The sequence below is a fragment of the Roseibium sp. HPY-6 genome, assembly GCF_040530035.1.
Lineage (GTDB): Bacteria > Pseudomonadota > Alphaproteobacteria > Rhizobiales > Stappiaceae > Roseibium.
This window is the reverse complement of the sequence record NZ_JBEWCD010000002.1, coordinates 804,149-1,032,996: the sequence shown is the minus strand read 5'-3', so window position 1 is coordinate 1,032,996 and position 228,848 is coordinate 804,149. Positions and strand designations below refer to the sequence as shown.

The window sequence follows — 228,848 nt, the reverse complement described above, 5'->3', positions numbered from 1 at the left end:
GGTGTCGAATTCGAGACCGGCGGCGAAATCCGCGAAGCCCGGGCCGCGCGCGAAGTCGTTCTTGCCGCTTCGTCCATCAACTCACCCAAGATACTGATGCTTTCCGGCATCGGCCCTGCCGACCAGCTGTCTGAGTTGGGCATCGAAGTCGTTGCAGACCGGCCCGGAGTCGGTGCCAACCTGCAGGACCATCTGGAACTTTACATCCAGCAGGCATGTACGCAGCCGATCACGCTCTACAAGCACTGGAACCTCTTCTCCAAGGCAATGATCGGTGCCCAGTGGCTGTTCTTCAAGAATGGCCTTGGCGCGTCGAACCAGTTCGAGAGTTGCGCCTTTATCCGAACAAAGCCAGGCATCAAATATCCGGACGTGCAGTATCACTTCCTGCCCTTTGCCGTGCGTTATGACGGCCAGGCGGCGGCGGAAGGGCATGGGTTTCAGGCACATGTCGGCCCGATGCGGTCAAAGTCGCGCGGCCGCATTTCGCTGAAATCCGGTGACCCGAAGGACAAACCGTCGATCCTCTTCAACTACATGTCGCATGAAGAGGACTGGGAGGACTTCAGAACCTGTATCCGTCTGACGCGGGAAATATTCGGTCAGGAGGCATTCGCGCCCTATCGCGGCAAGGAAATCCAGCCGGGAGACAATGTGCAAAGCGATGAAGCGCTCAACGATTTCATCCGCGAGCATGTGGAAAGCGCCTATCATCCTTGCGGAACCTGCAAGATGGGTGCAGCGGACGATGCGACGGCTGTTGTCGACCCGCAATGCCGTGTGATCGGCGTCGATGGGTTGCGTGTTGCAGACAGCTCCATTTTCCCGCAAATCACCAATGGCAACCTCAATGCCCCTTCGATCATGGTCGGTGAGAAGGCCTCCGATCATATCCTGGGCAAAGACCCGCTTCCGGCCTCGAACCAGCAGCCCTGGATCCATCCGGACTGGGAAAACAGCCAACGCTAACGCCAGGCCGGATCAGCGGCCCAAGATCAATTTCAGGAGCACCTCATGCGCGCCCAACCGAAAGCCTCGCACTATGTCGGCGGTTCCTATCTGGAAAGCCAGTCCGGAACGCCGTTTGATTCCCTTTATCCGGCGACGGGTGAGGTCATTGCCCGAATCCAGTCGGCGGACGATGCGGTCATTGAGGCTGCTGTTTCAGCGGCGAAAGAAGGCCAGAAGGTTTGGGCGGCGACATCCCCTGCCGAACGTGGCCGGGTTCTGCGCCGTGCCGCTGAGCTGCTGCGTGCGCAGAACCACGACCTTTCGGTGCTGGAAACACTCGACACAGGCAAACCCCTGCAGGAAACGCTCATCGCCGACGCCGCTTCAGGCGCAGACTGCCTTGAATACTATGGCGGCTTGGCCGCGACGCTTACCGGCGAACATATCGATCTTGGCGGATCCTTTGCCTATACGAAACGCGAGCCGCTCGGGGTCTGCTTCGGGATCGGTGCCTGGAACTATCCGATCCAGATTGCCTGCTGGAAATCGGCACCGGCGCTGGTCTGCGGCAACGCCATGATCTTCAAGCCTTCCGAGGTCACACCGCTCAGCGCATTGAAACTGGCCGAGGCACTCACCGAAGCCGGATTGCCGGATGGCGTTTTCAACGTGATCCAGGGTTTTGGCGACGTTGGCGCAAAGATGGTTGCGCATCCCGATATTGCAAAGGTCTCGTTGACAGGATCGGTCCCGACCGGTGCGAAGGTCGCCGCCCTTGCCGGTGAACACCTGAAGAAGACGACCTTGGAACTCGGCGGCAAGTCACCGCTTATCATCTTCGACGACGCCGACATCGAGAACGCAGTTTCAGCTGCCATCAACGCAAACTTCTATTCAAGCGGACAGATTTGTTCGAACGGAACGCGTGTTTTCGTTCACAAGGCGATCAAGGAAGAATTTCTAGCCCGCCTCGCCGAGCGCACAGGCAACGCACTCCTTGGGGATCCGCTGGATGAAGCGACGAATATCGGCCCGCTGGTTTCCAGACAGCAATTCGACAAGGTCATGCACTACATGCAGATCGGTCAACGGGAGGGCGCCCGGCTGGTATGCGGCGGCGGTGCTGCCAGTGTCGACAGTCTCCCTGATGGCTACTTTGTCCAGCCAACGGTTTTTGCCGATGTCAAGGACGACATGACCATTGCCAGGGAAGAGATTTTCGGGCCGGTGCTCAGCGTTCTCGACTTCGACGATGAAGATGACGTTGTGACACGGGCCAACGATACCGAATTCGGTCTTGCCGCAGGCGTCTTCACACGAGACATTCAACGCGCGCACCGCGTGATCGGCAGGCTTCAGGCCGGGACTTGCTGGATCAACACCTACAATCTGACTCCAATCGAAATGCCTTTTGGCGGCTACAAGAAATCCGGCATTGGCCGCGAAAACGGTCATGCCGCTATTGAGTATTACAGCCAGATCAAAAGCGTTTACGTTGAAATGGAGGGTGTTGAAGCTGCATTTTGACCAGTCTCAGCCGATTTCAGACAAACAGTCCCCGGTGAATTCGCCGGGGATTTTTGCTTTATTGCATCTCACGCAGATTGAAGTTTGAACGGCTGAGACCAGATTAGCAGTGAACCGGGATTACGAGGAAACCGAATGACCCGAAACGTGCTCGACCCCGCGCCGCGCAGCTATGCCCCGCATGTCTATCTTCTCAACCGTTCCCAGCGCGGTGCCTCCTGTGCACCTGAGCAACAAACGCTCGGCGATGTACATGACTGGCTGTTGCACCAGGCAACACGGATCGACAACGTGATGCTGATGTTCGAGGAATTCATGTGGCGCTGCACCGCCGCGGATCTCGGCATCGATCGCTGCACGCTGCATATCGGAACGCTTCATCCCAGGATGATCGGATTTTCCTGGTTCTGGAGCCGCCTCGATCAGATCTGCGATGAAATCGCAGCAGATGCGGGCGCAATTACGCAGACCGCCTTCACCCGTAATCCGCTCTACAAAGTCATTATCGAAGGACAGACGATCAAGGTTGACCTTGAAACGGAGGAGGGGCGCACCTCTGCGCCACTCATGAAGGAGCTGGCTGAGCAGGGATTTACCGCCTATGCGGCCATGCCTCTCAGCGCTTCGGGCGAAACGTTCAATGCGATGACTTTCGCAACGACGCGCCCGGGTGGGTTTGAGACCAAGGACAAGGATCAGATCAAACGGCTGATCGACCTTCTAGCGCTCCATGTGGAACGGCACATTGTGACCCGCATTGCACGCAACGTCGCCGACACATATCTCGGCCCGATCGCAGGACGGCGTGTTCTTGACGGTGAAATCCGTCGCGGTGACGGCGAGGCCATCGAAGCGGTGGTCTTCATGTCGGACATGCGCGGCTTTACCCAGCTTGCGGACCGGCTAAGCGGGCCTGAGGTCACTGCGATACTCAATGCTTATTTTGACCGGGTATCCGTCGCGATCCTCAACCATGGCGGTGATATTCTGAAATTCATGGGAGATGGCATTCTGGCTGTTTTCGACCAGAAGGTTCTAGGCGAGGGCGCAGCAGCTTCTGCGGCCGTGAACGCTGCCAGAGCAGCGCTTGCAGCTATCGAGGATCTTAATGAAAATGCGCCCGATGATCTCCCGCCAGCCGAGCTCTGGCATCCGCTCAAGATCGGCATAGGGCTACACAGGGGCGAAGTTTTCTTCGGCAATGTCGGTGGAGAAGAACGGCTCGATTTCACCGTAATCGGACGGGCGGTCAACGAAACCAGCCGTGTTGAGTCCTTATGCAAGCCTCTTGGCCGCGAACTGCTACTGACCGAACCCGTTCGGGATGCCCTCACGGGCGAGCTGCAGACCGGCCTCAACGAAATGGGCGAGCACGCGCTGCGCGGTGTCGGCAAACCGGTCGCGATCTTCGCGGCATGAATGTCTGACGTCCTGCCGGTCGATCTTTAAGGCTTGCCTGTCATCCCGGCACAAACCGGGATGACAGTAGCCGCAACAAGACGCTCACTTCGTCAGAATCAACTTGCCCTGCTTTGTGATCGACAGGCGATACGTGTCCTCGTTGTGCTGGATCTGGATCTGACGCAGCCCGCTGAACAATTCGCGCGAATCGAACTCGGATTTCGGCTTCACTGCATTCGCGGCCAAGGCGTGTCGAGAGCTGCCTGGCACGCTTATGGAAAGGCGGCGCTTCTGGCTGTTGGCGGTTGGTGTCATTGGCGCGATCGGTCCTTGGCCCGTGTTTGTCAGCTTCGCGAAAGGCTTCGCGAGAGCGTCCAGATGAGAACAATTAAAAGGTGAGTTTCTTACTCAACTTTATACTTGACACTCATACTCAAGTTTTCCTATCAAGGCAATGCCTGATCGAAACGGAACTGGAAATCGCGTCCTCCGGTTTTGCAAAGAACAGGGTCTGCGGGCAACCGAAGACAAAAAATGCCAGGCCAGCCAACCGCCCTCTCCTCTCCCTCAGCGGCTAGCCAGCCCGGCCTTTTCTTTTGGTTCAAATGTGAGCCGCTGTCTCGTTCAAATGAAAAAAGCGCCAACCTGCCGGTGGCGCTTTTTGCAACTTACCATCCTGGATGATTATGCGTTCGCGGCAATCGGCGTGCTTGCGACATCAATTTTCAACAGATCGCGCATGCCAAACCGGTCTTCGGAGAGATCGGCAATCGATTTCGCGTCGAGCACTTCCATGAAGGCTTCCAGAGCTTCATGCAACAATCCGTTGAAGCCACACGATACGATCAGCGGACAGTCTTTTCGCCCTGAATCGAAACACTCTGCAAGCAGGAAGCTTTCTTCCGCTGCCCGGACAACCTCACCCACCGTGATCTGCTCCGCAGGACGGCCCAGCATGACCCCTCCATTGCGGCCGCGAATGGTCTTGATCAGATTGGCATCGACCAGGACCTTCATGATCTTGAAGAGATGGGTTTCCGACATGTCAAAGCTGGCCGCGATATCTGCAACCTTGCTTGGTTTGTCGGGGTTCACGGCGCAATACATGAGAGCGCGCACGGCGTAATTGGTCTGTTGTGTCAAGCGCATGACGTAGATATGCGGCGCGAGGCCTCAAAGGTCAATGCAAAAAATTGAGTGTATGAGTGCACTTTACGTTTTTTAGACCGATTCAAGACTAACCGGGCAAATTGTCCTTGAGAAAAACATCAATGCCAATGCGCTCCTGACCGTCGTTGATCGGCGCGCCATCGCAAAGGGCCTTCAGAACCCTGATGGCGCTTCGGATTTCGTGACCGGGATCCTGTGCAATGACGGCGTCCATTACATTGTTTCTAAGCGCATCGCTCGTGTAAGGCGTCAGTTCATGCCCGACGAATACAATTTTTTCTGCCCGCGCGGAGGCCGACAATGCGGCGATTGTTCCGCGGTTCCCCGCACCAATATTGTAAAGACCTGCCAGGTCCGGAACGTCCTTGAGCAGCTTTGTCACCAGATCCGCATTCCTGGCATTGTCATCTCTGCCCTCACGCACCTTGAGCAGCTCCAGATGCGGAAATTCGGTTTCGATAACCTGCCTGCAGCCTTCATATCGCTCGGCGTGATCCCGCAAACCAAGCGACCCTGCGATCAGGCCGATCTGACCTTCTTTTTCTGGCAGGAAACGGCCAAGCAATCGACCGGCAGTGCGTCCGGCGGCTTGATTGTCGATCCCGACAAAGTGCTGACGCGCGGAAGACGGGTGATCCGAGACAAGTGTCACGACCGGGACGCCGCGGTCCTGAAGGCGGTCGATGCTAGCCCTGACTTCCGGAAAGGCCGGCGCCACGACCGCGACCCCATCGCAAACTGATCTGTCCAGCACCGCCAGGGTGCCGGCTACACGATGCCCATCAAAGGCATCGATCGGCTCCACATGAATGGTCATCCGGTCACCGCTCATCGTTTCGGCATGCGAGGCGGCTTCCTGGGAGAGGTCCTCCATGAAGGCGTTCGGACCGTTCGGGATCAAAAAGTGAAACCGGTAAAGCCGCTTCTTGGCGAGACCGGCTGCAAAGACATCGGGTTTGTAATTCAGATTGTCAGCGGCAAGCCTGACTTTTTCGATCGTTGCCTTGCGCACACCCGGACGGCCATTAAGCACCCGGTCAACCGTCGCCAGACTGACGCCAGCCGTTGCCGCCACATCATGGATTGTCACGCGCTTCATGCACACCTCTCGAATGAAGACAGTATACAAGCGAATGAGGAACGGTCATCAAAAAATGCTGCAGCGCATTAAAATGCACACCCAAGTGACTTTTTACACGAATTGACCCGCGGCGTGACCGGACGACCAGGCCCATTGGAAATTGAAGCCTCCGAGGTGGCCGGTCACGTCCACGGCCTCGCCTATGAAATAAAGACCGGGCACTCCGGCTGTTTCCATGGTTTTCGAAGAGAGTTCCTTGGTGTCGACGCCGCCGAGGGTCACTTCCGCCGTCCGGTAGCCTTCAGTCCCGACCGGGGTCAGTTGCCAACGGTTCAGCTGCTCGGCGGCCCGGCGCAATGCCTTGTCCGACTGATCAGCAAGCCGTCCCTTCAACCGGAACGCCTGGGCGAGAGCATCTGCGAGCCTGTTCGGCAAAAGCTGACCGAGCGCTGTTTTCAAATCCTGTTTCGGTGCATCCTGTCGTGCTGTGCGCAAGGTTTCAAAAACGTCCGCGCCGGGAACCAGATTTACCGAAATCGGTTTGCCCTCCTGCCAGTAGGAGGAAATTTGCAGGATTGAAGGTCCCGACAAGCCGCGATGGGTGAAGAGCAGGCCTTCCTGAAACGTCGTTTTCTGGAATGAGACCCTGGCGTCCACTGCAACACCTGACAGAGAGCTGCAGAGTTCCTTATTGGCATCCGAAAACGTCAGCGGCACCAGGGCAGCCCGTGGCGGGACGATCTTCAGACCGAATTGCTTGGCAAGGTCATAGGCAAAGCCTGTCGCGCCCATTTTCGGGATCGACGGTCCGCCCGTCGCAACCACAAGCGTCTGCGCTCTTAAGGGTCCCTTCGACGTTGACACCGAGAACCGGTCATCGGGCTTGGAGACCGCCTTGATCCCGGTTTCCAGCTGCAATGCGCCACCGGCCGCTTCAAGTTCGGTGAGCAGCATCCGGATGATGTCCTTGGCGCTCTCGTCACAAAAGAGCTGGCCGAGCGTTTTTTCGTGCCAGGGAATACGGTGTTTTTCCACCAGCTTCAGAAAATCCTGCTGGGTGTAGCGCTTCAGGGCTGAAACGCAGAAACGCGGGTTTTGCGATAGAAAGTTCTCCGGGGAACAATGCAGATTGGTGAAATTGCAGCGGCCGCCGCCCGAGATGCGGATCTTGTCCGCAGGCCGCTTGGCATGGTCGATGACCAGCACCTGGCGCCCGCGCTTTGCCGCCTCAATCGCACACATCAGACCGGCGGCACCACCACCGAGCACAAGAACATCCAAATCACGCATGGGCGCGCTTATACCGACTTTGGATCGTGTGAGTAAGGGCCATTTCTGCTCTTTATTGAGGCTCGGCAGGAACGAGTTATGTCGGCAGATCCGCTGAGTGTGAAACTGTTTTCCGGCCAGGCGCAGCGCGAGCCGGAACCCCGGGGCCACAAGCGTCGCAGGACGATTGAGCCCATGGGGGAGCACCGATCCCGGATCTCCGCTACGCTGGGTCCGGGATGACGAAGGAAAACAGATGTCGCCGAAAGTCCCTCGTTCTGAGAGACCTCATTGGTGGCTGGTCGCCCTTTGCTTAGCGAAGACGGATGCGAGATCCGTACCAGCATGTCTGCAGCCAACCTTTGTTGTCATCCCGGACGTAGCGAAGCGCAGGTCCGGGATCCAGTAACCACAACTCTATTCTCCGAACTTTCACACATTCGTTTACTGGATCCCGGTCTCGGTGCCACCGAACCGGGATGACAAGGAATACGGGCTTATGCCCCAAGTCGAACAAAAAACCGGCCGCCCTTTCGGGCCGCCGGTCTGATTGATTTCCTCCTGAAAGGAAGAAACTTACTTCATTTCGGTGATGACTTCGAAGCCGTTGGAGCCGACTTCAAAGAGAGCGTAAGTGCCCGGAACGTCGCCTTTTTCGTCGAAGTTGTGGTCGCCGGCTGCGCCTTTGTAGTCGATGGCGGTGCCGGCTGCGATCAGCTCTTTCGCCTTCTTCCACTCGCCCGGACGGATGGCTTCGCCTTCACCGTTGGAGACGTCGACGACAGCCGCCGCGACGTCGGCCTTGTTGCCGCCGGCCTTTTCAATGGCGAGCGCCAGCACGAAAGCCGCGTCGTAAGAGGTGTTGGCAAAGATCGCATCGGGATCTCCACCGACGCCCTTGAAAGCTTCGTTGAACATGTTCAGCGACTCGGACTGCTCACCAACCGGAGACGAAGACACAAACGTGGCCAGGTTTTCTGCACCCAGTTCGTTGATCACAGCATCGGACTTCATGCCGTCACCGCCGACGAACTTGTCGAAGAAGCCGTTTTCAAGTGCCTGGCGCAAAATGGTGAGACCGGTGCCGTCGCCATAGTCGAAGATGACCAGCGTATCAGCGCCACCCTTGGCGAGTTCCGCCAGGTTGGAGCGGTAAGAGGCCTTGCCTTCTTCATGCGCAGCAAATTGCGTGATTTCGCCGCCGAGTTCATCGGCATACTCGGCTTTGAACGCATTGGCGAGGCCAGTGCCGTAGTCATTGTTGAGGTAAGCAACCGCAACTTTGCCGTAGCCCATCTCTTTCATGGTACGTGCAAGCGCACGGCCCTGGTAATCGTCGGACGGAACGGTGCGGAACACAGTGCCCTTGTCTTCCAGACCGGAGATTTCGGGGGACGTACCTGACGGCGTGATCAGCGCGATGCCAGCCGGGATGGTGACGGAACCGGCAGCCGCGAGAACTGCGCCCGAACAATGCGGGCCGACGATGCCGACGACACCTTCGATGTTGACCGCCTTGGTTGCAGCGTCCGTGCCGCCTTGCGGATTGCAGGCACTGTCGCCGACGACGCCGACGAGGTTCTCGCCGTCACCGATACCGCCCTGCTCGTTGACCTGCTGAACCGCCAGCTGTGCGGCGTCGATCATGGCTGGTGCCATCGCAGCGATCGGGCCGGAAACGCCGCCGATCAGACCGATTTTCACGTCGGCCTGCGCGGGTGCGGACGCCAGAGCTGTTGCGGCCAGCATGCCTGCAGCAAGTGCAATAAACCTGGTTTTCATAAGAGTACCTCCTCAATTATCCGGTCTTTGCCGGGTCTTTAGGAATTTCGGTTCCCGCATCTGAAAACAAATGCGATCCCCAAGGGAGCGGGCCTAGTGCGGGTCCGCCCCGGATTTCGTTGCCCGCTGGTCTCCCCTCAATGGCTCGGGAAGCAGTCCTTCCGGCCGAAAGCGCAGAACCAGCTGCAGCATCAGGCCGATCAGGAACAAGCGGATGTATTTTGCCTGGACCGCATATTCATGCGGAAGGCGGTCAGTTGCAATCTCTGATACGGACCAAATGATCCAAACCACCGCAGCACCCAGGATCGCGCCCCGATTGTTCCCGGAGCCGCCAAGGATAAGCATGATCCAGATCAGGAATGTTGCGACCATTGGATCAATGGCCTCCGGCGTGATGGATCGGTTGAAATGGGCAAACAGGGCGCCGCCCAAACCCATCAGCGCCGCGCCGAAGATAAAGGCTTCCAGACGGCGGAACTCCACGTCCTTGCCCATGGCCTTTGCCGCGTCCTCATTGTCGCGGATTGCCCGCATCATTCGCCCCCAGGGCGCATTGAACTGGCGTTCAACGAGAACATAGGCGGTGATCAGAACGGCCAGAACGATGATCAGATAAGCGATTTGCGATTCCATATATGCCAGGTCCCCGGCCGGACGCGGAATGCTGGAAATGCCGCGCGCTCCGTTCGTCAGTACCGGCTCGGACTTGATGACCAGACGGATAATCTCGGCGATACCGATCGAGGCAATCGCCAGGTAGTCGGACCGGAACCGCAGACAGATCTTGCCAATCGGCCAGGCCACCAGAGCTGCCGCGAGCATCGCCGCGACCCACCCGAAAATGAAGTGAAGATCGAAGCCTCCTATCCGGCCATCTGCCGGCGGCGTGGAAATGATCGCGGACGTATAGGCACCGACCGCAAAGAAACCGGCGATACCCGCATTGAAGAGACCCGCAAAGCCCCACTGGATGTTCAGGCCCAGCGCCAGCAGAGCGTAGATGCAGATAAAGATCCCCATGAAGAGGGCATAGTTTACAAGACCCAGAAACTCCATCTTGCTCCCTCCTCTTAAAGAACCTTGCCCTTGAGCAGCCCGGTCGGGCGCACAAGCAGCATGAACAACAATATGGCAAAAGCCATGGCCGCCTTGTATTCGCTTGGGATAACCAGAACCGAGAGTTCTTCGGCGATACCGACGATCAGGCCGCCAAGCACCGCCCCCTCAACCCGGCCGACACCGCCAAGAATGGCGGCCGCGAACATGGGAAGCAGCATGTGCCAGCCCATCATGGATTTCAGTTCCGTATTGATGCCCAGGAAAAAGCCGGAAGCAGCGCATAGACCACCAGCGATTACCCAGGTCAGCATGACGACTTTCTTGTTGTCGATGCCGGAGAGCAGAGCAAGGTTCGGATTGTCCGACATAGCCCGCATCGCCTTACCCCACTTGGAACGGGTCAGGAACACATGCAGGACGCCGACCAGTGCGACCATTGCTAGGATCGTGTATATCTCCCGGTCGCGAATACGGATGCCGAAATAGTCTTCCGGGCGCACGATACCGCGGGAATAGGTCTGCGTATCGACGCCCCAAACGACCTGGACGACCGCCCTGATCATGAGCGCGATCCCGAGCGATGCCATGACGGTCACGATCTTGGGCCGCTCGCGGAGGTGCTCGTAAAAGACCTTGTCGATCCCGACCGCAACGGCTGCGGTTCCTAGGATGGCGATCGGAAGCGCAACATAAGGAGAGACCCCAAGGCTTGTGACGACAGCAAGAGCGATGAAGGCGCCGAGCGTTGCCATATCGCCATGTGCCAGATGGGCATAGCGCAGGATCGCGAAGATCAGCGTGATGCCAACAGCACCCAGAGCGTAGATCGACCCGAGCACAACGCCGGGCACAATGTAGAAATTGAGAAGTTCGAACAGGTCCATACCGATCACCCACCCAGAAACATTTCGGCGACTTCACGGTCGGCAAGAAGATCCGCACCGGTCCCTTCATGACGATTTTTGCCTGCGGCGAGGACATATCCGCGATCGGCAAAGGCAAGTGCCTGCTTGGCATGCTGCTCAACCAGAAGGATGGCGACGCCGGTGTCGCGCACATCGCGGCAGATCTGGAAAATCTGCTCCATGTATTTCGGTGAAAGGCCTGCGGTCGGTTCGTCCAGAAGAAGGAGTTTCGGGTCCAGCATCAGCGCCCGGCCCATGGCAACCATCTGACGCTGACCACCGGACAGACTGCCGGCCAGCGTCTTGCGGCGCGCTTTGAGATCCGGGAACAGTTCGTAGACCCGGTCATATGACGCCGACAGGTCTCCGGACTTCAGAAAGCCGCCCATCTCAAGGTTTTCATGTATCGACATTTCGCGAAATATGTTGTCGACCTGCGGCACATAACAAATCCCGCGCTGTACGATCCGGTTCGGCGCCCACCCGGTGATATCGTCACCGTCGAAGAGAATTTTACCGCCGCGTATTGTCAGCAGGCCGAAGACGGATTTCATGGCGGTGGATTTGCCAGCACCGTTCGGGCCGACAATCACGACGATTTCGTCCTGTGCGACGCTCAGCGAAACCGTTTGAAGAATGTCCGCCTCGCCATACCCTCCGGTCAGGCTTTCCATGGAAAGAAGCGCAGTCATGCAGCGTCTCCCGTGGTTTCGCCAAGGTAGGCTTCAAGCACCTGCGGATCGGAGCGCACCGTCTGGAAATCACCTTCGATCAGCACCCTGCCCTCTGCCATGCAGACGACCGGATCACACAGCTTCTCGATCATCTCCATGTCGTGTTCGATCAGAATGAAGGTATAGCCGCGTTCCTTGTTGAGGATATCGATCTTGGTTTCCAGTTTGCGCAGCAAGGTCCGGTTGACGCCCGCTGCCGGTTCATCAAGAAGAACCAGCTTTGCGTCGGTCATCATTGTGCGCCCCAGTTCCAGAAGTTTTTTCTGGCCTCCGGACAGATTGCCTGCGCGCTCGTGCGCGACGTGGCTCAGTTCCAGAAACTCAAGCGTTTCGTAAGCTTTGCGTTCAACGTCGTGTTCCGACGTCTTCACGCGGCCCCACGCCACCCAGTTGGCGAACAGGCTTTCCCCCGGCTGTGATGGGGGCACCATCATCAGGTTCTCAAGCGCTGTGAGCTTGTGGAATTCATGGGGGATTTGGAACGTGCGCACCAGTCCCTTGAGAAAAAGCTGATGACTGGCAAGGCCCGTCACGTCCTCGCCTTGGAAACGGATGGCACCACTTGTTGGATGAAGCGCTCCGGCGATCAGATTGAAGAGCGTTGTTTTCCCGGCGCCGTTAGGCCCTATCAGTCCTGTGATACTGTTTGCTTCGACGCGAAAGGTGCAGCCATTGACTGCTTTGAAACCGCCAAAATCCATAACGAGCTGATCAAGCTCTAGCATTCAAGCTCCTCGCCGCCCCCCAAAAGCGGTCTTTCTTCTTTCATCTTGGCTGCGCCTCGCCTTTCCGGCTCTTTTGACAAACGTTTGACGCCTGCCCGTCGCAACAAGATGACCTTCTAACTTCATTGGCTCAGCAATCAACCGATAATCACCCGCTTACACAGTAGAAAGGGCAAGATATTCCAGAATTTGCCCGTCCGCGAAACGTGTAATTCTGAAACCTGCCAAGTTTGCTGGGGGTGTCCTGTAAGCGTGCCGGACAAATGCCGGTTTTCGCCTGACCCATGATTTCGACAGCGTGCCCGGAAAATCCGCCGACGCCTAAAAACCGCTTTTCCTGCCAATTGTGGCACTATGCAGGTCATCTCGCATCGATTTATACGTAATTCTGCCAATAAACTTCAGACTTTTCCTCAACGAATTCAATTTGAAGGAATATTATTAGGTCCATTTCAGGGTTTCTCGATTACAGTCGATCTTCTGTTTTGTGCATCGCAATTAATACTGCGAGCACGCATGCGATAGAACTACAGGCAGGTGAGCCGACGGCCCGCAAAGCCTTTAAACGGAGTTTGGAGGAAAAACTGGCAAGCCAACCCGAACCGTCCCCGGATAGACATGACGTGACGCCCCTGTTTCCGGTCACCATTGCCGACGGCAAAGTTGATATGGACCTTGTCCTCCAGTTGTACGACAGACTCGATACGGCAGTATGGATCTTCGATTTTGACCACAAAAGATATTTGTGGGCTAACAAAAAGACGCTTGAAATTACCGAAGCGGAATCTCTTGAGGAATTGCAATCGCGCGACCTTGCGGCCGATATGTCACCGGCGGTCGAGCAACGTCTCAGGCAGTACCAGCAGGACTTCAAGAAAAGCGATACAAGCTTCTCCGAAATCTGGACACTCTATCCGAAGGGCAAACCAAAGGTATTGCAGATCGCCATGAGCGGCGTCCGGCTGAGGGATGGTCGGATGGGTCTGCTTTGTGAAGGTCGCGAACATCACGAACAGCAACCCGAAACACTGCGAAGCGCCGAAGCCCTTCTGCACACAACGGTGATGATTTCGCTGTTTTCAAGACAAGGCGAGCCGCTCTACAGGAATACCGCCTCGCGCGCGTCGTGTGTCTCGCTCGAGACACAGTTCCATGAGCAGTTTGTGCATCCGGAGGATGTTCAGAGCGTATTCGATGTGGTTGATCGCGAACGATCGCTCAAATTCGTCGCGCAAATGAAGACGAATGCCGGAGCGAAATGGCACGAACTGACCATTCGCGCATGCCACGATGCGGTTTCCGGACAAGATGCCTATCTCGTCAGCGAAATCGACGTTACCGAACTTCACGAGACCAAGGAACGTGCGCAGTACCTCGCGAGCCACGATACGCTCACAGGCCTTTCCAACAGAACCTACCTCCAGGAACGGCTCACACAGATTCTCGATGTCGCCAAGCGCAATGACCGGACCGCCACGCTTTACCTCCTGGATCTGGACGATTTCAAGCTGGTGAACGATTCCCTCGGTCACGCGGCCGGTGATGCCCTGCTTCAACTGGTTGCCGAAGAACTCAAGACCCTTGCGGGACCGGAAGACGTTGTCGCGCGGCTCGGTGGTGACGAGTTTCTCATCTGTCATCTTGAGAAACCCGGCGAAGAAGAGCCCGGCTGGTTTGGACGTGCGCTCCTCAATTCCTTTTCAAAGCCACGCATGATCGAGGGCAAACAGCGCCAGATCGGCTTGAGCCTCGGATATGCGCACTTTTCCGACGATGGCGAGACGGTCGACGAACTCATGCGGCATGCCGATCTTGCGCTTTACCAGGCCAAGTCGGATCCCAACAACAAGTGCATCCAGTTCCGGGACAGGATGCGCCGCCTTCGGGATGAGCACCGCGCCATCAAGAAAGATCTCGAGCGCGCATTGAAGGAAGACCAGTTCGTTCTCTATTACCAGCCGATCGCATGCACACGCACTGACCGGGTTGTGTCAGGTGAAGCGCTGCTGCGCTGGCAGCATCCCGAACGGGGTCTCATTGGACCGGACGAATTTATCCAGATCGCGGAAGATACCGGTCTGATCAATGACATCGGAAACTGGGTTGCCGAACAGGTCGCCAAGTTGCAACGGCGCATGCACAATCTGCAGAACAGCGTTCCGTTGACCCTTAACGTGTCACCGCGGCAGCTCTCCGACTCCTCGTTTCTCACCCTGATGCAGTCATTGCCGTTAGAAACGGGATGTACGCCCGGCAGGATCTCCTTGGAAATTACAGAGTCCGTCATTCTCGGTGACATCCCGAACGCTCGCGAGACTCTGGCGACCTTGAAAAACTGCGGGTACCAGATCGTCATTGACGATTTCGGCACCGGCTATTCGAATCTTGCGTATCTGCACAACTATCCGATCGACGGCATCAAGATCGACCGGATGTTCATGGAAGACGTTGAGTCCGGCGGCGAAATCGTCAAACTGATCCTGTCACTCGCGACAGCACTTGGCGCAGGCGTCGTTGCCGAGGGTGTTGAAACTGTCGAGCAACGCTCCTGGCTTTCAAAGAACGGGTGCAACCGCTACCAGGGGTATCTCTACTCAAAGCCCGTCCCGGAAGAACGCTTCCTGTCCATGCTGGAAACACAGAGCAAGATCGCTGCTATGTGACCTTTGCCCGCGTTTTGAATTCCGGGCTGTCCCAACTGCGCGTCTTCAGGATCTCCGACAGAATATCCACCGCATCAACCACATCCTGATGCGAAAGATAGAGTGGCGTAAAGCCGAAGCGCATCACATCCGGCGCCCGGAAATCACCTATCACACCGCGTGCGATCAGGGCCTGCATTGCCGCATAACCTTCTTGGAAGCGGAACGAGACCTGGCTGCCGCGCTGCTGCGGATCTCGCGGACTCGCGAGCGCCAACTCGGGACATTTCGCTTCAACCTGCGAAATGAAAAGCTCGCTCAATGAAATCGACTTGGTGCGGAGATCGGCCATATCAACGTCATCAAAAACATCCAGCGCTGAGTAGAGACTGGAGAGCGCCAGAATGGCTGGCGTTCCAACCGTCATGCGCATGATCCCGGTGACGGGTCTGTAGTCCAGATCAAATGCAAAGGGCGCTTCGTGCCCCATCCACCCGGTCAGGGGCGATGTGACGTGGTCAAGATGCTCCGGAGCCACATAGAGGAACGCTGGAGCCCCCGGGCCGCCGTTCAGATATTTGTAACCGCATCCGATTGCGAAATCCGCCTTGGCCCCAAGAAGATCGACTTCGATGGCCCCTGCCGAATGCGCCAGGTCCCAGACCGCGAGTGCACCGGCCTCATGGGCTCTGCGGGTCAGCTCTGTCATGTCATGGAGACGGCCGGTCCGGTAATCGACCTGTGTCAGCATCATGATCGCAACGTCGTCTCCAAGGGCCGCTTCAACGTCCTCCGGATCTACAATTTTCAGCTCGTGTCCCCTGGAGAGCAGTTCCTTCAGTCCTGATGCGACATAAAGGTCTGTCGGGAAATTTCCGTTGTCGGACAGGATCACCTTGCGGTCCGGGCGAAGGGAAAGTGCCGCTGAGAGAACTTTGAAGACGTTGACCGACGTGCTGTCACAGGCAACGACGGTTCCCTCCGGTGCTCCGACAAGCCTGCCGATGCGATCGCCTGTGCGAAGCGGCAGATCGATCCAGCTATGGGTATTCCAGGCTCGGATCAGACTGCTTCCCCACTCTTCCCGAACCACTTCCGACACCCTTTCCGGAACGTGTCTTGGCAAGACCCCCAGAGAGTTGCCATCAAGATATATGACGCCTTCCGGGATGAGAAAGGCGTCTTTCTTGTGCCTCAGATCATCATTCAAATCAGACATGTTTTGTGAGGTCATTGCAGGCCCGTTCCGGAGATGCATTTGAAGAAGGAGCCGCACGCTATCAAAGGCCCCTCGTTCAAACAACATAGTCTGTCTGTTCGATTTGGCACTGAAAGAAGCCTTGTGCGCAAGGTTGTCAAATCCGATGTCGCAATCAGCACAGAATTGCCCGCTTCAGCGCCGGATTGCCAAAACACTTCTGGTACCTTTTGCCTCACGGTTTTCCCGCTCAGAAACGCGGCAATTTTGGTGCAAAGTCCATGTTCATCAGCGTCTTCGACATCTTCAAGATCGGCATCGGTCCTTCGAGCTCCCACACCGTTGGTCCGATGGTGGCCGTCCACCGCTACCTTGAAAGGGTCCGTGGTCTCGCAGGCGCGCAGGCGCGCGCCGCGCGGCTTAGCGTTACCCTGCATGGCTCGCTTGCCTTTACCGGCAAGGGCCACGCGACCGACAAGGCCGTCTGCCTCGGACTTCTGGGGGCGAAACCCGACACGCTCGATCCCGACCAAATCGAACCAATGCTGGAGACATTGCAGCAGGCTCGAAAACTCTCCATTCCGGGATTGCCTGAGATCGGCTTTGATCCGGACAAGGACGTCATATTTGACTACGGCCCACCGCTTCCGCTGCATGCAAACGGGATGACATTCAATCTTCTCGACGCATCCGAAACCCTGATCGACACGTTCATTTACTTTTCGATCGGTGGAGGGTTCGTCGTCAGCGAAGACGAACTGCGAAAGACAACAAATGCACCAGCCAACGAACTGGCGGCGCAGCCTGTGCCCTTCCCGTTTTCCACCGCCCGGGAGATGCTTGAGATGGGCCGGGAAGCTGGCCTGTCAATCGCCGAGATGAAGCTGCAAAACGAGTGCTGCGACAGCGAACGCGACGATGTCGAAGCCCGCATCGATACGCTTTGGGCGGCCATGGATGCCTGCATCAACAGGGGGATCACCCAAGCCGGAATCCTTCCCGGTGGCCTGAAGGTCAAGCGCCGCGCCGCCGACATTTACCAGCAGCTTATTCGCGAAGGGCGCAGCAATCCGCCATTCGAACACAGCGTGGTCGACTGGCTCGGTGTTTATGCGATGGCCGTCAACGAGGAAAATGCTGCCGGTGGGCGTGTTGTGACCGCCCCGACGAACGGCGCTGCCGGCGTCATACCAGCCGTGACGCGGTATTATCTGGACCATTGCCCCGGAGCGGATCAGACAGGGGTTCGCGTCTTCCTCCTGACCGCCGCAGCGGTCGGTGGCATTATCAAGTCAAATGCCTCCATCTCAGGTGCCGAGGTCGGTTGCCAAGGCGAAGTCGGTTCTGCCTCGGCCATGGCTGCGGCCGGTTTGTGCGCCGCCCTTGGCGGCACCAACGAGCAGGTCGAAAATGCTGCAGAGATCGCCCTTGAGCATCACCTAGGAATGACCTGCGACCCGATCGCCGGTCTGGTGCAGGTGCCTTGCATCGAACGCAACGCACTTGGCGCAGTGAAGGCGGTCACGGCGACGTCTCTCGCTTTGCGAGGCGACGGCACTCATTTCGTGCCGCTGGATGGCTGTATCGAGACAATGCGCCAGACAGGCATGGATATGATGGAGCAATATAAGGAAACGTCCCAAGGCGGCCTGGCCGTCAACATCGTCGAATGCTAAATCATTGATAATTTTTACGATTTACTGAAATCAATTGCCGTTACGCTGAAAAGAGGTAATAGTCACCTGCGAAGCGGGCGCATCCGCTGGTTGCGCCATTCGCGGGAGGACGCGCATGGAAATTCTCAAGTGGCTGGCGACGCAGTCTTCGCTGGTGTTTCTGTTTGTCGCCGTTGCACTCGGATATTTCGCCGGAAAACTGAAAATCGGGAATTTCGTTCTCGGCGGCATCGCCGGAACTCTCATCATGGGCGTTATCCTCGGCCAGGTGGGCGTCACGATCGACAGTGCCGTGAAGGATATCTTTTTCGCACTTTTTATCTACGCGGTCGGTTATCAGGGCGGCCCTCAATTCTTCCGGGCGCTTTCGCTGAAGTCGCTCAATCAGCTGTTGTCGGCGGCCGTCATGTGCCTGCTCGGGCTGTTTACCGTCCTGGCTTTTGCCTGGGGCTTCGGTCTTGACCGGGGAACGGCTGCTGGTCTTGCCGCCGGCGGACTTACCCAGTCCGCGATCATCGGCACTGCAGGCGAGACAATTCAGAAACTGAGCATTTCGGCGGACCTGAAACAGGTCATGGAGACCAATATCGCGGTCGGATACGCGGTCTGTTACATTTTCGGGTCCATCGGGCCGATCATCATGGTCACCTGGTTTTTTCCCACCGTCATGCGCTGGGATATCCGCAAGGAGGCTCTGAAACTTGCGGAGAAAATGTCCGGTGGCGCGGCAGAATTGGAACCTGGCCAGTTCAATGCCGCCCGCCGTATCGACACGCGCTTTTTCCAGCTGAATGCAGGCAGCAACTGGTTGGGCAAATCAGCGCAGGATCTCGATAATTCCATTGATGATGCGGCGCTCGAAGCCGTCCTGCGCTCCGGCAGCGAAATTCATCTTGATGATGCGGCCTTCCAGGAGGGCGACGTGATTGCCCTCACCGGGCTTGTGTCGGCGCTCGACAGTCAGGCCGCCCAGCTTGGTGTCGAAACAGAGGCCCCGGACGGCTACAGGCTTGTCCTGGAGAACAGGCACATCGTCCTGACGAACCCGGATTATGCCGGCAACAGGCTGAAGGGCATTCACGACCACACGAAGTCGAATGCCCTGCGCGATGTGTTTGTGACGGGCGTGAACCGGATGGGACGCGAGCTGCCGCTCCTGCCCGATCTTGAGATCCACAAGGGCGACGAGCTGCAGCTGACGGGAAGCCCGAGGGATCTCAACAAGGTCCAGAAGTCGCTCGGCTATCCGATCAGTTCCGCCGCGGTGACCGACTTCATCTTCTTCGGTATGGGCATGACACTCGGTCTTCTGACCGGCCTGATCGAATTCAGGATCGGCGGCGTTCCGGTCTCCGTCGGCAGCGGTGGCGGCTGTCTGCTGTCAGGGCTCCTTTTTGGCTGGCTGCGCAGCACGCATCCGCGCTATGCGGCCCTGCCGACCGGCGCTGTCAACTTCCTGCGAGACTTCGGACTGGCCGTTTTTGTCGGTGTTGTCGGGATCAGCGCCGGACCGCAGGTGCTCAGCACCCTTCAGCAACAGGGCATGAGCATTTTCCTGTTCGGCATCGGGGTCACCCTGATACCGCAGTTCATCGGCTTCTTCTTTTCCTACTATGTGCTGCGGATCCAGAACCCGATCGAAGCGCTGGCCTGCGTTGCGGGTGGACGCAGTGCCAATCCGGCCTTCGCTGCTCTGCTTGGCAAGGCCCAGAACGCAACGCCTGTGGTCACGTTCACTGTAACCTATGCGGTTGCAAATGTTCTGCTGACCCTTTGGGGACCTCTCATTGTCGGCCTCGTTTCAACCAATCCCGCTCAATAGCGTCACGGGAGACTTCAGATGAGCAAGCAAGACTATTCCGAATTCCAGGATCTCAGCCCGTTTGAACTCAAGGACAAGCTTATCGAAATTGCATCGTCCGCCGCACAGCGCATCATGCTGAATGCCGGACGCGGCAATCCGAACTTTCTGGCGACGCATCCACGGCGCGGTTTTCTGCGGCTCGGCGATTTTTCGGTCGAAGAGGCCGAACGGTCCTATTCCTATCTCGACAGCGGCTTTGGCGGTCTTCCCGACAAGGAGGGGCTGTTGCTGCGCTTTGAGGACTTTCTTCATCGCCATGAAGACCGGGAGGGCACGACGTTTCTGCGTGCGGCCCTCTCCTTTGCCAAAGACCAGCTCGGAATTCACCGGCATGAGCTCCTTCATGAGATGGTCGAAGGGTTCCTTGGCTGCAACTACCCGGTTCCGCCGCGCATGCTGACGAATGCGGAGAAAATTGTCGGGGCCTATCTTGGCAAGGAAATGTTCGGCAACGAACCCCAGCACGGCCCCTTTTCCGTTTTCGCGACCGAAGGCGGGACGGCGGCAATGACCTATATCTTCCAGACCCTGAAGTTCAACGGACTGGTCAAGCCGGGAGACAAGGTCGCACTCGGCACACCTATCTTTTCACCCTATCTGGAGATCCCGCCCTTGCCGGAATACGACATGCCAATCGTCGATATCCGCATGGAAGAAGGGGCTGACTGGCAATTCAGCGACGCTGAGCTGGCGAAACTCGAAGATCCCGATATCAAGGTCTTCTGCATCGTCAATCCGAGCAATCCGCCATCGGTTAAACTTTCCCCAGATGACCTGGAGCGGGTCGCGGCGGTGATCAACGAAAAGCGGCCGGACCTCTTTGTCGTAACAGACGACGTCTATGGAACCTTCGCGGACGATTTCGTATCGCTGTTTGCAAAATGCCCGCGCAACACGTTGTGCGTCTACTCTTTCTCGAAATACTTCGGAGCAACAGGGTGGCGGCTTGGCGTAATCGCGCTCCATGAGGACAACGTTTTCGATGAAGCGCTCGCGGCACTTTCGGAAGACAAGAAAGCCAATCTGGACAGGCGTTATTCGTCGCTCACCACAACTCCTCGGGACATCAGGTTCATTGATCGTCTTGTTGCCGACAGCCGCGCCGTCGCGCTCAATCATACGGCCGGGGCTTCGACCCCGCAGCAGATCCAGATGATGCTGTTCGCCCTTGCCGGATTGCTGGATCGCGACGACCGCTACAAGGATGCTGCAAAGAGCCTCATTCGCAAACGCTTCAACACTCTGGAACTCAATATGGGCGTCAAGCCACATCGCGAACCGGAGGACGTCAATTACTACACCTTGATCAATCTTCAGCACCTGAGCGGACGCCTTTATGGCGATGCCTTTGCGAACTGGTTCGTCACGCAAAAGAAGGGCTACGATTTTCTGTTCCGCCTTGCGGAAGAAACAAGCGTCGTCCTGCTTCCTGGCAAAGGATTTGAAGTGGTTGATGCGTCCGCGCGTGTGTCCCTCGCCAACCTGACGGAAGCGGAATATGCGAAGATCGGCGCTTTCGCGCGCAAAGTGATATCCGAGTATCACGACGAGTACATGAAAAAGTAGAACTTTCCCGTCTTCGAAAAATTTTCGGACATTTAAACTCTATTACGCTGAACTGTGTATTACCGTTCGGCGTACTTTTCATGTGAAGACTACTTGGGTCGGCCACACCTTGAAATCGGCCCTTGAGCTTTGGAGGCACTCGTGAACATCGTCATTACGCCACTCGTTGCAAGTCTCCTGGCATTTTTGTATCTCGGCCTCAGCATGCGCGTAATTCGTGCGCGCAACACGGAGCGCATCAGCATTGGCGACAAGGGCAACGATCTGCTGCTCCGGCGCATGCGCGTGCACAGCAACTTTGCCGAATACACACCGCTCGCTCTTGTCCTTCTGCTGACGCTTGAACTTTTGGGCGGGGCGCACTGGCTGCTTTACGGCCTTGGCCTGTTTCTTGTCGTTGGACGCGCCGTGCATGCCTATGGGGTCAGCTGTGTACCCGAACCGATGAGCTTCCGGATCTCGGGCATGCTGCTCACGTTCACCGTGATCGGAGTTGCCGCTTTGGCGAACCTCGTTCTCGCCGTGAACGCGGCTTTTGTTACATAGGGGCTCGGTTCGGCGTTTTTGACTTCAATTCGTCCACACACAATTCAGGTGACCCTGGCGGACCTTCACATCCCTCTCCTTGATGAATTTCGCGCGAATATGATCTAACGGGCTCAATCGCCTTTCCTGTTATTGGCTTGCGGGCAAACGTTTGATCGGAAATACGCACTCTATCCGCCCATTTAAGGTCCTCTTGAAGATCACCCTGATTTCAGCGGGGATCGGTGCGGTTATCGGACTATTACGCGCCGACGCGAACAACTTTGCCTTTGAAGCAGTGCTCGGCGCTCTTGTCGGGACCGTCATCGGCTTTGGATGCTCGTTGAGCGAAATTCTCGTTTTTTCAAACGCGCAGCTGCGAACAGTCCGCCGACTTCCCCCGGTCAGTCTCGGAGCGCTTCGCGCCGTTGCCTTTGGCGGTGTTATCGTACTTGGTTTAAGCGTGCCGTCTTTGCTGACTGCCCAGACACTGCCGTGGCAACATCCGGACTTTACGGAGGTCTTTGCGATTTCCGCTGGTGTTGCCATCGTCATGTCCATCGGCGTCGAGATCATGCGGTTTCTTGGTGCCGAGGCAACACTGTCCCTTGTCTCCGGTCGTTACAACCGGCCTCGCCTGGAAGAACGGGTCGTGCTTTTCGCCGATCTGATCGGATCGACAGCCCTGGCGGAGCGTATCGGGGAACTCGAGTTTCATGTCTTTCTTCAAAGTGTCGCCCTTGATCTCGCCGCTCCAATTGAAGTGACGCGTGGAAACGTCCACAGGTATGTCGGCGACGCGGTAATTGTGACCTGGCCGATTGGCCGGGGGATCGAAGATGCTGCCTGTCTTGTCTGTGCCAAGGAAATGCACAAGGTCCTCAAACGGCATGCGGCAAATTACCGGGAGCGTTTCAACACAGAACCGTTGCTCAGGATCGCGTTGCATTGCGGCCCTGTTGCAGCCGGTGAAATTGGTGACTGGAAAAAGGAAATCGCCTTGCTCGGCGACACGATGAACACGGCCGCCAGACTGGAGACAGCCGCCAAGGTGCTGAGAGAAACCACAGTACTTTCAGACGTGCTCGTCAAGCGGCTGCCCGCCGGGACGTCTGACGATCTGCGGCACCTGCCGCCTTACTCGGCCCATGGCAAACGAGAAGAGCTGGTGCTGTGGGCGTTTGAAGGACAGCCTTGAAACCATCTCGAGTTATCCGCGTTTAGCACTCGCGCGGATAGGTCACGTTGATTTTTCTATACATAAAGTCTTTTCTTGGATAAAAAGTCCAAATGAAGCATTCATTCGACCTGACCTTCTATCAGCCGGTTTGCAAGGCGATCACGCTGTTGTTCCCCGACATGATCGAGGTCGTGCTGCATGACCTTAAAACGGGACGCATCGCCTGGATTGAAAACGGTTTTTCAGCACGTGCAGTGGGAGACGTTTCTCTCTTGGAAACAGAAAATTATGCATCCGAGTTAAGCACAGAAGGAACCATCGGCCCCTATCGGAAATCCAGCCTGGACGGCTCCAGTCTGAAATCCGTTTCGGCTATCATTCGCAACGATGCCGGGGACCCGATTGCCCTTATGTGCATCAATGTCAAAACTGGTGATCTGGAGTTTGCCGGAGCACTCTTGCGGAAAATGACAGACTTCGAAGCAGGGACTGAGGGGACCATTCTCAAGAATGACTGGCGCGAACTGACCAACAAGATCATTGAGGACACGCTCAAGGACCTGAACATTCCTTTCAACAAGCTTCGCAGGCCCGGCCGTGTGGAAATCATCAAGCGGCTTTTACGCGCCGACACCCTGTCCGCCAGAGGGGCCGGTGACTATGTAGCTGAGGCGCTCGGGATCTCGCGCGCAAGCTTCTATTCGCTGCTGCGAGAGGCCCGGGATCAGGAAAGGCACGGATTGCAATGAGCCAGACCCTAGCATCACCCAGGAAAATGCGGGACTTCAGTCTGGAGGTGTTTTTCTCCGAATGGGAGTTTACCGCCAAACATCATATGACGGCATCCGATCTTGAGAGCATGTCGCTCACGGAGTTGCTGGCGCTGGCGTCTGACGAGGACCGTTCCGCCTTCGAAGAGCTTTGGCTGGGCTATACCGAAACCTGGGGGGCACCGGCGCTGCGCGACGAAATCTCGTCGACCTTTGAGCTTATGCAAAGAGACAACATTCTTTGCCTTGCAGGCGCAGGCGAAGGTCTCTTCGCGGTTCCGAATGTCCTTCTTACAAAGGACGATCACGCCGTCGTCCCTACCCCCAACTACCAGGGCGCTGAAACAATCCCGCTTTCGATCTGCGAGGTGACGGGTGTTCCGATGAACTATTCATCGCCGGATGGGCCCGGTTCAAACTCAGGCAAAGGCGGGTGGCAGATCAATCTGGATCGGCTGCGGGACGCAATCAGACCGAACACTAAACTGATTTCCCTCAATTTCCCGCATAATCCGACGGGTTGTCTCATGCCGGGCGAAGACTTGACCGAACTCGTCGCCGTCGCAAGGAAACAGGGAATTTACATATTGAGCGACGAAGTCTATCGCGGCGTCGAACTTGACCCGAATGACCGGATGCCTCAAATCGCCGATGTTTATGAGCGCGGTATTTCCCTTAACGTGATGTCGAAAGCCTATGGCTTGCCGGGTCTTCGCATCGGGTGGATTGCGTCTCAGGACCGTGCCCTTCTTCAGAAAGTGGAGCGATTCAAGCATTACCTTTCCATCTGCAATTCAGGGCCTTCGGAAGTTCTGGCACTTATTGCGCTCAAGGCGCGTCATAAAATCCTGTCGCGCAATCACGCCATCATGCTCAAAAACGCAGAAGCGTTGGAACAAGTGTTCGACGACTTCCCGGCGCTTTTCGAATGGCAAAGGCCAATGGGCGGCTGTGTGGCGTTTCCCAGATACCTCGGCCCCGACGGGGTCGAACAGTTTTCGCGGAAGCTTCTGGAGGAAAGCGGCGTCATGATCCTGCCGTCTTCGATCTATGCCAGTGAACTCGGCTCAATTCCCCAAGATCACTTCCGGATCGGGTTCGGAAGAGATCAGGTCTTCAAGGATGGTCTGGAGGCGATGCGGCGCCATCTGGAAAAGCACTATGCCGACTTCATCGTGGAACGTGCCTGAAACCTGCGCATGCCCAGTAATGCAGACACCCTAATTTGTCGCAAAGGACCTCGTGTGCCGGAGAGCCTCACAACAATCGAAGAAGACGCCTGGAGCGTTCTTCAGGACGCAACAACGGGCCGCGACAGGCCTTACCGGTATCTGACGCTGGCTTCAGTTGCCCGGTGCGCCTTTCCCGAGGCACGCACAATCGTTTTGCGGTCCGTTGATCGCACGACCCGCACACTTGAGTTTCATACCGACACGCGCAGTCCCAAATGGCTGGAACTGAAGCAAAACGGCAATGCGACCGTTCTGGGATATTCCGATCAGACCCGTGTGCAATTGCGTCTGCGAGGCAGTGTACAGCTTGCGTTCCCGGGATCTGAGCAGACCGAACGCGCTTGGAACGCGCTGCAACCCCATACGCGCGCGACCTATGCCGGCGGACCACCCGGGGATGCTTTGCCTGATGAAACTGCTGAGCCTGCTGTCGAAGCCCAGCATCCGGAAAATGCGAGCGGGAAAGCGGCTTTCGGCGTACTCTTTTTCAAGGCCCTCTCGCTCGACTGGTGCCGTCTGGAGCGGCAAAACAACCTGCGTGCAAAATTCAGCTACGACGATGAAGGCAGGCTGGAAGCACTTGCCTGGATCGCACCTTAAGAAACCAAATTTTCAGCTCATGCGCCTCGCCGCTCGAGGCACGTTGCAAAAGCATCAGATTTGCTGAAGGCGCGTCTTGTGGGCATGTGCGATATGCTGCCGGGCTGCGGCCTCGGCTGCGTCGCTGTCGCCCCGGGCAATCGCTTCCACCACGGCAGCATGCTCCTCCACTGCCGTTTCCCGGCGCTCGGGCGTATCCAGCGTGGTGCCTGCCATGAGGATCAGCGACAGGCGCAAGTGCTCGATGAGATCAACGAGATAACGGTTGTGGGAGGCCAGACACAGCCGCCGATGAAACTCCCTGTTCGAGCGGACGAGGCTGTCCTTGTCGGCAATGCGCTGTCTGTCTGATTTGACCAGATCCTGAAGGATCTCGATTTCGGGCTGCGAGGCATGTTTTGCGGCAAGCCCGGCCGCCGTTCCTTCCAGGACCTCGCGCATGAAATAAACTTCGTTGATCTGACCGTGGTCCAGGGTCGGCACGACCATACCGCGGTTGGGCTCATGGACGGCAAGGCCCTGGGCCTCGAGCCGCTTGAGCCCTTCGCGTATCGGGGTTCTGGAAACACCAAACTCTTCGGCAAGATCGGCTTCACGCAGCCTGTCTCCGGGCTTCAGCACCCGTTCCTCGATAAGCCCAATCAGGCGCTTGTAAATTTCAGATCCGTTCATGCTCTCTGGTTAGCCGCAAGACACAGTGTAAGCAAGTAAGGCGTGGGGAAGGAGGTTCAAAACCTCCTTCCCCAAAACGTCAGACACCTGCTTTCAGATCACTGAATGCAAGACCGTCTGCGCCCTCGTCCGTTTCGAAAACGCGCGTTACGGACCAGCTGGATGTGTCGATTTCAGCGACCCTTGCACCATCCTGTGCCCCAGTGAACAGCGACTTGCCATCCGGCGAGAACAACAAGGATGCGGGCCCGTGTGCGCCGTGCGGTGCAAGATCTACTGTCGCCGCAATCTCAAAGGAAGACGGGTCATAAACGACAATCCGGTCTCCGTTCAGATCGGCTGCGGCTACCGTCGTTCCGGCTGGATCGAACCGCACACGGATCGGAAGGTACCCTGCTTCGATCGCATGCTGACGCTCCATTGTCGCAGTATCGAATACAATGATGGTTTCGGACTGGTTGTTGCCAACCCAAAGCGTTTTTCCGTCAGGGCTGACATCAACGGCCTCCGGACCAGTATCCGCGTTCACCGTGTGAAGAATGTCCATCGTTTCCACGTCGATCACCGAGACCTTGTCCGATCCGCGGCTGGTGACGTAGGCCGTTGAATCATCAGGCGACATTGCGAGCAGATGCGTTCCAATCAAGCCAGGCACAGCATGGCCGGTGACCTCTCCCGTGACGACATCGACCTTGATCACGTCACGCGTTTCCTCGGTTGTCACGATCACGCTGTCCGTGTCGCCGAGCCAGGCAATTCCGTGCGGCGCCATGTGAGGCGAAATGTCGATTGTCTTCAGGTACTCGGCTGTTGCGACATCGAACACGTTGAGTTCGCGGCCGATGTAACCGTCTTCCAGATAGGACACGACAACCACCTTGTCTCCGTCCGGCGAAACGGCCAGCTCGTGCGGTGACCCACCCGTGATCGGCCGTTGCACCTCCTGGCCTGTTTCCAGATCCACAAAGCTGACGGTGCCGGCATATTTGTTGCCGACCATCAGCGTAGCCGCACTTGCAGAGAGCGCGGTGCCTGCGAGAAGGCACGTTGCCATGGACGTACGGGACAAAAATTTCGAAAATGACATTTATAACCTCCGGTCTGTTTCAGTTTATCGACAGACACCCTTCGTCTTCTCAAAGCAAAGAAACGTCTTGGAGATTATTTGATTTCGATTTCAGTACTTTCAAATTAAGATTCAGTAATAAGCATATTCTCACTCATATCGAATAATTTTAACAAAAACAATTAAAGTATTATACTAACCTATTTTCAACCTTTTCATGATTTATACCTGCTGCAAAAACAGTTTTCATTTGAAGTTTGTCTTATTTTGACAAATCCTGCGCCAGCATGAGGGCATTGCCGTCCGGGTCGTAAAAGGTTGCCGTGCTGACCATGCCTTCGACGGTTTCGGTTTCGCCATCAAACTTCACGCCCTCACCTTCGAGCGCCGTGCGCGCGACCGCAATATCTGCCACCCCGAATACGGGAACGGTGTTTCCAGGTGAAGGCTCTGCCTGTTCGCCCAGCCCCAGCGTGACACCTTCCGTTTTGGTCTGCAGTTCGCTCCAGCCGGCCTCGTCCGCATGATAAAGAACTTCAAATCCAAGGTTCTTCTCGTACCACGCGGCACTGGCATGCCTGTCACGCACCGACAGGGCCAAAGTGATTGTGTTTTCCAACGAAACGACCGGCATGATGCTTTCCTTTGTATCAAAAATATATTAAATATACTTTATGGAATTAGACCTGCTTGTCAAGCTCACATCCAAAGCCTGGTCGCTGAAGATCCTTGCGCTTCTGAATGATGGCGTTCCCGGACGACAGGCGCCACTGATCGCGGCAACAGGGGCCAGCCGGACATCGTTCGCAAACAGCCTGGAGCATTTGATCCGGCTTGGAATGATCGAGAAGAACCCTGGACACGGACACCCTTTACGGCCGGAATTCCGATTGACGCCACAAGGTGCCGTCGTCGCGGCGATGGCGGGAAGGATCTTGCGCAGCGTGCCGGGTGACGACGCTTTTTCTGTTCTAAAAAGGAGTTGGGCGGTCCCTATCCTGGCCGTCACGCAGAGACCGACGCGCTACTCGGTCATCAAATCGGAACTCGGCAGGATAACGGACCGTGCATTGTCCCAATCCCTAGGCGTTCTGGAGGACCGGGACTGGCTTAAGCGCGACTTCGACCTCTCCCAACGCTCTCCGTTTCCGACCTATCACGCCGTCAACGAAGGCCTGAAAGTCAATCAGGCCGTCAGTCTGCATGATCTGCCCGGCGTTAACCTTTAGGCTGTATGTGGCCTACGAAAGGCCTGCGTTTCAATGATCAGTATCGTGCAAAAATCAGTGAAGGCGGACGCCCTGGCGCTTCAACTCCTGCTGCAGGCGTTGAACATCCATCTGCTCAAGCTCCAGGCCGTGCTTGACTGCGAGTGCGGCTGCGACGCCCGCCCCCTGTCCCGTGACCGTGCAGCACATCATGTTGCGCGTGGCCGCGTGGCTGACTTTGTCCCCGCCCGTTGCCCGGCCCGCAACGAGCAGGTTCCGGACACCCTTTGGCAGCATCGTCCGGTAAGGCAGCTGGAAATAGCGGCCCGTCGTCGGCAGGATCAAAATGCCGTATCCGTCGATGAATTCCGGGAAGATACCGACACTGTCCTCGAACCGGCCTTGTTCGCGAACATCCAATCCGGTCATGTCATAGGCCGCCAGGATCTTGCGCGTGTCGCGGATGCCGATGGTCATGCCGAAATTTCTGAGCTTGGCACCACCACAGCCAGGGTGGAAGCGCTTCAAGGCTTCAACCGCCATCATTGCCTGACGCCGGCCCTCGATCTCATTCTTCGTCATTGAGGCCGGGTCCGTGCCGTCGCATTCAGGTAAATGCACCAGGTTCAGATAGGTGAGATCGCCACTGTCATAGACAGCACCCCAGGTTCCGGAGATGGTCGACAGCGCGCGCGGGATAATGCCCGCCTCCATCGCCTTTTCAAAGGGCTTGCGCAGGAAGGGCGAGAACATCTGATCTTCCTTGCCTGTGGTCTCCACCGACCACTCGCCGCTTTCCCAATCCTTGTAGGTCTGCGGATCGGCCTTGACCGCCTCGATGAATTTCGACTTGTCGACGCCGTTCATGGAAAACATGACGGATGCCGCCTGCATTTCCTCAACCGGCGTCTTTTTGGTGGCCGCGCCTGCGCGGTGCGCAACATCCGCGTCGCCTGTCGCGTCGATCACCTTCTTGGCCAGGATCGCCTCACGACCTGCCTTGCTCTCGGTAATTATGCCGCGAATTTCGTCCCCCTCCATGATGGGGGCAGCGAAGGCCCGGTGCAGCATCGGATGAATGCCGGCTTCTTCGATCAGCGTGTCGGCAACCAGCTTGAAACCTTCGGCATCGATCGCATCGCTGTCGGATTGCGGTTCAGGCGTCGTCGCCCCGGCATCGCGGGCGCGCGCTTCAAACTCGCGGCCAACGCCTTCCGTGTCGATGGTCTTTTCGTGCCGGTACCAGGCGAACCCTTCGACGCCAACCGCGGTGATGTTGCCGCCAAAACAGCCGAATCGTTCGACGAGCGTGACGTCGACACCTGCGCGGGCTGCGCCGAGTGCGGCGGACAGACCGCCTGGTCCGGATCCCACCACAAGCACATCGGTCTCGTGGATGACGTCAATTTCGCGCGCGGGCTCTAGGATTTTTTTCACGCTCACTCACATGGATCTCGGCCGCTCACTGAGCAGGCAAATAGACTTTCCCACCCGTCACTGGACGGGCAGCACCGGTTGTTTCGGGAAACGTTGTCGGCAATCCGGCCTTGAGCCGAGCGCCTAAAAACGCCATCGCCTGTGCTTCAAGCGCATCGCCGTCGATTTTGTAGTCGTCTGCCGAAACAACCTCGCCGGAAAGCCTGTCCGCCAGCACCTTCATCAGAACCGGATTACGGCGCCCTCCTCCGCAGACAAGCCAGACGCGGGGCACGGCGGGCAAAAGCGCCTCTGCTTTCGCAATTGCTTCCGCCGTGAAGTTCAACAGCGTTGCTGCGCCGTCCTCAAGGCTCATTCCCCTTACGAATTCGCCGGAGAAGCTATAGCGGTCGAGCGACTTCGGCCCTGGCTCTGACAAGAAAGGATGCGTTAGCGCTTCGGCCAGCTTTGCCTCGTCAACCCGCCCCCTTGCCGAAATTTCACCGCCTGCGTCATAGTCTCCCGCACCGTGCGAGCGGACCCAGTCATCCAGCAGCGCATTGCCAGGACCGATGTCGAAGGCCAGCAGATGATCGGCGTCGACAAAAGTCAGGTTGGAGACACCGCCGATATTCAAAAAACAAAGCGGCTCCCTGTCGGCACCAACCAGCGTCTTTGCGAGCGCCTGGTGGTAGACCGGCACAAGCGGTGCCCCCTCGCCCCCCGTTTCCATATCCGCGAGGCGGACATCGCCAATAACGGGAAGGGACAGCTCATCCGCCAGTGCCTGCGGGTTCCCGAGTTGCACGGTTTCACCGGCTTTCGGATCGTGCCATACGGTCTGGCCATGAAAGACGACGGCGTCCGGCGTCACGTTGTGCTCTCGCAAAAAAGCATGGATCGCGGCTACATGATCGGACGTGACAAGCCGCGCAATCTCCGGCCAGCTTTCCCGGTTTTCGCCCTTCTTACCCGCAGCTTCCAGCACCTTCGCTCGTGTGTCCACCCAGTAGTCAATCGTTTTGCTCGGCCCGAAGCTGCTGACCGTCATACCGTCCGTCTTGATCTCGGCAATATCGATCCCGTCGGCGGAGGTACCGCTGATGGTGCCGACAATCGACCAGGCGGTCATAGGGTGTCGGCCACTTTCTTCAGGCTGTCCTGCGCGATATCGAACACCTCGTTGACCTGCCTTTCGCTGATGATCAGCGGTGGGCAGAAGGCCATGGCGTCCAGCATGGCGCGGGAGATCAGGCCGTTTTCGTGGAAAATCACATTCGCGGCCGCACCGAGAGAGCCGGGCGTATCGGAATGCGCCGGATGGTGCAATTCCGCCGCGCCGATCAGACCGATACCGCGGGTTTCAACAACAAGCGGGTTTTCGGCAAGACCCGCCAAGCGGGACTGGAATGTGGGCGCGATGTCGCGCACATGTTCAACCAGTTGCCGTTCTTCGATGATCTTCAGGTTTTCCAGGGCCACAGCAGCGGCAACCGGATGTCCACTGCCCGTATAGCCGTGCCCGAGTACCCCGATCCGATGAGACTCGTCCGCGATCGGTTCATAGACGGTATCGTTGATCAAAAGCGCTGAAATCGGCTGATAGGAAGACGACAGGGCTTTCGACAGGGTCATCATGTCCGGCTGCAGATTGTAGGTCTGCGTCCCGAACATGTTGCCGGTCCGGCCAAACCCGCAAATCACCTCGTCGGCCACGAACAGGATGCCATATTTCTTGAGGATCGGCTGAACGGCCTCCCAGTATCCCTCAGGTGGCACCACGACACCTCCGGCCCCCATGACGGGTTCGGCGAAAAAGGCAGCAATCGTCTCCGGACCTTCGGCCAGGATCAGATCTTCCAGATCCTGTGCGCACCGCTTTGCAAAGTCCGCTTCGCTCTCGCCGTCCTTCTTCATGGTGCGGTAATGCGGGCTTGTCGTGTGCAGGATCTGCGGCAGGGGCAGATCGAAGGATTTGTGATTGTTGGGCAGGCCGGTCAGGCTTGCCGAGGCGACCGTGACGCCATGATAACCGCGCATGCGGGAAATGATTTTCTTGCGCTCCGGCTGGCCCAGCGCGTTGGAGCGGTACCAGATCAGTTTGATCGCCGTGTCGTTAGCTTCCGAACCGGAGTTGGTGAAATACACTTTCGACATCGGCACGGGCGCCATCTCGATCAGCTTTTCGGCCAGTTCGATCGATGGTCCGTGGGTTTTGTACGTGAAGGTGTGATAGTAGGGCAGCTTCTCCATCTGGCGCGCCGCCGCGTCCACCAGCCGTTTTTCACCAAAACCGACGGCCACACTCCAAAGGCCCGCCATACCTTCGATATAGCGCTTGCCGTTGATGTCCTCGACATAGATCCCGTCCCCCTTCTCAATGACGAGAGACCCGGTGTCCTCCTGGCGGCGGGCATCCGCATAGGAGTGAAGTTGAACAGCGATATCGCGGGCTTCGAGTGAATTCGGCAACTGCGCCATGAAACGCCTCTTTTAAAGTGAAGAGAATAGGCAAGCCAGCCTGGCGTCTTAGTCGCAAGGCGGCATTCAGATGCAAGCTAACCATTTCAACCGGCGTATACAATGGCGTTTGACAAGACGTGGAACGCTCAGATGCCGCGATCCGTTTAACGGTGGCCGGGCCGCCGAGCAATGAGGGCGACGTGATCGTTCAGCGTCTCGAAAGGTCCTTTCCCGAAAGGCGACAAGGCGTCTTTCAAGGCGGCCTCAAACGCGGCCAGACCCTTTGAGCCCAACACTTCGGGCGTGCAAGCGGAGCGCGACAGAAAGTGACCCAGCAGACTGTCATAGGTCCAGCTGTGCCTGGCCAAGACAGATATTCGCCGCAAGTCGCTGAAAGGTGATGCGAGCAACACCGTTTCATGCGGTTCCCAGGCATCGGTCATCCGATGGAGGCTGGTCGGATCCGGCCTGGCATGCGCCTTTCCAACCTCCTGAATCGCCCACCACCAGCGATTTTTCGGCGCTTTTATCGGTTTGTCGTCCAGAAAGGCTAGTGCCCCGTTTTGCGCAACCAGCGTATCCAGATCTCTCAGTGTTGCAGGGCGGTCCATCCAGTGAAAGGACCGGCCCATCGTCACCAGATCAATTGGTCCTTCCACAATAGAGAGATCCTCGGAAGATCCCTCGACATAGGTCACGTTGTCCGGCGCTTCCGCCTCTGCCGCTGCAAGCATCGACGCACTTGGATCGACACCGGTGACGCGAGCGACCCTTGACCCGAGCGCGTTGGCGATAAAGCCCGGCCCACAGCCCAGGTCCAGAACGTGCGCCACCTTGCCTGTCTGCGTTTCGGCCAACAGCCAGTCGATCAGGTCCGGAGCGTAGCGCGTTCGAAAAGCGGAATACATCTCAACCACGTTGTCAAAGCGGTCGGGTATTGAGAGATCACAGGACATGCTCGAGGTCGTATCAGTCAACTGCGAACCAGGTATGACACGCGGCAAGAAACGCAACCACTTGGTCAGACACCACAGGTGCCAGCTGTGCCTCTCGCAGTCCAAAAACAAAAAACCGCGCCGAAGCGCGGTCAAAAGGCTGCCGATACGCCGTGGCCGGGAACCACAGCACGCATGTCACAGTCGGTGGGGGGCACGGGACGTGACGAACGATCGGTAGCCTGTAGTTTGACGTTATTCCGCGATGACTTTTGTTGTTGTTCGACGGGACCATCGCGCGGAATTGCTTTTTTGTTTTCGTGTCCGTCCGTTCGATCTTTATTTAGGCATGCAATGAAGCTTCCGATTGTCCGCAACAGCCAATATGCTGTCATTTGGTGCCAATTTGTCCGGGGGAGGTCATCTTGAGCGAAGCCGAAGTCGATGCCGCATTGATCAAGGCCGCCATCAAGGCGATGGCGAGCCGTGGTGAAGATCACGCAAACGCTCTTAAGGCGTCGGGTCTCACACCAGAAGACCTGCAAGGGTTCGAAGGGCGCATACCACTCAAAAAGTCCGATGCCTTTTTTGAACAGGCAGCAAAGTATCTGAACGACGACCTGTTTGGTTTCGAGGTCGGCAAGGCGACGCCCACCGGCACATTCGGCGTAATCGCCTATCTTGGCCTGTCGGCAGCAACGCTGGAACAGGCCATCCTGAACCACGTCAAGTACGTCAATATCTTCGTCGACAGTTATCGTCTTTCGCTGACAAAAACCGGAACGACTGCGAAACTGTTCTATGAGGGGGTCGACCGGAGCTCTTATTTCAAACGGCAGGCCAACGAGGCGGGGATGGCAGCCATCCTGTCGAACTATCGGTATGGCACCGGAAGGATCCTGCGACCGGTGGAAGTCCATTTTCATCACCAGCGCACTGAGGCACCCGCGGAAATGAAGCTCTTTTTCGGGTGCCCGATTTTCTTCGGCAGCGACATGCACGGGATGGTGTTTCACGCGGCAGACCTGGAAACGCCGCTTGTCCACGCGGACCAGGATCTGCTCGCCCTCATGTCAAATGTCGCGGACAGGATGCTTGAAGAGCGGCGCGCGGCGCCGAAGTCCTTTTTGTCCAATGTCGAGTTTCACGTTATCGACGGTCTGTCAAAAGGCCAGAGCTCGGCAAGTGTCGTCGCAGGCAAACTGGGTATGACGGAGCGCACCTTCGCACGGCGGCTCGGCGACGAAGGGACCACGTTTTCGGAAGTCCTTGAGGATGTACGGCAGAACCTCTCCGAGGAGTACCTGAAAAAAAGCGACCTCTCCCTTCCTGAGATTGCCTATCTGCTCGGCTATTCGGATTCGCCGGCCTTCATTCGCGCCTATAAGCGCTGGTTCGGCGTCACACCAGGTGCGCGTGCCTCGGAAGTCCGCCGCTTGAATGCGGGCTAGGTACATCAATCGGTCGCAGGCACAGAATACCGGGGCAGTTCAAAGCATCGCAGACCTAACACGGCTTACTTGGGTCCGGAATTTTTCGGCAAGGTACAGGGCCGAGCCTTTTCGTCAATCGGTCCTGATCCGCGAAACAGGTGGCTGACAAGATTGAGCGGCAGGGATACGACCTCGCCGATGGCGCGGCCCGGACCTGCGTCCTTTACGGTCACGTCCGGTTTCCCCAGCGTGCCATGGATCTCGAAGGGGGATACGATCTCGACCAGCTGTTTGCGCTTGGCGCGGGGAGCGAAGGACAAGTCCAGCGCCCCGGACCTCAGATTGACACTGCCCGCACCGACGATCTGAACATTCTCGGTTTCAACGATCATTTGCCTGGACGTTGCAACACCGTTCTTGAAATGCAGCGGAAGCACCGCGCAGACGAGCTTGCTTGTATGCTCCTTGTTGCTGGTCACCAACCAGGTAAAGACATTCAGTCCGGTCAGGTCGATGAGCCGGTTCGGCAGCGTCCCACCCCAGAGCGAGGCCGTTACATTGCCGGAAAGCGATCTCAGAAAAGCTGTCTCTGAGACGGCACTGCCTCTGACGTCAAAGCTGGCGTAAACCGTACTGGAGATCGGCGCTGTCAGCCCAAATTCACTCATGAGGCTCTTGAGCGGAAACTTTTCCATGCGGCCATTTGCGGTGGCGGGCCGGTTTTCGGAGCCAAGACTGATGCCGAAGTCACCTTTCACGGTGCCGCCAATGAAGTCGAGCTTGAACCCGGCCAGCCGCACCTTGTCGTCATCGTATTTCAAGGCGCCCGTGAGATTGCCGGCGTGTTTGTTTCCGGAGACAATTTTCTTCACGTTCAAGGCGATATCGGCCCGCAAGGCAGCCTCGAACTCCTTTGTCAGTTCGATATCGTTGTCGTTTTCCAGACCAGTCGCACCGAGCTTTGCAAAATCCACGAGATCAGACAGATCCGTGAAATCCATCTCATCCGATGAGATTGTTCCGACCACCATCCAGCTCGACCCGTCATCGTCGCTCTCCAACTTGAGATCGGTTGTGATATCGGTCGCGCCAGCGCTCAACTTGCCTTTGAGCTTCGCACCCTCCGGCGCAAGACCGCTGGATCCTGAAAAACTGATGGCAGGAAACGCCTTCTCTGTTTTTACCCCAAGAGCGGCAAGAACTTTCGCAGGCTTGGGAATCGTAAGGTTGGTCGCAAAATCCAGCTCCTCGACCACGCGAAACTCAGGAATTGCGAGATCGAAATTCAAATCGAGCAGCTCAGTCTCCTCGACGTCTCCGCTCAACTCTTCAAGCCCGAACGAGCCCGACGCTTCGTTCAGCGAAACCTTGCCTTTCACATATCCGAGCTCCGGAGCATCTGTTGCAGGCCGGTTCAGCAAAATGGCGGTTGGAAACCGGTAGGAGCCTGTGAAGCTTGCGCCGGAAAACGCGAGGATATCCCCTACCTCGCCGGTCATTGTGAGATACGGCGCGTCGTCAGGTCCATCGAGAATAGTGACCTCTTTCAGCCCGACCTTGTCATCCGCGCTCTTGATGACTCTGCCGACCGTGATCGGCCCGATCTCATCGAACTCCAGAAGAACAGCGTTCGTTGTGATGCTTGTCTGGTCGACTGACAGGGCCCTGAGCGGGCCGCTTACATGTCCTTCGATTTCTTTTACGTTGACGGCAAACGATCCGGTCGGCTCCTGCTTGAGGGGTGCAAGCACCGTTTTAAAATTCACGTCTATCAGCGTCTGCCGGAAGAGGTCGGAGAGCGCACCCGTCACCGTGACCCGATCGTCATTTTCACCCTCGTAGTCGAGTTTAAGAGCCGTCACATCGAGACTGTCGACAGGCCCGGCAAAAGACCAGCTCGAGGTGGCAGTACCTTCGACCGCACTTTCCAGGCCAAGCGAGGCGAGCAGTTCCGTTATGGACTGCGAGTTTGCGCTCAGATCACCCTCGATACGTGCAATTGTTTGCGACGTATCGACGGTTCCGTTCAAACTTGTTTCCAGGCCAGGAAACGAGATTGTCAGATCGAACGGACCGGACTTTTCCCGCGTTGCGACCGTCGAAGAAGGCACCTCACCTGCTGCCGTCAACCGGGTTCCGTTCACGGAGGCATCGAATTCGATCCCGGTCGACTTTGCGCTGCTTCCGGTGGTCAGCCTCAGCGTGTTGATCGCAAAAGTTTCGTCCCAGCCGTCAGCTTCATCGACAAAGCGGAACACGACATCCGTCAACTCCATGTTGTCCAGGACCGGACTGTTGATAAGCGTAGACGGCAGCTCGAAAGCGGATGACTTCTGACTTTGTCCACCCGGGCGATACTCAATCTCTGCTCCGCTCATGTGAAAGTCCCGAATGCCGGATACCTGGCCGCGCAAAAGGCTGTAAGGCGCGTTGAACTCGACGGTCTCGAAGACGCGCGCCTTGTCTCCTCCCCCGCCCGAGGAGCGCTCGATATAGGAATCCTCAATCCTCACGCCCAATCTCAGGCCAGGGGTCAGGATTACCGGACCGCGCACTTCCACCGTCCGACCCAGGACACGGCTCAGGATCTGAGCGGCCTGCTCCTGGCGCACCGAAGCATAGAGATCCAGCGTCGCCAGCGAATAGGCAAACGCAAGCCCTGCGAAAACGAGCCCGATCAGACCGATCGCTAAACGGCGCAAAAGTCTTGCAGATCCGCGCGATGGTTTTTGCTCCGCATTGTCCACTGCTGCCAGCCTTTCATCCTCCTTCCGGATGGAGCGCCATTTCGTGTGCCTTCCCTTTCGGAAGTGTCGCAGTCCGACGCCAGTTCAAGTGACTGGATACCATCTTAGAACCCGCACGGTGATCACTGTTTTTGTTATTGCTCGCGCTCTGCGGCTATCGGTTCATTGTCAACAGATCTGAACACGCCCCATTTTGGTTTGGCAAAACAAAACCTATCCTCGCGAGTTGGTTGCATCGCCGCCACTCGCGCTGATCAACAAACCACCTTAAGGGCTTTTGCAAATCAAATTGCAGGACCAACGACCCGCAAATCAAGAATGCTCAAATCGACCGAGGGTAACTTCAGGTTGCTACAGACCGTTAACGCAATATTCACCCTGTGAAATTACTGTTTTAATTCAATTAAAACTGAAAAAATCGGTCTTTTTCTAAAGAACGGAAAGCTTTCGGTGACTTCAGCACAGTTGAGCTAGAATGAAGATTAGACTGTCAAACTTTTTGCCTGCAACGGCAATCGCATGTGCAGGCCTGGCAATCGGTGTGTTCCTGTTGCTTTCGATCTTGAATATCAAAGCGGAATACCGCCAGAGATCTGAAATATTGATGCAACAGATCGCGACGGCCAACGCAGAAAAAGCCGCAAACGTTCTGAAAGCCGCTCAAGACGAAATTGTTTACCAGGCGGGTACAACACAGTTTGAAAAGGCGACCATCGACTTCGCGTCAGGGTGGGACTCAAGCGACCCGGCTACGGTCAAGGACATTTTTCTCAAAGCCGATGGCGATCGCAGCGAGATCGTTATGGGCGATGGAATCGAAATCTTCGAATTCATGCACGAAGCGCATCATAGCCTCATCAAGGACTATCTCGAGCAGTCGGTCTATCAGGACATAGCGCTGCTGTCGCCGGAGGGTTTTGTCTACTACTCCGTGCACAAGGGTGATGCCTTCGGCTCTTCCGTCACCGCGGATTCGCCGCTTGAGGAAAGCCGCAACCTGGCACTCGCCTTGGCCGGGGCGATAGACACACAAGGGTATCTGACGCCTTTCGTTCACACCGAAAACGGTACGGCTGTTGCCATGCTGGCAGCGAAAATCGAGAGCGAGGGCTCGCATATAGGCTATTTCGTTGGAACACTCGATGCTGCGGCATTGTCTTCTCAGTTCGACACCCTTGATATGCTTGGCAAGACAGGGCGCATCGCGTTGTTGGATCAGGACATGCAGCCGATCGCAGCATCGACTTCAGATCCCGCAGACGCGCTCGTCTCAGGCACGAATGTTGCGGACACAAGCGGCATCCTGTCCGTTGCCTGGCTTGAGGGCAAAGATGTTTTCTATGTCGCGACACCCTTGCAGGGTTCAGAGGGCTCATTCTTTCTTGTCGCCCAGCAGGACACCGCTGAAATCTATGCACCCGTAAATGCCTTGTGTGCCCTCTTGTTGTGGATGGCCGCAGCGGTTCTTGGTGTCACCGGCGGTCTCGTCTATCTGGTCTTCGGCCGCGCCCTGCGTCCGCTGAAGGAAGTTTCGGGAACAATCTCGAACGTTTCAGCCGGCATTCTTGAAGGAAACAACGTCAAGGAGAGCAAGTTTTTCGAGATCCAACAGATCTCCCAGGCTCTGTCTGTCTTCATTGAGAACCTTGCGGAGAAAAAGCGCCTGGAGGAGGACCGCGAACTCAAGCAGGCGCACCAGGAAGAAAATCGTCTCAGGATTACCTCCGAGATCACGAGTTTCAAAACCTCAATCTCCTCCATCATTGAAGAATTGAAAACCGAAGCCAATGAAATGAAGTCGAGCGCCGACCGACTGGACCGCGTTGCCAGCGCTTCCAATCAGTATGTTGACACTGTCCGGACCGCTTCGAGCGATGCCACCCAGAATGTCTCCCTTGTGGCTCAGTCGACAAAGGAACTGGCCCTGACAATTTCCGAAATCACTAGCCAGACCCAAAAGACCAAGGCCACTGCGGAACAGGCATCGGAACTTGCCGTCAGCACCGGAAACGGCATCGATCAGTTCATTTCGACAACGGCAAACATCAGCGAAATCCTCGAGTTCATCAACGAGATTTCCGAACACACCAGTCTGCTTGCACTCAATGCAACCATCGAAGCGGCAAGAGCTGGCGAAGCTGGCAAAGGGTTCGGCGTTGTTGCCTCGGAGGTCAAACAACTGGCCGTCAAAACCGCAAGTGCAACCGGGCAGATTTCAGATCAGATCGCGAATGTCCAAGCCTCTTCAAAAGAGATGATGGGAGCAGTCAAGCAAGTCACGAGTGCGATTGACCAGGTCAACGAGTTGGCGACTTCGATCGCAGAAGCCGTGCAGTCACAAAGCGACTCCGCCAAGGAAATCTCGCACAATCTCGACGTCGCGACTGACGGCAGCCGCGTCGTCGACACGAATATCGAAACAATGTCGGCGCGCATTGAAGAAACCAACAAGGAAGCCGAGACAATTCTCTCGCTCTCCGAAGATGTCGACCGCCTGAATATCAAGCTGGACGAGGCCGTCGACCATTTCCTCAAGCAGGTTGCCTAGTCATCCGCGAAGACACCTGCCGCCTCATGAGGGACTTTATGCGATTGCTCAGACGGGTCTATTTTGCTGCAGCGATGTAATTCTCCAGTTCCGCCTTTATCGTCTCGATGGTCTGATCCGGCAGACGCTCGTCAGCCATGCCGTCAATATCTGCATCCAGGTTGAAACGCGCCGCAAACCGTGTCGCGGCGAGATCGGCAAGGCGCATACCGGTCTCGGCACCCGAGGGCGCATCGCCCTGCACCGGCCTGGTGTCTGTGAGCGTTACCGCCGCCAGGGCCTCGATAACGTGGGGACTGTCAATCTCGCGCAACGCCGACAACAGGAATTCAACTGTTGGAAGATCTCCTGATCCGGCAGCTGCGATCAGATTATCCCTTGCGCGAACTTCACCCAGTTTCGCAAGTGCGGTATCAGCCATCAGGCCTATAGAGACAGCTGATGACGACGTGAAGACTTCCGTGAGTTCATCGCCCTTTGCGTCCCGCAGTTTCTGAAGAACGGTAATCGTCTCCTCCGTTGCCGGATCATGGGCCAAAATTAGGATTGCCCCCCCTGCAGTCAGACCATTCTCGACAGCCTTGCGGATCTGATCACCGACACCTGGCTGCATCGCGTCCGGACCAAGGCGGTAGATTGCAGCAGAAGCGCGCGTTGCGACGTCGTCAACCGGGTCCGCCAGTGCAGCAGCGAGCACCGGAACAGCTGCCGGATCGTCAATCCGTCCGAGCATTGTTACAGCTTCGCGCCTGACGGTTTCGTCGTTGTCGGCAAGCAAACGTTCTAGTGCAGGTATGGCGGCTGCCGTCGGTGCCGGCAGCGCACCGAGTGGTCCGTAGTCACCGGTCTTTGCTGCCTCGAATGCCTGGAGAAGACTGGCCTCGTTGAAAGATCCGGTCACAGGTGACCTGCTTTGTTCCGCGCCAACACCGCCCGACACAACGGCCGTGGCGGTGGCGATTGCCACAGCAACGATTGCGAGTTTCCAGCGCATCACGGATTCATGACATTTGCATGCGCCCGTGGAATGAAAGCGCCGGCACCCTGACCACCCACCATAAGATCGCGCGCGTTCGCCGTATGGCCATGCACGCCGAGGTGATGGCCAATCTCGTGTGCCAAAACGTGCCAGAATGGCCAGGCAAGATCATCTTCAAGCAGGCAGTTGCCGCCGGCCGTACCGGCGTCGGCCCCATCCCCCAGTTTCTCATCCTGCTCGTAGCGCCAGACGAAAAAGACATTGAGATCCGATGCCGTGTCTCGATTGGCGACGACCTTGCGCCACTCGTCCGTCCCGGGCACGCCGGTCCATTTGACAATCTGTCCGAGATTGCCAGCAACGCTGTAGCTTGGATTGACAGAACGCTTGACTAGCTCGACGTTGATCTGATCCTGAAAAAGCTTGTTGGCGTGGTCAAATGTAGGTTGCAGACTGCCCGGCTTGCGTCTGGTCTGGTGACCGGAGGTATCGCTGACATAGTTGAAGGTCATCGTGACGGTCTTCTTCGACTTCACCGAAACGTCGAGCCTGATAACGGTCGCAGGGCCCTTCTTTGCCAAAATCTGAATGTTCGACTTGGTATGGCCCTTGATGATGAACTCGCGCCCACCGTGGACGAAACACTTCTTCACTTCGTGGACGGTTGCAACACCGGTATTGGCACTTACTACCGTAAGATCTGCACCGTCCATCAGGCGAATGCGCCGTTCACCGTTCAAAGGAACCATTTGCCAACGGGGAATGGTGGTCTCGTCAAACCCCTGAAGCTCCTGCGTCGCCTCGAACCGTGGCGCGTTCGGACCAGGAGGTGCCGGTGAAACCGGATTTGCGCCACCGGGCATTTTCTGGAAGATCTGATCGAGACGGTTCAAGGTATCCCGACCGACAATGCCGTCAACCGAGCAGCCGTCCTGCTCGGTTTGAAACTTGCGTGTCGCGGCATACGTCTCCTGACCGAATATGCCATCCATAACGCCGCCTGCACCGGTGGAATTCGGGAGATTGAAATTGAGATCGACGTAAGCTTTCTGCACAAGGGCGACTGCATCGCCCCGTTCACCCCACTTCATGTATGGAGAATTTTGTGCCGCGGACTGGAGCCGCACGTTGTCCTTAAAGCGATCAGATGTCAGAGCCATTCCGGCAGTCCTCTTCTACGTACGCCCTGAACTGAAACACCCCCAAGTCGGCCTGCCTAAGATGCTTCACGTAACGTCAGAATATCGCAAAGGAGGTCTTAGCGCGAGTCGAGATTGCGCAATCAACCAAGGATTCACCCACCAAGGAACGCCTTTGATCGGCTTTCCCCTGGGAGCGGTGCTTTCCTAGTGAAGCGTTGCCAAGAGCCTGCGCTTGCGGTCACGTTTGCCGCACCGCGCTCACCTGAACAGGATGTTTTCCGGCTTACAAACCAATAGCCTGCTTACGTTTTTTTGCGAGCGCCTCACGGCGGTCCCGGTTTTCGCCGACACGGAAAGACATTTCCACGAAATCCAGATGATCTCTCGCGGCGGCCTCCGCTTCAGCGGCGTCACCTGCGAGCACGGCTTCGGCGATCCGTTTGTGCTGTTCCATCAGCCGGTCGCCCGATCCGTCGATGGTGCGCAGGAAGCGGCGATTGTAAAAAACGCCGCGGCGCGTGAGATCGTATATGGAGCGCATCATGTGGATCAGCATGGCATTGTGACTGGCGTTAACGACAATGCTGTGGAATTTCACGTCAGCCTCTTCCGAGGCCTCCAGATCGCCTTCCACCTGCGCCCGCTGCAGTTCGGCAATCACTTCCTCGATCGCCGCCCGGTCGGAAGGCGTTGCCCGTTCGGACGCAAGCCGTGCCGCAAAAGCCTCCTGCTCCTTGCGATATTCCAGGTAATCATAAAAGGCGACGCCGTGGCGGGCATAGAGGCTGATGAGCGCGGGGCTCATGGCCTGGCCGGAAAGTTGGGCGACAAACGTCCCCTCGCCATGGCGGACGTGAAGCAGACCGAGATCTTCCAGACGTTTAAGCGCATCTCTGACCTTTGGGCGGGAGACGTCGAACCTTTCCGAAAGCTCGCGTTCTGAAGGCAGCCGAGCGCCCTCCTGCAGAATGCCTTGAACGATGAGGTTTTCAATCTGATTTGCGACCAGATCGACGACGGATTCTGCGGCAATTGGTTCGAACAAGCTATTTAGATCACCCATACGGCACCTCCAACGGGATTGGTAATCTTGCTTTACCTCACATGCAAGTAGTTTCCCCGACACACCTCCGTTTATGCACCTGATTTCAATTCTTTAAGCGCCAACAACCTGTCATTTAACCTCGACGCTAAGCATCAGTGGTAAATAAAATTGTTGACTAAATTAGAAGGTTAATTTTATTTACCTCTGGTTTTTGGTGATGGCAGACCGTGACGGACTGCCCAAAACCGCGTTTTTGGAGGAGATAAAATGACCAAGCTTCTGACCAGCCTTTTGCTCGCCGCCGGCCTTGCCGCGCAGCCTGCTCTTGCCGCCGACAAACTGCTTCTGAAAGTCCCTGTGGCGTTCTCAACGGAGCTGCCGAGCCTCGGCACACCGATCCCGCGCGTCGCCGAAGAAGTCAAAGTGATGTCCGGCGGCACCTTGCGCATGAAGGTGTATGAACCCGGCAAACTGGTTCCGGCGTTCGAAATCCTGGATGCCGTTTCGTCCGGCAAGATCAATGCCGGCTACACGACAGCAGGCTACTGGGCCGGCAAGATCCCGGCCGCCCCCTTGTTTTCGGCAATCCCGTTCGGCCCGGAGGCCGGCGAGTACATGGCCTGGCTCTACTACGGCAACGGCCTCGATCTTTACCAGCGCATGTATGACGAAGCTGGCTACAACGTGAAAGTCCTGCCGTGCGCTGTGATCGCACCTGAAACATCCGGCTGGTTTTCCAAGGAAATCAATTCCGCCGACGATCTGAAGGGCCTGAAGATGCGCTTCTTCGGCCTTGGCGGAAAAGTGATGGAAAAGCTCGGGGTCGCAACATCCCTGCTTCCGGGCGGCGAGATCTTCCCAGCCCTTGAAAAAGGCGCCATCGATGCGACCGAGTTCTCCATGCCGGCAATCGACCAGCGTCTCGGCTTCCATAAGGTCGCCAAGTACAACTACTTCCCCGGCTGGCACCAGCAGGCGACCGTCTTTGAGCTTCTGATCAACAAGGACGTCTGGGATGCCGCATCCGAGCAGCACCAGCACATCCTGGCCGAAGCCTGCAAAGCTTCCATGGCCGACAGCTTTGCCGAGGGAGAAGCCCTGCAATTCGACGCCCTGAAACGCAACGTGGAGGAAAACGGCGTCGAGATCCGCAAGTGGAGCCCGGAAATGCTGCAGCTCTTCCGTGATACCTGGGAAGAAGTCGCGGCAGAAGAAAGCGCTAACAACGCCTACTTCGCCGAGGTCTATGCCGACCTGACCGCGTTCCGCACGAACTACGACCTGTGGGAACAGAACGCGTTCCTGCCCCGCTTCTGACACAGCGTCCGCCGTGCCCGCCTGATCGGGCACGGCTTCCTACTGCTTTCAGCGCGCCAGCAAAGGTCTTTGCCAGGACCGCGCAAGGATGAGCCGTACCGGACTTGAGGAGGACCGGCACCATGAGCATGAACACGAATTACGAAGGCGATCTCGCCCAGCACTATGAGGCGATCACCGAACACAAGGATCCGGACCGCTTTGGACTTGCGGTTGCGATCGACACCTTCGTGAAAACCACCGGCCACGTGGTCATGCTGGCCAATCTCTTGCTGGTCGCCGCCATCGTTACCCAGGTTGTTCTGCGTTACGCGTTCAACGTGAACCTGCCCAAGCTCGATGAACTCCAGTGGCACATCTACGGACTCGTGACGATGATCGGGGTCTCCTATGCACTGACCACCGACAGCCATGTGCGTGTCGATCTCATGCATATGCAACTGTCGCGCAGGGCACAGAGGATCGTCGAAATCCTGGGCATCCTGTTCCTGTTGACCCCGTTTGTCTGGCTGATGGTCGACCAGGGGTTCGACTATTTTCAGGAAAGTTTTCGCGTCAACGAACGCTCCTCTTCCGCAACAGGCCTGCCCTTCCGTTGGGCCTTCAAAGCAATCATACCGATCAGTTTCATCCTTCTGGGAGTTGCCGCGGTCGCGCGCCTTTTGCACGATGTTCATGCCCTGATCGTTGCGGATCCTTCCGAACGGCAAGGTGCTGGCCTCACTCGTCTCCTGGTGCTCATCGGTGTCTTCGCGCTGATAACGGCCGGGCTGTCGACCCTTGTGGAGACAACAGAAGAAATGCTCGTCATTGCCATGTTCATGAGCTTTGTCGGGTTACTCTTCACCGGATTTCCGGTCGCCTGGACCCTGGCCGGAACAGGCATGATTTTCTGCGGCCTCGCCTATCAGTTCGACATGGGCAACATGGCCTGGACCGGTCTGGAAGACACGTTCACCGGTCTTGACTACCTGACCCTCGGCGCTGTCGTGAACCGGGTCTATGCGGTCATGTCGAATGCCGTTCTAGTGGCGCTGCCGATGTTTATCTTCATGGGGCTGATGCTCGATGAAAGCGGTGTCGCCGAGCGCCTCATGACCTCCATGACACGCCTCTTCGGCACTGTCCGCGGCGGTCTTGCCATAACGGTGACCCTGATCGGCATCATTCTTGCCGCCTCAACCGGCATTGTCGGTGCGTCCGTGGTGCTTTTGGGTGTTCTGTCTCTGCCGGCCATGATGCAGCACCGGTATTCCAAAACCCTTTCGACGGGTGTCGTTGCGGCCTCCGGGACGCTCGGCATCCTGATCCCGCCATCCATCATGCTTGTCATCATGGCGGACCAGATGGCGCTTTCGGTCGGCGATCTCTTCATGGCGGCCGCCATTCCCGGCATGCTACTGGGTGCAATCTACCTGCTCTATATTTTCGTGCTGGCCCTTTTGAACCCGAAAGCAGCGCCGGCGCCCGAAGGCGCCAGCGCACCGGACTGGGCAGCGTTCAAGGATATTCTGGTTGCCCTGGTTCCACCGCTTTTGCTGATCTTCGCCGTTTTGGGGTCGATTTTTGCGGGCATCTGCACACCAACGGAAGCCTCGGGCATCGGCGCGATCGGGGCCACTCTCCTGGCGCTTGCCTATCGCAAGCTGACCTTCCGCAAAACCTGGAACGTGCTCAAGGCAACCTTCAACACGACCGCCTACATCTTCGCGATCTTTCTCGGCGCCACAGTGTTTTCGTTTGTCCTCAGAGAACTCGGCGGCGACGAGCTGATCGAGAGCATGGTCTCTTCGACCGGGCTGGGGCCGAGCGGAACGGTGATCTTTATCCTGTGCATTGTCTTCCTGCTCGGGTTCGTACTCGACTGGATTGAAATCACGCTGATCGTGCTTCCGCTGATGAGGCCCATCGTGAACGGGCTTGGTCTCGATATCCCTGGCTTCGGTGCCATCGACGAGCCTGCGCTGGTCTGGTTCGTGATCCTGGTTGCGGTCACCCTTCAGACATCTTTCCTGACACCGCCGGTGGGCTTCTCGCTCTTCTACCTCAAAGGCGTGTGCCCGGACGGCATCAAGCTGACGGATATCTACAAGGGGATCGTGCCCTTCGTGCTGCTGCAACTCTTCGGTCTGGCGCTTGTCTTCCTCTGGCCCGCGCTCGCCACCTGGCTGCCCTCGGTCGCCTATTGATCAATCCGGCGGGCCGGTCTTCCGGCCCGCCATTCGCCCTGGCATGAGGTTCGAGATGAAAAACGATGTTCTGATTCAAAAGCTGAAAGAAATTGTCGGTCCTCGGCATTGCATGACACAAGACCGCAAGACTAAACGCTTTCGCAAAGGGTTCCGATCCGGCGAAGGAGGAGCGATTGCGGTTGTCGTGCCGGGAACACTCGTTGAAATGTGGCACGTTCTTGAGGCGGTTGTGGCTGCCGATTGCATCACGATCATGCAGGCGGCCAATACCGGTTTGACGGAGGGCTCGACCCCAAAGGACAGCTACGACCGCGACGTCGTGATTATCTCGACACTGCGTCTCGACAAGTTGCATGTCTTGGACGACGGCCGCCAGATCGTCAGCCAACCCGGTGGCACGCTCTTCAAGCTGGAAAGGCTCCTGAAACCGCTCGGGCGGCAGCCTCACTCGGTGATCGGCTCCTCCTGCATCGGCGCGTCTATCGTCGGCGGTGTCTGCAACAATTCAGGCGGGTCCCTGGTACGGCGCGGTCCGGCGTACACGGAACTTTCCCTGTTTGCACAGATCGATCAAGCAGGCGAACTACAACTGATCAATCACCTGGGCATTAACCTCGGCCAGTCCCCTGAAGAAATTCTCGGGAAGCTTGATCGGAACGAGATCGATCCTGCGTGCGTTGACTGGGACACCGGACGGGCCTCGGATGACAGTTATGGCGAACGCGTGCGCGACATCGATGCAGAGACACCGTCACGCTATAATGCCGACCCGCGCTGTCTCTATGAATCCTCAGGCTCGGCAGGAAAAGTGGTCGTTTTTGCGGTGCGACTCGATACCTTCCCGATCGAGAAGGGTGAGAAGGTCTACTACATCGGTACCAATGACACGCGCCAACTGACGGCTTTGCGTCGCCGGCTTCTGGCAGACCTGCCGGAACTACCGGTCAGCGCGGAGTATCTCCACCGTGAGTGCTTTGATGTGGCCCATCGCTATGGCAAGGACACAGTGCTGATGATCGACTGGTTCGGCACCGACCGGTTGCCATTCTTCTTTGCCATGAAGGGTGCCATCGACGCCCGTTTGAACAAGCTCCCTTTCCTGCCGAAAAACCTGACCGACAGGTTCATGCAGTTTCTGTCCCGTCTGGTACCTGAAGCTTTACCAGCAAGCATGCTCGACTACCGAGCACGCTATGAACATCACCTGATCCTGAAGGTTTCCGGCGCGACCGCCGCCCAGACCGAAACGATGCTTGAAGAAACAATTGGTAGCGACGGCTGGTTCCTGTGCGATGACAAGGTAGCGGGCAAGGCGATGCTGCATCGTTTTGCCGCCGCAGGTGCTGCCGTACGCTACGGCGCGGTTCACACCAATGAATGTGAGGACATTCTTGCGCTCGACATTGCGCTACGACGCAATGACCCGGACTGGTTCGAACAGCTGCCAGGGGACATTGAGGACCAACTTGCAACCAAGCTCTACTACGGCCATTTCCTGTGCCACGTTCTGCATCAGGATTATGTGGTAAAAAAGGGCCGCGATCCGAAAAAATTGAAAGCGCGGCTTCTGGAAATCCTGGATGAGCGCGGCGCTGAATATCCGTCCGAACACAATGTCGGGCACGTTTATACGGCCAAGCCGGCCCTTGCCAGCCACTATCAAACGCTTGATCCGACCAACAGTTTCAATCCCGGCATCGGCAAGATGTCGCGCGAAAAGCACTATGGAGAGGCGGATCACAGCTTACAGGGACAAGAGGCAGCTGAGTGATCGCAGGCGTTTCGCAGCTGTAAAACGCAATCTGCTTCGCAGACGATATGGATGCATGGTACCGCTGTGACGCGCCCATGCATCCCATCACGTTGCAGCCCTCAGAGTTTGGTCGACCAGTCCTCTGACGTGTTCAGTTCATTGAGCTGATGCCAAAGACGTTGCCCTCCGTGTCCCGGCAAAGGCTCACCCAGCCGAATTCACCGATAGAGAATTTGGGCCTCAGAACCTCACCTCCGGCAGCATCAACGCGGGCTTCTTCGACAGCGCAGTCTTCCGCCGAGAAATAGACAACCGTTCCACCCGCGCCCGGAGAAGCGTGCGCCGATTTTGACAAAGCGCCACCCGCGCCGTAAGCGCTCATGTCGGCGGGGAAACTCATCATCTGGGTTTCACCGGTCGGGTCGCCGATGGGTTCCAGTTTGCAGTTCAGCACGGTTTCGTAAAACCGGACGGCACGATCCAGCTCGTTCACATAGATATCGAACCATCCGACAGCGTTCATTTTCGACATAACCAACTTCCTTTCGTCGTTGCATATGCCGCTGACCTACCAAGCCGTCAGGAGCCTGTATTGTAGATATCAGACATCGAACTTCCGGGCGTATTTTTCAGGCGTGTAACCCGTTGCCTTGCGAAAGGAATGGATGAAGTGGGACTGGTCGGCATAGGCAAGTGACGGCTCGCCATCCAGTGATTGCTGCAACCGGAGAACTTTCAAAAAATCGTGCGGTGCAAACCCGGTTGTCTTTTTGAGAACGCGCTGCAACTGGCGCGGCGAAAGATTTGCGATCTCTGCCATGTCGGCAACCGTCCGGATCGCGTCAATGTTCTGGAAGATCTTCTCCGTGACGGGATTGGCAACAACGGTTTGATCCGAAACGAGACCGTCCACGAATTTCGACATCACGGCCTGCTTGGCTACAAAATCCAGGCCGCTCATCTCCTTGTTCAGCGAAACGAGCGGAAGCCCGCCACTATAGCCTCCGTTTACCAGCCCGTAGGCGACCGGCTCGCGGTCCCGTTGCCAGACGCCAGGCAGGAAGCGGATGTTGACGTAGTGAAACGACCGCTGAAGGTTGAGTTCTTCCGACGAGGCCCGGAGACGCGTGATCCCTGCGGCCTTGGGGTCAAGCTGGTCGAAGATCGCGTATGTGCATGCGTCAGGCAACGCGTGAAACCGGTAATCCGACGGTAAGGCAGATTGTGTTTTCAGTTCCAGAAAGCGGTGGACGATACCGCTCAGATGTGCAGGCGGAAGAGCCTCGACAAACTGCACGGCATCAACCGCCCTCTCCCTGCCATTTCCCTTGGGATCATACATCTGATACGCCTGCTCGCTTCTTGGCCCGTCTTCTTCGAGCCATTCTAACTGCACGGTGCACAAGGCAAAACCGGCAGGCATTTCATTTTTCACAGGGATGATGTGTCATCAGCGGTGAACGGGCCAATGCGCCAGCAGTCTGGCCGAGTATCAGTACCTGGCCAAACCGCTCACATGATCGGTCTGGTGCTGAAGATCCGTTCGGTCTCGTTGTTACCGACCGGGTGTCTGCGCCCCGAAGTCCTGCAAGCGCGCAATAATGATCCGCCAGCGCGAATGCTGCTCCGGGGCTGTTGACGGCAAGATCCGGACATGACTCCGCCGTGATTGCTATGCGCCCCTGACAGCGACACGACGTCCATTGTTCTCCGACTTCGCGGGGCAAAAGCAGAAAGTCGTCTACGCCTTCTGCGCACAAAGTACAGTTGCCCTAAGTTGAGCGCCTGCCTCCAGACCATTAGCCTTGCGCTTCACGGAACCTTCGGCGAAACGGCCAAAGCGCCAGGAGCCCCAGCGCCAGGAAACCGAAAGACGCCGGAACCGGTACTGGCGTAGGAGGCGTGCCAGTGAGGGTGATCTTGTTGTTCCCAAATTCAGCGAGCGTTCCGTAGTTGAGGTCAAGATCGGCTAGGATGCGGTCAGAAGCAATCCATGTGAAACTGAACGGATCAAGCGACGAGTAGCCCCGTGTTACGCGGATATAGTTGCGGGTAAATGGGCGGGGACCGTTTATGTAGAAAGCGTCTCCCGTTTCGGTCGGCGAATAGCTTTCCAGATCGAAGCGCACATTACTCAGCGGCGTGAAGCTCGTGAACAGACCTGTAACTGTGTAGCGATCAACCAAGGCGCCATTGATAACACCGAACGCTTGTCGGCCGGGGCGGCTCTCATTGAAACCCAGGCCAATTTGAGCAGGTGTTCCAAACCCGGTCAGATCGATCGATCCGGTCCCAAAAAAGTAAACGTCGCTGCCAATTTGCTTCGCTTCGATATCCAGAGTTGCGGCGTTGGCATTGATACTAGCTAAGAGCATTACCGCTGCGAGTAGTATTCGTTGCATCAAGTCTTTATCCTCGTAAATCGTTGTATTTAGTGCAATAAAAGCTCTGATAGGCAGGCTCAGGGGAAGTTGGACTTAACGCACCTCCCTGGTGTAACGTTGCGTCTCGGTCGCCGTTTGCACGTCAGATGCCATCAAAGAAGAGATCCCGATGGCCTGTGCCAATCGCTTCGCGCTCAATTCACTCCAAACTTTATTTTGCATCCATCACCAAAAGCCGGGGAAAAGATCAGGAGAGCCGCAAGAGCGCACTCGACGAACACAGATATCGGTAACATAGCGATCCGTTCGGGAAACAATATCGGCGCGCTATCTCAAAGGAATCGTCATGCTGTCTCAAAGACGAGGTTTCCGGCCAGCTTCGCCCGAAGACGTAACCCCGGATTACATGCAATTCGCCTTGGTCACGGGCACTAGAAGACTGAATGAGTTTTTACGAGCAAGGAGCCTCGATGTCGTCTCGACTGCCCTTCGTTCGATCGTTGCCATCGAGTTATTACTTTGGTTGAGGGTCACAGTCGTGGGTACTCGGCCCTTGTGACGGACGCCTTATTGTCGGGCTTGAAGGGTACCCGTGAAGTCTACGTGCTCATCTGTTCTCGTGATAAACCGGCTACCACGCATTTTTCACCGGCCTTAGCCAATTAGGCTGATAAACCAAGACAACAATTGGTGGTGCGCTCAGCAACTGGTGTTACCAAGCACACCGACACGACTCTCAAGCCTGCGCCGCCCATGCTGGAACAGGCCGTCCCATCACGGCCATGACCGTTGGCCAGCTCTCCGCATCTGCCATTCCGCGGCGGCAGCAAAAGGGATTGCAAAAGCCCACTACCATGCCGTCGATTTCCGCGAGCGAGGTTTCGACGACCGGTTTGCCTGAATACGGGCAGGCTTCATTGATGGCGTCGGAGACATCTCCCTCGTAGGGTTTTCCCCGCATTACCGGCTGGCGCGGCCAGTCCTTGCTGCTTCCCGATGGCAGGTCGAGATGCAGGTCATCGATCCTTCTCAGCTGAGCATCCGCGCATGCGTGCCATCTGCGAAAGGACGGATGGGCATAAATGGTCTCGACGTAGGCTTTCGTTGCTTCGGTAAGCTCGAACCCATACGCGACGAACCGCGTGACAATGGGAGCAAAGGCGGCGTCCGCGGCGCAGAATGCCTGACCGCACAGATAGGGACCGCCTGTAAGGCCCAGGGCCCATTCCAACAACGCGACAACCCTGCTGGCATCTTCCTGCTCGAATTTACTGGGAACGAAGCCCTGGTAACGCGCGTGCAGGTTCATCGGCAGCGACTGCAGAGAAGAGAAGCCGGTTCTTGCGCGCGCCGACAAGGAACGCGCCATCGCCCTGGCTTCGGGTGCCAAGGGCCATAGCCCCGCGTCCGGATGGCGCTCTGCAAGAATTTCGGCTGCAGCGGCACTTTCCCAAGTGAGCGCTCTGTCGCTCTGCACATCTTTCAGCAGGATCGGAAGGGACGTCGCGGGCGCGTGTCTGACGAGCGTTTCAGCAAATTCTTCGGAAAACATCGGCACGTATGACGGCTGGAAATCGATGCCGAATGCATCCACCTCCAGCCAGCCGCGCATCGATTGGTCCGAGTAAGCGTATTCGCCAAGCAGCAACTTGTAAGCCATGAAAAGATCCTCGCTCGTGCCTGTGAAATTCCTTCGTTGAGCGCCTAGACTAGCCAAATCCGGTTTGGCATAAATGACATCATGCCCAAGAAAACTGCCAAATTCCATAGCGTCGTTTTTTTCATATATCCGGGGGTCAAACTTCTGGATCTCGCTGGCCCTTTGCAGGTTTTCAATGATGCAACAGACCAGTTTTCTGGATCTGCTGCCTACCGCACCGCGCTGGTATCTGCCGACGGCGCAGAAGTGGTGACGGACACACCGGTCAGTGTCCGTTCTGAACCTGCTGCCCAATGGTGCAATCCGATTGACACGCTTGTCGTGGTTGGCGGTCGAGGCGCGCAAGCGGCTTCAAACAACGCGGTGGTGGTCGACACGCTCAAAAGGCTGGCGAGCCAATCACGACGCGTTGCCTCCATCTGCACCGGCGCTTTTCTGCTCGGCGCTGCCGGACTTCTTGAAGGCCGCAGGGCGGTCACCCACTGGCGCTATTGCAATGACCTGGCACGCGACCATCCTGAGGCTCAGGTCGATACCAATCCGATCTTCATTCGCGACGGACATGTCTGGACATCTGCCGGGGTAACGGCCGGAATAGATCTTGCCCTTGCGCTGGTCCACGAAGACCTCGGCAGAGACGCATCACTTGCGATTGCCCGCGACCTCGTCGTTTTTGCCGTGAGGTCCGGAGGCCAGGACCAGTTCAGCACCACGCTGCATAGTCAGGTATTGGATCAATCGAGCCGGTTTGATCAATTGCACGCCTGGCTGCAGGAAAATCTGCAGGACGACTTGAGCGTCGAAGCACTCTCGGACCGTGTCGGCATGAGCCCCAGAAATTTCGCCAGGCAATATCAGGCGTCAACAGGTTCGACACCGGCAAAGGCTGTCGAGGCAATGCGCGTTGAAGCCGCCCGCAGATATCTTGAAGAAACGGATCTGACCGTTGTGCGCGTTGCTGAAATCTGCGGCTTTCGAAGCGATGAACGGATGCGCAAATCCTTTATTCGGACACTCGGCGTGCCACCTCACGATTACCGGAGACAGTTCCAGGGAGATGTGAGCTCGACGCCGGACACCGAGGAAAGCTAGATCGGGCACCATTCGCGCAGGCAGCTCCCACTTGGATAGCTCCCGATTGAAAGACGTCGGATTCTGCACCGGATATGGCGCAAATCATGCGCAGACTGGCCGAAATCAAGGGCCTAATGTCATTTGAGCCAAGACCAACGCATGCGACATTGATTTCTCGAAGCATGGGAAGGAAGCAGCGGTGCGAAAGGTACGGTCAAACAGCACATTCGGCGACAGGGATCTTCTGCAAGACCCGGGAGAGGCCCTCAAGTTCAGGAAGGGTGTCGGAAGCACGCTTCTTTTGGCCTGCGGCGCGCTTGGAAAAGAGATCGTTTGGCTCATCGAAAAGAACGGCCTGAAGCATCTCGACGTGCAATGCCTGCCCGCCGGCTTGCATCATACGCCCGACAAAATCCCCGAAGCTGTACGGACGCAAATTCGCGCCAACAAGGACAGATACGACAAGATTTTTGTCTTGTATGGAGACTGCGGCACCGCCGGAGCGCTCGATCGGGTTCTGCTGGAAGAAGGCGGATGCGAGCGGATCGCAGGTCCGCACTGTTTCTCGTTTTACTGGGGAAACGAAGCCTTTTCCGCATATGGTGAGGATGAGATCACCACATTCTATCTGACCGACTTTTTCTGCCGGAGCTTCGAGAAGTTCATCTGGCAGGCCTTCGGTCTCGACCGGAACAAGAACATGGTCGATTTCGTCTTCGGAAACTACGAAAAGCTCGTCTACATGCCGCAAACCGACGATCCATCGCTGGAAAAGAAGGCGCGCGAGATAGCCAGCAGCCTCGGTCTTACCTATGAACGGCGTTTCGTGGGGTTCGGTGAACTGGAGACGGCAATCCGCAGCGCCTGATACGCCTTGCGATGCAAGGTGACTTGCATGTGTCGGCGCGTTTCATGCCGGATAAGAGATACGCGCAGAGCTCAGGGCGCTCGGAGTCCTCGGTCGATACTGTCTTGCTCTTAAGATCAGCCGGACGAACCGACCAGAACAAATTACCTGGATGCAGGGCGTTGCTGTCATTCACCCCTGGGTTTGTTCAATCTCCACGATCCATGACATCCAACAGCCAATCGATGCTGTTCAAGCATTGATCCAAGGTCAGACTAAGCTCATTTGGAGCGGCATCCGCAGCGAAAACAAAGCCGTGAATGTAGTCGATCAACAAGTTCAGCATAACGTTGCCGGGGTCACCGCCATTGATGGCCTGTGTTCTGTGTTTGACTTGAGATGTGAAGTCACGAAGCGACTGAGGCATGCAATTTGGCGTGCTTAGCAGAAACCGAACAAGATCGGCGTTTTTCAGAGCAAGTTCGATATAGCGAACCAGCAACAGCCTAAGCTCAGCCCTTGGTGTGCCAACAGAAACGCTTGCGTCAATACCTTCGAAAGTCTGGGCTGCAATATCGCGCAGCAATTGCTCCCGGCTACCAACGTGATATTTCACGGCCATCGCCGTTACGCCCAACTTGGCAGCGATCGAACGAAAGGTAAGCTCCTCCAACCCGTAAGTTTCCAAAATCGAGTGGGCACATTGCAGGACGGTCTTCTTATCGACACCGCCTGCAAACTTCTTTGGTCTTCCTCTGCGTTTCGGCTCAGACACGGATCAGACCACCTTATATCTCAACTCCACCAACCCCGATGGGAAGGTTTTTGTTTGCGTCAGCTCAAGATCAATATCTGCCGGCAGCTCGCCAAACAAGCGAATGCCTTCCCCAAGAAGAATGGGAACAATCGCCAATTTGAAGTCGTTGATCAGCCCCAGTTTGAGAAAAGATTGCACGATTGCGCCGCCGTCAACATAGATGCGTTGCCACCCTCGGCGCTCCATCTCTGCCATCAGTTCCTGTGGGGACAGATTCATGATGTCCACCTTCTCAGCCAATTCGGGTGGCACGTCCTCGTTCGCGATTGAATTGCTTAGAACCACAACAGGTTTTTCATATGGCCAAGCATCAAATCCAAGCACTGTACGATATGATCCGCTGCCCATAACGATGACATCAATGGTGCCGAGGAACTCGGCAAAGCCATGATCTTCATCGGCTGTCTTTTGTTTCATCAACCAATCCATCGAATGGTCTTTTCGCGCTACATATCCATCCAGCGAGATAGCCATCATGACGTGTCCGGTGGGCATATCAATCTCCAAATGAGTTATTTATACAATGTATAAATAACTCTCGAAAAGACCGCAACACACCTGTATTTTTATGCGAAAAAGGATGCGTCTTACCGCGGAAACCCGGTTGAAGCGAACCCAGTTCCGATCTTCGCGACAGATGCAATAACAGACCACTTGCGCACGGGTTTTGATGTTTCAGAAGGTTGCGACAAAATCGCTGATCCGGACACGTATTGCGATCAGGTCAAATGGCAGAGATGCAGAACGAAGTGGAGCTCTGACCCAAGTCGGTCAGACCTACTTCCGGCTTTTCCGGTAAAGATCATCGAGGAAGGGTGCCTTGCCTTCCAGGTACTCCGCGATGCCCGAGCTATTCTCTTTCTCAAGACGCAATTTCAGCTCTGCATAGGCCCTGCGATCAGCGGAATTTGTGCGCAAGTGATCGCGTATTCCCAGCATTCTTTGAATCTGCGTGTGACCTGAAAGGCAAAGATGTAGCTTATGGGTCCTGACCTTACCGACATCGCGCTTGAAAAAGTGATGGCCCTTCATCAAGTCTCCACCACGCCTGTACCCCAAACCGAGCAGATCAGTCTGCCACCGGTCAAACCGGCTAACATCGGAAACAACGACGAGAATGTCGATTTCGGGTTTGGCGGCCAAACCCTCGACCGCAGTGCTTCCAACATGATGTATTTCGACGCATGCATCACCGAATATCGATCGTAGACGGCCTGCCGCTTCCTCAAAGAGATGTGGCCACCTTTCATCATAGCTGGTGATTGAACTCGTCAGCGTCATGCGATCAGTTTACGGCTCTGCTGTTGCTTGTAAAAGCGGCCCTTTCTGGAGTAACGGCCTCGTTGAAATCGTACGGGCATAGAGTACCCCGATGTTTGGTGTCTCCACGCTTAGCGCCGTTGTCATCGCAGCGCTAAAGTGTTCACAGAAGGTACGCGGCAGATGTTTCGGAAGCCCCGCATTCTGGCGATGCAGATCAGACTCTGAAGCTTATGAGCGTGCGCAGAAGTTCAATCTGGCTTCGGACCCCGACTTTTTCAAAAATACGCCGCAGATGCGTGCGTGCCGTATTTCGCGAGAAGCCGAGTTCAGCGGATATCCCTGAAAGATCAAACCCGCGCGCGATACGGTCGAGGATCTCGGTCTGGGTTTGCGACAGGCCGAAAATCAGCTCAGCGATCCGGATCTGTTTTGACAGATCGGGATTCTCCCCGAAGAGAACATAAACACGGCAGTCGGCCACCCTAACCCAGCAGGTCAGCAGAGCGCCCTCGCCGTCTTCGCCAAGCACCACAGGAAACGTCACCGAGTTTTCCCCGGCCGAGGCGACCTGACTGAACTGGCCGAACCCCTTGAGTTTATGGGACCGGGAAACCGTTTCCCGAAGTCCCTTGTCCCAGGACGGACTGGTCGCGCGCAGCGTTCCGTGACTGATTGTCAGTCCTTCGAAGGTTCTGAGACATTCGGATGCGGCGGAGTTCAGCCAGACGACCCCGCAGTCCTGGTTGACCTCGACAGCAGGGGAGCTGATATCCCGCAGGGGTTCGGCCCAGCAGCCGTGGAAAAGGATGCGCCATCGTCGGCCTGACCGTTCGAAGAGCCGGAAATTGTGTGACAGGTTGGGTGCAATCAGAGGATTTTCTGTTTCTGTCGCAATCTCATCAAATGTCGCCCATGCCATATCGCCATGAACTTCAATTGTAATGTTCTCGCGCCGAATGTCGGCGTGAATGGGTCCGGGCGATGCGTCCATGGAGTCAAACACGTTACGCCGGAACTCCGCATACCCTCTGGCGATCTGCATCGTGCCGCATTCCATGATGCTCTGGAACCGTTCATCCTGGACCCAGTTTTTTTCCCAGGCGGTTCTGTCGCGGGCAAGGTACGTTGAGAGATCCGTCTCGATAACGGCCTGGATTTCTGCTCGTGCCGCCTGAAGTTCCGGGTCATGCGCCGTCATATTTCGCTACTACCGTTTCCCCTGACCGCTTGGTGCGTTGTCGAACAGCGTCCGTTGAACCGCTAAACAGCAGATACACCGTTTGAACGACAAATGCCGCGACCCGAACGTACCATTTTTTAAACCGGCCCGGTTTTGGAAAGGGACCCGTGTCATCTGCAAAGAACTGGTAATAGGCATCCTGCTCGCTCGTGCTCTGCCCACGGAAACTGCCGGTTTTTTGTTTGTTGCGAAGCATTTGATCCCAGTTGCTCATTGGCGGACCTCCCGTTGCGATCCGATCCAACTAGCACCTATCGTCCCATGTATATGTCACCCCGGAGGATGACATTGAGCAGGGTCGCCAAACTGAAAGTCTGTTACCGGTCGAGTGGCGGAAGCGGCTCGGCCCATGCGGTAATAGTGCGTTGGCGATGCTTTGCCCGGACCGCTATCCGGTCAACACTCGGCCTCAAGTCCTGCCTTCCGGTCGTGAGATCAAGAGACCGCATTGCGATCAGGGAAAATCGTCGCCTCTGCCCACAATGCGAAAAACTGCTGCAAAAATCGCATTGATCGCAGACCGCAGTTTTTCATTCTTGAGGCTTTTTCCAAACGCCACTGCATGCAATCCTCATCCAGGTGCAATGGATTTGGAAAATCCGTTAGCAACGGTGTTGAGACATAGGTGATCATGCAAGTGAACCATACTCTGCCAGAAGGGGCACATACGTGATTGAACACACGATCGACATTCCCCAAAACCTGGACGACCGCACTGTCACAGCTGCCGTACAAAGGATTTGCGCCCGCGAAGACCTCACCCTTGGCATGAAGACCTCGCTCAAGAAATACCCCGGCTGTACCCATTGGCACTTCAAGCGCCATGCCGAAAAGGGTATTTTGGAAGTCACCTGGTGGCCAGGAACAGGGGAAAAGCGGCCTTCTCAACTCTGGCTGTCATGCCACGGCAATCGAGGGGCCGCTTGGATAACCGAATTGATGCCGCGGCTCACAATGCTGATAGAGAACGCATTCAGGACCTGACCTGGAAATCGAATTACGCGCAACCGGTCTGCCCGGACCGCGGTAGTTGATCATTTGCGAGGTCGATTTTCGCAGGCTGCGTTTGAGTTTGAACTTTAAGCTCGTAGCCGCTTTTCGCTGCAGATGAGCTGTCCGAGCACGTTGCGCCCTCACTATGGTCCTTCGGAAAGTTGCGACGCGAACGCTTTATTTCTGGCCGTCAAAAACCAGTTTTGCAGCAAGACCGCCAAAGACGAGACCGAGAAAATATCTCGACCATTTTGCAAACGCCCACTTGTTCCTCGATAGAGATCGCGCACTTCCGGCCAACCAAATCACAACGGCATGAACGACGAGATCAATCGCGACAAAGATGATTGCCAGCAACAAGATCTGTATCCCAACGTAGCCTTTTTCTGGGGCCAGGAACTGGGGAAAGAGTGCGAGGTAAAATAGCGCAACCTTTGGATTGAGCAGGTTTGTAATGAGTCCCTGCCTGAAAATTACACGCAACGACAGTTGCTTGCGTGCAGCCGTTTTTGCAGATGCGCTCTCAGACGAAGTAAACGCTTGCCAAGCCAAATAAAGCAAATAAGCCGCGCCAAGATACCTTACAAGATCATACGCATACGGGACCGCCAAGAACAATTGGGAGAGCCCAAGCGCCAATATGACAGCATGAATTATTGATCCGGCAGATATACCGAACTGCGTCACCAACCCGGCCGTTTGGCCTTGCGCTGCACTGCGCGCCGCAACCAGTATCATGTCCGGTCCAGGCGTCACTGCCAATGCGAAACTGGCGATCCCAAAAAGCCAAATCGTTTGCCAATCAAGTATCATTCCGAAGTTCCACCCGTTTTGACATCTGTCCAGAGCACCGTGGTCGACATTCGGGGAAACGGCCGGGTTGGTCAAGATGGGTCCATGGGCCACGTGACCGGTTCGTCCGCTTAATCCGTCTCCTCGAAAGCAGCGCGTAAGCCGGTTACCCAAGACGCCAGCACAAGGAGACTACTACCTGAAATTCGATCTCGGTCGAAAAGGTCAAAATGGAACGCGGCCGCTGCGCAAACAGCTCTTCGCTCCCAAGCGTGCAAGCTTTCTATTGGCTGAGTTTGCCTGTAGCGCCTTAACCGCGAAACGTCTGCGCGCCCAAACGTGAATGTTGCAGGCACCGTGAATACAACTTGTTACACATTGGCCTTAGCTTGGCATAGGTCTGCGACGTTGTGTTTGTATAAGCAAACGAAATTGCTCCTCAAACCGCGAGTGGTTTCATGCTGAACAGAACTGCGAAATTCCTAACCATTTGCCTTCTGGCCCAACCGCTGCCGCCCGCCGCTTTAACCGTGACGGCCGCTGCCAGCGAAAACGCAGCCCTAAGAGACATAAGCAAAATTCAGGTTGATGAACGCCGTCTCACAGAGGCCGTCGCATCGCGAACACTGACGTGGCTGACAGGAAGCCCGGCGAACAACGACTACATTTCTGTTGGTCGTTTGGCCAATTTTTTCGGCTTCGTAGGCCTGAGGGTTACAAGTGGGCACAGCCTCAAGCGAAGCGAAGTTGCCCGCGAAACACTGTCAGTGCTGACCGAGCAGCAGCGCACACAGATGGTGTCGCTGGTGCATGCGCAGAAGGACACATTGAATAGAGCCCATGAAGCGCGCCAGGAGATGAACCGCGCGCTGGAAGGGCTGCTTGCGTTTGAACATGTCACAAGGGAACAATTTATTGAACTCGGGCGTGACTACGGAGCGCGCGAGGCGGAGCTCGGGCGCTTGCTTGCGCAGACATTTGGCGACATTGCCCAAACGCTCTCAACCGACCAACAGCGGGCGTTGACCGACATTCGTACAACACACCTGTCGGGAGAAAGACGGCAGGGCAACGGCGGTGGCGATCCGAAGTTGAGACAGTCAAAGGCCGACAAGAAGGAGCTTGTAAATCTCACGGCCAGGTTCCTGAGCTGGACGACCGGATCGCAGGAGTTCAATGACTTTGAAGTCGTCGGCAAACCAAGTCAGCATTTTGGTTTTGTGGCGCTGCGCATCGGTTCCAACCACGGCGTGAAGCGCGGCCTTGTCGCAAAGGAAGTCCTGGAGATCCTCACGCCGTCTCAAATTGACAGGCTGAGAGAAGCCGCCCTTCAAAATGCGAGGGAGTTTCCGATGTTTTTGGAGGTCAGAGCGCAGCTGATGCGCGTTCTGGAAACCTCATTATCAGGAGGCGTGATCGATCCAGCTCATACCGCGCATCTCGGGGCTGAAATTGGAGAGATCGAGGCAAGCATGACCTGGTCGCAGGCCGCGGCAATGCTGGATGTCAGAGACGGTCTTTCGGAAGCCCAGTCGGCGGACCTTTTGGCAATGCGGGCGAAATATACCGCCGAGACTGATTCCTCGGATCTGGACGATCCGATTGAGCGAGGTCGACAACTCTTTGCCCAATGTGCATTTTGTCATAATTCCGACAGTCGTCAGCCCATTGGGCCTCCACTTGATGACATTGTCGGCAAACCGATCGCAAGCGACCCGGCCTTCAAACGCTATTCGCCGGCATTGGTCAGATACGCCAGGGCGCAAAGCATGTGGACCGAAGCACAGCTGGATGCGTTTCTAAAGTCTCCTAAGGCTCTTGTTCCCGGAACGTTCATGAGTTTCGATGGCTATGAAGAAACGGACGACCGCTCTGCACTGATTGCCTATTTGAAAACGCGAAAGTGAGCACCTCTGAGAGTTTAACCGTAAGGCCAGGTACTCAAGGCAAAATTGATGTCTGACCTGAACACGGTGTGCGCAGGCCAATTGAGGGCAGGAAACGGAGCTTCAATGCATGATGCCCGATGAGTGCATCAGCCAATCAGGCCCGGAAACGCCGGAACGGGTTTCTAGCAAATCCGCGGCAATTGTTCGCCGACCAGCATGTCGACCAAGCGCTGACCACCGAAGGCGGTGCGCATGACAACCCGGCCCGGATGGCCCGACATTGCCTTGCCTATCGCGACAGCGTTGCAACCTTCCGGCGTTGCCCGCATTGCCGTGAGCGCCGCCTCGGCCTTTTCCTCTGGAACGAAAAGAACCAGTGTTCCTTCATTGGCAAGATAAAGGGGGTCCAGTCCCAGGATCTCGCATATGCCCTTGACCTCGTTGCGCAGCGGAACGGCAGTCTCGTCGATTTCGATACTGACACCGGCCGCCGCTGCCATTTCGTTCAGGGCGGAGGCAAGGCCGCCTCTTGTGGCGTCACGTGCGGCTCTTGTTTCCGGAACGGCCGCAAGAACGGTTTCGATCAAACCGTTCAGGCTCTGGCAGTCCGAGATGATATCGGTCGATAGAGCCATGTCGCCGCGCGCGGCCAGGATGGCAGCACCATGATCGCCCAGCACTCCGTTGACGATCGCAACGTCGCCCGGACGGATCTCCGACGCGGCCATGGACCGGTCCGGTGGAATGACACCCACCCCGGTTGTTGTTACAAAAACCTTGTCCGCCGCGCCTTTGCCAACAACCTTGGTGTCTCCTGTCACAATCCGAACACCAGCCTTGTTTGCCTCGGCCTGCATGGTCCGAACAATCCGGCGAAGCAGCTCGATCTCGCAACCTTCCTCGATGATGAATGCAGCCGACAGCCAAAGCGGTGTTGCGCCCCCGACAGCAAGATCGTTGACGGTCCCGCAGACCGCAATCTTGCCGATGTCACCGCCTGGGAATTCGACGGGCGAGACGACAAAGCTGTCGGTCGTCATCGCAAGCTGGCTTCCCGGCTCGCGCAGCGCCTCGGAAGTAAGGCGGGCCTGATCCTCGTCGCCCGCCGGCTTGAAGACATCCGTGAAAACCTCTTCAATCAGGTCACGCATCGCCTTGCCGCCACCGCCATGTGCAAGCGTCACGCGATCGCCGCGCAGACGGGTCGGTTTGATCGGAGCAGCCATGTTCATTCCGCAGCCTCCATGGCGCCGTATTGATAGTATGCTGCGCAAGCGCCTTCGGAGCTGACCATCAGCGCCCCAAGCGGCATTTCGGGCGTGCAGGTTGTGCCATAGTGCGGACACTGATGGGGCTTTACCCGTCCGGTCATCACCTGGCCGCAGGCACAGCCTTCAGGCTCCTGGACCGAGCGCTCTCCAGCGCCATAGCCAACCTTGAAGCGGATTTCGGCGTCAAAGGACTGGTAAGCGTCGCGGATCCGCAAGCCGCTTGCGTCGATCTCGCCAAGCCCGCGCCATTCAAACCGCGGGCGCGGCTCGTAGACATCCGCGATCGCCGCGAGCGATACAGAGTTGCCCTCTTCTGGAACAACGCGCGCATACTGGTTTTCCACTTCGGCGCGTCCGTCGCGAATCTGTTCCAACACCATCAGCACCGATTGCAGCAGATCGAGAGGTTCGAATCCGGCGACGACAATCGGCTTGCCGTAGTCGGCCGCTATGAAGTCATATGGATGCGTTCCGATCACCATGGACACATGACCTGGACCGACGAACCCGTCCAGCACCATAGATGGATCGTCGAGCAGCACCTTGATGGGTGGCGGAACCGTAATGTGATTGCAAAAGACAGTGAAGTTGGCCAGGTTTTCACGCGCTGCCTGCTGGATCGAAAGCGCTGTCGAAGGCGTGGTTGTTTCGAATCCGAGACCGAAGAAGACGACTTCGCGGTCCGGAGTGCGGCGCGCGATCTCCAACGCGTCGAGAGGTGAATAGACCATGCGGATATCGGCTCCGTCGGCTTTTGCCTGGAGCAGTGATTTCCTGGATCCGGGCACGCGCATCGCGTCCCCGAAAGTTGTGAAAATCACTTCCGGCCGTTCGGCGATCTCGACGCATTCGTCAATCCGGCTCATCGGAAGAACACATACCGGGCATCCGGGACCGTGTATGAACTCGAGCCCGGCCGGTGTCAGACGGTCCAGACCGTAGCGGAAGATTGCGTGCGTGTGCCCGCCGCAGATCTCCATGATGTAGACGGGCTTTTCAGCCGTCGCACCTATCTCATCGACCACCTTCTCAATCGCCGCGAGAATGGACTTTGCGGCAACCGGATCACGGAATTCCTCGACGTATCTCATCTGCTTGCCTCCAATGCGGCATCGCCCTGCGCCATTGCCTCCAGCGTTTCCTGTGCTTCGCCCAGGCTGCGGAGCGCTTCCAGCGTTTTGGCCGCCTCCTCCTCGTCGATGAGGCTCATCGCGAATCCCACGTGGATCAACGTCCAGCAGCCGACAAGACTTTCCGGCTCGCCTTCAAGCACACATGCAATGTTGACCTCGCGTCGGACGCCCGAAACGTCGGCCATGGCCAACAGGCGGGACGCATCGGTAATCTCCACGATCTGTCCGGGGATCCCCAGGCACATGGTTCAATCCTCCTCTTCCTCGGCAGGCGCGCTGCCAGGTTGGCGAATGCCGCACCGGTCCAGTTTCGAACGCAGTCCGACGCGCGACAGACCCAATTCGTTTGCAGCCCTGCTCTTGTTCCACTTCAGCCGCGTCAACGTCTCACGCAGAATGCGCATTTCAATGACTTCAATCCGGTCTTTCAGGGTGCCTTCGCCGGAAAGAATATCGTCCGCATGCTGGTCGACGCTCGGCGGCAGCGACGGATCCGCCTGCAGGATATGGCGCGAGATCAACTCGGGTCCCAAAACCGCATCCTGTGCTGTGATCAGCATCCTGAGAAGTTCATTCTCAAGTTCGGGAAGATTGCCGGGCCAGTCGTAGTTCGACAGGAACTCGATCGCCAGATCGGACAAACCATTGACAGGCTTACCGTGCTGGACCGCCAATTCGAACAGGATGTTCTGGCCGAGTGGGCCGATATCCTCAATCCGGGAGCGCAGGGGCGGCATGTTCAGTTCGACACGCGCCAGGGCGTAGTAGAGTTCGCGGTTGAATGTTCCCCGCCCAATTCTCTGAGAGATGTCGTCCGGCGCTCCAGTCAGGAGGCGGATGTTGGTGGTTAGTGTTTCGCTCCCGCCAAGCGGTTCGAATGTGCCTTCTTTTGCCGCGCGCAGCAGCGTGAGCTGCATCTGATCGCTCAAGGTCTCGATGCCGTTAAGGAACAACGTGCCGCGATCGGCTTTTTGAAAAAGACCGAGCTTGTTGGTCGGCACACCGGGCAACGTGCCGCGCTTTGCGCCGAGCAGCTTCACCTGCAACATCGCGTCCGACAGGCCGACGCAGTTCAGTTCGTAAAATGCCTGATCCGAGCGAAGGGACGTATAGTGGATCGCCCGGGCAATTTGAGCCTTGCCGGTTCCAGTTTCACCCGAAATCATCACGGGGACATCGAAGCTTGCAAATTTGCGGGCCTGCTCGATCACGGCGTTCATCGGCGAGTTGGGTGCGCGCAGCACCTTCTCGAAACCCAGACCCTCGCGCAGTTCTTTCCGACGCGTTTCCAGCTTGCTTTCCACTGTCCTAGCAAGAAAGCGCATTTCCAGCGACATGCGGTCATGATCGCGCGTCAGCTGAAATAGCTGCGAGGCGTTCTTGGCGACCATCAAAAGATGGTCGGGATGCCACGGCTTGGTCAGGAACTGGTAGACGCCGGCCTCGTTGATCGCCGCGATCATGTCATTCGTCTCAGTATAGCCGGTGATGACGATCCTGACCGTTTCCGGCCACTTCTTTCTGACATCGGACAGAAACTCAATGCCGGTTTTTCCAGGCATCCGGTGGTCGCACAGTATCACCTGCACGAAATTTTCCTCCATCAGCCGGAGTGCATCCTCGACATTGGTCGCCGTCAGACACTCGAAATCATCCTCCAGCGTCATGCGCATGGATGCCAGAGAGTGTTCCTCGTCATCGACCAGAAGAACTGTCGGGAGGCTCGTCATTCCGCGGCTCCCTGGAGTTGTTTTTGCGCAAGGTTCGTGCGCAGCCAGGTGATCCACTCAGACATTCCTTCACCTGTTCGTGCCGACAGATTCAGGATCTCGATGGTCGGATTCACGCGTCTCAGGTTGGCTGTGTAAAGGTCCAGATCAACGTCACAGTGAGGTGCGAGATCGATCTTGTTCAGGATCGCCAACCGCGCCGCAGTGAACATGTCGGGATATTTCAGCGGCTTGTCTTCACCCTCGGTCACTGAGAGGATTGCAACCTTGCAGTCCTCGCCAAGATCGAAACTGGCCGGACACACCAGATTGCCTACATTTTCAATGAACAAAAGGCTGCCGTGCGACAAGGTGAGGTGCTCGATTGCGTGACCGACCATGTGACCGTCCAGATGACAGCCTTTGCCCGTATTGACCTGGATGGCAGGGGCTCCGGTCGCGCGGATCCGATCGGCATCGTTCTGCGTCTGCTGATCGCCTTCAATGACGGCGAGCGGCTGGCCACCAAGTGCTTCGATTGTCTTGCACAACAACGTTGTCTTTCCGGAGCCGGGGGACGACACCAGGTTGACCGCAAAGACCTCCTGTGCGGCCAGCTTAGCCCGATTCAATTCCGCATAACGGTCATTCTTGGCCAGGATATCAGTCTCGATCTTGATCAGGCGCTCCTGCGAATAGCCAGGAACGGATACTCCCGCCGCACCATCGCCGAAATGAAGGCCATCATCATGGCTGTGAGAGTGTGTGTGGGAATGGTCGTGTGAGTGGTGCTTGTGTCCGTGCACCTTGACTTCGCCATCGCCGCATCCGCATACCGTGCACATCAGACCACCTCCAGATCCTTTATCCGCATTTCATCGCCTCCTTGCGGCATCAGCTTGCCGCCGCCACAAGATGGACAAGGATCGAATCGATGCTCAATCGTCACCTCCTCCATACAGTCATAACAAAGCGCGCGGCCTGGCAGGTCGATGACCACGAGCTCTGCGCCTTCCGCGACAGAATTCCGCATGACCACGTCGAAGGCAAAATGCAGAGCATCCTTCTCGACCCCGCCAAACCTGCCGAGCTCAAGCCGGACCCTCGTGACACGATTCACCGCGTGCTGTTTTGCCTGGTCTTCAATCACGTTTCTGATGCCTTCGCAGAGCGACATCTCATGCATCGCGCACCTCCACCAATGAGACCGGTATGCACGGGTCGAGAATATCGAGGACAAGCGGCGCCAGCTCAGCGTTCTTGTGTGGCAGGCTCGCAAGAGACTGATCGAGTACGCCGCCTGGTGTCATGAGATGATCCGTCGGCGTAATGCGTCGAAAGTTCGTGACCATCCCGTCTTCCACGTCGGCGCTGATTGCGTATGTGCCTCTGGCCGCCGGTACAATGGCGCGGCCAGGCCGAACAAGCACCGCTTCCTGAAGACGTCCGGTCAGGCAGTCCTCTGCATCGTAAAGTCGGGCCGTCGCGCGCCAAAGCGGTCCACGACCGTATTTACGCTCGACATGCCGCATGACCGGATGGTGTGCCTGGCGCGCGGCCACCGAGTTTTCAAGGGCCTCGGCACCAAAGACATTTTGCCGGGACACGGTTGACAGGATCGCGGTAGCGGCTTCTCCAGGCGCGAAGCAGACACCGATCTGGTCCAGCGTTTCACCGGCGGCATCACCGGCGTTCAAAAAGGCGTCGAATTCGGACGGCGTTGTTGGCGGACAACCATGCACTCCGAAAAGGCTGGCCCGGACCTGACGCGATCCGCTCATCAGGTCCTGGGGCAGCGGGCGCGGATTGCGTCCGAAAAACGCCGGGAAGCTTATGCAGAACTTGATCAGATGATCCCGAAGGATTTCGCGCCGCAATTCCTCCATCGGATTCCGGCCTGGCTGAAGGCCGAATGCCATGCGTGCAGCCATATCCTGGGTCACACGGCACAGGTTGAACAGGCGCGGCAGCAGCTCAGCGGCATCTTCGGCCGACTTGCCGACGACGAGGCCAGCAACGGGAAGCGGCGCGGAAGGCCTTGCTTTCATCATTGCCGAACCCGATGTACCGCGCGTGCGCATTCTTCAGCTCTCCATCGTCGCGCCGGTCGAGAGGCCACCGGTGATCACCGCGCGCCGGGTCGGCACGAGCTCCGTGTCTGGTTTCCCACCTACTTCGTCAATTTCCGCCTGTTCAAGGTCTGTTTCGCGTGCCGCACGGATATCGGCGGACCGATCGGTCTCGGCGACGTTTTCAGGATCGAACAGCGCCACCATGACCGCGCGTGCAACGTCCACCGCCTGCATTTGCGTTTTGAAATCCCACATCGGCGAAAACAGGGAGCACGCCATATAGCTGCCCGTCATTTCACGCGCGTTGTGAATGAACTCGTAGTCGCCGGAGGGAAAGCTGATCACGTCCTTTGTTCCAGGCTTGATTTCATCCCAGCTTTCGTTTTCGGCGGGCAACAGGACAAGGTTCATGAACCACGGGGTCATCAACACACCGATTGGACGTTCGTTCCAGATCTGAAAACCGATCGCCTCGACGGAGAGCAGCTTGTTGACCATTGGAAGGTCCCGCATTCCGGCGTGCCAGACCTCACGGAAGTCCGCGACCAGACGCGATGCGACCTCGTCAAGCCGGCTGGCTTCAAGGACCGACGCGGCGCCGGGATCTTCAAGGACCATGAACTGTTCTTTTGGCGCACTGCAATTCGGGCAAGACCAATCGTCCGGCAAATTCACAAACGCGGTTCCAGGCTCGATCTGGCGATAGTCGTCTCCCTCCGCGGGATCATAGGGCGTCCAGCAGATCTTGCATTCCATGATCGCAGCATGGCTGATCTTGTTGGTGGCGCCCAGGAAGCTTCCCTCGAACCCGGTCATGCAATTGCCTCCAGGACTTTCAGGATCCTCGAGCCGCTGTCGGACAAATCCTCGGGCGCGGCCAAGGCTACTTCCGGAACATCGGTGACTTCAAACGTGTCCAGGATGAGCGTGTCCATGGAGTTAAAGAATTGCACACGCCACACGTGCTTCAGTGCTGTCGCTGTGATCCGGCAGTTGCCATATCCCCGTGAGAGTATGGTAACGGCTCCCTCGCCAAGGGCAGCGTCCAGCCACGCAAGATCTTCCTCCGTGTGTGGCAGCAGGGTCAGATTGATAACTTCAAGCGCGTCATCCCGGTCGAAATTGGATGACTTGTGGCACAACTCTGCCAGCAACGCCGGTGCGTTGATAACACCTTGGGCCTTCGGTGTCGCGTCAAGCTGCGCGCGCCGTGTGGGGCGGAAAGGGTCTTTCGTGACGCATCCAGGTATCGGACCAACTTCGACCGTTCGCAGGCCAACGCCGTTCAAACTCCAGACCCCGGCAAAAACGCTTTCCTGTACCGCGATGGCCGGAACGCCTCTTACTTTTGCGGCAACTTCGCCTTCTCCAAGCGTCTCCGAGATCAGGCTGATGTTTTCGGCATCAAGCGTGGAAAGGTCGAACCGGGCCGAGACACCGGAAGCACAGGCTTGCGCGACTTCGCGCAACAATGCCAGCGCCGGCGCCAGATCGTCCAGCGGGCCTTCGACTTCAGGAATGCGCGGCGCGTAGGCGCGCATGTCCTGGGGCATTGCCATGTAATCCAGTTTTTCATCACCTGCTTCGAGCGGCTGGGACCCTGGACCGAACCCGATCGGTGGTGTCAAGAAATTGCTGGACATGATCATTTCCTCATTCGGCGGCAACAGGTTCGACGATGAACTGGCTGATCCTCTGGACGTATTCCTGCCAATCACGGACTTTCGGTATCCCGCCGATCATCCGGCCCTGGCGATAGAAGATCAGGCTGGGCGTTTTCAGAACACCGGCATCTTCACGCACCTTGTACTCAATGGGCTCATCTACGACCGCGCAGTCGAATTGCCCTTGAAATGCCATCTGCAGTTCCGGAAGGATTACCGCGACATCCGGCGTTTCGAGGTTGCGTGCAGGATCACCTGGAACAAACAGGACATGGACACCCGGTGCTTCGGTAAATGCACTGAATTCATCCATCGTTGTCAGCTTAGGCCAACCGAAATCCGTAATCAGGCGAGTTATGAGTGGGTGGTTCATCAACGGTCCTCCTCAAGCCGTTGTGCGTCCGGCATCAAGCGCGGCTTGCAGATGGCTGGGTAAACTGGGTTCGGTCTCTTCGAGATCGGCAAAGGCGTTGCCGGCTGAGCCGCCGTTCATAACAGCGCTCAATCCCTCCAGCGCTGCCGAGATCTTTGCCGCTTCGTCAGCGCTTATGATTTCTCTCGCAGCTCCCAGGAAAGTCAGAACCCAATCGCCAACTACCGCGTCAGGCGTCAGCGACAAGTCGACCAGTTCCTGGTGTGAGCCACGTGACACATGGCCTGCTATGCCGTGGATCGCAAAGAGCTGCATTGGAATGCCAAGACACATCGGTTCAGCTGCCGTTCGGAAAGAAGCGATCGTCACCAATGCGGCAGGCGGCGTCTTCAGACGGGCGCCCGGTTTCATAGGCACCGCGCAAAATGGACGGGTCTGCCAGCAGCCGTGTATCGCCTTTTCCGGGGACGGCTTGAACACCGAGTTCTGATAGCTGCAGCAAGGCAATCTCGAGCGCCGGACCGATCTGCTCCGCAACGGAAGCGCGCAAGCCGCCTCCATAGTCTTCAAGCTCTTCCGGCTGGCAACCGATCAGAATGAGCGTTTCAGGGCAGTAGCCCATCAACCGGGCGGTCGCGATCACGTCCTGAAATCCGGTCTGGTGCAGGGACATCTTCTTGGCGCCCATGAAACTGGGTACCTCATCGCCTTCCACGATCTTCAAGGTGCCGGGGGCAAGCCCGTAATCAATCGCATCAAAGACAAGAAGGATATCGGCAGTCTCAAGAAATGGAAGCAGGTAGAGCCCCTGCGTACCGCCATCCAGAAGCTTCACGTTTTGGTCGAAAGTCCAGTTGTCTGCCAGAGCTTCGACGCACCGTACGCCAAACCCCTCGTCGGCCCATAGGACATTCCCGATGCCAAGAACGAGCACCTGTGCCGTCATGAATTCCTCCCTCAAAAACTGGAAACTTGCTTTCCAATTTTTCTCAAACCAAGCGTAAGACTTCTGGTTTCGGGAGCAAATGACATTTCTCAAAATTCCAGATTTTCTCTAAATATCTGTATTTAATCATATTTTTTCAAAAGGGCGCTCCAACTCTCAAACCTGAGTGAAAACAAACCTTCCAATTCGATTTCCCGGTGAAAGCTTACCTTACAAACAAAAAAGCAGGCCCGATGACCTGCTTTTCTGAAGATGTCACTTGGTTCAGGTCAGTTCGGCCTGTCGTCCTTGAAGGTTCGGTGTCCCGAAATCATGGTCGACACGATCGATTGACGGCTCATGATGTCTTCACGAACGGCCACATAGATATGGATGATCATGAAGATCACGATCCACCACATGCCGAGATGGTGATAGGTATGCACCAGCATGCTGTTGCCGCCGAACAGAGTGAAAACCCAGCCGAACATAATGTCCGCCCAGCTGCCGTGGCCCAGACCCTCGCCATAAAGGGCGAACCCGGTGATGATCATGAAGCTCACACCAATGGTGATGAAACAGAACATCGTCAGTTGTGCCAGCGGGTTGTGGCCGACATATTTCTTGGGCTCTTTTTCCAGAAAGAGGTACCAGCGCACCTCGAACCAGACTTCGCGCCACCAGGTGCTGCTCAAAAGCGGCAGATAAAACAACTGGCGTGCGTGATGGTTTCCGAAAATTGCCCAGTAGATGCGGCCTAGAAAGCCGATCGCCAGAACCCAGCCCGCCGCGAAATGGACGAACCGGATATAGCCGAAAACGAACTGGTTTGTTGCCTCGGCAATTTCCATAGTCGGCGGCGGAGACCCGATGAGGTATCCGGTCAGGCACAAAACCATGATCGCCGCAGCGTTGATCCAATGCCACATTCGCACCGGAGCCTCATAGACATAGACGCTGGTTTGCCGGCTGGTGTGGGAACGGTCTTCAGAGTCGGCGTGCGTTCCGGCAAGCGGATCGGTCGACATGTCAGCCATGAGGCCCTCCTATGATTGGGTCCGCGAAGCAAGCAGTCGACGAAGCAGCGCGTATACGCCCACACCGAACAAAAGCCCGCCGAGCATCAGCATCAGAAGATGGTCGGCTGACGCAAACCAATGCGCGTCACCCATGGTTCTGGCCTCTTCGTGGCCGCCATGTGCCGTCGCCGCCGTGCTGGCAAGGGCAAAAACAATCAATGCAGCGAATCTCATTGCGCTTCTCCTCAGCGAACTTTCACGGTGGTGAGCTCCTCGCCATCCGGCGACATCACGTGCGTGGAACAGGCAAGGCAGGGATCGAAACTGTGCAGCGTGCGCAGGATTTCGACCGGTTCCTCCGGGCGTTCCATCTTGGTGTTCATGAGGCTTGCCTCGAATGCGCCTATGTTGCCCTGGCTGTCGCGGGGCGAGCCGTTCCAGGTGGTCGGAACGACGCACTGGTAGTTCTCGATCCGAGCATCCTTGATCTTTACCCAATGGCCGAGTGCACCGCGCGGCGCTTCGGTCATGCCGACGCCCTTGGCTTCCTTGGGCCATTTTGACGGATCCCACTTGGCAACGTTTGCTGTACTTTCATCGCCGTTCTTGATGTTGGTCATCAGCTTGTCGAAGAAATGCTTCTGCAGTCGTCCGCAGTATTCGCTTTCCAGCGCTCGCGCTGCCGTCCGCCCGAGGGTGGAGAACAAGGCATCGACCGGCAGATCCATGGTTCTGAGAAGTCCGTTAACCTGGTTGGAAATGTCTTCGTGCCCACTGGCGTAGCCCACGATGTAACGGGCAAGCGGCCCGACCTCCATGGCATTGCCGCGCCAGCGAGGCGCCTTGATCCAGGAATATTTTGCGCTTTCGTCGATCTGCTTGATATTGGTCCTGCTGCCCTTGAGGTTCGGACCGAGTTCGAACTTCGCCTCGGTTTCGCCTTCCCAGGGATGCAGACCTTTGCCAGCTTCACCATAGTCGTACCAGCTGTGATCGACGAACTCCTGGACCTGTTCCGGATCCCGGACATCCACATCATGAACTGTTGTAAGATCGCCATCGACAATTGCGCCGCGCGGCAGGTAGAGCTGCTCCGCAGAGAAGTCGTTGGCATGTTCGGGAATGTCGCCATAGGCCAGAACGGCCTTGGAACTGAGGCCGCCGCCATAAAGCCAGTTCTTGTAGAAACCGCCGATGGCAACGACGTCCGGCAGATAGACGTTCTTGTTGAACTCGATGCACTTGTCGATGATGGAGCTAACCAGGTTCAGCCGCTCCATGTTGATCGCTCCGACAGCACCTGTTGAATGCACATTGATCGGACAGGGAACACCGCCAACCAGCCAGTTAGGGTGCGGGTTCTTGCCGCCGAAGATCGTATGGACCTTGACGACTTCCTTCTGAAGATCCAGCGCTTCGAGATAGTGGGTGGTCGCCATCAGGTCAGCTTCAGGCGGCAGCAAATAGGCAGGATTGTCCCAATAGCCGTTCTTGAACAGCCCAAGCTGACCGCTTTCGACAAACTGTTTAAGCCGGTTCTGCACGTCCCGGAAATATCCGGGCGACGATAGTGGATGACTTGGCGAGACGGCTTGCTGCAGCTCGCTGGTCGCCTTGGGATCCGCACGCAGGGCGTTCACCGGATTGACCCAGTCCAGAGCATGCAGGTGATAAAAATGCACGATATGGTCATGGATCTGCAGGTTGAGCTGCATCATGTTGCGGATCGAATTGGCATTGTCGGGGATGGTAATGCCGAGTGCGTCCTCGACCGCGCGCACCGAAGTCAGGGCGTGCGTGCCCGTGCACACACCGCAGATCCTTTCGGTGAACGCCCAGGCATCGCGTGGATCGCGGCCCTTGAGAATGACCTCTAGGCCGCGCCACATGGTGCCAGTCGAGACGGCATTGCGAATATAGCCCTCGTCGTCGACATTCACTTCGCAACGCATGTGGCCTTCGATCCGGGTGACCGGGTCGACCACGATCCGCTGACCAGAGGTGTCGAGATTGAAGCCGTTTGGTGTCTGGACAACCATGGATCAGGCCTCCTCTTTGCTGGGTTGTGACTGGGTTTTCTTCTGGGCGGTCTTGAGGGCGGAAACTGCGGCGTGCGCGGCGACACCGGCGCCAACCACGCCAGCGGCGGCGAAACCGACCTGATCAGCGTTGGACTCCACACCAAACTGTGTCAGATCGGTCACGCGGTCGTAGAATGCTCCCTGATCCCAGAAACCGTCTTCAGAACAGCCGATGCAACCGTGCCCCGACTGGATCGGGAAGCTGACGCCGTCGTTCCAGCGGATTGTGGAACAGGCGTTGTAGGTTGTCGGCCCCTTACAACCCATCTTGTAGAGGCAGTAGCCTTTCCTGGCATATTCATCATCCCACTCCTCGACGAACTGACCGGCGTCGAAATGGGGCCGGCGGTAACACTTGTCGTGGATGCGCTGCCCGTAGAACATCGCCGGACGGCCTTGCCGGTCGAGTTCAGGCAAGCGGTCGAACGTGAGCATGTAGGTGATAACACCTGTCATGACCTCCGCGATCGGCGGACATCCGGGGACCTTGATGATTGGCTTGTCCAGGATGACCTTGTGCACGGGCGTCGCCTGCGTCGGGTTTGGCTTGGCGGCCTGAACGCACCCATAGGACGCACATGCCCCCCAGCTGATGATCGCCTTGGCGTCCTTGGCCGCGTAGCGCAGCTTTTCCACGAATGGCTTGCCGCCCGTGATACAGAACATTCCGTCTTCGTTCAGCGGCGGATTGCCCTCGACAGCAAGGATGTACTCGCCCTTGTATTTCTGGATGGTGTCTTCAAATGCAGCTTCAGCGGCGTGCCCTGCCGCCGCCATAAGGGTGTCGTCGTAATCGAGACTGATCATCGACAACACCACGTCCTTTGCCAGCGGGTGCGCGGACCGGATGAAGCTCTCGGAACAACAGGTGCATTCCAGGCCGTGCACCCAGATGACAGGCGTACGCTGTTTGGTCTCCATGGCGTGAGCAATCTTGGGCACGAACGCAGGTCCAAGCCCCAACGCCGAGGCCGTCAGCGCACAGTATTTCATGAAGCTGCGCCGGGTAATACCTTGCCGGCGCATCACATCGTAAAAGGTTTCAACGTCGGCCACGAATATCTCCTCCAGCAGCGACTTCGGAAGCCGTCCCTTCCTGACGGCATCTTTCATCGCAGGAGACTGATATGCCTTCCACGTCGTTTCAAAGGTTTCACCGACCCATAAGCAGAAAAAAATTATCTTCTTAATTTCAGATAGATATCTGAAATTCACCCGACATTTCGGAAAGTTGATTGGTTGATGAGTAACCGGTCGTTTCGCGGATTGGCAGCTTAATTACCGCCCTGAAACCGAACGTGCCGCAGCGATCAGCGCCTGGCCCATTGCGAGGCCGCCGTCGTTTGCTGGTACGCTGCGATGAAGCATGACCGGAACATCCCCGAGCGCCGACATGAAGGCACTCTGCAACGTGGCGTTCTGGAAGCACCCACCCGACAACGCGACCGCTTGGGCTTCACCCGCGGAGACCAGCGACACGGCAGGCGCGGCGAATGCCTTGGCGAGACCGGCATGAAACCGTGCAGCGATGGCGGCGGCAGATATGCCCTTTTCAAGGTCATCAACGATACACTCAAACAAGGGCCCGGTTGTGAGAAGATCGCCCTGTCGACCGAACGGATACGGCTTTTGAAGGTATTCCGGCGCCATTGTTGCCAGTGCCTCGAGGCGCATGGCGGCTTCGCCCTCGAAGCTCTGGGCATCCGGACAAAGCCCGAGCACGGCAGCGACGGCATCAAACAGTCTGCCTGCGCTGCTCGACGGCAAGGAATTCATTCGCGCCGCAGCAGCCTGGCGGATCAGGTCGACAGGCTGTTCAGCGAACAATCGATCTGAAGCGTCTGCAAGTCCCGCCATGTCGAGGCGCATCACAGCGTTGCGCCAGGGCTGGCGCTGTGCTGCATCGCCGCCAACGAGACATGCAGGCTCCAGCGAGAGAACGCGGCGGAACGTGCAATAGTCTCCAACCAGCAGTTCACCGCCCCAAATGGTTCCATCGGTGCCCAGCCCCAAACCATCCAGAATGATCCCGGCAACCGCACCGCTTTCAAGAGGCCAGGCGTTGTCGCTCATGCACGACGCAAGATGAGCGTGATGATGCTGAACAGCCACGAGGGGCCTTTGTCCTGCACGGCGCAGCGCATGTTGCGAGGATTGATATCCGTCATGCAGGTCGCAGGCAAACACATCAGGGTCATGGTCAAACAGCGCTGCGTAATCGGCATCGGCCTTGCAGAATTCATCGAATGTAAGAGCCTCGTCGAGATCACCCAGATGATGCGACAGCAGCGCCTGCCCGTTCTTGAGCAGGCAGATCGCCGACTTCAGATGTCCACCGAAGGCAGTCGTTTGGGGCACGTCCTCGAACCCTTCAGGAAGAGGCAGCGTTGTGGGCACCCGTCCGCGAGCGCGACGCAACGTCATGGGACCGTGAGGTGTCACCTGTTCGACACTGTCGTCGAGACGGCGCTCGATGTCGCGATTATGCATTAGAAAACCATCGACAATGGCGCGGAGTTTTTCGCGCGCCTCCTCATTGCCGATCACCTGCGGCTCGCCAGACACGTTTCCCGATGTCATTACCAACGGGCGCCCGACTGCCTCCATCAGAAGATGATGGAGTGGCGTGTAGGGCAGCATCCACCCCAATCGGACCTGGCCGGGCGCAAGGTTCCAGGGCAACAGGTTCGCCGTCGGCAGCAGCACGATCGGCGCAGCCGGATCGTAAAGCAGGTCGTTGGAAGCCGGGTCGGTCACCGCATATCGCGCGATTTCCTGATGCCGCCCCATAAGGGCAAGCGGTTTGGCCGGACGATGCTTTCTCTCCCTGAGCTTAGCGATGGCCATTTCGTTTGTCGCATCGCAGGCCAGATGAAAGCCCCCAAGCCCCTTAATCGCAAGAATATCCCCTTGCAACAGTCTTTCCGCTGCGCGGTCAATTGCATCCTTGTCACTGTGAACCCCGCCATGTTCAAGCCAAAGCTGCGGACCGCAACTGGCGCAAGCGATGGGTTGTGCATGAAATCTGCGATCTGCGGGATCGGCATACTCGCGGGCACAATCGCTGCACATCTCAAAAGAGGCCATCGATGTCATTTGCCGATCGTAGGGCATCCTCCTCAGGATCGTGAACCGTGGTCCGCAATGGGTGCAGTTCGTGAAGGCATAGCCGCGCCGTCGCGGGTCGCTTCCGAAGATGTCGGCGACGCATGACGCACACGTTGCCGCGTCCGGCGTCACCCGGGTGTCGGTGCCGTGTCCTTCACTTTTGACGATCCGGAATTCCTCCGGCGGCTCGCAAAAGTCAAATGGCTGATGCTCAATCCCATCGATACGGGCGAGTGGCGGCGTCTCGCTTTCCAGCGCGGCGAGAAAATCGGGAATTGCAACGCCAACCGCGTGAATGAGAACGCCTTCCGGGTCGTTCAGCACAGTGCCCTTGATGTTGAAGCGCTGCGCGAGCTGCCAGACGAAGGGTCGAAATCCGACGCCTTGGACCTGACCGCGAACCCGGATGCGCACGCCTTCCTGCATCGCGGTCAGTGCACCGTGCAAACCATGCAGGGATCAAAGCTGCGCACGATGTGCTGCACCGAGAGCGGGGTTTCCTCGTCGTCTCCGACGACCGCGCCCTCGAGAGCGGCCTCCACCGGTCCGGGCTGGCCCCTCCTGTCGCGCGGACTGAAGTTCCAGGTCGTCGGCGCAATAATCTGATAGCCCGCAATGCGACCGTTTTCGATCTGGATCCAGTGTCCCAGAGCACCCCGGGCAGCTTCAACCAAGCCTTCGCCCTGGCCGTGCTCCGGCAAGCTCGAACTTTCCATGAAAACCGCTTCGGGTGTGATTGCCGACGCCCATTGTTCCAACAGGAGCTGCGTTCGCGCGATCTCAAGCAACCGTCCGGCGACCCTTGCAAGCACGCTCGATCCGTTGGCTGCAAGGTCCAGAGCTGCCGGGTGGCCATCAACAACCTGCCTCGCGAAAGCGCCCGTTTCGACCGCATTACCCGCCAGTCGCGGCGCTTTACACCAGCTGTAAGCCGGATCTTTCATGTCTTCGTCCGGTATTGTCTGACCCTTAAATGGATGGTTTTCATCGCCAAGCATCCAAGCGTGGCTCAGGTCTTCCCGAATATCTTCCGTTGTGACAGGTGATAATTCGCCGTTCTCCCAGACACCGGGGCCGAATGTGCGGCCTTCCGGCAACGGATAAGCTCCGTAGGACAGATACCGGCCCGGACCGAAGCCCAATTTTTCCAGTTCCAGGTCGGCCGCGATCTCCATAAAGAGACCGGCATCGCCCGTCGACCACGTGCTGATCGCATCAGCACCAGCCAACTCGACAAAAGCCTCGATCGGTGCGCCAAAGAGCTCGGCCTCCAGATAGCGGCGGAATGCCGTCAAGGTGCTGAGGATACGAATACGGTCGCGCGCGCTCGGCGCACGGGTTACGCCACCGGGTTGAATGGCCAGGGTGTGCGGCCACTTGCCTCCCAGCAGGCCGACAATGTGCAAGAGCTGCGCACGCGCTTCAACCGCCTGTCTGACCGCCGAACCCTGCATGGCGGTAAACCGTTTGAGCGCTTGCGGATGCCAGGATCTTTCCGCGTAGGCGGGCCGGGCAAAATCGGCCGCGAAGAACAGGTTGAAGTGTGTCAGGTGATCGCAGAGGTTTTCAATGCCATGCAACAGGGCTGCCACAAGCGCTCCCTGCGGCGCCGGCTGAGACCCTGCTGCGTCTCCAAGCGCGGCGGCGGCAGCGGCGGACTGGCTAATGGAACAAATGCCGCATATGCGCGGCGTGATCGTCAACGCGTCGGATGGTACCTTGCCCAACATCATTGGCTCGAACCCGCGATAGAGCGGGGAGTTGGCGTAAGCAGCGACCACCTTGTTATCAACAACTTCCAGCCGGATCTCCAAATCGCCCTCGACCCTATTGAAGGGGCCAACCAGCAAATTCCGACCGCTCATGTCTTGCCTGCCTTTTGCTTCGGCGGGACCTTTATCCGGTCGGAAACTGCATTACGGGCAATCCTGTCTGGTGTGGCCGCCTTTGAAAGGGAGGCCAGCGCCATGAACCACGCCTTTGGCATATCGGAAGGCAGTCCGACCGGAATTCCGGCGAATTTCGGTGTTTCGGTGAAGGCGTGATTTGGTTCCTCAAACTCAGGCGCCGTGCAATTAATGCAAGGATATCCGGCCCGCGTACATGATCCCTCGCCGTTCCAGCCTCTGATATTGCAATCGCCGACGGCTTGTGTACCGACGCAGCCAAGATTTTCCATCATGCAGCCCATTTCACTAAGCCTGGTCGCGCTGGCCTTGTATTCGTAAAACTCGTTTTTCGGGCAGGCATGGTGAACCAGATGTTCGGCGTAGAATTTCGGCCGGGCAAGCGTGTCGAGATCAGCGGCACTCAAAGAGCCGGAGGCCAAAAGCATCAGCGTTTCGGTGACCCAGTCGGGATGGGTCGGGCATCCGGCCACGTTGATGACAGGCAACCCGCTGCGGGACCGAAAATCCGCCGGCAGCGCCCCCCCGTTATGATGCCCGTCATACTGCACACCGATCGCGGAGGCCGGATTGCCGCCGGCGGACGTGATGCCGCCATATGCGGCACAGGTTCCAACGGCGACAACGTGTTGCGCCTTTTGTGCCAGGTTTCGCACCCAATCCAGCATCGACCGGCCGGTACCGGACAGCATGTGAAAGCGGCCCGTTCCCCTGGGGCCCGTCACGATGGACCCTTCGACGCATAGAACGTCCAGCGGAACCTCGCTGCTTTCGACCTGTTCCAGAAGGCGGCGGACGGCTGCGCCTGTTTCTTCAGACAGCGCCGGGTGCCACAGGAATTCGATCCCCGCCCCTTCCAGCAAATCGAAGACATTTGGGGCTTCGGCGCACAAAAGGGACATGGTGCAGCCACCGCAACCGGCTGACTGAAGCCAAAGGACATTCATGAGTTCGGCTTTCTCTGCAATTTGAGGCAAAAACAGCTTCCACGGTCCCCGGAGCTGCACAGCGTAAGGTCACCGCCATGCTCTTGTGCAATCTTGTGCGAGATCGACAGGCCGAGACCTGTGCCTTCGCCGACCGGCTTTGTTGTAAAGAATGGATCGAAAACCGATGGCTGGATATCTTTGGGTATCCCGGGGCCGTTGTCGCAGACGGCAAGGACAGCCCAGTCGCCCTCAATCCGGTGTGTGAGCGTAATCTCGGGATCAACGGTCTCGGACAGAGCATCGATCGCATTCTGCACGAGGTTCATGACGATCTGTTGCACGTGTCCGGGATTGCCATATGCCACGGGAGCGTCGCCTTCTTCGAACACTATGCTTACGGGGGTCTTGGTGCCACGCGCAACCCAGTCAACTGCAAGGCGGGTCGTGGTTACCAGGTCGAAATCCACCAGATCGCCGCCGCCATCTGCCGACAAACGGCGCAGATCCTCCACGATGTCCCGCACCCGTTCAGCGCCGTCCTTGGCCCCCGTGATCGCGGTTCTGAGGTTCGCGACGGCCCGATCCAGTCTGAGTTCCTGGCGCAACGCGATCAGGTCTTCGCGCGGCGCACCCTCCGTCACCGCATTGAAATAGGTTTCCAGCTTGGTTGCTGACTTTTCCAGTGCGTGCGTATTTGCATAGACGAAGCTGATCGGATTGTTCAATTCGTGGGCAACGCCTGCAACAAGCCGGCCAAGGCCCGCCATTTTTTCATTGCGCACGAGTTGCGCCTGCGTTTCCTTAAGCGTTGCGTGACTTGACTCAAGTTCCGAGTAGGCGCGACGCAACTCCCCCAGTGGACGCCCGACAATGACCGCGCCGACGCTCTTGCCGCGCTCATTCAACCGCGGCGCGATGCTGAGTTCCAGCGGCGAAGCGCCGTCTGCCGTCACGATGTCGATCTCGACCATCGCGCGTTCATGCGTCGAGATCGCGCGCTCGATTGTTTCCCGGAAGATGTGAAGCGAATCCGGATGAACCAGATCATCGAAGGACTTGCCGGACCAGGTCTTTGAGGTTCCGTGTACCAACCGGTCGAACGATCCGCCCGTTTGCTCGATCATGTGCCCTCGGTCGATCACGACGAGCACATCGGAGACCGAACTCATGACCGAGCTCAAAAACCGGCGCAATTCTTCGAGCTGACTGTTTTTCTCTTCAAGTTGTTCCTGATAGGCCACAAGTTCGGAGTAGGTCTGGTCGACCGCTTCCAGAACTTTCGTCCAGGCGTTGTCGCTAAACTCAAATCCTGGGTCTGCATCTTCGGAACGGTGCATCATGTCTTTCCGGGACGATTTAATATCCTTGATCGAGTCTGGAGAGAGTATCGCTCAAAACGCAGTTCAAGCAAATGCCCCGCGCTGCGGCACAAAGACGGCCGCAACAGGTCACTTTCGCAAAACGTTGCCCGGTAGCGTTCAACCCGAGAACGCCACTGATCTGTTCTTTGGAGAACCAGGATCGATTTATCGTCTGTATCCTTCAAATGGGAACAGACGAACCTCAAAACGAGGAGTTATCAGGGGAACACATTACCCAGAAGCCACAATGACGTTCGCCATCATCGTTAGTCGGACCAATAAATCTAATCCGACGCCGCCTCTTTCAGAACCGTCTCTGTGATGGTGCTGTCATCTTCAAGAGAGCGGATGGACGCAATGCCTTTTTTCTCCAGGGTCGCATGATAGGCGCTGACAGCCTCCAGAGGCGTTAAATGACCGTCCGCAACAAGGCGCATGTGATGAACAATGTCGGTCTGGCTTTCCGCCAGGTTGATTTTGCGGCCAAAAAGCGCAACACGAGCCCCATATTTTTCAGCCTGATAGAGCAGTTCGAAAGTATCGCGGTGAGTTCCGGCGCCGCCACCGAGTACGCCGACCACCAGCTGTGGATCGTATGAGACAAGTTCTTCCAGTGCGGCGGGACCGTTGAACGGATATTTGAGGAATTGCGGACGCTTGTCCTTCAAAACGCCTGACAGGCAACGGGCCAGATTGTCATTCACAAACCGCCCGACGAACTCCGGGGCAATGCCGCATTCAATGTTCGGATTGAACACTTCCAGGAAATACTTGATGCCGTTTGCTGCAGCATCCTCCCGGAACTCGGCGAATGCCTCAAGCCCACGCGCGTCTTCGTCGATGTCGTTGACGAAGGTGATTGAATAAAGACCAAGGTCTGAAAGCCCTGCCGCGGCAATGTCTTTCAAAACCGCAGTTCGGAAAGGCCTTGAGGGACCGAGTTTTCCGTAGCCGTTCGGGCGCGCTCCCCAAATATCGCTGGTGTCGTTCGCGCGGAAAACGGGCTTTACGGCGCTGTTTTCATAAACGCCTGCTTCCGACAGCAATTCAAGATTTGAGGCTGATGTCAGCATTATATCCACTTCGTCCGCGCGCACGATTTCGGCAATGACCTCGAGAAATTCAGCACGTGTGCGAAAGCGGACGAATTCGCCTTGTTCATTCAAGATCGGGCCGGTTGCGGGGATCGGGTTGGACATGTCACCGTCCTTCGCATCGGCGATTATGAAATCACCTTTGGCGTATTGGCCGGCGCGGATTTTAGCGAGTTTGGTATCGAGGCGGTACATGAAGGCTCCTAACAAGGTCGCTATTCGAGAATGCCCCATTCGGGGGTGGTGATGGTGTCTGGCAGCGTCATAACGAAGCAACGCCCCCCTTGAGAGAGTTGCCAAAAGCAGGCGCATGACCGGAGGCGGATGAACCTCCGAGCACCAGCAACGTGCCTGCAAGAAATGTGTCGCCCAAACCAATGGTCGCCGCCGGTTTTTCCAGGTACGGCGCCGCGCAGCAGACGACAGACCAGCCGTCGCTTTCGGAAAAGACCGGCAAGGGTGGTATGCGAAACTCTGCGTGTTCCGGTATCTGCCGGGGCACCGCGAAATAGCCTGCTGCCGCCCTGGCGGACGCAAGTAGGCAGCCGGTCATGATCGCGTCCAACTCCCGTTTGGCAGTGTCGCGGGTGACAGTGAATGCCCAGGTATCGGCATGAACACAGATCCGCTCCAGCGCGTGTGTTTGAGCAAGCTTCAAGGCGGCATCTACAGGGGACGTGACTTCGCCGGTGAGCTCCTTCAACTCCGACAGGCTCATGGAAAGCGAGTTGGCTACCGGCAGGATCCGGTCGATCGTGGCATCCCGCATCTGCGCATTGGGAAAATCGGCCAGTTCCAAATGAAGCAGCGGCAGGCCCGCACGGTGCCAAGCTTCACCTGTCTCAGCTGCATAATCGAGTTCTTCATCCATCTGTTCGGGATGAACCTCGTTGAACCCACATAATATGCCGGCACCGGCCTGGGGTGCATGTTCAAGAGATACTCGAACAAATTCAGGATCATGCTGCAGGGGGCTGTGCTCAAAGCAGACAATGATACGGGACGAGCGCGGTATGTTTTCGCCGTCTAGCCGCTCACCCGCGGTAAACTCGAAAATATAATGCGGTGCCCTTCCATCCGTTTCAGGTGCGAGCGTCGAAACCGGCACCATCCCGCTCTTGGTTGCGACAAGAGAGTCCGGATGCAAAACAGCAAGCTGGCCTGCACTCCGATCTTCCAGGGCTGTCAGTGATTGTGCGCCAAGTTGCGCCAGCATATAGGAAGCTTGCGCGGCGGTGCCGCCGATCGCATTTTTTCCCGCAACGTGGCGATCGATCCAGGTTGCTCCGTCCGGCCAATCGAAGAAAAGTTCTCCGCCCACCCCGTTCACCGCGCGATGTTTGAGTTCCCTGAGCAATGACGCGCACTCGGCAGCTTCATGCAGGTGGGCTTTCAAGGGGCCAAAGACCTCATGCAGTGACAGATAGATATCAACGCAGGTGCTGAACCCTCCGACAACCAGTCGTGAGCGATCGATTATTCGAGGCAGACGCTCGATGAGTGCCGCATATTCTTCAGGCCATGAAATTGCTTGGGTCATGGGCTCAGGGCGCCCTTTCGGCTGCAATTCGATCGGGACAAATCTTGATTGGAAATGAGGTGATTAAAACGGGATCTGTGCGCGTAGCGGTCAAAGGAGCACGATCACCGGAATAATCACGCCGTACTGTACTTTTCTTCGGATTGGCGGGTCCATGAATCATAATAGTTGCTTTTTTTTGCAATTATTAGCGATTATGAGCGTTCTTTTTTATATCTAAACGTGAGAAACAGCGTGGTCAAGCTGGCGAGAGCGATAAAATGCTATATTGTGCCGCAAATACACTCGCTGTTTAATGGACCCGGAATGACTACAAGTGACAATAACGGCATATCGCCGCAAAACGAGCGGTCGGAGAGCGACTATTCACTTCCTGCGCGCAGGAGAAGCGAACTGCTTAAAGTCGCAAAAACACGCGGGTCGATCACCGTTACCGAGATCGCGCAGGAGTTTGCCGTCTCAACCGATACGATCCGCCGTGACCTTGACTACCTTTCTGATCGCAGCCTTCTCATGCGCACCCACGGAGGTGCGGTTCCGGTTGACGGTTTCATCGATCGCGATACGCCGGTCGCGATCCGGGTCAACGCTCGAACGGCGGAAAAAGCACGCATCGCGAAAGCCGCAAGCGCGCTGATAGTTGATGGAGAGACGCTGATCATCAACGGTGGCTCAACGACACGCGCCTTTGTCGGAGAACTGGGAGCCCTGCGTAACCTGACAATCGTTACCAATAATCTGGGCGTCCCGGCCGCGGTACCGCCCAATACAACACGCGGCATCTATTTGCTAGGCGGCCATGTCCGCCAGGAGTTGCAGGTTACGATAGGCGCAATAGGCTTCGCCAATTCAGGCCCGCTTTGTGCAGATACAGCAATAATAGGGGTCGGCGGCATCTCCGCATCAGGCGTTTCAACAACATTGCTTGAGGAATCCACTATGATCACGGCAATGATGGAATCCGCAAGACGGGTTGTGGTTCTTGCCGACGCCGCCAAGTTCGGCACCACTGTGCTGGCCCATATATCCACCCTCTCCCGCATCCACGTTCTGGTTACGAACGCCACACCACCACCGGATCTAATGGCGGCACTTAACGACTCGGAAGTCGAAGTCATCATCGCCGATTGAGACACAGGCAGATCCAGCGGCAATTCAGGCGCGGTTCTTGACGTCGGTTCCATGACGCCCCGACCTGGCTGATCGCACTCATGCAGTCAATTCCTTCAGCTTTTGATCGCCCCGGTGGTGCGCACCGGCGAACTGTCCGTGCGCACGTCGAATTGGCACGAAATACGAGAAATGGGCATTTGTTGCGGCTTCAGGGTTGTTGTTTTCAGCTCAAAGCAAGCCGTCGCACACCGCCATCTTGCTTGACGATGCAGGAATACGCTGATAAAAACGCAAAAGACAGCGTTTTCACGCTAATAATAAGCGTTTTCCTGCTTAGTGCGTTTAGATGCCGTCAGGACTTATGCGGAGGTAACAATCCAAAATACGGAGGAAACCGGCTTCGGCGACACAATGCCGGGCGCGTCTGCGTAGAGGACAAGGTTGAACTCGTCAGTTACGGGTAGACCGACCAATCCCCGCAGACAAATGTGGGAGGAAAGCATGAGATTTAGAACATCCACACGACTGAAGTCAGTGGTGACGGCGTGCGCACTTGGCGTCGCCAGCGCGTTTGGTACTGCGAGCGCACAGGCGGAGACGACGTTGGAATTCATCCAGTGGTGGGAGCCTGAGCTGCCAGCCGGCGCGCTCCGGGGCATCATGGATGATTTCGAAGCGAAAAATCCCGGCATCAAGGTCTCACTCGTCAGTGGTCCATATGCAAACACCCGCGACCAAATCGTTATTGGTGCCGCTTCAGGCACATTGAGTGATGTGGTGGGTCTTGACGGCGCCTGGGTCAGCGACCTTGCGAAACAAGGTGCGATTGCGTCAATGGACGAACTGATGTCCTCTTCAGGGTTCGACGCCAGTGAAGTCGCCGCGATCATCAAACTCGACGGCAACAGCTATATGTTCCCTGTCGCTTCTTTTGTCTATCCGGTGTTTGTGAACCTTGACCTGATGGAAAAGGCCGGCATTGAAAACATGCCGCGCAACCGGACGGAGTTTGTCGAAGCAGCGCGGAAACTAACGGATGCCGAAGCCAATCAGTATGGCTGGGTGCTGCCGCTTTCGCTGCAAGCTCCAAATGGCGTCCAGAACGATGTCATGTCATGGCTTTGGGCCTCGGGCGACAGCATGCTGAAAGACGGCAAACCCGACCTCACCAACGACAAAGTGGTAGGCACCCTTGAGTTTGTGAAGGCTCTATATGATGAGGGTCTTGTTTCTCCCGGCGCGTTTGCCAAGAAAGAACAGGACAAGGTCGAGGAGTTCGTCAACGGGCGTGTCGGAATGATGGTCGACTCTCTGGCCCACATCAACCTGATACGCGAGCGGAACCCCGACCTGAATTTCGGCATCACCGCCGTACCGGCCGCAGACGACTATGAAGGGTCCCGCGGCCTGCCATATGCCTCCTGGGGCATCGGCGTCAGCGAACACAGCGAGCACAAGGATGAAGCCTTCAAACTGGTGGCCTATCTGATGAGCCCCGAAGTGAACGCCAAGCTCGTCTCCATCGCCAATGCCTTCCCTGGCAACGTGAAGGCCGAGCCCGACTTCGTCGCCTCCGACGAGTTGTTCGGAAAAGCATTTGAGATCTTTCAGGACGGTTACCTGGCTAACGAGTTTGTCGGCTTGCCAGTTGCTGAAGAACTGATGCGTCAGTTCGGTGTCGAAATCCAGCAAATGCTCGAAGGCAACCAAACAGCCACCGAAGCTGCGGCCAAAGCACAAACCAAATGGGAAGCTGAATTCTAACCTCCCACGGCGGCCTGGAGTGTGTCTCGTCCCTGTTGGACTGTTTGCCGGCTGATGTTCGGCCCGGTCGGAAGCCATGATGGCTCCGCCAAGCTGGTACAAGGGGGGCGGGATACGCTCTAAAACTTGGCGACGCGTTTACGGGCACGTCGCCTTTTTCTTGTCGGAAACCAAACAAGCATCACTTCTCCGACAGAACCCGATAAAATGTCAGACACCAACCACGCGGTTTACTCCGAGGCTGAAGAGAAGGCGAAATGACGAATTTGGCCATGCGCCCTCCATCTGCAGCTGATAAAATTCCCGGGCCTCGCTTTATTTCGTACAAAAAGCAGAGAGCGATCCGGAATTATCTCTACGTTGCGCCGGCCATTGCGCTTTTTTTCCTGCTTATGATTTTTCCGATGGCGACAGTGTTTCGCTATTCGCTGCTGGAAGGAGCAATTCTCAGTCCCGATCCGACATTTGTCGGTTTGCAAAACTTCAAGACACTGTTCGCCGACCCGGTGTTTCTGCAATCGATCGGGCAGACACTCTATTTCACCGTGATGAGTGTGATTTTCCACCTGATTATCGGGCTGGCCTTCGCATTGATGCTCAACTCCCACCGCGTGAATCCAAGGGTAAGGAGCATTCTAAGGGTCCTTTACATTCTTCCCTGGCTCTTTACCGCCGTCATTATTGCAATCATCTGGCGGCTCATTCTGGATCCCAACGGGGTGGTCAATGCCATTCTGATCGACCTGGGTTTGCTCGATTTCAAGGTTGAGTGGTTTTCCTCACCCAAAACCGCCATCCACGCCCTCACATTCGTCAATATCTGGGCCGGTTACCCGCTCTATATGGTGACACTGCTGGCCGGATTGCAGGGTATTCCAAAAGAGCTCTACGAGGCGGCAGCCATAGACGGGGCGAGAGAGCCGCAACAGCTCTGGCACGTAACCCTGCCGCAACTGAAACCGATCATCGTCAGCATCGCCCTACTTGACTTCATCTGGACGATGCAGGTGTTCCCGCTGGTTTGGATGACCACTGGAGGGGGCCCCATCCACGCGACGGAGATGATGAGCGTTTACACATACAAGCTTGCGTTTTCGCGGTTTCAGTTTTCGCTGGCATCCGCAAGCGCGGTCATCATCTTCATTCTATCGATGGCGATGACCTATTTTTACATAAAACATCAGAACGCAACGAACTGAGGCGCCATGGCTATCCGCAGCAAAAAGAAATTTGATGCAACTGCTTGGCTGATATATTTCGGCTTGGGAGTAGGGCTGGTTTTCTCTTGTTTTCCGATCGTCTGGATGTTCTTCACCGCGCTGAAGTCTAACACCGAGATTTTCGCGCTTCCGCCAAGAATTCTGCCCGAAGTGTTCACGCTGGACGCCTATAGATCGATTTTCTCCGATCCCGTGAAGATCAGGTTTTTCATCAACAGCTATCTTATCTCCGGTGTCGTTACCCTTCTGACAGTGATCGTTGCAACCCTGGCAGCCTACAGCTTCAGCCGGTACGAATTCCGGCTGAAAAAACCTTTCAACTTGCTGGTGATCAGCACTCAAACCGTCCCGCCGATCACTCTGATCATCCCTTATTTCGGCATGGTGGTGACGTTCGGCATCTTCGATACATATGCGGCTCTGATCCTGACTTACATGGTCTTCACTCTGCCTTATGCCATTCTGCTGATGACCGGCTATCTGAACACCCTGCCAAAGGATCTTGATGAAGCTGTTCAGGTCGACGGCGGGACGAGTTGGACTGCCCTTTGGCGCGTGGTCGTTCCCCTCTCTATTCCCGGCATCGTCGCAACGTCGGTCTATACATTCCTACTGTGCTGGAACGAGTTCCTGTTTGCGCTGACGCTCACAAAATCGATGGACCTCAGAACCGTGCCGATCGGCATCAGCCTGCTGATGGGACAACATGCGTTTGAGTGGAACGAAATGATGGCCATGAGCGTGCTGGGATCCCTCCCCTTGCTGCTGCTCTACCTTCTTGCCCAGCGATACTTCCTGGCCGGAATGACCGCCGGTTCCGTCAAGAGCTAGGCTCAGCAGCGACGCCTTGAGCGGGTGGGCTTTCTGTTGCCAAAACGATGAGCGGTCCGGCACCGGGTGGTCCATTCTGTGCTTAGCTACCCGGAAGCTGTGCACCACTATGCGGCAAAGCGAATGTCGGCTTTGGGTGGTTTTTGCCTGCTCCGCTCCCTCTTGCACAATAGAGACAGCGCGAAAATCTCACGGGAGGCTCCTACAAGGTTTGACACTTTAGAGGTCTGCGATTTCCAATTTGGATTTGAAAGAGAAACACGACGACCCGTGTCGGGATCCTTTTCAATAAACCGATCCCAGTTCGACAACGCTTTCAACAATCCGTTCGCTTTCGGAAACACAGGCCTCGACCACCAGGTCGAGACGATCTTTCAGAGGGTTCTCATCATTGGCGAACAATCCCCATGCGTAGCTGATCTTGGCCGACAATGGACGGATCGACACGCCTTCGACCGGTACGCCAAGTGCAGTCACCGGATCACACAAGGCAACACCAAGCCCGGCGCGTGCAGCCATTGCTGCGCTCAGGGAGGAGTTGGTGGCGATTTCGGATGAAGGCTTGATGCCTTCCTCTCGCAGGGCACGATTGATGGCGTCTCGAATGCCGTAGCCGTTGCAGATGGTTGCCATCCTTTCATTCGCAAACACAGAGAGCGGAATCGGGTCATCACTATCGTAGCGGCTTCCCTTCCTGACCACGGCAACAACCAGAGACTCGAACCTTGCCAGGCACTTCAACCGGTCGTGCTCACCCGGGTAAGCCGAGAAACCGAGATCGGCGGTGCGCTGACGGAGCGCGTGCAGTACCCGTTCCGAAGTTGTGGTTTCGACGTGAACAAAGTCAGGCAGCACGTCAGCGACCCGTGACAAGACCGGCCCGACCAGTCCTGAAGACATTGTCGGAGTGGCGACGATGTCGATCGCGGCAAGCCTTTCATCCCTGATCGCGTGTGCCCGTTCCGTCAATTGAGACAGGTTTGCCATAACTCGCTGGGATTCTTCGAAAAACCTTATGCCCTTGGCTGTCGGCGAGATTTTGGGCCCATTCCGCTCGAACAGCGCAAAGCCCACGCGCGCTTCTAAATCTCTTACCATTCTTGTGACGGCCGGCTGGCTTACCGACAGTCTCTGAGCGGCAGCTGTCATGGATCCGTAGCGGACCACGGCAGCGAAAGCTTCCATTGAGCGAATGTCAGGCCGCCCATTATTCATTGTTGACATACTAGAGAACCTATCATTACGGTATGCTATCATTGACGCATCAGTATGCAAAATTAGCATAGCAAGCTACTATGCGATCGGTAAGAGGACCGGCGCAATGACACTTGGATTTGTGAATACGGTTTACTCGGATGCTTTCGGGCTTGGACACGATAAGGTCCGCAGGAGTATCTCTGCTCTAAAGACCTGCGCCATTCCGGATGCCACAGCGCAACCTGTCGAGCTTCTTCTTGCCTGCCGAGCAAACGACCCACTTCCGACCCACGGCGAGGTAAAAACCGGCCACTGATCTTTGGTTCCAATTGTTTCCCGGATGGCGTGTAAGATGACCAAAATATTGTCCTCTATAGACTCGCAAGGCCTGGCGGCGCTCGAAGCGCGGCTCAAGGATGACCTGGACCTTCTCTGCTATCCTTCCAAGGACTGGATACCCCAAAGAGAGGATGTGACTGACGTCGTCATCATCGGTGGCGGCATGTGCGGGATGGTCGCCTGGCTGGCCCTGAGGACAGGTGGAATTCACAACATGCGCGTGCTGGACAGGGCCACCAAGGGCTACGAAGGCCCGTGGCTCGGTTATGCCCGCATGGAAACGCTGCGATCGCCGAAGTTTCTGACCGGCCCTGCCTTCGGACACGGCTCCCTGACGTTCCAGGCATGGTTCCGTGCCCAGTTCGGAACGAAAGACTGGGACAAACTGGACAAGATTCCCCGCACGATGTGGATGGACTACCTTTGCTGGTATCGCAAAGTCCTCGAAATTCCGATCGAAAACGGTGTTTCCGTCGATCATGTCGAACCTGATGGCGACCTGTTGAAGCTCACTGTCTCAGGTGCGGAAACCGGAACCATTCGGGCCCGCAAACTGATCTTTGCAACGGGACGTGATGGAACGGGTGGCCCGAACATTCCCGAGTTCATGGAGGGTTTGCCTAAGCACCTTTGGGCGCATAGCGCGGACGAGATCGACTTTGCTGCGCTGAAGGACAAGCGCGTTGCCGTTATCGGTGTGGGTGCATCCGCAGTCGACAATTCGGCAGAGGCACTGGAGCACGGCGCATCGGAAGTGCGTCATCTGGTTCGGCGCAAGGAGATGCCGACAATAAACAAGATGATGGGCATCGGCAGCTTCGGGTTTACCGCCGGTTATGCTGCCTTGTCGGACGAATGGCGCTGGCGTTTCATGCAATACAGCTTTCAAACGCAGACCCCCTCCCCGCGCGGGTCCACCTTGCGCGTCAGCCGGCACCCGAACGCCTATTTTCATTTCGACAAGGCTACGACCCGGATTGATCAGTCGGGCAGCGGCGCCCTCATCCATTTCGCGGACGGCACGTCCTACCAGGCGGACTTCGTCATTCTCGGAACCGGGTTTGTCATCGACCCCATGGCACGGACGGAATTTGGCGAAACGGCGGGGGATATCCTTCTTTGGCGAGACGTCTACACACCTCCGGCGGGCGAAGAGTCTGCAGATCTGGGGCGCTTTCCCTATCTGAATTCCGATTTCACCTTCCGCGAAAAGAACCCGGGCACGGCTCCCTGGCTGAGGAACGTTTACTGTTTCAACTATGGCGCCTCAGCCAGCCTCGGCAAGGTGAGCGGCGACATTCCCGGTATCAGTGATGGTGCCGCCTGGCTGTCCCGTGCGGTTGCCGCTTCGCTTTACGGCGAAGACATCGAGGCCCATTGGCAAGGAATGCAGGATTACGACACACCGGAACTTCTTGGTGACGAATGGCAACCGACCGAGTTGCCGGTCGAGGCACGACCGAGGGAAAGCGAACCGGTATGAACATCTCTGCCCTGACGATCTTGACCCAGGCCGGTGTGGCACCGGACAGCGCTTTGTCCAGCGTGGTATCGATGCGCGACAACATCATCGGCATGACACAGGCCGCCGAAGAAGCCGTTTTGCGCCCGAAGGAAACAGGAGCTTTTCCTCACGGCCTTCGCGCCGCAATCGCCACACGAGTTGCACGTCTCGCCGGAGATGAACCTTTGGCAGCTTACTATTTGGCTGATGCCGGGCACTACGCGGAGCTTTCAGTGCCCGGCGAACCTGGCAGCCAGCATCAAGAACTGGCCGCAATATTGTCCTTTGTCGACAAGGTTGCGAACCAGACACGGGACGCCGCGGCGGAAGATATTTCGGGTTTGCGGATGGCGGGCGTTGCCGACGCCGACATCGTCCGGCTTTGTGAACTGGTCGCTTTCCTCGCATTTCAGATACGAGTGATTTCGGGATTGCGACTGATGAACGGGAAAAGCGCATGACCCGTGTCATTCACAAGTTCACGCGCAAGATTCCTGAATGGCGGCCGCGCCTGGTGCCGGTGAAACTTGAAGAAGCCACGGCAGAGCAGCTTGACGCGCTCAAGGTGACCCCTTCCAACACCAAGGTCTCGGATTACGTCCTGACCCTTGCCCATGATGTCGAAAGCCTGTCTGTTCGCTCACCGCTGTTCAATGCGATCATGTACGATCGCGGCGGCATGTCGCGCGAGGAGCGCGAACTCGGTGCTCTCGCAGCGTCCATGGTCAATCGCTGTATTTATTGCGCAGCCGTTCATGCGGACCGCCACGCGAAACTGGCGAAAGACGAATCCGTGACCGATGAGCTGTTCGCAAACGGGGAAAATGCAGATCTCAGTCCGCGAAACCGGGCGATATTCGATTTTGCGCGGAAAGCCGCTGAAGCACCCCCTTCCGCAGGACCGGAAGACATCGATAAACTCTCCAAGGTGGGTCTTTCGGACGAAGAGATTTTCGATCTGATCCTGTCATCTGCTCTGTTTGGATGGGCCAATCGCCTGATGCATGTCCTGGGTGACCCGGTGAGCCGAAGGGAGGCGATATGAGTAACCCGATGCGCATAGGCATAGCAGGGGCAGGCTCAATCGCATGCGGCACGGCAGCGCTTTTGCGCAGGAACAAGCACCTTCCGACACTCTGGTCGCCATCCGGAAAGAGCACGGCCGCGTTCGAATCCAGACCTCTCCAGGCTCACGGCGTCCTCGAAGAAGAGTTTGCACCTGCATTTGCGCATTCGGCACAGGAACTGGTTGAGACAAACGACGCGCTGATCATCGCCCTGCCGGCAACCGGGCACAAGAACGTCATGGATGCGCTGGCCCCCCATATTCGCGAGGGTCAGCATGTCATCATCTCATCTCACGCCTCCTTCGGCGCGGTCTACCTGATGCAGGCCTTGGCGGCACGCGGCGTAACCGCACCGATTACCGCGTGGGGCACGACCATTGTCTCCGGCCGCCGTCAGGAAGAGACCAAAGTGCGCGTCAACACCATTCGCAATCGGGTTGATCTGTGCACTGTGCCCGAGGCCGGAACGGAAGACGGACTGGCCTTGTGCCAGAGTTTGTTCGGTGACCGCTTCATGCCGCGCGATGGCCTTTTGGCCATCACACTGTCGAACCTCAATCCGCAAAACCACCTGGGCATCGCCCTATGCAACATTACTCGTATGGAGCACGGAGAGGACTGGAGCCAGGGCCTGAATGTCACGCCGAAGGTGGGGCGATTGCTGGAAAAGCTTGACCTTGAGCGACTGGAAATCGCTAGAGCGCTAGACCTGAAGGTGAAAACGATCTTCGAACATTTCCATCAGAGTTTCCACGTGCCAATCGGAACTATCTCCGAGATGAACCAGCAGATGCACACACACGGTTATGGCGGCCTTGGGCCTGCGACCGCAGACAGCCGATATGTGACCGAGGATGTTCCCTACGGGCTTCAGGTCACCGTTGTTCTTGGCAAGCTGGTGGACAGACCCGCGACGTTACATGAAGCCGGCATCAGCTTGTTTTCAGCAATGTATGACCGGGAATTCGCACTCGAGAATGAATTTCTTCATGCGTTGGAACTGGAAAGCTTCAGCCTTTGCGACTTGCAGCATGCGTCCCGTACCGGGGTGCTGCATAGACCATCCACGCCACAAACTTAACCAAAAAAGGATGGACCAAACTCAACCGACTAGGAGACGCTAAGATGACCAAACTTACCATTAACCGCCGTCGCTTCCTGGGAACCGCTGCCATTGGTGCAGCAACTCTGGCCAGCCCAGCCTACCTTCGCCGTGCGAGCGCATCGGGCGGTGAAGTGAACATCTGGACCTACAACGACTTTGTGCCCGAGGCCTTCAAAAAGCAGTTCGAGGCAGATACGGGGATCAAGGTGAATATTCGCCTGGTTGACGACCAGGGCAAGCAGTTCAACCTGCTCGCCGCCGAAGCACCCAATCCCACGGTGGACATCATGACCGTGGCAGGTCACCGTTTCCTTCAGTTCATCGACAGCGAGCTGCTTGCTCCGCTCGACACCGGACGGCTCAGTAACTGGGGGAACATCAATCCCACGTTCTCCGAGAGCGACTGGTCAACCATCAACGGACACAAATGGGGCGCGCCGATCCTCTCCGGCATGGAGGTTCTTGCTTACAACACCGAGCTCGTCACGCCCGAGGAAGCCAGAAGCTGGGACGTGCTGTTTTCGGAAAAGTACAAGGGACAGACCGCGTATATTATCCAGGACATGATGTCGATCGTTATGCTCAAGATGGGTTACGACGGCAATATGGTCGCCTATCTCGATGACCCGGAAAAAGCAGCCGCGATTGTCGAGGAAGCCAAGGCGTTTCTTATCGAGAAGAAGCCGCTCGTTAGAAAATACTATGACAGCGGTGCCGAAGTGCAGCAGATGTTCATCAACCAGGACATTGCCCTCGGCCACAGCTGGAACGGTCCGGCGGCGGCACTGATCAACGATGGGTTCCCGCTGGCCATGACCATTCCGCAGGAGGGTTCTTATGGCTTTGTCTACACCTACAACATCGCCAACAATGCACCCAATCCGGATAACGCCTACACGTTCCTGAATGCCATCCTTGCGTCTCCGGAAATCGGCGCGTCGATGACCAAGGCCTCAGGCTTCATCTCCACTTACAAGGATGCATCGAACTACCTGACGGACCTGGAAAAGAAATCGACTTCGTTCTCGGATGACGAGCTTGAAAATCTGCAGTTCTTCCGCGCTGAGGCGAACGAGATGAAGTACGGGCTTGTCGATCCGGCCGTTGAAGCCATCAAGGCGGCCTGACCCGCTGTCCTGACGAACGGAAAAGGCCTTGCCCGCTCTTCAGGCGGGCAAGGCAATCAAGTCAAATTGGGGGTAACTGGTATGAGCGATGGGGTCGCTCCCCGCACCGGCCGTGGTCCTGACACCACGGAAAAAAACCGTCTGACCTTCTGGGGTGCATTATCAAGCTGGACGCCTTACCGGTTGGTCGTCGGGCTTGCGACCGCATCACCGCGCCGCCAGTTCCTGATCCTTGCTGCCTTTCCACTGCTCTGGGTGCTGACCCAGCACCTTGGACCAATGCTGCAAATGCTCAGGGTGAGCTTTACCGATGCCTATCCGGTCGCGCCTGGTGTGGAGCAGCATTTTACCCTCGACAACTATGCCCGTTTCTTCGGCGACCACATTTTCTGGCAACCGTTTTTCCGCACGCTTATCTTTGCCAGCGTCTTCACTTTCTGCACTTTGATCCTGACCTATCCTGTCGCCTACTTTCTGGCGCGCCACGTCAGTCGCAAGAACCAGATGCTGATGCTTCTCTTGCTGCTGATCCCGTTCTGGGTCGGCGAAATCGTCCGCACCTACGCAATCATGATCCTTCTTGGAAACACCGGAGCGGTGAACCAGTTGCTCAAGTCGCTGAGCCTGATCGATCGGCCGATCCCGTTCATGTATACCAGTTTTTCAATGGGTGTCGGGATCGTCTACCTGACGGCGCTCTACATGCTGTTACCGCTTTATTCCGCATTGGAAAAACTCCCCAAAAGCTACAACGAGGCAGCCGCAGACCTCGGTGCTTCAGCCTGGACCCGCTTTCGGCGGATCACGCTTCCTCTCACGCTGGAGGGGATCTCGTCAGGGTGCACACTGGTTTTTCTGATATCGACCGGCTTTTATGCGACCCCCGTTCTGCTGGGTGGTCCTTCCACGACCGTTTTTGCCGAAACGATTGCAGGCTTCTTCCATGTCGCCGGTGACGAATGGCCGACCGGCGCAGCCTTCGCGACAATCATGTTTCTTGCCGCGATCATTCTGACCGGTGCCTTCCAGAAGCTGATGAATTCCCTGCGCAAAGGAGACACGAATTGAACCGGGGTAACCGCATCCTGCTCTCCTGCGTCTACTGGGCCTTTGTTCTTTACGTCTTCGTTCCGCTGGTCCTGATGGTTCTCATGGGTTTCAAGGACAGCAAGTTTATCGGCTTTCCGATCCGCTCGTGGACGCTCGACTGGTATACTGGTGTTTTCGACGACGCAGCCGTACCGTCGGCCTTTATCTATTCAGTGGTGATTGCAGTCCTTGCAACAGCCATCTCCGTATTCGTCGGAACATGGATTGCCGTCCTTCTGGAAGGCAGGAAGTTTTTGGGCCGGACCGCAATGTTCGGGCTGACGGTTTTGCCTGCGCTTGTCCCGGGGATCATTTCAGCCATCGCTTTCCGGATCTATGCCAGATGGCTTGGTATCGAACCGGGCATGGGTGCGATTGTATGGGCGCACGCCGTTCACAATGTGCCCTTTGTGGCTCTGGTGGTCATGGCCCGGTTGTCGACATTGCCGAAGAGCCAGATTGAAGCGGCACGTGATCTTGGTGCTGATCCGATCATTGCCTTTTTGCGGATCACACTGCCTTATCTTGTTCCAGCCATCCTTGGCGCGAGTATCTTCTGCCTGCTGCTCAGTTTCGACGATTTCGTTCGTTCCTTCTTCCTGGGAGGCTACGAACCGACCTTGCCCGTTCTGATTTTCGCCAAGCTCAGATCCGGCATGTCGCCTGAAATCAATGCCATTGCGACGGTCGCTCTGATCCTGACGGCTGCAATCGGCATTTGGGCTGAACGTTTCACCCGCCGGATGAACAAGGAGTCCCGAAATGGCTGAAACGAATCCCCTTGTTCGGATCGAGGGTGTCACCAAGAAATTCGGCGAAACGGTCGCTCTGGACAATCTCACGCTGGATATTGCCAGGGGTGAATTCGTGACTTTTCTGGGACCGTCCGGTTGCGGCAAGTCCACAACGCTCAGAATTCTTGGGGGCTTTGAGCGACCGACGTCGGGCCGCGTCATCCTGGATGACGTGGACGTCACACGCCAGCCGCCGGAAAAGCGTCATGTGAACATGGTGTTTCAAGACTATGCCCTGTTTCCTCACATGACCGTGCGCCAGAACATTTCTTTCGGCCTGGAACTGAAGGGCATGAACAAGGCCGACATTCGCAACCGTCAAGACGAAATCATGTCGTTTCTGGAGCTGGAAAACTATGGAGACCGGTATCCAGGTCAACTGTCGGGCGGACAGCGTCAACGGGTGGCGTTGGCCCGCGCGCTCGCCCCAGATCCGGCCCTTTTGTTGCTGGACGAGCCGCTTGCAGCGCTGGACGCGAAACTCCGCGGCCAGGTACAGCAGGAGCTCAAGGCGATCCAGCGCCGCACTCACAAGACATTCTTCTTCGTGACCCACGACCAGGAAGAAGCGCTTACAATGTCAGACCGGATCGTGGTTATGAACCATGGCCGCGTCGAACAGGACGGCACGCCCGAGGAACTCTATTTCCATCCCGCAACCAGGTTTGTTGCGGAATTCATCGGTGAAACGAACCTCTTGACTTGCAAGATGCGCGGCCAGGATGGCGATGTGATCGTGCTGGACTGGTTTGGCCAGACACTGAAAGGCCAGTCGCATGGACATGTTCCACAGGTCGGCGACACCATCACAGCGTCGGTCCGGCTGGAAAAACTCGCCTTCCATACAGAACGTCCGGAGCACTCCAATGCAGTAAGGGGAACGGTTGTCGGCAAGACTTTTCTGGGCAGCCGCATGTCTGTCGATCTGATGGTCGAAGACGCACAGGGCGCCAAACTTCGAGCCTTTGTAGACGCCGATGTCGGTCAATCGGTCGGTTCTGAACCGGTTTGGATTGGATGGGATAGCAATAGTTTGGCGGTGCTTCGCACCTGAAACTGAACCCGACACGAGAGCACCTTCTCTGAGACGCTCAACGGAAACCTTGGAATGCTGCGTCATAAGACCCAATGGCTCCAGGGACTTAGGGACGCGGTCGAGTAACCGGGAAAATGGTGCAGAGACTGCAATATCGAAAAGCTCCACAGAGCAATGGCTGTCAAATGCCACTCGTCCTGAAACGACCAAAACGCACAGCCACTCGGTGACCCAGACCTGGCGGGAAAACTCCGGCCTGCCCCAAATGCAAGCCTGAAGAAGACAGCAAGCCCTGCCTGGCAAGGCGCGGTTCAACACTGAGTGCGAGCACGCTTCCGCGAGGCAACTTCCCGATACTCAAATTTCCAGTCGTCTGCCTTCAAACCCGAACAGATGCGACTTTTCGAGGTCGACGGCGATATTGACAGCATCTCCGGTCTTGAGCGGAAAATGTCCGTGTTGACGCACGAGAACAGGGCCCACGCCAGGCACATTTGCGTGGATATTTGTGTCCGACCCCAAATGCTCGACAAGTTCAGTAACGCCTTTCATATGTGCGGCCTCTTCGGCGACGATATCCAGATGTTCCGGACGCACGCCAAGCTCATGCGCCTGCCAATGCGCCGAACTGGATCCGATCTGCAAATTGGTTCCGTCCTTAAGCTTCACACCGTTTTCCGCCCGGTCGACACCGAGAATATTCATTGTCGGCGAACCGATGAATTGAGCCACGAACTTGTTGGAAGGTCGCTCGTATAGTTCAAGAGGTGTTCCCACCTGCTGAATATCCCCGGCATTCAGAACAACGATCCGATCTGCCAGCGTCAGGGCTTCGACCTGATCATGTGTCACGTAGATCATGGTCGTGCTCAGCCGCTGGTGAAGACGCGCGATTTCAAGGCGCATTTCGACCCGCAGAGCGGCATCAAGGTTGGACAACGGCTCATCGAAGAGGAACGCGCTGGGATCCCGGACGATCGCCCGCCCCATAGCGACCCTCTGGCGCTGGCCGCCTGAAAGCGCTCTGGGAAGGCGTTCGGTCAGAGCAGTCAGGCCGAGTGTCTTTGCGGCATCGGCGACTTTCCGGCTGCGTTCTTCTTTTTGCGCCTTCCGGATTTCAAGCGAGAAGCCCATGTTCCGCGACACGTCCATATGCGGATAAAGCGCATAGGACTGGAACACCATCGCCATGTCCCGGTCGCGCGGCGGCACCTCGTTCATACGTCTGCCGTCGACCAGAAACTCTCCGCCGGAGATCGGTTCAAGCCCGGCAATCATCCGCAAGAGTGTCGACTTCCCGCAGCCGGACGGTCCGACCAGAACGATGAATTCTCCATCCTCGATTGTCAGGTTGATGTCCCTGAGAACTTCGACGGAACCATAGGATTTGGCGATATTATTCAGTTCAATGCGTGCCACATCGTCCTCCCCGGGGCTCAGCCCTTCACAGCTCCTGATGTCAGGCCCTGAACCAGGTAACGTTGGATAAAGATGAAGAAGAGACACGACGGCACAAGAGCGAGCACACCCGCAGCCATCATCTGCCCCCAATCCACGGAGAACTTCGACACGAAGGTCAACAGCCCCACGGGGAATGTCATTGCGTCGTTAGAGTTGATCAGCATCAGGGCGAACAGGAGTTCACTCCAGGCCGCGGTAAAGATGAAACCGAGTGTCGCGCCGAGCCCCGGAAGCGTCAGCGGCAAGACGATCTTGCGCAAGGCTTCGAACCGTGTGCAGCCATCGATCATTCCCGCATCCTCCAGGTCCTTCGGAATGCCGTCAAAGAAAGATTGCATCAGGAAGGTCGCGAACGGGATATTAAAGGCTGTGTAGACGATGATGAGGCTCGTCAGGGAATTGAGCAGCCCGAGCGCAGCGACAATCTTGTAGATAGGTGCGATGATCATTAGCAGCGGAAACATCTGTGTGATCAGCATAAGTGCGATGATCAGACGTTTCCCGCGAAAATCGAACCTGGAAAAAGCATAGCCTGCCGCCGCAGCTATCATCGTTGTAACCGCAGCGGTCACCAGCGAAACGATCAGGCTGTTGCGGAAATAGGCAAGGAAGTCCGTCTGCAACAGAACCGTCTGGAAATTCTCAAATGTGAACCTGCTGGGTACAAGCGCCGTTCCTTCGCTGAAAATAAGCTTGTCGGGCGTGACCGCAATCTTGGCGAGCCAATAGAGCGGAAAGAGCGCAAAGGCGACGTAAAAGGCCAGAGCAAGGTATTTTCCAGTTACCACCCATGGTGATGCCTGACGCAGAGCATTCATGGCGAACCTCAGATCTTGACGAGCTTGCGGCGGAGAACGAGCAGGACGGCTGCGTAGATCAGCAACAGCCCAAGCAATGCAACCGCAATGGCGGATGCGTAACCGAAATCGAGCTTTCTGAACGCGGTCGTGAAGATGTATGTGGACAGGATCTGCGTTGAATTCGCTGGTCCGCCACCCGTCATCACGAAGATCAAGTCCGCGAAGTTTGCGATCCAGATTGTGCGTAGCATCACGGTGATGGCAATCATCGGCGCGAGAAACGGCAGGGTAATCTTGGTGAACTTCTGCCAGGTGGACGCGCCGTCAATTTCAGCCGCTTCATAAAGTTCGCCGGGTATCGACTGCAGGGCTGCCAGAAGCGTGATGGCAAAGAACGGGATGCCGAACCAGACATTCGCTGTAATCGGACCCCACATGGCCAGATTGGGATCACCGAGAATGTTGAACGGCTCAGAAAGAATGCCGAGCGCTGCCAGCCAATGCGGCAAGGGCCCGATTGTCGGATTGAACAGCCACGCCCAGGTAAGAGCAGACAAAAATGTCGGCACGGCCCAGGGCAGGAACACCAGAGCCTGGACAAGCCGCTTGCCGTAGAAACGGGTGTTCAGCAATAGCGCCAACCCAAGACCCAGAAAAAACTGGAAGATGATGGAGCCAAGCGTCCACCAGAATGTGTTGGTCAGGGCTAGCCAGAACTTCCTGTCACTCCATAGCGCTTGGAAATTCTCAAACCCGACCCATCCGGTCTGGAACGGCCGAAGCAGATTGACCGCCTGAAAGGCATAGGAGATGCCGATGGCCAGCGGAACCAGCATCACAAGCGCGATCACGATAACTGCCGGCGACAGGTAGAGATAGGGCTCCACCATATAGCGGAAGTAATAGGAACCGCGCGCCCGGTGAGATCCGGGCGCGTTGTCAGCCTCAGCTGTCATTGAGCTTCTTTCCAACGGCCGTATTCCTCGGTCAGGAATTCAGCCCACTGGTCGGCGACTTCCTGTGCACTGAGCTGACCAAGCAGGGCTTCCTGGCTGGTTTCCAGTGCAATGGAATCTGCGAAATAGCCGAATTGTTCCAGATAGGTCGGCATGACGGTCGGAATATACTGCTCGCCATTGAGCGTTTCGAACCAGCCGGCGAACTGCTCCGTCTTGAAGTGCGGGTCCTGTTCCGCGCCTTCGTGGATCGGAATGACACCGACACGCTTCGCCCAGGTCTTGTTGGCTTCCGGATCGGAAAGATGCGCGATCAGTTTCCAGGAAAGGTCTTCGTCCTTCGTGGTGTCGAACATCGCCCATCCGGCAAAGCCGATGGTCGGGAACGCCTTGCCGCCCGGGCCGACAGGCATTGGAACGACCGCGAAGTCTTCCGCATCCATGCGTTTGGCCACTGCGATCAGCGCATCCGGATCCTGATCAAGGAACGCACAGGTACCGGAATAGAAGCCCGCCACGATCTCGTTAAAGCCCCAGCTCACCGCATCCTTCGGCGCGTAACCGTTCTGGTAGAGGTCGATCAGGAACTGGATGCCCTCGACCGAACCCGGTTGGTTGAGCGTGCTCTTGCCGTTCTCGTCGAAGAAGGTGTTATCGCCATTCATCGTCGCCGCCATCATGATCCAGCCGTTCAGACCGCCCGGACCGCCGCGCAGGCAATAGCCGTATTTGCCGTCGAGTTCGGAGACCGCCTTAGACGCCGCCATGAATTCTTCCATGGTCCTGGGCGGTCCTTCGACACCGGCTTCCTCAAGCAGCTTCTTGTTGTAAAAGAGGGCGCGCAGATAGAAGCCGTACGGGATCATCCGCACGGTCTTGCCGTCGGTCTGGCGGCCCATGTCGATGGTCTTCTGGGTCAGCGTGCTGCCGTGCTCCCAACCGGCAATCTTGTCGTTCAGATCGACCAACCTGTCCTTGTAGATGCCTGCCCAACGGTCCGGCATTTCAACAACGTCGGGAATGTCACCACCGGCAACCATGGTCGCGAATTTTTCGAATGCCTGCCCCCAGGGCAAAGAGACGATTTCCACTTCCGTACCGGGGTTCGCCGCTTCGAATTCATCAACCAGTCCCTGCAGGACTTCCGTACGTTCCGGGCTGGTGATCACTTCCACCAGCTTCAATGTTTCAGCATGAGCGGACGTTGCCGCCAGAACAGCTAACGCACTGAGTGCGCCGAACAGTCTTTTCATATCTCCACCTCTTTTATGTTCAGTTGTTTGGCACGCCTTATTTTCGTTTGGCGCTTAGATTGAGAGCCGCATCAAAGTCAGCCCAAAGGTCGATGGGATCTTCCAATCCGAGGCTCAACCGGACGATCCGGCCCGAAACGCCGAACCGCTGGAGGGAGTTCTCTTCGCCGGACTGGTTGAGTGCGATTTGCGTCGGCAGAAGGAGGCTCTCGAAACCACCCCAGCTCACCCCGAGCCGGAACAGCTTCAATCCATCTGCGAAGCCGGGAATGCTGACGCTCTCATCGAGTTCGACGGAGAGCAGCCCAGACCGCCCGGTCAACCCGGGAACCGAATTGGGCCCGGGAGACAGCACTTTCCTGACAAGCGGGTGCCTGGAAAGGTTGTCCACGAAGCGGTCTGCTGTCGCGTGATGCTGCCGCATGCGGGCACCGAGTGTCCGCAGGCCACGGGTCAGCAAGAACGCTTCGAACGGCGCAAGCTTGCCGCCGAGCAATGAAAGTGACAGATCGCGGATCCGGTGAATAAGATCCCCGGTGGAAACAACAACTCCAGCGACCGTATCGGAATGCCCCGACAGATACTTCGAGGCCGAGTGAAGAACGATATCGATCCCAAGTGTCAGCGGACGCTGAAAGACGGGTGTGGCCCAGGAATTGTCGATCACCGTGAGTGTGCCGTGACGCTTGGCATGGGCAGCCACTCTCGGCAAATCCATTGCCTGAAACACGACCGTGTTCGGGCTCTCAAGATAGGCGAGCTTCACCCCTGCAAGCAGATCCGGATTATCCTCGAACTCGGCGAGCGGATAATACGAAATCTCTATCCCGAAGGGTCTCAGCAAACGCTCGAAAAACCTGTAGGCATCCGGGTAGACATGCTCGACGCAGGCAATTCGGTCGCCCGGTCTTACAAATGCGAAAATGGTGGAAGAAATGGCCGCCATGCCGGAGGCAAAACCGACAGCCGCCTCACCTTCCTCAGCTTTGGCAACCAGGGTCTCAAACGCGGCAACTGTCGGGTTCTGAACACGGCTGTAAAGTGGATCGTCCGAACGCCCCGCCATCCGGTCTTCGAACGCCTTGTAATTGTCGAACGCGAACAAGGACGACTGAACGATCGGCGGAACCACGGCGCCACCTGCGCCTTCAGCGACAGAAGCGAGCAGGGTTTCGATCGAAAATTCGTCTGGGTGTCGCTCAGTCATTGCAATTCTCGGCGATCTGAAGCGTTTCGGCGCAGACCATGTCGATGATGCGCTCCGTGAACTCGACCGCTCTGTCCTCGTCCCCGGCAATAAGCGCATCTGCCAGCGGCCTGTGCAGCGGGATTGAATCCTGACCCAGATGCGGTTTTCCGAAGGGCGTTTCGTAGATGTCGTGAAAGCACTTCAAGATCTGATCGATGATCTGTTCAAAGAGCGGGTTTCCGGTGGCCGCATGGATCGCTTTGTGAAAGCGATGGTCGGCGGGGCGCCAGTCCTCACCTGCCTCGTAAACGGCAATGAGTTCAGCCGCACGTGCATTGATGACGCGGCGCTGGTCCGGCGTCGCAAGCCGCGTTGCCAGACGAACGGCCTCAATCTCGAGCGGCCGGCGGACCTGCTGCATCCGGATCAGGCTTTCAGCCTCATGCTTGATCGTTAGCGCGACCCGCAGGGTGTTCCGGGACATTTCGCCAATCAGCCTGGTACCCGCGCCCTTGTTTCGGCTTACAACACCCATGCTTTCCCACGTTTTCAGGGTCTCGCGGATGGTTGACCTGCCGAACCCGAGGCGCCGGACCAACTCCAGTTCCGGCGGCAACCGGTCCCCGACCTGAAGCCCCTCGTCCTCGATCAGCTTGATGAGTGCATGCGGCACATCTCGAGGCCCTTCAGCATCGCGTTCTTCAGGAGCGCGTTTCTTTGTGGAAGCTTTTTCCGCCATGGACTGGTGTCGACCTTTCCGCTGTCTGGTCAAAGCATATCACTTTGTCTGACAATGTAAACATTATGTCAGACAAAGTTTTTCATGAGACAAGTTCCAGCGCGCCTGAGTGGCGCGCCACCATGTTTAGAAAAAAGGAAGATCCTGAATGTTGATGACGACAAACACAGTTGAATCTGTAGACGGGGTACTGGTCACAAATAGCCCCCTCTTAGACGTAGTTCACACGAACCGCCGATGAGACCTGAGATCGGTTTCAGCCACCTGCTGCGCTGTATGAGGGCCGGGTTCGTGACCTAATCCGTCAGGGATTTCCGGACGTTTTTGCGTTTGTTGCGTGCGCCAAGGGTCCGTTCGAGTTTCTGCGCTACCAACCAGAAAACCAAAATCTGTTTCTTTCTCACCCAAAATTGTCCCTAAAAAGCGCTTCAAGTATATACTTGAGGCCAGCGGTTCGCGAAACAACAACGAGCAAAAGCACCTTTGACCCAGTCCCTGCACAAGAAAATTCTCGACGACGTCCACAGCAAGATCGTGAAAGGCGAATGGCCGGCGGGTCACCGAATACCGTTCGAGACCGATCTTGCAAAGCACTATGGCTGTTCGCGCATGACGGTGAACAAGGCCTTGACCCAGTTGTCGCGGGCCGGCTTGCTGGAGCGCAACAAAAAATGGGGAACCTTCGTAAAGGAACCGCAGACGCTGTCGGCAGCGCTGGAAATCTCCGACATCCGCAAGGAGGTCGAGGATGCCGGGAAAACCTACAGTTACACCCTCCTCAGTGACATCACCAGAGCCTCCACTGATCGGGAAGCACAACAGCTCGACCTCTCCAGAAGCGATCCGGTGCGAGACATCACCTGCTTGCATTTCGCGGACAGCGAGCCGTTTTGCCTGGAAGAGCGCATCATCAATGTCAGCATCGTTCCAGATTTGAGAGAGGTCAGCTTTGAGAGCGTCTCGCCCGGCCTCTGGATGCTGAAGAACATTCCCTGGAATATCGCCGAACACCAGATCTATGCGCTCGCCGCGTCGGGAACCATCGCGGAAACACTCCAGGTTCCCGAAGGCCATCCATGCCTCGTCGTCGAACGCAAAACCCGGCAAAACGAAGGGTTTGTAACAGTTGCCCGCCTGTTCTATCCCGGCGACAAGCACAGACTTGTCGCAAGCTTCACACCGACCGGCGCTGGTTAGGACCCTGGGTGCCGGATCCCGAGGCCCCGATGCCACGCCACCCGTCCAGCTCAGGCGCGTCTCCGGGGAAATGACCTTTCAGCAGCAATTACTCAGTTTGCGCCGGACTTGGCTGAGCTGGAAAGATCTATCAGCGTCTTGATGCCGCTCGCTTTACCCACGCTTATCCGTGCATATTCTGCAGGTGTGTCCTCCAGCGAGATCCTGTGTTCGATGAGTGGTCTGAAGCGATCTGAGTGCTGTTCAAGCAGCTGGACAGCGCGGAGCAATTGATCTTTGAATGCATGGCAACCGACGAGTGTAAGCTCCCGTTCAACTGCGCCAACGGGATCGAACGGAAAAGTCCCTTGTCCGATACCGACCAAACCCAACGTCGCTCCAGTCAGCGTCGCCTCAAGTTTTTGAATGACCTCCACGTTGCCAGTCGTGTCGATCACGTGGCGCACGGTATTCCCGGGCAGACTTTGGAACTGGTCGAAGGCAGCCAGATCAACCGCCTGCCCAGCGCTTGCCGCGGCAACCGTCTCAACGCGAAAACGGTCGCGGTCGCATATAAGAAGCGGCCGTTGGTGGAGAATATCGGATACCACCGCCACTAATGCGCCAATGGGCCCACAGCCGACCACAAGCAACGGATCATGCATTTCGATCCGGACCCGGTCGAGGGCGTGAAGTGCAACTGCCAGCGGTTCAGCAAGCGTCGCGATGTCCAGCTTCATCGACGGATCGCAGGCAAAGACCAGCCGCTCAGGCAGCGTTGTAAAGTCGGCAAAACCTCCGTCGATACTTTCGCCAACAAATCCCAACTGGCTGCAAAGATGATTGTTGCCTGTCTGGCAGTTGACGCAATTCGTACAGTAATGTCTGGAATCGGCGACGACCTTGTCGCCAACCGAAAGTCTGTCGATCCCCTCTCCCACAGCATCGACCGTCCCGGAAAACTCGTGACCGGCGACAGAAGGACGACGGGAAATCCATTGACCCGTCTTGTAGTTGTGGATGTCCGACCCGCAAATGCCTGCAAAGGCCACCTTGATCCGGACCTCGCCTTTGCCCGGCGCAGGTGCCGGGTCTACCTGCTCAAACCTTATGTCCAGCGGATCATGCAGTCGCACCGATCTCATGCAATTCACCCTTCCAGGTAAGGGTCGCGCATCTCGGACACGGCATTTTCGTGCGACGAAAACCCTTCATAGTGTGCAAGTACTCTCGAATGCTTTGCCATTTCAGCGTAGGCAGGACGGGTGACGTAGCCAACGGAACTGCACTTCACGAAATCATGCACCGACAACGGACCATAGGTCCGCGCGCCACTGCTTGTCGGCAGCACCGCGTTCGGTCCAAGTGCGAAGTTTCCAATGCAAACAGGCGTGTGCGGCCCCATCAGAATTTCCGCTGCTTCGGTGATGTGTCCCAGATGCTGAAAAGGTTCCGTCGAAAGCAATTCGAGATGTTCAGGGGCATAGTCGTTGATGAAACGGTAGCTCTCCTCAACGCTGGAAGTGAGCACAACGCCGCCGTTCTCACCCCATAGCACTGCTTGTGAAAACTCGACCCGCTGCCCGGTCATCTTCGACCAGTGTTCCGGCAAAGCCGCAAGCGCCTCTTCGGCAACACGTCTCGAATGGGTCACAAGATACGCTGAGCTGTCGGGGCCGTGCTCGGCTTCGATCAACAGATCAAGCGCCGCGAGACCTCCATGTACCGTGTCGTCTGCAAAGATGATCGCTTCTGAAGGGCCCGCCGGCAGGCCCGGATCAATGACGTTCGAAAGCAATTGCTTGGCAGCCACCACCCAGGGGCTGCCCGGTCCCACGATCTTGTGTGCCGGTTTGACTGTTTCAGTACCGAACGCTGCGGCCGCCACGGCCTGAGCTCCGCCGCACTTATAGACTGTCTCGACGCCAGCGATCCGGGCGGCCACGAGTGTCGCCGCATCGACACCGCCATCCGGCATTGGCGGTGTGAAGATCGCCAGTTCAGGAACCTCCGCTACCACGGCCGGAACCGACGTCATCATGGTGACCGAGGGAAAGGCACCCTTGCCGCGCGGAACATAGAGTGCAACGGAGCGGATCGGGGTGTACCTGTCCCCGGCAAATGCGCCCGGCTTGATCTCCTTGAACCACAATGGCGCTGGTTTTTGCTCCTCGTGAAAGCTGCGAATATTGGCAATGCCATGCCGGATCGCCTCGATAACCTGGGCATCAACAGCATCAAAGGCTGCACTGAATTCCGCTTCGCTCGCCTTCAGCGTCGCAGTGGTCAAGGGTTTTGCTCCGTCGAATTCCTGCCCGAAACGCACGAGGGCTGCGTCGCCTTCCGTTTTCACCGCCTCAATGATTGGCCGGGCTTTCTCCATGAAACCGGAGAGATCCGCTTCTGAGCGACGCAAGAGATCTCGATACGCTTCGGAACTCACATTGCTGAGTTCATGGAATGAAACTTGCGTCATAGACTCACACCTTTCGAGCGCCAACCGGCGCTACTTGGACTTCAGGAACACTTCCAGACCGACGATCCTGTCGAGAACGATGATTGCCATCGCGGCGACGGCGATAAAGACGACGGAGACGGCGGCAAGATCGGGCGTGATAATCGCCCGGATCGAGTTGTAGATCTGAACTGGCAAGGTCACGATCCGGGCATCGACCAGCAGCAGGCTCACCAGGAATTCGTTCAGCGAGAGAATAAACATCAGCAGGGCACCGGTAATCACGCCCGGCGTGACGGCCGGCAGCGTCACGTTGAAAAAAGTCTGAAGTGGACCCGCACCGCAGCTCTGTGCGGCAAGCTCCAGATCCGGATCCAGCGACGCGGCACTGGAGGACACGGCCCAGATCATGAATGGCAGGTTGATGACCGCTGTCGCGATGCCTATCGGCCAGAGATCGCCGAGCAGTCTCAACTCGCCGAACAGCAGCATCAGGCCAATGCCTGACCCGATGAGGGGCACTGTGAACGGCAGAAGCAGATAGATCTGCAGCGCGCCCGCCCATTTCACCTGGTACTTGGACAGGGCAATCCCGGCAAGCGTCCCGGCGGGTACCGATACGGCAACACAAATGCAAGCGACAATTACGGACCTGATGAACGCCTGCTGAAGATCACGTTCTCCCAGTATGGCCACGTACCATTTGAGCGAAAACCCGTCTGGTGGAAAGTCTATAATGTTGCCGGCCGTGAAAGACGCTCCCAGAACCACCAGCGTCGGGGCGGACAGGGCCACAATGCAAAGGATTGCGACGGTCCAGAAAACGGCTGTTTGCGTCGGCGAGCGATTCATTTCCGGTTCGCTCCCAAGGCCAGTGTCCCTGCGCCGAATACTGCGAAGACCAGGCCGACCGTGATTGACCCTACTGCGATGAGGATAAGCGTCAGCGAAGCGCCGAAGCCCTGATCGGAGGTCCTGAAAAACTGATCGTAGATTGCGTTGGCAACGAAGTCCTGCGATCCGCCGCCCAGAATAGCCGGCATGGCAAAATCCGTCAGTGAGAGGGTCATCACAACCACGCCCGCGCCGATCAGGCCGGGCTTTGCCATTGGCAGGACCACGTGGACAAGCGTCCTGACCCAGTCGGCGCCGAGCGACGTTGCCGCTGCTTCAATATCTTCAGGGATTGCCGTGAGAGCAGGTGCCAGCATCAGGACACCGAAGGGCAACATGTATTGCACAAGTCCAAACAGAACTGCGGGGTAATTGAAAAGCAGACGCAGGGGCTCGACGCCTACCAGAGCAAGCGCATCATTGACGATGCCCTGGTTTCCCAGGATGATCAGCCATCCATAAGCGCGCACAACCTGCCCGATGAAAAACGGAAGAAACAGCGCGACGAGAAGAAACTTTCTGAGCAACGCGCTTGATGTCCTTACCATCACATAGGCATAGGGAAAGGCGAGCAGCAGCGTGACCACGGTCACGATGACAGCCCCGGCCAGGCTGCGCCAGATGATTGTCGCCGTGAAACTCTCCGAAAAAGCACGCTGGTAGTTCTCTAGGGTCCAATAGTCGGAAAAGAGAAACGTGGTACGGTCCAGCACACGAAGCGACGAGTCTCCTATGTAAAGCAGACCGACCGCGAGCGTGCCCACAAGCAGCACAGCCGGTGTCAGCAAGAGGTAAGGCGTCAGCCGGCCGCCGCCGTTCGGCAACACAAAGGCAAAGCCCGCCTCCAGCAGGTCCATGAAACGCCAGCTGATCGGGTAAGAAGTCTTGTATCTGCGCATGAAGGACCTTAGGTGGGATGCCGGACAGGCCACGCCCGCCCGGCATATGCCAAGTTGCTTGCGGTCAACCCTGCATGATCTGCTTGAACTTCGAGAACCACTCGCTCTCGTTTTCCACCTGGATCTGACCCGAGATGCGGATCAGTCGTTCGAAGTCCTCCGGCTTGGTGGGGTAAGACGGGTCTCCGGCAAGACCTTCGGGCGGGGTCAGCCCGGGAACGACGCCGGGCAGGCCGAGTCCATCCAGCCAGACCTGCTGGTTTGCCTGTGTCAATGCGGAGTTTATGTACTCTCTCGCCCAGTAAAGATCTGATTCGGAATGGCCTTTCGGAATCCAGAGCCCATCTGTATCGAACTTTGCACCTTCTTCCGGAACCGTCCAGGCAATGTCGACGCCGCTTCTTTTCGCGCCGAGCGCATTGGTGGAAATAGTGCATGCGGCATCGATCTCGCCGCGCTGGAACCACGTGACGAAATCCGGGTCCTCGCCGAGCAGCGGGTTCTGCGCCTTGATCTTTTCAACGAACTCCCAGCAAGCATCCATGTTGCCAGGGATGTCCTCAAGCGTACCGCCACCAGCAAGCTGCGCCGGGAAATGGAAGCCGATACCGTCATTGTAAAAGGCGATCCGGCCCTTGAATTTCGGATCGAGAAGATCGTGATAGGACTTCGGAGGACCATCCGGGAAGGCTTCCGGACGATAGGCCAGCACATAGACGTAGCCGTAAGTGTTGACGATCGGATAGCCTTCCACGCCGACCGGTTTCGCAAGATCCGTGGTGCCCGAGAGGTTGGACAGGTCGGACAGATCTTCGCAAACACCTCTGAGAGCCGACTTGGTTGCGTTCGTCGTCGTGTCCCAGTTGATGTGAATGGGCGGCGTCCTGTTCTGCGCAACCGCAGCCCAGACTTTCGGCTGGATTTCGTTGTCCTCCGTCAGGTCGTGAACGATACGGATACCTGTTTTTTCCGTAAAGGGATCCGAAACGCCATTCTTGAGTGCCTCCACCCAGGGACCACCCCATGCACGAATGATGAGTTCGCTCGGTTTGTCCGGCTCAGCCGCCCGCAGCACGGAAGGCATCGAGACAGACGCGAGGCCAGTTGCACCGACAGCGGCAGATGCTTTGAGAAGAGATCTTCTGTTCAGTTTTCTTTCAAAGTTCATGTCGTTCCCCTTTTTCATGGATTGCCGGCACTTCGTCGCGCCTTATAGTTTGGCCGGGAAAATCTGGAGATCCCGGTTCTTCCACCCAATGTGCACAGGGGCGCCCGGTTCGAGAGCGCCCAGATCGTTCCGATCATGATGAATAATTTTCAGCGTTTCGCCGCCAAGGTCCGGAACCTCGACTTCGTACACGAGCCGTTCGCCTTCAAAAATCGCGTCCAGAACGGTGCCCCGGAAATCGGCATCCAGTCCATCCATCGACTGGTCGGCTGATGCAATGCGTATCTGTTCCGCGCGTATTGCCCCCTTGATCGGCATCCCGCCTTGCAGGACATCGGTGCCCCCGGGCACGCCCAACAACTCCACGTCGCCGAACCTGGCGGCCGCGTCGGCACTGGAGACACGCGTCAGGGTACCGGAAAGGCCGTTGGTGACGCCGATGAAGTTGGCAACGAACGGATTGCTTGGTGTCCTGTACATCTGCGTCGGCGCAGCATTTTGCTGGATTTCACCATCATTCATCACGATGATCTGGTCGGAAACCACAAGCGCTTCCCGCTGGTCGTGGGTCACATTGATCGTCGTGACACCGAGTTCCTTCTGTATTCTGCGAAATTCAAGCTGCATTTCTTCCCGAAGCTTGCGGTCAAGCGCGGCCAGCGGTTCGTCGAGAAGGAGTAGATCCGGTTCGAACACGAGAGCCCTTGCAATCGCCACGCGCTGCTGCTGTCCGCCCGAAAGTTCGTGTATCCGCCGGGATTCGAAACCGTCCAGCCGCACAAGTTTCAGATAGTCCGCCACCCGGTCCGGAATCGTGCGCGCATCAAAGCGGCGCATCTTCAGGGGAAATGCGACGTTTTCCGCGGCCGTCATGTGCGGAAACAAAGCAAGCTTCTGAAAAACCATGCCGATCGACCGCTTGTTTGCCGCCACGGCCCGGACTGAACGGCCGTTGATCAGGATTTCGCCGCTGGAGGGTGTCAGAAAGCCGGCGATCAAGCGCAGAAGTGTTGTCTTGCCGGACCCGGATGGGCCAAGGATCGTCAGAAACTTGCCGTTCTGAAGTTCGAAGCTTGCATCTTTAACAGCTTTAAACGCTCCGAACGTCATCTCGACGTTAATAGCCGAGACTGCCGCCGCTTGGTTCTCAGTCACTCTATGCTGCCTTTGTGCATCGCGAGACATGGCAGATCTGGCCTGCCGATACGCTATGTCTATACATGAAATCGAAATTGCGAATTCTTGTCAAGGCGCGTGGGTCCTTTCTGGAATGCATCCCGCAAGGCCCTCTCTCGGTAAGTCAGATTGCGGCAAGATAACCTCCGTCGATCCCCAGGCATTGACCTGTGATGTATCGAGAGGCATCGCTGGCCAAGAACACCACTGCACCCTTGAGGTCCTGAGCGTCGCCAAACGCCCCAAGTGGTATCTTTGCAAGCATCGCGGCCTTCCAGGCGTCATCCAGATAGAACACGTCTGTCAGCTCCGTTCGAAAGTAGCCCGGCGCAATTGCATTGACACGTACCCTGTGCGGCGCCCATTCCGCCGACAGGGCCCGGGTCATCCCGAGCAGACCCGACTTGGAGGACGTATAGGGCACTGCGGTTGGCACACCGACATACGAGGTGAGAGAACAGACATTGATGATAGCACCGCCACCGCTTTCAACCATGTGTCGCGCTGTCTCCTGGGCGCAGAAAAAAGCGCCTTTCAGGTTGATGGCGTTGATCCGGTCCCAGAGCTCCTCATCGACATCGAGGGACGGGCAGACCTCTTCGTAACCGGCATTGTTGATGAGAATGTCGAACCGTCCTGCGTCCCTCACAAATCCGGCCACTGCTGATTTCATCGCAGGAACATCCTGAACGTCCAGCTGCATTTTGTGCGCGGTTCCCCCCGCCGTCTCCACGAGCGATCGCGTCTCTTCAAGAGCCTCCAGGGATCTGGATGTGATCGCGACGGTAGCCCCGGCCTCCGCCAAACCCACTGCCATCGCCTGCCCAAGGCCCCGGCTTGCACCTGTTACCAGCGCACGTTTTCCCGTCAGATCGAAGTTTGCCGGTGCCATAGTCTTGCTTCCTCCAAGCTTATGCTATTATGTATATACATAGACGCTTTAAAATCAACTGTTCCCCGTCTGGCACGAGCCCGCGATGACCGATCTGGACAAGATAATCAGGCCAAGTCTCAAACAGCTTGAACCCTACAATTCGGGCTTGTCCGTCGCGGCGGTCCGGCGGCTTTGCGGGCTTGCGGAAGTAAACCGCCTGGCGTCGAACGAGAACCCTTTTGGACCTGCACCAGAGGTCCTTAAGTATATCCGCAATCAGCAGAATGATTTGCACATATATCCATCAAGCGAGGCATCCGACCTGCGAACAGAGCTCGCATCGTATCTCGATGCTGACGCGGACCGGCTCGTCTTTGGCAATGGTTCTGAGGAACTGCTATCGATCATTTTTCGCAGCGTGATCGAGCCGGGCGACAGGGTGATAACGCTTTACCCGTCCTTCCCGCTTCATGAAGACTACGCTGTTCTCATGGGTGCAGGCATCGAACGCGTGGCGCTCACCGAAGACCTGACCATCGACGTAGACAAATTGGCTGAGGCCGCCAGCAAACCCGCAAAGCTGCTGATCTTTTCACATCCCGTCAATCCAGCCGGGTGCTGGATGTCCCGCGACGAGCTACTGGCGGTGCTGGACGCCCGGCATCCGGATACGCTGCTTGTGCTGGACGAGGCCTATTTCGAATTTGCCCTGAGCGGGGACTACTGCGGTGGACTTGACCTTCTGGCACCCGGTAAGGGGCACTGGATCGTTCTCAGGACATTTTCCAAGGCCTGGGGGCTTGCCGGCCTCAGAATAGGCTATGGCGTATGCAGTTCCCCCGCCCTGGCAGCCGCCCTGGACCTGACCAGGACACCCTTCAACACAAACGCGCCCGCCCAGAACGCTGCCTTGCTCGCATTGGGCAACGAAGCCCACATGAAGACAAGCGCCGCCGCGATTGCCGCAGAACGCGACAAGGTCAAAGCGTCGTTGATGGAACGCGGGCTACGGGTCGCACCAACCCAAGCAAACTTCATATTCTTCGAAACAGAAATGCCCTCGGCTGAGGCGGCGGATGCCCTGATGCGCCTGGGCACATTGGTCAAACCCTGGAAGCAGGCGGGTTTCGACAGGTTCATCAGAGTGACTGTGGGACAACCAGAAGAAAACAGGCAATTCCTTGAACACCTGGACAGCATCAGGGCCCGGACTTGATCCGGAGGCTGCTTTCTTGGGGTTCGGGCCTTTTTCGGTCTGCGAGCAGGCAAAGGTGGCAGCGATCTTTCGCTGCCAATTTATCCCAAAAGTTTCCGTTGATGACTTCTCGTGCACCACAACAGTGTCTACGCATGGATCGCCCTGGGTTGCTTTCCAAGTTTCAAATCCATTCGCCTCATTGCCACGGGATGAGTTGGGGCCGATATAATCATGCGCTCTAACATCACCCTCAAATATAGCCACATTAGAAAAGCGTAACTGGAAGCATTGGCGGACCAGCAGGACCGTGGGGAAGAACTTCGCCGGCGAAACGGACTTGCTTTCCGGCGAGGTCTTACAAAATGGCATCCTGCGCAACAGCGTGACGGCTCGGCTAACAGCCGGTGGGTACAACGTCTTGAACCCACATATTGTTCCCGCCAATGATGGTGGAGCGGCTTTTGGCCGAGCGGTCATTGCCACGGCAAAGAATATCAAAACTGGCAACGCCCTCCGCAGTGCGGGAAAACAGCCCTGATTTCAGGCATGTTGATGTGGCTCAAGGACACGCCTCGCCGTCTTTGAGAGTTTCAATCATCAGTAAATTTTGTGCGCCGGTAAGCAACTTCCGATTGCGGATTTGCGCCTATCCCGCTCAAAATGGTTTGCCGCGGTTTCGCACCGCTTCGTGAATGAGGGATCGGATGCGCAATGGAATACGGTCGCAGAAAGTCCGGCGGAAGTTCAGCTACTGTCTGTGAGGTGCCCTATGTACCTGATGCCGAGATTGCCGGGATCTGCAAAACCTACGGCAACGACAAGCACCGCATGCTTGATATTCTGCGCGAAGTTCAGGACCGTTATCGCTGTATCGCGCCCTCGACAATGGAAAAGATTGCGGCATCGACCGGGTTGACGCGGATCGAGGTGGAAGGCGTTGCGAGTTTCTATTCGTTCCTGTCGCTGACACCACGCGGGCGCATCAGCATCCGGCTGTGCGACGATATTGTGGACCGTTACTCCGGGCTCGAAGAGGTCACCAAGGCTTTTGAAGATGTTCTTGGTATTGAGGTTGGCGAGACATCCTCCGATGGCGCATATTCACTGGAATACACGCCCTGCATCGGCATGTGCGACCAGGCTCCGGCGGCCATGGTCAATGATGTGGTGCTAACCAGGCTCACCAGCGAAAGTGCCCGCTCATTTGCGGAAGCTCTCAAGGCAGGTCAATCGCCGGAACATCTGGTGAGCGATCGATTCGAGGTCTTGACGCCGCATGATCGGGCGCTCCGTATGGTGGATAACAATATCCGCCACGCCGGTGAAGTTCTGCTTGGTCCGGTACCGGATGATGCCGGGCTGAACCATGCAGTTGGCATGACCCCTACCCAGATCATCACCGCAATTGAGGAGAGCGGCCTGCGGGGATGCGGCGGCGCCGGCTTTACCACAGGCAGGAAATGGCGCTTTGCCGCCAGCGAAAGGGCCGAGAAGCACTTCGTGATCTGCAATGCGGATGAAGGCGAACCGGGAACGTTCAAGGACCGGGTGCTGCTGACGGAACGTCCGCATCTTGTGATCGAAGGCATGTCCATCGCTGCTCGGGCAGTCGGCGCAAGAGAGGGCATTCTTTATCTGCGCGGTGAGTATGTCTATCTGCGAGACCTTCTGCAGCAGGTTCTTGAGGAGAGAAGACGCCGGGGTCTCCTTGGCGAGAACATCCTTGGCGTCAAGGGCTTCAATTTTGACGTCCGGCTGCAGCTTGGAGCCGGGGCCTATATCTGTGGTGAGGAAGGCGCGCTTATCAGTTCCTGTGAAGGTCTCCCCGGCGAGCCGAAAACGCGGCCGCCGTTCCCTGTCAATCGCGGCTACCTCGGTTATCCGACAGTTGTCAACAATGTCGAGACCTTTTGCCATGCGGCTCGGATCCTGGATCGGGGTGCGAAGTGGTTTCACGACATGGGGACAGAAGGCTCTCACGGAACCAAGCTCTTTTCGATCTGTGGTGACTGCCTGAACCCCGGCATTTACGAACTCCCCTACGGACACACGGTCTGGGAAATTCTGGAGCGGGTTGGCGGCGAGGATGCAGCCGCCGTACAGGTGGGCGGACCGAGCGGAACAATGATCGCGCGGGACAGTTTTCATCGCAAACTCACATTCGACGATTTGGCGACGGGCGGCGCGGTCATCGTATTCAACGGTGAGCGCAACATTCTCGAGATCGTCGAATATTACATGTCGTTCTTTGTGCACGAGAGCTGCGGCTATTGCACGCCTTGCCGTGTTGGCAATGTGTTCCTGCAAAAGGCAATTCAGAAGTTTCGCAAAGGATTGGCCAATCCCGAGGACGTTGAATACCTGAAAGATCTGTCCGGTACGATCATCGAGACCAGCCGTTGCGGTCTCGGCATGACCTCGCCCAATCCAGTGCTGACCACCTTGCAGAATTTCCCGTTGGTCTATTCGGCGGTAACCAAGCCGAGCAAGGACGGTATACGCGATACGTTCGACATTCAGTCAGCCATCGATGGTGCCCGCAAGATTGCCAAGCGCCGTTCCTACATCTTCGATAGGGATTTCACCCAATGAGCGGAACCAGGAGGGAAACCGGCTTCTCCTTCACCATCGATGGGGTGGAAGTCACGGCTTATGCGGGTCAGACGATCATGGAAGCCGCCGATGAGGCGGGAGTCTACATTCCGCGTCTTTGCGATCACCAGGGATTGCGCCACCAGGGAAGCTGCCGGGTATGCACCGTCAAGGCAGGCGGGCGCAGCGTTGCCGCCTGCACGCAGCCCGCGGCGCCGGGCCAGGCGGTCGAGAACGAGACCAAGCATTTGAACAAGATGCGGCGCGATCTTGTCGAGATGCTTTTTCATGAAGGCAATCACCTGTGTCCGATCTGCGAAGCCAGTGGCAATTGCGAATTGCAGGCAATGGCCTACCGGCTCGACATGACGGAGACAACACGTTTTCCCTATCTTGAGCCCTGCCGCCCGCTTGATGCTTCTCATCCCGATATCGCGCTCGACACCAACCGCTGCATCAGTTGCGGCCGCTGCATCCGGGCTTCCCAGGATGTCGATGGCAAGGGGGTCTTCGGATATGTCGGCCGCGGCATTCACCGACGAGTTGCCGTCAATGGTGAGAACCTCGCCGAGACGGATGCCGAAGTGACAGATCATGCCATTTCGCAGGAGGTATGCCCGGTCGGCTGCATCATCCGCAAACGCGTCGGCTTTGTCACGCCGATCGGGGAGCGGGAGTTTGACCAGGGGTTGATCGGTCAGGAAATCGAGGAGAAGCGCAAATGAGCGAGTTGCCGAAGGCCCGCATTGCCACGGCGTCCCTGGCAGGATGTTTCGGCTGTCACATGGCGATCCTGGATATCGATGAACGCCTGCTCGAACTGATGAAGCTTGTCGATGTCGACCGTTCGCCGCTGACGGACAAGAAGCGCTTCACCCAACGGTGTGACATCGGCATCATCGAGGGCGGGTGCTGCAACGAGGAAAACGTGCACGTGCTGCATGACTTTCGGCGCAATTGCGATGTTCTGATCGCCCTCGGACAATGCGCGATCATGGGTGGGTTGCCGGCCATGCGCAATGCGATCATGCATTCAGATGCGCCGCTGCGTGAATGCCTGGACGAGGCCTTTGTCACCGGTCGTTACATTCGCAACACAACCCACAATGTTCCGAATGATCCGGCACTGCCGCTTTTGCTTGACGAGGTCTATCCGTGCTCGCAAGTGGTCGAGATCGATTACCAGATTCCGGGCTGCGCGCCGGGCGGCGACATCATATTCGACACGCTTTCCAAATTGCTGACCGGCAAGTTTCGCGGTTTTGAGCGTGAGATGATCAGGTTCGACTAGGGAAAAGATCAAGATGGCTGATCCCAGAATGATTGAAATCTCGCCAGTGACCCGGGTTGAAGGGCACGGCAAGGTCACCATTCACCTTGACGCGGAGAACCGGGTCGAGGAAGCAAGATTGCACATCGTCGAATTCCGCGGTTTCGAGCGATTCATCCATGGTCGTTTGATGTGGGAAGTTCCGGTGATCGTTCAGCGCCTGTGCGGCATCTGTCCTGTCAGCCACCATCTGGCGGCAGCGAAGGCCATGGACATGATTGCAGGCGTGGACCAGCTAACGCCAACCGCGGAAAAGATGCGGCGGCTTATGCATTACGGCCAGGTGATGCAGAGCCATGTCCTGCATTTCTTTCACCTTGCCGCGCCCGATCTGCTCTTCGGCTTCGGCGCGCCGGCCGAAAAACGAAACATTTTCGAGGTGATCAAGGAAAAGCCCGAACTTGGCAAACGGGCGGTCCTGATGCGCAAGTATGGCCAGGAGATTATCGAGGCGACGGCCGGCAAGAAGATCCACGGCACGGGAGCCATCCCAGGCGGTATCAACAGGAACCTGCCGCTCGAGCGGCGGGACCACTTTTTAAGCTCGGTCGATGAGATGATCGAATGGGCGCAGGATGCCGTGAAGCTTGCCCGCGACTACACGTTGGAACATGAGGAACTGGTCGCCGAATTCGGCTCCTTCCCCTCCAACTATCTGTCGCTGGTGCGTGAAAGCGATGGTGCGCTCGATCTCTATCATGGCAATCTGAGGGCGCTGAGTTCCACAGGGGATCTGATCTTCGACCAGATGCCCTATGAAAAATATCATGAGCTGATCGTCGAGGATGTCCGCTCTTGGTCCTACATGAAGTTTCCCTTCCTTACCGAACTCGGACCGGATGCCGGCTGGTACCGGGTCGGGCCGTTGGCCCGGATGAACACGGCAAGTTTCATCGACACCCCGCTTGCGAATGACGCGCACCAGGACTTGAAAAAGGTGACAGGGGGAGCGCCCAACAATTCAACGCTTGCAAATCATTGGGCCCGCATGATCGAGGTGCTTCACTGCGTCGAAAAGGTAAAAGAGCTGCTCAGCGATCCGGATCTTCAAGGTACTGACCTGATTGTGACGGGGGAGCGCCGCGAAGAGGGGATTGGCGTGATCGAAGCACCGCGCGGAAATCTCATTCACCACTATAGGGTCGATGAGCATGACCAGGTGACCTATTGCAATCTGATCGTTTCCACGACCCATAACAATGAAGGCATGAACCGGGCCGTGAAAGACGTCGCGGTCAAGCATCTTTCCGGTCACGCGCAGATTACCGAAGGCATGCTCAACCATGTCGAAGTGGCGATCCGGGCCTACGATCCGTGCCTGTCCTGCGCTACCCATGCCCTTGGCCAGATGCCTCTGAAGGTAGAGTTGTTTGATGCATCGGGTGGTTTGATCGACCACAGGACACAGTCGATATGAATTTCGGGACGCACAACACGGTGTGCAGCGAATGGTCTTTGAGGTTCTGACGAGATGCTTTTGATCGGTTACGGAAATCCGGGGCGCGGAGATGACGGATTGGGTCCGGCATTCTCAGAACGCATGGCCGCATGCGCACTGCCCGGCCTGGAAGTTGATACCGATTATCAACTTGTGGCCGAGCATGCACTCGCCATGTCCGGTCATGATCTCGTCGTGTTTGTGGATGCGGAGATAGGTGGTGAAGAGGCGTTTTCCTTCAAGGAGATTACCTCTGCGTCGCCTGAGTATCTCGGAAGCCACAGCTTTGTCCCGGAAACTGTGCTGGCGCTTTGTAAAACGCTCTACGGCACATCACCACGGGCTTATTTGCTCGGAATTTCCGGTCATGCCTATGGTGAAGTGCATGAGGGACTTTCGGAGCAAGCCCTTAAGAACCTTTTGCAGGCCGAAGCCTTCTTTCGGAACTGGTTGAAGGAATTTAAAGCAGGGCGGGAAATTGCCGATGCATGAAATATCGCTGTGCGAAAGAACCTTTGAGACCCTGAAACAGCGGACTGCGAAAGCTTAAGGTGTTGAGAAATGGCGCACCGGGGAGGATTCGAACCCCCGACCCCCAGATTCGTAGTCTGGTGCTCTATCCAGCTGAGCTACCGGTGCTTATGGGCGCGAAGACCGGGTTATCCTGATGAGTGGCATAGTGGACAACCGTCTAGGCTCTGCGAGGCGATGTGTGCCCCGGACAGGGCGCTTACGTACTGCGGTCCGGCAGCGAATGCAAGCGCCTTTTTGAACTTTTTTTCAAGGAACTGTCACACAATTCCATAACTGCCGGAAAAGCCTGAGTTTAACGCGAATGCCCGGTTCACTGATGTATCACCGTGGCGTCATGCAGGGCGATCCGGAACCTTCAGCTTAAAGCAGGCACCCGGTTTGGTTTCATCGAGATGAATGGTCCCGCCATGCGCCTTCAAAAGCTCTGCGACAATGGCAAGACCGAGCCCGACACCGCCCTTCTTCGAGCCACTGTGGAATGCCTTGAAGAGCGCCTTCTTGATGTTGTTCGGGATCCCCGGACCGGTGTCGGAGATCATGACGTGAACGCAGTCGCCCTCCCTCACTGCGTCCATGGTGATCCGACGCACGAGCGTTTCGTCCTTTTCGGCCTCCAGCGCTTGCAGGGCGTTCCTTACAAGGTTGAGCAGAACCCTGAAGATCTGTTCGGGATCGGCATCAATCTCGATATGCTCCATAACCTTGTTTTCGAAGGCAACCGTCTCATGGTCGACGAGCCCGAGCACATCGGCCACATCGTCACCGACGCGCTGAAGGGCGAGAAGCCGGCGTTGCGGCGGCCGCTCCTGCGCCTTGCCATAGGACATGACCGCCTGGGTGTAGCCGACGGCCCGGTCAAGCGTTGCCAGGATCTTCGGCGCCAGTCGGCTTACGGTCGGGTCCGGAACATGTTCCAGGCGCTCGAGAAACAGTTGTGCCGACGCAAGCAGGTTGCGCAGGTCATGGTTGATCTTGGAGACCGCCAGCCCCAGATCGGCCAGTCTTTGCTTTTGGTGGAGCGCTCTTGAAAGGGCTTCTTCCATGGCCGCCAGGCGGATCTCTGCATCCCCGAGTTCGTCCTTGCGGCCGGACACCGCGATGATCCTGGACGTGTCTTCTGGATTTTCGGCAAAGCGTTCCATAGACCGGGTCAGTCGCCGAAGCGGGCGAATGAAAAGAGCGCGCAGCGTGATATAGACAAGGCTTGCGGTGATGATCGAAATCACGAGGGACAGCGCCAGGATACGCCCCGAAAAAGCAAGCATATCCTGTTGCAACAGGCTCACCGGCAGGACAACATCAACGCGCTCGGTATGGCCCATCTGACCGAGGCCGACCACGCGCATCGCGCCATCGCCGCGATAGGTCAGTATCTGGAAGCTGCCTATAATTGACGTCAACGGATTGACCTTGGCCATGTCGACAACGAAATCAACTTCGCCGGGCACATCATTCATGGCAATCAGGCTTCGCCGTGTGCCCTGATCAAGCGAAATGGCCAGGGCTCCGGTGGTGTTGAGGAGCTGTTCCTGGAGCCTCGGGGCAATGGTACTGGTTTCCGCAAGGACCGATGCGGCCACACCGGCGGTGGTCAGGCGGTCCATCAGCCAGGTGTTGCGGTAGTTGGCGATCGACGGAACATAAATGAACACTTCCGACAGCATCACAAAGACAACGGTCAGCAGCAGTAGCTTGCCGGACAGGCCGCCAAGACGGCGCCGGTCACTGCGGTCAAGCGGCTGGTCGCCCGGTCCCGGACGGCCATCCTTGTCCTGTGTCGGGACTGCTGCGCCTTCCGGCGCACCCTCATGCTTCATATCCGTTCGTCCAAAAAATCGCCGGTGTTCACGGCAATTGCAGCAATATCTTATCCAAACCTGCGCAAAATGCCGAGAATGCGGCGAAGCCAAACATTATTTGGTGCGTCCGCATAGTACGAAATTGCCGCACGCCGCACCAGTTCACCCAGGGTCGGGTATGGTGCTATGAAACCGGCAAGGTCTTTCATGGTCATTTTTTTCGACATTGCCAGCGAAAGAAGATTGAGGATCTCGCCGGCCTGGGCACCGACGATATCGGCTCCGAGCAACCGTCCCCGCGGACCGGCGATCAGTTTCAGGCGCCCCTCCGTCAGTCCTTCGGCCTGTGCCCGGTCGTTGCCGCGATAGGTCGCGCTCAACACCTTGACCTTGTTGCCATGACGGCTTCTGGCCTCGGCCTCCGTCAAGCCGATATGGGCGAGTTCCGGTGAGGTGAAGGTGACCCAGGGCACATAGGTATTGTCCATCTTGATCGGCATGCGGAACAGGATCGATCGGATGACAAGGCCGGCCTGATAGCCCGCGACATGGGTGAATTGCAGCCCGCCGGCGACATCGCCAATTGCGTAAATCTTGCGGTTGCTGGTTCGCAGTCCCTTGTCCACCTTAATGCCCTGGCGGTCATACTTGATCCCGGCGGCGTCAAGTCCGAGGTCCTCCACGTTAGGAGCTCTGCCGGTCGCAACAAGGACATGACTGGCATCGACCTTGACCGGCTTCCCGTCGCCGCCCCGCGCAGACAGCGTCATTCCCGTCTCCGACTTTTCGATCTTTTCGACGGCGGTCTCCTCAAGGATATCGATGCCTTCGTTCTTCAAGGCGTCCAGAACCACTGCGCCAAGCTCAGCGTCGTCTTTCGCGAGCGCCCTCGCCGCTTCGAAGACAGTGACTCTTGCGCCCAAACGGCGATGCGCCTGCGCCATCTCCAGGCCGATCGGGCCGGCACCGATAATCGCCAGATGGTCGGGACGCTCGCGCAGCTGAAACAGAGTTTCGTTGGTCAGGTAGGGCACCTGATCGAGGCCCGGGATCGGCGGAACGAAAGCGGTCGACCCCGTTGCGACCACAAACCGGCGTGCCTTGATGTCCGTGTCTCCGGCGCGAACGGTGTCTGGCCCGGTGAATTTGGCGGTCTCCCGCAAGACCGTCACGCCAAGGCCTTCGAAACGTTCCTGGGAGTCATGCGGCTCAATCGCCGCGATAACGCTGCGAACGTGATCGTTCGCGGCCGCAAAATCGATATCCTGGCCTTTTGAATGAATGCCGAACGCCTCGCCGCGCCGCGTAATTGCGGCAGTCTTGGCGGCCGCAAGCAGGGCCTTGGACGGCACGCAGCCGTAGTTCAGGCAATCTCCGCCCATCAGTCCCTTTTCGATCAGAACAACGTCGACACCGAACGCGGCAGCCGCAGCCGCGACCGAAAGCCCACCGGACCCGGCTCCGATCACACAAATGTCCGGGGTGAGCAGATTTGCCATGGAGGGCTCCAATTCAGGGAGTTGATCGCGATTCGAAAAGTCTAGACGAGGCCGTCAGCGCGCGCGGACTTTTTTCAGGACGACGGGAATGAGGCTGGCAATTCCGAGCGCAAAGAACGCGGCCAGCAATTGAGGCGTCACAAGGGCGGAGATCTCAATCTGGCATGTCCCGGCAGATGCGCAGCCGGGATCAGCGGCTTCCTGGGCTTCGATCACACTGTCGAGGCCCGACCCGATGAAGGCGAATGCAAACGTTCCGGGAATGATCCCGAAGAAGGTTGCCAGCGCATAAGGCGGCAAGCGCATCTGAAAAATGGCCGGTGCAATATTAACAAGCCAGAACGGAAAGACCGGTGTCAGACGCAGAAACAGCAGATAGCTGAATGCCTCATTTCGGAAACCTTCCGCAAGGCGGGATATGAACGGCCCGGCGCGCTTGGTGAGAACTTCGCCAAAGGAGGAACGGGCGACGAGGAACACGGCACAAGCGCCGAGGGTTGCGCCGACAACGGTCACGAAACCGCCTGTGATCCAGCCAAAGAGGAAGCCTCCGGCGATGGTCAGCAAAGACGCCCCGGGAAAGGAAAGTGCAACGCAAACGACATATGCCAACCCGAAAACCAGAATCGCGACGATGAGATTCTGGTCGACGAAGCCGATCAGGTCCTGCCGCTGCATGATCAGATTCGACAATGTCAGCTGCTTGTGCAGGCCGAGCGAAAAGGCTGCGACCATCAAGGCAACAAGAATACCCAGCGGAAGCCACTTCTTCCATTTGCCGGACGAGGAAGCCTCAACCTCCGTTTCGACGATCTGATCTGTTTCCTTCGACCCTGTCATAGTGTCGGCCTTAACCCCCAGCTTATTTATTCCAATCTGCTCTTTGAGCCCGGCGGTTCTTGGTGCCGCCAAAATCTTCTAAGTGCCAGATGTACCTTAAAGCTCTTAAAAAGAACCATGCTTCACTGATAAGTGACGGCATGGTGTCGCTCATTCACCTGTGCGTGATCAGAGACCGATCGGAGATTCTTGTCGTGCAACGTTGACTTGAAGCTATGCTGAGCTTATAAGCGCGCACGACTGGGACATGCATTCGGACCCAAGGCTGTGTAGAGCCGTGCGCTTTCAGCGCTTCGAGTGCTTCCTCCAAAGAATTTATAAATGAACAAGGGCCGCGCTTGAAGCCGCGCGGGGAAGAACAATGAAGCGTACGTATCAACCGAGCCGTCTTGTCCGCAAGCGCCGCCACGGATTCCGCGCACGTATGGCCACGAAAAACGGCCGTCAGGTGCTTGCTCGCCGTCGTGCAAAAGGCCGCAAGAGCCTCAGCGCCTGATAGGCAACCTGTCAGCACGCCGGCTAGCGGCGTCTGCCTACACCTTTCAGTGGCCATGGACACTTTGAAGAAGCGCTCCGAATTCCTCGCGGTTGCCAAAGGCGGCCGGTTGGGTCGGCGCGCTTTCCTTATTCAGGGCCTGCAGCGTGATAGCGACAGCGCACCGCGCGTCGGTTATACAGTCACCAAAAAAACCGGTAACTCGGTCATGCGCAGCCGTATCAAGCGGCGGCTCAGGGCAGCCGTTGCCGCGCTCGGTGCCGATGATATTCCGCAAAAGGCGGATTTTGTGCTTGTTGCACGCGATTCAGCGCTCACTCTTCCCTTTCAAAATCTCGTCGCAGACCTTAAGTCTGGCCTAAGCCAAGTGCTGGACGCAAAAACACCGCGTGGACGGGGAAAACCGCGCCGCAGTCATCATGCGTCTCAGCCTACACCGCGCAGGAAACAGGGGTAACTCCAGTTGATTTCTGAAAACCGAAACACGATTCTGGCGATCGTATTGTCCCTGATTGTTCTGCTAGCCTGGCAGTATTTCGTCGCGAGCCCGGAGCTGGAGCGTCAGCAGGCCGCGCTCCAGGCGCAGCAGGAAGCGGACGCAGCCCGTCAAACCGTAACGCCGGGCAGCGCCAATCCCGACGCACCGCAACCTTCCGCGACCTCGAGCGGCAACGCGGCGCTGCCGGCGCAATCAGTCGGGCAAAACGCCGTTTTCGGAAGCCGTGCACAAGCGGTTGCAGCGAGCCAGCGCGTCGTGATCGAAACACCGAAGCTGGAAGGATCGATCAACCTCACCGGCGGCCGTCTCGATGACTTGCGGCTGAAGGACTATCACGAGACAGTCGACAGAAGCAGCCCGACGATCGCACTGTTTTCGCCAAAAGGCAGTCCACAACCCTACTACACCGACTATGGCTGGGTCGCCGATCCGGGCGCTGACGTGGCCCTGCCCGGTCCGGACACGGTTTGGACCGCGGAAGGCGATGGGCAGCTGACGCCGACCACGCCGCTGACGCTGACCTGGGACAATGGAGGCGGAATTGTTTTTAAGCGCACGTATTCCGTTGACGAAAACTATATGTTCACGGTGTCGCAATCCGTCGACAACAGTTCCGCGACCGCTGTGACGCTTTATCCCTACGGCCTGATTGCACGGAAAGGCATTCCGGAGACGACAGGCATCTGGATCCTTCATGAAGGCCTGCTCGGCGTCTTTGGTGAAGAGGGCCTGCAGGAAATCGACTATTCCGATCTGGAAGAAGAAGGAACCAACCGGCCCGCAAGGGTCGATAACGGCTGGCTCGGCATCACCGACAAATACTGGGCGGCGACACTCATTCCGGTACCCGGACAGGAGTTCCAGCCCAGCTTCAGTTTCTCCAATGCGACTGGGAACTTCCAGGCGGATTTTCTCGGGAACGGCGTCTCCGTTCAGGCCGGCAGCACTGCCGAAACCAGCTCCTACCTCTTCGCTGGCGCCAAGGAAACGAAGCTGATCGATGCCTATGAGGAAGCACTCGGAATTGCGCGCTTTGAACTCCTGATCGACTGGGGCTGGTTCTACTTCCTGACCAAGCCAATGTTCTTCGCCATAGATTATTTCTTCCATCTGCTTGGCAATTTCGGCGTGGCCATTCTTGTGGTGACGGTGATCATCAAGCTGATCTTCTTCCCGCTCGCGAACAAGTCCTACGTTTCCATGAGCAAGATGAAGCTCGTGCAGCCGCAGATGACCGAGATCAGGGAAACCTACAAGGACGACAGGCAGAAGCAGCAACAGGCTCTGATGGAGCTTTACAAGAAGGAAAAGATCAACCCTCTAGCGGGCTGTCTGCCGATCCTGATCCAGATCCCGGTCTTTTTCGCACTCTACAAGGTGCTCTTCGTCACGATCGAGATGCGGCACGCGCCGTTTTTTGGCTGGATCCAGGATCTGTCCGCGCCCGATCCGACGTCGCTCTTCAATCTGTTCGGACTGATCCCCTGGGATCCGCCGCAGTTGCTCATGCTGGGCGTCTGGCCGCTGCTCATGGGTATCACCATGTTCGTTCAGATGAAGATGAACCCGGCACCGCCGGACCCGACACAGCAGATGATCTTCACCTGGATGCCGGTTGTCTTCACTTTCATGCTCGCGTCCTTCCCGGCCGGTCTTGTTATCTACTGGGCCTGGAACAACTTCCTGTCGATCGCACAGCAGTATGTGATCATGCGCCGCCAGGGGGCCAAGGTGGAGCTTTGGGACAATCTCGGGTCGATGTTCAAACGAAAAAAACCGGCGTCCGACGACAAGGGCTGACAAGTCCCGAAAGACCTGCTACACACCGAGGCCTCGCAGTTCGCGGGGCCTTTTTTTGAGCCAAGGAGTGCACAGACCAATGATCCGATGAAGCAAGACCTGTTTCGCAAGGCGAAGTCGCCGACCTGCAGGTCGATCGCGCAATAAGCGCACCTTTTTCTTCCCTTGTTTCTTGCTCTTTTGGAGGTCTCATGCACGGACCATCACCGTCTACGCCGCATCCATTTCACGGGGAACCGCACACGGTATTCCTGAAGAATTTCATTACACGCCCGAATATCGAGGTCGGCGACTACACCTATTACCACGACTTCGAAAACGCGCCGGACTTCGAAAATCGAAACGTGCGCTACCACTTCGAGGCCATTGGCGACCGTTTGAAGATCGGCAGATACTGCGCCCTGGCACATGGCACGACATTCATCATGAATGGCGCTAATCACGCCATGACCGGGTTTTCGACCTATCCCTTCCACATCTTCGATCCAGCGTGGCAGGAGCAGTTCGAACCGTCATCGATTTTCGATCATCTGCGCGGTGACACGGTCGTCGGACATGACGTTTGGTGCGGCACCAACAGCACCATCATGCCCGGTGTCACCATTTGCTCTGGCGCAATTATCGGGGCGCATACCGTCGTTGCTTCAGACGTGCCTCCCTATGCCGTGGTGGTCGGCAATCCGGGGCGCGTTGTGCGTCTGCGCTTCGACGAGGCGACCATTGAACGGTTGCTGCAGGTTGCCTGGTGGGACTGGCCGATCGACAAGATCTCCCGGCACCTCAGGGCGATCTGGGGCGCCGATATCGATGCACTGGAGAGGGCCGCCGTTGAAAACGACGTCCCTCTCGACGCACCCGCCAAGGCAAGCTAAAAGCGCGTCATGAGCGAAGACCTGAACCACACCCAAGAAGACCTGGAAGCGGGCCGGCTGATGTTTGCCCGCTCCTGGGACTTTCTGACCAGCGTTACCGACATGTCCAATCTCCCGGAAGCCGCCGGCACCGAGATTGCGTTTGCCGGGCGATCCAATGTCGGCAAATCAAGCCTGATCAACGCACTGACGGGACGAAAGGGACTTGCGCGCACCTCGTCAACGCCGGGACGAACGCAGATGCTGAATTTTTTCGTTGCCCCGGAAACGCCGCTGACAATCGTCGACATGCCCGGTTACGGCTACGCGCAAGCGCCAAAGGAACTGGTCGAAGCGTGGACAAAGCTGGTGTTTTCCTATTTGCGGGGGCGCCCGAACTTGCGGCGTGTCATCTTGCTCATCGACAGCCGCCACGGGATCAAGAAGAACGATCTGGAGACCATGGACCTGCTCGACAAGGCTGCGGTCGTTTACCAGGTCGTCCTGACAAAGTCCGACAAGATCAAGCCGACTCAGCTTGCGCGCCTTGTCAACGACACGCAGGCGATGCTCGCCAAGCGCGTCGCCGCACATCCGCTGATCATAGCGACCTCATCGGAAAAGAATTCCGGCATCGACACCCTGAGGGCTGAACTCTGCCTTCTCGCCAATCAGTAACCTTTGATCTGGTGCAATGAGCCGGGCAATTGTGAAGCTGACCCAAAACGGCTATAGCAGGAGCCCCTTATAGAAATAGTCCGAATTGCAGTTGAAGTCCGATCCCAATGACCAGTCCTGACATGTCCAGCCGCGCCCACATCATCGCGCATGCCCTGCCTTACATGCAGCGCTACGACGACAAGACAGTCGTGGTGAAGTATGGCGGCAACGCCATGGGCGACCCGGAGCTTGGCCAGGCCTTCGCACGTGACATCACGCTGCTGCGCCAGTCCGGCGTCAAACCGGTTGTCGTTCACGGGGGCGGGCCGCAAATCGGAAAAATGCTGCAACGGCTCAACATTGTAAGCGAATTCAAGGGGGGCCTGCGCGTCACCGACAAAGCGACCGTTGAAGTCGTGGAAATGGTTCTCGCCGGGGCGATCAACAAGGAAATCGTCCAGATGATCAATGCCGAGGGCGGCCGAGCGGTCGGCCTTTGCGGCAAAGACGGCAACCTCGTTACGGCACGCAAACTCAAGCGCACTGTCGTCGACCCGGACAGCAATATCGAAAGCGTGGTGGACCTCGGCTTTGTCGGCGAGCCCGCGAGCGTTGACCCGACAGTGCTCAAACTGGTTTTGAAGGAAGCTATCATCCCGGTTGTCGCGCCCGTCGCCCATGGCGAGGACGGCGAGACCTACAACATCAACGCGGATACGGCAGCCGGTGCGATTGCCGGATCGCTGAACGCCAAGCGCCTGTTGTTCCTGACAGACGTACCGGGTGTACTCGACAAGGAAGGCAATCTGATCAAGCAACTGACTGTTGCCAAGGCACGCGAGCTCATGGTGGACGGGACAATATCCGGGGGCATGATCCCGAAGGTGGAAACCTGCATCGAAGCCCTGGATCGAGGTGTGGAAGGTGTCGTTATTCTGAATGGCAAGGTCGCACATGCGGTGCTGCTGGAGCTTTTCACCGATGGCGGCGCCGGGACGTTGATCAGACCGTGACAGGTAAGCGCCAATTGCCCGTCGAGGGCCAGCATGCACATCGCCAGGATCTGAGAACTTTCATGGGAGTGGAAGCCTGGGTCTTTGACCTGGACAATACGCTCTATCCGCACGAAGCCGACCTGTTTTCCCAGATCGATGAACAGATTGCGCTTTATGTGCAAAAGACACTGGACCTGAACCGATCGGACGCGATGGCGCACCAAAAGGCGCTTTATCACGAATATGGCACAACACTGCGCGGATTGATGACAACGCAGAACATCGATCCGGATGACTATCTCGCCTTTGTGCATGACATCGACTATTCCGGGCTCGAACCCAACCCGGAGCTTGGAAAGGCGATTGAAGCGCTTCCGGGCAAGAAATTCATCTTTACCAATGGCGACCGCCCGCATGCGGAACGCACCGCGGCAGCCCTGGGCATTTCCGATCATTTCGAAGACATTTTCGATATCGTCTCCGCAGACCTGATTCCCAAACCAAACCGGGAGACTTACGACAAGTTCATCGACATCACGGGCATCTCCCCCGCGCGGGCAGCGATGTTCGAGGATCTGCCAAAAAACCTGAAAGTACCGCACCAACTGGGCATGCGCTCAACGCTGATCATACCCAAGGGTTCGCGGCAGGTTTTTCAGGAAAGCTGGGACCTGGAGGGTGATCCCTACCCCCATGTCGACTTCGTCACCGAGGAACTTACCGGATTTTTGAAGGCGGTAATGGGGGCGTTTCGCTAGGCAGCCCGGTCCAGCGTCGCATGCCAGCGGCGCTATCAAGTCCGGAGATTCTGCTCTAGATTGAGCAAAACTCAACAAGTGGAATCCAATTTGAATGGCGTCCCTTCGCGCACTCCACGCGTTCTCTCTTCTTGCCCGGCACGGCCGGGCATCGCTCGCAGCTGAAAAACTCGGCGTCTCGCCGTCGGCACTTTCCCATCTCATGCGCAAGTTGGAAAGCGAACTCGGCGCAACGCTGGTCAATCGCGATGGGCGCGGACTGACACTTACGGAGGAAGGCCAACGTCTGGCACTCAGTCTGGGTGACGCATTCGACAGGATCGAGGAAGCTGTCGACAGTTTCAAGCGGCGTGGGCGCACCGAGCTCAGGATCAGCACCGTTTCGACGTTTGCGACGCGTTGGCTCATTCCCCGGTTGCCTGAGTTTCAAGCGGAGCAGCCTGATGTGGAGCTGCTTTTGTCAACGTCTACGCGGATGGTTGATCTCGACCGGGAGAATTATGACTGCGCGATCCGGCTCGGTATCGGAAACTGGCCGGGCGTTGAATGTCACCTCCTTTGGCAGGAACATCTCGCTGTCGCCATGGCGCCGTCCCTTTTGAACGGCAAGGACCATTCCGCAGCAGCACTTCTGTCCGATTTACCTGTGTTGCACAGTTCTTCGCGCCGAGGCGACTGGACCGCATGGCTTGAAGCGGCTCGTCTCAACCATCCCGACATTTCCTCAGGTACGGTGCTTCAAAGCCGTGATCTTGCCATTCAGGCGGCTATTGCCGGGATGGGTGCCATCGTGATCGATCGCCGCTTTATCTCCCAGGAACTGGACGCTGGACATCTCATTTCACCTGACTGGCCGGTGTTGGAATTGGAAACCGGCTACTGGTTCGTCAGATCTCCGACACGCACATTGACCCGACCCGTCAGGGCATTCCGCACCTGGCTGCAGTCAACAGCGGAAGATGGTGCCTCACAACAGTGAGCCACGCCCGAGACATACAAAGCGTCAAACCGGCATTGCTGACAACGCGTTTCGCAACACGGCAATTCAGCCTTCGCCGAAACTCTGTTTGCGCGCGTTGACGGCATCGCAGACAATCGAAATCGCCTCAAAATTAACTAGAATTTAAAATTAATTTGATTCTTGTAAATTTTTACACTACGGCTGCGGTATCGCGACAGGAACTTATGCAATCTTATTGCGTTGCATTGAAGGAGTAGCCATGCGTGCTGCAATAGTGGGTTTTTTGTTTTGTGTTTCGGCGGCCGTTCTGCCATCAACCGGCGAAGCCATGGTTTACACATTCGATTTTGAAGAATTCGACAGCGGCGACGTCATCACCTCGGTTAGCCGCGGAAATTTGAGCGCAACGGTTTCCGCAGACGGTGGAATTGACAAGGCTGTAGCTTTCGATACGGACAACTTCACCGGTGAAGACGACGACCTTAGTGCGCCGATCAAGGATCTTTCCGGGTTGACGAAGGCATTTGGGATAATCCCGGTTATCCAGGAAAACAATGACATTGCCGATCCGGACGACAATGCACGCGGTGGTACGATCACGTTTGTTTTCGACAGGATGATCCGGTTCCTGGGCGCTGACTTCATCGACATCGAAGAACCCGGCGCGCGCATTCTGCTGGACGGTGTCGACCTCTTTGGTGAAGTCGGCGTGAGTGCCAACAACAGGTTCGCTCCAGTAGGTGCCGATCCTCAACAGCGGTATGGCAACACGCTCTCCATCGTTCTGGCTGGATCCGGCTCATTCGACAATCTGACTGTCGCCGCCGTTCCGTTGCCGGCTGCAGCATGGCTGCTGCTTGGTGGTATTGGCGGATTGGTGCTGACGAGCCGCCGTAAGAAAGCTGCCTGAACGAACCTAAGCTGCTACGCATTTTAACAAACCCGCAGTCTTCTGAAGACACGCGGGTTTTTCGTATGGGCACCTTCAATTTGAACGAGGAAATGCCTTGCTGACCGATGCACTCATCGGATCGGCTTCGTGTGAGCGATCTTCTGCAGACGGGAGCGAACCCGAATTCTTGAGACCCGTTGCGGAGGTTTCGTTCAAAAGCGTATCGCAGAGGTTCTTTGCGCTTCTTGTTGCGTTTTCCCCGTATAGAGGCCAAGCCTGCATTAGCCCTTCGACAATCAGCGCGACCTCACCCTGGTGCTCCTGTAGTCCAGACACCTCTGACGTTTTTTCGGCAACTTCGTTCTTGTGTTTTGCCAAAAGTGCCCGCAGCCGCTCATCCCGGGGGGCGCTCGCAACCGCTGCATGAAAGAGGCAGCCGTGCGACGCCTCCTTCGACATCCATTGCGCAATGCGATCCAGCACCAGGTGCAAAACGGTTGGCCCATCGCCCGGCAGGTCGTCGAACACAAATTGCATGTATCGTCTGTGCCGGTGTTCCAGGGCACTCAAGACCATTTCCTCGCGCGACGGCATGTACTTGTAGAGCGTCCTCAGACTGACGCCAGCCGCTTCACGCAGGCTGTCGATGTTGGGCTCAGAGAACCCGTTTTCCGCAAATGCCCGCTCAAGTCCGGCGGCAATTCTGGCTTTCGTGTCAGTCATGGTTGACGGGGTAGAATAAATCCTCTACTCGAGCAAGTAGAACAATCATTCTACCGGAGACAACACGTGCGCCTTCCTCAAAAAATGAACGGTGTCGTTCTGACCGGACATGGTGGCCCTGAGACGCTCGAATGGCGGGAAGACCTGGATGTCCCCTCGCTCGAAACCGGTGAGGTGCTCATTCGCGTCGGCGCTGCCGGCGTCAACAACACCGACGTCAACACGCGCATCGGCTGGTATTCGAAAGGCGACAACGACGCAGAAGATGCCGCCTGGACCGGGGAAGCCCTCAAGTTTCCGCTCATTCAGGGCGCCGATGTCTGCGGGTCCATTGTTGCCGTCGGCGCAGGAGTGGATCCGTCCAGGATTGGAGAACGTGTACTCGTGGAGCCTTGTCTCATTGAGGCAGAAGGCCGGATGCTGCATACGCCCTGGTATTTCGGATCCGAGTGCAATGGCGGCTTTGCAGAGTACACCCGCGTCGCTTCACGGCACGCCCACGCGATCGATTGCACCCTCACGGATGCGGAACTGGCTTCCTTTCCCTGTTCCTATTCGACCGCTGAAAACATGCTCGAGCGCACACGGGTCAAGGCAGGTGACACGGTGCTGGTCACTGGCGCGTCGGGCGGCGTCGGATCTGCTGCGATCCAGCTGGCGCGCGCGCGCGGTGCCGATGTGATTGCCGTGACGAGCCCCTCTAAAGCTGGGTCCTTAGTGGAGCTCGGCGCGTTCAAGACGCTGGATCGCGACGCGGATTATGTCGCCACTCTAGGAGCCAATTCGGTCGATGTGGTCATCGACCTGGTCGCAGGGGCCAAGTGGCCTTCACTGCTGGAAGTGCTGAGACCGGGCGGCCGATATGCCGTGTCGGGTGCGATTGGCGGCCCCATGGTGGAACTGGATGTGCGAACACTGTATTTGAAAGATCTCAGTTTTTTTGGCTGCACCGTGCTTGAGCGACAGGTTTTCGGCAACCTCGTGAAACGGATTGAAGCCAAGGAAATCAGACCGCTTGTCGCCGAAACGTTCCCGCTGCGCGACATTGCAGCCGCACAGGCAGCGTTCGGGGAAAAGGGTCATATCGGCAAGATTGTTTTGGAAGTCGCCTAAGTCTGCGCGTCGGTCAACCTGTCAGAATAATGCCGACGACCGCGCCGACAATAAGAAGGCAGCCCGAAATTTCGGAGCGCGTGATCACCTCCTTGAAGACCAGCCAGGATGCCAGAAAGGTAAAAACCAGCTCGATCTGAGCAAGCGCCCGGACATACGCCACGTTTTGCAAGGTCATTGCTGTGAACCAGCCTATCGATCCGGCAACACCCGAAGCCCCCACCCATAGGGCCGCGCGCCAGGCGCGAATGCTCGCGCGCAGTTCCGCGGGCTCTCTCAGTGTCATCCAGAGCGACATGACAAGGGTTTGAAACATCGTCGCGTAGACGAGCGCAGTGGCCGCCTGCATGGCCACGGTCGTTCCTTCCAGCGACAGGGAAGCGGTTCGGTAGGCAACAGCTGAAGCTCCGAAAAAGGCAGCCGAAGCCAGGCCGATGAGCGCCGGTCTGCCAAAAAGAGATGAGCGAATTGCCGGTAATGTCAGCGGAACCCGCGCCAGCGAGATGGTTATCACACCTGCGATCCCGACCATGATGCAAAGAGCTGCTGGCAAACTGACACGCTCTCCGAGGACCACAAGACCAAAGAGCGCCGCCTGAATGGGTTCGGTTTTGGAATAAGCCGTTCCAACCGCGAAATTGCGGAAGGAAAAGAGATAGATCAGCAAGAACGTCGCGATAATCTGTGCCAAACCGCCAAGCGCCCCGGCTACAATCAGCGTCACCGTCGGATCCGGGATGGGGTTCTTGAAAACAAAATGCAGGACGGCGGCATAGAGGAGCGCAAAGGGCATCCCGTAGCCGAAACGGACAAACGTCGCACCTGTGTTGCCCAGCCTGCCTTTCAGGTGCTTTTGCATTGCCGTTCGCACGTTTTGGCAGAACGCGGCGGCGATTGTAATCGGGATCCAGAGCTCCACGAAGATCGACTTCCTCTCAGTTGATTTCAAATCATCTTAGTCGATCAACCATCCCAAGAAACTAAAGAAAACGGGAGAAGAAAAGTTACTTTTTCTCAATAATTAACTTCTCCCGGCACTCGCACTGGTTGCCCGTTGACCGTCCACATTGGATCTCTTTCAAATTCCGAGTGCCCTGGCGATGAGACTGTACGGAACCGGGCAGGTTCGTCTCAGGCCAAACGCCTTCAACGCAATTTGGCCGTACTTGTAGACGCAACGATGTCGTTCAAAGAACACTTGCCTTGCCTGCGGCGCTTGACAGGTCTTGGTCCGGCGGCTTAGGTCCGCGCACAAATTGTCAACGCTTGGAGTCCTTGTCAGATGACACACGACCTTGCCGCCCTTTCCCAGACTATCGATGCGGCATTTGAAGACCGCGCCACCATTGACACATCAACGACCGGCGACATCCGGGATGCGGTGGAGACAACTCTTAATCTGCTTGACCGGGGCGAACTGCGCGTTGCTGAGAAGAAGGACGGCGACTGGGTTGTCAATCAATGGGCGAAGAAAGCCGTTCTGCTGTCTTTCCGGCTCAATGCCATGGAAGTCATCAAGGGTGGACCCGGCGAAGCTGTATGGTGGGACAAGGTGCCGTCAAAGTTCGACAGCTGGAGTGGCCTTGAGTTCGAACAGGCTGGCTTCCGCGCAGTTCCGAATTGCACAGTCCGTCGCTCCGCATTCATAGGCAAGGGCGTTGTCCTGATGCCGTCCTTTGTCAATCTCGGCGCCTATGTCGACGAGGGCACGATGGTCGATACGTGGGCAACCGTCGGGTCCTGTGCGCAAATCGGCAAGAATGTGCATCTTTCCGGCGGCGTTGGCATAGGCGGCGTTCTGGAGCCGCTTCAGGCCGGTCCTGTCATCATCGAGGACAACTGCTTTATCGGCGCCCGGTCCGAAGTTGTTGAAGGCTGCATCGTGCGCGAAGGCTCAGTGCTCGGCATGGGCGTTTACATCGGCAAGTCGACACGTATCGTGAACCGCATGACCGGCGAGATCAGCTACGGTGAAGTCCCCCCCTACTCCGTCGTCGTGGCCGGCTCGATGCCGACCTCCAGCCTCATGGGTAACGGGGAAGCAGCGCCGAACCTTTACTGCGCGGTGATTGTCAAAACGGTAGACGAGAAGACCCGTTCGAAAACCGCGATCAACGAATTGCTTCGCGACTGACCAGCAGTCCTGCATGTGTTTCGAACCCCCGTCTCTCAGGAGGCGGGGGTTTTGTCATGCTCTCCAGAGAATGCCGACGATTTCGGCAATGACCAGCGACAGCAGAATGTCGAGCACGACAATGCCAATCGCAAGACTTATGGATGCATGCAACGCGATCCGAGCCACAAGATAGCGATACCACAGCACAACCAGAACACAGGTCAGAGAGAGGAGCACCGCGATCCCGGGCGACACGACACCGAGCAAAAACAGCATGTAGGTGATCATGAAAGGGATCGACGCAAGCAAGCTCGTCCAGTTCCGAACGACGACAAAGGGCACATACCGATGTGAAATGCCGATTGGAGCAGCCAGCGCCGCCAGAATCAGCGGGAGCGCGATCCAGTCAATGCCGAGACCAAACGCCTGCGCCGTCCAGAATGCCTGGTTGGGAAATCCTTCCGGGTGGAACATATTCTCGGCGAAATAGAGCTGCCTTTCCGACAGTCCACTCAAAAGAAATGCCGGTATGAGTAAAAAGACGACCTGAAACGACCGCCAGAATCCGTGAATGGACTGGTCGAAGAATGCCATGCCTTCCGGTCGGTTGCGCAAAAGCAACCATGAACCATCCAAGGCCGCCCGGATTTCGTTCATGCTTATCAAGTTCAAGCCGCTCCCGAAGCCTTCGTAAGATACTCGCGGAGAAAACGTTTATAAATCGCCGTCAGCCGGTCAAGATCTTCAACGCTTACACATTCGTCGACCTTGTGCATGGTCTGCCCGACGAGACCGAACTCCACTACCGGGCAATAATTCTTGATGAACCTTGCATCGGACGTCCCGCCACCGGTCGAGAGCTCCGGACGTCGCCCGGTTTCGCTCTCGACGGCCTGGCTCAGAACTTCGATCAGTTTTTCGTCCCTGGTAAGAAAAGACTCGCTGGCATCGCGCTTGAAGGCCACGTCCAGCTGTAAGCTGCGAAGGTCCACTCCTTTGAGAGTTTCGAGGATTTTCGCCTCGAGCCTTTCCAAAGACCATTCATCGTTGAAGCGAATGTTGAAGCGCGCTTCTGCCCGCGCCGGGATGACGTTGAACGCCGGATTGCCGACGTCCATGCTCACGATTTCAAGATTGGAAGGTTGGAAACGGTCGTTGCCGTTATCAAGCGTCAATGCATCAAGAGCAGACAGCAAGCGAACCAGGCCGGGGATCGGATTGTCGGCAAGATGGGGATAGGCGGCATGCCCCTGTACACCTGCAACCGTAATTGTGCCGGACAGCGACCCCCTTCGCCCAACCTTGATCGCATCGCCGAGCTTTTCAGGATTGGTTGGTTCGCCGACGATACATCCGTCGAACTTATGGCCTTGTGCTTCGGCCCACTCCAGCAGTTTCACCGTCCCGTTTACGGCCGGTCCTTCCTCATCGCCCGTTATCAGGAAGGAGATCGTCCCACCAAAGTCCGGCCCGAAGTCTTCGACAAACTCGAGCGCCGCTGCCGCAAAAGCTGCGACGCCGCCTTTCATGTCAACGGCACCGCGCCCGAAGAGCACGCCGTTTGAGATGTCGCCGTCGAAGGGACCATGGCTCCAGTCGCTCTCGGCGCCGGCCGGTACCACATCGGTATGCCCGGCAAACACGAAGTGCGGCGCACCGGAGCCAATCGTTGCAAAAAGGTTTTCAACGTCCGGGGTGTCATCGTCTTCAAACGTTATCCGGGACACCGAAAAACCTGCGCCCGCAAGCAGGGTTTCGAGCGCCGCAAGAGCGCCTCCCTCCATCGGCGTTACAGACGGGCATCGAATAAGGTCCTGGGCAATGGAGACGGCGTTGGTAGGCATGACAGTCAGATTCTCACGACGAATGATGTTCGTATCAGAAGAGATTTCAGGATTTGCGCCAATAGCTGTTGGGAAGCGGACCATTTCGGTTCGATTGCGGCTGGCTGGGCATGAAACCCAAAACGAGAACCATCAGGATATTGATCCCTGGAAGAAAGATTAGCAATGCCCAGAAGCCGTTCTGGCCGATGTCCTGCAGACGTTTGATCACAATTGCCAGTTCGAACCATTGCAGAACAAAAAAGAGAAGCGGGAACAGAGGATTCGAACCTGCAAACGCGCTCGGCGTTACTTCTTCGGGGTTCGGGATGCCGGGAATCGAGAGCCACCAGATCCTGATCGCCATCCCGATAACCACCCAAACGAATGCAAAACAGAGCCAGTAGGGTTCCTTGCCGATACGGCCGATCGGGCTCATCAAGGCCCATACCGGCCCGGGTGAGATATTCGCGCTAGGTGGTGAGGTGTTCATTCAATGCCGCTCACGTAATTTCTGCTTCGACACGGAGGTAGACGTATAAGCTGCGCGGATCAAGCACCGTTGTCCTTTCAAACCTGTACAATCTGCACAAGGCGACCGCCGCGGCTGATGAAATGTCCACACATCGGTAATGACGCTGGGGAATATCGTTGGATTTTGAACCGCAAGCATGTCTAATTTGAGATTAAGAGAACCAACACCGTCGGGGGGCCCGAATTATGACCGGTGCTTGTCAAAAAATCATACTCACTTGTGCAATCAGCCTTTTTTTAGCCGCTACAATTGTCTTGCCAGCGCCAGGGCTGGCACAGGACGCCGGATCCGAGCTCCCGCCGCCGCTGCAGCCGGAGGCGATGGAAAAACTCGTGTCCGACCTCGATCCGGAGCAGGTCGAAGCACTCACCGACCTGATGAAACTGCTGCAACAAAGCGCCGCAGCAGGCGAACAGGCGGCTCCTGCCGCGGCCGATGGGCCCGGAGTTGTGGAACAACTGCAAACAGCCCTCGGCAATTTCACCGGGATGGTTGCCGGTCACTTCCAGGCATTGCCGGACCTCTTTTCAAGCATCATTTCCAGCATTGGCGCCCTGTTTGCAGGTACGATTGCCGGACCGGTCCATATTCTGATCGGGGCCATCGCCATCATTCTCGCCGCCGGGTTTGCCGCCGAGTTCCTGATCAACCGGCTCACGGCTGCAAGACGCGACACCATTCAGAACAAATCGCCTGAAAACCTTTTCGAGACAGTCAAGCTGGTCTCCACACGTGCAGGCCTCGACCTCGGCGGATTGATCGTTTTTGCCGTGATCGCGCTCTTGGTCGCCCGCATTGCGGTTTTCGATCCGGGGACGCGCTCCTATGCGCTTCAAGCCGTGTTCTGGATCGTGTTTCTGCCCCGGTTGATCGCAGCGCTTCTGCGCTTCGCGCTGGCGCCTAACCGGCGCGAGCTGCGCCTCGTCACGGCGGATGACGCGACCGCAAAGTCGCTCTACCACAATTTTACAATCCTTTTCGCAATCGTCGGCATCGCCTTCTTCATTCGCAATGTCATGGAGGGGGCAGGTACGGACGCGGGCGGAACGTTCCGGTTCTTTGTCGGCTTCGGCATCAATGCCTGGATCATCGCCGTGATCTGGAAGGCACGGCACGGCCTGACAAGCATTATTCTGGGCGATGAGGAAGACCCGACCTCAGGTCTGGAACGCATGGCCCGGTTCTGGCCGTATTTCTCCATGGCGTTCATTGCGTTCAACTGGCTGCTTGTTCAGGTCACCGCCAGCATGGGCGTCGATGCACTCACTGCAGGGCGTTCGCTTGCAGTCATCGCGCTCGTTGTCTTTGCGCCGTTCCTCGACACGATGGTGCGGGGCATCGTTTCGCATATCGTGCCACCGATGCAGGGTGAAGGTCCAGTGGCAGAAGCGGCCCATCTTCAAACCCGGCACAGTTACGTCCGTATCGCCCGTGTCGCTTTGCTTGCCTTCCTGATTCTGGTGGTTGGACGCATCTACGGGCTTAATCTGCTCGCTTTCGGCGGCGATGACGGATCAGCTGTCGCGCGCAACAGCGTCATCTTCCTCCTGATCCTTGCCGCCGGTTATCTCGCCTGGGAAATAACAAACCTCTGGGTCTCGCATCAGCTTGCAAAGGATTCGCCGCCTGCCGAGACACAGGATGACGACGCGGAAATGGGAGGCGCGGGCAAGTCGCGTATCGCAACAATCCTGCCCTTGATGCGGATCGTCCTGCAGGTCACGATCATCACGTTGACCGGTCTTCTTGCCCTCAGCCAGCTCGGGATCAACATCACGCCGCTTCTGGCTGGCGCCGGTGTCATCGGCCTTGCCGTCGGGTTTGGGGCACAGACCCTCGTTCAGGACGTCGTTTCCGGCGTCTTCTTCCTGATGGATGATGCGTTCCGCCTGGGCGAGTTCATCGATACCGGGGGCGCGCAGGGTACGATTGAGAAAATCTCGCTCCGTTCGCTGCAACTGCGCGGCACAAAGGGCGCAGTGCATATCGTGCCCTATGGCCAGATCCCGAAGCTGACCAACCTCTCCCGTGACTGGGTGATCATGAAGCTGAAGTTCACCGTTCCGTTCGACACGGATGTCGAGAAGGTCCGCAAGCTCTTCAAGAAGATCGGTCAGGAAATCATGGAGATGGAAGAGTTCAAGGACGATCTTCTGGCGCCCTTCAAGGGACAGGGTGTTGCGGATGTCGACGATGTCGGCATCGTCGTGCGCGGCAAGTTCACCACGAAGCCGGGAAAACAGTTCGGCGTTCGCAAGGAAATCTACAAGCGCGTTCAAAAGACGTTTGAAGAAAACGGCATCCAGTTCGCCCGCAAGGAAGTTCGCGTTCAGCTTCCCGAAGCAGCCAATCTGGACGACAAACAGAAAGAAACGCTCGCTTCAGCTGCAGCCGCTGCTTCAGCCGCGGACGAAAAGAAGCCTGCGGCGGAATAATACGGATCAACAACTGCGCGCCTGACAATTCGTGACGCCGCCCCGGTCTTGAGCCGGGGCCAATGGAAGAGTGATCCCGGCTCAAGGCCGGGACAGCAAGACGTGTTTCTCGATTTCAATACTGCCGTCAGCGTAAGCCTTTCTCCCGATTGAGCGAGAGCTATATCCATGGGTAAAATCACCTGTCTGTAGGAGGGCGGACAGGTTCAACCGGCTTTTGGGAGGAAGCTGCCACATGACAGAAAAGACAACGGACCCGAACGAAACCGGCGTTCCGAACCAGGCTGCGACCCAATCGGCTCAGGACACCTTGAAGCCGATGCCCCTGGTCAACAAGATCACGGCAAACGATGTGATAGATGCCCTCGCTGCCGGACTGGCGGATTTCCGAAAAGCGCCTGTCTATGGACTGGCGATTGGAGCCCTTTTTGCCATTGGCGGCCTGTTCGTCATCCTGAGCGCTGCCGCGCTCAACATGAGCTACCTTTCCTACCCTGCGGCCGCCGGTTTTGTTCTCATCGGTCCTTTCGCCGCCGTAGGGCTCTACGAGGTCAGCCGCCGGCTTGGAAGCGGCGAGGAACTTTCCTGGTCTGCCATCCTGGGAACCATGTGGGCGCAAAAAGGACGAGAACTTTCCTGGATGGCGTTTGTGGTGCTCTTCATCCAGATCATGTGGATGTATCAGGTCCGGTTGCTGCTGGCCCTGTTTCTCGGCTTCAAGTCGTTTGCATCATTTGACGAGTTTCTGACAGAGGTCATTACCACGCCCGAAGGCCTCATGTTCCTGGCCGTTGGTCATGTCGTCGGCGCGATCCTGTCGCTGATCCTGTTTTCCCTCACGGTCGTTTCCTTCCCACTGCTTCTGGAAGAAGACCGGGATTTCATCACCGCCATGATCACGAGCGTCCGCGCCGTCGTTGTCTCTCCTGTCCCGATGATCGGCTGGGCCCTCGTCGTGACTGCCCTTCTGATCGTTTCGATGGTACCGGCGTTCCTCGGCCTGATCGTCGTTCTTCCCGTGCTTGGGCACACAACGTGGCACCTTTACAAGAAATGCGTCACCATTCCCCAAGGATAAGGCCAGCCTTCGATGCCCTGTCTCGGTTAGTGCGGCCCACGGGGCCGCGTTAACTCCTAACTATCGTTCGCACTTGATAGACGTCCCCGGATGCACCACCTCTGGGACAAGAAGTATCGGACAGAACACACAGTTCTTCCTTGGACTAAAGGAAGAACAGAGTAGCTCAGCCCCGGTCATTGTGTTGAGACATACCTGCGTTTTTGCAGGTGCCTAAATCGGTTTTGCGTATTGTGTTTTCTGTTTCGACTCGCGAAATGCCACTTTTGTTTCGATGATACGTAACGATGACCACGAAGATTTGGATATAGTGAAAACGCCTTGAGCATTCGATAAAGACAAATTTAGCTTCAAGGTGACACGATTGGATTTTCACGCAACTTCATTCGGAAGAAGAGGCGGCACATGAGCGAAACTGCAGCAGTCAAAACACCCTGGTCGGGATTTGCCGGAATGGTATTCGGCGCGGTCGCACTGGTTCTGGCACTCTTCCTTCATAGCGCAGGGCCGCTGGATCCCCAGCCGACCATCGGGCAATCAATTGGTGAAATCGCGGCAGACATCCGCTCATCCGCCTTGAAGGGCCTTAAAGGCGAAGAGCTGCCGCCCCCCGAGGCGCAGCCCTGGAGCCTCGATCGCATTCTTGAAGCATCAGCCTATGTGCTTGCGGGCCTTGCGGTCGTTCTGGGCGTTGTTGGTTTCGTTTTGAAGGAAAACAGACGCCTTGCAGGTGCTGCTGTTTGTTTTGGCGGTCTGACGATCGGATTTCAGATGTTTGTCTGGACCGCGATGCTGATCGCCGGTGTCATCATCATCGGCTACATAATAGCCCACGTAGGCGACATCTTTGGCGGTTTTTTTAGCGGCTAGCAAAGTCGAAGCGCTGAGCCACCAGAGCGAAACCGTCTCGTAGCCGTCCGGTCCAGATCCAAGGCCGTATTCGCACTGTCTGATTGGTGACCTCGGTTCGAGACCGCAGCGGCGTGCCTTTGCTCCGATTTGGCAGCGTTCCGTCCGCGTTCCTGCAAACAAGGACAGGCCAACCGTATATCGCGCGCTTAAGTCTCGCCGTCGTCTTCACCATCCATCGCCACCTTGCGGGCCTGCCAGTCCCGCAGGAGTTCCACATCCGTTTCCGCCGGCCGGTAATCGACGCGCGTGAGATAAAGACCGTCCGCGGGCGCGACCGGGCCACAGGCCTTGCGGTCACGCGCCTTTAGCGCCTTTGTCACATCGCCCGGACCCCATTTACCTTCACCAACCAGCCTGAGCGTGCCCACCATGGAGCGGACCTGGTTGTGCAGGAAGGAACGTGAAGAACATTCTGCGATCACGAATTCGCCTTCGCGAAACACGCGGAATTCTTCCAACGTCTTTTCCGGACTTTTCGCCTGGCAGCGTGAGTGTCGGAACGTTGTGAAGTCGTGATGGCCCACAAATTCCTGGGCAGCGGAGTGCATTGCCTCCGCGTCCAGGTCGGTCTTCACATGCCAGGCAAGACCCAGCTGGTGGGTCAGCGGCGGAAGGCGGTTGTGAATGCGATAGCGATACGATCGCCGGATAGCCGAAAAACGGGCATCGAAGCCTTCATGCATCTCAGTGCAGTCAAGGATCACGACCGGGTCGGGCTGGCAGTGAAAATTCAGTGCCCCCATGACCGTCCTGGCGGGCCAGGTTTTCGAAAGATCGGCATGACAGACCTGACCCGTGGCGTGAACGCCCGTATCCGTGCGTCCCGCCCCGCCGATTGTCACGTCTTCACCGGAAAAAGCCCTTATGGCCCGTTCGATCACGGCTTGAACGGACGAGCCGTTCGCCTGTCTCTGCCAACCGCAGAATGGGCGGCCGTCATATTCCACCGTCAATTTGTAGCGCGGCATTCAGAAGGGCTCTGGTTACTCGAATTCTTGGAAAGGCGTTGCAAACGCCACCTCAATCGGCAGGTCGCGGGAACCGGCCTCGGTCAGGGCCAGTGCCATGAAGGCATCACCCGCGTATGGCGCCTGCACCTTTCGCGCAAGCACCGGGTCAAACCCGAAGCGCGGATAATAGGCCGGTGGTCCAAGCACAAGAACGAGATCTTCGCCAATGTCGCCCAGTTTTTGAAGAGACGACCTGATCAGCGCAGACCCGATGCCTTTGCGCTGGCGCTCGGGCCAGACCGAGACAGGCGCCAGGCAGGCAACCTGAAGAGCCTGTCCCGCGCCGATTGCTGCAGGTGTAACCCGGCTGTAGGCGACATGGCCGATGATGGCTCCAGCACCATCGACGGCAACCTGTTCCAGTACCAGCGCACCGCAATGGCGCAGTCTTTCAACAAGACGCGCTTCCATATCCGATGGAAAGGCGGCACGCAGCAGGTCGCGCACGGATGTTTCGTCCTGTGTTTCAACATCGCGAACAGTCAGATCTGTGCTTGCGGTGGTATCTGTCATGATCGTCTCCTGCTGGGCCACCCTAATCCAGAACAGTGCCGTCAGAAAGAGACACGCCGCGCAGGAAATCTGACCCGCTTATGGGCTTCTTACCCGCCCTTTGCACCTGATCGAGACGGATCGCGCCTGTTTTGCAGGCAACCACTGGCGCCAGGTTGGTCTCCAGCACCGTTCCCGGTACACCGCCGCCGTCGACGCGCGAACTGCGCAGAATTTTCACGCGCTCCGGTTTGCTCCCAAGGGGCATTTCACACCAGGCTCCGGGAAAGGGCGACAGGCCGCGGATGTGATTGTGCACATCTTCGGCCGGCTTTTCCCAATCGATGCGCGTTTCCTGTTTGGAGAGTTTGGCTGCGTAGGTGACGCCTTCACCTGCCTGCGGCTGTTCGCCAAGCGCTCCACGAGACAGGGCAGCAAGGGCTCGAACCATCAGGTCGCCGCCTAATCCGGACAATCGATCGTGCAGCTCTCCGGCCGTCATGTTCTCGTCGATTGCAACGGTTTCGGACATGCAGACCGGACCGGTATCGAGCCCCTCCTCCATCCGCATCACCTGAATTGCCGTTTGCGTGTCGCCCGCCATGATCGCCCTGTTGATCGGCGCGGCGCCGCGCCACCTGGGGAGCATGGATGCATGCAGGTTCAGGCACCCGTGTTCCGGAGCCTCCAGAATGGCGCCGGGCAGCAATAATCCATAGGCGACGACAACGGCAACATCCGCGTTCAACGCGGCAAAAACGGACTGCTCGTCTGCGTTTTTCAGGCTCTTGGGCGTATGAACCGGAATACCGAAGGATTCAGCCGCTTCGTGTACCGGAGACTTTTTCAAATCCATCCCTCGACCCGCAGGCCGCGGTGGCTGCGAATAGCAGGCGACAACATCGTGCCCCTGGCCGACAATTTCCATGAGGGTCGGCACCGAAAATTCCGGGGTGCCCATAAAGACGACGCGAAGAGACATGAGGCTCCTTCTGAACTTCGGAGTTTTTCCTGACGATTTGGCCTCTTATTGCGCCTAACGCCGCATCCGGCAAGGGCGCAATGACCACAAGTGGAAACGAGACCCAGATCCGAAGCTCGCCAATGCACCTGATGTTCCAGAACTAGCGCGTTTGCTGTGCTCCAATCCGGAAAGGTGCAGTTCTGAGATCGCCGCTCATCCTTCGAGACAGTGCGCGGCGCTTGCTCAAGATGAGGCTTCGCTCTCAGGTAAGGCTTGTTGCGGCTGAGCGCAGTGCAAGCGCGGAGCGGTGAGCCAAAGCAGCCGCCATTGTTCCGTATCCGTCGCGGCGTGCCGGGCTCCCCGGCCCCGGGTCTCACGTTGTTCGCCCGGGGTGACGAGTGGGGATTTGGAGCAACACGATTGTCATTCACGACGCCACGCAGGGGACATTCGGGACGACGTAGCAGCGGAAAATCTCGAGAAATATGAGGATGTATACTCTTCTTTTTGCCCTTGTCATCCCTGCGTAGGCAGAGATCCAGTAACCGCTTGTCTGACCGTCTTTGTCACTCGCTATCGACGCGGAATACTGGATCCCGGTCTTGCCGCTTTGTGCGGCAAACCGGGATGACAAGCACGTTAAGATTTGTCATTGCGCACCTCACCGCCAAGACCCGGCCTTCAACAAGGAACTCCTATCCAGAACAGGACCTGATAACCCGTCGCGAAGGGTGGGCCGTGCGGCGCGGCGCGAACGTGCTCCCATTCTTCGAGTCTATGCAACGCACTTCCTCAGGTAGGGGTTCAAGATTACGCCCCGAGCGAGCCAACCTAAGCCAGGCCGGGCCAGAGCACCTTGAGACTGTCCGTCATCATTTCCATGGCAATGGCGGCGAGGATCATGCCCATCAATCGGCTCATGACACTGTTGGCTGTCTCGCCGAGAAACCGCTGCAGAAAGGGAGCTGCAAAAAAAGTTGCGATCAAGACGGCGATGGAGGCGGCCACAGCGGCGACAAAGGCTATCTCCTGACTGAAGTCAGTCACCTGTCCGCGAAAAATGATCATGGTGGAAATGGATCCCGGACCAAGAAGAATAGGGACGGTCAGCGGGTAGATCGCAGGATTATCCTGCGCCTTCATGTTTTCCTTTTCCCTGTCCGTGCCGTGATGGACCGGCGTGCTTTGTCCCCGTATCAGGTCAAGCGCGATCAGAAGGATCAGGAAGCCACCGGCGAGGCGAAAGGCATCCAGTGAGATGCCGAATATCTTCAGGATGATATCACCTGTCAGGCCGATAACCACGGCCCCTGCCGTCAGACTAATCAGCAGTGTGAAGGCGACTTTGCGCTCAAATGCGGGACCGCGATCCGATGTGAGGGCCAGAAAGACAGGGAGATTTGCGATCGGGCTCATGATCGCGAACAGCGCGGCAAATGTTTTCAGGAAGAGTTCCTGATCCATAGGTGCCCTTCCCCTACCCCTTTAGGCCTTGCCTGCGAGCTTCGCCTGCTTGGCAAATTTCTTCATGACCCGGTCGCGCTTCAGCTTCGACAGGTAGTCAATGAACAATTTCCCGTTGAGGTGGTCAAGCTCGTGTTGAATGCAGGTTGCCAGCAAGCCGTCGGCCCTGATTTCCTTCTCGCCGCCTTCGCGGTCCAGAAACTGCACCGTCACTTCCGCCGGCCGCTCGACATCCTCGAAATATTCCGGGATCGACAGGCACCCTTCCTGATAGACCGACATGTCTTCGCTCGACCAGACGATTTTCGGATTGATGAACACCATCGGCTCCTTGGGCGCATCTTCCTTGGCCACATCAAGCACGAACATGCGTTTCAGGATGCCGATCTGGCTGGCGGCAAGCCCGATGCCGGGCGCGTCGTACATTGTCTCCAGCATATCGTCGGACAGGGCGCGGATGTCATCGTCAACGGTTTCGACCGGTGCACAGACTTCGCGGAGAACCGGGTCGGGAATCGTAATAATCGGGCGTTTTGTCATGCGCCTGACATATGCAATCGCGCCGCGCCGGTCAACGCGGAAATCAACCGGTTCGCCTGCGTTTTCACCGTCCGTGGCAAGCGTTCTGCATGGGCGTTGCTGCCGAATCGTTCTATGTTTGTTTCATGAACGAGATTCTGTTTGAGATTAGCGGGCGTCCTGTAACAGTTCTGGAAGCTGCGCTTGGGGGCGGGCTGTTCCTTCTGACGGTGATTGTCTGGCTGGTCCTGAAAACCCTGCGCCAGATTCGGGAGCGTGCGGACGCCGACAGCGCCGCAACCGAGCGGATACACGAACTTGAGAGCCATCTGTCGCAGCTCCTGAAATCGCAGGGGGAAATGACGGGGCGCATGCAGACGATGGCGGAAGTCTTCGGATCGCGCCAGTCGGACATGATGCGGGCCGTCAATGAACGGCTCGACGGGATGGGCCACAAGCTGGGTCTGTCGATGTCCGACACGACCAAAAAGACGCAGGACGGGCTCAGGCAATTGCACGAACGGCTCGCCGTGATCGACCGGGCACAGCGCACCATCACCGACCTCTCAGGCCAGGTGGGCCAGCTTCAGGCAATCCTGTCCAACAAGCAGACCCGCGGCGCGTTCGGTCAGGGACGGATGGAAGCCATTATCCAGGACCAGATGGCGCCGAGCACATATTCGTTCCAGGCAACGCTTTCCAACAACAGCCGTCCGGATTGTCTCATCCATATGCCGAACGGCGCGCCATCGCTGGCTATAGATGCGAAATTCCCGCTTGAAGCCTTCAACCTTCTGCGCAACGCGGAAACCGAGGAGCAGCTGAAATATGCGCAGGCACAGTTCCGCCGCGACTTTACCAAGCACATTCAGGACATCAGCGAGAAATATCTCCTGCCGGGCGAGACGCAGGACACCGCATTTTTGTTCGTGCCCTCCGAGAGCATCTTTGCGGAACTCAACGAGGGTTTTGAAGATCTGATCCAGAAAGCCCACAGGGCACGGGTGGTGATCGTGTCCCCGTCTCTTCTTATGCTGTCCATACAGGTTATTCAGTCCGTGCTGCGCGATGCGAAGATGCGCGAACAGGCGCACCTCATTCAGGCGGAGGTCGGTCACCTGATCACCGATGTCGGCCGCCTCAACGACCGCGTCGGCAAACTTCAGTCGCACTTCGCTCAGGCCAACAAGGATATCGACCAGATCCTGATCTCCACCGACAAGATCACCAAACGCAGCCGCAAGATCGAAGATCTCGAACTCGGCGAAATGGAAGCTGCCCGCGAAGAGGCTTTGCCCGAAGAACCCCGTCTCGCACTCACACCAAAATCATAGAAGCCCGCTTTCAGATCGAAGGTTTGCCTTTGGCGTCGGCATCCTGCAAAGCTACACGCTGCACGCTCTTCCCAAGGCAAGCATCAGGTCCCGATCATGTCCTCGTCATCCCGTTTCGATGTTTCAACGGCCGAACCGCCCAGCGACTTTTCCGAACCCTTCAAAGCCCTCTGGTGGCTCAAGAAAGGCGTGCTCACTCTTGGCCCGGAATGGGAAAAGGCACACGAGATCTGTCAGGGTGCCGAAGGCGAGCCCGCCCATGACTGGGTGCATGCGCTCTGCCATTTGATTGAGGGCGATCATGGCAATGCGGGTTACTGGTTCCGCATGGCCGGCAAACCTGTCCAACGTGACATCGAGGCGCTCTGGCAGGATATGGCGCAGTCCCTTTAGCGGGCGGCTAGGTCAGACGGCGGGCGCGGGTGACTTTGCCCCACTCGGTCGCGGCAATGCGCTCGATCGCGCGATCAAGCGGTTCATAGGCAACCGTCATCGTGAAGCCGTTGGCATGGAGCAGCGTGTTCTGCCCGGACACGATGGCGACATGGCCCTTCCAGAAAATCAGGTCACCGCGCCGAAAACCGGATAAATCGTCATACGGGATCTCATGACCTGCGTCCGTTTCCTGCATGTCGCTGTCGCGCGGTATGTCCAGTCCGCCGGCCTGCGCCGCAAGCTGGACCAGCGCCGAGCAATCAAGGCCGACACTGGTGCGTCCGCCCCAAAGATACGGCGTGCCGAGCATTTCTTCGGCGACCGAAACCCAATCGTCTTCGACAGCGTTCAGCGGAACCAGATGTTTGGCGACAACAGCCGAACCGTCGCTGAGGATGGCATAAGTCAGTCCCCGCGTTTCCGTTTCACCGACCACGGTCACGTTGCTTCCGATCGACAACATGCCAAGCGGCGGAAATTTCAGGTCCGGGACGGGATAGCGGTAAGTGCGCATGGCGCGCACGCGATGTGTCGCTGCCGTGACCTGGCCAAGGCTGTCCGAGGAAAACCAGCCGACATAGCCATCCGTGTCGAGTTGCCCCCACGCCCATCCTTCTGCCGTTTGCTCATAAACGGTGATCCATTCGCCGTGGAGCGCTTCAGTATCAATCGGGCAGTCCGGCCTTGGATGTGGCCGGATGGCGAGACTGTCAGCCGTGACTTGAAAGACCTCGCCATCAACAAAGCGCTCTGCTTCCGTTTGCCCCTCATAGTCTCGCGCGGCAAGGTCAGGCCGTACAGGATGCAGACGGCGGTCGAAAGCGTGGGTCATGTTCAAGGCTCATTTCCTGCAAAGAGGCGACAGTCAGCGCGGCAATTCCTTGGCCTTTTCTACCACGAGATCACCAAGTTGCTCCAGATAGAGAGCGCCTGAAACAGTGCGCGTGATGATGACATTGCGCTTGTCGGCCTCATCGCGCTTGCGGGACAGAAGCCTCATACCGCCGAGCGTGTCGAGCGCCCTGGTAATGGCTGGCTTCGTGACATTCAACTTGGCAGCAAGGCCACGCACTGTATGCGGCGGCGGTTCCAGGTAGACAGTCAGCAGGATTGTCAGCTGGCGCGCGGACAGGTCCTGCTCACTGTCGCGCACCAGCGCCAGATTGACTTCATGCAACAATTTCAGGGCCTGTGAGGCGCGTATGTCGACAGCCATGTCCGAGCCGGTTTTCCTTCCTGGCTGCTATCGAACCACAAAAACGTTTCGGAGCCGTTATTTTTTGGCCGCATATCGCTCCGCGATCAAATCGAACAGACCACGGATCCCTTGTGCCTCGCCGCCTGCAGGCTTGCCGGGCCGGTCTGAGGGCGTCCAGCCGTAAATGTCGAAATGAATCCAGCTTTCACTGTTTTCGACGAAGCGCGAGAGAAACAACGCTGCCGTAATCGAACCTGCGAAGCCTGTCCCGGATGTATTGATGTGATTGATGTCGGCAACCTTGCTGTCGAGATATTTCATGTAGGGCTGCCAGAGAGGGAGCCGCCACAAGGGGTCGGAGCACGCCTCGGCCATTACAGCCATGTCTTCTGCGAGTTCGTCGTCATGGGTGTAAAACGGCGGCAGGTCGGGCCCGAGCGCGACCCTGGCCGCACCGGTCAGCGTTGCCATATCAACCAGCAGGTCCGGACTTTCTTCATCGGCCAAAGTGAGCGCATCGCCCAGGATCAGACGTCCCTCGGCATCCGTGTTGCCAATCTCGACACTCAGCCCTTTGCGGCTCGAGAGGATATCGCCCGGCCTGAATGCGTTCGCGGAAACGGCGTTTTCAACACAGGGCACGATGACACGAAGGCGCACTGGCAGTTCCGACGCCATGATCATCGCGGCAAGCCCGAGAACGTTGCCGGCTCCGCCCATGTCCTTTTTCATCAGGGACATGGAGTTGCCCGGCTTCAGATTGAGCCCGCCGGTATCGAAGATCACGCCCTTGCCGACAAGTGTCACTTTCGGATCGTCCGCATTGCCCCATGTAAAGTCCGCGAGGCGCGGCGCTCGTGAACTCGCGCGTCCGACGGCGTGCACCATCGGGAAGTTTTCTTTCAGGAGTTCTTCGCCGACGATGATGCTTCCTGTCCCACCATGCCGGTTGAACAGATCCCCGACTGCGGCGGCCAGTTCTTCGGGGCCAAGGTCATTGGCTGGCGTGTTGATGAGATCGCGGGCAATCTGCACACCCTCAAGAATGATGTGGATCCTGTCGAGATCGACATCATCGCTCACACCCAGTCTTTGGACTTTCTTCGACGGGGTCACATAGCGCTCAAAGCGGTATGCCGACAGTGCAAAGCCGAGTGCGGCCTGTTCGGGATCGGGAAATCCGTCGCCAAGACAATAGTCGCCGGCCGGGAGGCTTTTGACGAGACTTCCGAGAACAAACGGGTGCGGCAGGCCGGTTTCGTCAACACCAAGCAACACAACCGCACCAGATCCGCCACCGTCCGGCACCAGGAGATGCGAAGACGGTTTTCCCTTGAAATCGTTGAGTGAGGACCAGTGGACGGCGTGCGCTCCCAATCCGGCAAGTTCGCCTTCCAGAGACGATTCGGTGACCGCGATGATCGGTGTCGGGGCAGACATTTCTGATTTGCGGACAAGGGATTCACGCACGTTTTGCACTCCGTTCAGCTGGTTGGGTCGGTCCAACAGGTAAGCCGCCTTGCCGCGAGACGCAACAACAGCTGCAAACCGTCACATCAACTTGCATTTCGCAACACTGCTTAACCATCCATTAGGGTTAATTATCTATTGCTCTAAGGGAACGACACAGCTGCGGACAACAAGGATGTTGAAAATGCAAGCGCCCAGAACCGGATCCGTAATTCGCCGCTCCAAACTGGTACCGGCACTCGTGGCCATGACCGCGCTTGCCCTTGTGACCGGCTGTGCCTCGAACAAATCCAATACCGGCACCTACTCTCCGGCATCCGGCACGCATTCGGCTTCGCCGGGGTCGAACCTGGCACGCGCCGAGGTTTCGAAGTGGGCCAAAACCTATGAGAAGGATCGCAGCAATCGGCGTGCAATCCTTGGGTATTCCAACGCCTTGAGCCAGAACGGACAGATCGAGCAATCGATGGCCGTCTTGAGATCCGGTGTGATCGCCCACCAGCAAGACCGCGAGATCGCGTCCGCCTACGGCAAGATCCTTGCGATGAACGGACGTTTCGACGAAGCGCTCAACGTTCTCAAACGTGCGCAACGGCCCGATATGCCGGACTGGAAGATCATGTCGGCCGAGGCGGCGATCTACGATCAGACGGGCAATCATGAAAAGGCGCGCAGGCTTTACAAACAGGCGCTGAAAATCGCGCCGGACGATCCGAGTCTTCTGAACAATCTCGGACTGTCCTATCTGCTTTCCAACAAACTGCCCGATGCTGAATACACATTGCGCCGTGCGGCCAGTTTGCCTGGAGCAGACAGCCGCGTGCGCCAGAACCTCGCGCTCGTCCTCGGCATCCAGGGCAAATTCGACGAAGCGGTTGAAGTCGCGACATCCGAGCTGGATCCTCGTCAGGCACAAGCCAACATCGCTTACCTGCGCACCATGATGCAGAAGCGCCAGAGCAGCTGACGGTTCGAAGCAACCCACTTTTGATTGCGACAGCTTTACCGGCGTTTGCGACCTTCTGCGCCGGTCTGCCCAACGGATGTTCGCAGCCATGCGAATCAGGGTCACGCGATCCCCGGTTGCACGTTTCGCCGCGAGGCCCTTTGCCCTGACCGGCGGAAATGCGCAGCAACACACTTCCTTTAAGTTGACCAAATCAGCATTTTTCCGGGCCCTGGGACGGTTGGCGCGTCAACCGGCGAGGTTCGACTTGTCCGGCAGATGCCATTGACCATTGACAATTCAAGGAGCACCGGTCGAACTCTTTCAGGCCAGCGTGAAAGGTCGGAGAATTAACGCATGTCTGAAACCGCAATTGCCCGTGCAGCGGCGCTCGCCTGCTTTTCCGATCCGAAAGACATTACGCCGCTCGATGGCGGTATCACCAACGTCAATCTTCTTGTCCGGGACGGAAACCACCGTTTTGTCGTTCGCCTCGGTGACGACATACCCGAACACGGCGTCATGCGGTGGAATGAGCTTGCACTCAGCCGCGCTGCCGAGGCAGCCGATATTTCGCCCACGGTTGTTTATCAGGAACCCGGTGTGCTTGTGCTGGATTTCATCGAAGCGAAAACCCTCGAAGAAGCAGATGTCCGGGATCCGGCCAACCTGATGAAAATCGTCGAGCTGGTCGCCAGGGCGCATCGGGATATCGGCAGGCATCTCACCGGACCGGTCCTCGCCTTCTGGCCGTTCCAGGTGAACCGGACCTACGCAATGCGCCTTAAAACCGACGGATCAGCGCATTCCAAATTGCTTCCTGGTCTGATGGCGACATTGGCCGACCTGGAAAAGGCTGTCGGACAGGTTGATATTGTTGTCGGCCACAATGATCTTCTTGCCGCCAATCTGCTTGATGATGGTGAAAGACTTTGGCTGATCGACTGGGAATATGGCGGTTTCAATTCGCCGCTCTTTGATCTCGCCGGTCTTGCTTCCAATAACGGCCTGAGCGAGACACAGGAGCGCGCGATGCTCGAGCAGTATTTTCAAGCTCCCTCCGAAACAAGGTGGCGCGCCTACAAGGCCATGAAGTGCGCCTCCCTGATGCGCGAAACCCTTTGGTCGATGACTTCGGAGATCCATGCCAGACTCGACTTCGACTACACTGCCTACACCCGCGAAAACATGGATCGGCTGAACGCGGCCCTTTCCGACTTCCGCGACTTGTGAGAGCCCTCATGACGCTGCCTTCCTCTTCGAAAATCATCATTGTCGGCGGCGGTATCGTCGGGTGTTCAACGGCCTACCATCTGGCGCAGATGGGTCACGAAGTTCTGCTCCTGGAAAAGGCGGCCCTGACATCCGGGTCGACCTGGCACGCTGCTGGTCTGGTCGGTCAGCTGCGTTCCAGTGCCAATATCACCCAGCTTCTGGGATATTCGATCTCGCTTTACGACCGGCTGGAAGCCGAAACCGGTCAGGCGACCGGTTGGAAGATGAATGGTGGCCTGCGTCTTGCCTGCAATGAAGAGCGCTGGACAGAAGTCAGGCGTCAGGCGACGACGGCACATAGTTTCGGTCTCGACATGCAGTTGCTGTCATCAAAGGAGGCCCAGGATCTGTGGCCGCTGATGGACATCGGCGACGTCGTCGGTGCTGCCTATCTGCCGACGGACGGTCAGGCGAGCCCGTCCGATATCACCCAGGCGCTTGCCAAGGGAGCGCGGGCGGGTGGCGCGAAGTTGCTCGAAAACACGCCGGTCCTTGAGATCCTCACTGACCGTGGAAAGATGACCGGCGTGCGAACTGCGCAAGGCGACATTTCCTGTGAGAAACTGGTTCTGTGCTGCGGGCAATGGACCAGAGAGCTTGCCGCAACCATCGGTGTCACCGTGCCGCTCGTGTCTGTCGAGCACCAGTACATGATCACGGAAGCCTTTGACGTCCCGTCCAGTCTGCCGACGCTGCGCGATCCTGACCGGCTGACCTACTACAAGGAGGAAGTCGGCGGCCTTATCATGGGCGGATATGAGCCGAACGGCATTCCCTGGGCAATCAACGGTGTCCCGGACCCGTTCGACTATCAGCTTCTGGCCAGCAATTTCGATCATTTCGAGCAATTGATGGAACTGTCTTTGCCGCGCGTTCCCGCATTGGAAAAAGTCGGCATCAAGCAACTTGTCAACGGACCGGAAAGCTTCACGCCTGACGGTAACTTCATTTTGGGCGAAGCGCCGGAAATGGCGAATGTCTTCGTTGGCGCAGGATTCAACGCGTTCGGCATTGCATCTGGCGGCGGCGCGGGAATGGCGCTGGCCGAATGGGTTGCCAAAGGTGAACCTCCCTATGACCTCTGGCCGGTCGATATCCGCCGGTTCGGACGGCCGCACACCGACACGGACTGGGTCAGAACCCGCACGCTCGAAGCCTATGGCAAGCACTACACAATGGCCTGGCCGTCAGAGGAACACGACAGCGGCAGGCCCTGCCGCCGATCGCCACTCTATGACCGTCTGAAAAATGCCGGAGCCGTATTTGGAGAAAAACTGGGCTGGGAACGGCCGAACTGGTTCGCCGAAGCCGGGGAAGAAGCGCGCGACATCTACACGTTCGAACGCCCGAACTGGCACGGCCCGGTCGGGCGGGAACACAAGGCGGCCCGTGAAGCCGCAGCTCTCTTTGACCAGACTTCGTTCGCAAAGTTCATTCTGAAAGGACCGGATGCCGAAGCTGCCTTGAGCTGGGTCGCGTCCAATCGCGTCGATAAGCCGGTCGGCTCGGTTATCTATACGCAAATGCTGAATGACCGCGGCGGCATCGAGTGCGACTTGACCTGTGTGCGCACATCACTCGATGAGTACTACATCGTCACCGGAACGGGCTTTGCAACGCATGACTTCGACTGGATCAGGCGGAACATCCCCGATGGTCTGGATGCTCAGCTTGTCGATATCACGTCCTCAAATTCTGTCCTGTCACTGTTCGGACCGAAGGCGCGCGACATTCTTTCTGCATGTACGCGGGCCGACCTTGGCAACGATGCATTTCCGTTTGCGCAGGCACAGCGGATCGGTATTGCCGGTTGTCCTGTTCGCGCGCTCCGCATCACGTATGTCGGCGAGCTCGGTTGGGAGCTACATCTGCCAACGGAATATGCCCAGACAGTTTATGACGCCTTGCACGAGGACGGGAAACAGTTCGGCCTGCGCAACGCCGGTTACCGCGCCATAGAGACCTTGCGCCTTGAAAAGGGATACCGCGCCTGGGGGGCGGATATCGGGCCCGACCATACGCCGGACGAGGCCGGACTTGGTTGGGCCGTCAAGATGAAATCCGATACCGACTTCAAGGGACGCAGCGCCATCGAGCAGCAGCGCCGGAATGGCTTGAAAAAGATGCTCGCAACCTTCACGACCGACCGCAACGTTATCCTCTATGGCCGGGAAACGATCTACCGTAACGGAGAAAGATGCGGCTGGTTGAGTTCAGGCGGCTACGGCCACACGCTCGGCAAGAGCATTGGGATGGGGTACGTCCGGCATCCGGAAAGCGTTACAAGAGAGTATGTGCTTTCTGCCGATTATGAACTTGAAGTCGGAACGGAACGCGTCAGGGCCGACGTCACACTTTCTCCGCTTTACGATCCCCAAATGGAACGGATCAAGACCTGAGAACGGCACCTGTCAGCCGATGGTCGCGCGCAGAGACTTTTCCGTCTCCGGTCGGGAAGTTTTCCGATCGACAGGCGATCTTGCCTCACTCACAGAGATCAAAGACCGGTTTCCGGCTTCACAAACCAGACTGCGCGCACCCTTTTTACAATTCGATCCAGCCCCGGCCAAGTAACTGAACGCGTTACAGGAAGTCTCCTGTGACGAGCAAATGCGAGAATGCGATAAGTTCGTTGGCGCCCTTTCCAAAGGCTTCAAAAGTTGTCAATTTCCGACCTTTGGAATGCAGCACTATGTCTCCTTTGGGAGAGACTTCGGCCCATGGTGTGGTGAATCCCGACATGTCTCCGAACTGCATGCCAAATCCGGCGCGTACCGGTCTGTTCAGGTGCCGGGCTATGTTGACCATTTGCTGCGTGCCCTTGCCGCGGGCAATTTCACTGGGTTCAACGATCCAGGCATCGGAGTCGCTTTTCGGTTTTACCGGGGTGGCAAACGCGCAGGCGAAGATCCAGACGATCCCACTCCCGGCCAGTCTTGGCTTTATGTCCCGGAAAAAGGAAAGATTGTCACCGAGGCGGAACTTCAGGTCACCAAATGAAACAATACCTATGCCACTTCCATGTGAATTGAGAACCAGGTCCTCAATCAGCAGATTTTCTTCCTCAAGCTCCGAACGCACAAGGGAGGCCGTCTCCCTGCCCCTGCCTTTTGGCACTTCGACATGGTGGCATTGACTGGCAGCATGCTGGCTGCCATTCATGTTCTTGGACGGCGCATCGTAACTGTGGATATACAGATGTCCCCGCTGCCTCGGTGCTACGGTCTTGGACGCTTCCGCCTGCGACGCCTGGCTCTCGATTGCGGCCGGCATCGGTTCTCCAAACAATGCCGACCAGGTTTGAGGGCCCACGATCCCATCTACCGTCAATCCGTTGTTTTTTTGAAACTCCATGACACGTGCGCGCGTGTTCTTCCCGAATTTTCCGTCGACAACAAGCGTGGCCTGAAGCGTAAAGCCAAGGACTGTGGCTACGCCCTCGTAATGCGCTGCGGTGATTGCATTCAGGCGTTCCTGCAGTTCGACAACATGTTGTCCGGAATGACCTCGTTTTATGTGTGTTGGCATCGAAAGCTCACTGAAAATTATTGACTTTTTAAAGTTGAAAAGCCGTTCGACAATTCGACGGCGGAGAGCTGGAATTCGCATTCGCTCGCTGTATCGGCTGATTTTAGAACCAAGGAAAAACGCACGACAGCTATGAAATTCCATAGCGTTTGCGACATCTGCTCACCAAAAGCTTGACTGTCCAGGTCTTCAGCAAGGTTTCCCGCCACGCATGAAGTAGGAATGTGTGCATCAAAATGATTGTTTGCTTTGCAGACATGTCTTGAGGTTCGGTACCTCCTTGAGGTCTAGATTGGCGCTCCAGCGATGACCGCCCGGGCGTATCAGTTCTGCAACATCTGATCCCGATTGGCAGCGAAACAGGTCGTATATCCTGTGCGAGCCAACGATTGCGTAGCTTCAAGAAGGCCGGCGCCGGTTGCCTGCTTTAAAACAAAACACCCCGCCGAGACGACATCTCGCGGCGGGGCGTTCTTTTTCCAGATTGTGCGCAGCGTTCTAGAAGCTGTCGAGCTCCATAACCTGCATGACGGCCGGGCTCATGATGATGAAGAACAGCACCGGCAGGAAGAAAATGATCATCGGAACCGTCAGTTTTGGCGGAAGCGATGCTGCCTTTTGCTCCGCGAACAGCATACGCTGCTCACGGGTATCGTCGGCCATTGTGCGGATCGCAGTGCCGACAGGCGTACCGTATCGCTCGGCCTGAACAAGCGCCATCATGACGTTTTTCACGCCGTCCACACCCGTACGTTTGGCGAGATTTTCATAGGCGGAGCGCCGTTCGCTCAGATAGGACAGCTCGGCGGTTGTCAGCGAAAGTTCCTCCGCCAGGTCGACAGACTGCACGCCGACTTCCTCGGCGACCTTCTGAAACGCTCCCTCGATGGACATGCCGGATTCAACACAGATCAGCATCAGGTCGAGTGCGTCCGGCCAGGCACGCTGAATATTGAGCTTGCGCTTGTCGATCTTGTTCTTAAGGAAGAGGTTCGGCACGAAAGCGCCAATACCGGCAACGACAAGGCAGATACAGACCTTGGTGAGCGTCGGCAGCAGATCCGGGATCACAACAAAGGAATAGAACAGCGACAGGACCAGCAGCACCAGCGGCAAGGCGATGCGCGCGGTCAGGTAATAGTAAAGGGGCGCGGTGCCGCGATAGCCGGCCATACGCAGCTTTTCGGTCGTGCTCTCGTCAGACAGCATCTCTTTCAGATTGAGCTGGTCGACCAGGCTCTTCATCTGCGCCTTGGGCTGGTTGCGCAGTGAAGCGCGCGCATCCTGCTGCTGGTTCGCCTGCATACGTGCGCGCTCTTTCGCTCGTAGCTTGTCGCGTTCAAGCGCAACCGACTTCATGCGGGTCTTGAGCGTGTCGCGCGACAGGATCGGTGCGACGAGAGAAAAAATCGTGCCGGTCACTGCGACCATGGCAAGCAGCCCGGCAAGAAACTGACTGGATGCAATCGTTTCGAGATCCATGCCGCCCCCTTAGAAGTCGAAGTTGATCATATGGCGCATGACCATGATGCCGATGAACATCCAGAACAGGCAGCCGCCGATGATGATGTTGCCGCCGGTCGTCGTGAACAGCAGGCTGATGTAATCAGGCGCGATAAGGTAGATGATGCCGCCGACGCCGAACGGCATCGCGCCAATAATCATCGCCGAGGATTTTGCTTCCGAACTCAGCGCCTTGATCTTGCCTTTCAGCGACTTGCGGCCACGAAGAACCTTGGAGAGGTTTCCAAGCGCTTCAGCGAGGCCACCACCGGCCTTTTGCTGAATGGCCACCACGATCGCGAAGAAGTTGGCTTCCGGGACGGGCACCCGTTCCGGCAATTTTGCGACGGCTTCCGACAGCGAAACACCCATCACCTGAGTTTCGGTAATCTTGCGGAACTCTGTCGCGACCGGCTCGCGGGATTCGCGGGCAACGACCTTGATACAATCAGCCAGCGGAAGGCCCGCCTTCACACCGCGCACGATGATATCGACGCCATTGGGCAGCTCATCCAGGAACATGTTGAACCGGCGCTTGCGCTTGTTGCCGACATACCAGCGCGGAAATCCGAGCGCACCGGCGAACCCGGCCGCCAGCGTAATCCAGATGTTGCCGCTTGCGAAAAATCCGACAATCAGAAAGATCAGGCACGAGATAATACTGAAAATGACGAAATGCTTCATTTCCCAGCCAAGTCCCGCCTGCTCCATCTTGATTTTCAGAGAAACTTTCTGCTGCCGATGGTGCTTGGCTTTCTGCCTGTCTTCGAAATCCTTGAGCTGGTCCTGGATCGACTTCTTGCGCCGGTCATTGTCACGGATCTGCTTGCGCTGTTTTTCGTTCTGCGGACGGGCGGCAACCGCCATCATCCGCTGATCGCGCCGCTTGGTGCCCGAAAGCGTCGGCTGGAACAGGCTGAAAATAATGCCACCAACGGCGAACATCACCAGGACCGCAACAGCAATCCCGGTCATTTGTGGCGTTAGAAAGTCTTCAAGTCCGGACATCGGCTTCTCATTCCCCTACATAATCGGGCAATTCGGCGGCATCGAGCGCTTGAGCCAGACGCGATTCTTCACCGAAGTAACGTGCACGCTCCCAGAACCTCGGCCGGCCGATCCCAGTCGACCTGTGACGGCCGATAATCCGGCCATTCGGATCTTCACCGACGATGTCGTAGAGGAAGACATCCTGAGTGGTGATAATGTCGCCTTCCATGCCCATCACCTCGGTCACGTGCGTTATGCGGCGTGAACCGTCGCGAAGACGGGCGGCCTGAACGACAACATCGATAGACGACACGATCATTTCGCGCAGCGTTCTTGAGGGCAGCGAGAAACCGCCCATGGTGATCATGGATTCAAGCCTGGAAAGGGCCTCGCGCGGTGAGTTGGCGTGAAGCGTTCCCATGGAACCGTCGTGGCCTGTGTTCATGGCCTGAAGCAAGTCGAATGCTTCCGGGCCACGCACCTCGCCCACGATAATGCGTTCAGGGCGCATACGCAGACAGTTCTTGACGAGGTCACGCATCGTGATCTCACCCTCGCCTTCCAGGTTGGGAGGGCGGGTTTCCAGCCGGACAACATGCGGCTGCTGCAGCTGCAGTTCCGCTGAGTCTTCGCAGGTGATGATACGCTCGGTGCTTTCGATATAGGCCGTCAGACAGTTGAGCAGCGTTGTCTTACCCGAACCCGTACCGCCGGAGATCAGCACGTTACAGCGCGAACGGCCGATGATCTGAAGGATCGTTGCGCCTTCCGGCGTGATCGAGCCGAATTTGGTCAGTTGGTCAAGCGTAAGCTTGTCTTTCTTAAACTTACGAATTGTGAGTGCCGGGCCATCGATCGAAAGCGGCGGCGCAATCACGTTCACACGAGAACCGTCTGGCAAACGCGCGTCACATATCGGGCTGGCATCATCGACCCGGCGGCCGACCTGGCTCACGATACGCTGACAGATGTTCATCAGCTGGGCATTGTCGCGGAAGTTTACCCCCGTTTGTTCGACCTTACCCGCCGTCTCGATGTAGACCGTGTGCGCGCCGTTGACCATGATGTCGGCGATGTCGTCGCGGGCCAGAAGCGGCTCCAGCGGTCCATAGCCCAGAACATCGTTACAAATGTCCTCAAGCAGGTCTTCCTGCTCGGCGATGGACATGATGACATTCTTGAGCGCAATGATGTCGTTGACGACATCGCGGATTTCGTCACGCGCGTCCTCGGCATCAAGACGTGCGAGCTGAGACAGGTCAATCGCTTCAACGAGCGCGTTGAAGATTTGAGCCTTGGTCTCGTAGTACTCGTTATTCTTCTTTCGAGGTGCGGGCGCCTTGGCCTTCGGTTCCGGCGCTGGTGCGGGCGCAGGGTCCGGCGCGGGTGCCGCAGCCTTTTCACTTTCCGCGGGAGCTGGAGGTGCTTCCTTTTCCACGGTCGGTGCCGGAGCTTCAGCCGGTGCAGGTGTTTCCTGCGCCCCTCCCGGAATGCCTCCCGGTTGGATATTCTGAGATCCAGGCGATGAGTTGCCGCGTCTTCCAAACATAGCGATCTTTCAGCTCCGCTTATGAACCAGTCAGCCGGACTTGCGTGTCAGTTTTGAGAACAAGCCGCCAAGGGGAGAGCGCACAACCTTTGCCGGCTGCACTTTGCCCGAGATTGCATTCGCAAGGTCGTCAAACACCCGTGCTACCGCATGCTTGCCGTCCATCTCACTGATCATTTGTCCGTTGTTCGCCGCGGTGCCGAAGAGCTGCGGCTCGAAGGGGATCGATGCCTGCACGGTCAGGCCAAGAGCACCTGCAAATTCCTCCGGCTTGATTTCCGGACGTTTCGGCACGTTGACCTTGTTCATGACCAGGTGCGGCGGCCGATCGTTCGGACGCAACTGTTTCAGCATGTCGACCGCGTTTTTCGCGTTGCGCAGGTTCGCAAGATCGGGCTCGGCGACAAGCACGATTTCGTCCACGTTCAACAGCGTGTTCTTCACCCAGGCGTTCCAGGTGTGCGGCACGTCCAGCACCACGTTCGGAACCGTCGCCCGCATGGTTTCGAACAGCAACTCGAAGGACTTCTCGCTGTGATCGTATGTCCGCTCAAGCGTTGCCGGCGCTGCCAGAAGGCTCAAGTGCTCGTTGCACTTGGACAGGATCCGGTCGAGATACGTTTCGTCGAGACGGTCCGGCGATGAAATCGCTTCGAAGACACCCTGCAGGGGGTCCTGATTGTAGTCCAGGCCCGCAGTTCCGAAAGGCAGGTCGAGATCGGTGATGACGACCTCGCTTTGAAAGTTCCTGCCGAGCGCCCAGGCGCTGTTGTGCGCGATCGTCGACGAACCGCAACCGCCCTTGATGCCGAAGAAGGCAATCGTGCGTCCGAGCGGCTCTGCTTCGGGGTCGCTGTAGAGTTCGGCAATCGCACCGATCAGCTGGTAGACGTTGACGGGTGCGATCAGATATTCGCTTACGCCTCGAGCGATGAGATCGCGGTAAAGCGATACATCGTTCATGTTTCCGATCACGATCACTTTGGTGCCCGCGTCACAGTATTCGGCAAGCTGATCGAGACTGTTGAGAAGCTCTTCGCGTTGTCCGTTTGATTCCACCATAACCAGGTTCGGTGTCGGCGCCTGCGCGAAGACATCGATCGCGGCGGGAATACCACCCATGTCGAGTTTCAGATGCGCCTTGGACATCCGGCGGTCTTCCATGGCCGTTTCGGCGACCCGCATCGTCGCATCCGTCAGGCAGAAACCGTGAACCGTGATGCGTGGAACGGAACCAACGTTCGCCGTTTCCCCGGTTCCTGCGTACTCGTGTTCAGCAGGTTCCGACATAGGATCGAGATAGCCCGGCGTATCCTTCAATTCTGCGTTCGTGCTCATTCTTCCACCTATTCTGAGACTTCTGCCCCAACACCTTCAGTGAACGTGCCAGCTGTGGTTTGGCCTTTGCGATAGTTCTCGATGACGACCGCGCGACGTGCCTGATCGGAGGGTCCCGAGGCCCGGGGTGTGATCAGGTCGGACGGATTGGCAACCATTGCGGCCAGATTTGACTGCGTTGCACAGCCGAAGTTCTCGTATTCGGTGTTTTCGCCGATACCGCCGCCAATGTTCCTCGGCCATGCGCCGCAAGGGCCAGCCGTTGCCTGCATAGCCGAATAGGAGAGCCTGATCGGCGCTTCGGCCTTGGGATCCTGTACGGCATATGTGCGGGTCGAAATCTTCGATCTGCTAAGGCCACCGCGTTGCAGGGCGTGCTTGATATCACCGGTAACCGCATGAACGGCTGCTTCATTTGCACCGCCTGAGGGCACCAGAATTTCGACCGCTCCATTGCCGTTCCGGCGGGAGTCCACCGCAAAGGCCGTGATCGTGCCTTCGATCGGACCGTGGAGATTGCGTGTGTTCTGGCCGATCGGCAGATCCAGCGTCTCCGGTTCCTCGGTGATGACAATCGGGTGTCTGTAGCGATAGTCATGCGAGGCGAGCAGTTCCGCGTTGCTCTGGGTCTTGTTCTGGCACCCGACCATAACCAGACATCCGGCAATCACGAGTGCGGATTTGGATACGGCAGATATCCGGACTGTTTTCTTCGTCTTCATCCGTCCGTCCTCACTTGTAGATAAAACCGACTTGGCCATGGTATTCACCCTCAACCATGTCGCCCGCAGGGTTGTAGATCTTGTTCAGCCGGTTCAGGAAAATGCTCTCCGCATCCGAAGGGGGAATGAGGTTCTTGTCCGGACGAACAAGCTTCTTCATTGCCTGGGGACGGACGACGTAAGGCGTCACGAACACTGCCAGTTCCGTCTGATCCCGCAGGAAGTCGCGGCTCTTGAACAAAGCTCCGAGGATCGGGATCTGCATCAGGCCGGGAATACCCTCCATGGATTGCTGATAGGATTCCTGCAGCAATCCGGCCATCACCAGCGTGCCGCCCGAGGGCAGTTCCACTGTTGATTCGGCCCGGCGGACTTTCAGCGCCGAGATCGTGATCCCGCCTGCGCTGACCGCGCCTTCGTTGCTGAGCTCGCTGACCTCGGTAAGCACCCTGAGGCTGATCCGTCCTTCAGACAGCACCACTGGTGTAAAGTCGAGACCGACACCGAACTTCTTGAACTCCACGCTGACCGTGTTGTCATCCTGAGCAATCGGGATCGGGAATTCGCCACCAGCCAGGAAGCTGGCGTTTTCGCCCGAAATTGCCGTCAGCGTCGGTTCTGCAAGCGTCCGGATGACACCTTCGCGCTGCAACGCCTGAACCTGAGCTGTGATTGACGCGGCGCCGCTTGCAAACGAGATCTCTCCAATCGCCTGATTGACAATGGAAGGATTCACATTGAAGCCAGGCGTATTCTGGAAAGAGGGTGTGAAGTTGCCCGTTCCGACGGAACCGCTGAATTGAACACCCAGCTGTTTGATGATCGAGCGTTCGACCTCCGCGACGGTCACCTTGAGGTGCACCTGATCCTTGCCTTGAACCGAGATCAGATTGACCACTTCGGTCGCGCTGCCGGCACCCTGGAATTTTGCAGCGATGTCAGCGGCCTGCTGTGATTCCAGCGTGCTTCTCGCCGTTCCGCTCAGGATAACGTTTCCGTTGACCGATTCTGCCTTGATGTTGGAGCCCGGTATCAGCTTGCGAATGATCCTGGCCAGATCCGACGTGTCGCTCTCGACACGAATGTCGAAGCTCGCCAGTTCACGACCGCTTCGGCTGAAGAGAACCAGTCTCCCCTGGCCGGCCGTGTTCCCGAGAACGAAGATCCTGCGCGGCGTTCTGAGCACCGCATCCGCGATCTCGGGATTGGAGATCAAAACGTCCGCTGCATCTTCCGCCAGATTGATGACCACCGACCTGCCGATGCCGACATTCAGGATCCTGCCGCTTGCACGCTCACCGGCGGCGACGTGAACCTGGCTGGGGAAGTTGCTCTGCGCCAGTGAGGACGGAGCTGACATCCCAAAGGACGTTGCCACGATTGCAGCTGCTGCTGCGAGTTTTAAGAGATAGTTTTTCATCGCGCCCCTCATGCTGGACGTTCTCGTCAGATCCGGTTTCATGGCGCAACTGACTTGCTGGTGATGCCGTATTTCACGTAACTCACATCGTTTCGGCGGCTGTCGTCTTGGGCAGCGTCATCTGCCGAATCCTGTGCACTGCGCAAAGCGAGTGAAATCGTTCCGGTCTGTTGTGCCTGAGCGACGAGTTCCGATTCCGCCAAGGTCAGTTCCAAGGTGGCGGTTTTCTTCGGAGACAGGTTTTTCTGGTCCTGTTCTCCAGCCGTCGTCGCGTCGATTGCCAACACGCGTTTGTTTTCAAGGATTGTTTCACTGTAGGCAGTGTCGTCGAATGTGCGTGTCAGGATCAGGTCAACCTTGTCTCCCGGCAGAATGAAGCCGCCGGCGGTTGTCTCCTCTTCCACGCTCACCGCGATGGCCCGCTTGCCCTTCGGAAGAATGGCAGCCATGAAGCCCTTGTCGGTGGTAATCAAACGTTCCGGCCTGATTGGCTCACCGGCGAAGATGGGGGCCTTGGCGATTCGCCCCGCGAACTCTTCACCCGCGGCAGGATCAGACGACTTTGTCACCGATCCGCGCGGAAGAGCGTCTTCCGGCCAATCAGCCCAATCAAAGTTTTCCCGGGTCAGCTTGCCGCCCAGTGGAATATCCACTTCTGCAACAAGAACCTGAACTTTCTTTGTTTCCGGTGCCGCCTGGACGATTTGCGGGGCTGGCTCTCCGCCTCCCGACAACATGACCATGCGAAATGCCAGCAACCCTGCCACCACCGCGACCGCCAGTACTAAGATTCGAGCGAATTTCATGACAAAAACCCAATGATCCTGTGCGCCGATGCGTTTCTTCAGCATAGAATGACGGGTAATTGGTCAAAACATGGTTAACCAGGAGTAGAAGTTTTTGGTTAATTTTCGTTAACTTTACTGAAAGCCTTCCGAATTGCCTTTCAATTTGCGAAAATCGAGACTTCATTCGCTTGATACATTGAAGCACATACGTGTTTCTAGGCGCAGAACGCGGATCACTTTTAAAGAAGTCAAAGTGGCAATCGGCAACTCGAGTGGGCCATCAGTGCTCGCTTTTAAGATTCCACCGGGTCAATCGCAGCTTGAAGAGCGAATCGTCAGATGGCGGCTTTTCCTACCGGCGGGCGAACAAGCTCGCCAAAAGGCATTGCTTTTCACGCGTCGCTAAGGAAAGGGATTTTCCGACACTGGCAGCGGCAAGACAATTGTCATGCCTGAAATCGGTATCCAGCGCCACGAGATCAATCAGCACTTCAAATATGTGATCGACTTCATCGCCGTCCGAATATTGATCGGCGAAACGCGTTTCCCACAGATTCTTATAAGGGCCGGGTAGAGACCCTTCTTTCTTAAGGTGAAAGTCTTTTCCGCCATCGCCACGATGCGGCCAGTGCCATTTCCGCCGGCTTCCCTGCCAAAACGCAGCGGCACTGTGCATCACTGTCTCATTGTCACTACAAACATAAGTGTCGAGTTCGTTCGACAGAGCAGCTGTGCGCGCCTTATTCGGTTGTGCAAATGCCTTGTTCTCGGAACAAATCAGCGTCCATACAGTTTTCACAAGGCGCGCAACCCAACTTTCTCCGTTTGGCATGTTCGTTACCAGCCGGCTTAGCGGCACTTGCCAAGACTGTTATACCCGATCGGGTGTTGCCTGGCTTGCGACATAGCAAGTCCGGCATCTCACGATTCGAACACATCGAGACTAAAGGGTCACGGCAGTAGGCGGACTGTCGTGCTTCCAATCGGGTATGTGTTTTCCTGAGAATGAGCTTGCAGCATCAACAAACCGCTTTTGATGCATTGAAGCGATCGTGACGCCTTTGTCCAATGGACCTAATAGGCCTGTGCGACCATTTTGAACCAGGAGGTCATCGGATAGACCTGCAACCCGGCAATCGCAATTGTAATGCCATATGGAATCCCGCTGCGCTGGTCATGCAGTTTCGCCAGCCATTCCTGACGCGCAAGCGTATCGGGGAGAACCACCATGTTCCTCATATAAAGGAGGCCAATGGTCAAAAACATGCCATAGAGAGAGGCAAGCAGGCTGAAAGCCATCAATTCCGGTGTAAATCCGATCCACAAGGATATTGCGGTCAGGAATTTTGCGTCGCCGCCGCCCATCCAACGGAAATACCAGCACACGAAGCAGAACGGGAATACCACGAGCGGCCCAAGCGCATGCATGCCCCAGGCTTCGAGCGGCAAACCTGTCGATAGCGAGAGAATTGCAAACCCGGCTATCAAAAGGATCGATACCCGGTTCTGGATCGTCATAGTCAGAAGATCAGACGCCCCGCCGAATGCGACGAGCATTGGAAACACGACAAGAAGTGCTGCTTCTAACATTGGGAACCCAACCACTTTTTCTAACGAGCCGACTATAGGAAAGACGGGTTAACGAAAGACAGACAGGTAAAAAAAAACGGGCAGTGATCTGCCCGTTTTCTTTGCAGCGCCGTTGCCGACGCTGCAATGCCAGCCGACTTACTTGACGGAATCGTCGAGCTTGGTCGCGATGGTGCTGAAAACGCTCGTCAGCGACGTACCTGCCAGAGAAACGGCAGCGATGATGACGATGGACAGCAGGCCAGCGATCAGGCCGTATTCGATTGCAGTTGCGCCAGATTCGTCTTTAGCGAAACGGTTCATAAGAGATTTCATGTTTTTGCTCCAAGTACCACTGAGTTGACAGCTTCAAGTTCGCCGGATCTTTTTTTAGTCCGTTCGAACATGAACTCACCCTAGGACAGAGAGCTTTCCAACCAGTTAAAGTGATCAAATGATTCCGGGCTAGTCGTGATTAGTTTAACTATAGTTAAAAAATGGTATAGATAAAAAACAGTTAACCGATCCAAAAGCACCAAGTAAAAACATAAACCTTTCTTAATTTTTATTTCTTCATCGACTTCTCGATATCTCCTCAGCTTCCAAAAAGCGCTTTTTGCAGAATATTATCGTTCTCATTATAATATATACTTTCAAATGCGCCCAAATCTCGGGCACTGCACCGCTCAAGATGCAACTCTTTCGGAACCATTTCGAAATTCAACTCAAAACAATTCGAAGCGCAAAAGCATTCCGATGCGCGCCGGTGTCAATTCTAATTTTCATCGCGTTAGCAGATCGTTCACCACGTTTGCGGCATGATCTCGAAAGAAATGACACTAATGGAGTATTCATAAGCATGTTTATGAACCTAATCAGATGGACTGGCGTGCTTGTGTTTGCAGTTCAAACAAGCATAGTGATGGCTCAAGATGGACCGGTGATGGTTACAGTAGACCGTGCCAAGATCTTCCGTATTGATGATGGCGCTTCTGCCGTTATCGTCGGAAATCCGTTCATCGCGGATGTTTCCATGTTTGACGACAATACGGTCGTGATCACCGGTAAGAGTTACGGCTCGACAAATCTCGTCATCCTGGACAAGGACAGCAAACCGATCGTCGACGAAGTTATCACGGTCCGTGCAGCGGAAGACGACGTCGTGGCCGTTTACCGCAATGCCGTTCGCTCATCCATGTCCTGCAGCCCGAACTGCGAACCGACAGTACGTCTCGGCGACGGCGTCGAAGCCTTCAACGAAGTCGCAGAACAGGCGAACTCCAGAAACTCCCTGGCCGCTGCCGCAGCAGGAGCCAACTAACCGTACTATGAAATGAGAGAACGATGAGTGGCAGAAGCTATTACCGCCGATTAATAGGCCGCAGGATACTCAGATCCTTTGTGAAGGATCGTGAAGGCGTTACTGCGGTCGAGTTTTCGATGATCGCTCTGCCATTCTTCATCATCGTTTTTGGGATCATGGAAATCGGGATCGCGATGTTCGTCAATCGCATGGTCGACAATTCCGTGATCAGCGCCTCCCGGCTTATCAGGACCGGTCAGCACGGCGGCATCTCGACAGTTGCCGAGTTTAAAGATGTCATTTGCGGTTACATGCCGTCCTTTATGTGTGACACCGACAGACTCACGGTCGATGTACAGCGGGTGGACGATTTTGCCGACGCGGCAGCGCAAGCCAGCCCGTATGACGAAGACGGCAATCTGAAGGACAATGACGACGACAATCTTTCCACGGGTGGCGCCGGGGACATAATGGTCGTCAAGGTCCTTTACCGATGGCCGATGATGACATCCGCTCTCAATCTTGCGCTCAATGACAACGGCACCGAACGCTATCTCACGTCAACAATGGTGTTCCGCAATGAACCCTGGGAATGATACCTGGAGACCGTCAATGACCACGAACAACACTCCTATTCGTGCCTTGAAAAGACTCCGCAGGGATGAAGATGGCGTATCCGCTGTAGAATTTGCGATGATCCTGCCGTTCATGTTCCTGCTTCTCATTGGCATGACGGAACTGGCCGAGGCCCTGAACCAGGACCGGAAAGTCAGCCGAATTGCCAACGCGATTGCCGACTTGGTGGCCCAGGAAGAAGCGGTTGAACGCAACGACCTCAACGATTTGCTCGATATCGGGGCGGAAATTCTCGCGCCCTATCCTGCCGATAATCTGCAGGTCATCGTTGCAAGCATAACATTCGATGAAGACGGCAACGCATCCGTTGACTGGAGCCGGGACTCAGCGGAATCAGCTCCCTGGACCGCGGGTGATGCTCCTCCAATTGCATTGCCAGCATCTGTCGCCGTTCCGAATACATCGGTTGTCGTCGGTCAGACGAACCTGACCTACACACCAAGTTTCACTGGTGTGTTCACGAATATGTTCGACTGGAGCCCCTCCGCTCTCGAACTGAGCGATACCTACTATCTGTCGCCACGGATCACGGGAACCGTCACCTGCGGCAACTGCTGAGTTCCGCGTAGGAACAGAATAATTACTCTCCCGTATTTGTATCGTCGCACAATCCGGGTACCCTCCTGAAATGCTGCATTGCAATATTGATTGTTCAGGTGGGACCCGTAACCGATGGCGACTAACAAGACTTACGACCAGATAGAAGTAGGCGATTCGGCGGAAATCGTGCGCGAATGCTCCAGCAATGACCTGCTGGTGTTCGCGCACGCATCGGGAAACCACAATCCAATTCATCTACCCGATACTGATTGGACCGGCGACGGCCAGGTCGACAAACCGGTGGCTCCAGCCATGTGGGTCGGCGGACTGGCATCAGCGGTACTCGGCAATATCCTCCCGGGGCCCGGGACCGTCTACAAGTCGCAGTCTTTCCGGTTTCTCGGCGCAGCTGCCGTCGGCGACCAGTTGCATGTCAGGGTGACTGCGACAGAAAAACAGCCGGACAATGTGATTGTCTTCGACCTCACGGTCACGCGGGGAGACGGCGTGCGGCTTGTCGAAGGCGTTGCCGAAGTGAAAGCACCGACCGAGAGCATCGAGTTCGATTCCAGCAATATCCCAGCTTTGCTTGTTCAACGGCACAGACATTTCAACAGAATGATCGAGCTGGCAAAGACTTTACCCGCACTACCGACTGCCGTTGCAGCGCCTGACGATCCCAATTCTCTCGAAGGCGCTTTGTTGGCCGCACGCGAGGGATTGATCCATCCGGTTCTGATCGGTGCGAAAGACCGTATTGAAGGTGCTGCCAAAGAACTGGACGAAGATATCAGCGCCTTCGAACTGATCGATATCGAAGACGAGATGGAAGCAGCCGGCCGCGCTGTCGCGATGGTGCATGAAGGCAAGGTCAAGGCGGTCATGAAAGGGCATTTGCACACGGACCACCTTCTGCATCACGTCGTCAAAAGAGACGGCGGATTACGCACAAAGCGACGTATCAGCCACGTATTCGTCATGGATATCCCCGGGCGCAAAACACCGGTTCTGATTTCAGACGCAGCTATCAACATCACGCCTGACCTCAATACCAAGGTCGACATCACGCAAAATGCCATCGAAGCGGCCTTGTCACTCGGCCTCGAAACACCGCGAGTTGGCATTCTGTCGGCAATCGAGACCGTCAATCCGGCGATCCCGTCCAGTCTTGATGCAGCTGTGCTGTCCAAAATGGCCGAAAGGGGACAGATTACCGGCGCGATTGTCGATGGTCCCCTGGCGATGGATAACGCCATTGATGTCCAGGCGGCACGTACGAAGGGCATAACGTCGCTTGTGGCCGGCCACGCGGAAGTGCTGATTGTTCCCAATCTGGAATCGGGAAACATGCTGGCAAAGGAACTCACCTTCATCGCTCACGCCGAAGCAGCCGGTCTGGTGATCGGAGCAAAGGTCCCGGTCATGCTGACGAGCCGCGCTGACGACGGCCGCGCCCGCCTGGCGTCCTGCGCGCTCGCACTGCTCTACATGCACTGGCAAGCGAACGGTTCTCCGGCAGGCATCCTGGACCGGGAGGCTAAATGAACATGGCTTCGGTCATTCTTGTCCTCAACACCGGTTCTTCTTCCATCAAATTTTCGCTTTACGACGGCACTAAAATTCAACTGACGGGACAGATTTCCGGTCTCGGGGCTGTTCCGACGATCGATCTCAAATCGCACATTTCTTCTACGCATATGGAGCGCCCACTCACTCCAAAAGAGGGGCAGGATCATCGCGCTGCGATCGCCGCCCTTTTGCGCGTCCTGGAAGAGGAACTTGACGGCTGCCACGTCGATGCCGTTGGGCATCGCGTTGTCCACGGCGGGACAAAATACACCGGCCCGGTGCGTATAACCGACGAGGTTCTCAATGAATTGGCAAGGCTTGAGCCGCTCGCACCGCTGCACCAGCCGCACAATCTCGCCGGGATCAGAGCGGCGCGTACGGCGTTTCCAGGTGCCTCGCAAACGGCCTGTTTCGACACATCCTTTCACCGTAATCATCCCTGGGTGAATGATACATTCGCCTTGCCCCGCAACCTTTATGATGAAGGCGTTCGGCGTTACGGCTTTCACGGCCTGTCTTACGAATATATCTGCGATTACCTCAAGGTTTCAGCACCTGATGTTTACGCGGGCAAGGTCATTGTCGCGCATCTGGGCAACGGCGCGTCCATGTGTGCTATTCGCGACGGCCAGAGCATCGGCTCAACGATGGGCTTCACCGCGCTCGACGGTCTGCCCATGGGGACACGATGCGGCCAGCTCGATCCGGGCGCCGTTTTGTATCTGCTCACCACCAAAGGCATGACGGCAGATGAAGTCTCGGATCTTCTCTACAAGGAATCCGGTCTCAAGGGCCTGTCAGGCATGACGCAGGACATGCGGACGCTGACGTTGAGCGACGACCCGAAGGCCGCGCAGGCGATCGACTATTATGTTTTCCGCGCCCGGCGGGAACTGGGCGCCATGGCCGCTGTCCTGAGCGGTGTGGACACATTCGTGTTCACAGGTGGCATCGGTGAAAACGCGGCAGGCATCAGGTCCAGGATTTGCGCAAGTCAGCACTGGCTCGGAATGGAGATTGACGAAAACAAGAATATCGCGAACGCGGTAGATATTTCGACGGAGACTTCCCGCATGAATGTCCTGGTCATACCGACAAACGAAGAGGAAATGATCCGCCGTCATACCGAAAACCTGATGTGATCTCAGGTTTTCGGTTGCGAACGTCTATTGCGCGTTCGGCTCAAGAAGCTTTGCAAAGTCGTCTTCGAACGTCCGGAGCACCGGACGATAATCCGCATGAACGACCGGTTCAAATCCACCGGGCAGATCCGGCTCGATGGCAAGGTACGCATCGGGAGACTCCCGCCGCAGATCCATCAATCCGGCACGTAGCCTCCGCTTGAGCGCGTCCGGCAGATCCTTTGAAATGCTGTGGGCCGAGTAAGGTATCGGCGGTGAGCGCCAGACGATTTCCAGATCCTTGAAGCCCTTGCTGCCCGAAACGTAATAGTCGTTCAAGGTGCCAGCCGTGAAGCCGTTCTTGGCTTCGCCGGCAAGACTTGACCAAGCCAGAGTAGCCTGCACGCGCCCATCCAGCAGCGCCCGCAAACCGTCGACCGGATTCTGCACCTCGACCAGTGTCTGAAAATGGTTGCGCGCGTCAATGCCGTCGGCAGCAAGGTTTGCAATCGGGACACGGTATGCTGCAACGGCTTGGCTGTTGCCAACGGCAAGCCGCGTTCCTTTAAGGTCTTCAAGGGACGTATTCGCATCGCCCCTCTTGCTGACAAGAATTGCGTAAAAACGGGCAGGAAAGTCATCCGGTCCTGCTGTGACCAACGGTTCGACACATTGGCAGAGCCTGTGTGCGGCGGCGTAAGCGGACGGCGACAGCCTGACATAGTCGATACGACCGTTCACAATGCCTTCAACAGCTTCGCCAAGCGTATCAAGCAAAAACAGGTCGACAGGCAGGTCGGCGATTTCCTCAAGAGCGAGGCGGAAAGGTTCCACACGATCGCGAGCTGTTTCATCTCCTGCCACAATAACGCCGAGGCGCAACCGGTCAGGCATGGTCTCTTGATCTGCAGCATTGGCAGAAACAACGAGAGGGAGCAGCAAGAGAATCACGAAGGCCGCTTTAATGCACTCAAACAAGAAAGCCACGGTCCTGTCATAACTATCTGATAAATTTGAAAAAATCATTTTTCGCCCGAAAGTTCACCTGCCCCGAATATTGGACTAATTTATGCAGAATTCTATCACGACGGTCGTCTTCGATATAGGGAATGTCCTCATCGAATGGAATCCCGAAATTCTCTATAGACAGCTCATTCCCGATCCGCGTGAACGTAAGATGTTCCTGGATACCGTCTGCACCGCTGACTGGAACCTGCAGCAAGACCTTGGACGATCCTGGAAAGAGGGTATTGAGGCATTGACCGGGCAGTTTCCGGATAAAGCGGATCTTATCGCCGCCTATTCGGAACGTTGGCATGACATGGTCCCCGGCGAAGTTCCAGGAACACGGCAACTACTGTCTGAACTCGCATCGAAGGGCATTCCGCTCTATGCGGTTACCAATTTTTCTGCCGAGAAGTTCGTGGAAGCCCAGGATCGCTTTCCTTTTCTGAAGACGAGCTTTCGCGACACTGTTGTCTCAGCGCACGAAAGGCTCATCAAACCGGATCCGAAGATTTATGAGGTTCTTTTCAAACGCAATGATTTGAAACCACAAGATTGCCTGTTCATCGACGATTCGAAGGCCAATGTGGAAGCTGCCCGATCGGTGGGCATGTCAGCGCACCATTTCCGGTCTGCCGCCGGGCTCGAAGAGGACCTCAAAGGGTTGAAACTTCTCTGAAACCCGTTGGGGGAAAGGCATATTTCGAGAAGACTTGCCCGGTTGATTGACAGAGCGTTCGGCAATACGGCCGAAGGATAAGATGATCCGGGAACCTGCGCTTTCAGATCCGGCCGGTTCAGCCGGCATAGCCTTCGAGCACATTGACACAATTTGTGCCTAGCGCATCGATTGCATAGCCGCCTTCCAGCACGAACAAAGTCGGGACGTTTAGCTTCGCAAGTCGTTGGCCAAGGAGAAAATAGTCGTCGCTCTTGAACCGGAAACCCGAAATCGGGTCTTGCTCGAAACAATCAAGGCCCAACGAAACAATCATGACGTCCGGCTTGTAGACCAGCAACCAACGGCAAGCTTCCTCCAGAGCGCCGGTATAGCCGTCCCAGTCCGTTCCAAGCGGAAGAGGCCAGTTGCGCGTGAAGCCTGTGCCCGCGTGCTCACCGGTTTCGTCTGCAAAGCCGAGAAAATAAGGGAACTCGATTTTGGGATCAGCGTGGATTGACAGGAACAGCACATCGGGCCGGTCGTAAAACAGGGCCTGCGTTCCGTTGCCGTGATGATAATCGACATCGAGTATGGCAATCCGGTTCAAACCGTTGTCGCGCAGATACTGCGCGGCGACCGCGGCATTGTTGAAAAAACAATAGCCGCCGAAGAAATCGAAACCGGCGTGGTGCCCGGGTGGCCGGCACAGGGCGAACGCGGACGTGTCGCCGTCCAAAAGAAGCTTGGCTGCCGTCAGCGCGGTCTCGGCCGATGCGCGCGCCGCCTTGAAAGTATGTTCGCCAAGCGGCGTGCCGGCATCCATGGAGTATCTGCCAAGGAGGCCGTCAATGTGGTCGATCTCAACATCCTGACGCAAGCTGCGGATCGGCCACACGAAGGGAAATGCTTCCTTGCTGCGACCCGCGTCAGTCCATCGGCTCCAGAAGCTTTCCAGAAAGGAAACATAGTGAGGCGCATGAACCCGATGGATCGGGCGCACCGGGAAGTCTTCCGGTACGATCACGTCACCGACGTTACGCTCCTTGACCGATTTCAGAACAAATTCGGCGCGGCTCGGGATTTCAACAGCAGGCTTTAGCTCGCCATCGGATATTTCCTGGGCAGGGGCATGCGCGAGCTGGAGGTCAGAAAAAACCGTTTTCACAATCTGCCTCCTTTGCCTTCATGGTTCGTGCATCTCCACCTTGAGAGGTACTACTGTAGCCCAAATCAGGAAAAACGGAATTCCGTAACGTGGCTATATGTTTGTGTCGGTTGTAGCAGAACAGGAGTAAATTCTTTCTGATTGATGCTGTCCGGCCAGCGCTGTGCCTCCAGGCACAACCCCGCGTGGGCACCATACGTGCGTCCCGACAGGCCTGGTACCGGTATGTCCAACCGCGCGGCATCATAGAGCTGCAGTCCGGGTTCCGTCGTCCACACCTCCATGCGCCGCTCACCAGCAGGATCCTCCAGTGCGGCAGCGAACTCGGCGGTTTGTCTCGGGGCGTCAGACAGGCAGAAATTATGATCGTAGTGGACCGCGACCTCGCCAGGCTTCGACCGCACTTTTCTGCCATCGCGAAAATCAAACGGTGTCCACTCAACCCGGCGAACTTCACCTGTCGGAATAAGCGTCTCATCGACCGGCAGGTATGTTTCGGCGGCTATTTCCAGATTGTGATCGAGAATGTCCTTGCCGCCATTCAGATTGAAATAACTGTGCTGTGTCAGGTTCACCGGGGTCACATGGTCCGTTGTCGCCGTGATCTTGACCCGGAGCGCGCCAGCTCCGGTCAACGTGTAGCGAACGAGAGCCTCGACGCGCCCTGGATAGCCCATGTCGGTGTCTTCGGACACAATCTTCAACAGCGCACTCGCCTTGTCGCTTTGTTCCAGCTCCCAGTTCCGGTGGGAAAAGCCGGCGACACCACCGTGAAGATGATGCACGCCGTTGTTGCGATCGAGTTGATAGCTTTGTCCATCAACGATCATCTTCCCGTGCGCGATCCGATTGGCGCAGCGCCCGGCGATCACACCGAAATAGGGCGAGTGGTCGAGATAACTCTGAAGGTCTTCAAACCCGAGGACGACGGATTGGCCATCGACTTTCAGATCGCGGATGATCGCGCCGTAGGTCAGGATGGACGCTTCCAGCGTGCCTTTCTTCAAGGTGACTTCCCGAACGGGTGTTCCATCCGGAAGTGTGCCGAATTCACTGATCATGTTCATTCCCGCTGGTTCGTGCGCGACGATGGGCCATCAGTCCCTTATCCGGCAAAATTACCACCTCAAATCGTCTGATTGTATTCCCCGACTTCCGGGTTTTCGCGCAACACGCCATCGACCGCCTTGAACATCTCGTGCAGTCTCTCTTCAGAAGCAGGGCTTTCGACAACGACAACCAGTTCCGGCTTGTTCGAAGAGGCCCTGACGAGCCCCCAGGTACCATCATCAGTTACGACCCGAACGCCGTTGACAGTGATCAGGTCCGTGATTGCCCGGCCGGCAATCGGTTCGCCGCCGTCTTTCATCTGCCGGAACTTCGAGACGACCCGTTCGACGACATCGTACTTGATTTCGTCGGCGCATTTTGGCGACATAGTCGGAGACCCCCAGGTCTTGGGAAGGTCCCGCCGAAGGTCCGCCATGGTCTTTCCGGGGTTTCGGTCAAGCATATCGAGAATGGCGATCGCCGAGACCAGACCGTCGTCGTACCCCCGCCCGATCGGTGCGTTGAAGAAATAGTGGCCTGACTTTTCAAACCCGACAATTGCCTCAAGCTCGTTGACACGACGCTTTATGTAGGAATGGCCCGTTTTGAAGTAGTCAGTCCTTGCGCCATTGGCCTTCAGAACCGGGTCGGTGTTGAAAAGACCGGTCGACTTCACATCAACAACAAACTGGCTGCCCGGATGGAGAGCCGAGATGTCGCGTGCGAGCATGACGCCGACCTTGTCGGCAAATATCTCTTCGCCCTCATTATCGACAACGCCACAACGATCACCGTCACCGTCGAAGCCCAGTCCGACTTCGGCGCCGCTTTCCAGAACCTGGTCCCGCAGCGCATGAAGCATCTTCATGTCTTCCGGGTTCGGGTTGTAGCGCGGAAACGTGTGATCGAGTTCGGCGTCGAGCGGTATGACGTCTGCGCCCAGCGCTTCCAAAATTTTCGGGGCAAATGCGCCTGCCGTGCCGTTGCCGCAAGCAGCCACCACCTTAATCGGGCGTTTCAGTTTCGGCCGGTCCGTGAGATCCTTGATGTACACATCCGGGAAGCCGTCGACAAACCGGTAGCTGCCACCGCCTCTCAGGTCGAAAGCCGCCTCCAGAACAATTTCCTTCAGGCGACCCATTTCATCGGGTCCGAAGGTCATCGGCCGGTCGATACCCATCTTCACACCGGTCCAGCCATTGTCGTTATGCGACGCGGTGATCATTGCCACCGCTGGTACATCCAGCGCGAATTGCGCGAAATAGGCCATCGGTGACAGTGCCAATCCGATGTCGTGTACATTGACACCCGATGCCAGCAAGCCATTCACGACCGCCATTTTGATAGAGGCGGAATAGCCGCGGAAGTCATGCCCGACGGCAATGTCTGGCCGTATACCACGCTCATGCATGAGCGTGCCGACACCCATTCCGAGCGCCTGCATGCCCATCAGGTTGATCTCTTCCTCGAAGAGCCAGCGCGCGTCATATTCCCGGAACCCGGTTGGTTTCACCATCGGCAGGGATTCATATTCAAGCGTGTTGGGCGGCAAGCTCGGGTGTGGTTTTGGAAACATCAAATCCTCTTGGTGTGCGAAAGAGATGACTGGACGCGAAACCGGGAACTGCGCTGAAGATCATTGAACAAGTACAAGCGTGCCGCTCGATATGTCAAACCGCTTCAACTGGCTGAGCGCCGACATGCCGAGAAGCGGAACGCCGAGGCTTTCGTCTCCCAGAACAATCGCGTCAACGTTTCTGAAGCGGATCGCGCCAATGCGGAGCTTGTCGATAACCGCTCTTGCGCCGTAAACAGTTCCGTTTGCCGTGCCGATGGGGTGCTTGAAGTCCGACGGAGACAGAAAAATGCCGATATCCCGGGCGACCGATTTCGGAAGTGCGGTCACGGTTGCCCCCGTGTCAACAAGCATATCGAGCGCGCGCCCATTCACATAGGCATCGGCCACATAGTGTCCCCGGCGATCGACGGAAATCCTGTGCTTTCTGGGTCCCGAAGTTACTTCCTCGTCGGCCTCAGCATGGTCCTGCCGGTCCATTGAATTCAGGCGTGCTTCGACAAGGCTCGGCACGATAGGTGCCAGGCCGATCAGAACCAGCAGAATGATGACATACCGCAACATGGTGCTTTCCGGGCATTTCAACAGGCCTGACCGGGGTAACACAGTTTCCTTAGCGGGCTGTAAAGCCAATTCAGACGATTTGATCTGCAAGGCGAGCGATATCGTCCTTTCCAGGTGCGCTTGACTGCGCTCCGGTCGCCATACACGCCAACGTACCTGCAGCGACGCCTTCTTTCAAAGCACGCTCAAACGGTTTTCCCTTGTCCAGGGATGCCGCCAAAGCACCGCAAAACGCGTCCCCTGCCCCGGTCGTGTCAACCGCGTTGATACTGGGTGCCTCACAGCGAAATCTGTCCCCACCCCGACCGGCGAGAACGCCTTTTGATCCTAGCGTGACAACGACGGATCGTGACGACGTTGCAAAATTCGCGATGAACGTGTCGGGATCAGCTGAAACACCGGCACGCCCGGCTATCTCCGCCGCCTCACTTTCATTGACAATGAGCGTATCAATCGCATCGAGACAGGATAGAAAATCGTCCTCCGGCACCGGTGCTGGGTTCCAGATGACCTTCGCGCCCACCTCTTTGGCCCTGGCGACCGCCAGCTGCATCTGCGCCAACGGAACCTCGCCCTGAAGCAAAAGGGTGCCTCCGGCTGCCAGGATCGGCTCGACCCATTCAGCCTCAACGCGGGCGTTCGCACCACTGGCAACGATGATCTGGTTTTCGCCGGCTGCGTCTATTCCAATAAGGGCGAGCCCCGTTGCGCCTGGCAACTTGCGAACGCCGGCAAGATCGACGCCCGCATGTTGCATGTTCGCGACCGCCAGTGCTCCAAAGGCATCCTGTCCAACCGCACCGACCATGGTGACAGACGCGCCCGCCCTTTTGGCGGCAAGTGCCTGGTTTGCCCCCTTGCCGCCCGGAAAGGTCTGGTGATCGGGCCCGCTGACGGTTTCTCCGGCCGCCGGCAATCGTCGAACGACGACGACAAGATCAAGATTGATGGAACCGAAGACCGTGATCATGAGGCCGGAACTGCCTACTTGGTGCCGTACATCCTGTCGCCCGCATCGCCGAGACCGGGAACAATGTATCCCTTTTCATTCAGCTTCTCGTCGATTGCAGCGGTGTAAATCGGGACATCAGGATGCATTTCATTGAACTTCGCCACGCCTTCAGGGGCTGCCAGCAAGCAGAGAAAACGCAGGTTGTTCGCGCCGCGTTCCTTGAGTTTCTGGACGGCAGCGATTGCGGAATTTGCGGTCGCGAGCATCGGGTCAACCACGATTACGAGCCGCTCATTGAGGTCTTCCGGCGCTTTGAAGTAGTACTCGACCGGGTGAAGCGTTTCAGGGTCGCGATAAAGACCGATGTGAGCGACACGTGCGGACGGCACAAGTTCCAGCATGCCTTCCAGAAGTCCGTTACCAGCGCGTAGAACCGAGGCAAAGACAAGTTTCTTGCCCGCAAGCATCGGCGCTTGCATTTCGGCCAGCGGCGTTTCGATCGTCTGGCGGACGATCGGCAGATCACGTGTCACCTCATAACAGAGCAACGTCGAGATTTCGCGCAGCAGCCGGCGGAAACCCTGTGTGGATGTTCCTTTGTCGCGCATGATGGTCAGCTTGTGCTGAACCAGCGGATGACTGATGACATTGGCTCCGGACATAGAAGCAGACCTTTCGTAACATTTGCAGCAGCCATTTGTTATTCAAGCAATTGATGTCAAATGGCTTTCTGACTTTTCTTTTTCCTTTTGGCCGCCGCAAGCGGCGGCCAGCAGTGGCCCCGTTTGGGTGACTTGGGCGGGTATCGGATCGCGGTTGGACGGCTACCCCTCATTAAGTGTTCTTACCTTGGTAGCACGAGGAAAGAAAACACAAAAAGCGGCAAAAAGGACTCGGCGCTCTAGCTGTGAAAAGCCGAAGCCCTCCGGAAAGCATGAAATGCCTTCAGGTGCGCGGGAACCTACAGCAGCTGGCAATCACTAAAGTGAAGTGAGGCAAGGAATTCAACGACGCCAAAGAGGCGTATTGCTGGGCAGAGTGTCTAGGCACCAACCTCCAAAACACGCCTTCTCCCGCCGATTGTGAGGTTTGGCTGCCGCGATTGGCGGCTGGCTTGGACGGCGTATGCCGTATTCGTAACGGGCCTTGCAATTGTCGAAGAACCGGCGCTCTGTGCAGACATTTTTCTTCTTCGATCCATCACCCTGGCCACGATCCACTCGCCAAGCCCCCAGTTTAGGAAGAACGTCGCGACAATCGTGACGGCGTACTGGAGCTTTATAAGATCGAAACCCCAGTCACCCGATCCTGCAATCGCGCCAGACGCCAGTAAAAGGCGTGCGGTCACGACCATCGCCAGAAAGGAATAGCTGCGAATGCACCAGGCAATGTGCCGTTCCAGGTCACCGGATATGATCGTCTGTACAGCAACAAAAGTTGCCAGGCACCAGCCGGCGGCGCCCGCCGAATAGGCAATGCTGGTCAGAAGCATGTCGTGGTGAAGGCTCCAGGCCAGCGGGATGGCCGTCGTCGATGCGATGATAGCGGAAACCGCGTAAGTCTTGCCGAGTACTGCGTGCCAGCGCGACTTGACCCCGCGCAGGATCATCAGAAACTGAACAGCGCCGCTGACCATAGCGACGGTTCCTGCAATACCATGCGCAAAGAACGGCAGTTTCGGGTGCGCTGCCGCCATCTTTAGGAACATGGAAGTTTCATAGACCAGCGGAAAGGAATCCCGGACTTGCGCGCCGAATTGCCACGCGATGTAGAAGATCATTTTCCAGGCCATGAAGGCTGCAAAAACCAGACAGAAAAGCAGCAACAAGATGGCCATGACCCGCAAGATGAATTGCCGGCAGGCCACGCTTTGCCACTTGAGTGCGCAGTTTTCAGTGAAGCCGATCAACACGGGTCGCATCAGAATTTCCTCGTCGGTGTTCTATGCGGCAGACAATTCGCCGCCCTTGAGGTCAATCTGAGCGATAACGGGCCCGTTACCCTGTGATGTGGGACACTCCACAAGCGCCGAAATTCAAACGCGCTTCTTCTCAAAGAAGAAATACCCAGGAAACCGAAAGCGCCTGCGAGTTTTCATGACGTTGGGAACGCTTACTGAAGAGCAAGCAGATCTGGGTCAAAGCAGATCTTGCGGAGGGCAGCTGCTGACCGACACATCTTGCTGCATTGGAAGCGGTTGCTGCGTCACACAGCAGTTCGACGGAAACCCGTTGTCTTGGGCAGCGTTTCCCCTTTGGCCGGGGTCATGGCACGAACTTTAAAGCTTCAGGACCTACGCCCCGAACGGCAACCAAAAAACAGCCACCGGATTGAGATAGCGCCCGAGTTTGGCGGTCTCATTGCCTGATTTTTCCAAAATCCGGTTTCCTGCCCGGCTGGTGCCGCCCTCCAGGATGCAGGTCAGGGGCAGTTGTTCGGCCGGAACTTCCAGTTCCCGGCGCAACAGCTCTGCAAGCTTGTCTGTAAGCGCACTGGTGATCGCACGAATTTCGATCATCCGGTCGCGCACACCGGCTTCCGTCGGCGCCTCGGGCCCGTCCTTGATCTTCAGAACGCCGGTCTGCACAAACAAGGCGGCGTGCGCATCATCGGCCGGGGCGGTCAGGAGATCGAGATCACTGACCTCAAGTCCGGCCCATGCAAACGGTTCGACCAGGGAATAGACCATTTCTTGCGCTGCCATGTGGAACGGAAAGACGGAAGCAGGTTCGCCATCCTGCAATGACGAATGCAGGAAACTGTCGCCGAGCGTGATGTCTTCTAACGCAGCACCTCCCTGCCATACCGGTGCGAGCGCTTCCAACAGTTTGTCGAGCAGTTTTTCCGCACTGACCGCGTTCTCGTCTTCCCGCGCCATTTGGACCATGAGCAGGCCGGGGCGCGTGAAATACCCTTCTGAAAACATGTCCGAGCGCAACGCCAGCGCTTCACCCAGACGCTTGAGATGCTGCTGCATGGCTTCCAGGAGGTCCGCATCATCCTGCAGATCCCATTGCAGACCGGAGGCGAGTTCATCCTTTTCCATCCGGATCAGGGTTTCCGCGTCGACACGGTAGGGGTCCGTCATTTCGCTGGAAAAGGAGCCGGACGCAAACATGTGAAACGCAGCCAGCGCCGATGCCTTTTTGCCCGAGACCCTGGTTTCGGTCATCTGGTCTTCATAGACCCAGTCAAGCGGATGCATGGTTTTCATGTAAGCGCTGAGGAAAGCGAGATCCGCAGCAGCGGTCAGCATTTCCCCGGCGTTTTCGTACGCCCGTGCATTGACAAGTGCCGCCCACCGGTCAATGCCACCGGCTTCAAAGTCGCGCCAGACGCCATAAGGCGGGATATGAAAATCAGGATAATTTTCCTTGGTCGTTTCCAGGACCGTCAGAAGCGTATCGCCGAGTTTCGACATGTCCACCTGGACATGCTTGAGACCGCTGCCGATCGCTTGCCGGAGGAGATCGTCAGACCTGCGCCGGATTTCCTGCGGCTTGAACAGTGCCAGTTTCGAATTCAGGGGTTCCATCCCGAAACACCTCCGTCAGCTGTCGCCGTCCTGGCGGTTCGCGCTGTCCAGTCTTACCAAAAGCCGCTTCTTGGTGGCCGTGTCGCAAAATGCGGCCTCTATGGCCGTTCTTGTAACCGCCATCTGGTCTTCAAAGGACCAGCCGAACGTATCGGCGACAGAAGTGTATTCCTTGCCGAGCGTTGTGCCGAAATAGGGAGGATCGTCCGAGTTCAGCGTGATCTTGACCCCTTCCTTGCGCAGGATATTGACCGGGTGAAAACGGAGGTGGGAGTAGACACCGAGAGCGACATTCGACCCCGGGCAAACTTCCAGCACGATTTCCTCATCGACAAGGCGCGCGACGAGATCACGGTCTTCGATCGCGCGAACACCATGGCCAATGCGCTTGACACGCAGGAATTCCATTGCCGCAATAACGCTATCAGGTCCGCCGAACTCTCCGGCGTGCGCGGTGGTTCCAAGACCCGCGTCAGCAGCGATGCGGAATGCCCTGGAAAAATTGGCGGGATGTCCTGATCTTTCATCGCCGGCAAGGCCGAAGCCGGTAACCAGGGGATGCGGATTGGCAACCACTTCCTTGACGACCCGCTCCACCGAAGCCGATCCGAAATGACGGATACCGATAGCGATCATCCGGCCTTCAATCGCCGTTTCGGTCTTTGCCCTTTCAATTCCGGCTGCCAGACCCTCGACATAGGACCGGTAGGACAGACCGGCGGCCTGCGCATGGTCCGGGGATATCGTGATCTCGCCGTAGATGGCGCCTTCGGCCGCCATCATCCGGAAGTAGGTCTCTGCAAGAAGCGCGTAGTCCGCCGGAACCTTGAAGACGGAACTTGCAACATCATAAGCCTTCAGGAAGCTGGTGAAATCCGACCAGACATATTTGCCCTTTGAGTCGATGACCTCGGAGACGTCGACACCATGTCGGCCGGCAAGACGTTTGACCAGGTTTGTTGGAGCTGCGCCTTCAATATGGCAATGCAGTTCCGCCTTTGGGACATTCACGTTCTGATTCATTTCAGGCGGGACCTGCCAAACTGTTTAGTGAAGGGACGAACACCCGTTGCCACGTTAAAGAAAACTCGCACCATGGGGACCTTGCGCGATACCGAGATGCTCCGCAACACTCTCACCGATATCTGCATAGGTTTTACGTCCGCCAACCCCCCTTCCCGACAATCCGGGTCCTGTTGCAATGACCGGAACATTCTCGCGCGTGTGGTCCGTACCCTTCCAGGTGGGATCGCAGCCGTGGTCAGCGGTCAGGATCAACAGGTCTCCGGGCCGCATCCTGTCGATCATTTCAGGAAGCCGCCGGTCGAAATGCTCAAGCGCTGCCGCGTAGCCCGGCACATCCCTGCGGTGACCGTAGAGCGAGTCGAAATCGATGAAGTTCGAAAATACCATGTCGCCGTCACCGGCCATCTCCATCGCTTCTAGCGTCTTGTCGAACAGCTGGTCGTTGCCTGCTCCCTTCAGCACTTTCGCAACTCCCTGGTGCGCAAAAATGTCTGATATCTTGCCAACACCTATCACAGTGCGCCCGTCCGAACTCAGACGGTCCAGCAAGGTCGGCTCCGGCGGCAGGACCGAGTAGTCGCGGCGATTGGCGGTTCGCTCGAATGTCTGCGAAGTCTCACCCAGAAACGGGCGCGCGATCACACGGCCGATGTTGTATGGGTCGGCAAACTCCCTTGTAGTTTCGCAAAGCTTCAGCAGCCGTTCCAGGCCGAAGTGCTCTTCGTGGGCTGCGATCTGGATCACGGAATCCGCGGATGTGTAGAAAATCGGTTTTCCCGTTTCAACATGGGCCTCACCAAGTTCTGCGATGATCTCGGTGCCAGAGGCATGTTTGTTTCCAAGGACACCGTCCAGGCCTGCGGCTTCACTGATCTTGCTGATAAGCTCTGCCGGAAAAGCGGGGATCTCCGAAGGGAAATAGCCCCAGTCGAAGCGAACCGGAACACCGGCAATTTCCCAGTGGCCTGAAGGTGTATCCTTGCCGTTGGAAACTTCCACCGCATAGCCCCACAGGCCTTGCGGGTCGCCGGCAAAATCAAGCCCGGGGATCGTCTTGCCGGTGGAAAGACGGCCCGCAGCTCCCAAACCCAGGCGATCCATGTTTGGCACCTGAAGCAGCCCGCTCCGCAAGCCGTCCCGGTCGCCTTTACCCTGTGCGCAATGCTCGGCAATATGGCCGAGCGTATCGGACCCGGCATCGCCGAACGCCTCTGCATCCGCAGCGCCTCCGATACCGAAACTGTCGAGCACGCACAGGATTGCTCTTGGCATGGGTGTCTCCTCAAATCTATGTTTTTGCCGGTCGAATGGACCGGTGCCCCACAGGACCGTGAGGTCCGGTTGGTTTTGGCTCAGAGCGCGATACGGTCGACAACGCTGGGGTTGTCGGCAACGTCGACTGGTGAACCGATCGTATAGGCGTTTCGAACGGCAATTGCTGCCTGCTCAGCCTCTTCTTCAGAACGTGCATGCACGATCGCAAGCGGCGCATCGGCGTCCACGGAGTTGCCGATGCCGGCAAGATCGGTCAGGCCGACGGAGGGGTCGATGACGTCCGCCGCTGCTCTGCGTCCACCTCCAAGAGCAACGACCGCAACACCGACCGCCCGCGCATCCACGGCCGTGACCGTTCCATCCGTTTCGGCGTAAATCGGAGCCTGTACCGGAGCTTTTGCCAGGTAAAGCTCACTCTTCTCCAGGAAATCGACGGGACCGCCGAGGGCGTGCACCATTTGCGCGAACTTTTCGGCAGCCTTGCCGCTGTCGAACGCTTCGCGCATCATTTCAGCGCCCACGTCTGCGGAAGGCGCGATGCCGCCGGACGCCAGCAATTCGCCGCCCTGGGCAACCGTTACATCCCAAAGGCGGTTGTCGACCGACGTTCCTTTCAGGAAGTCGACCGCATTTTGCATCTCGATGGCATTGCCCGCCGCGGATGCAAGTGGCTCGTTCATGTCGGTCAGGAGGGCGGTCGTCTTCAATCCGGAACCGTTGGCGACCAGGACGAGGCTCTCGGCTAGTGCCCGCGCCTCCTCGAGCGAAGCCATGAATGCACCCGTTCCCCATTTGACATCCAGGACGAGGCCCTCAAGACCGGCCGCCAGTTTCTTGGACAAAATGGACGCGGTGATCAGATCAATGCTTTCCACCGTCGCGGTTACGTCCCGGATCGCGTAAAACCGCTTGTCCGCGGGAGCAAGATTACCGGTCTGGCCGATCACGGCGCAGCCGATATCGCGCACGACTTTCTTGAACAGAAGATTGTCCGGCTGGGTCTGATAACCCGGAATGCTGTCGAACTTGTCGAGCGTTCCGCCGGTGTGGCCGAGACCGCGACCGGAAATCATTGGCACGGCAGCGCCGCACGCGGCAAGTGCCGGTGCGAGCATCAGCGAGACATTGTCGCCAACACCGCCCGTCGAATGTTTGTCGAGGATCGGCGCTTCGACTTCCATCCAGTTCATGACATCGCCGCTGTCGCGCATGGCGAGCGTGAGCGCGACGCGCTCATCGACAGTCAGGCCCTTGAAAAACACGGCCATAGCGAGCGCGGACACCTGCCCCTCGGTCACAGAGTGGTCGGCAAGTCCCCTGACGAAGAACGCAATTTCTTCGGCGCTGAGGACGCCACCGTCCCGCTTCTTCCGAATAAGTTCCTGCGGCAGCATCATCTGTATCCTTTTGTGTGCCGTTCAATAGCCCTGGCCGGGCGCAGCTTCGTTGCCCTCGATCGTCGCGATCAGCGCATCCAGGAGGCCGCTCGCGCCGAAGCGGAATGTCGATGAGGACGCCCAATTGTGCCCCATGATCCTGTCGGCCAGCGCAAGGTAGGACTCCGCATCTTCGCTGGTCTTGATCCCGCCGGCGGGCTTGAACCCGACAACACGCTCCGCATTGTCCCGGCGTGCTTCCTCGATCGCGGTCAGCATGATTTCCGCGGCTTCGAGCGTCGCGTTGACCGGCACCTTGCCTGTGGAGGTCTTGATGAAATCAGCGCCCGCACCGATTGCGATGTTCGACGCAGCGTGGATCAGAAGCGGATCCCTGATTTCACCCGTCTCCAGGATGACCTTCAGGATCGCAGGTGCCGGTATCGCAGCCTTGACCCTTATGATCTGTTCTTCGGCAAAGCCTTTTCGCCCGTCAGCAAACGCCTTGTAAGCCATCACGAGGTCAATCTCGTCAGCACCGTCCGCAATCGCTTTTTCCGTTTCTGCGACAACGGCGCCGGTGTCTTCACCGCCTTGCGGGAAGTTGACGACGGTTGCGACCTTGACGCCGGTTCCGGTCAGTTCCTTGACAGCCTGCGCCACAAATCGCGGCCAGACGCAGACCGCAGCGACCGAACCATGATCCGTCACCGTGCGGCCGGTAAGCTTGGTGATGTCTTCCGCCGTGCAGTCATCGTTGAGATTGGTCAGATCGACCAGCCCGAGGGCGCGCTTAGCGTTTTCAATCCGGTCGCTCATCAGCCGACCTCCTTCACGAATGCGCGCACGAGCTGCTTCATGCGCTCCATGCCTTTCAGCGCGACCGACTTGGTTTCGTCGTGCGAAAGAGCGTGCGTCTGCATGCCGGCGCCGTAGTTTGTAATGATCGACATGGCGGCCACACGCAGGCCCAGGAAGCGGGCGATGATCACTTCAGGCACCGTCGACATGCCGACAGCGTCGGCCCCCAGAAGCTTCGCAGCGCGGATTTCAGCCGGTGTTTCGAAAGACGGGCCCGAGAACCACATGTAGACCCCGTCGGCAATCGGATCGCCCGTCTCGGCAGCGACTTTCTTCATCGCTGCCTGCAGCTCTGCGTCATAGGCCGCGCTCAGGTCCAGAAAGCGTTTCTCGTCCTCTTCGCCGATCAGGGGGTTCTTGCCGGACCAGTTGATATGATCAGAAATTAGCATCGGCGAACCTGGCGCGACTTCCTCGCGCAAAGACCCGGCGGCGTTGGTGGCCAAAAGGACTTCGCAGCCGAGCTCCTTCAGTGTTTCAACAGGTGTTCGCATGACCGAGGGATTGCCCGACTCATAGTAGTGCGCTCGTCCGGACAGGATGACCACCGGAACACCGGACAGCGTGCCCGCGACGAGCTCGCTGGAATGGGAGGTCACCGTGGACACAGGAAACTCCGTCAGGTGCCCATAAGGAATGCGAACCGCATCCTCGACCTCTTCGGCCAGAGCCCCAAGCCCAGAGCCCAGGATCATGCCGATCTTGTAGGAACCCTTACGGGCTGCACGGACGATATCCGCGCATTCACGTCCATAACCACTCATCGAGGGTCAGTCCTTCTCGTCTTTTGCTTTGTCTTCAAGTTCAAATGCGGCCGGCAGCAGTTCCTCAAGCGTGAAACTGCGCTTGATGCCATTCAGGTCGGCAACATGAACAACCAGATTGTCCGTTCCGAATTCGGCGAAACGCTGGCGGCACACGCCGCACGGTGTGCAGAGCGCGGCATCGCCAACAACCACCGCTTCCGCGATCTCCCGGTATCCGGCGGCAATCATCGCACTGACAGCGCCCCCTTCCGCGCACACGCTCACAGGATACGACGCGTTTTCAACGTTGCAGCCGGTAAAAATCGTGCCATCGGGCGTGCGGAAGGCCGCACCGACAAGGAAGTTCGAATAGGGTGCGTAGGCCTTTTCGCGGACCGCCTTGGCCGCTTCAAAGAGCGCGTTTAGATCGCTCATGAACGCTCCTTAAGATACGGAATTCCGGCCGCTTTCGGTGGGATCGCCTTGCCGATAAATCCGGCCAGAAGGATGACCGTCAGAATATACGGCAGCGCCTGGAAGAACTGCACCGGTATTTCACCGATCCCGGGCACTTCCTGTCCCTGCATGCGGATTGCGACCGCGTCAAGGAAGCCGAAGAGCAAGCACGTCATCATCGCGCTGGCCGGCCGCCATTTGGCGAAGATGAGCGCTGCAAGCGCAATGAAGCCTTTGCCGGCTGTCATGTTGACACCGAATCCGGCACCTTGGGCGATGGAAAGATAGGCACCGGCAAAACCGCACAGGATTCCGCATGCAATGACAGCACGGTATCGCAGCCAAGTGACCGAAATTCCGGCGGTGTCGACGGCCGCCGGATTTTCCCCGACCGCGCGAAGGCGCAACCCGAAACGTGTGCGGAACAGGACCCACCATGTCAGAGGCACTGCGAGAAAGGCCGCATAAACCAGAATGTTGTGGCTCGAAAGCAACTCTGCATAGATCGGACCAATGATCGGCACGTCGCGGATCTGTTCGGCAAACGGCCAGGCGATATCGGTGAACCGACCGCCTTCCGGTAGCGCGGGTGTGCGGCCACCCTGGCGGAACCAGGTCTGGCCGAGCAAGGCTGTCAGCCCGGCGGCAAGGAAGTTGATGGCAACGCCCGAGACAATCTGATTGCCGCGGTTTGAGATAGATGCAAACCCATGCAGCAGCCCGAGCGATACGGACACCGCAATTCCTGCCATCAGTCCAAGCCAGGCATTGGCTGTAATGTAAGCCACCGCGCCCGCGCCAAAGGCCGCGCCAAGCATCTTGCCTTCAAGGCCGATATCGACAACGCCAGAACGCTCTGAGTAAAGACCGGCAAGGCACGCCAAAAGAAGCGGCGTGGACAGGCGTACAGTTGAATCGAGGATCAGGATGAAATCTTCGAACATGATTACGCCTCCTTCGCCGTAAGCGGTTGCGCGGGCGTAAACAGCCGGATGATCGCGGGCCGGAACATATACTCCAGCGCACCGGCGAACAGGATCACCAGCCCCTGGATAACGATGATCATGTCCCTGGTAATATTCGGCATCTCGAACGAAAGTTCAGCGCCACCCTGGTAGAGCATTCCAAACAGGATTGCCGCGAGAATGATCCCGACCGGATGCGCGCGGCCCATCAGCGCGACGGCGATCCCGACAAAGCCGTAGCCGGTCACGAAATCGATCAGGAGACGATGCTGGGAGCCCATGATCTCGTTGATGGCCATCATGCCCGCAAGACCGCCGGAGATCAGCATCGTTATGACGATCGTTCTGACCGGCGAAATACCGGCATAGACAGCAGCAGTCGCGTTTGCGCCAAAAGACCGGATTTCAAAACCGAGTTTCGTGCGCCATATCAGAAGCCAGACGAGGAGACATGCGGCGAGCGCCACGAAAAGGGACAGATTGACCGGTGCGTAGCCAAAGCCGAATGACGGGAAGAGGTCGTTCAAAAACGGAAGCCGGCCGCCGGACTCGAAGGTGCGTGTCTCGGGCTGCATGGAGCCCTGTTCCTTCAGCATGCCGTTGAGCAGATAGACCATCAGAGACGATGCGATGAAGTTGAACATGATCGTCGTAATGACAACGTGACTGCCCCGTGTCGCCTGCAGCCATGCGGGAATGAACGCCCAAGCGGCCCCCATTGCGGCGGAACCGATTATGGCAAACGGCAAGGTCACATACCATGGAACGATCGTGTCCATCGCAAGACAGGCAATGGCCACACCAAGACCGCCGAGGTATGCCTGTCCCTCCCCGCCGATATTGAAAAGCCCGGCGTGAAAGGCAACGGCCACCGCAAGCCCGGTGAAAATGAAGTTGGTTGCGTAAAACAGCGTGAAGCCGATGCCTTCGCCGTATCCGAGCGAGCCCCAGACGAGAATCTGGACCGCTTCGAGAGGGTTTTCGCCGATCAGGACAACGACAAGACCGGACACGAGAAAGGCCGCGGCCAGGTTCAGGAAGGGGATCAGACCGAGGTCGACCCAGCGTGGCAGCTGGCCTGGGGTCATTGGAGACCTCCTTCAACCGTGTTGTTGTTGTCGACACCAGCCATCAGCAATCCGAGGTCACCCTCTTCAGCGTTGGCGCCGCGCTCGCCGACAATCCTGCCGTCGAACATCACAAGGACCCTGTCCGACAATGCCCGGATTTCATCCAGTTCCACCGAGACCAGCAAAATGCCCTTACCGGCATCCCGCATTTCAACAAGGCGCCGGTGAATGAACTCGATCGCACCGATATCGACGCCCCGCGTAGGCTGTCCGACCAGAAGCACGTTCGGATCCCGCTCGATTTCGCGTGCAAGCACGATCTTCTGCTGATTGCCCCCTGAGAAGTTGGCCGTTTTCAGCATCGGATTGGGCGGACGAATGTCGTATCTCTCGATTTCGGCAACCGCGTTTTTCTTGATGGCAGCAAGATCCATCAATAGGCCCTTGGAATAGGCGGGATCGCGATGGTAGCCGAGAATGGAATTCTCATATTCAGTGAAACTGTTGATCAGCCCCATGCGGTGGCGGTCTTCGGGAACGTGCGCCATGCTTTTTTCACGCATGTCGGCCGCATCGAGAGTGCTTGTTCCCAGATCTATCGTTTCGCCATGAATTTTCAGGGTCCCGCTTGTCGCCCGTCGGATTCCGGAAAGCGTTTCGAGCAATTCGGACTGGCCATTGCCCGACACGCCGGCGATACCGACGATTTCACCGGCCCGAACCGAGAAGGTGACGTCCTTGACCACCTGCACGCCGCGACTGTCCGTTACCGTCAGATTGCTGACTTCCATCACAGGCGCTTCGGGTTCGGCCGGTTTCTTGTCGACGCGCAGCAATACGGACCGGCCGACCATCAGCTCCGCAAGCTTTTCCATGGATGTGTCTTTGGTTTCGACGGTGGCAACCATTTCGCCGCGCCGCATGACGGAGACCGCGTCGGTGATCGCCATGATCTCGCGCAGCTTGTGCGTGATCAGGAGAACGGTCTTGCCTTCGTTTCTGAGTACCTCAAGAATCTTGAAGAGGTGATCCGCCTCTGCAGGCGTCAAAACACCAGTCGGCTCATCCAGAATGAGGATTTCGGCGCTGCGGTAGAGCGCTTTCAGGATCTCCACGCGTTGCTGCAGGCCGACCGGCAGATCCTCGATCAGGGCATCCGGGTCTACCCGAAGTTCATACTCGTCCTCCAGCCGCTTCAACTCGGAGCGCGCGCGGGTCAGACCACCTGCAAGCAGCTGACTGTCTTCCGCACCCAGAACGACATTTTCCAGAACGGAAAAATTGTCGACGAGCATGAAATGCTGGTGAACCATCCCGATGCCCATTGCGATTGCAGCTTTGGAATCGGGAATAACAACCTTCTTGCCATCGACGACAATGTCCCCGTCATCGGCATGATAAAAACCGTAGAGGATCGACATCAGCGTCGACTTGCCCGCGCCGTTTTCGCCAATGATCCCGTGGATGGATCCTTTTTTCACAACAAGGTCGATGTCCTTGTTGGCGTGAACCGGGCCAAAACGCTTATTGATCTTTCGCAGCTCGATTGCCGGCGTGTCGCTCATGCCTTCCCCCAGGCCTGACGGTTGTTCTTTGTCATTGTCGGTTGCCCCCTGTGGCTGCCTTTTCCGTTCAGAACGGACACGCCCCTTCAGTGACGACATCATGAACCTTAACGGTTCCATTCGAGATGTCATTCACGGCCGCGTTGGCCGCGGCCTTCATGTCTTCGGAAACAAGCTCGGCGTTGTTTTCGTCGAGCACCCAGTCCATGCCCCCTTCAGCCAGACCGAGAACCTGAATTCCGGGTGTAAAACTATCGTTTTCGGCAGCTTGGAAGCTGTCGTAGACCGCATTGTCGACACGCTTTCGGATCGACGTCAGGACCTTGCCGGGATGAAGTCCGTTCTGGTTGCTGTCCGTGCCGATACCCAGAATGTCCGCGTCCGCTGCCGCCTGCAGAACTCCGAGGCCTGTACCACCGGCGGCCTGGATGATCACATCGGCACCGCGTTTGATCTGACCGATCGCCAACTCACCACCGCGAACCGGGTCGGTAAAAGCGGCTGGCGTGTCGCCGGTCATGTTGAAGATCACATTGATGTCCGGGTTGATGGAAAGCGCACCCTGTTTGTACCCGCACAGGAACCGCCGGATAATCGGGATATCCATGCCACCAACGAAGCCGATCGTGCCGCTCTGCGTCGCCATGGCCGCCAGAAGGCCCGCAATGTAAGCGCCCTCCTGTTCCTTAAAGACATAAGATCTGACATTGGGCTGGTCCACGACCATGTCCACGATTGCGAAATCCGTGTCTGGAAATGTCGGGGCTAGTTGCCCGAGCGCATTGGCCTGGTTGAAGCCGATCGCAACAACCGGTTCGCTGCCCCGGCTTGCGAAATTGCGCAAGGCCTGAAGGCTTTGCGCATCGCGTTCAAGCTCGAATTCCCGCACTGCCTTGCCGGTTTCTTCCTGAAACCGTTTGACGCCGGAAAAGGCGCTCTCGTTAAAGGAGCCGTCGAACTTACCTCCGACAGAATAGACGATCGCCGGGTCAGCGAACGCGGCAGATACTGAAAACGCAACGGCTGCGACCGCGCATACGACACCTGATTTCATGCGGAACATCCGATCCCCCAGCAGAACGATTGGGCGGCAGACAATTTGCGTGAGGGCCTCCGCGCACTACGCGCGGAGGCAATTGGTGTGTCTTAGTTCGGGCAGGATTCGTCGGACATGTAGTCGTGAACGACGATTTCACCGGAGATGATCTTCTGGCTTGCCTCTTCAACGGCCGCCTTCATCTCGTCGTTGACGAGTTCCGCATTGTTGTCGTCCAGCGCCCAGTCAACGCCACCCTCTTTAAGGCCAAGGACTTCGAAACCGGAGGACCATGTGTCGTTTTCAGCGTCTTCGAAAGCCTGGTAAACGGCAATATCAACGCGCTTGAGCATGGATGTCAGAACGGATCCGGGATGCAGACCGTTCTGGTTGCTGTCCACACCGATGCCGAGCTTGCCGGCGTCCGCTGCAGCCTGAAGCACGCCGATGCCGGTGCCTCCGGCTGCGTGATAGACAACATCCGCACCGCGGTCGAACTGGGATTTTGCGAGCTCACCGCCTTTGACCGGATCGTTCCAGGCCGCGCCCGTCGTGCCGGTCATGTTCTCAAAGATTTCTGCGTCCGGATTGGCAGCCGCAACGCCCTGCTTGTAACCGCAGGCGAACTTGCTGATCAGCGGAATATCCATGCCGCCGACAAAACCGACCTTGCCGGTTTCGGAGGCCATGGCCGCAAGCATACCGACAATGTAAGAGCCCTCATGCTCCTTGAAGAGGATCGAACGAACGTTCGGAAGGTCGACGACCATATCAACGATCGCAAACTGGATGTCCGGAAACTCCGCGGCGACTTTCTCAACCGCATTTGCCTGGGAGAAGCCGATCGCAACGATCGGGTTCATGCCGCGCTTTGCAAAGTTGCGAAGCGCCTGCTCGCGCTGGCTATCGTTCTGGATTTCAAAGTCGCGGTACTCGATGCCGTAGTCCTCTTTGAACTTTTCAGCACCGGTATAGGCGGCCTCGTTGAACGACTTGTCGAAACGGCCGCCGAGATCGTAAAGCACGGCCGGCTTGGTTTCAGCCGTTGCGCTCACAACAGAAAAGGCCAGTCCGGCAAGCGCCGTGCCGATGGTTAGAAACTTTTTCACGTTTATGTCCTCCGACATGCGGGGGCCGTCTTATCCTGACTGGCCCGTTTCCCCTCGTGACCCAGCCGCTTCATGCGGACTGTGCCAACTGCAAACCGACCCGTGCGCTCAAAGCCCTCGCAAGGGTCTCGTCTGCCACCAGGTCGGTGATAACACCGGTGCGCAGTGCAGCAAGCGTGGCATCCACCTTGCTCTCACCACCCACCAGCGCAATAACGCGGCGCCCGCGCACTTCATCGAAGTGCAGTCCGACGGCGCAATCGCCGAGCGGATTGGGAACCAGTTTTCCTTCAATCGTCAAAAATCGGCCCATCAAATCACAGACCGCACCGCAGGACATCAGTTCTTCCTGCTCCTGCTTCGAAATCATCCCTCGCTGAACCAGGTGTCCCTCGTTTTCAACCGACCCCAATCCGATCAGGAAAGCGTCGGACTGACGGGCGCGTGCCATGAGATCCTGCACGCTGCGCTGTGTCAGGAACATTGCCTTCTCGTCACGGTTTTCAGCGAAATATGGAACTGGCAAATAATAGCCGATACCGCCGGTGCGCTCCTGCATCTTCTGCACAATGTCATAAGGGTTTGCCGCGAGCGTACGCGTCAGCGAACCGCAGATGGACATGATTTCAAGTTCCGGGCGCGCGGTTTTGGGCAGCGCCTCGACAGAAGCCGTCAGCGTTCTGCCCATCCCGACACCAAGGCGGGTGACATTCGAGCCTGTGAGAAGGCCTGTCAGGAATTGCGATGCTGAGACTGCAATGGCGCGCAGGGCCGCTTCGTCGTCGCCAGCGCCAAGGTCGGGCGCAATTATGCAGTTGGTAAGCCTGAAATGGCGGGACAGCTCCTTTTCCAGTTGCAGGCATTCCATAGGACGGCCATCAATCTGGAACTTCACATAACCGGACTTTTGAGCATGTGCGATCAGACGATGGACCTTGGCGGGAGATACGCCCAGCTGAGAGGCGATTTCACCTTGCGTGCGACCACCCACGAAAGACAGCCAGGCCGCCCTGATGGCCATATGTGATGTCCAATCGTCCTCGCGCACCTGCATTTCGCGTCGACACCTTCCCATCGGGTCTGCCAGTGAACCGGCCTGACCCCGCCAACGATTCGCGACCCCTCTCGGGAGCTTTTCTTGAACGAGCGCTCATTTCGCAATTTGCGCCGAAAAATTCTTCACTCGGTGAGAATTTATTCAGATCATGACCAGCGACAACGTTTTCGTCAACCAAAAAAACACCTGAATTTTGGGCATTTTGCTGCTTTTGGTGGCAGTCCCTTCAAAGATCCCGGCAAAGTCCATGCGGCAAGATTTGCCGGTCGATGTCAGAAATGTGACGCCACGCGGCAAATTTTGCCTAGCAATCCGGCATTTATTTCCTATCTGTGGAATATACGCACTCCGTGCACATTTGATTTTGCCAGATAAATTCATTTCAGCTACGTTTGGCACGTAGCTTGCTAAGTAAATCCTCAAGCTAACCCAAGGCGTTTATGACGCCTTAGTAGGAATAACAAGGACCTAAAAGACGAGCAAAAGAAATACAAAATAACACTGGGGAGACGTGGCACCACGGTCGAAAGACCAAATAAGGAGAAAACCATGCGTCTCGACATAACAAAAGTCTGTGCACAGACAGTTGCAAAACGACTGTCCATTCTAGGAGCAGCAATACTGCTCACCACCGCCGCCGCCGAAGCCCGCGATTACCGCCCGGCTTTGCCTGTGGCCGCGAACTTTACATACGATCCAGCCAATGAAGTGGACGTTGAACTCGTCCTGGCGGTCGACATCTCCCAATCCATGGACACCGAAGAGCAGGAAATACAGCGCGCCGGCTATGTGGCAGCCCTGACGTCGCGTGAATTCCTTGATGCGATCCAGGTCGGTCCGATCGGTCGCGTTGCGGTGACATATATGGAGTGGGGCGGTGTCGACGAGCACTTCATCGTTGCGGACTGGACAGTCGTTCAGGATGCGGCATCCGCGTCCCATTTCGCCTCGAAAATCGCCGAAGCCCCCTTGCGGCAGGTGCAGCGGACATCAATTGCGTCCGCTCTGCAAAAGTCCGTCGAACTGGTCGAGACCAACCAGTATATGGGCTTGCGCAGGGTCATCGACATCTCGGGTGACGGACCCAACAATCAGGGTGGTTCGGTCACGGAAATGCGCGACCGGATGATTGCAGCAGGTGTGACGATCAACGGACTTCCGCTGATGATGAAATCGAACAAGAACACTTGGCAGGCCATGCTCAATCTCGACCATTATTACGAAGATTGCGTGATCGGTGGCCCGGGCTCCTTTGCAATTCCCGTCAGATCAAAGGAAGGCTTTGCCGACGCGATCCGGATGAAACTGGTTCTGGAAATTGCCGGTCTGCACTTGAACGAACCTGATCCCTACTTCCAGCGCGTTTCAGCGCGAGAACCGGTGCGGTGCAATCTTTTCGACTGATCAAAAAATGTCTTTCTCCTTATAACCTGCCGCGCTTCGGACGGGAGCGCGGCATTTTTTTGTGAAGCTAAAAAATGCGCCGAATTTCCGGTTTCCGGCAAGATCCGGCGCATCACCCTTTGCGCCTGCCACTCTTTGGGGCTAATAACCTTCCCGCTGCCCGTCTCAAAGAGGAACCACAATGCCAGCCAATCCGACGCTTGCACTCGTTGCGCACGACGCCAAGAAAGATGCGATGGTGGACTTTGCGACGCGGCATCGGGAGAAACTGGCTTCGTTTGATCTGGTTGGAACCGGCACGACCGGCGGCCGCGTTCTGGATGCCTGTCCGGAGCTTTCTCTTACACGGCTGAAAAGCGGCCCCCTTGGCGGCGACCAGCAACTGGGCGCCATGATTGCCGAAGGGCGTCTGCAGGGTCTCTTCTTCTTTGTCGATCCACTGTCGCCCTTGCCGCACGATGTCGACGTCAAGGCCCTTATGCGCCTGGCCCTCGTTTATGATATTCCCATGGCTCTCAACGAATCCACGGCAGACATTCTTCTCAGGTCCGCGCGGCTTCAGGGTCTTCAAACCACCTCCGATACGCCGGAGGTTGGAACGGCCTGATCATGAGTTTTTCTGAACGTTCGACGACCTTTGCCTATCCCGTTCTGGTGGCTGACATTGGCGGGACCAATGCCCGTTTTGCGCTGGTCGACCACAGCAACGCCGCCACTCGCATGTGCGGCAAGACCGCAACAGCAGGGCACGCCGATATTTCGTCCGCGATCCGTGAGGTTGTTCTGCCGGAAACGGAAACAAGACCAAGGACCGCCATCATCGCCGTCGCCGGGCCGGTGACGGGCGATGCCATCCCGCTCACAAATGCTGCCTGGGTGATCGAGCCCTTGAAGATGATCGCTGATCTCGGGCTGGAGCAGGTTATCGTTCTGAACGATTTCGAAGCCCAGGCGCTTGCCCTGCCCGGATATGACGGATCGGATATCGAGCAGGTGGGCGGCGGCGCGGTCCGCGCAAACAGTGCAAAATTCGTTCTCGGACCGGGCACAGGGCTCGGTGCTGCGGCTATGATCTTTGCAGCAGGCACATGGATACCCGTACCCGGTGAAGGCGGGCATGTGGAACTTGGTCCGGTAACGCCGGAAGACGTCGATATCTGGCCCCATATCGAACGGTTTGGAGGCCGCATCGGAGCAGAACAACTTCTCAGCGGCACGGGAATGCCAAGGCTTGCCAGAGCGGTGGGCACCTGGATGAATGCCGAGCGGTCCTTCGAAACACCTGCCAGCATCACGCAGGCAGCGGAAGACAATGATCCTGTTGCGGTCAAGACGCTGGAAGTCTTTGCGCGCAGCCTCGGCCGTGTCGCGGGGGATTGCGCCCTGACGGTCCTTGCCCGGGGTGGCGTCTACCTCACCGGTGGCATCACCCCCAGGATCACACGCTTCCTGCAGGACGGCGGGTTCAGGTCGGCTTTTGAAGCCAAGGCGCCGCATGAAACCCTGATGGCAAAGATACCGACCTTTATCGTCCGCCATCCCGACCCCGCGCTCGAGGGCCTTGCCTCTTACGCAAGAGATCCGCAAGCATTTGCGGTTGATCTTCAGGGACGCCAATGGATGGCGGATCTCCCGATCGCAAAAAGGTGACGCTGCCGGCCATGTCTGCGCGACGCACTTTCGGATCTCCTCTCCCGATCGACGCCGTCCTGCCGGACCTTTTGACGACGCTTGACGCGCATAAAAACGCGGTTCTGGTTGCTGCTCCGGGAGCCGGTAAGACGACGCGCGTCCCGCTTGCACTTCTTGATGCGAACTGGCGCAAGGACGGCAGGATCCTGGTGCTGGAGCCGCGCCGTCTGGCAGCACGTGCCGCGGCAAGGCGCATGGCCAGTGAACTTGGAGAACGTCCCGGCGAAACTGTCGGATACCGGGTACGCATGGAAAGCAAGGTCAGCGCAAAGACCCGGATCGAAGTGATCACGGAAGGTGTCTTCACACGGCTTGTCCTGGATGATCCCGAGCTTTCCGGGATAGCCGCTATCCTGTTCGACGAATTTCACGAAAGGAGCCTGGAGGGCGACCTCGGTCTCGCCCTAGCCCTTGATGTGCAATCGGCCCTGCGCGAAGACCTGCGCCTTGTTCCGATGTCGGCTACGCTGGATGCTGCTGAGATTTCAAAACTACTTGGTAATGCCCCGGTCCTGGAAAGCAAAGGGCGCAGTTTCGACGTGGAAACGAAGTATCTCGGCCGAGACACAAAGGAGCGGATCGAGCCGCAGATTTTCCGGGCAATTCGACAGGCTCTGACGGAAGAGACCGGCTCGCTGCTTGTCTTTCTTCCCGGCCAGGGGGAAATCAGGCGCACAGCTGATTTGCTCGCCGGCAAAGTGCCCGCGAATTGCCGGATCGCACCGCTTTACGGCGGCCTTGACGCTCGTGCACAGGATGCAGCCATCCGGCCAGCGGAGCCAGGGACCCGGAAAGTCGTCCTGGCGAGCGCGATTGCACAGACATCGCTGACGATCGAAGGCGTTCGTGTCGTGATCGACAGCGGCCTTGCGCGCGTTCCAAGGTTCGAACCGCAGACAGGGCTGACGCGCCTTGAAACGGTTCGTGTGTCCCGCGCCTCGGCGGATCAGCGGCGCGGGCGCGCAGGCAGAACCGAGCCGGGGGTCTGCTATCGGCTCTGGGACGAGGCACAGACCGTTGCGCTGCCGGCGAGCGAAACACCTGAAATCCTGGAAGCGGACCTCACCGGACTGGTTCTGGATCTCGCGTCCTGGGGCACTTCCAATCCGGCCAGCCTGGCGTTTGCGAGCCCGCCACCGGCAGCTGCCTGGAAAGAGGCTGCATCGCTCCTTGAAGATCTACATGCGCTTGACGCGAACGGTCGCCTGACCCCACAGGGCAAAATGCTGTCGAAACTGCCGCTTCATCCGCGGCTGGCGCATATGGTGATTGAAGGGTGCGAACGGGATCTTGGTTCCACGGCAGCCCAGACCGCACTTCTTTTGTCGGAGCCTGGCCTAGGCGGCCGCGATACCGATTTACGCGTCAGGCTTCGAAATCTTCAGAACGACAAGAGCCAGCGCGCCCGGGATGGCCGTGCACTGGCACTCAAGTGGCTCCGCCAGGCAGGCGGCGGCGAAACGAGGATCGATTTCGAAAGTGCCGGGCCTTTGCTGGCACTTGCCTATCCGGACCGGGTTGCCCAGGCGCGTGGCCAGACGGGACGCTTCCGCCTTGCCAATGGGCGCGGCGCTGAGCTTGACCGCGAACATGCACTTTCAGGGGAAGCCTTTCTGACCATTGCCGATATTCAAGGCAAGGCTGCAAGCGGCCGTATCCAGCTGTGCGCGCCGATTTCGCGCGATGACATCGAAGAGCTTTTCGCTGACGCTATCCTTGAGGAAGACGAGGTGCAGCTCACCGGTGACGGTGTCCTGAAGGCCCGCCGCGTCACCCGCTACAGGGCCGTTGAGCTTCAGTCTGTCGCAATCAAATCCGCTGATCCGAAGGCAATTGAAAAGGCTCTTGTCAGTGAAATCAGACGGCGTGGCATCTCGCGTTTGCCGTGGAGCAAGGACCAGCTGCGTCTACGTAGGCGCGTGGCCTATGTCCGGGAAAATGGTGCAGAAGACCTTGCCGATCTCTCGGACGACAATCTCAACGATACGCTCGAAACCTGGCTGCAGCCCTATCTTTCCGGCCTGACCAGCGTTGCCGCAGTCGATGCTGCTCTGCTTGGCAATGCACTGGCCGGCCTTTTGCCTTACGACACGTCTGCACGGCTCGACGCGCTCGCCCCTTCCCACTTTACGGCCCCGACGGGCAGTCGGATACCAATCGACTATGGCGCCGCTGCCGGACCGACACTGTCTGTGCGTGTGCAAGAGTTGTTCGGACTGACGGAACATCCGAGCGTTTGCGACGGAAAACTGCCGCTGATCCTGGAACTGCTCTCGCCCGCGCAGCGCCCGATCCAGATCACAAAAGACCTGCCCGGCTTCTGGGCCGGCTCCTGGGCGGACGTGAAAGCGGACATGAAAGGCCGCTATCCCAAACACCCCTGGCCGGATGATCCGACAGAAGCAGAAGCGACCCGGCGCGCGAAGCCAAGGGGTGGGAAACCGCAAGACTGAGAGTTGCGGCGATTGCGCAAAAGCCCTCCGTCGCAATCCCGGACGAAGCGAAGCTGAGATCCGGGACCGGAGTGCCTCGGAGTCTCTTCCGTGATCTTGAGCGCACGGGCTCCCCGGTCCCGGCTCGCGCGTTGCTTGGCCGGGATGACGATGGAGGGGAATTGATCACTAGAATTGGTTCCAGAAGAGATCTCGCATTCTGTGCAGAAAGGTGACCTACGACGCATAGATCCGTCGATAAATGGGTCCTTTGACCCTTGTGCTGATATCCTGTTGAACACCATTCGCCATTTCCGGGACCAGAACACCCGATTTCGGGACCCATAGGGTCCCGTAAAAATAGTCCGACAAAATTCGTAATTTCGGCTTGACGTCTTCGAAGAGATCGATCACTCGTTTGGGCGTCGGGTCCCACTCACTGCGGCCCGCAAGGATGAGAAGATGACCAAGGCAGACAACATCGTGAAAATGATCGGCGCATTCGGCGCAGCGATCTCGCGTGCCTATCCGCATCTCTCCTTGTACGCCCCGCTACCAGCAGGCGGTCGACGGGTTATGCCGGCTCTTGGAGATTCGAGACTTCTCTGACAACTCCCAGATCCTGAGCAACGAAAGACCCCCGTCGACCGAACGTCACGGGGGTCTTTCGTTTTCAAGCTCAAAACCGGGTACGCCCGGGGCCCAACGGGATCGGGAGTTCTTTGACATCGGTGATAAATCAACGGGTTCGGTCGCCACACCGGATCCGATACGTGCGGAGATCCGTCGATGTCGCCGTACCAAGGGTGTCTCATGAGACTTGTCGGTGGCCGTGATCCGGCTCACCGCGAATTCGTTTCAAAAGCGCAACTTAAACCTAGGCGGGCACAGGGAGCTGGAGATCCCAACTGACTGTAAATCAGCCGCATATTGCTGTGAGGGTTCGAGTCCCTCCCCGCCTACCAATTTTGTTTCCCATCGCCGGCGTGACGGAAATTGGTAAACCTGACCGGTTCAGAACCGGTCGATTGGGAGTTCGACTCTCCCCGCCGGCACCAAGTCCGCAGTGAGCGGATAAACCGCCCCGGTCAGCGCCACATGTGTGCGCGTTGCCGGGGCACCAGGAAACAACAGGGTGTAGCTCAGTCCGGCTAGAGTGCTCGTCTTGGACACGAGAGGTCGCGGGTTCAAATCCCGCCTCCCTGACCAAACTGCGGTTGTGGCGGAATGGCATACGCACCGTCTTGAGGGGGCGGGGAGAATTTTTCTCATGTGGGTTCAACTCCCACCAACCGCACCAAATTTCCCTCGCAATGATCCATATCTGAAGACAGGAGGCATTTAAGATAAGTTCACAAGTTAGTCCGGATAGAGGACTTGGGTTGCCCCAAGAGCCTGAACTCGCTAACCATACTCTCCGTTGTCATCCTGGACGCAGCGGAGCGAAGATCCAGGATCAGAAAGGTTTGGGGTCTCTTCGATGATCTTGAGAGCACGGGCCCTCCGATCCCGGCTCACGCGTTGCCTGGCCGGGATGACGATGGGGGGCTTGCGAGCGATCATCTCATTTCCGATGCCGCTAAGTCCTCTTTAGGTTTCCAAGGCGGCGAAGCGGGTGGTGCTGTCACTAGCGGTAACCGCGTTCATCGCATCCACCTGTTCCAGAGCAAACTCCTATCCATCGTCATCCCGGACGAAGCGCAGCGGAGATCCGGGACCGGAGAGCCTCGGAGTCTCTTCCATGATCATGTGCGCACGGGCTCCCCGGTCCCGGCTCGCGCGCTGCTTGGCCGGGATGACGATGGAGAGTAAGTGAGCGATCGTCTTCTTTCCGATGTCGCTTTGTGCCTTCAATCGTCTGACGCCGCCACAAGACTGGCATTGCCGCCGGCGGCGGCCGTGTTGATTGAGACAACCTGTTCAAGGGCGAAGCGTGTCAGGTAGATCGGACCGCCCGCCTTGGGGCCGGTACCGGAGAGCCCCGAACCGCCGAAGGGCTGGGTGCCGACGACAGCACCGATCGTATTGCGGTTGACATAGACGTTGCCGACGGAAAGACGATCAACAACCTTCGTCACCGTCGCGTCGATGCGGCTGTGAACACCAAGCGTCAACCCATAGCCAGTCGACGCAATCTGGTCGAGAACCTTGTCGATATCGCTGGCCTTGTAGCGGACGACATGAAGAACGGGTCCGAAGACTTCGCGCTTCAGAGCCTCGGCCTTGTCCAGCTCGATGATATGCGGCGCAACCCAGGATCCGCTTGAGAGAACGCCAGTCGGTGTTTTTCCCGCAAAGCGCAGGGTCTGGCTTTCAGCCATGTCGTGGACGTGAGCCACAATGTTGTCGCGTGCCTCGTCATCGATCACCGGACCGATATCGGTGGAGGGCAGACGCGGGTCGCCCAAGCTGAGTTCCTGTGCAGCCCCCTGCAGCATCTCAAGCAACGTGTCGGCGACATCGTCCTGGACATAAAGAAGACGCAGCGCCGAACAGCGCTGACCGGCGGAGCGGAAGGCCGACATCATGACGTCGTCGCAAACCTGTTCGGGCAGTGCCGTTGCATCGACGAGCATGGCATTGATGCCACCGGTTTCGGCGATCAGCGGGACGATCGGTCCGCGTTTGGAAGCAAGCGTTCCGTTGATTGCCCACGCGGTTTCGGTAGAGCCCGTAAAGGCCACGCCGGCAACATCCGGGTGAGATGTCAGCGCAGCGCCGATATCGCCCTCGCCCGGCACAAGCAGGAAAGCGTCTTCGGGAATGCCGGCCTCATACATGAGCTTGGCTGTTTCAAAGGCGATCAGCGGGGTCTGTTCGGCTGGTTTTGCAACAACGGCGTTGCCACCGAGGAGGGCCGCGCTGATCTGACCGAGGAAGATGGCCAGCGGAAAATTCCAGGGGGAAATGCAGACAAAAACACCGCGTCCGCGATACCGGTACCGGTTTTCCTCTCCCGTCGGCCCGGGCATCAGACGGCCTTCACCGAAAAGCGTGCGGGCCTCGTTGGCATAATAGCGGCAAAAGTCGACCGCTTCCCGGATTTCCGCGATCCCGTCCGGAAGACATTTGCCGGCCTCCATGGAAAGGATCATCATCAGCCTGTCGCGGTTTTCCTCCAGAAGATCTCCAAGCCGTTCAAGGGCGGCAGCGCGCTCGTTGACCGGCTTGCGCGACCAGGTTTCGAACCCCTGGCGCGCAACCTCGATCGCCTTGCGCGCTGTTTCCGTATCAGCAAAGCGCACCGTCCCGACCCTGGTTGTGCCATCCATCGGGGAAAAGACAGGATGCCGATCACCGCTGGCTGAAAGGCCACGTCCGAGCGGTTCGGCATCGGTGAACGGTGGCTGTGTCCTGGCCATGCCGTCCTGAAGCTGATTGCGTTCCTGGGCAAAGCCGAGTTCGATCCCCTTGGCATTGCGCCGACTGTCGCCGTAAAGATCGGCCGGCAATGGAATGGACCGATTGACCGCATGGTGGCCCTTGTCGAGGATTTCCGACGGCCGCTTCAGCATGGCTTCGACGGAGACCGAGGCATCGCCAACGATGGTAACGAAAGAGGAGTTGGCGCCGTTTTCGAGGAGGCGGCGAACCAGATAGGCCAGCAGGTCCTTGTAACCGCCAACGGGCGCGTAGATGCGGCACGGAAATCCGTCACGCTCGCAAACGGATTTGTAAAGGCTCTCTCCCATGCCATGCAGACGCTGGAATTCGTAACCTTCCGATGAGCCTCCGGCCAATTCGATGATCTGGGCAACGGAAAGGGCGTTGTGCGTTGCGAATTGCGGGTAAAGCACGTCCCGCGCCGCCAGCATCCGTTTTGCGCAGCACAGGTAAGAGAGATCGGTCGCCGCTTTCCGCGAGAAAACCGGATAGCCTTCCGCGCCTTCCTCCTGGGCGTGCTTGATTTCCGTATCCCAATACGCCCCCTTGACCAGGCGCACCATAAGTTTGCGGTTGCGTTTTCTGGCCGCTTCGACCAGCCAGTCTATGACCTCGACACCGCGTTTCTGATAGGCCTGAACAGCCAGCCCGAAGCCGTCCCAGCCCTCCGTGACGGGATCCGACAGGAGTGCTGCAATCACATCAAGCGATATCTCAAGCCGGTCGGCCTCTTCCGCATCGACCGTGAAATTGAGGTTCCGGTCCTTCGCCATCTGCACCAGTTCGCGCAGCTTCGGCAGCAATTCGTCACGGACACGGTCGCCATTGACGGCTTCATACCGCGGGTGAAGGGCGGACAGCTTGACCGAGATACCGGGCCTGTCCGGTAGCGCGGTGTCGCCCGCTGACTGGCCGATCGCTTCGATCGCGTTTGCATAGGACTGGAAATAGCGCTCAGCGTCTTTGGCGGTTCGGGCCCCTTCTCCGAGCATGTCGTAGGAATACCGGTATCCTTTCGCCTGCTGCACCTTTGCACGTTCCAACGCTTTTTGAATGGTTTCGCCCAGCACGAACTGGTGCCCGAGAAGCGTCATCGCCTTGCGCGTTGCAACGCGCACGGTCGGCATGCCCATGCGTTTGACGAGGCTGGACAGAATGCTCTGGGGCGTGTCGCCCGGATGCAGCAATCGCGACGTCACCCCAAGCGCCCAGGACGACGCGGAGACCAGCCAGGTGTCGGATTTGTGCCCGGAAGGGTCGTCGAAACGCGCGGCCGCCAGCTTGTCCTCAATCAGCTTGTCCGCCGTGCCGGCATCGGGCACACGCAGCAAGGCTTCAGCCAGAACCATCATTGCCAGACCTTCGCGCGTGGTCAGGCCGAACTCGCGCATGAAATCTTCCACCCCGCCGAGACCGACCTGCACGGCGCGCATGTCGTCAATGTAACCGCGCGCGCGCTGATCAATCAGTTTTTCAACAACGGGATCACCCGCTGCTTCTTTCAGAAGCGCTTCAACCAGTTTGCGCTCATCGGGAGCGTAAGCTGTCCGGAACGGTTCCAGGTCGGCGTTGGTTACCGTTGTCATTGCGGCAGCGGTCGCGGTCATAAGCACCTCCCAAATCGGCCCTTCAGGCCCAATCAAAACATTCCTCTAAATTAGTCGATCTACAGACCTTTTTTTCCCTGTTTTTTTGATATTTCTTAGCGTATTTCTTTGTAAATTTAAATTTTTTGGTGAAAAGCACAATGCTGAACGCAATCGACCGTAGAATTCTCCGAGCGCTCCAGGAAGACGGCAGGATCACGAACACGGATCTTGCCGAAAAAGTCAGTCTTTCGCCGACAGCGACTGCGGAACGCATGAAGCGTCTTGTCCGGGATGGCTATATCGAGGGTTTTTCCGCAACCCTTGATCCTAAGAAAGTTGAGCGCGGCCTACTGGTCTTCGTTGAAATACGGCTGGAGCGGACATCGCCCGAGATTTTCGACGCCTTCAAATGTGCGGTGGAACGCTCTGCCGACATTCTCGAATGCCACATGGTCGCGGGCGGATTTGATTACCTGATGAAAAGCCGGGTCCGGGACATGGAAGCCTACAGGGCCTTCCTGTCCGATGTCGTTCTAACTCTTCCCGGTGTCCGCGAAACGCATACTTATGCGGTCATGGAAGAGATCAAGGATACGCATGTTTTGCCGGTCTAAGCTTGCGCCATGACCCGAACAAAGGTTTCCTAGTGCATGTTTCCTTCACAAAGCCTTGTCTTGACCGTGTCATGCCCGATACGCGAGGGAACGACCAACGAGTTTTTCGCCGAGACCAGGGGACATAAATGAACCGTCTGCTTACTGCCGTTTTTGCTGCAATCACAACGCTTTTGATACCCATTGCAGCGAGCGGCCAATCTCAGGAATGGGAGGATGTTCTCAAGGATGCGAAAGGGCAGACGGTCTATTTTCACGCCTGGGGCGGCGAACCACGCATCAATGCCTACATTCAATGGGCGGCGCGCGAGGTTGAGCGTGCTTACGATGTGCGGGTTGTACATGTGAAAGTCGGCGATACGGCGAATGTTGTGTCGCAGGTTCTGGCGGAAAAGTCCGTGGGCAAAGAAACCGGTGGCGCCGTCGATCTCATCTGGATCAATGGGGAAAATTTCGCGTCAATGAAGAAGAACGGTCTTCTGGCATCTGCCGGTTGGGTGGAAACGCTTCCGAACTGGGCCTATGTGGACGTCGAAAACAAACCGACTGTCAGAATTGACTTCACCGTCCCGACAGACGGCCAGGAGAGCCCCTGGGGCATGGCAAAGCTCGTCTTCATGTATGACAGCGCCCGCATCAGCGAACCGCCTTCCGATCTCGCCGGGCTTCTGGACTATGCCAAGCGCAATCCCGGACGGTTTTCCTACCCCCAGCCGCCCAACTTTTTCGGAACGACCTTCCTGAAGCAGGTGCTCGCAGACACGGTTCAGAACAAAGACGTTCTGTCCCAACCGGTGGACGAGGCAACATTTGAAGAAACCGTCGCACCATTGTTTGCCTTTCTGGACAACCTGCACCCGAACCTCTGGCGGCAAGGCAAGGCCTTTCCGAAGAACGCTGCGGACATGCGTCAGCTGCTCGCGGACAGTGAGCTTGATATTGCCTTCTCCTTCAATCCCGGCGATGCATCCGGTGCGATCGCCAATGGCGAGCTTCCCGAAACGGTTCGCACCTTCGTTTTCGACGGCGGCACAATCGGCAACACGCATTTTGTCGCCATTCCGTTCAACAGTTCCAGTCAGGCAGGCGCGAAGGTCTATGCGAACTTTCTTCTGAGCCCGATGGCGCAAACGCGCAAGCAGGAGCCTGAAATCTGGGGAGACCCAACGGTACTGAATGTTGCGGCACTGCCAGCGAACGAAAAGGCTCTGTTCGACGCGATGGACCTTGGTCCTGCAACACTGTCACCGGAAGATCTCGGCCCCGTTCTTCCCGAACCGCACCCAAGCTGGGTCAGCGCGCTCGAAGAAGCCTGGATCTCGCGCTACGGTGCAGGAAGCGAGTAAGTTCTCTTGCCGTTAGCGACCGGCAGACCTGATCTTCCGACTGTCCTTATCGTGACGCTGCTCGCCGGACCGGTGCTTGCCGGCCTGATGGGCACGATCCTGCCTGCCTTCGGATACCTGCCTGTCCTCGGGTATCGATCCTTTTCGCTTGAGCCATTTGAAGCGCTGCTTCGCGCGCCCGGCTTGACGACCTCCGTGACTTTGAGCTTTGGCACCGGCCTGATTGCCTCGATCCTGTCTCTGGCAATCGTGTTGATTTTCACTGCGGGCTGGTCCGGCACACGAACCTTCCAGCGTCTGACGCGCTTTCTGTCTCCGCTCCTGTCCGTGCCGCACGCCGCTGCTGCTATCGGGCTCGCTTTCCTGATTGCGCCATCCGGCTTTCTGGTGCGTCTGGTATCACCCTGGGCAACCGGCTTTGATCGTCCGCCTGACGTGCTCATTCTGAATGACCCGATGGGGTTCACAATGACGCTGGGTCTTGTTGCCAAGGAAGTCCCGTTCCTGTTTCTCATGACGCTTGCCGCTCTCAACAGACCTCATATCAGGGACTACTACAAAGCCGGTGCCAGCCTCGGTTATGGACGGATGAGCACGTTCTTCAAACTGGTTCTGCCTCAGGTCTATCCGCTTATCCGGCTGCCGATGCTTGCTGTAATCGCCTATGCGACTTCCGTGGTCGACGTCGCACAGATTCTGGGACCAACAACGCCCGCTCCGCTCGCTCCGCGCCTTGTTGCCTGGATGAATGATCCGGACCTGACCAAACGCCTCATGGCGTCCGCCGGTGCATTGCTGCAGCTCTTCGTCAGTGCATTCGCTCTGCTGGTCTATCTGGTTCTGGAGCGCCTTGTTTCATCCTGGCAGGCCGCCCGGTTTGCAAGCGGGCATCGCAGGCGGAAGGATGGCTTTGCGCGTCTCGCCGGGCTTTTGCCCATGGTTCTGATCGTAGTGCTCATGACGGCTTCCATTGCCCTTCTCGGGATCTGGACCGTCGCAAAGTCATGGTGGTTCCCGGCCACGCTGCCGCAGCGCTGGGGGGTCGAACGGATGCTGGATGCGTTCGGCATGGGAGGTCCCGCGCTCTTTGCCACACTGGCGATAGCAGCGCTTGCCGCTGGAATCGCGACAGCCCTTACCCTGTGGCTGTTGGAGGCGCGCAGCTATCGCAAGCTGCCGGCCCGCAGCCGGATCAACACGATAGTCTTTCTACCGCTGCTCATGCCGCAGATCAGCTTCCTGTTCGGTCTTCAAATGCTGTTTCTGATTGCCGGACTAAGCGGAACGTTTGAAGCCGTGCTTCTTGCGCACCTGATATTTGTCTTCCCTTACGCCTATCTCGCCCTGAGCGATCCCTGGCACCGGCTGGATCCGCGCTATGCCAAGGCGGCTACCTCAATTGGCGCATCCCGAATGCGTATTTTCTGGAAGATTCAGCTTCCCTTGATGCTCCGCCCCGGACTCGTCACGTTTGCGGTCGCAGCCGCCGTTTCCGTCGGTCAGTATCTGCCAACGTTGATGATCGGGGCCGGACGGATCGTTACTGTCACGACGGAAAGCGTTGCCCTTGCAAGCGGCGGAAATCGTCAGGTCGCTGCCCTTTATGCCCTGCTGCAACTGGTTATCCCACTTGCCGGATTTATCCTGGCCGCACTTGTGCCTTCGCTCGCATTCCGCAATCGTGCTGCCATGCGGCTGGAAAGGTAAGATCGAATGCCGGCAAAAACGGAACAAACCGGCCTGGTTCTGGAAGGCGTCAGTATCCGCCTTGATGGAGCACAGCTGTTCGAGATCGATTGCCATATTCAGCCGGGCCAGATACTTACGATCATGGGAGAGAGCGGCAGCGGAAAATCCAGCCTGCTCGATTTCATCGCAGGTTTCCTGCGGCCTGTTTTCGAGGCGACCGGCAGGGTTATTCTGAATTGTGAGGACCTTACGCCTGTTCCGGCTCCGGAGCGTCACATCGGATTGATGTTTCAGTCACCGCTGCTCTTTCCGCACATGTCGGTTCTTCAGAACCTTCTGTTCGCAATCCCACCGGCAGTAAAAGGTCGCTTGGAACGCCGCCAGCTGGCCCTCCAAGCCCTCGATGACGTCGGCCTTGCCGGTTTCAGCGACCGGGACCCGGCCACGCTCTCCGGCGGCCAGCAGACACGCGTTGCGCTCATGCGAACGCTGCTGGCCGAGCCAAAAGCACTGTTGCTGGACGAGCCGTTTTCAAGCCTTGATCAAAGCAGGCGCGCAGATGTGCGCGATCTGGTGTTCCGCCTTGCCAGAAAGAAGCATCTGCCGGTCCTGCTGGTGACGCATGACGCGGAAGACGCCGCGGCCGCTGGTGGAATGACCCACCATCTCAACAAGGAGCAAGGCGGCAGTTGTTCAACCGTCGCACAGCCGCCCGCCGTTTCTGAGGACCGGTAAAGGCTATTCGGCCTGATCGGCCGACTTTGCCTGCAGAAGCGAATAGTTGTCGATGCCGATCCGCTCGATCAGATCCAGCTGGGTCTCCAGAAAGTCGATGTGGCTCTCCTCGTCGCTGAGCAGCTTTTCAAACAGTTCCATGGACACGTAGTCGCCCAGGTCGCGGCAGATTTCGCGCGCCTCGTGATAAAGCGCACGGGCGACATACTCGGCAGCCAGATCGCCTTCGAGGCATTCCTTCACATTCTGCCCGATCCGAAGCGGGTCCAGGGTCTGAAGGTTCGGCAGGCCTTCCAGAAAAATGATCCGGTCCATGAGATCCTGGGCATGCTGACGCTCTTCGTCCGCTTCCTCCAGCTCCTTGTCGGCCAGTTTTCCGAAACCCCAATCGGCGAGCAGACGCGCATGGACCCAATACTGATTGACCGCCGTCAATTCGTGCCGGAGAGCCTTGTTCAGATAATCAATGACCTGTGCTTCACCCTTCATAAGACCCTCTCCAGTCTACCGGTTGGCAGCGCGCTTGAGCGGTACGCTCTCCGGTTCGGTTTCCCTCGTCTCTTCAGACGCCTTTTCGTGAATGATGTCAATAACGGACGGAAAGCAGCCGCCACACCTTGGACGGCACCCCAGATGTCGAAACACGGCTCCGGGTGTCGGCACCTTACCGTTCGGATCGGCACGCATTTCCTTTGCAGCTTCGCGTAGCTGCTTCTCAGAAAGAACGTTACAGGAGCATACGATCATCTTAGGGTTCGTGCAGTGTCCGAATTCCGGACATATTGGCATTTAGGGTTTTATGCGCAATAACGAAACTCAACTGTAAGAGTCAACTTTTTCCGACTCCCCTGTGAAGTTACAAGGACACCCGATGAGCGGACAGGACACCCCCGATACCCGCCCGACACTTGTGTTGACGGGCGCGAGCCGCGGTATAGGACACGCCACAGTCAAGCGGTTCTCCGCCGAGGGCTGGCGCGTGATCACGTGCTCGCGGCAGGCGTTTTCCGACAAGTGTCCCTGGCCGATGGGACCGGAGGATCATATTCAGGTCGACCTCTCCGACCCGGAAAATCTTGGATACGCGGTCCAGGAAATCCGCAAGCGGCTGGAAGCAAACGGTTCAAAATTGCAGGCCCTCGTCAACAACGCCGGGATCAGTCCGAAAGGCACAGACGGTGCACGGCTCAATTCGCTCAATACCGCGATGCATGAATGGCGGACGGTCTTTCAGGTGAATTTCTTTGCACCGATCCTGCTGGGGCGCGGGTTGTTCGATGAATTGAAAGCTGCAACCGGATCCGTGGTGAATGTGACGTCGATCGCAGGCATGCGGGTTCATCCCTTCGCGGGTACAGCCTATGCGACGTCAAAGGCTGCGCTGGCGTCGCTCACGCGTGAAATGGCAGCGGATTTCGGGCCTCACGGCATCCGCGTGAATGCTATCGCACCAGGCGAGATCGACACGTCCATTCTTTCGCCCGGAACCGAAAAGATGATTGATGACATACCCTTGCGGCGCCTGGGGCTGCCGGAAGAAGTGGCCGATACGATCTTTTATCTGTGCTCACAAAGAAGTTCTTACGTAACCGGAGCTGAAATTCACATCAACGGCGGACAACATGTCTGATCTCGTCAAATGTTGCTAGGCTTGCGTGACCGGCAAGGTCTACGAAATGACACTTACGTACTATTTGCAATGAAGCGAAATAAAGAAACGGACACTCTAATACGATAGTTTACCCAATATTCATGGCTGACGGGAATAGTGTTTTCAAGGGTAACGCTGTTCTGACAGCCATGCGGGGATCGTATGAAACAGATTTTGAAGTCGTTGGTCGACCTGAAGTTCGGATTCAAGGTCGGCGGTGGGTTTTTGGCGGTGCTGCTGCTGACCGCAGTGGTCGGTGCCGTTGGCTTCTTCGCCATCCAGAACCTTTCCTCCAGCTTTGTCGTTGCCGACCGCGCCGCGCAAGTTGCCGGTCAGGTCCAGGCAACGTCCCTCAAGCGGGAAGACTATCTGAATAGCCCGACCCCAGAACTGAGTGCGGCTGTCGATCAGGAAATCGAGGCCCTGAACGCCTCCCTGCAGAAGCTGGATGAGGAAGTGGCCGGCAATGCGGAAGCCGAGGCACAGGTCGCCGGAGCCAAGCAGGCCGTTTCGGAATTCGCCGCAACATTCGACGACGTCGTGGCGCAAACGGAGCAACAGGCTCTGCGTCTTGCATCGCTTCAGGAGAATACAGCAAACCTCGGCAAGCTGGCTTTCAACATCAATGACGCGGTGATCACTGAGGAAAAGCGCGTGAGCGCAGAGGCCTTTTCAGCCGACAGCCGGCTGGACGACGCTTCCGCGATCCAGCGGGGCATCTTTGAACTGAAGGACAAGGTCATTCAGATCCGGCTCAAATATCTGGAAGGGAACGGCAATCTGCAAGGCGAGGCCCTTGAAGAATCAATCCATATTGCACGTGCCATGGTCTCGTCCACAAAGCAGATGCGTTACAAGCAGATCGACGGCATGCAGCCGAAAGTCATGGCTCAGCTTGCCGGTGCGACCAAGAAGCTTCTCGGTGCTCTTGAAAACCTCACGAAAGACCTGGGTTTTTCCGAAGCCTATGAAGCCCGTCTTGCGGTTGGCGAAGGCATCGAGGGCCTGGACGCAAAGACGGTCGCGGTTCTTGAACAGGCGGCCCCGGTGGTTGACCAGGCCAAAACCGAGTCACTGGAAGCGTCGACACGGCTCGCAACCATTCGCACGATTTCCGACAAGGCCAAGTCGCTGAACCAGACCGCCCAGACAACGCGTTCCGAGCTGCTCTACCTGTTCGGCGCTTTCGGTTCGGACGATAAAGCACTGGTCGAAGCACAGATTGCTTCGCTTCTTGCCCTCGAAGAAGACCTGCTGAAATACGCAAAGGTCCTGCCGTCGGCAGCCGAGGCGATCGAGGCGATCCCGACTTCCATCGTCACGCTTGATAAGTCGTTCAAGGAAATGCTGACAGCGGAAACCGACCTGCTGGAAAAACGACAGCAGCTCGACAGCCTGACCAGAAAGGTCAACGACGACATTGCAGCCATCTCGAACGCGCAGTCGCAGGCGGCCAACTCCGCAGCCGGCTCCGCCGAAGTTCAGATCATCATGACAATCATGCTCGCTATTCTCGGGGGCGTCGGTCTGGCCTTTATCCTCAACATGGCGATCACACGTCCAATTCAGATCATAACGAATGTTATGGATCGGCTGGCGAATGGTGACAACGAAGTTGATATTCCTGGTATCGAGCGTGGCGACGAAATCGGCAACATGAGCCGCACGGTGCAGGTTTTCCGGGACAACGCCGTGGAGCGGGCTGAACTCCAGGCGCAAAACGAACAGGAAGAAGAAGCCCGTCACGAGCGCCAGCAGCGTGTCGACGACCTGATCAACAATTTCCGGGCGACTGCGGAAGAGGCTCTCGGATCGGTCGCGTCAACGGCAGGTAGCCTTGACAACACCGCACAGGCGCTAACTGAAATCGCCCGTGACAGTGCCGGTTATGCGACCGAAACCCAGTCCTCCTCGAACGACACCACGAACAACGTCCAGACTGTTGCCAGTGCTGCAGAGGAACTTGCGGCCTCGATCGGCGAGATATCCCGTCAGGTCGCGCAGACCACCGAGATCGTCGACCGGGCAACAACGGGCACGCGCGAGACCAACGAGAAGGTCGAGGGTCTTGCGGAAGCTGCAACAAAAATCGGCGAAGTCGTGACCCTGATCCAGGCGATCGCTGAACAAACCAACCTCCTTGCCCTGAACGCCACTATCGAGGCGGCGCGCGCAGGCGAAGCCGGCAAGGGCTTTGCGGTGGTTGCTTCCGAGGTCAAGGAGCTTGCGACACAGACGTCGCGAGCGACAGAGGAAATCAGCTCGCAGATCACCGAGATCCAGAACGCCACCAAGGAATCCGTCGTGGCCATCGGCGAAATCGCGGAGACCATGACCGAGGTGAACAGCTACACCACCGCCATCGCATCAGCGGTTGAGCAGCAAGGCGCCGCAACAGCGGAAATCTCGCAGAACGTTCAGCGGGCTGCAGAAGGAACCGGTGCAGTATCCTCGTCCATGACTCAGCTGTCACAGGCAGTCGATCAGACATCATCGTCCGCAGACATGGTTCTTTCGGCATCCGGCGAGCTGACGGACAAGACGGACCATTTGAAACAGGAAGTCGAGCAGTTCCTGTCGAAAGTCGCCGCGGCCTGATCAGCGTCGTTGCATTGTTGAACGGGCGGAGTGCCATGCGCTCCGCCCTTTTTCGTTGCGCCGCATGAAGCTGTGATTGACCTTGCCCGCCAGGAAGACTAAGGCGTGATCACCTAAGTGAACAAACAACGTGAGACCATCGTGGCGGACCCCAAAAGCGCCTCTTCCTTTGCCCCATACGGGAGCCCGCCGTCCCAGTCCTGGCCCGTCGTGCTGGAAACAAGGGGGTGGAAGGACTACCGCCTTCTCGACATGGGGGCCGGCGAGAAACTGGAACGCTACGGCCGTTTCACCATTGTGCGTCCGGAGCCCCAAGCCATGGGCGCGCGCCGGCTCAAGGAAGCCCAGTGGCAGCGTGCGGATGCCGTTTTTTCCGGTGACACGGAAGAAGAAGGCCCCGGGCGTTGGAAGTTTGCAGGCAACGTGCCGGAAACCTGGCCGATGTCCTACGGGCCGGTCCGATACAATGGCCGCTTCATGTCGTTCCGGCATGTCGGGGTTTTTCCCGAACAGGCAGCTCATTGGGACTGGGTGAATGAAAAAGTGCGGGCTGGGCGCAAGAACTCGCCCGACAAACCGCTGAAAATCCTGAATCTCTTCGGCTATACGGGCCTTGCATCGTTGCTGCCTGCAACGGAGGGAGCCCAGGTGACCCATGTAGACGCCTCCAAGAAGGCGATCGGATATGCCCGTGAAAACCAGGCGTTGTCCGGACTGGATGACCTGCCGATCCGCTGGATATGCGAAGACGCGTCGAAATTTGTCGCTCGTGAAGTCAGGCGCGGGAACACCTATGACGGGATCATTCTCGATCCTCCGAAATACGGTCGTGGTCCCAAAGGCGAAGTCTGGGATCTCTACACCAGCCTGCCGGGCATGCTTAAGGATCTGCGGCAGCTATTGGCCAAGGACTCATTGTTCATGATCCTGACCGCCTATGCGATCAGGTCCAGCTTCCTCGCGATCCACGAGCTGATGGCCGAAACGCTCGCTGAGCAGGGCGGCCTCCTGGAGTCCGGAGAACTCGTGATCCGCGAAGAAGCGGGAAGCCGGGCGCTGTCGACTTCACTGTTCTCCCGTTGGAGCGGCCGCTGACGCAGGCTCACTCGGCCGCCATCGCTGGCTGGTAGTTGTCGTTGGACCACGACGTATCGGTTTCCGAGCGCTCATCATGTGCCTGCGGTTTTGTTTCTTCGGAAGCCGCGGGCTTGCGCTTGCGCGCATAAACAAGTGCAAACATCGGCGGCGCGAAATAGAACGAGATCACGGTCGACAACAGCACGCCGCCAGCGATGGACATTGCAAAGGGAGGCCAAAAGCCGCCTCCTTCCAGGATCAGGGGCAGGAAGCCACCGAACGTCGTCAGCGTGGTCGACACGATGTGCCGGCTGGACCCCATCACAACGTCAACCATCGCGTTCTGGTCTCCGTTTACCGCTCCTTCGTTCTGCTGCATGCCGGTCAATATGATGATCGCAGCATTTATGGAGACACCGATCGAGCCGATCACGCCGATGATCGCGTTGATCCCGAACGGATACTGGAAGACCGCCAGCGCGAAGATGCTTAATCCCGCTGAGAGAACGGCGACGACCAGCGTAACTGCAGACAAGCGGAATGAGTTGAATGTCAGCACAATCGCTGCAATCGACAGTGGCACAATCAACCCCAGCGAGCCTATCAGGTTCGTCAACGTGTCGTCACGGGCATCAGAGTCGCCTCCCGTTTCGATCCGGTATCCATCCGGCAGGGCAAATCCGGCAGCTTCCACTTCCGACTGGAGTTTCTTGAGTGCCTCTTCCGGCAACACGCCGTATTGCACGAAAGCCTGGACGGTGTTGGTCCGCTCGCCGTTTCGCCGGTTGATCTGGCCTTCGGCAGGCTCCATGCGGATGTCGGCGATGGCAGACAAAGGCACACCGTTATAGGCCGCTGACCCGGGCACACCGTTTCCGGGCAACAGGGGAAGACTTGCAATGCGGGACAAGTCGCCTCGATCCGATGCACCGACGCGCACGCGCACCGGCAGTTCCTCCGTGCCCTCAATCAGGCTGCCACCTGTCGCCCCTTCAAGCGTTGCCTCAAGCTGCTGAGCAACCTCACCAAGCCCCAGCCCCAAAAGCCGCGCCTTGTCTTCGTTGACGGATAATTTCAGCTTCGGCGAGCCGCCATCGAGCGTCGTGCGCACGATCGTCACCTCTTCGACGCGCGCAGCAAGCTCACGCAGCTTGTCGCCTTCAACACGCAGAACTTCCAGAGAGGGACCGACCAGACGCAATTCGACGGGTGCGTCGACGGGCGGGCCCTGGACGAGATCACGTACCAGAATGCGCGCTTCCGGAAAGTCCGACGACAGGCTTGCCTGCAAAACCGGCACAAGCCGTGCGGTTTCAGCCGCAGATGATGTCGTTACAAGGGCTTGCGCAAAGGCAGGTGCCCGGTCCCGATTGCCGACGATGTTATAGTAAAATGCGGGCGCACTCTTACCGACCACCCAAGACACTTGCTCGATACCCTGTGTGCCCGCGAGCGCGGCATCTATTTTTCGTGCCGTGCCGGCGGTTTCGGAGATCGCGGTTCCATCCGAAAGCTCGACCTCAATGTGAAACTGGTTCCGGTCAACGCCAGGGAAAAACTGCGCCGTAAGCGTTGGCATGCTCAGGAAGCCGATTACCGGCAGGACCAGAGCAAAGGCAACGGAGCTTGCCGGATTGCGCATCGCCATCTTCAAGGAAAAGCGGAAGGGCACGGCGACTAAAGCCGCAAGCCCGGATTTTCCTGTTTTTTCGCCACTTGTATTGGCTGGCAAAATCCACCCGGCGATAGCGGCTGTCAAAGTGACCGCGACGACGAAGGACCACAAAAGCATGATGATCACAGCAATTGCGATGGCACCCACGAAGTCTCCGGCGGGGCCTGGCAGCAGAACCATCGGCATGAAGGAAAGCGCTGTCGTGACCGTGGAGGCGAGCAGGGGGGCAAACAGGCGACGCACGGCCTTGGCGACTGCGTCACGGCGGGTTCTCCCCTGATCAAGCGCCTGTCCGATTTCATCCGTCATGACGATACCGGCATCGACCAAGAGGCCGAGGGCGACGATCAGCCCGGTCAAGGACATCTGATGAAGCGGCAAGCCGATCATGCTCATCGTCGCGAAGGAAGCGAGGGTCACAACTGGCAGGACCATTGCCACGATCAACGCTGATCTCAGCCCCATGGTGACCAGCAGAACCGCAACCACCAACCCCATCCCGATGGCGATATTCAGGCCAACATTGGACAGGCGATCGATGGTATAAAGGCTCTGGTCGAAAACGAGCTGGTGTTCGATGGAATACGGCATGTCCGCTTCAAATCCGGCAATCCGGCTGCGAACGCGTTCCATCCAGGTGTCTACCTGAAGACCGTCGGCGATTTTTGCCGCGACAAGGATGGCAGGCCGTCCGGAGGAAAAGGCGAGTTCTTCCGCAGGTTCTCTCTTTCCCTTAGAAACCGCTGCAACATCTCCAACCCGTGTCACAATCCCGGTATCGCTCACGGTGACAGGAATTTGCCGGATCCGGTCGAGTGCGGCAATTTCTCCCTCGACCTCAATCAGGAACTCACGGTCGGCACCGCGCAGACGCCCTGCCCGCACTTTGGCGTCAGCGGATCTGATCGCTGCTGAAACCTGTTCAACGGTCAAAGAAAGTGAGGTCAGAACCGCAGGATCGACCTGAACCAGAATTTCCTCTTCAACCTCACCGAAAATCTCGACTGACTTGGTGCCCGGCACATTGCGCAAAGTGTCTGAAAGGGCTTCGGCGTAGCGCAAAAGCACCGCATCCGAGACGCCATCATGTCGCGGCACAAGCGCACTGATCGAAGCGAAAGCACCTGCGCCTTCCGTCGAGAATTCCGGTTCAAGAACACCTTGCGGGAATTCTCTTGTCGCATCGCCGATCTTGTCCCGGATTTCAGACCAGGCCTGCTCGATCACTTCTTCCGTCAACGTGTCGAGAAGTTCGATCTGCACAATCGAAATGGAGGACGAAGAGGTCGATTCGATCACGTCGATCTCTTCGACTTCACGCAGCTCTTCCTCGATCTTTTCCGTCACCAGAGCCTCGACCCTGGCCGGGTCCGCGCCCGGGTATACCGTTGTTACGGTGGCAAAGAGATTGGTGATCGTTGGGTCTTCCTGACGGCCAATTCCAACGAGCGCGGACAATCCGGCCGCGATGATGACGAGGATCGTAAGCGCAACCAGACGCGGCTGGCGGAAGAACACGGTTTCCATTGTCTATGCTCCCTCACCGATCGGATTGACTTTCTGGCCGACAACAACACGGTGCACGCCTTCTGCGACGATCTGTGTGCCGGCAGATATCGTGCCGCGGACAAAGGATCTGTCCGCATCGGCGTGGAGCACTTCCACCGCTTCGCGCCGGATTTCATACCCGCCGGCCCCCGTTTGCGCCTCTGTCTCGACGATTGCCAACAGGGTCCAAAGACCGCGAGGTCCTTCCTTGAGCGCGGATGTCGGCACCCAGTAGCCCTCGGTATCGATGCGTTCCGTAAGTCCGAGTTCTGCAAGGCGCCCGAATTGCGGCACTTCGCGTGACGTTTGCAGTTCAAAAAGCGTTTCGATTGTGCGGGTACTGGTCTGCAGGTCCGGCCGAAAACCGGAAAGACGTGCCTCGAACAGACTGCCTGCGACACGGATCTCGTAAGCCTCCTGCCGTTTCAAACGGTCGACGACCTCTGGCGCGAGGCCAATACGAACCGTTGGCTTGGCTGTCTCCAGAAGGCGTAAGACCGGCGCACCAGGAGAAACCGTTGCGCCTTCATCCAGCAAACGCTCGCCAACGGTTCCGTCAAACGGAGCGGTCAGGACCGATTTATCGAGACTGATATCGATCGCCTCGACAGCGGCATCGATCTGATCGATCGTAGCGTCGAGACGCGTTAGCGCGAGCCTTGCTTCGTCGAGGATCTGGTCGCTGACATGCCCGCCATCACGCAGTTGCTGACGGCGCTGAAGCGTCAGCGCAGCCAGTTCGCGATCGCTCTCCGTCGCACGGCGGTTCGCAATCTGACGGCGTTTCTCAGCTTCAAGCGCGCGTGTGTCCAGAACGGCTATCACGTCGCCCTTTTGTAATGTGTCACCTTCGTCAAACGCGATCTCACGGATGGTTCCGGACAGCTCAAAACCCAGATCGGTGCGACGTGCCGGTTCAATACGGCCGACAAAACTGCGCGAGACGTCGTATCCTGTGCGAAATTCAGGGGCGATGGACCGAACCTCGACAAGAGGTGCTGCGGCAACGGCCGGCTTTTCCTCTGCCCGCATCTGGATTGTGGTCACCCCAATCATGACGGCTGCAGCTGCAAGCCCGACATTCATGGAAAATGTCGTCAAACTGACCAGTCCCCGGGTCATTTTCCTCAATGACCCGCGCTTCGGCGTCTTTGTTTCAGAAGCTGCACTCTTTTCCGACATCGCCTTGCCCTCATCGCCTGTTTGACGGCAACCGTTCACGGGCTCTATGCGCCATCAATGTGAACAGCTCTAACTATGTTACAGTTGCTAACATATGTTAGAAGAATTAACTTCGACAAGGGATTCGCTGAAAAAAAGTTCAGAAACACCAGAAAATGGCTAAAAACAAAGTCCAGAAAAAAAGCGCCTACCACCATGGCGACCTGCGCGGGCAGCTCATTTCGGCGGCAAGAAGCCTGATCGAAGAGCATGGTCCGGATGGGTTTTCCATGTCCGACGCATGCCGGCTGGCCGGTGTCAGTACCGCAGCTCCCTACCGTCACTTCGCGTCGAAGCAGGACCTCCTGACAGACGTGGCAAAGGACGGGCTGCAGCGGCTTGGCGTCGAGATGGAAGACAACGCCTCTCAGTTTACGCGCGGCACCGTGGAGTCGATCTCTGCAATCGGCAGGGCCTATGTGAATTTTGCGATCCGCGAACCACACGCTTTCCGGCTGATGTTCAGCACGCAGGCACATTCCGGGCGCATCGAAGAGCTCCGAGAGGTGGGACGCGGCTCGTACGGCGTTCTTCTGCGTGAAGTCGCGCGATACACCGGCGAACCGGAAATTACCGAGAGCGTGATACGAAATGCCTTTCCGCTCTGGACGCAGGTCCACGGTCTTTCGTTTCTGGCGATCGATGGAAAGCTGGATGTTACCGCGTTTCCTGTCGATATCGATGAATCGATCCTGATCGCAACAGAACGTCTGTTGCCACCTGGCGGCCAGGGGAAGGCTTGACCCGCTCCATCCTTGGCCCTAATCCAGCCTTGAGGAAAAACAGTCAACATTTCGGCTCCCGAGCGAGCCTCCGGAGCGGGACATGTCCCAGGCAGGTAAAGAAAAACGTCAAGGCGCGGTGAAGCAAATCACCAGCCATTCCAATCCGATCGTCAAGGAAATCAAGGGACTGGTCGCGCAGCGCAAACACAGGAGCCAGTCGGGCCTGTTCGTTGCTGAAGGATTGAAACTGGCCACTGATGCGCTCGAAGCAGGCTGGCAGGTTAGATATCTTGCGCTGGGTCCGGATGCCCGGGAAAACCCGGTCGCTCAGAAGGCCGCCGCCACGGCAAAAGCACGTGGCGCGCTGATCCTTGAAGTGTCCACCGCCGTCATGTCCGCGATGACCCGGAAAGACAATCCGCAAATGGTCGTCGGTGTCTATGAGCAGAACATTCTGACCGCGAGGGACATCAACCCCGCACCAAACGGCCTTTGGGTTGCTCTCGACCGCGTCCGCGATCCGGGAAATCTCGGCACGATCGTCCGGACCATTGACGCCGTGGGCGGAAGCGGTGTCATTCTGGTTGGTGACTGCACCGACCCGTTTGCCGTAGAAGCCGTTCGCGCCACGATGGGATCGCTGTTTCATGTCCCTCTCGCCAAAATGACGAAGGACGAATTCAAGCCGTTCGCAAAGGCCTGGCCGGGGACTGTCGCCGCCACGCACCTGAAAGGGTCGGTCGACTACAGAAAGCCCGAATACACCGAACCGGTCCTTCTGGTGATGGGTAACGAGCAAAAAGGGCTGGAGGACGATATGGCGGACGCCTGCGCAACCCTGATCCGGATCCCGCAGGTCGGTCAGGCGGACAGCCTCAACCTTGCCGTTGCCACCGGCGTTGCACTTTATGAAATTCGCCGCAAACACCTGGAGCTCTGAGATGCGTCTGTTTGTTTTTGGTGTCGGCTTTTCTTCAAAGGCCTTCATTGAAGAGGTTCGCGACCAGTTTGAATGGATCGGGGGCACAACACGATCTGAAGAAAAGGCGAGCATTCTCCGCAAGGCAGGAGTGGAACCCTTTCTTTTCGATGGCACTGCAAAAGGTGCGGGCATTTCAGACGCGCTGAAGACAGCAACGCATGTCCTTGTCTCGATTGCGCCAAACGAAGACGGCGATCCGGTTCTTACCTGGCACGGAGAAGATATCGCGGCCGGAAAACCTTCCTGGACCGGCTACCTTTCGACAGTCGGCGTCTACGGCAATCATGACGGCGCGTGGGTCGATGAAGATACGCCCTGCAAACCTGTTTCCAAGCGGTCGGTGCAGCGGGTCGCTGCAGAAGACGCCTGGCTTTCCTTTGCTGGGGACACCGGATTGGCGGTCCAGGTTTTCCGCTTGTCCGGAATTTACGGACCTGGCCGGAACACGTTTGAAAACTTCAAGAAAGGCAAGGCGCGGCGGCTGGTCAAACCGGGCCAGGTGTTCAACCGCATTCATGTCGCAGATATTGCACGTGCCCTGAAGCTGGCCATGGCTACCCGGTCGACACGGGTTTTCAATGTAACGGACGACGAACCGGCACCGCCACAGGATGTCGTCACATATGCCGCCGAATTGCTTGGCGTGGAACCGCCTCCGGAAATTCCATTCGAGAGTGCCGATCTGACGCCGATGGCGCGGTCGTTCTACGGTGAAAACAAGCGGGTCTCCAACAAGCGCATCAAGGACGAGCTCGGGTTCACATTCCGCTATCCCAATTACCGGATAGCATTGCGGGACCTGCTGGCTACACTCTAGCTGCCGCTCGTTCCTGAAAGATCGTTAGGTGGTTCATCGCAATGCGCATTGCCTGGAAAATCTTCGGAGTGTCGCTGATCGTTTTTCTGATCATGGCGGGAGCAGCCACGTTTTCGATTTACAAGATCTTCGAGATCAACAAGGAACTCCAGCTGATCTCCGAGGTCTATTCACCGCTGCGCCACGAAGTTGCGCGCATCGAGGTAATTGCGCTCCAGGAAGAACTGGAGCTTGAGCGGGTCGAGAAGCTTGAAGCCGAATTGCGCGCCGACCGGCTCGAGGCACTCAGTGCCGGATTGACGGAAACCGACATCGACAGTGCAGTCGCGCAGCGCCCTGACCTTCAGGCACGCATTGTGCACCTTGAGGAACGACTCGAGACGGGACTGGCGCTGTTTGAAACGCATGCGAACAATGTCGAAACGCTTCTAAGGTCTGCCGAGCGGCGGGTCAGGTCCGCGCAGGACGAAGCTACCTCTCTCAATGACAAACTGGAGCTTGCTGCTCTTTATCCGACGTTGATCGCCATAGAGACCCAGCACAGCAACTTTCACAGTCATGCGCTCAATCTCGTAAAGACCGCGGACCTGCCTCCTTCGACACGGGAAAATCTGGAAGAACAGCTGGAGAGCGAAGGGCAGAAATTGACAGAGCGGCTCAACGCATTGCGCGAACATGTCAGCGACTTCACGGACCAGTCGGTCGCGACCGCCGCACTCCATGAACAACAGGCGCTTTATGCCAGCATCGCAGCGACCGCCACTGCCGGACTGCTTGCACTGCTGCTTTCGTCTTTTGTCATCTCAGGGCTCCTTAAGCCTATGCGGGCACTCTCAAGCGGTGCCCGGCGCGTTGAGGAAGGCGATTTCGAAGTGCGATTGACGCCGCGCTCGCGCGATGAAATCGGCTCCCTGACCAACAGCTTCAACACCATGGTCGACGGCCTCAGGTCGACGCAGAAAATCAAGGACACTTTCGGCCAGTACCTTGATCCGCGTGTGGTTTCCGGCCTCATCACCGACCAGTCTCACGCGACCGCCGGCACGAAAAAGGTGGTCTCAGCCTATTTCTCGGACCTTGCCGACTTCACGACCATATCGGAACAATTCACGCCCGGCGGTCTTGTGCGTGTGCTCAACCGCTATCTCGACCTGATGTCTTCGCAAATCACCGACCGTCAGGGCGTCATCGACAAATATATCGGCGATGCAATCATGGCCTATTGGGCGCAGCCCTTCAGCGAAGACGATGATCAGGCAACGCTTGCCGTTGAAAGTGCCCTCGCCAATGTCCGGCTCATGGAGCTGTTTCAAAAGGAGCTGCCTGACTTGACGGGGCTGCAAAAGAACCTGCCCATTCTGCGTCAGCGTATCGGCATTGCGACCGGCGAGGCTGTCATCGGCTCGATAGGTTCGGAAAAAACCAAGAATTACACGATCATGGGCGACACGGTGAACCTGGCAGCGCGTCTGGAAGGGGCGAACAAGGTCTATGGCACCCAGATCCTGGTGTGCCAGAGAACCCGCGATACAACATCCGGCATTGAGTTCCGGCCGGTCGATAAAATCCAGGTCAAAGGCAAGACGCAACCGACAAATGTCTATATGCCGCTTGGACCATCCCAGGAATTGCCGCAAGACCTGAGAGAGCTGCAGGAGCGTTCCGAAGAGGCCCTGACTGCCTTTTCACAAGCCCGTTGGACGGAAGCCCGTCAGACTTTTGAAGCCATCATTGCGTCCACTCCGGACGACCAGATCGCCGCGGTCTTCTTGAACAGGCTCGATTTGATTTCAAGCCAGGGAGCACCTGCTGACTGGGATGGCGTCTGGCACTTGAACACGAAATAGCCCGATCCGAGCGCAAAGTACTTTGGACGTAACCCAAGGCCCGGTTCCGGGCTTGACGCAGGCGCATCGACGTCCCAGCTTCGGCACAGGGCAGGCTGGCGCTTGCTGATCACGATCGAGGAATGGACACCATGAGCAACTGGCGCGTTTACCTGTCGGGAGAGATCCACACGGATTGGCGGGAAAGAATAACAGATGGGGTCAAGGCACTGGACCTGCCTGTGGAATTTTCAGCGCCCGTTACGGATCATTCGGCAAGCGATGATTGCGGTGCGGTCATTCTCGGCGGCGAAGACAAGAAATTCTGGTACGACCACAAAGGCGCGAAGGTCAATGCGATCCGCACGCGAACGCTGATCGAAAAGGCTGACATCGTGGTTGTGCGTTTCGGCGACCAATACAAGCAATGGAACGCAGCCTTCGACGCAGGGTATGCGGCTGCACTCGGCAAGTCGCTCATCGTCGTTCACGACCCGTCGCTGACGCATCCCCTGAAAGAAGTCGACGGGGCCGCACTTGCCGTGGCCGAAACCTCGGAGCAGGTCGCGGAGATCCTGAAATATGTCATTCTCGGGCAGCTCGATCGTTGATGCCGACAGGCGGTCCGTTCGCACGACCGCCTGAATTTTGCGTTCCCACGGAGCACGGCACCGAACCGGACACGCCGGCAAGCCTGTGGAGCACGGGAACGTGACTCGCTCTAGATCCTACCTTGAAATTAACAAATTCATTACCATACTAAGAGACACTAAGGTTTCCCGCATTGCTTAGACGGGAAAGCTGATACCTTCGCAAATCAAACTGCGCGTTGAACTGCTGCAGCAAGAAATGGCTGCGCACACGCATGTTTATTTTCGAAGCAAATTTGCGGAGTACTTTAGAGTTATCATAAACACTGTCATCAAGACGTCGAAAAGTCGGGCTAGGAAGACCGCCTGTATGTCTTGAGGCGTAGAATTGGAAAGCAAGCTCCATGCAACATGGAAACGTAAAATGGTTTGATCAGGGCCGCGGTGTCGGCACGATCCAACCCGAAGACGGCGAGGATATTCTCGTCCACATCTCGGCCCTGCACCGGTCCGGCATCGACACTTTGAAGGAAGGCCAACTGGTTGCTTTCGATCTGGAGTGGCGCCGCGGTCAGATGGTGGCTGAAGACCTGAAAGTCCTGTAAGGTTATCCTTTAAGGTCTTTCCGGAAGCAAGGGCGGTTCGACCGCCCTTTTTTTATTGGGGGAAACATGAATATTGATGAAAGGCTGCAGGAAGGTATTGCTGCGCATCGCAAAGGCGACCTGGAGACAGCCCAGGACATTTATCTTGAGATATTGAACGAGGACCCGAAACATCCCGACGGATTGCATTTTCTCGGCCTTTTGCATTTTGACGCCGGTCAATCCGACAGTGCGATTGATCTGATCCAGAGATCCCTGGAACTCAATGAGCGAAACACCTCTGCCCTGAACAATCTCGGCAACATCCTCAAGCTGATCGGCGAGCCCAGAAAGGCCTTCGCAGCCTATGTGCGCGCCGTTGAATTTGACTCACGCCATGAAGATGCCTGGAAGAACATAAACCTGTTGTTGCGCAGCTCCGGCGACTATCATGAAATCCTTACCATCATGTCCGAGATCGTTCGTCTGGACCCTGAAAACCCCAGCGCCTGGAACACTTATGGCCTTGCACTGATGTTTACCGGTTCGGAGGACAAAGCTGCCGAAGCAATCGACAAATCGCTTCGTTTCGATGATCCGAAGTCACCCACAGCCCTCTGGCGTGCACGTATTTTGAGTGCGCTTGGAAAGACCGACCTTTCGCAAGAACATTTTGAAAGGATTGTCGAAGCGGAGCCGGACAACGAGGCCGCCCACTATCACCTTGCCGCCGTCAGGGGCGACGATCTGGAGCACGCACCTGAAGACTATGTAAAGTCTCACTTCGACAAGTTCTCGGATTCCTTCGACACCGTGCTGGAAAATCTCGGCTACCGTGCGCCGGAACTGGTCGCCGAAGACGTCGTCGCCCTTGCCACTGAAAGAGGCGCGCCGTTTCAGGATGTTGCCGATCTTGGCTGCGGCACCGGCTTGTGCGGTCCTCTCATCAATGATCACTGCACGCGGCTTACCGGGATCGACCTGTCGCAAGGCATGATGCAAAAGGCTGCGGAGCTGAAGGTCTACGACTTCCTGGTCGAAGGCGAACTTGTTTCCTTCCTGAATTCCGATCTTCCCACACAGTTCGACCTCGCCGTCTGCGTCGACACGCTGTGCTACATCGGCAATCTCAGACCATTCATGCACGCGCTGGCCAATGCGTTGAAACCCGGCGGCATTCTGGTGGCAAGTGTCGAACACCTTGTCGGTGTCACCGGTACGGATTTCCGCGTGGACAGTTCCGGCCGGTATGCGCATACGCCGGACTACATTCGCCGGTGCGCCGAAGAGGCGTCTCTCATTTACAAGCAGGACCGCGAGGAAGTGCTGCGCAAGGAACTAGGCAAGGATGTCAACGGTCTGATTTTCCAGGTGCAAAGACCCGATGATACTTGACGCCCGGCCCTTGCCCGGCACGGGTACCCCATGCAGGCAGCCTCCGGACGCAAGCGGCCGGTAGCCAACTCAGTCAGCAGGAAACGCATTTGCCGTCCGGAGAGACAAAACGAGGTGCACTCGGTTTCATACTTGTCACCCTGACCATCAACTCGATGGGGATCGGGTTGATGATGCCGGTGCTGCCATCGCTTTTAACGGATCTGACGCAACTGCCCGTCAGCGAAGCGGCGCGATGGGGCGGAGCGCTCAGCGTCGTCTATGCGCTGATGCAGTTCGTGTTCGGGCCCACACTCGGAAACCTATCAGACCGGTTCGGCCGCAGACCCGTCCTGCTGGTCTCCATGTTCACGATGGCCGTTGACTATCTTGTCATGGCGCTGTCCTGGCACCTTGCCGTTCTTTTCATCGGCAGGACCCTTTCCGGTGTTGCCGGTGCCACCTTCTCCGCGGCCTCCGCTTACATCGCCGATGTGTCGTCGAAGGAAGACAGGGCCAAGAATTTCGGACTTGTCGGCGCAGGGTTCGGGGTCGGCTTTGTGCTCGGTCCCATGATCGGAGGCTATTTGGGCGAATATGGGCCGCGTGCTCCGTTCTACGCCGCCGCAGCGCTCTCCTTCGTCAACTTCCTCTTCGGCTACTTTGTTTTGCCGGAGACGCTGAAGCCGGAAAACAGGCGCGCTTTCGACTGGAAACGCGCCAATCCATTGGGCGCGCTCAAACAGGTCGCGAAGTATCCGGCCGTACGAACTCTTTTGCTGGCAATCTTCCTGTTCGATATCGCACACTATGTCTATCCGGCGGTCTGGAGCTTTTATGCAGAAGAGGTCTTTGCCTGGACACCAGCCGATATCGGCCTCTCCCTCGCCTTTGTTGGTGTCGGTTTTGTGTTTGTGCAGGGCTACTTGATCAGAGTTCTCGAGCCCAAACTCGGTCCGGGACGCACGCTGCTGATCGGCCTTAGCGCCAACCTTGTCGCTTTCGCAGGACTTGCGTTCGCAAGTTCGGGCTGGATGGCCTATGCAATGATCATCTTTGCAGCGTTTGGCGCTTTGGCAACACCCGCTTTCACCGGTCTGATGTCCAATCGCATGCCCGACAACGCCCAGGGTGAATTGCAGGGTCTGATATCCAGTGCCGCCGGCCTGTCACTTGTGATCAGCCCATTCGTCATGACGCAGATTTTTGCCAATTTTTCGGGCCCCGCCGCGACGATCACGTTTCCAGGTGCCCCTTTTGCTCTGGCATGGCTCCTCATTCTCGCGTCCATGCTGATTGCATTGCCCTTCATGAAACTGACTGACGATGGTATTCCGGCTTCCGATCCTTCTGAGCAAAAGAAGCCTGCGGAGTAAAAAATGACTGGTCATTCCAGCCTTGACGGGCCGAGACTTTTGCCGGCTTCTGGCCAGAGCGTTCAGCAACTGGTTGTGCTGTTACACGGTTATGGCGCTGACGGGTCGGATCTGATCGATCTCGGCCGCTTCTGGCAGGCCTTGCTCCCCGGAGCTGCATTC

At 57.2% G+C, this 228,848-nt stretch carries 211 protein-coding genes and 5 tRNA genes (2 of these 216 running past the window's edge); 93 read left to right on the top strand and 123 right to left on the bottom strand.

Annotation, left to right across the window (positions count from 1 at the left end; all coding sequences use genetic code 11):
- The 3 genes from betA to ABVF61_RS16150 form a co-directional block, all read left to right on the top strand.
- Window positions 1-969: the 3' portion of a choline dehydrogenase gene (gene betA, locus ABVF61_RS16160; protein WP_353994564.1), read on the top strand. It extends 690 nt beyond the left edge of the window; the window shows 969 of its 1,659 coding nt (coding positions 691-1,659); its start codon lies off the left edge, out of view; its stop codon occupies window positions 967-969.
- A 45-nt stretch (window positions 970-1,014) separates the two neighbouring features.
- Window positions 1,015-2,478, top strand: coding sequence for a betaine-aldehyde dehydrogenase (betB, locus tag ABVF61_RS16155; RefSeq protein WP_353994563.1), 1,464 nt, complete (start codon window positions 1,015-1,017; stop codon window positions 2,476-2,478).
- Between the two features lie 135 nt (window positions 2,479-2,613).
- Window positions 2,614-3,897 carry an adenylate/guanylate cyclase domain-containing protein gene (locus ABVF61_RS16150; RefSeq protein WP_353994562.1) on the top strand — a complete coding sequence of 428 codons (1,284 nt, stop codon included), beginning with the start codon at window positions 2,614-2,616 and terminating at the stop codon, window positions 3,895-3,897.
- 84 nt (window positions 3,898-3,981) lie between these two features.
- Here ABVF61_RS16150 and ABVF61_RS16145 read toward each other — a convergent pair whose 3' ends face one another.
- The 4 genes from ABVF61_RS16145 to ABVF61_RS16130 all read right to left on the bottom strand — a co-directional run bounded on the left by ABVF61_RS16145 (window position 3,982) and on the right by ABVF61_RS16130 (window position 7,420).
- Window positions 3,982-4,194, bottom strand: coding sequence for a hemin uptake protein HemP (locus ABVF61_RS16145; protein ID WP_353994561.1), 213 nt, complete (start codon window positions 4,192-4,194; stop codon window positions 3,982-3,984).
- 369 nt (window positions 4,195-4,563) lie between these two features.
- Window positions 4,564-5,028: an Rrf2 family transcriptional regulator gene (locus tag ABVF61_RS16140; protein ID WP_353994560.1), complete on the bottom strand. Its 465-nt coding sequence runs from the start codon at window positions 5,026-5,028 to the stop codon at window positions 4,564-4,566.
- A gap of 88 nt (window positions 5,029-5,116) precedes the next feature.
- On the bottom strand, window positions 5,117-6,148 hold the full coding sequence (locus ABVF61_RS16135) for a LacI family DNA-binding transcriptional regulator (protein WP_353994559.1): 1,032 nt from the start codon (window positions 6,146-6,148) through the stop codon (window positions 5,117-5,119).
- Window positions 6,149-6,241: 93 nt separating this feature from the next.
- On the bottom strand, window positions 6,242-7,420 hold the full coding sequence (locus ABVF61_RS16130) for a BaiN/RdsA family NAD(P)/FAD-dependent oxidoreductase (RefSeq protein ID WP_353994558.1): 1,179 nt from the start codon (window positions 7,418-7,420) through the stop codon (window positions 6,242-6,244).
- Window positions 7,421-7,498: 78 nt separating this feature from the next.
- On the opposite strand from ABVF61_RS16130, the gene ABVF61_RS16125 reads away from it, so the two are divergent.
- On the top strand, window positions 7,499-7,642 hold the full coding sequence (locus ABVF61_RS16125) for a hypothetical protein (protein WP_353994557.1): 144 nt from the start codon (window positions 7,499-7,501) through the stop codon (window positions 7,640-7,642).
- 333 nt (window positions 7,643-7,975) lie between these two features.
- Here ABVF61_RS16125 and ABVF61_RS16120 read toward each other — a convergent pair whose 3' ends face one another.
- The 5 genes from ABVF61_RS16120 to ABVF61_RS16100 form a co-directional block, all read right to left on the bottom strand.
- A complete protein-coding gene (locus tag ABVF61_RS16120; protein ID WP_353994556.1) occupies window positions 7,976-9,181 on the bottom strand; it encodes an ABC transporter substrate-binding protein in 1,206 nt (401 codons plus the stop codon).
- Between the two features lie 93 nt (window positions 9,182-9,274).
- Entirely contained in the window at window positions 9,275-10,240 is a 966-nt protein-coding gene (locus tag ABVF61_RS16115; RefSeq protein WP_353994555.1) for a branched-chain amino acid ABC transporter permease, read from the bottom strand.
- A 14-nt stretch (window positions 10,241-10,254) separates the two neighbouring features.
- Window positions 10,255-11,127, bottom strand: coding sequence for a branched-chain amino acid ABC transporter permease (locus ABVF61_RS16110; RefSeq protein WP_353994554.1), 873 nt, complete (start codon window positions 11,125-11,127; stop codon window positions 10,255-10,257).
- A gap of 5 nt (window positions 11,128-11,132) precedes the next feature.
- On the bottom strand, window positions 11,133-11,840 hold the full coding sequence (locus ABVF61_RS16105; protein WP_353994553.1) for an ABC transporter ATP-binding protein: 708 nt from the start codon (window positions 11,838-11,840) through the stop codon (window positions 11,133-11,135).
- Window positions 11,837-12,607 (bottom strand): ABC transporter ATP-binding protein, encoded by a 771-nt coding sequence (locus ABVF61_RS16100; RefSeq protein WP_353994552.1) that lies wholly within the window; start codon window positions 12,605-12,607, stop codon window positions 11,837-11,839. The genes ABVF61_RS16105 and ABVF61_RS16100 overlap by 4 nt, the downstream gene beginning before the upstream one ends.
- Window positions 12,608-13,230: 623 nt before the next feature.
- Between ABVF61_RS16100 and ABVF61_RS16095 the strand changes: the two genes are divergently transcribed.
- Window positions 13,231-15,270: a putative bifunctional diguanylate cyclase/phosphodiesterase gene (locus ABVF61_RS16095; protein WP_353994551.1), complete on the top strand. Its 2,040-nt coding sequence runs from the start codon at window positions 13,231-13,233 to the stop codon at window positions 15,268-15,270.
- On the opposite strand, the gene kynU is transcribed toward ABVF61_RS16095, so the two are convergent.
- Window positions 15,263-16,468: a kynureninase gene (gene kynU, locus ABVF61_RS16090; protein WP_353994550.1), complete on the bottom strand. Its 1,206-nt coding sequence runs from the start codon at window positions 16,466-16,468 to the stop codon at window positions 15,263-15,265. The genes ABVF61_RS16095 and kynU overlap by 8 nt on opposite strands.
- 260 nt (window positions 16,469-16,728) lie before the next feature.
- Between kynU and ABVF61_RS16085 the strand changes: the two genes are divergently transcribed.
- The 8 genes from ABVF61_RS16085 (at window position 16,729) to ABVF61_RS16050 (ending at window position 25,860) form a co-directional block, all read left to right on the top strand.
- On the top strand, window positions 16,729-18,123 hold the full coding sequence (locus tag ABVF61_RS16085; RefSeq protein ID WP_353994549.1) for an L-serine ammonia-lyase: 1,395 nt from the start codon (window positions 16,729-16,731) through the stop codon (window positions 18,121-18,123).
- 115 nt (window positions 18,124-18,238) lie between these two features.
- Window positions 18,239-19,945, top strand: coding sequence for an aspartate-alanine antiporter (gene aspT / locus ABVF61_RS16080; protein ID WP_353994548.1), 1,707 nt, complete (start codon window positions 18,239-18,241; stop codon window positions 19,943-19,945).
- Window positions 19,946-19,963: 18 nt separating this feature from the next.
- Window positions 19,964-21,553 carry a bifunctional aspartate transaminase/aspartate 4-decarboxylase gene (locus ABVF61_RS16075; protein WP_353994547.1) on the top strand — a complete coding sequence of 530 codons (1,590 nt, stop codon included), beginning with the start codon at window positions 19,964-19,966 and terminating at the stop codon, window positions 21,551-21,553.
- A 141-nt stretch (window positions 21,554-21,694) separates the two neighbouring features.
- Window positions 21,695-22,099, top strand: a complete 405-nt coding sequence (locus ABVF61_RS16070) for an MAPEG family protein (RefSeq protein ID WP_353994546.1) — start codon at window positions 21,695-21,697, stop codon at window positions 22,097-22,099.
- A gap of 193 nt (window positions 22,100-22,292) precedes the next feature.
- Window positions 22,293-23,276 carry an adenylate/guanylate cyclase domain-containing protein gene (locus ABVF61_RS16065; RefSeq protein WP_353994545.1) on the top strand — a complete coding sequence of 328 codons (984 nt, stop codon included), beginning with the start codon at window positions 22,293-22,295 and terminating at the stop codon, window positions 23,274-23,276.
- A gap of 92 nt (window positions 23,277-23,368) precedes the next feature.
- The gene (locus tag ABVF61_RS16060) at window positions 23,369-24,007 is read left to right on the top strand and encodes a helix-turn-helix transcriptional regulator (protein ID WP_353994544.1); all 639 of its coding nucleotides are present in this window, start codon (window positions 23,369-23,371) and stop codon (window positions 24,005-24,007) included.
- Window positions 24,004-25,218 carry an aminotransferase class I/II-fold pyridoxal phosphate-dependent enzyme gene (locus ABVF61_RS16055; protein WP_353994543.1) on the top strand — a complete coding sequence of 405 codons (1,215 nt, stop codon included), beginning with the start codon at window positions 24,004-24,006 and terminating at the stop codon, window positions 25,216-25,218. The genes ABVF61_RS16060 and ABVF61_RS16055 overlap by 4 nt, the downstream gene beginning before the upstream one ends.
- Before the next feature lie 54 nt (window positions 25,219-25,272).
- Window positions 25,273-25,860, top strand: a complete 588-nt coding sequence (locus tag ABVF61_RS16050) for a pyridoxamine 5'-phosphate oxidase family protein (RefSeq protein ID WP_353994542.1) — start codon at window positions 25,273-25,275, stop codon at window positions 25,858-25,860.
- Between the two features lie 54 nt (window positions 25,861-25,914).
- On the opposite strand, the gene ABVF61_RS16045 is transcribed toward ABVF61_RS16050, so the two are convergent.
- From ABVF61_RS16045 to ABVF61_RS16035, 3 genes are all read right to left on the bottom strand, one after another.
- Window positions 25,915-26,532, bottom strand: a complete 618-nt coding sequence (locus ABVF61_RS16045) for a GntR family transcriptional regulator (RefSeq protein ID WP_353994541.1) — start codon at window positions 26,530-26,532, stop codon at window positions 25,915-25,917.
- 79 nt (window positions 26,533-26,611) lie between these two features.
- Window positions 26,612-27,619, bottom strand: a complete 1,008-nt coding sequence (locus ABVF61_RS16040; protein ID WP_353994540.1) for a YncE family protein — start codon at window positions 27,617-27,619, stop codon at window positions 26,612-26,614.
- A 241-nt stretch (window positions 27,620-27,860) separates the two neighbouring features.
- Entirely contained in the window at window positions 27,861-28,232 is a 372-nt protein-coding gene (locus ABVF61_RS16035; protein ID WP_353994539.1) for a VOC family protein, read from the bottom strand.
- A 40-nt stretch (window positions 28,233-28,272) separates the two neighbouring features.
- Here ABVF61_RS16035 and ABVF61_RS16030 point away from each other — a divergent pair, with 40 nt between their 5' ends.
- The gene (locus tag ABVF61_RS16030; RefSeq protein WP_353994538.1) at window positions 28,273-28,827 is read left to right on the top strand and encodes a transcriptional regulator; all 555 of its coding nucleotides are present in this window, start codon (window positions 28,273-28,275) and stop codon (window positions 28,825-28,827) included.
- A 54-nt stretch (window positions 28,828-28,881) separates the two neighbouring features.
- Here the strand turns inward: ABVF61_RS16030 and ABVF61_RS16025 are convergent, their stop codons facing one another.
- The 4 genes from ABVF61_RS16025 to ABVF61_RS16010 form a co-directional block, all read right to left on the bottom strand.
- Window positions 28,882-30,243: an FAD-dependent oxidoreductase gene (locus tag ABVF61_RS16025; RefSeq protein ID WP_353994537.1), complete on the bottom strand. Its 1,362-nt coding sequence runs from the start codon at window positions 30,241-30,243 to the stop codon at window positions 28,882-28,884.
- Window positions 30,244-30,268: 25 nt separating this feature from the next.
- Window positions 30,269-31,354 carry an anhydro-N-acetylmuramic acid kinase gene (locus ABVF61_RS16020; protein WP_353994536.1) on the bottom strand — a complete coding sequence of 362 codons (1,086 nt, stop codon included), beginning with the start codon at window positions 31,352-31,354 and terminating at the stop codon, window positions 30,269-30,271.
- Window positions 31,351-32,703 (bottom strand): aspartate aminotransferase family protein, encoded by a 1,353-nt coding sequence (locus ABVF61_RS16015; protein ID WP_353994535.1) that lies wholly within the window; start codon window positions 32,701-32,703, stop codon window positions 31,351-31,353. The genes ABVF61_RS16020 and ABVF61_RS16015 overlap by 4 nt, the downstream gene beginning before the upstream one ends.
- Before the next feature lie 146 nt (window positions 32,704-32,849).
- A complete protein-coding gene (locus ABVF61_RS16010; RefSeq protein ID WP_353994534.1) occupies window positions 32,850-33,641 on the bottom strand; it encodes a class I SAM-dependent methyltransferase in 792 nt (263 codons plus the stop codon).
- A gap of 404 nt (window positions 33,642-34,045) precedes the next feature.
- Here ABVF61_RS16010 and ABVF61_RS16005 point away from each other — a divergent pair, with 404 nt between their 5' ends.
- A complete protein-coding gene (locus tag ABVF61_RS16005) occupies window positions 34,046-35,071 on the top strand; it encodes an AraC family transcriptional regulator (RefSeq protein WP_353994533.1) in 1,026 nt (341 codons plus the stop codon).
- 65 nt (window positions 35,072-35,136) lie between these two features.
- On the opposite strand, the gene ABVF61_RS16000 is transcribed toward ABVF61_RS16005, so the two are convergent.
- Window positions 35,137-37,755 (bottom strand): AsmA family protein, encoded by a 2,619-nt coding sequence (locus ABVF61_RS16000; RefSeq protein WP_353994532.1) that lies wholly within the window; start codon window positions 37,753-37,755, stop codon window positions 35,137-35,139.
- A gap of 520 nt (window positions 37,756-38,275) precedes the next feature.
- Here ABVF61_RS16000 and ABVF61_RS15995 point away from each other — a divergent pair.
- Window positions 38,276-40,348: a methyl-accepting chemotaxis protein gene (locus ABVF61_RS15995; RefSeq protein ID WP_353994531.1), complete on the top strand. Its 2,073-nt coding sequence runs from the start codon at window positions 38,276-38,278 to the stop codon at window positions 40,346-40,348.
- Between the two features lie 58 nt (window positions 40,349-40,406).
- On the opposite strand, the gene ABVF61_RS15990 is transcribed toward ABVF61_RS15995, so the two are convergent.
- The 3 genes from ABVF61_RS15990 to ABVF61_RS15980 all read right to left on the bottom strand — a co-directional run bounded on the left by ABVF61_RS15990 (window position 40,407) and on the right by ABVF61_RS15980 (window position 43,532).
- Window positions 40,407-41,342: a HEAT repeat domain-containing protein gene (locus ABVF61_RS15990; RefSeq protein ID WP_353994530.1), complete on the bottom strand. Its 936-nt coding sequence runs from the start codon at window positions 41,340-41,342 to the stop codon at window positions 40,407-40,409.
- Complete coding sequence (locus ABVF61_RS15985; RefSeq protein ID WP_353994529.1) at window positions 41,342-42,487, bottom strand: peptidoglycan-binding protein; 1,146 nt, start codon at window positions 42,485-42,487, stop codon at window positions 41,342-41,344. Before ABVF61_RS15985 ends, ABVF61_RS15990 begins: the two co-directional genes overlap by 1 nt.
- A gap of 265 nt (window positions 42,488-42,752) precedes the next feature.
- Window positions 42,753-43,532: a FadR/GntR family transcriptional regulator gene (locus ABVF61_RS15980; RefSeq protein WP_353994528.1), complete on the bottom strand. Its 780-nt coding sequence runs from the start codon at window positions 43,530-43,532 to the stop codon at window positions 42,753-42,755.
- 249 nt (window positions 43,533-43,781) lie between these two features.
- Here ABVF61_RS15980 and ABVF61_RS15975 point away from each other — a divergent pair, with 249 nt between their 5' ends.
- From ABVF61_RS15975 to dld, 3 genes are all read left to right on the top strand, one after another.
- Complete coding sequence (locus tag ABVF61_RS15975) at window positions 43,782-44,831, top strand: TRAP transporter substrate-binding protein (RefSeq protein ID WP_353994527.1); 1,050 nt, start codon at window positions 43,782-43,784, stop codon at window positions 44,829-44,831.
- A 122-nt stretch (window positions 44,832-44,953) separates the two neighbouring features.
- Window positions 44,954-47,020 (top strand): TRAP transporter large permease subunit, encoded by a 2,067-nt coding sequence (locus ABVF61_RS15970; RefSeq protein WP_353994526.1) that lies wholly within the window; start codon window positions 44,954-44,956, stop codon window positions 47,018-47,020.
- 55 nt (window positions 47,021-47,075) lie between these two features.
- Window positions 47,076-48,794 carry a D-lactate dehydrogenase gene (gene dld, locus ABVF61_RS15965; protein WP_353994525.1) on the top strand — a complete coding sequence of 573 codons (1,719 nt, stop codon included), beginning with the start codon at window positions 47,076-47,078 and terminating at the stop codon, window positions 48,792-48,794.
- Between the two features lie 133 nt (window positions 48,795-48,927).
- Here dld and ABVF61_RS15960 read toward each other — a convergent pair whose 3' ends face one another.
- The 4 genes from ABVF61_RS15960 to ABVF61_RS15945 all read right to left on the bottom strand — a co-directional run bounded on the left by ABVF61_RS15960 (window position 48,928) and on the right by ABVF61_RS15945 (window position 52,820).
- Entirely contained in the window at window positions 48,928-49,308 is a 381-nt protein-coding gene (locus ABVF61_RS15960; RefSeq protein ID WP_353994524.1) for a VOC family protein, read from the bottom strand.
- A gap of 69 nt (window positions 49,309-49,377) precedes the next feature.
- Window positions 49,378-50,199 carry an AraC family transcriptional regulator gene (locus ABVF61_RS15955; RefSeq protein WP_353994523.1) on the bottom strand — a complete coding sequence of 274 codons (822 nt, stop codon included), beginning with the start codon at window positions 50,197-50,199 and terminating at the stop codon, window positions 49,378-49,380.
- Window positions 50,200-50,575: 376 nt separating this feature from the next.
- Window positions 50,576-51,181 carry a hypothetical protein gene (locus ABVF61_RS15950; protein ID WP_353994522.1) on the bottom strand — a complete coding sequence of 202 codons (606 nt, stop codon included), beginning with the start codon at window positions 51,179-51,181 and terminating at the stop codon, window positions 50,576-50,578.
- 715 nt (window positions 51,182-51,896) lie between these two features.
- Window positions 51,897-52,820, bottom strand: coding sequence for a glutathione S-transferase family protein (locus ABVF61_RS15945; RefSeq protein WP_353994521.1), 924 nt, complete (start codon window positions 52,818-52,820; stop codon window positions 51,897-51,899).
- 81 nt (window positions 52,821-52,901) lie between these two features.
- On the opposite strand from ABVF61_RS15945, the gene ABVF61_RS15940 reads away from it, so the two are divergent.
- Window positions 52,902-53,912 carry a GlxA family transcriptional regulator gene (locus ABVF61_RS15940; RefSeq protein ID WP_353994520.1) on the top strand — a complete coding sequence of 337 codons (1,011 nt, stop codon included), beginning with the start codon at window positions 52,902-52,904 and terminating at the stop codon, window positions 53,910-53,912.
- Between the two features lie 181 nt (window positions 53,913-54,093).
- Complete coding sequence (locus tag ABVF61_RS15935; protein ID WP_353994519.1) at window positions 54,094-54,762, top strand: DUF1638 domain-containing protein; 669 nt, start codon at window positions 54,094-54,096, stop codon at window positions 54,760-54,762.
- A gap of 187 nt (window positions 54,763-54,949) precedes the next feature.
- Here the strand turns inward: ABVF61_RS15935 and ABVF61_RS15930 are convergent, their stop codons facing one another.
- From ABVF61_RS15930 to ABVF61_RS15905, 6 genes are all read right to left on the bottom strand, one after another.
- Entirely contained in the window at window positions 54,950-55,516 is a 567-nt protein-coding gene (locus tag ABVF61_RS15930) for a TetR/AcrR family transcriptional regulator (RefSeq protein WP_353994518.1), read from the bottom strand.
- A gap of 3 nt (window positions 55,517-55,519) precedes the next feature.
- A complete protein-coding gene (locus ABVF61_RS15925) occupies window positions 55,520-56,053 on the bottom strand; it encodes a dihydrofolate reductase family protein (RefSeq protein WP_353994517.1) in 534 nt (177 codons plus the stop codon).
- A gap of 282 nt (window positions 56,054-56,335) precedes the next feature.
- Window positions 56,336-56,839 (bottom strand): GrpB family protein, encoded by a 504-nt coding sequence (locus ABVF61_RS15920; protein WP_353994516.1) that lies wholly within the window; start codon window positions 56,837-56,839, stop codon window positions 56,336-56,338.
- A gap of 196 nt (window positions 56,840-57,035) precedes the next feature.
- Complete coding sequence (locus tag ABVF61_RS15915) at window positions 57,036-58,019, bottom strand: LuxR C-terminal-related transcriptional regulator (RefSeq protein WP_353994515.1); 984 nt, start codon at window positions 58,017-58,019, stop codon at window positions 57,036-57,038.
- Window positions 58,006-58,275 (bottom strand): hypothetical protein, encoded by a 270-nt coding sequence (locus ABVF61_RS15910; protein WP_353994514.1) that lies wholly within the window; start codon window positions 58,273-58,275, stop codon window positions 58,006-58,008. Before ABVF61_RS15910 ends, ABVF61_RS15915 begins: the two co-directional genes overlap by 14 nt.
- 221 nt (window positions 58,276-58,496) lie before the next feature.
- Window positions 58,497-58,694, bottom strand: a complete 198-nt coding sequence (locus ABVF61_RS15905) for a hypothetical protein (protein ID WP_353994513.1) — start codon at window positions 58,692-58,694, stop codon at window positions 58,497-58,499.
- Window positions 58,695-58,730: 36 nt separating this feature from the next.
- Between ABVF61_RS15905 and ABVF61_RS15900 the strand changes: the two genes are divergently transcribed.
- On the top strand, window positions 58,731-59,045 hold the full coding sequence (locus ABVF61_RS15900; RefSeq protein WP_353994512.1) for a hypothetical protein: 315 nt from the start codon (window positions 58,731-58,733) through the stop codon (window positions 59,043-59,045).
- Window positions 59,046-59,231: 186 nt separating this feature from the next.
- Here ABVF61_RS15900 and ABVF61_RS15895 read toward each other — a convergent pair whose 3' ends face one another.
- On the bottom strand, window positions 59,232-59,867 hold the full coding sequence (locus ABVF61_RS15895) for a LysE family translocator (protein ID WP_353994511.1): 636 nt from the start codon (window positions 59,865-59,867) through the stop codon (window positions 59,232-59,234).
- 437 nt (window positions 59,868-60,304) lie between these two features.
- Here ABVF61_RS15895 and ABVF61_RS15890 point away from each other — a divergent pair, with 437 nt between their 5' ends.
- Window positions 60,305-61,753: a c-type cytochrome gene (locus tag ABVF61_RS15890; protein WP_353994510.1), complete on the top strand. Its 1,449-nt coding sequence runs from the start codon at window positions 60,305-60,307 to the stop codon at window positions 61,751-61,753.
- A gap of 164 nt (window positions 61,754-61,917) precedes the next feature.
- On the opposite strand, the gene hypE is transcribed toward ABVF61_RS15890, so the two are convergent.
- The 22 genes from hypE to ABVF61_RS15780 form a co-directional block, all read right to left on the bottom strand.
- A complete protein-coding gene (hypE, locus tag ABVF61_RS15885) occupies window positions 61,918-62,967 on the bottom strand; it encodes a hydrogenase expression/formation protein HypE (protein WP_353994509.1) in 1,050 nt (349 codons plus the stop codon).
- The gene (gene hypD, locus ABVF61_RS15880; RefSeq protein ID WP_353994508.1) at window positions 62,964-64,097 is read right to left on the bottom strand and encodes a hydrogenase formation protein HypD; all 1,134 of its coding nucleotides are present in this window, start codon (window positions 64,095-64,097) and stop codon (window positions 62,964-62,966) included. Before hypD ends, hypE begins: the two co-directional genes overlap by 4 nt.
- Window positions 64,094-64,384, bottom strand: a complete 291-nt coding sequence (hypC, locus tag ABVF61_RS15875; RefSeq protein WP_353994507.1) for a HypC/HybG/HupF family hydrogenase formation chaperone — start codon at window positions 64,382-64,384, stop codon at window positions 64,094-64,096. The genes hypD and hypC overlap by 4 nt, the downstream gene beginning before the upstream one ends.
- A 3-nt stretch (window positions 64,385-64,387) precedes the next feature.
- On the bottom strand, window positions 64,388-65,869 hold the full coding sequence (locus ABVF61_RS15870) for a sigma-54-dependent transcriptional regulator (RefSeq protein ID WP_353994506.1): 1,482 nt from the start codon (window positions 65,867-65,869) through the stop codon (window positions 64,388-64,390).
- Window positions 65,866-66,693, bottom strand: a complete 828-nt coding sequence (gene hypB, locus ABVF61_RS15865) for a hydrogenase nickel incorporation protein HypB (protein ID WP_353994505.1) — start codon at window positions 66,691-66,693, stop codon at window positions 65,866-65,868. Before hypB ends, ABVF61_RS15870 begins: the two co-directional genes overlap by 4 nt.
- On the bottom strand, window positions 66,693-67,034 hold the full coding sequence (gene hypA / locus ABVF61_RS15860) for a hydrogenase maturation nickel metallochaperone HypA (RefSeq protein WP_353994504.1): 342 nt from the start codon (window positions 67,032-67,034) through the stop codon (window positions 66,693-66,695). The genes hypB and hypA overlap by 1 nt, the downstream gene beginning before the upstream one ends.
- The gene (locus ABVF61_RS15855; protein WP_353994503.1) at window positions 67,027-67,929 is read right to left on the bottom strand and encodes a hypothetical protein; all 903 of its coding nucleotides are present in this window, start codon (window positions 67,927-67,929) and stop codon (window positions 67,027-67,029) included. Before ABVF61_RS15855 ends, hypA begins: the two co-directional genes overlap by 8 nt.
- 3 nt (window positions 67,930-67,932) lie before the next feature.
- Window positions 67,933-68,736, bottom strand: coding sequence for a [NiFe]-hydrogenase assembly chaperone HybE (hybE, locus tag ABVF61_RS15850; RefSeq protein ID WP_353994502.1), 804 nt, complete (start codon window positions 68,734-68,736; stop codon window positions 67,933-67,935).
- A complete protein-coding gene (locus tag ABVF61_RS15845; RefSeq protein WP_353994501.1) occupies window positions 68,733-69,563 on the bottom strand; it encodes a hydrogenase expression/formation protein in 831 nt (276 codons plus the stop codon). Before ABVF61_RS15845 ends, hybE begins: the two co-directional genes overlap by 4 nt.
- 10 nt (window positions 69,564-69,573) lie before the next feature.
- Window positions 69,574-69,957, bottom strand: a complete 384-nt coding sequence (locus ABVF61_RS15840) for a thioredoxin domain-containing protein (RefSeq protein ID WP_353994500.1) — start codon at window positions 69,955-69,957, stop codon at window positions 69,574-69,576.
- A gap of 12 nt (window positions 69,958-69,969) precedes the next feature.
- Entirely contained in the window at window positions 69,970-70,290 is a 321-nt protein-coding gene (locus tag ABVF61_RS15835; protein WP_353994499.1) for a HypC/HybG/HupF family hydrogenase formation chaperone, read from the bottom strand.
- A gap of 4 nt (window positions 70,291-70,294) precedes the next feature.
- On the bottom strand, window positions 70,295-70,903 hold the full coding sequence (locus ABVF61_RS15830) for a HyaD/HybD family hydrogenase maturation endopeptidase (RefSeq protein ID WP_353994498.1): 609 nt from the start codon (window positions 70,901-70,903) through the stop codon (window positions 70,295-70,297).
- A gap of 269 nt (window positions 70,904-71,172) precedes the next feature.
- Window positions 71,173-71,910, bottom strand: coding sequence for a Ni/Fe-hydrogenase, b-type cytochrome subunit (gene cybH / locus ABVF61_RS15825; RefSeq protein WP_353996444.1), 738 nt, complete (start codon window positions 71,908-71,910; stop codon window positions 71,173-71,175).
- A gap of 18 nt (window positions 71,911-71,928) precedes the next feature.
- Window positions 71,929-72,135 (bottom strand): hypothetical protein, encoded by a 207-nt coding sequence (locus ABVF61_RS15820; protein ID WP_353994497.1) that lies wholly within the window; start codon window positions 72,133-72,135, stop codon window positions 71,929-71,931.
- An 11-nt stretch (window positions 72,136-72,146) separates the two neighbouring features.
- The gene (locus tag ABVF61_RS15815) at window positions 72,147-73,940 is read right to left on the bottom strand and encodes a nickel-dependent hydrogenase large subunit (RefSeq protein ID WP_353994496.1); all 1,794 of its coding nucleotides are present in this window, start codon (window positions 73,938-73,940) and stop codon (window positions 72,147-72,149) included.
- 3 nt (window positions 73,941-73,943) lie between these two features.
- Window positions 73,944-75,038: a hydrogenase small subunit gene (locus ABVF61_RS15810; protein ID WP_353994495.1), complete on the bottom strand. Its 1,095-nt coding sequence runs from the start codon at window positions 75,036-75,038 to the stop codon at window positions 73,944-73,946.
- Window positions 75,039-75,260: 222 nt separating this feature from the next.
- Complete coding sequence (gene hypF, locus ABVF61_RS15805; protein ID WP_353994494.1) at window positions 75,261-77,537, bottom strand: carbamoyltransferase HypF; 2,277 nt, start codon at window positions 77,535-77,537, stop codon at window positions 75,261-75,263.
- Window positions 77,522-78,955, bottom strand: a complete 1,434-nt coding sequence (locus ABVF61_RS15800; protein ID WP_353994493.1) for a nickel-dependent hydrogenase large subunit — start codon at window positions 78,953-78,955, stop codon at window positions 77,522-77,524. The genes hypF and ABVF61_RS15800 overlap by 16 nt, the downstream gene beginning before the upstream one ends.
- Entirely contained in the window at window positions 78,952-79,944 is a 993-nt protein-coding gene (locus tag ABVF61_RS15795) for an NADH-quinone oxidoreductase subunit B family protein (protein WP_353994492.1), read from the bottom strand. The genes ABVF61_RS15800 and ABVF61_RS15795 overlap by 4 nt, the downstream gene beginning before the upstream one ends.
- Entirely contained in the window at window positions 79,941-81,266 is a 1,326-nt protein-coding gene (locus ABVF61_RS15790; protein ID WP_353994491.1) for a sensor histidine kinase, read from the bottom strand. The genes ABVF61_RS15795 and ABVF61_RS15790 overlap by 4 nt, the downstream gene beginning before the upstream one ends.
- 305 nt (window positions 81,267-81,571) lie before the next feature.
- Window positions 81,572-82,576, bottom strand: a complete 1,005-nt coding sequence (locus ABVF61_RS15785) for a hypothetical protein (RefSeq protein ID WP_353994490.1) — start codon at window positions 82,574-82,576, stop codon at window positions 81,572-81,574.
- A gap of 67 nt (window positions 82,577-82,643) precedes the next feature.
- Entirely contained in the window at window positions 82,644-83,921 is a 1,278-nt protein-coding gene (locus tag ABVF61_RS15780; RefSeq protein WP_353994489.1) for an ADP-dependent glucokinase/phosphofructokinase, read from the bottom strand.
- 306 nt (window positions 83,922-84,227) lie between these two features.
- On the opposite strand from ABVF61_RS15780, the gene ABVF61_RS15775 reads away from it, so the two are divergent.
- The 4 genes from ABVF61_RS15775 (at window position 84,228) to ABVF61_RS15760 (ending at window position 88,849) form a co-directional block, all read left to right on the top strand.
- Window positions 84,228-85,052: a DeoR/GlpR family DNA-binding transcription regulator gene (locus ABVF61_RS15775; RefSeq protein ID WP_353994488.1), complete on the top strand. Its 825-nt coding sequence runs from the start codon at window positions 84,228-84,230 to the stop codon at window positions 85,050-85,052.
- A 483-nt stretch (window positions 85,053-85,535) separates the two neighbouring features.
- Complete coding sequence (locus tag ABVF61_RS15770) at window positions 85,536-86,798, top strand: ABC transporter substrate-binding protein (RefSeq protein WP_353994487.1); 1,263 nt, start codon at window positions 85,536-85,538, stop codon at window positions 86,796-86,798.
- A 392-nt stretch (window positions 86,799-87,190) separates the two neighbouring features.
- Window positions 87,191-87,997: a carbohydrate ABC transporter permease gene (locus ABVF61_RS15765; RefSeq protein ID WP_353996443.1), complete on the top strand. Its 807-nt coding sequence runs from the start codon at window positions 87,191-87,193 to the stop codon at window positions 87,995-87,997.
- Between the two features lie 6 nt (window positions 87,998-88,003).
- A complete protein-coding gene (locus ABVF61_RS15760; protein ID WP_353994486.1) occupies window positions 88,004-88,849 on the top strand; it encodes a carbohydrate ABC transporter permease in 846 nt (281 codons plus the stop codon).
- A 285-nt stretch (window positions 88,850-89,134) separates the two neighbouring features.
- On the opposite strand, the gene ABVF61_RS15755 is transcribed toward ABVF61_RS15760, so the two are convergent.
- On the bottom strand, window positions 89,135-90,073 hold the full coding sequence (locus ABVF61_RS15755; RefSeq protein WP_353994485.1) for a LysR family transcriptional regulator: 939 nt from the start codon (window positions 90,071-90,073) through the stop codon (window positions 89,135-89,137).
- A gap of 325 nt (window positions 90,074-90,398) precedes the next feature.
- Between ABVF61_RS15755 and ABVF61_RS15750 the strand changes: the two genes are divergently transcribed.
- From ABVF61_RS15750 to ABVF61_RS15715, 8 genes are all read left to right on the top strand, one after another.
- Window positions 90,399-91,868 (top strand): NAD(P)-binding domain-containing protein, encoded by a 1,470-nt coding sequence (locus ABVF61_RS15750; RefSeq protein ID WP_353994484.1) that lies wholly within the window; start codon window positions 90,399-90,401, stop codon window positions 91,866-91,868.
- On the top strand, window positions 91,865-92,350 hold the full coding sequence (locus tag ABVF61_RS15745) for a CMD domain-containing protein (RefSeq protein ID WP_353994483.1): 486 nt from the start codon (window positions 91,865-91,867) through the stop codon (window positions 92,348-92,350). Before ABVF61_RS15750 ends, ABVF61_RS15745 begins: the two co-directional genes overlap by 4 nt.
- On the top strand, window positions 92,347-92,934 hold the full coding sequence (locus ABVF61_RS15740; RefSeq protein ID WP_353994482.1) for a peroxidase-related enzyme: 588 nt from the start codon (window positions 92,347-92,349) through the stop codon (window positions 92,932-92,934). Before ABVF61_RS15745 ends, ABVF61_RS15740 begins: the two co-directional genes overlap by 4 nt.
- Window positions 92,935-92,942: 8 nt before the next feature.
- Window positions 92,943-94,037: an NAD/NADP octopine/nopaline dehydrogenase family protein gene (locus tag ABVF61_RS15735; protein ID WP_353996442.1), complete on the top strand. Its 1,095-nt coding sequence runs from the start codon at window positions 92,943-92,945 to the stop codon at window positions 94,035-94,037.
- Between the two features lie 44 nt (window positions 94,038-94,081).
- Entirely contained in the window at window positions 94,082-95,188 is a 1,107-nt protein-coding gene (locus ABVF61_RS15730; protein WP_353994481.1) for an ABC transporter substrate-binding protein, read from the top strand.
- Between the two features lie 81 nt (window positions 95,189-95,269).
- Window positions 95,270-96,256: an ABC transporter permease gene (locus ABVF61_RS15725; RefSeq protein WP_353994480.1), complete on the top strand. Its 987-nt coding sequence runs from the start codon at window positions 95,270-95,272 to the stop codon at window positions 96,254-96,256.
- Window positions 96,253-97,047, top strand: coding sequence for an ABC transporter permease (locus ABVF61_RS15720; RefSeq protein WP_353994479.1), 795 nt, complete (start codon window positions 96,253-96,255; stop codon window positions 97,045-97,047). The genes ABVF61_RS15725 and ABVF61_RS15720 overlap by 4 nt, the downstream gene beginning before the upstream one ends.
- Complete coding sequence (locus tag ABVF61_RS15715; protein ID WP_353994478.1) at window positions 97,040-98,125, top strand: ABC transporter ATP-binding protein; 1,086 nt, start codon at window positions 97,040-97,042, stop codon at window positions 98,123-98,125. Before ABVF61_RS15720 ends, ABVF61_RS15715 begins: the two co-directional genes overlap by 8 nt.
- A 339-nt stretch (window positions 98,126-98,464) precedes the next feature.
- On the opposite strand, the gene ABVF61_RS15710 is transcribed toward ABVF61_RS15715, so the two are convergent.
- From ABVF61_RS15710 to ABVF61_RS15685, 6 genes are read right to left on the bottom strand one after another with little or no spacing between them, the layout of a single operon-like run.
- Window positions 98,465-99,526 carry an ABC transporter ATP-binding protein gene (locus ABVF61_RS15710; RefSeq protein WP_353994477.1) on the bottom strand — a complete coding sequence of 354 codons (1,062 nt, stop codon included), beginning with the start codon at window positions 99,524-99,526 and terminating at the stop codon, window positions 98,465-98,467.
- Window positions 99,527-99,543: 17 nt separating this feature from the next.
- Window positions 99,544-100,386, bottom strand: a complete 843-nt coding sequence (locus ABVF61_RS15705; protein ID WP_353994476.1) for a carbohydrate ABC transporter permease — start codon at window positions 100,384-100,386, stop codon at window positions 99,544-99,546.
- Window positions 100,387-100,394: 8 nt separating this feature from the next.
- Complete coding sequence (locus tag ABVF61_RS15700) at window positions 100,395-101,324, bottom strand: carbohydrate ABC transporter permease (RefSeq protein ID WP_502949970.1); 930 nt, start codon at window positions 101,322-101,324, stop codon at window positions 100,395-100,397.
- The gene (locus ABVF61_RS15695) at window positions 101,321-102,577 is read right to left on the bottom strand and encodes an ABC transporter substrate-binding protein (RefSeq protein ID WP_353994475.1); all 1,257 of its coding nucleotides are present in this window, start codon (window positions 102,575-102,577) and stop codon (window positions 101,321-101,323) included. The genes ABVF61_RS15700 and ABVF61_RS15695 overlap by 4 nt, the downstream gene beginning before the upstream one ends.
- A 37-nt stretch (window positions 102,578-102,614) precedes the next feature.
- Complete coding sequence (locus ABVF61_RS15690) at window positions 102,615-103,784, bottom strand: aminotransferase class I/II-fold pyridoxal phosphate-dependent enzyme (protein ID WP_353994474.1); 1,170 nt, start codon at window positions 103,782-103,784, stop codon at window positions 102,615-102,617.
- On the bottom strand, window positions 103,777-104,505 hold the full coding sequence (locus tag ABVF61_RS15685; protein WP_353994473.1) for a FadR/GntR family transcriptional regulator: 729 nt from the start codon (window positions 104,503-104,505) through the stop codon (window positions 103,777-103,779). Before ABVF61_RS15685 ends, ABVF61_RS15690 begins: the two co-directional genes overlap by 8 nt.
- Window positions 104,506-104,988: 483 nt before the next feature.
- Between ABVF61_RS15685 and hutC the strand changes: the two genes are divergently transcribed.
- A complete protein-coding gene (hutC, locus tag ABVF61_RS15680) occupies window positions 104,989-105,702 on the top strand; it encodes a histidine utilization transcriptional repressor HutC (RefSeq protein WP_353994472.1) in 714 nt (237 codons plus the stop codon).
- 92 nt (window positions 105,703-105,794) lie between these two features.
- On the opposite strand, the gene ABVF61_RS15675 is transcribed toward hutC, so the two are convergent.
- From ABVF61_RS15675 to ABVF61_RS15645, 7 genes are all read right to left on the bottom strand, one after another.
- Window positions 105,795-106,826 (bottom strand): zinc-dependent alcohol dehydrogenase, encoded by a 1,032-nt coding sequence (locus tag ABVF61_RS15675; protein WP_353994471.1) that lies wholly within the window; start codon window positions 106,824-106,826, stop codon window positions 105,795-105,797.
- 5 nt (window positions 106,827-106,831) lie between these two features.
- A complete protein-coding gene (gene hisD, locus ABVF61_RS15670; RefSeq protein WP_353994470.1) occupies window positions 106,832-108,157 on the bottom strand; it encodes a histidinol dehydrogenase in 1,326 nt (441 codons plus the stop codon).
- Between the two features lie 30 nt (window positions 108,158-108,187).
- Window positions 108,188-108,988 (bottom strand): ABC transporter permease, encoded by an 801-nt coding sequence (locus tag ABVF61_RS15665; RefSeq protein ID WP_353994469.1) that lies wholly within the window; start codon window positions 108,986-108,988, stop codon window positions 108,188-108,190.
- Window positions 108,985-109,929 (bottom strand): ABC transporter permease, encoded by a 945-nt coding sequence (locus tag ABVF61_RS15660; protein WP_353994468.1) that lies wholly within the window; start codon window positions 109,927-109,929, stop codon window positions 108,985-108,987. Before ABVF61_RS15660 ends, ABVF61_RS15665 begins: the two co-directional genes overlap by 4 nt.
- A 64-nt stretch (window positions 109,930-109,993) precedes the next feature.
- The gene (locus ABVF61_RS15655) at window positions 109,994-111,097 is read right to left on the bottom strand and encodes an ABC transporter substrate-binding protein (protein WP_353994467.1); all 1,104 of its coding nucleotides are present in this window, start codon (window positions 111,095-111,097) and stop codon (window positions 109,994-109,996) included.
- A 42-nt stretch (window positions 111,098-111,139) separates the two neighbouring features.
- Window positions 111,140-112,282: an ABC transporter ATP-binding protein gene (locus ABVF61_RS15650; protein ID WP_502949969.1), complete on the bottom strand. Its 1,143-nt coding sequence runs from the start codon at window positions 112,280-112,282 to the stop codon at window positions 111,140-111,142.
- Window positions 112,283-112,397: 115 nt separating this feature from the next.
- A complete protein-coding gene (locus tag ABVF61_RS15645) occupies window positions 112,398-113,165 on the bottom strand; it encodes a glucose 1-dehydrogenase (RefSeq protein ID WP_353994466.1) in 768 nt (255 codons plus the stop codon).
- Between the two features lie 85 nt (window positions 113,166-113,250).
- On the opposite strand from ABVF61_RS15645, the gene hisC reads away from it, so the two are divergent.
- The 7 genes from hisC to ABVF61_RS15610 all read left to right on the top strand — a co-directional run bounded on the left by hisC (window position 113,251) and on the right by ABVF61_RS15610 (window position 120,197).
- Window positions 113,251-114,363, top strand: a complete 1,113-nt coding sequence (gene hisC, locus ABVF61_RS15640) for a histidinol-phosphate transaminase (protein ID WP_353994465.1) — start codon at window positions 113,251-113,253, stop codon at window positions 114,361-114,363.
- Between the two features lie 289 nt (window positions 114,364-114,652).
- Window positions 114,653-114,883, top strand: a complete 231-nt coding sequence (locus tag ABVF61_RS15635; RefSeq protein ID WP_353994464.1) for a Kae1-like domain-containing protein — start codon at window positions 114,653-114,655, stop codon at window positions 114,881-114,883.
- 173 nt (window positions 114,884-115,056) lie between these two features.
- Window positions 115,057-116,937 (top strand): NAD(P)H-dependent oxidoreductase subunit E, encoded by a 1,881-nt coding sequence (locus tag ABVF61_RS15630; RefSeq protein WP_353994463.1) that lies wholly within the window; start codon window positions 115,057-115,059, stop codon window positions 116,935-116,937.
- Window positions 116,934-117,662 (top strand): 2Fe-2S iron-sulfur cluster-binding protein, encoded by a 729-nt coding sequence (locus tag ABVF61_RS15625; protein ID WP_353994462.1) that lies wholly within the window; start codon window positions 116,934-116,936, stop codon window positions 117,660-117,662. Before ABVF61_RS15630 ends, ABVF61_RS15625 begins: the two co-directional genes overlap by 4 nt.
- Entirely contained in the window at window positions 117,659-118,228 is a 570-nt protein-coding gene (locus ABVF61_RS15620; protein ID WP_353994461.1) for an NADH-quinone oxidoreductase subunit B family protein, read from the top strand. The genes ABVF61_RS15625 and ABVF61_RS15620 overlap by 4 nt, the downstream gene beginning before the upstream one ends.
- A gap of 13 nt (window positions 118,229-118,241) precedes the next feature.
- Window positions 118,242-119,684: a Ni/Fe hydrogenase subunit alpha gene (locus tag ABVF61_RS15615; RefSeq protein ID WP_353994460.1), complete on the top strand. Its 1,443-nt coding sequence runs from the start codon at window positions 118,242-118,244 to the stop codon at window positions 119,682-119,684.
- Between the two features lie 54 nt (window positions 119,685-119,738).
- A complete protein-coding gene (locus ABVF61_RS15610; RefSeq protein WP_353994459.1) occupies window positions 119,739-120,197 on the top strand; it encodes a hydrogenase maturation protease in 459 nt (152 codons plus the stop codon).
- A 70-nt stretch (window positions 120,198-120,267) separates the two neighbouring features.
- Here ABVF61_RS15610 and ABVF61_RS15605 read toward each other — a convergent pair.
- The 4 genes from ABVF61_RS15605 to ABVF61_RS15590 form a co-directional block, all read right to left on the bottom strand.
- Window positions 120,268-120,344, bottom strand: a tRNA-Arg gene (locus ABVF61_RS15605).
- Between the two features lie 227 nt (window positions 120,345-120,571).
- The gene (locus tag ABVF61_RS15600) at window positions 120,572-122,056 is read right to left on the bottom strand and encodes a sensor histidine kinase (protein ID WP_353994458.1); all 1,485 of its coding nucleotides are present in this window, start codon (window positions 122,054-122,056) and stop codon (window positions 120,572-120,574) included.
- A 50-nt stretch (window positions 122,057-122,106) separates the two neighbouring features.
- Window positions 122,107-123,537 carry a dihydrolipoyl dehydrogenase family protein gene (locus ABVF61_RS15595; RefSeq protein WP_353994457.1) on the bottom strand — a complete coding sequence of 477 codons (1,431 nt, stop codon included), beginning with the start codon at window positions 123,535-123,537 and terminating at the stop codon, window positions 122,107-122,109.
- A gap of 54 nt (window positions 123,538-123,591) precedes the next feature.
- Window positions 123,592-124,377 (bottom strand): TVP38/TMEM64 family protein, encoded by a 786-nt coding sequence (locus ABVF61_RS15590; RefSeq protein WP_353994456.1) that lies wholly within the window; start codon window positions 124,375-124,377, stop codon window positions 123,592-123,594.
- 361 nt (window positions 124,378-124,738) lie between these two features.
- Here ABVF61_RS15590 and rpmH point away from each other — a divergent pair, with 361 nt between their 5' ends.
- The 9 genes from rpmH (at window position 124,739) to ABVF61_RS15545 (ending at window position 132,307) form a co-directional block, all read left to right on the top strand.
- Window positions 124,739-124,873: a 50S ribosomal protein L34 gene (gene rpmH, locus ABVF61_RS15585; protein ID WP_006934271.1), complete on the top strand. Its 135-nt coding sequence runs from the start codon at window positions 124,739-124,741 to the stop codon at window positions 124,871-124,873.
- Between the two features lie 55 nt (window positions 124,874-124,928).
- Entirely contained in the window at window positions 124,929-125,330 is a 402-nt protein-coding gene (rnpA, locus tag ABVF61_RS15580; protein ID WP_353994455.1) for a ribonuclease P protein component, read from the top strand.
- A 6-nt stretch (window positions 125,331-125,336) separates the two neighbouring features.
- Entirely contained in the window at window positions 125,337-127,172 is a 1,836-nt protein-coding gene (yidC, locus tag ABVF61_RS15575; RefSeq protein WP_353994454.1) for a membrane protein insertase YidC, read from the top strand.
- A gap of 191 nt (window positions 127,173-127,363) precedes the next feature.
- Window positions 127,364-128,044: a CatB-related O-acetyltransferase gene (locus ABVF61_RS15570; RefSeq protein ID WP_353994453.1), complete on the top strand. Its 681-nt coding sequence runs from the start codon at window positions 127,364-127,366 to the stop codon at window positions 128,042-128,044.
- 9 nt (window positions 128,045-128,053) lie between these two features.
- Window positions 128,054-128,701: a ribosome biogenesis GTP-binding protein YihA/YsxC gene (gene yihA / locus ABVF61_RS15565; protein ID WP_353994452.1), complete on the top strand. Its 648-nt coding sequence runs from the start codon at window positions 128,054-128,056 to the stop codon at window positions 128,699-128,701.
- 107 nt (window positions 128,702-128,808) lie between these two features.
- Entirely contained in the window at window positions 128,809-129,696 is an 888-nt protein-coding gene (argB, locus tag ABVF61_RS15560; protein ID WP_353994451.1) for an acetylglutamate kinase, read from the top strand.
- Window positions 129,693-130,436, top strand: a complete 744-nt coding sequence (locus ABVF61_RS15555; RefSeq protein WP_353994450.1) for a pyrimidine 5'-nucleotidase — start codon at window positions 129,693-129,695, stop codon at window positions 130,434-130,436. Before argB ends, ABVF61_RS15555 begins: the two co-directional genes overlap by 4 nt.
- Window positions 130,437-130,530: 94 nt before the next feature.
- Window positions 130,531-131,415, top strand: coding sequence for a LysR substrate-binding domain-containing protein (locus ABVF61_RS15550; RefSeq protein ID WP_353994449.1), 885 nt, complete (start codon window positions 130,531-130,533; stop codon window positions 131,413-131,415).
- 241 nt (window positions 131,416-131,656) lie between these two features.
- Window positions 131,657-132,307 (top strand): VPLPA-CTERM sorting domain-containing protein, encoded by a 651-nt coding sequence (locus ABVF61_RS15545; protein ID WP_353994448.1) that lies wholly within the window; start codon window positions 131,657-131,659, stop codon window positions 132,305-132,307.
- Between the two features lie 75 nt (window positions 132,308-132,382).
- Here the strand turns inward: ABVF61_RS15545 and ABVF61_RS15540 are convergent, their stop codons facing one another.
- Window positions 132,383-133,012 (bottom strand): TetR/AcrR family transcriptional regulator, encoded by a 630-nt coding sequence (locus ABVF61_RS15540; RefSeq protein WP_353994447.1) that lies wholly within the window; start codon window positions 133,010-133,012, stop codon window positions 132,383-132,385.
- A gap of 66 nt (window positions 133,013-133,078) precedes the next feature.
- On the opposite strand from ABVF61_RS15540, the gene ABVF61_RS15535 reads away from it, so the two are divergent.
- Entirely contained in the window at window positions 133,079-134,125 is a 1,047-nt protein-coding gene (locus ABVF61_RS15535; RefSeq protein ID WP_502949968.1) for an alcohol dehydrogenase family protein, read from the top strand.
- A gap of 13 nt (window positions 134,126-134,138) precedes the next feature.
- On the opposite strand, the gene ABVF61_RS15530 is transcribed toward ABVF61_RS15535, so the two are convergent.
- Window positions 134,139-135,044 carry an EamA family transporter gene (locus ABVF61_RS15530; RefSeq protein ID WP_353994446.1) on the bottom strand — a complete coding sequence of 302 codons (906 nt, stop codon included), beginning with the start codon at window positions 135,042-135,044 and terminating at the stop codon, window positions 134,139-134,141.
- A gap of 363 nt (window positions 135,045-135,407) precedes the next feature.
- Between ABVF61_RS15530 and dapD the strand changes: the two genes are divergently transcribed.
- The gene (gene dapD, locus ABVF61_RS15525) at window positions 135,408-136,259 is read left to right on the top strand and encodes a 2,3,4,5-tetrahydropyridine-2,6-dicarboxylate N-succinyltransferase (RefSeq protein WP_353994445.1); all 852 of its coding nucleotides are present in this window, start codon (window positions 135,408-135,410) and stop codon (window positions 136,257-136,259) included.
- 54 nt (window positions 136,260-136,313) lie between these two features.
- On the opposite strand, the gene ABVF61_RS15520 is transcribed toward dapD, so the two are convergent.
- The 3 genes from ABVF61_RS15520 to ABVF61_RS15510 are packed head-to-tail and all read right to left on the bottom strand — an operon-like array spanning window position 136,314 to window position 138,557.
- Window positions 136,314-136,898, bottom strand: coding sequence for a hypothetical protein (locus tag ABVF61_RS15520; protein WP_353996438.1), 585 nt, complete (start codon window positions 136,896-136,898; stop codon window positions 136,314-136,316).
- An 11-nt stretch (window positions 136,899-136,909) separates the two neighbouring features.
- A complete protein-coding gene (gene dapE / locus ABVF61_RS15515) occupies window positions 136,910-138,085 on the bottom strand; it encodes a succinyl-diaminopimelate desuccinylase (RefSeq protein ID WP_353994444.1) in 1,176 nt (391 codons plus the stop codon).
- A 46-nt stretch (window positions 138,086-138,131) separates the two neighbouring features.
- Window positions 138,132-138,557, bottom strand: a complete 426-nt coding sequence (locus tag ABVF61_RS15510; RefSeq protein WP_353994443.1) for a DUF805 domain-containing protein — start codon at window positions 138,555-138,557, stop codon at window positions 138,132-138,134.
- Between the two features lie 374 nt (window positions 138,558-138,931).
- Here ABVF61_RS15510 and ABVF61_RS15505 point away from each other — a divergent pair, with 374 nt between their 5' ends.
- From ABVF61_RS15505 to yidI, 3 genes are all read left to right on the top strand, one after another.
- Window positions 138,932-141,034, top strand: coding sequence for a mechanosensitive ion channel family protein (locus tag ABVF61_RS15505; protein WP_353994442.1), 2,103 nt, complete (start codon window positions 138,932-138,934; stop codon window positions 141,032-141,034).
- 319 nt (window positions 141,035-141,353) lie between these two features.
- Entirely contained in the window at window positions 141,354-142,112 is a 759-nt protein-coding gene (locus tag ABVF61_RS15500) for a DUF2189 domain-containing protein (protein WP_353996437.1), read from the top strand.
- A gap of 405 nt (window positions 142,113-142,517) precedes the next feature.
- Window positions 142,518-142,982, top strand: coding sequence for an inner membrane protein YidI (gene yidI / locus ABVF61_RS15495; protein WP_353994441.1), 465 nt, complete (start codon window positions 142,518-142,520; stop codon window positions 142,980-142,982).
- A 188-nt stretch (window positions 142,983-143,170) separates the two neighbouring features.
- Here the strand turns inward: yidI and truA are convergent, their stop codons facing one another.
- The 5 genes from truA to def all read right to left on the bottom strand — a co-directional run bounded on the left by truA (window position 143,171) and on the right by def (window position 147,494).
- Window positions 143,171-143,992, bottom strand: coding sequence for a tRNA pseudouridine(38-40) synthase TruA (gene truA, locus ABVF61_RS15490; protein ID WP_353994440.1), 822 nt, complete (start codon window positions 143,990-143,992; stop codon window positions 143,171-143,173).
- A gap of 15 nt (window positions 143,993-144,007) precedes the next feature.
- The gene (locus ABVF61_RS15485) at window positions 144,008-144,547 is read right to left on the bottom strand and encodes a GNAT family N-acetyltransferase (RefSeq protein WP_353994439.1); all 540 of its coding nucleotides are present in this window, start codon (window positions 144,545-144,547) and stop codon (window positions 144,008-144,010) included.
- A 22-nt stretch (window positions 144,548-144,569) separates the two neighbouring features.
- Complete coding sequence (gene fmt, locus ABVF61_RS15480) at window positions 144,570-145,508, bottom strand: methionyl-tRNA formyltransferase (protein WP_353994438.1); 939 nt, start codon at window positions 145,506-145,508, stop codon at window positions 144,570-144,572.
- A gap of 813 nt (window positions 145,509-146,321) precedes the next feature.
- Window positions 146,322-146,954, bottom strand: coding sequence for a MarC family protein (locus tag ABVF61_RS15475; protein ID WP_353994437.1), 633 nt, complete (start codon window positions 146,952-146,954; stop codon window positions 146,322-146,324).
- 21 nt (window positions 146,955-146,975) lie between these two features.
- On the bottom strand, window positions 146,976-147,494 hold the full coding sequence (gene def, locus ABVF61_RS15470; protein WP_353994436.1) for a peptide deformylase: 519 nt from the start codon (window positions 147,492-147,494) through the stop codon (window positions 146,976-146,978).
- A 125-nt stretch (window positions 147,495-147,619) separates the two neighbouring features.
- Here def and ABVF61_RS15465 point away from each other — a divergent pair, with 125 nt between their 5' ends.
- Together ABVF61_RS15465 and ABVF61_RS15460 are read left to right on the top strand one after the other, a co-directional pair.
- Window positions 147,620-148,807: a DNA recombination protein RmuC gene (locus ABVF61_RS15465; RefSeq protein WP_353994435.1), complete on the top strand. Its 1,188-nt coding sequence runs from the start codon at window positions 147,620-147,622 to the stop codon at window positions 148,805-148,807.
- A gap of 96 nt (window positions 148,808-148,903) precedes the next feature.
- Window positions 148,904-149,200, top strand: coding sequence for a hypothetical protein (locus ABVF61_RS15460; protein ID WP_353994434.1), 297 nt, complete (start codon window positions 148,904-148,906; stop codon window positions 149,198-149,200).
- A 7-nt stretch (window positions 149,201-149,207) separates the two neighbouring features.
- Here the strand turns inward: ABVF61_RS15460 and ABVF61_RS15455 are convergent, their stop codons facing one another.
- From ABVF61_RS15455 to ABVF61_RS15445, 3 genes are read right to left on the bottom strand one after another with little or no spacing between them, the layout of a single operon-like run.
- Window positions 149,208-150,074, bottom strand: a complete 867-nt coding sequence (locus ABVF61_RS15455) for a C40 family peptidase (RefSeq protein WP_353994433.1) — start codon at window positions 150,072-150,074, stop codon at window positions 149,208-149,210.
- Window positions 150,075-150,107: 33 nt separating this feature from the next.
- Window positions 150,108-150,458: a MarR family transcriptional regulator gene (locus ABVF61_RS15450; protein ID WP_353994432.1), complete on the bottom strand. Its 351-nt coding sequence runs from the start codon at window positions 150,456-150,458 to the stop codon at window positions 150,108-150,110.
- A gap of 57 nt (window positions 150,459-150,515) precedes the next feature.
- Window positions 150,516-151,910 carry a leucyl aminopeptidase family protein gene (locus ABVF61_RS15445; RefSeq protein WP_353994431.1) on the bottom strand — a complete coding sequence of 465 codons (1,395 nt, stop codon included), beginning with the start codon at window positions 151,908-151,910 and terminating at the stop codon, window positions 150,516-150,518.
- A 184-nt stretch (window positions 151,911-152,094) separates the two neighbouring features.
- Here ABVF61_RS15445 and ABVF61_RS15440 point away from each other — a divergent pair, with 184 nt between their 5' ends.
- The 3 genes from ABVF61_RS15440 to ABVF61_RS15430 all read left to right on the top strand — a co-directional run bounded on the left by ABVF61_RS15440 (window position 152,095) and on the right by ABVF61_RS15430 (window position 156,530).
- A complete protein-coding gene (locus ABVF61_RS15440) occupies window positions 152,095-152,877 on the top strand; it encodes a tetratricopeptide repeat protein (RefSeq protein WP_353994430.1) in 783 nt (260 codons plus the stop codon).
- Between the two features lie 336 nt (window positions 152,878-153,213).
- Window positions 153,214-154,089 carry a choline/ethanolamine kinase family protein gene (locus ABVF61_RS15435; RefSeq protein ID WP_353994429.1) on the top strand — a complete coding sequence of 292 codons (876 nt, stop codon included), beginning with the start codon at window positions 153,214-153,216 and terminating at the stop codon, window positions 154,087-154,089.
- 8 nt (window positions 154,090-154,097) lie between these two features.
- Window positions 154,098-156,530 (top strand): GcvT family protein, encoded by a 2,433-nt coding sequence (locus tag ABVF61_RS15430; RefSeq protein WP_353994428.1) that lies wholly within the window; start codon window positions 154,098-154,100, stop codon window positions 156,528-156,530.
- A gap of 184 nt (window positions 156,531-156,714) precedes the next feature.
- Here the strand turns inward: ABVF61_RS15430 and ABVF61_RS15425 are convergent, their stop codons facing one another.
- From ABVF61_RS15425 to ABVF61_RS15375, 11 genes are all read right to left on the bottom strand, one after another.
- A complete protein-coding gene (locus ABVF61_RS15425; protein ID WP_353994427.1) occupies window positions 156,715-157,659 on the bottom strand; it encodes a peptidoglycan-binding domain-containing protein in 945 nt (314 codons plus the stop codon).
- A 498-nt stretch (window positions 157,660-158,157) separates the two neighbouring features.
- Window positions 158,158-159,141, bottom strand: coding sequence for a type II secretion system F family protein (locus ABVF61_RS15420; RefSeq protein ID WP_353994426.1), 984 nt, complete (start codon window positions 159,139-159,141; stop codon window positions 158,158-158,160).
- Between the two features lie 9 nt (window positions 159,142-159,150).
- The gene (locus ABVF61_RS15415; protein WP_353994425.1) at window positions 159,151-160,170 is read right to left on the bottom strand and encodes a type II secretion system F family protein; all 1,020 of its coding nucleotides are present in this window, start codon (window positions 160,168-160,170) and stop codon (window positions 159,151-159,153) included.
- Between the two features lie 7 nt (window positions 160,171-160,177).
- Window positions 160,178-161,701 (bottom strand): TadA family conjugal transfer-associated ATPase, encoded by a 1,524-nt coding sequence (locus tag ABVF61_RS15410; protein WP_353994424.1) that lies wholly within the window; start codon window positions 161,699-161,701, stop codon window positions 160,178-160,180.
- Between the two features lie 30 nt (window positions 161,702-161,731).
- Entirely contained in the window at window positions 161,732-163,039 is a 1,308-nt protein-coding gene (locus ABVF61_RS15405) for a CpaE/TadZ family protein (protein WP_353994423.1), read from the bottom strand.
- 8 nt (window positions 163,040-163,047) lie between these two features.
- Window positions 163,048-163,761 (bottom strand): CpaD family pilus assembly protein, encoded by a 714-nt coding sequence (locus tag ABVF61_RS15400; protein ID WP_353994422.1) that lies wholly within the window; start codon window positions 163,759-163,761, stop codon window positions 163,048-163,050.
- A gap of 10 nt (window positions 163,762-163,771) precedes the next feature.
- On the bottom strand, window positions 163,772-165,181 hold the full coding sequence (locus tag ABVF61_RS15395; RefSeq protein WP_353994421.1) for a type II and III secretion system protein family protein: 1,410 nt from the start codon (window positions 165,179-165,181) through the stop codon (window positions 163,772-163,774).
- 38 nt (window positions 165,182-165,219) lie between these two features.
- A complete protein-coding gene (gene cpaB, locus ABVF61_RS15390; RefSeq protein WP_353994420.1) occupies window positions 165,220-165,987 on the bottom strand; it encodes a Flp pilus assembly protein CpaB in 768 nt (255 codons plus the stop codon).
- A gap of 334 nt (window positions 165,988-166,321) precedes the next feature.
- Window positions 166,322-166,645 carry a hypothetical protein gene (locus ABVF61_RS15385; protein WP_353994419.1) on the bottom strand — a complete coding sequence of 108 codons (324 nt, stop codon included), beginning with the start codon at window positions 166,643-166,645 and terminating at the stop codon, window positions 166,322-166,324.
- 398 nt (window positions 166,646-167,043) lie between these two features.
- Window positions 167,044-167,559 carry an A24 family peptidase gene (locus ABVF61_RS15380; RefSeq protein WP_353994418.1) on the bottom strand — a complete coding sequence of 172 codons (516 nt, stop codon included), beginning with the start codon at window positions 167,557-167,559 and terminating at the stop codon, window positions 167,044-167,046.
- 138 nt (window positions 167,560-167,697) lie between these two features.
- Window positions 167,698-167,874, bottom strand: coding sequence for a Flp family type IVb pilin (locus ABVF61_RS15375; RefSeq protein WP_299475171.1), 177 nt, complete (start codon window positions 167,872-167,874; stop codon window positions 167,698-167,700).
- Window positions 167,875-168,481: 607 nt separating this feature from the next.
- On the opposite strand from ABVF61_RS15375, the gene ABVF61_RS15370 reads away from it, so the two are divergent.
- The 5 genes from ABVF61_RS15370 (at window position 168,482) to ABVF61_RS15350 (ending at window position 172,728) form a co-directional block, all read left to right on the top strand.
- Window positions 168,482-168,859 (top strand): pilus assembly protein N-terminal domain-containing protein, encoded by a 378-nt coding sequence (locus ABVF61_RS15370; RefSeq protein WP_353994417.1) that lies wholly within the window; start codon window positions 168,482-168,484, stop codon window positions 168,857-168,859.
- A gap of 23 nt (window positions 168,860-168,882) precedes the next feature.
- Entirely contained in the window at window positions 168,883-169,437 is a 555-nt protein-coding gene (locus ABVF61_RS15365) for a TadE/TadG family type IV pilus assembly protein (protein ID WP_353994416.1), read from the top strand.
- Window positions 169,438-169,453: 16 nt separating this feature from the next.
- Window positions 169,454-170,035, top strand: a complete 582-nt coding sequence (locus ABVF61_RS15360) for a TadE/TadG family type IV pilus assembly protein (RefSeq protein ID WP_353994415.1) — start codon at window positions 169,454-169,456, stop codon at window positions 170,033-170,035.
- Between the two features lie 114 nt (window positions 170,036-170,149).
- Entirely contained in the window at window positions 170,150-171,562 is a 1,413-nt protein-coding gene (locus ABVF61_RS15355; protein ID WP_353994414.1) for a bifunctional enoyl-CoA hydratase/phosphate acetyltransferase, read from the top strand.
- A gap of 2 nt (window positions 171,563-171,564) precedes the next feature.
- A complete protein-coding gene (locus ABVF61_RS15350) occupies window positions 171,565-172,728 on the top strand; it encodes an acetate/propionate family kinase (RefSeq protein ID WP_353996436.1) in 1,164 nt (387 codons plus the stop codon).
- A 24-nt stretch (window positions 172,729-172,752) separates the two neighbouring features.
- Here the strand turns inward: ABVF61_RS15350 and ABVF61_RS15345 are convergent, their stop codons facing one another.
- Window positions 172,753-173,601, bottom strand: coding sequence for a phosphate/phosphite/phosphonate ABC transporter substrate-binding protein (locus ABVF61_RS15345; protein WP_353994413.1), 849 nt, complete (start codon window positions 173,599-173,601; stop codon window positions 172,753-172,755).
- 175 nt (window positions 173,602-173,776) lie between these two features.
- Here ABVF61_RS15345 and ABVF61_RS15340 point away from each other — a divergent pair, with 175 nt between their 5' ends.
- Window positions 173,777-174,391, top strand: a complete 615-nt coding sequence (locus tag ABVF61_RS15340) for an HAD family hydrolase (protein WP_353994412.1) — start codon at window positions 173,777-173,779, stop codon at window positions 174,389-174,391.
- Window positions 174,392-174,509: 118 nt separating this feature from the next.
- On the opposite strand, the gene ABVF61_RS15335 is transcribed toward ABVF61_RS15340, so the two are convergent.
- From ABVF61_RS15335 to ABVF61_RS15240, 20 genes are all read right to left on the bottom strand, one after another.
- Window positions 174,510-175,538 carry a histone deacetylase family protein gene (locus tag ABVF61_RS15335; protein WP_353994411.1) on the bottom strand — a complete coding sequence of 343 codons (1,029 nt, stop codon included), beginning with the start codon at window positions 175,536-175,538 and terminating at the stop codon, window positions 174,510-174,512.
- A 65-nt stretch (window positions 175,539-175,603) separates the two neighbouring features.
- Window positions 175,604-176,599, bottom strand: coding sequence for an aldose epimerase family protein (locus tag ABVF61_RS15330; protein WP_353994410.1), 996 nt, complete (start codon window positions 176,597-176,599; stop codon window positions 175,604-175,606).
- A gap of 65 nt (window positions 176,600-176,664) precedes the next feature.
- Complete coding sequence (locus tag ABVF61_RS15325; protein WP_353994409.1) at window positions 176,665-178,164, bottom strand: phosphomannomutase/phosphoglucomutase; 1,500 nt, start codon at window positions 178,162-178,164, stop codon at window positions 176,665-176,667.
- A gap of 60 nt (window positions 178,165-178,224) precedes the next feature.
- Window positions 178,225-178,728, bottom strand: coding sequence for a retropepsin-like aspartic protease family protein (locus ABVF61_RS15320; RefSeq protein ID WP_353994408.1), 504 nt, complete (start codon window positions 178,726-178,728; stop codon window positions 178,225-178,227).
- Between the two features lie 70 nt (window positions 178,729-178,798).
- Window positions 178,799-179,698: a ribokinase gene (locus tag ABVF61_RS15315; RefSeq protein WP_353994407.1), complete on the bottom strand. Its 900-nt coding sequence runs from the start codon at window positions 179,696-179,698 to the stop codon at window positions 178,799-178,801.
- Between the two features lie 14 nt (window positions 179,699-179,712).
- Window positions 179,713-180,342 (bottom strand): uracil phosphoribosyltransferase, encoded by a 630-nt coding sequence (gene upp / locus ABVF61_RS15310; protein ID WP_353994406.1) that lies wholly within the window; start codon window positions 180,340-180,342, stop codon window positions 179,713-179,715.
- 380 nt (window positions 180,343-180,722) lie between these two features.
- Window positions 180,723-181,601 carry a DUF2306 domain-containing protein gene (locus ABVF61_RS15305; RefSeq protein ID WP_353994405.1) on the bottom strand — a complete coding sequence of 293 codons (879 nt, stop codon included), beginning with the start codon at window positions 181,599-181,601 and terminating at the stop codon, window positions 180,723-180,725.
- A gap of 372 nt (window positions 181,602-181,973) precedes the next feature.
- Window positions 181,974-183,215, bottom strand: coding sequence for a DUF1688 family protein (locus ABVF61_RS15300; RefSeq protein WP_353994404.1), 1,242 nt, complete (start codon window positions 183,213-183,215; stop codon window positions 181,974-181,976).
- 15 nt (window positions 183,216-183,230) lie between these two features.
- Window positions 183,231-184,238 carry an adenosine deaminase gene (locus tag ABVF61_RS15295; RefSeq protein ID WP_353994403.1) on the bottom strand — a complete coding sequence of 336 codons (1,008 nt, stop codon included), beginning with the start codon at window positions 184,236-184,238 and terminating at the stop codon, window positions 183,231-183,233.
- A gap of 54 nt (window positions 184,239-184,292) precedes the next feature.
- Window positions 184,293-185,513: a phosphopentomutase gene (locus ABVF61_RS15290; RefSeq protein WP_353994402.1), complete on the bottom strand. Its 1,221-nt coding sequence runs from the start codon at window positions 185,511-185,513 to the stop codon at window positions 184,293-184,295.
- Between the two features lie 80 nt (window positions 185,514-185,593).
- Complete coding sequence (gene deoA / locus ABVF61_RS15285; RefSeq protein WP_353994401.1) at window positions 185,594-186,910, bottom strand: thymidine phosphorylase; 1,317 nt, start codon at window positions 186,908-186,910, stop codon at window positions 185,594-185,596.
- A gap of 24 nt (window positions 186,911-186,934) precedes the next feature.
- Complete coding sequence (gene deoC / locus ABVF61_RS15280) at window positions 186,935-187,711, bottom strand: deoxyribose-phosphate aldolase (protein WP_353994400.1); 777 nt, start codon at window positions 187,709-187,711, stop codon at window positions 186,935-186,937.
- Window positions 187,711-188,517 (bottom strand): purine-nucleoside phosphorylase, encoded by an 807-nt coding sequence (locus ABVF61_RS15275; RefSeq protein WP_353994399.1) that lies wholly within the window; start codon window positions 188,515-188,517, stop codon window positions 187,711-187,713. The genes deoC and ABVF61_RS15275 overlap by 1 nt, the downstream gene beginning before the upstream one ends.
- 6 nt (window positions 188,518-188,523) lie before the next feature.
- Complete coding sequence (locus ABVF61_RS15270) at window positions 188,524-188,934, bottom strand: cytidine deaminase (protein WP_353994398.1); 411 nt, start codon at window positions 188,932-188,934, stop codon at window positions 188,524-188,526.
- The gene (locus tag ABVF61_RS15265; RefSeq protein ID WP_353994397.1) at window positions 188,931-189,899 is read right to left on the bottom strand and encodes an ABC transporter permease; all 969 of its coding nucleotides are present in this window, start codon (window positions 189,897-189,899) and stop codon (window positions 188,931-188,933) included. Before ABVF61_RS15265 ends, ABVF61_RS15270 begins: the two co-directional genes overlap by 4 nt.
- A gap of 2 nt (window positions 189,900-189,901) precedes the next feature.
- Window positions 189,902-191,008 carry an ABC transporter permease gene (locus ABVF61_RS15260; protein WP_353994396.1) on the bottom strand — a complete coding sequence of 369 codons (1,107 nt, stop codon included), beginning with the start codon at window positions 191,006-191,008 and terminating at the stop codon, window positions 189,902-189,904.
- The gene (locus ABVF61_RS15255) at window positions 191,005-192,555 is read right to left on the bottom strand and encodes an ABC transporter ATP-binding protein (RefSeq protein ID WP_353994395.1); all 1,551 of its coding nucleotides are present in this window, start codon (window positions 192,553-192,555) and stop codon (window positions 191,005-191,007) included. Before ABVF61_RS15255 ends, ABVF61_RS15260 begins: the two co-directional genes overlap by 4 nt.
- Before the next feature lie 67 nt (window positions 192,556-192,622).
- On the bottom strand, window positions 192,623-193,609 hold the full coding sequence (locus ABVF61_RS15250; protein WP_353994394.1) for a BMP family lipoprotein: 987 nt from the start codon (window positions 193,607-193,609) through the stop codon (window positions 192,623-192,625).
- 92 nt (window positions 193,610-193,701) lie between these two features.
- A complete protein-coding gene (locus ABVF61_RS15245) occupies window positions 193,702-194,700 on the bottom strand; it encodes a BMP family lipoprotein (RefSeq protein WP_353994393.1) in 999 nt (332 codons plus the stop codon).
- A gap of 70 nt (window positions 194,701-194,770) precedes the next feature.
- A complete protein-coding gene (locus tag ABVF61_RS15240) occupies window positions 194,771-195,721 on the bottom strand; it encodes a sugar-binding transcriptional regulator (protein ID WP_353994392.1) in 951 nt (316 codons plus the stop codon).
- Window positions 195,722-196,306: 585 nt separating this feature from the next.
- Here ABVF61_RS15240 and ABVF61_RS15235 point away from each other — a divergent pair.
- The 4 genes from ABVF61_RS15235 (at window position 196,307) to hrpB (ending at window position 201,306) form a co-directional block, all read left to right on the top strand.
- A complete protein-coding gene (locus tag ABVF61_RS15235; RefSeq protein ID WP_353994391.1) occupies window positions 196,307-197,161 on the top strand; it encodes a DUF1194 domain-containing protein in 855 nt (284 codons plus the stop codon).
- 181 nt (window positions 197,162-197,342) lie between these two features.
- Window positions 197,343-197,768, top strand: coding sequence for a methylglyoxal synthase (locus tag ABVF61_RS15230; protein WP_353994390.1), 426 nt, complete (start codon window positions 197,343-197,345; stop codon window positions 197,766-197,768).
- Between the two features lie 2 nt (window positions 197,769-197,770).
- Complete coding sequence (gene glk, locus ABVF61_RS15225) at window positions 197,771-198,811, top strand: glucokinase (protein WP_353994389.1); 1,041 nt, start codon at window positions 197,771-197,773, stop codon at window positions 198,809-198,811.
- Between the two features lie 11 nt (window positions 198,812-198,822).
- Window positions 198,823-201,306, top strand: a complete 2,484-nt coding sequence (gene hrpB / locus ABVF61_RS15220) for an ATP-dependent helicase HrpB (RefSeq protein ID WP_353994388.1) — start codon at window positions 198,823-198,825, stop codon at window positions 201,304-201,306.
- A gap of 216 nt (window positions 201,307-201,522) precedes the next feature.
- Here the strand turns inward: hrpB and ABVF61_RS15215 are convergent, their stop codons facing one another.
- Window positions 201,523-201,819: a hypothetical protein gene (locus ABVF61_RS15215; protein WP_353994387.1), complete on the bottom strand. Its 297-nt coding sequence runs from the start codon at window positions 201,817-201,819 to the stop codon at window positions 201,523-201,525.
- Between the two features lie 345 nt (window positions 201,820-202,164).
- Between ABVF61_RS15215 and ABVF61_RS15210 the strand changes: the two genes are divergently transcribed.
- From ABVF61_RS15210 to ABVF61_RS15190, 5 genes are all read left to right on the top strand, one after another.
- Window positions 202,165-202,250, top strand: a tRNA-Tyr gene (locus ABVF61_RS15210).
- A 15-nt stretch (window positions 202,251-202,265) separates the two neighbouring features.
- Window positions 202,266-202,343 (top strand) — tRNA-Leu (locus ABVF61_RS15205).
- 73 nt (window positions 202,344-202,416) lie between these two features.
- Window positions 202,417-202,494 (top strand) — tRNA-Pro (locus ABVF61_RS15200).
- 4 nt (window positions 202,495-202,498) lie between these two features.
- A tRNA-Leu gene (locus ABVF61_RS15195) sits at window positions 202,499-202,585 on the top strand.
- Between the two features lie 77 nt (window positions 202,586-202,662).
- Window positions 202,663-203,097, top strand: coding sequence for a hypothetical protein (locus ABVF61_RS15190; protein WP_353994386.1), 435 nt, complete (start codon window positions 202,663-202,665; stop codon window positions 203,095-203,097).
- A gap of 38 nt (window positions 203,098-203,135) precedes the next feature.
- Here the strand turns inward: ABVF61_RS15190 and putA are convergent, their stop codons facing one another.
- On the bottom strand, window positions 203,136-206,276 hold the full coding sequence (putA, locus tag ABVF61_RS15185) for a bifunctional proline dehydrogenase/L-glutamate gamma-semialdehyde dehydrogenase PutA (RefSeq protein ID WP_353994385.1): 3,141 nt from the start codon (window positions 206,274-206,276) through the stop codon (window positions 203,136-203,138).
- A 140-nt stretch (window positions 206,277-206,416) separates the two neighbouring features.
- Between putA and ABVF61_RS15180 the strand changes: the two genes are divergently transcribed.
- The 4 genes from ABVF61_RS15180 (at window position 206,417) to ABVF61_RS15165 (ending at window position 210,642) form a co-directional block, all read left to right on the top strand.
- Window positions 206,417-206,872: an Lrp/AsnC ligand binding domain-containing protein gene (locus ABVF61_RS15180; RefSeq protein ID WP_353994384.1), complete on the top strand. Its 456-nt coding sequence runs from the start codon at window positions 206,417-206,419 to the stop codon at window positions 206,870-206,872.
- A 128-nt stretch (window positions 206,873-207,000) separates the two neighbouring features.
- A complete protein-coding gene (locus tag ABVF61_RS15175; protein ID WP_353994383.1) occupies window positions 207,001-208,218 on the top strand; it encodes an ABC transporter substrate-binding protein in 1,218 nt (405 codons plus the stop codon).
- Between the two features lie 6 nt (window positions 208,219-208,224).
- Complete coding sequence (locus ABVF61_RS15170) at window positions 208,225-209,925, top strand: ABC transporter permease (RefSeq protein ID WP_353994382.1); 1,701 nt, start codon at window positions 208,225-208,227, stop codon at window positions 209,923-209,925.
- Between the two features lie 6 nt (window positions 209,926-209,931).
- On the top strand, window positions 209,932-210,642 hold the full coding sequence (locus ABVF61_RS15165) for an ATP-binding cassette domain-containing protein (protein ID WP_353994381.1): 711 nt from the start codon (window positions 209,932-209,934) through the stop codon (window positions 210,640-210,642).
- 3 nt (window positions 210,643-210,645) lie between these two features.
- On the opposite strand, the gene bfr is transcribed toward ABVF61_RS15165, so the two are convergent.
- Window positions 210,646-211,131, bottom strand: a complete 486-nt coding sequence (bfr, locus tag ABVF61_RS15160) for a bacterioferritin (protein WP_353994380.1) — start codon at window positions 211,129-211,131, stop codon at window positions 210,646-210,648.
- A 15-nt stretch (window positions 211,132-211,146) separates the two neighbouring features.
- Window positions 211,147-211,389 carry a (2Fe-2S)-binding protein gene (locus ABVF61_RS15155; protein ID WP_353994379.1) on the bottom strand — a complete coding sequence of 81 codons (243 nt, stop codon included), beginning with the start codon at window positions 211,387-211,389 and terminating at the stop codon, window positions 211,147-211,149.
- 124 nt (window positions 211,390-211,513) lie between these two features.
- Between ABVF61_RS15155 and ABVF61_RS15150 the strand changes: the two genes are divergently transcribed.
- The 3 genes from ABVF61_RS15150 to ABVF61_RS15140 all read left to right on the top strand — a co-directional run bounded on the left by ABVF61_RS15150 (window position 211,514) and on the right by ABVF61_RS15140 (window position 215,986).
- Window positions 211,514-212,272 carry an SDR family NAD(P)-dependent oxidoreductase gene (locus ABVF61_RS15150; RefSeq protein ID WP_353994378.1) on the top strand — a complete coding sequence of 253 codons (759 nt, stop codon included), beginning with the start codon at window positions 211,514-211,516 and terminating at the stop codon, window positions 212,270-212,272.
- A gap of 183 nt (window positions 212,273-212,455) precedes the next feature.
- Window positions 212,456-214,891, top strand: coding sequence for a methyl-accepting chemotaxis protein (locus ABVF61_RS15145; protein WP_353994377.1), 2,436 nt, complete (start codon window positions 212,456-212,458; stop codon window positions 214,889-214,891).
- A gap of 117 nt (window positions 214,892-215,008) precedes the next feature.
- Entirely contained in the window at window positions 215,009-215,986 is a 978-nt protein-coding gene (locus tag ABVF61_RS15140) for a class I SAM-dependent methyltransferase (protein WP_502949967.1), read from the top strand.
- A 7-nt stretch (window positions 215,987-215,993) separates the two neighbouring features.
- Here ABVF61_RS15140 and ABVF61_RS15135 read toward each other — a convergent pair whose 3' ends face one another.
- A complete protein-coding gene (locus tag ABVF61_RS15135; RefSeq protein WP_353994376.1) occupies window positions 215,994-219,170 on the bottom strand; it encodes an efflux RND transporter permease subunit in 3,177 nt (1,058 codons plus the stop codon).
- Between the two features lie 3 nt (window positions 219,171-219,173).
- Window positions 219,174-220,373: an efflux RND transporter periplasmic adaptor subunit gene (locus ABVF61_RS15130; RefSeq protein WP_353994375.1), complete on the bottom strand. Its 1,200-nt coding sequence runs from the start codon at window positions 220,371-220,373 to the stop codon at window positions 219,174-219,176.
- Between the two features lie 155 nt (window positions 220,374-220,528).
- Between ABVF61_RS15130 and ABVF61_RS15125 the strand changes: the two genes are divergently transcribed.
- The 9 genes from ABVF61_RS15125 to ABVF61_RS15085 form a co-directional block, all read left to right on the top strand.
- The gene (locus ABVF61_RS15125) at window positions 220,529-221,155 is read left to right on the top strand and encodes a TetR/AcrR family transcriptional regulator (RefSeq protein ID WP_353994374.1); all 627 of its coding nucleotides are present in this window, start codon (window positions 220,529-220,531) and stop codon (window positions 221,153-221,155) included.
- An 82-nt stretch (window positions 221,156-221,237) separates the two neighbouring features.
- The gene (locus ABVF61_RS15120; protein ID WP_353994373.1) at window positions 221,238-222,077 is read left to right on the top strand and encodes a TrmH family RNA methyltransferase; all 840 of its coding nucleotides are present in this window, start codon (window positions 221,238-221,240) and stop codon (window positions 222,075-222,077) included.
- A gap of 1 nt (window position 222,078) precedes the next feature.
- Window positions 222,079-222,936 carry an SDR family oxidoreductase gene (locus ABVF61_RS15115; RefSeq protein WP_353994372.1) on the top strand — a complete coding sequence of 286 codons (858 nt, stop codon included), beginning with the start codon at window positions 222,079-222,081 and terminating at the stop codon, window positions 222,934-222,936.
- Between the two features lie 41 nt (window positions 222,937-222,977).
- Window positions 222,978-224,783, top strand: a complete 1,806-nt coding sequence (locus ABVF61_RS15110; RefSeq protein ID WP_353994371.1) for an adenylate/guanylate cyclase domain-containing protein — start codon at window positions 222,978-222,980, stop codon at window positions 224,781-224,783.
- Between the two features lie 131 nt (window positions 224,784-224,914).
- The gene (locus ABVF61_RS15105) at window positions 224,915-225,373 is read left to right on the top strand and encodes a YtoQ family protein (RefSeq protein WP_353994370.1); all 459 of its coding nucleotides are present in this window, start codon (window positions 224,915-224,917) and stop codon (window positions 225,371-225,373) included.
- A 383-nt stretch (window positions 225,374-225,756) separates the two neighbouring features.
- Window positions 225,757-225,957, top strand: coding sequence for a cold-shock protein (locus tag ABVF61_RS15100; protein WP_353994369.1), 201 nt, complete (start codon window positions 225,757-225,759; stop codon window positions 225,955-225,957).
- A 66-nt stretch (window positions 225,958-226,023) separates the two neighbouring features.
- Window positions 226,024-227,331, top strand: a complete 1,308-nt coding sequence (locus tag ABVF61_RS15095; RefSeq protein ID WP_353994368.1) for a tetratricopeptide repeat protein — start codon at window positions 226,024-226,026, stop codon at window positions 227,329-227,331.
- Window positions 227,332-227,420: 89 nt separating this feature from the next.
- Window positions 227,421-228,686, top strand: coding sequence for a TCR/Tet family MFS transporter (locus ABVF61_RS15090; protein WP_353994367.1), 1,266 nt, complete (start codon window positions 227,421-227,423; stop codon window positions 228,684-228,686).
- Window positions 228,687-228,689: 3 nt separating this feature from the next.
- Window positions 228,690-228,848: the 5' end (the start) of an alpha/beta hydrolase gene (locus ABVF61_RS15085; RefSeq protein ID WP_353994366.1), read on the top strand. Its footprint extends 510 nt past the window's final position; 159 of the gene's 669 nt are visible here — the first part of the coding sequence; the start codon lies at window positions 228,690-228,692; its stop codon lies off the right edge, out of view.

Excerpts from the sequence above, each read along its gene's own strand:
- betB (WP_353994563.1), top strand. The coding sequence starts at position 1,015 with ATGCGCGCCCAACCGAAAGCCTCGCACTATGTCGGCGGTTCCTATCTG.
- ABVF61_RS16150 (WP_353994562.1), top strand. The coding sequence starts at position 2,614 with ATGACCCGAAACGTGCTCGACCCCGCGCCGCGCAGCTATGCCCCGCAT.
- ABVF61_RS16145 (WP_353994561.1), bottom strand. The coding sequence starts at position 4,194 with ATGACACCAACCGCCAACAGCCAGAAGCGCCGCCTTTCCATAAGCGTG.
- ABVF61_RS16140 (WP_353994560.1), bottom strand. The coding sequence starts at position 5,028 with ATGCGCTTGACACAACAGACCAATTACGCCGTGCGCGCTCTCATGTAT.
- ABVF61_RS16135 (WP_353994559.1), bottom strand. The coding sequence starts at position 6,148 with ATGAAGCGCGTGACAATCCATGATGTGGCGGCAACGGCTGGCGTCAGT.
- ABVF61_RS16130 (WP_353994558.1), bottom strand. The coding sequence starts at position 7,420 with ATGCGTGATTTGGATGTTCTTGTGCTCGGTGGTGGTGCCGCCGGTCTG.
- ABVF61_RS16125 (WP_353994557.1), top strand. The coding sequence starts at position 7,499 with ATGTCGGCAGATCCGCTGAGTGTGAAACTGTTTTCCGGCCAGGCGCAG.
- ABVF61_RS16120 (WP_353994556.1), bottom strand. The coding sequence starts at position 9,181 with ATGAAAACCAGGTTTATTGCACTTGCTGCAGGCATGCTGGCCGCAACA.
- ABVF61_RS16115 (WP_353994555.1), bottom strand. The coding sequence starts at position 10,240 with ATGGAGTTTCTGGGTCTTGTAAACTATGCCCTCTTCATGGGGATCTTT.
- ABVF61_RS16110 (WP_353994554.1), bottom strand. The coding sequence starts at position 11,127 with ATGGACCTGTTCGAACTTCTCAATTTCTACATTGTGCCCGGCGTTGTG.
- ABVF61_RS16105 (WP_353994553.1), bottom strand. The coding sequence starts at position 11,840 with ATGACTGCGCTTCTTTCCATGGAAAGCCTGACCGGAGGGTATGGCGAG.
- ABVF61_RS16100 (WP_353994552.1), bottom strand. The coding sequence starts at position 12,607 with ATGCTAGAGCTTGATCAGCTCGTTATGGATTTTGGCGGTTTCAAAGCA.
- kynU (WP_353994550.1), bottom strand. The coding sequence starts at position 16,468 with ATGTCTGATTTGAATGATGATCTGAGGCACAAGAAAGACGCCTTTCTC.
- ABVF61_RS16085 (WP_353994549.1), top strand. The coding sequence starts at position 16,729 with ATGTTCATCAGCGTCTTCGACATCTTCAAGATCGGCATCGGTCCTTCG.
- aspT (WP_353994548.1), top strand. The coding sequence starts at position 18,239 with ATGGAAATTCTCAAGTGGCTGGCGACGCAGTCTTCGCTGGTGTTTCTG.
- ABVF61_RS16075 (WP_353994547.1), top strand. The coding sequence starts at position 19,964 with ATGAGCAAGCAAGACTATTCCGAATTCCAGGATCTCAGCCCGTTTGAA.
- ABVF61_RS16060 (WP_353994544.1), top strand. The coding sequence starts at position 23,369 with ATGAAGCATTCATTCGACCTGACCTTCTATCAGCCGGTTTGCAAGGCG.
- ABVF61_RS16055 (WP_353994543.1), top strand. The coding sequence starts at position 24,004 with ATGAGCCAGACCCTAGCATCACCCAGGAAAATGCGGGACTTCAGTCTG.
- ABVF61_RS16045 (WP_353994541.1), bottom strand. The coding sequence starts at position 26,532 with ATGAACGGATCTGAAATTTACAAGCGCCTGATTGGGCTTATCGAGGAA.
- ABVF61_RS16040 (WP_353994540.1), bottom strand. The coding sequence starts at position 27,619 with ATGTCATTTTCGAAATTTTTGTCCCGTACGTCCATGGCAACGTGCCTT.
- ABVF61_RS16035 (WP_353994539.1), bottom strand. The coding sequence starts at position 28,232 with ATGCCGGTCGTTTCGTTGGAAAACACAATCACTTTGGCCCTGTCGGTG.
- ABVF61_RS16030 (WP_353994538.1), top strand. The coding sequence starts at position 28,273 with ATGGAATTAGACCTGCTTGTCAAGCTCACATCCAAAGCCTGGTCGCTG.
- ABVF61_RS16020 (WP_353994536.1), bottom strand. The coding sequence starts at position 31,354 with ATGACCGCCTGGTCGATTGTCGGCACCATCAGCGGTACCTCCGCCGAC.
- ABVF61_RS16015 (WP_353994535.1), bottom strand. The coding sequence starts at position 32,703 with ATGGCGCAGTTGCCGAATTCACTCGAAGCCCGCGATATCGCTGTTCAA.
- ABVF61_RS16010 (WP_353994534.1), bottom strand. The coding sequence starts at position 33,641 with ATGTCCTGTGATCTCTCAATACCCGACCGCTTTGACAACGTGGTTGAG.
- ABVF61_RS15995 (WP_353994531.1), top strand. The coding sequence starts at position 38,276 with ATGAAGATTAGACTGTCAAACTTTTTGCCTGCAACGGCAATCGCATGT.
- ABVF61_RS15990 (WP_353994530.1), bottom strand. The coding sequence starts at position 41,342 with ATGCGCTGGAAACTCGCAATCGTTGCTGTGGCAATCGCCACCGCCACG.
- ABVF61_RS15985 (WP_353994529.1), bottom strand. The coding sequence starts at position 42,487 with ATGGCTCTGACATCTGATCGCTTTAAGGACAACGTGCGGCTCCAGTCC.
- ABVF61_RS15980 (WP_353994528.1), bottom strand. The coding sequence starts at position 43,532 with ATGGGTGATCTAAATAGCTTGTTCGAACCAATTGCCGCAGAATCCGTC.
- ABVF61_RS15975 (WP_353994527.1), top strand. The coding sequence starts at position 43,782 with ATGACCAAGCTTCTGACCAGCCTTTTGCTCGCCGCCGGCCTTGCCGCG.
- ABVF61_RS15970 (WP_353994526.1), top strand. The coding sequence starts at position 44,954 with ATGAGCATGAACACGAATTACGAAGGCGATCTCGCCCAGCACTATGAG.
- dld (WP_353994525.1), top strand. The coding sequence starts at position 47,076 with ATGAAAAACGATGTTCTGATTCAAAAGCTGAAAGAAATTGTCGGTCCT.
- ABVF61_RS15960 (WP_353994524.1), bottom strand. The coding sequence starts at position 49,308 with ATGTCGAAAATGAACGCTGTCGGATGGTTCGATATCTATGTGAACGAG.
- ABVF61_RS15955 (WP_353994523.1), bottom strand. The coding sequence starts at position 50,199 with ATGCCTGCCGGTTTTGCCTTGTGCACCGTGCAGTTAGAATGGCTCGAA.
- ABVF61_RS15945 (WP_353994521.1), bottom strand. The coding sequence starts at position 52,820 with ATGGCTTACAAGTTGCTGCTTGGCGAATACGCTTACTCGGACCAATCG.
- ABVF61_RS15940 (WP_353994520.1), top strand. The coding sequence starts at position 52,902 with ATGCCCAAGAAAACTGCCAAATTCCATAGCGTCGTTTTTTTCATATAT.
- ABVF61_RS15925 (WP_353994517.1), bottom strand. The coding sequence starts at position 56,053 with ATGCCCACCGGACACGTCATGATGGCTATCTCGCTGGATGGATATGTA.
- ABVF61_RS15920 (WP_353994516.1), bottom strand. The coding sequence starts at position 56,839 with ATGACGCTGACGAGTTCAATCACCAGCTATGATGAAAGGTGGCCACAT.
- ABVF61_RS15915 (WP_353994515.1), bottom strand. The coding sequence starts at position 58,019 with ATGACGGCGCATGACCCGGAACTTCAGGCGGCACGAGCAGAAATCCAG.
- ABVF61_RS15910 (WP_353994514.1), bottom strand. The coding sequence starts at position 58,275 with ATGAGCAACTGGGATCAAATGCTTCGCAACAAACAAAAAACCGGCAGT.
- ABVF61_RS15905 (WP_353994513.1), bottom strand. The coding sequence starts at position 58,694 with ATGATCACCTATGTCTCAACACCGTTGCTAACGGATTTTCCAAATCCA.
- ABVF61_RS15895 (WP_353994511.1), bottom strand. The coding sequence starts at position 59,867 with ATGATACTTGATTGGCAAACGATTTGGCTTTTTGGGATCGCCAGTTTC.
- ABVF61_RS15890 (WP_353994510.1), top strand. The coding sequence starts at position 60,305 with ATGCTGAACAGAACTGCGAAATTCCTAACCATTTGCCTTCTGGCCCAA.
- hypE (WP_353994509.1), bottom strand. The coding sequence starts at position 62,967 with ATGAACATGGCTGCTCCGATCAAACCGACCCGTCTGCGCGGCGATCGC.
- hypD (WP_353994508.1), bottom strand. The coding sequence starts at position 64,097 with ATGAGATACGTCGAGGAATTCCGTGATCCGGTTGCCGCAAAGTCCATT.
- hypC (WP_353994507.1), bottom strand. The coding sequence starts at position 64,384 with ATGTGCCTGGGGATCCCCGGACAGATCGTGGAGATTACCGATGCGTCC.
- ABVF61_RS15870 (WP_353994506.1), bottom strand. The coding sequence starts at position 65,869 with ATGACGAGCCTCCCGACAGTTCTTCTGGTCGATGACGAGGAACACTCT.
- hypB (WP_353994505.1), bottom strand. The coding sequence starts at position 66,693 with ATGTGCACGGTATGCGGATGCGGCGATGGCGAAGTCAAGGTGCACGGA.
- hypA (WP_353994504.1), bottom strand. The coding sequence starts at position 67,034 with ATGCATGAGATGTCGCTCTGCGAAGGCATCAGAAACGTGATTGAAGAC.
- ABVF61_RS15855 (WP_353994503.1), bottom strand. The coding sequence starts at position 67,929 with ATGCGCACGCGCGGTACATCGGGTTCGGCAATGATGAAAGCAAGGCCT.
- hybE (WP_353994502.1), bottom strand. The coding sequence starts at position 68,736 with ATGACCGGGTTCGAGGGAAGCTTCCTGGGCGCCACCAACAAGATCAGC.
- ABVF61_RS15845 (WP_353994501.1), bottom strand. The coding sequence starts at position 69,563 with ATGTCCAGCAATTTCTTGACACCACCGATCGGGTTCGGTCCAGGGTCC.
- ABVF61_RS15840 (WP_353994500.1), bottom strand. The coding sequence starts at position 69,957 with ATGAACCACCCACTCATAACTCGCCTGATTACGGATTTCGGTTGGCCT.
- ABVF61_RS15835 (WP_353994499.1), bottom strand. The coding sequence starts at position 70,290 with ATGTGTCTTGGCATTCCAATGCAGCTCTTTGCGATCCACGGCATAGCA.
- ABVF61_RS15830 (WP_353994498.1), bottom strand. The coding sequence starts at position 70,903 with ATGACGGCACAGGTGCTCGTTCTTGGCATCGGGAATGTCCTATGGGCC.
- cybH (WP_353996444.1), bottom strand. The coding sequence starts at position 71,910 with ATGTCGACCGATCCGCTTGCCGGAACGCACGCCGACTCTGAAGACCGT.
- ABVF61_RS15820 (WP_353994497.1), bottom strand. The coding sequence starts at position 72,135 with ATGAGATTCGCTGCATTGATTGTTTTTGCCCTTGCCAGCACGGCGGCG.
- ABVF61_RS15815 (WP_353994496.1), bottom strand. The coding sequence starts at position 73,940 with ATGGTTGTCCAGACACCAAACGGCTTCAATCTCGACACCTCTGGTCAG.
- ABVF61_RS15800 (WP_353994493.1), bottom strand. The coding sequence starts at position 78,955 with ATGAGCGGTCGGAATTTGCTGGTTGGCCCCTTCAATAGGGTCGAGGGC.
- ABVF61_RS15795 (WP_353994492.1), bottom strand. The coding sequence starts at position 79,944 with ATGAATGTCCTTTGGCTTCAGTCAGCCGGTTGCGGTGGCTGCACCATG.
- ABVF61_RS15790 (WP_353994491.1), bottom strand. The coding sequence starts at position 81,266 with ATGATGCACCGTTCCGAAGATGCAGACCCAGGATTTGAGTTTAGCGAC.
- ABVF61_RS15785 (WP_353994490.1), bottom strand. The coding sequence starts at position 82,576 with ATGTACCGCCTCGATACCAAACTCGCTAAAATCCGCGCCGGCCAATAC.
- ABVF61_RS15780 (WP_353994489.1), bottom strand. The coding sequence starts at position 83,921 with ATGACCCAAGCAATTTCATGGCCTGAAGAATATGCGGCACTCATCGAG.
- ABVF61_RS15775 (WP_353994488.1), top strand. The coding sequence starts at position 84,228 with ATGACTACAAGTGACAATAACGGCATATCGCCGCAAAACGAGCGGTCG.
- ABVF61_RS15770 (WP_353994487.1), top strand. The coding sequence starts at position 85,536 with ATGAGATTTAGAACATCCACACGACTGAAGTCAGTGGTGACGGCGTGC.
- ABVF61_RS15765 (WP_353996443.1), top strand. The coding sequence starts at position 87,191 with ATGATTTTTCCGATGGCGACAGTGTTTCGCTATTCGCTGCTGGAAGGA.
- ABVF61_RS15760 (WP_353994486.1), top strand. The coding sequence starts at position 88,004 with ATGGCTATCCGCAGCAAAAAGAAATTTGATGCAACTGCTTGGCTGATA.
- ABVF61_RS15755 (WP_353994485.1), bottom strand. The coding sequence starts at position 90,073 with ATGTCAACAATGAATAATGGGCGGCCTGACATTCGCTCAATGGAAGCT.
- ABVF61_RS15750 (WP_353994484.1), top strand. The coding sequence starts at position 90,399 with ATGACCAAAATATTGTCCTCTATAGACTCGCAAGGCCTGGCGGCGCTC.
- ABVF61_RS15745 (WP_353994483.1), top strand. The coding sequence starts at position 91,865 with ATGAACATCTCTGCCCTGACGATCTTGACCCAGGCCGGTGTGGCACCG.
- ABVF61_RS15740 (WP_353994482.1), top strand. The coding sequence starts at position 92,347 with ATGACCCGTGTCATTCACAAGTTCACGCGCAAGATTCCTGAATGGCGG.
- ABVF61_RS15735 (WP_353996442.1), top strand. The coding sequence starts at position 92,943 with ATGCGCATAGGCATAGCAGGGGCAGGCTCAATCGCATGCGGCACGGCA.
- ABVF61_RS15730 (WP_353994481.1), top strand. The coding sequence starts at position 94,082 with ATGACCAAACTTACCATTAACCGCCGTCGCTTCCTGGGAACCGCTGCC.
- ABVF61_RS15725 (WP_353994480.1), top strand. The coding sequence starts at position 95,270 with ATGAGCGATGGGGTCGCTCCCCGCACCGGCCGTGGTCCTGACACCACG.
- ABVF61_RS15715 (WP_353994478.1), top strand. The coding sequence starts at position 97,040 with ATGGCTGAAACGAATCCCCTTGTTCGGATCGAGGGTGTCACCAAGAAA.
- ABVF61_RS15705 (WP_353994476.1), bottom strand. The coding sequence starts at position 100,386 with ATGAATGCTCTGCGTCAGGCATCACCATGGGTGGTAACTGGAAAATAC.
- ABVF61_RS15700 (WP_502949970.1), bottom strand. The coding sequence starts at position 101,324 with ATGACAGCTGAGGCTGACAACGCGCCCGGATCTCACCGGGCGCGCGGT.
- ABVF61_RS15695 (WP_353994475.1), bottom strand. The coding sequence starts at position 102,577 with ATGAAAAGACTGTTCGGCGCACTCAGTGCGTTAGCTGTTCTGGCGGCA.
- ABVF61_RS15690 (WP_353994474.1), bottom strand. The coding sequence starts at position 103,784 with ATGACTGAGCGACACCCAGACGAATTTTCGATCGAAACCCTGCTCGCT.
- ABVF61_RS15685 (WP_353994473.1), bottom strand. The coding sequence starts at position 104,505 with ATGGCGGAAAAAGCTTCCACAAAGAAACGCGCTCCTGAAGAACGCGAT.
- ABVF61_RS15675 (WP_353994471.1), bottom strand. The coding sequence starts at position 106,826 with ATGAGATCGGTGCGACTGCATGATCCGCTGGACATAAGGTTTGAGCAG.
- hisD (WP_353994470.1), bottom strand. The coding sequence starts at position 108,157 with ATGACGCAAGTTTCATTCCATGAACTCAGCAATGTGAGTTCCGAAGCG.
- ABVF61_RS15665 (WP_353994469.1), bottom strand. The coding sequence starts at position 108,988 with ATGAATCGCTCGCCGACGCAAACAGCCGTTTTCTGGACCGTCGCAATC.
- ABVF61_RS15660 (WP_353994468.1), bottom strand. The coding sequence starts at position 109,929 with ATGCGCAGATACAAGACTTCTTACCCGATCAGCTGGCGTTTCATGGAC.
- ABVF61_RS15655 (WP_353994467.1), bottom strand. The coding sequence starts at position 111,097 with ATGAACTTTGAAAGAAAACTGAACAGAAGATCTCTTCTCAAAGCATCT.
- ABVF61_RS15650 (WP_502949969.1), bottom strand. The coding sequence starts at position 112,282 with ATGTCTCGCGATGCACAAAGGCAGCATAGAGTGACTGAGAACCAAGCG.
- ABVF61_RS15645 (WP_353994466.1), bottom strand. The coding sequence starts at position 113,165 with ATGGCACCGGCAAACTTCGATCTGACGGGAAAACGTGCGCTGGTAACA.
- hisC (WP_353994465.1), top strand. The coding sequence starts at position 113,251 with ATGACCGATCTGGACAAGATAATCAGGCCAAGTCTCAAACAGCTTGAA.
- ABVF61_RS15630 (WP_353994463.1), top strand. The coding sequence starts at position 115,057 with ATGGAATACGGTCGCAGAAAGTCCGGCGGAAGTTCAGCTACTGTCTGT.
- ABVF61_RS15625 (WP_353994462.1), top strand. The coding sequence starts at position 116,934 with ATGAGCGGAACCAGGAGGGAAACCGGCTTCTCCTTCACCATCGATGGG.
- ABVF61_RS15620 (WP_353994461.1), top strand. The coding sequence starts at position 117,659 with ATGAGCGAGTTGCCGAAGGCCCGCATTGCCACGGCGTCCCTGGCAGGA.
- ABVF61_RS15615 (WP_353994460.1), top strand. The coding sequence starts at position 118,242 with ATGGCTGATCCCAGAATGATTGAAATCTCGCCAGTGACCCGGGTTGAA.
- ABVF61_RS15610 (WP_353994459.1), top strand. The coding sequence starts at position 119,739 with ATGCTTTTGATCGGTTACGGAAATCCGGGGCGCGGAGATGACGGATTG.
- ABVF61_RS15600 (WP_353994458.1), bottom strand. The coding sequence starts at position 122,056 with ATGAAGCATGAGGGTGCGCCGGAAGGCGCAGCAGTCCCGACACAGGAC.
- ABVF61_RS15595 (WP_353994457.1), bottom strand. The coding sequence starts at position 123,537 with ATGGCAAATCTGCTCACCCCGGACATTTGTGTGATCGGAGCCGGGTCC.
- ABVF61_RS15590 (WP_353994456.1), bottom strand. The coding sequence starts at position 124,377 with ATGACAGGGTCGAAGGAAACAGATCAGATCGTCGAAACGGAGGTTGAG.
- rpmH (WP_006934271.1), top strand. The coding sequence starts at position 124,739 with ATGAAGCGTACGTATCAACCGAGCCGTCTTGTCCGCAAGCGCCGCCAC.
- rnpA (WP_353994455.1), top strand. The coding sequence starts at position 124,929 with ATGGACACTTTGAAGAAGCGCTCCGAATTCCTCGCGGTTGCCAAAGGC.
- ABVF61_RS15570 (WP_353994453.1), top strand. The coding sequence starts at position 127,364 with ATGCACGGACCATCACCGTCTACGCCGCATCCATTTCACGGGGAACCG.
- yihA (WP_353994452.1), top strand. The coding sequence starts at position 128,054 with ATGAGCGAAGACCTGAACCACACCCAAGAAGACCTGGAAGCGGGCCGG.
- argB (WP_353994451.1), top strand. The coding sequence starts at position 128,809 with ATGACCAGTCCTGACATGTCCAGCCGCGCCCACATCATCGCGCATGCC.
- ABVF61_RS15550 (WP_353994449.1), top strand. The coding sequence starts at position 130,531 with ATGGCGTCCCTTCGCGCACTCCACGCGTTCTCTCTTCTTGCCCGGCAC.
- ABVF61_RS15545 (WP_353994448.1), top strand. The coding sequence starts at position 131,657 with ATGCGTGCTGCAATAGTGGGTTTTTTGTTTTGTGTTTCGGCGGCCGTT.
- ABVF61_RS15540 (WP_353994447.1), bottom strand. The coding sequence starts at position 133,012 with ATGACTGACACGAAAGCCAGAATTGCCGCCGGACTTGAGCGGGCATTT.
- dapD (WP_353994445.1), top strand. The coding sequence starts at position 135,408 with ATGACACACGACCTTGCCGCCCTTTCCCAGACTATCGATGCGGCATTT.
- ABVF61_RS15520 (WP_353996438.1), bottom strand. The coding sequence starts at position 136,898 with ATGAACGAAATCCGGGCGGCCTTGGATGGTTCATGGTTGCTTTTGCGC.
- dapE (WP_353994444.1), bottom strand. The coding sequence starts at position 138,085 with ATGCCTACCAACGCCGTCTCCATTGCCCAGGACCTTATTCGATGCCCG.
- ABVF61_RS15510 (WP_353994443.1), bottom strand. The coding sequence starts at position 138,557 with ATGAACACCTCACCACCTAGCGCGAATATCTCACCCGGGCCGGTATGG.
- ABVF61_RS15500 (WP_353996437.1), top strand. The coding sequence starts at position 141,354 with ATGCCCCTGGTCAACAAGATCACGGCAAACGATGTGATAGATGCCCTC.
- yidI (WP_353994441.1), top strand. The coding sequence starts at position 142,518 with ATGAGCGAAACTGCAGCAGTCAAAACACCCTGGTCGGGATTTGCCGGA.
- truA (WP_353994440.1), bottom strand. The coding sequence starts at position 143,992 with ATGCCGCGCTACAAATTGACGGTGGAATATGACGGCCGCCCATTCTGC.
- ABVF61_RS15485 (WP_353994439.1), bottom strand. The coding sequence starts at position 144,547 with ATGACAGATACCACCGCAAGCACAGATCTGACTGTTCGCGATGTTGAA.
- fmt (WP_353994438.1), bottom strand. The coding sequence starts at position 145,508 with ATGTCTCTTCGCGTCGTCTTTATGGGCACCCCGGAATTTTCGGTGCCG.
- ABVF61_RS15475 (WP_353994437.1), bottom strand. The coding sequence starts at position 146,954 with ATGGATCAGGAACTCTTCCTGAAAACATTTGCCGCGCTGTTCGCGATC.
- def (WP_353994436.1), bottom strand. The coding sequence starts at position 147,494 with ATGACAAAACGCCCGATTATTACGATTCCCGACCCGGTTCTCCGCGAA.
- ABVF61_RS15465 (WP_353994435.1), top strand. The coding sequence starts at position 147,620 with ATGAACGAGATTCTGTTTGAGATTAGCGGGCGTCCTGTAACAGTTCTG.
- ABVF61_RS15460 (WP_353994434.1), top strand. The coding sequence starts at position 148,904 with ATGTCCTCGTCATCCCGTTTCGATGTTTCAACGGCCGAACCGCCCAGC.
- ABVF61_RS15455 (WP_353994433.1), bottom strand. The coding sequence starts at position 150,074 with ATGACCCACGCTTTCGACCGCCGTCTGCATCCTGTACGGCCTGACCTT.
- ABVF61_RS15450 (WP_353994432.1), bottom strand. The coding sequence starts at position 150,458 with ATGGCTGTCGACATACGCGCCTCACAGGCCCTGAAATTGTTGCATGAA.
- ABVF61_RS15440 (WP_353994430.1), top strand. The coding sequence starts at position 152,095 with ATGCAAGCGCCCAGAACCGGATCCGTAATTCGCCGCTCCAAACTGGTA.
- ABVF61_RS15435 (WP_353994429.1), top strand. The coding sequence starts at position 153,214 with ATGTCTGAAACCGCAATTGCCCGTGCAGCGGCGCTCGCCTGCTTTTCC.
- ABVF61_RS15430 (WP_353994428.1), top strand. The coding sequence starts at position 154,098 with ATGACGCTGCCTTCCTCTTCGAAAATCATCATTGTCGGCGGCGGTATC.
- ABVF61_RS15425 (WP_353994427.1), bottom strand. The coding sequence starts at position 157,659 with ATGCCAACACACATAAAACGAGGTCATTCCGGACAACATGTTGTCGAA.
- ABVF61_RS15420 (WP_353994426.1), bottom strand. The coding sequence starts at position 159,141 with ATGGATCTCGAAACGATTGCATCCAGTCAGTTTCTTGCCGGGCTGCTT.
- ABVF61_RS15415 (WP_353994425.1), bottom strand. The coding sequence starts at position 160,170 with ATGTCCGGACTTGAAGACTTTCTAACGCCACAAATGACCGGGATTGCT.
- ABVF61_RS15410 (WP_353994424.1), bottom strand. The coding sequence starts at position 161,701 with ATGTTTGGAAGACGCGGCAACTCATCGCCTGGATCTCAGAATATCCAA.
- ABVF61_RS15405 (WP_353994423.1), bottom strand. The coding sequence starts at position 163,039 with ATGAGCACGAACGCAGAATTGAAGGATACGCCGGGCTATCTCGATCCT.
- ABVF61_RS15400 (WP_353994422.1), bottom strand. The coding sequence starts at position 163,761 with ATGAAGACGAAGAAAACAGTCCGGATATCTGCCGTATCCAAATCCGCA.
- ABVF61_RS15395 (WP_353994421.1), bottom strand. The coding sequence starts at position 165,181 with ATGAAAAACTATCTCTTAAAACTCGCAGCAGCAGCTGCAATCGTGGCA.
- cpaB (WP_353994420.1), bottom strand. The coding sequence starts at position 165,987 with ATGAAATTCGCTCGAATCTTAGTACTGGCGGTCGCGGTGGTGGCAGGG.
- ABVF61_RS15385 (WP_353994419.1), bottom strand. The coding sequence starts at position 166,645 with ATGCACAGTGCCGCTGCGTTTTGGCAGGGAAGCCGGCGGAAATGGCAC.
- ABVF61_RS15380 (WP_353994418.1), bottom strand. The coding sequence starts at position 167,559 with ATGTTAGAAGCAGCACTTCTTGTCGTGTTTCCAATGCTCGTCGCATTC.
- ABVF61_RS15375 (WP_299475171.1), bottom strand. The coding sequence starts at position 167,874 with ATGAAATCTCTTATGAACCGTTTCGCTAAAGACGAATCTGGCGCAACT.
- ABVF61_RS15370 (WP_353994417.1), top strand. The coding sequence starts at position 168,482 with ATGGTTACAGTAGACCGTGCCAAGATCTTCCGTATTGATGATGGCGCT.
- ABVF61_RS15365 (WP_353994416.1), top strand. The coding sequence starts at position 168,883 with ATGAGTGGCAGAAGCTATTACCGCCGATTAATAGGCCGCAGGATACTC.
- ABVF61_RS15360 (WP_353994415.1), top strand. The coding sequence starts at position 169,454 with ATGACCACGAACAACACTCCTATTCGTGCCTTGAAAAGACTCCGCAGG.
- ABVF61_RS15355 (WP_353994414.1), top strand. The coding sequence starts at position 170,150 with ATGGCGACTAACAAGACTTACGACCAGATAGAAGTAGGCGATTCGGCG.
- ABVF61_RS15350 (WP_353996436.1), top strand. The coding sequence starts at position 171,565 with ATGGCTTCGGTCATTCTTGTCCTCAACACCGGTTCTTCTTCCATCAAA.
- ABVF61_RS15345 (WP_353994413.1), bottom strand. The coding sequence starts at position 173,601 with ATGCCTGACCGGTTGCGCCTCGGCGTTATTGTGGCAGGAGATGAAACA.
- ABVF61_RS15340 (WP_353994412.1), top strand. The coding sequence starts at position 173,777 with ATGCAGAATTCTATCACGACGGTCGTCTTCGATATAGGGAATGTCCTC.
- ABVF61_RS15330 (WP_353994410.1), bottom strand. The coding sequence starts at position 176,599 with ATGATCAGTGAATTCGGCACACTTCCGGATGGAACACCCGTTCGGGAA.
- ABVF61_RS15325 (WP_353994409.1), bottom strand. The coding sequence starts at position 178,164 with ATGTTTCCAAAACCACACCCGAGCTTGCCGCCCAACACGCTTGAATAT.
- ABVF61_RS15320 (WP_353994408.1), bottom strand. The coding sequence starts at position 178,728 with ATGTTGCGGTATGTCATCATTCTGCTGGTTCTGATCGGCCTGGCACCT.
- ABVF61_RS15315 (WP_353994407.1), bottom strand. The coding sequence starts at position 179,698 with ATGATCACGGTCTTCGGTTCCATCAATCTTGATCTTGTCGTCGTCGTT.
- upp (WP_353994406.1), bottom strand. The coding sequence starts at position 180,342 with ATGTCCGGAGCCAATGTCATCAGTCATCCGCTGGTTCAGCACAAGCTG.
- ABVF61_RS15305 (WP_353994405.1), bottom strand. The coding sequence starts at position 181,601 with ATGCGACCCGTGTTGATCGGCTTCACTGAAAACTGCGCACTCAAGTGG.
- ABVF61_RS15300 (WP_353994404.1), bottom strand. The coding sequence starts at position 183,215 with ATGGAACCCCTGAATTCGAAACTGGCACTGTTCAAGCCGCAGGAAATC.
- ABVF61_RS15295 (WP_353994403.1), bottom strand. The coding sequence starts at position 184,238 with ATGAATCAGAACGTGAATGTCCCAAAGGCGGAACTGCATTGCCATATT.
- ABVF61_RS15290 (WP_353994402.1), bottom strand. The coding sequence starts at position 185,513 with ATGCCAAGAGCAATCCTGTGCGTGCTCGACAGTTTCGGTATCGGAGGC.
- deoA (WP_353994401.1), bottom strand. The coding sequence starts at position 186,910 with ATGCTGCCGCAGGAACTTATTCGGAAGAAGCGGGACGGTGGCGTCCTC.
- deoC (WP_353994400.1), bottom strand. The coding sequence starts at position 187,711 with ATGAGCGACCGGATTGAAAACGCTAAGCGCGCCCTCGGGCTGGTCGAT.
- ABVF61_RS15275 (WP_353994399.1), bottom strand. The coding sequence starts at position 188,517 with ATGAGTGGTTATGGACGTGAATGCGCGGATATCGTCCGTGCAGCCCGT.
- ABVF61_RS15270 (WP_353994398.1), bottom strand. The coding sequence starts at position 188,934 with ATGAGCGATCTAAACGCGCTCTTTGAAGCGGCCAAGGCGGTCCGCGAA.
- ABVF61_RS15265 (WP_353994397.1), bottom strand. The coding sequence starts at position 189,899 with ATGTTCGAAGATTTCATCCTGATCCTCGATTCAACTGTACGCCTGTCC.
- ABVF61_RS15260 (WP_353994396.1), bottom strand. The coding sequence starts at position 191,008 with ATGACCCCAGGCCAGCTGCCACGCTGGGTCGACCTCGGTCTGATCCCC.
- ABVF61_RS15255 (WP_353994395.1), bottom strand. The coding sequence starts at position 192,555 with ATGAGCGACACGCCGGCAATCGAGCTGCGAAAGATCAATAAGCGTTTT.
- ABVF61_RS15250 (WP_353994394.1), bottom strand. The coding sequence starts at position 193,609 with ATGAAATCAGGTGTCGTATGCGCGGTCGCAGCCGTTGCGTTTTCAGTA.
- ABVF61_RS15240 (WP_353994392.1), bottom strand. The coding sequence starts at position 195,721 with ATGGCCATCAGGGCGGCCTGGCTGTCTTTCGTGGGTGGTCGCACGCAA.
- ABVF61_RS15235 (WP_353994391.1), top strand. The coding sequence starts at position 196,307 with ATGCGTCTCGACATAACAAAAGTCTGTGCACAGACAGTTGCAAAACGA.
- ABVF61_RS15230 (WP_353994390.1), top strand. The coding sequence starts at position 197,343 with ATGCCAGCCAATCCGACGCTTGCACTCGTTGCGCACGACGCCAAGAAA.
- glk (WP_353994389.1), top strand. The coding sequence starts at position 197,771 with ATGAGTTTTTCTGAACGTTCGACGACCTTTGCCTATCCCGTTCTGGTG.
- hrpB (WP_353994388.1), top strand. The coding sequence starts at position 198,823 with ATGTCTGCGCGACGCACTTTCGGATCTCCTCTCCCGATCGACGCCGTC.
- ABVF61_RS15215 (WP_353994387.1), bottom strand. The coding sequence starts at position 201,819 with ATGCGGATAGGCACGCGAGATCGCTGCGCCGAATGCGCCGATCATTTT.
- putA (WP_353994385.1), bottom strand. The coding sequence starts at position 206,276 with ATGACCGCGACCGCTGCCGCAATGACAACGGTAACCAACGCCGACCTG.
- ABVF61_RS15180 (WP_353994384.1), top strand. The coding sequence starts at position 206,417 with ATGCTGAACGCAATCGACCGTAGAATTCTCCGAGCGCTCCAGGAAGAC.
- ABVF61_RS15175 (WP_353994383.1), top strand. The coding sequence starts at position 207,001 with ATGAACCGTCTGCTTACTGCCGTTTTTGCTGCAATCACAACGCTTTTG.
- ABVF61_RS15165 (WP_353994381.1), top strand. The coding sequence starts at position 209,932 with ATGCCGGCAAAAACGGAACAAACCGGCCTGGTTCTGGAAGGCGTCAGT.
- bfr (WP_353994380.1), bottom strand. The coding sequence starts at position 211,131 with ATGAAGGGTGAAGCACAGGTCATTGATTATCTGAACAAGGCTCTCCGG.
- ABVF61_RS15155 (WP_353994379.1), bottom strand. The coding sequence starts at position 211,389 with ATGATCGTATGCTCCTGTAACGTTCTTTCTGAGAAGCAGCTACGCGAA.
- ABVF61_RS15150 (WP_353994378.1), top strand. The coding sequence starts at position 211,514 with ATGAGCGGACAGGACACCCCCGATACCCGCCCGACACTTGTGTTGACG.
- ABVF61_RS15145 (WP_353994377.1), top strand. The coding sequence starts at position 212,456 with ATGAAACAGATTTTGAAGTCGTTGGTCGACCTGAAGTTCGGATTCAAG.
- ABVF61_RS15135 (WP_353994376.1), bottom strand. The coding sequence starts at position 219,170 with ATGGAAACCGTGTTCTTCCGCCAGCCGCGTCTGGTTGCGCTTACGATC.
- ABVF61_RS15130 (WP_353994375.1), bottom strand. The coding sequence starts at position 220,373 with ATGTCGGAAAAGAGTGCAGCTTCTGAAACAAAGACGCCGAAGCGCGGG.
- ABVF61_RS15125 (WP_353994374.1), top strand. The coding sequence starts at position 220,529 with ATGGCTAAAAACAAAGTCCAGAAAAAAAGCGCCTACCACCATGGCGAC.
- ABVF61_RS15120 (WP_353994373.1), top strand. The coding sequence starts at position 221,238 with ATGTCCCAGGCAGGTAAAGAAAAACGTCAAGGCGCGGTGAAGCAAATC.
- ABVF61_RS15115 (WP_353994372.1), top strand. The coding sequence starts at position 222,079 with ATGCGTCTGTTTGTTTTTGGTGTCGGCTTTTCTTCAAAGGCCTTCATT.
- ABVF61_RS15110 (WP_353994371.1), top strand. The coding sequence starts at position 222,978 with ATGCGCATTGCCTGGAAAATCTTCGGAGTGTCGCTGATCGTTTTTCTG.
- ABVF61_RS15105 (WP_353994370.1), top strand. The coding sequence starts at position 224,915 with ATGAGCAACTGGCGCGTTTACCTGTCGGGAGAGATCCACACGGATTGG.
- ABVF61_RS15100 (WP_353994369.1), top strand. The coding sequence starts at position 225,757 with ATGCAACATGGAAACGTAAAATGGTTTGATCAGGGCCGCGGTGTCGGC.
- ABVF61_RS15095 (WP_353994368.1), top strand. The coding sequence starts at position 226,024 with ATGAATATTGATGAAAGGCTGCAGGAAGGTATTGCTGCGCATCGCAAA.